This window comes from Gilliamella sp. LMG 34360, assembly GCF_984568995.1.
Genome location: NZ_OZ474900.1, coordinates 576716 through 807401 on the forward strand (window position 1 = coordinate 576716; position 230686 = coordinate 807401).

Annotated in this window: 199 protein-coding genes, 5 tRNA genes, 3 rRNA genes, 3 pseudogenes, 1 CRISPR repeat array and 1 riboswitch (2 of these 212 cut by a window edge); of the genes and pseudogenes, 140 read left to right on the forward strand and 70 right to left on the reverse strand. The window is 34.3% G+C overall.

Translation table 11 applies throughout. The features are described from left to right. Positions 1–709, forward strand: partial view of a 16S rRNA (cytosine(967)-C(5))-methyltransferase RsmB gene (rsmB, locus tag AC5LW9_RS02620; RefSeq protein ID WP_493456282.1) — the 3' portion only. It extends 584 nt beyond the left edge of the window; 709 of the gene's 1293 nt are visible here — the last part of the coding sequence; its start codon lies off the left edge, out of view; it ends in the stop codon at positions 707–709. Between the two features lie 57 nt (positions 710–766). Here the strand turns inward: rsmB and AC5LW9_RS02625 are convergent, their stop codons facing one another. Continuing rightward, a complete protein-coding gene (locus tag AC5LW9_RS02625; protein WP_493456283.1) occupies positions 767–1309 on the reverse strand; it encodes an NAD(P)H-dependent oxidoreductase in 543 nt (180 codons plus the stop codon). Between the two features lie 123 nt (positions 1310–1432). Here AC5LW9_RS02625 and AC5LW9_RS02630 point away from each other — a divergent pair, with 123 nt between their 5' ends. After that, entirely contained in the window at positions 1433–1774 is a 342-nt protein-coding gene (locus AC5LW9_RS02630) for a winged helix-turn-helix transcriptional regulator (RefSeq protein ID WP_065737926.1), read from the forward strand. 525 nt (positions 1775–2299) lie between these two features. Here the strand turns inward: AC5LW9_RS02630 and AC5LW9_RS02635 are convergent. From AC5LW9_RS02635 to AC5LW9_RS02690, 12 genes and pseudogenes are all read right to left on the reverse strand, one after another. Further along, the gene (locus AC5LW9_RS02635; RefSeq protein ID WP_493456284.1) at positions 2300–3025 is read right to left on the reverse strand and encodes a hypothetical protein; all 726 of its coding nucleotides are present in this window, start codon (positions 3023–3025) and stop codon (positions 2300–2302) included. 311 nt (positions 3026–3336) lie between these two features. After that, positions 3337–3912 (reverse strand): hypothetical protein, encoded by a 576-nt coding sequence (locus tag AC5LW9_RS02640; RefSeq protein ID WP_143423829.1) that lies wholly within the window; start codon positions 3910–3912, stop codon positions 3337–3339. Positions 3913–4095: 183 nt separating this feature from the next. Continuing rightward, a complete protein-coding gene (locus AC5LW9_RS02645) occupies positions 4096–4671 on the reverse strand; it encodes a hypothetical protein (protein WP_493456285.1) in 576 nt (191 codons plus the stop codon). Positions 4672–4926: 255 nt separating this feature from the next. Then, positions 4927–5508, reverse strand: a complete 582-nt coding sequence (locus AC5LW9_RS02650; RefSeq protein ID WP_493456286.1) for a hypothetical protein — start codon at positions 5506–5508, stop codon at positions 4927–4929. Positions 5509–6070: 562 nt separating this feature from the next. Beyond that, a complete protein-coding gene (locus AC5LW9_RS02655) occupies positions 6071–6298 on the reverse strand; it encodes a hypothetical protein (protein WP_493456287.1) in 228 nt (75 codons plus the stop codon). Between the two features lie 96 nt (positions 6299–6394). Beyond that, positions 6395–6523, reverse strand: a pseudogene (locus tag AC5LW9_RS02660) (tetratricopeptide repeat protein); the annotation flags it as partial. 36 nt (positions 6524–6559) lie between these two features. Further along, positions 6560–6784: a hypothetical protein gene (locus AC5LW9_RS02665; RefSeq protein WP_493456288.1), complete on the reverse strand. Its 225-nt coding sequence runs from the start codon at positions 6782–6784 to the stop codon at positions 6560–6562. Further along, positions 6768–7175: a hypothetical protein gene (locus AC5LW9_RS02670; RefSeq protein WP_493454168.1), complete on the reverse strand. Its 408-nt coding sequence runs from the start codon at positions 7173–7175 to the stop codon at positions 6768–6770. Before AC5LW9_RS02670 ends, AC5LW9_RS02665 begins: the two co-directional genes overlap by 17 nt. Positions 7176–7673: 498 nt before the next feature. Next, positions 7674–8216 (reverse strand): hypothetical protein, encoded by a 543-nt coding sequence (locus tag AC5LW9_RS02675; protein ID WP_493456289.1) that lies wholly within the window; start codon positions 8214–8216, stop codon positions 7674–7676. A 202-nt stretch (positions 8217–8418) separates the two neighbouring features. Next, positions 8419–9132, reverse strand: coding sequence for a tetratricopeptide repeat protein (locus AC5LW9_RS02680; protein ID WP_493456290.1), 714 nt, complete (start codon positions 9130–9132; stop codon positions 8419–8421). Beyond that, positions 9116–9523 (reverse strand): hypothetical protein, encoded by a 408-nt coding sequence (locus AC5LW9_RS02685; RefSeq protein ID WP_198236820.1) that lies wholly within the window; start codon positions 9521–9523, stop codon positions 9116–9118. The genes AC5LW9_RS02680 and AC5LW9_RS02685 overlap by 17 nt, the downstream gene beginning before the upstream one ends. Before the next feature lie 10 nt (positions 9524–9533). After that, on the reverse strand, positions 9534–12908 hold the full coding sequence (locus tag AC5LW9_RS02690) for an N-acetylmuramoyl-L-alanine amidase family protein (RefSeq protein WP_493456291.1): 3375 nt from the start codon (positions 12906–12908) through the stop codon (positions 9534–9536). Between the two features lie 740 nt (positions 12909–13648). On the opposite strand from AC5LW9_RS02690, the gene serB reads away from it, so the two are divergent. Together serB and radA are read left to right on the forward strand one after the other, a co-directional pair. Further along, the gene (serB, locus tag AC5LW9_RS02695; RefSeq protein ID WP_198236822.1) at positions 13649–14623 is read left to right on the forward strand and encodes a phosphoserine phosphatase; all 975 of its coding nucleotides are present in this window, start codon (positions 13649–13651) and stop codon (positions 14621–14623) included. Positions 14624–14632: 9 nt separating this feature from the next. Further along, positions 14633–16009, forward strand: a complete 1377-nt coding sequence (radA, locus tag AC5LW9_RS02700; RefSeq protein ID WP_025316575.1) for a DNA repair protein RadA — start codon at positions 14633–14635, stop codon at positions 16007–16009. 75 nt (positions 16010–16084) lie between these two features. Here radA and ppnN read toward each other — a convergent pair whose 3' ends face one another. Beyond that, a complete protein-coding gene (gene ppnN / locus AC5LW9_RS02705) occupies positions 16085–17461 on the reverse strand; it encodes a nucleotide 5'-monophosphate nucleosidase PpnN (RefSeq protein WP_065737918.1) in 1377 nt (458 codons plus the stop codon). Positions 17462–17725: 264 nt separating this feature from the next. Between ppnN and AC5LW9_RS02710 the strand changes: the two genes are divergently transcribed. Together AC5LW9_RS02710 and moaA are read left to right on the forward strand one after the other, a co-directional pair. After that, complete coding sequence (locus AC5LW9_RS02710; RefSeq protein WP_144092910.1) at positions 17726–18139, forward strand: hypothetical protein; 414 nt, start codon at positions 17726–17728, stop codon at positions 18137–18139. 73 nt (positions 18140–18212) lie between these two features. Continuing rightward, positions 18213–18338, forward strand: a riboswitch (molybdenum cofactor riboswitch). Next, a complete protein-coding gene (gene moaA / locus AC5LW9_RS02715; RefSeq protein ID WP_370528612.1) occupies positions 18335–19309 on the forward strand; it encodes a GTP 3',8-cyclase MoaA in 975 nt (324 codons plus the stop codon). (Overlaps the previous riboswitch by 4 nt.) On the opposite strand, the gene gluQRS is transcribed toward moaA, so the two are convergent. From gluQRS to folK, 3 genes are all read right to left on the reverse strand, one after another. After that, positions 19289–20179, reverse strand: coding sequence for a tRNA glutamyl-Q(34) synthetase GluQRS (gene gluQRS / locus AC5LW9_RS02720; protein WP_493456292.1), 891 nt, complete (start codon positions 20177–20179; stop codon positions 19289–19291). The genes moaA and gluQRS overlap by 21 nt on opposite strands. A 34-nt stretch (positions 20180–20213) precedes the next feature. After that, positions 20214–20669, reverse strand: a complete 456-nt coding sequence (gene dksA, locus AC5LW9_RS02725; protein WP_065604032.1) for an RNA polymerase-binding protein DksA — start codon at positions 20667–20669, stop codon at positions 20214–20216. 136 nt (positions 20670–20805) lie between these two features. Next, positions 20806–21291, reverse strand: coding sequence for a 2-amino-4-hydroxy-6-hydroxymethyldihydropteridine diphosphokinase (gene folK, locus AC5LW9_RS02730; protein WP_493456293.1), 486 nt, complete (start codon positions 21289–21291; stop codon positions 20806–20808). A 209-nt stretch (positions 21292–21500) separates the two neighbouring features. On the opposite strand from folK, the gene AC5LW9_RS02735 reads away from it, so the two are divergent. Then, the gene (locus AC5LW9_RS02735; RefSeq protein ID WP_493456294.1) at positions 21501–22856 is read left to right on the forward strand and encodes an MmgE/PrpD family protein; all 1356 of its coding nucleotides are present in this window, start codon (positions 21501–21503) and stop codon (positions 22854–22856) included. Between the two features lie 43 nt (positions 22857–22899). Here AC5LW9_RS02735 and AC5LW9_RS02740 read toward each other — a convergent pair whose 3' ends face one another. From AC5LW9_RS02740 to syd, 7 genes are all read right to left on the reverse strand, one after another. Next, entirely contained in the window at positions 22900–23652 is a 753-nt protein-coding gene (locus tag AC5LW9_RS02740; protein ID WP_086326678.1) for an amino acid ABC transporter ATP-binding protein, read from the reverse strand. Positions 23653–23663: 11 nt separating this feature from the next. Continuing rightward, complete coding sequence (locus tag AC5LW9_RS02745) at positions 23664–24335, reverse strand: amino acid ABC transporter permease (RefSeq protein WP_144092899.1); 672 nt, start codon at positions 24333–24335, stop codon at positions 23664–23666. After that, entirely contained in the window at positions 24332–25114 is a 783-nt protein-coding gene (locus AC5LW9_RS02750; RefSeq protein ID WP_493456295.1) for an amino acid ABC transporter substrate-binding protein, read from the reverse strand. Before AC5LW9_RS02750 ends, AC5LW9_RS02745 begins: the two co-directional genes overlap by 4 nt. Beyond that, entirely contained in the window at positions 25111–25635 is a 525-nt protein-coding gene (locus AC5LW9_RS02755) for a GNAT family N-acetyltransferase (RefSeq protein WP_086308333.1), read from the reverse strand. The genes AC5LW9_RS02750 and AC5LW9_RS02755 overlap by 4 nt, the downstream gene beginning before the upstream one ends. Then, a complete protein-coding gene (gene purB / locus AC5LW9_RS02760) occupies positions 25632–26993 on the reverse strand; it encodes an adenylosuccinate lyase (RefSeq protein WP_493456296.1) in 1362 nt (453 codons plus the stop codon). Before purB ends, AC5LW9_RS02755 begins: the two co-directional genes overlap by 4 nt. A gap of 305 nt (positions 26994–27298) precedes the next feature. Continuing rightward, on the reverse strand, positions 27299–28474 hold the full coding sequence (locus AC5LW9_RS02765; protein ID WP_493456297.1) for an amino acid aminotransferase: 1176 nt from the start codon (positions 28472–28474) through the stop codon (positions 27299–27301). A gap of 138 nt (positions 28475–28612) precedes the next feature. Then, on the reverse strand, positions 28613–29146 hold the full coding sequence (gene syd / locus AC5LW9_RS02770; protein ID WP_493456298.1) for a SecY-interacting protein: 534 nt from the start codon (positions 29144–29146) through the stop codon (positions 28613–28615). A 747-nt stretch (positions 29147–29893) separates the two neighbouring features. Between syd and rne the strand changes: the two are divergent. The 9 genes and pseudogenes from rne to pgi form a co-directional block, all read left to right on the forward strand. Next, positions 29894–31885, forward strand: a pseudogene (gene rne, locus AC5LW9_RS02775) (ribonuclease E); the annotation flags it as partial. A gap of 552 nt (positions 31886–32437) precedes the next feature. Continuing rightward, entirely contained in the window at positions 32438–32599 is a 162-nt protein-coding gene (locus tag AC5LW9_RS02780; RefSeq protein ID WP_444875072.1) for a hypothetical protein, read from the forward strand. A 78-nt stretch (positions 32600–32677) separates the two neighbouring features. Then, positions 32678–33613 carry an ABC transporter permease subunit gene (locus tag AC5LW9_RS02785; RefSeq protein WP_198236829.1) on the forward strand — a complete coding sequence of 312 codons (936 nt, stop codon included), beginning with the start codon at positions 32678–32680 and terminating at the stop codon, positions 33611–33613. Then, positions 33606–34466, forward strand: a complete 861-nt coding sequence (locus AC5LW9_RS02790) for an ABC transporter permease subunit (RefSeq protein WP_144092887.1) — start codon at positions 33606–33608, stop codon at positions 34464–34466. Before AC5LW9_RS02785 ends, AC5LW9_RS02790 begins: the two co-directional genes overlap by 8 nt. 2 nt (positions 34467–34468) lie before the next feature. Further along, complete coding sequence (sapD, locus tag AC5LW9_RS02795) at positions 34469–35458, forward strand: putrescine export ABC transporter ATP-binding protein SapD (protein ID WP_086308330.1); 990 nt, start codon at positions 34469–34471, stop codon at positions 35456–35458. 16 nt (positions 35459–35474) lie between these two features. Further along, positions 35475–36290 carry a peptide ABC transporter ATP-binding protein gene (locus AC5LW9_RS02800; protein WP_086326760.1) on the forward strand — a complete coding sequence of 272 codons (816 nt, stop codon included), beginning with the start codon at positions 35475–35477 and terminating at the stop codon, positions 36288–36290. 216 nt (positions 36291–36506) lie between these two features. Further along, on the forward strand, positions 36507–37439 hold the full coding sequence (gene metA / locus AC5LW9_RS02805) for a homoserine O-succinyltransferase MetA (protein WP_493456299.1): 933 nt from the start codon (positions 36507–36509) through the stop codon (positions 37437–37439). Between the two features lie 424 nt (positions 37440–37863). Continuing rightward, positions 37864–38016: a hypothetical protein gene (locus AC5LW9_RS02810; protein ID WP_198228996.1), complete on the forward strand. Its 153-nt coding sequence runs from the start codon at positions 37864–37866 to the stop codon at positions 38014–38016. Positions 38017–38971: 955 nt separating this feature from the next. Beyond that, complete coding sequence (pgi, locus tag AC5LW9_RS02815; RefSeq protein ID WP_144092885.1) at positions 38972–40621, forward strand: glucose-6-phosphate isomerase; 1650 nt, start codon at positions 38972–38974, stop codon at positions 40619–40621. 83 nt (positions 40622–40704) lie between these two features. Here the strand turns inward: pgi and AC5LW9_RS02820 are convergent, their stop codons facing one another. The 6 genes and pseudogenes from AC5LW9_RS02820 to AC5LW9_RS02845 all read right to left on the reverse strand — a co-directional run bounded on the left by AC5LW9_RS02820 (position 40705) and on the right by AC5LW9_RS02845 (position 45184). Continuing rightward, positions 40705–41649 carry an IS3 family transposase gene (locus AC5LW9_RS02820; protein WP_493456585.1) on the reverse strand — a complete coding sequence of 315 codons (945 nt, stop codon included), beginning with the start codon at positions 41647–41649 and terminating at the stop codon, positions 40705–40707. Further along, positions 41547–42053, reverse strand: a pseudogene (locus tag AC5LW9_RS02825) (helix-turn-helix domain-containing protein). The gene AC5LW9_RS02820 and the pseudogene AC5LW9_RS02825 overlap by 103 nt, the downstream one beginning before the upstream one ends. An 88-nt stretch (positions 42054–42141) precedes the next feature. After that, on the reverse strand, positions 42142–42645 hold the full coding sequence (gene crr, locus AC5LW9_RS02830) for a PTS glucose transporter subunit IIA (RefSeq protein ID WP_025316547.1): 504 nt from the start codon (positions 42643–42645) through the stop codon (positions 42142–42144). Positions 42646–42654: 9 nt separating this feature from the next. Next, complete coding sequence (ptsI, locus tag AC5LW9_RS02835; RefSeq protein WP_493456300.1) at positions 42655–44382, reverse strand: phosphoenolpyruvate-protein phosphotransferase PtsI; 1728 nt, start codon at positions 44380–44382, stop codon at positions 42655–42657. Positions 44383–44433: 51 nt separating this feature from the next. Then, a complete protein-coding gene (gene ptsH, locus AC5LW9_RS02840; RefSeq protein WP_025316545.1) occupies positions 44434–44691 on the reverse strand; it encodes a phosphocarrier protein Hpr in 258 nt (85 codons plus the stop codon). Positions 44692–44830: 139 nt separating this feature from the next. After that, positions 44831–45184 (reverse strand): hypothetical protein, encoded by a 354-nt coding sequence (locus tag AC5LW9_RS02845; RefSeq protein ID WP_334320930.1) that lies wholly within the window; start codon positions 45182–45184, stop codon positions 44831–44833. Positions 45185–45306: 122 nt separating this feature from the next. Here AC5LW9_RS02845 and AC5LW9_RS02850 point away from each other — a divergent pair, with 122 nt between their 5' ends. Further along, positions 45307–45849, forward strand: coding sequence for a UPF0149 family protein (locus tag AC5LW9_RS02850; protein ID WP_086326318.1), 543 nt, complete (start codon positions 45307–45309; stop codon positions 45847–45849). Between the two features lie 40 nt (positions 45850–45889). Further along, positions 45890–47200, forward strand: a complete 1311-nt coding sequence (pepP, locus tag AC5LW9_RS02855; protein WP_493456586.1) for a Xaa-Pro aminopeptidase — start codon at positions 45890–45892, stop codon at positions 47198–47200. 80 nt (positions 47201–47280) lie between these two features. Here pepP and AC5LW9_RS02860 read toward each other — a convergent pair whose 3' ends face one another. Further along, positions 47281–48072, reverse strand: a complete 792-nt coding sequence (locus AC5LW9_RS02860; RefSeq protein ID WP_493456301.1) for a TonB family protein — start codon at positions 48070–48072, stop codon at positions 47281–47283. Positions 48073–48226: 154 nt separating this feature from the next. On the opposite strand from AC5LW9_RS02860, the gene ispB reads away from it, so the two are divergent. Together ispB and AC5LW9_RS02870 are read left to right on the forward strand one after the other, a co-directional pair. Further along, the gene (gene ispB / locus AC5LW9_RS02865) at positions 48227–49213 is read left to right on the forward strand and encodes an octaprenyl diphosphate synthase (RefSeq protein ID WP_232352578.1); all 987 of its coding nucleotides are present in this window, start codon (positions 48227–48229) and stop codon (positions 49211–49213) included. Between the two features lie 126 nt (positions 49214–49339). After that, entirely contained in the window at positions 49340–50212 is an 873-nt protein-coding gene (locus AC5LW9_RS02870; RefSeq protein ID WP_198228834.1) for an EamA family transporter, read from the forward strand. Between the two features lie 90 nt (positions 50213–50302). Here the strand turns inward: AC5LW9_RS02870 and ffh are convergent, their stop codons facing one another. After that, complete coding sequence (gene ffh / locus AC5LW9_RS02875) at positions 50303–51670, reverse strand: signal recognition particle protein (protein ID WP_198228835.1); 1368 nt, start codon at positions 51668–51670, stop codon at positions 50303–50305. 190 nt (positions 51671–51860) lie between these two features. On the opposite strand from ffh, the gene AC5LW9_RS02880 reads away from it, so the two are divergent. From AC5LW9_RS02880 to galU, 5 genes are all read left to right on the forward strand, one after another. Next, a complete protein-coding gene (locus AC5LW9_RS02880) occupies positions 51861–52244 on the forward strand; it encodes a RidA family protein (RefSeq protein WP_198228836.1) in 384 nt (127 codons plus the stop codon). Between the two features lie 266 nt (positions 52245–52510). Further along, positions 52511–53704 (forward strand): amino acid aminotransferase, encoded by a 1194-nt coding sequence (locus tag AC5LW9_RS02885; protein ID WP_493456302.1) that lies wholly within the window; start codon positions 52511–52513, stop codon positions 53702–53704. A 25-nt stretch (positions 53705–53729) separates the two neighbouring features. Beyond that, a complete protein-coding gene (locus AC5LW9_RS02890; protein WP_081301693.1) occupies positions 53730–53879 on the forward strand; it encodes an entericidin A/B family lipoprotein in 150 nt (49 codons plus the stop codon). Positions 53880–53927: 48 nt separating this feature from the next. Further along, positions 53928–54428 carry a hypothetical protein gene (locus AC5LW9_RS02895; RefSeq protein ID WP_198228838.1) on the forward strand — a complete coding sequence of 167 codons (501 nt, stop codon included), beginning with the start codon at positions 53928–53930 and terminating at the stop codon, positions 54426–54428. A gap of 376 nt (positions 54429–54804) precedes the next feature. Next, entirely contained in the window at positions 54805–55719 is a 915-nt protein-coding gene (gene galU / locus AC5LW9_RS02900) for a UTP--glucose-1-phosphate uridylyltransferase GalU (RefSeq protein ID WP_198228839.1), read from the forward strand. A 68-nt stretch (positions 55720–55787) separates the two neighbouring features. Here the strand turns inward: galU and AC5LW9_RS02905 are convergent, their stop codons facing one another. From AC5LW9_RS02905 to orn, 5 genes are all read right to left on the reverse strand, one after another. Further along, the gene (locus AC5LW9_RS02905) at positions 55788–57209 is read right to left on the reverse strand and encodes a cation:dicarboxylate symporter family transporter (protein WP_198228840.1); all 1422 of its coding nucleotides are present in this window, start codon (positions 57207–57209) and stop codon (positions 55788–55790) included. A gap of 145 nt (positions 57210–57354) precedes the next feature. Beyond that, positions 57355–58686 carry a CoA-disulfide reductase gene (locus AC5LW9_RS02910; protein WP_493456303.1) on the reverse strand — a complete coding sequence of 444 codons (1332 nt, stop codon included), beginning with the start codon at positions 58684–58686 and terminating at the stop codon, positions 57355–57357. Positions 58687–58871: 185 nt separating this feature from the next. Beyond that, entirely contained in the window at positions 58872–59843 is a 972-nt protein-coding gene (gene hemH / locus AC5LW9_RS02915) for a ferrochelatase (protein WP_493456304.1), read from the reverse strand. Between the two features lie 9 nt (positions 59844–59852). Beyond that, positions 59853–61124, reverse strand: coding sequence for a lipid IV(A) 3-deoxy-D-manno-octulosonic acid transferase (gene waaA, locus AC5LW9_RS02920; protein WP_493456305.1), 1272 nt, complete (start codon positions 61122–61124; stop codon positions 59853–59855). A gap of 5 nt (positions 61125–61129) precedes the next feature. After that, positions 61130–61693, reverse strand: coding sequence for an oligoribonuclease (gene orn / locus AC5LW9_RS02925; RefSeq protein ID WP_198236792.1), 564 nt, complete (start codon positions 61691–61693; stop codon positions 61130–61132). Between the two features lie 79 nt (positions 61694–61772). On the opposite strand from orn, the gene rsgA reads away from it, so the two are divergent. After that, on the forward strand, positions 61773–62801 hold the full coding sequence (gene rsgA, locus AC5LW9_RS02930) for a small ribosomal subunit biogenesis GTPase RsgA (RefSeq protein ID WP_334322017.1): 1029 nt from the start codon (positions 61773–61775) through the stop codon (positions 62799–62801). A 124-nt stretch (positions 62802–62925) separates the two neighbouring features. Here rsgA and AC5LW9_RS02935 read toward each other — a convergent pair whose 3' ends face one another. Next, complete coding sequence (locus tag AC5LW9_RS02935) at positions 62926–63468, reverse strand: HdeD family acid-resistance protein (protein WP_039127391.1); 543 nt, start codon at positions 63466–63468, stop codon at positions 62926–62928. A 192-nt stretch (positions 63469–63660) separates the two neighbouring features. After that, entirely contained in the window at positions 63661–65334 is a 1674-nt protein-coding gene (gene dauA / locus AC5LW9_RS02940) for a C4-dicarboxylic acid transporter DauA (RefSeq protein ID WP_493456306.1), read from the reverse strand. A gap of 242 nt (positions 65335–65576) precedes the next feature. On the opposite strand from dauA, the gene AC5LW9_RS02945 reads away from it, so the two are divergent. Next, positions 65577–66938: a histidine-type phosphatase gene (locus AC5LW9_RS02945; protein WP_493456307.1), complete on the forward strand. Its 1362-nt coding sequence runs from the start codon at positions 65577–65579 to the stop codon at positions 66936–66938. A 62-nt stretch (positions 66939–67000) separates the two neighbouring features. Here AC5LW9_RS02945 and dtd read toward each other — a convergent pair whose 3' ends face one another. The 4 genes from dtd to rpsT form a co-directional block, all read right to left on the reverse strand. Next, entirely contained in the window at positions 67001–67435 is a 435-nt protein-coding gene (gene dtd, locus AC5LW9_RS02950; RefSeq protein WP_493456308.1) for a D-aminoacyl-tRNA deacylase, read from the reverse strand. A 7-nt stretch (positions 67436–67442) separates the two neighbouring features. Next, the gene (locus AC5LW9_RS02955; protein ID WP_493456309.1) at positions 67443–68282 is read right to left on the reverse strand and encodes a virulence factor BrkB family protein; all 840 of its coding nucleotides are present in this window, start codon (positions 68280–68282) and stop codon (positions 67443–67445) included. A 10-nt stretch (positions 68283–68292) separates the two neighbouring features. Then, complete coding sequence (locus AC5LW9_RS02960) at positions 68293–68907, reverse strand: SPOR domain-containing protein (protein WP_493456310.1); 615 nt, start codon at positions 68905–68907, stop codon at positions 68293–68295. Between the two features lie 110 nt (positions 68908–69017). Beyond that, positions 69018–69281 carry a 30S ribosomal protein S20 gene (rpsT, locus tag AC5LW9_RS02965; RefSeq protein WP_025316521.1) on the reverse strand — a complete coding sequence of 88 codons (264 nt, stop codon included), beginning with the start codon at positions 69279–69281 and terminating at the stop codon, positions 69018–69020. 228 nt (positions 69282–69509) lie between these two features. Between rpsT and pgk the strand changes: the two genes are divergently transcribed. The 23 genes from pgk (at position 69510) to AC5LW9_RS03080 (ending at position 97543) form a co-directional block, all read left to right on the forward strand. Next, positions 69510–70673, forward strand: coding sequence for a phosphoglycerate kinase (gene pgk, locus AC5LW9_RS02970; RefSeq protein ID WP_025316520.1), 1164 nt, complete (start codon positions 69510–69512; stop codon positions 70671–70673). A gap of 78 nt (positions 70674–70751) precedes the next feature. Then, positions 70752–71831, forward strand: coding sequence for a class II fructose-bisphosphate aldolase (gene fbaA, locus AC5LW9_RS02975; RefSeq protein ID WP_039127407.1), 1080 nt, complete (start codon positions 70752–70754; stop codon positions 71829–71831). A gap of 183 nt (positions 71832–72014) precedes the next feature. Further along, entirely contained in the window at positions 72015–72443 is a 429-nt protein-coding gene (rplK, locus tag AC5LW9_RS02980; RefSeq protein ID WP_025316518.1) for a 50S ribosomal protein L11, read from the forward strand. Positions 72444–72446: 3 nt separating this feature from the next. Next, positions 72447–73148: a 50S ribosomal protein L1 gene (gene rplA / locus AC5LW9_RS02985; RefSeq protein ID WP_198228847.1), complete on the forward strand. Its 702-nt coding sequence runs from the start codon at positions 72447–72449 to the stop codon at positions 73146–73148. A 230-nt stretch (positions 73149–73378) separates the two neighbouring features. Beyond that, positions 73379–73876 carry a 50S ribosomal protein L10 gene (gene rplJ / locus AC5LW9_RS02990; RefSeq protein WP_493456311.1) on the forward strand — a complete coding sequence of 166 codons (498 nt, stop codon included), beginning with the start codon at positions 73379–73381 and terminating at the stop codon, positions 73874–73876. A 61-nt stretch (positions 73877–73937) separates the two neighbouring features. Next, entirely contained in the window at positions 73938–74306 is a 369-nt protein-coding gene (gene rplL / locus AC5LW9_RS02995; protein WP_025316515.1) for a 50S ribosomal protein L7/L12, read from the forward strand. A 248-nt stretch (positions 74307–74554) separates the two neighbouring features. Beyond that, complete coding sequence (gene rpoB, locus AC5LW9_RS03000) at positions 74555–78583, forward strand: DNA-directed RNA polymerase subunit beta (RefSeq protein WP_198228848.1); 4029 nt, start codon at positions 74555–74557, stop codon at positions 78581–78583. A 90-nt stretch (positions 78584–78673) separates the two neighbouring features. Then, positions 78674–82894: a DNA-directed RNA polymerase subunit beta' gene (gene rpoC, locus AC5LW9_RS03005; protein ID WP_086326415.1), complete on the forward strand. Its 4221-nt coding sequence runs from the start codon at positions 78674–78676 to the stop codon at positions 82892–82894. Positions 82895–82977: 83 nt separating this feature from the next. After that, positions 82978–83289, forward strand: a complete 312-nt coding sequence (locus tag AC5LW9_RS03010) for an antibiotic biosynthesis monooxygenase family protein (RefSeq protein WP_086308311.1) — start codon at positions 82978–82980, stop codon at positions 83287–83289. A gap of 431 nt (positions 83290–83720) precedes the next feature. Next, positions 83721–84320 (forward strand): LemA family protein, encoded by a 600-nt coding sequence (locus tag AC5LW9_RS03015; RefSeq protein WP_198236798.1) that lies wholly within the window; start codon positions 83721–83723, stop codon positions 84318–84320. Positions 84321–84325: 5 nt separating this feature from the next. After that, positions 84326–85240 carry a TPM domain-containing protein gene (locus tag AC5LW9_RS03020; RefSeq protein WP_493456312.1) on the forward strand — a complete coding sequence of 305 codons (915 nt, stop codon included), beginning with the start codon at positions 84326–84328 and terminating at the stop codon, positions 85238–85240. Between the two features lie 340 nt (positions 85241–85580). Beyond that, positions 85581–86090: a 23S rRNA accumulation protein YceD gene (yceD, locus tag AC5LW9_RS03025; protein ID WP_198228851.1), complete on the forward strand. Its 510-nt coding sequence runs from the start codon at positions 85581–85583 to the stop codon at positions 86088–86090. 4 nt (positions 86091–86094) lie between these two features. Further along, complete coding sequence (gene rpmF / locus AC5LW9_RS03030) at positions 86095–86262, forward strand: 50S ribosomal protein L32 (RefSeq protein WP_198228852.1); 168 nt, start codon at positions 86095–86097, stop codon at positions 86260–86262. Positions 86263–86295: 33 nt separating this feature from the next. Next, entirely contained in the window at positions 86296–87342 is a 1047-nt protein-coding gene (gene plsX / locus AC5LW9_RS03035) for a phosphate acyltransferase PlsX (RefSeq protein WP_493456313.1), read from the forward strand. Between the two features lie 4 nt (positions 87343–87346). Further along, positions 87347–88300 (forward strand): beta-ketoacyl-ACP synthase III, encoded by a 954-nt coding sequence (locus AC5LW9_RS03040; RefSeq protein ID WP_198228854.1) that lies wholly within the window; start codon positions 87347–87349, stop codon positions 88298–88300. 35 nt (positions 88301–88335) lie between these two features. After that, entirely contained in the window at positions 88336–89271 is a 936-nt protein-coding gene (fabD, locus tag AC5LW9_RS03045) for an ACP S-malonyltransferase (protein ID WP_198236800.1), read from the forward strand. A 19-nt stretch (positions 89272–89290) separates the two neighbouring features. Further along, positions 89291–90025, forward strand: a complete 735-nt coding sequence (fabG, locus tag AC5LW9_RS03050) for a 3-oxoacyl-ACP reductase FabG (protein WP_198228856.1) — start codon at positions 89291–89293, stop codon at positions 90023–90025. 149 nt (positions 90026–90174) lie between these two features. Beyond that, positions 90175–90408: an acyl carrier protein gene (gene acpP, locus AC5LW9_RS03055; protein ID WP_034948180.1), complete on the forward strand. Its 234-nt coding sequence runs from the start codon at positions 90175–90177 to the stop codon at positions 90406–90408. Positions 90409–90554: 146 nt separating this feature from the next. Beyond that, the gene (gene fabF / locus AC5LW9_RS03060) at positions 90555–91799 is read left to right on the forward strand and encodes a beta-ketoacyl-ACP synthase II (protein WP_198228857.1); all 1245 of its coding nucleotides are present in this window, start codon (positions 90555–90557) and stop codon (positions 91797–91799) included. A gap of 253 nt (positions 91800–92052) precedes the next feature. Continuing rightward, positions 92053–92301, forward strand: a complete 249-nt coding sequence (locus AC5LW9_RS03065) for a dehydroquinate synthase/iron-containing alcohol dehydrogenase family protein (protein WP_198236801.1) — start codon at positions 92053–92055, stop codon at positions 92299–92301. A gap of 175 nt (positions 92302–92476) precedes the next feature. Further along, positions 92477–95959: a DNA polymerase III subunit alpha gene (gene dnaE, locus AC5LW9_RS03070; RefSeq protein ID WP_493456314.1), complete on the forward strand. Its 3483-nt coding sequence runs from the start codon at positions 92477–92479 to the stop codon at positions 95957–95959. A 249-nt stretch (positions 95960–96208) separates the two neighbouring features. Next, the gene (accA, locus tag AC5LW9_RS03075; RefSeq protein ID WP_198228860.1) at positions 96209–97168 is read left to right on the forward strand and encodes an acetyl-CoA carboxylase carboxyl transferase subunit alpha; all 960 of its coding nucleotides are present in this window, start codon (positions 96209–96211) and stop codon (positions 97166–97168) included. Between the two features lie 6 nt (positions 97169–97174). Next, entirely contained in the window at positions 97175–97543 is a 369-nt protein-coding gene (locus tag AC5LW9_RS03080; RefSeq protein WP_232352577.1) for a diacylglycerol kinase, read from the forward strand. A 111-nt stretch (positions 97544–97654) separates the two neighbouring features. On the opposite strand, the gene AC5LW9_RS03085 is transcribed toward AC5LW9_RS03080, so the two are convergent. The 4 genes from AC5LW9_RS03085 to metK all read right to left on the reverse strand — a co-directional run bounded on the left by AC5LW9_RS03085 (position 97655) and on the right by metK (position 100762). After that, positions 97655–98497, reverse strand: a complete 843-nt coding sequence (locus AC5LW9_RS03085; RefSeq protein WP_198236803.1) for a 23S rRNA (adenine(2030)-N(6))-methyltransferase RlmJ — start codon at positions 98495–98497, stop codon at positions 97655–97657. Further along, positions 98491–98865, reverse strand: a complete 375-nt coding sequence (locus AC5LW9_RS03090; RefSeq protein ID WP_493456315.1) for a hypothetical protein — start codon at positions 98863–98865, stop codon at positions 98491–98493. The genes AC5LW9_RS03085 and AC5LW9_RS03090 overlap by 7 nt, the downstream gene beginning before the upstream one ends. 258 nt (positions 98866–99123) lie before the next feature. Further along, on the reverse strand, positions 99124–99627 hold the full coding sequence (locus AC5LW9_RS03095; protein ID WP_198228862.1) for a SprT family zinc-dependent metalloprotease: 504 nt from the start codon (positions 99625–99627) through the stop codon (positions 99124–99126). Then, positions 99611–100762 carry a methionine adenosyltransferase gene (gene metK, locus AC5LW9_RS03100; RefSeq protein ID WP_198228863.1) on the reverse strand — a complete coding sequence of 384 codons (1152 nt, stop codon included), beginning with the start codon at positions 100760–100762 and terminating at the stop codon, positions 99611–99613. The genes AC5LW9_RS03095 and metK overlap by 17 nt, the downstream gene beginning before the upstream one ends. Positions 100763–100975: 213 nt before the next feature. Here metK and murI point away from each other — a divergent pair, with 213 nt between their 5' ends. The 8 genes from murI (at position 100976) to AC5LW9_RS03140 (ending at position 107877) form a co-directional block, all read left to right on the forward strand. Next, entirely contained in the window at positions 100976–101800 is an 825-nt protein-coding gene (murI, locus tag AC5LW9_RS03105) for a glutamate racemase (RefSeq protein WP_198228864.1), read from the forward strand. 382 nt (positions 101801–102182) lie between these two features. Continuing rightward, positions 102183–103720, forward strand: a 16S ribosomal RNA gene (locus AC5LW9_RS03110). 56 nt (positions 103721–103776) lie between these two features. Next, a tRNA-Glu gene (locus tag AC5LW9_RS03115) sits at positions 103777–103852 on the forward strand. 220 nt (positions 103853–104072) lie between these two features. Further along, positions 104073–106971: ribosomal RNA gene (locus AC5LW9_RS03120) — 23S ribosomal RNA — on the forward strand. A 128-nt stretch (positions 106972–107099) separates the two neighbouring features. Beyond that, a 5S ribosomal RNA gene (gene rrf, locus AC5LW9_RS03125) occupies positions 107100–107215 on the forward strand. The 16S, 23S and 5S rRNA genes sit together here with 3 tRNA genes alongside, the layout of an rRNA operon. 30 nt (positions 107216–107245) lie before the next feature. After that, positions 107246–107322 (forward strand) — tRNA-Asp (locus AC5LW9_RS03130). A gap of 8 nt (positions 107323–107330) precedes the next feature. Then, positions 107331–107406 (forward strand) — tRNA-Trp (locus AC5LW9_RS03135). Between the two features lie 132 nt (positions 107407–107538). Then, positions 107539–107877 carry a MaoP family protein gene (locus AC5LW9_RS03140; RefSeq protein WP_039129930.1) on the forward strand — a complete coding sequence of 113 codons (339 nt, stop codon included), beginning with the start codon at positions 107539–107541 and terminating at the stop codon, positions 107875–107877. Positions 107878–107882: 5 nt separating this feature from the next. On the opposite strand, the gene AC5LW9_RS03145 is transcribed toward AC5LW9_RS03140, so the two are convergent. From AC5LW9_RS03145 to znuC, 3 genes are all read right to left on the reverse strand, one after another. Beyond that, a complete protein-coding gene (locus tag AC5LW9_RS03145; protein WP_198228905.1) occupies positions 107883–109406 on the reverse strand; it encodes a YifB family Mg chelatase-like AAA ATPase in 1524 nt (507 codons plus the stop codon). A 119-nt stretch (positions 109407–109525) separates the two neighbouring features. After that, a complete protein-coding gene (znuB, locus tag AC5LW9_RS03150) occupies positions 109526–110326 on the reverse strand; it encodes a zinc ABC transporter permease subunit ZnuB (RefSeq protein ID WP_198228904.1) in 801 nt (266 codons plus the stop codon). Between the two features lie 31 nt (positions 110327–110357). Beyond that, positions 110358–111104 (reverse strand): zinc ABC transporter ATP-binding protein ZnuC, encoded by a 747-nt coding sequence (znuC, locus tag AC5LW9_RS03155; RefSeq protein WP_493456316.1) that lies wholly within the window; start codon positions 111102–111104, stop codon positions 110358–110360. A 93-nt stretch (positions 111105–111197) separates the two neighbouring features. Here znuC and znuA point away from each other — a divergent pair, with 93 nt between their 5' ends. The 9 genes from znuA (at position 111198) to AC5LW9_RS03200 (ending at position 122730) form a co-directional block, all read left to right on the forward strand. Further along, positions 111198–112157: a zinc ABC transporter substrate-binding protein ZnuA gene (gene znuA / locus AC5LW9_RS03160; protein ID WP_198228903.1), complete on the forward strand. Its 960-nt coding sequence runs from the start codon at positions 111198–111200 to the stop codon at positions 112155–112157. A gap of 28 nt (positions 112158–112185) precedes the next feature. Next, entirely contained in the window at positions 112186–113547 is a 1362-nt protein-coding gene (mepM, locus tag AC5LW9_RS03165) for a murein DD-endopeptidase MepM (RefSeq protein WP_198228902.1), read from the forward strand. A gap of 135 nt (positions 113548–113682) precedes the next feature. Next, a complete protein-coding gene (mrcB, locus tag AC5LW9_RS03170) occupies positions 113683–116016 on the forward strand; it encodes a bifunctional glycosyl transferase/transpeptidase (RefSeq protein WP_198228901.1) in 2334 nt (777 codons plus the stop codon). A 10-nt stretch (positions 116017–116026) separates the two neighbouring features. Next, positions 116027–116836 (forward strand): bifunctional DNA-formamidopyrimidine glycosylase/DNA-(apurinic or apyrimidinic site) lyase, encoded by an 810-nt coding sequence (gene mutM / locus AC5LW9_RS03175; protein WP_198235678.1) that lies wholly within the window; start codon positions 116027–116029, stop codon positions 116834–116836. 427 nt (positions 116837–117263) lie between these two features. Continuing rightward, the gene (tolB, locus tag AC5LW9_RS03180) at positions 117264–118559 is read left to right on the forward strand and encodes a Tol-Pal system beta propeller repeat protein TolB (RefSeq protein WP_370528607.1); all 1296 of its coding nucleotides are present in this window, start codon (positions 117264–117266) and stop codon (positions 118557–118559) included. Between the two features lie 170 nt (positions 118560–118729). Further along, positions 118730–119215 carry a peptidoglycan-associated lipoprotein Pal gene (gene pal, locus AC5LW9_RS03185; protein WP_198228898.1) on the forward strand — a complete coding sequence of 162 codons (486 nt, stop codon included), beginning with the start codon at positions 118730–118732 and terminating at the stop codon, positions 119213–119215. 22 nt (positions 119216–119237) lie between these two features. Beyond that, entirely contained in the window at positions 119238–120011 is a 774-nt protein-coding gene (gene ybgF / locus AC5LW9_RS03190) for a tol-pal system protein YbgF (RefSeq protein WP_198228897.1), read from the forward strand. A 131-nt stretch (positions 120012–120142) separates the two neighbouring features. After that, a tRNA-Lys gene (locus AC5LW9_RS03195) sits at positions 120143–120218 on the forward strand. 394 nt (positions 120219–120612) lie between these two features. Next, positions 120613–122730, forward strand: a complete 2118-nt coding sequence (locus AC5LW9_RS03200) for a TonB-dependent receptor (RefSeq protein WP_493456317.1) — start codon at positions 120613–120615, stop codon at positions 122728–122730. Between the two features lie 125 nt (positions 122731–122855). Here AC5LW9_RS03200 and pepT read toward each other — a convergent pair whose 3' ends face one another. Both pepT and AC5LW9_RS03210 read right to left on the reverse strand, forming a co-directional pair. Beyond that, complete coding sequence (pepT, locus tag AC5LW9_RS03205) at positions 122856–124085, reverse strand: peptidase T (RefSeq protein WP_493456318.1); 1230 nt, start codon at positions 124083–124085, stop codon at positions 122856–122858. A gap of 24 nt (positions 124086–124109) precedes the next feature. Continuing rightward, entirely contained in the window at positions 124110–125669 is a 1560-nt protein-coding gene (locus AC5LW9_RS03210; protein ID WP_110455157.1) for an AbgT family transporter, read from the reverse strand. A 377-nt stretch (positions 125670–126046) separates the two neighbouring features. Here AC5LW9_RS03210 and AC5LW9_RS03215 point away from each other — a divergent pair, with 377 nt between their 5' ends. The 4 genes from AC5LW9_RS03215 (at position 126047) to murJ (ending at position 132641) form a co-directional block, all read left to right on the forward strand. Continuing rightward, positions 126047–128317, forward strand: coding sequence for an aconitate hydratase (locus tag AC5LW9_RS03215; RefSeq protein ID WP_493456319.1), 2271 nt, complete (start codon positions 126047–126049; stop codon positions 128315–128317). A gap of 18 nt (positions 128318–128335) precedes the next feature. Beyond that, positions 128336–129598: an NADP-dependent isocitrate dehydrogenase gene (icd, locus tag AC5LW9_RS03220; protein WP_493456320.1), complete on the forward strand. Its 1263-nt coding sequence runs from the start codon at positions 128336–128338 to the stop codon at positions 129596–129598. Positions 129599–129617: 19 nt separating this feature from the next. After that, positions 129618–130973: a citrate/2-methylcitrate synthase gene (locus AC5LW9_RS03225; protein WP_198228891.1), complete on the forward strand. Its 1356-nt coding sequence runs from the start codon at positions 129618–129620 to the stop codon at positions 130971–130973. A gap of 129 nt (positions 130974–131102) precedes the next feature. After that, the gene (murJ, locus tag AC5LW9_RS03230; RefSeq protein ID WP_086326531.1) at positions 131103–132641 is read left to right on the forward strand and encodes a murein biosynthesis integral membrane protein MurJ; all 1539 of its coding nucleotides are present in this window, start codon (positions 131103–131105) and stop codon (positions 132639–132641) included. A 296-nt stretch (positions 132642–132937) separates the two neighbouring features. Here the strand turns inward: murJ and ulaG are convergent, their stop codons facing one another. Then, positions 132938–134005: an L-ascorbate 6-phosphate lactonase gene (gene ulaG / locus AC5LW9_RS03235; protein WP_039128071.1), complete on the reverse strand. Its 1068-nt coding sequence runs from the start codon at positions 134003–134005 to the stop codon at positions 132938–132940. A 26-nt stretch (positions 134006–134031) separates the two neighbouring features. Further along, positions 134032–134793 carry an HTH-type transcriptional regulator UlaR gene (gene ulaR, locus AC5LW9_RS03240; RefSeq protein WP_198228889.1) on the reverse strand — a complete coding sequence of 254 codons (762 nt, stop codon included), beginning with the start codon at positions 134791–134793 and terminating at the stop codon, positions 134032–134034. 489 nt (positions 134794–135282) lie between these two features. Here ulaR and AC5LW9_RS03245 point away from each other — a divergent pair, with 489 nt between their 5' ends. From AC5LW9_RS03245 to AC5LW9_RS03270, 6 genes are all read left to right on the forward strand, one after another. Beyond that, complete coding sequence (locus tag AC5LW9_RS03245; protein ID WP_493456587.1) at positions 135283–137001, forward strand: PTS ascorbate-specific subunit IIBC; 1719 nt, start codon at positions 135283–135285, stop codon at positions 136999–137001. 30 nt (positions 137002–137031) lie between these two features. Then, positions 137032–137505 (forward strand): PTS sugar transporter subunit IIA, encoded by a 474-nt coding sequence (locus tag AC5LW9_RS03250; protein ID WP_039128080.1) that lies wholly within the window; start codon positions 137032–137034, stop codon positions 137503–137505. A 4-nt stretch (positions 137506–137509) separates the two neighbouring features. Beyond that, entirely contained in the window at positions 137510–138202 is a 693-nt protein-coding gene (locus AC5LW9_RS03255) for an L-ribulose-5-phosphate 4-epimerase (RefSeq protein WP_086308816.1), read from the forward strand. Between the two features lie 21 nt (positions 138203–138223). Beyond that, positions 138224–138868, forward strand: coding sequence for a 3-keto-L-gulonate-6-phosphate decarboxylase UlaD (locus AC5LW9_RS03260; RefSeq protein WP_493456321.1), 645 nt, complete (start codon positions 138224–138226; stop codon positions 138866–138868). Positions 138869–138935: 67 nt separating this feature from the next. After that, a complete protein-coding gene (locus AC5LW9_RS03265; protein WP_198228886.1) occupies positions 138936–139829 on the forward strand; it encodes an L-ribulose-5-phosphate 3-epimerase in 894 nt (297 codons plus the stop codon). Between the two features lie 332 nt (positions 139830–140161). Then, the gene (locus AC5LW9_RS03270; protein ID WP_198228885.1) at positions 140162–141124 is read left to right on the forward strand and encodes a hypothetical protein; all 963 of its coding nucleotides are present in this window, start codon (positions 140162–140164) and stop codon (positions 141122–141124) included. Here AC5LW9_RS03270 and dusC read toward each other — a convergent pair. The 6 genes from dusC to AC5LW9_RS03300 form a co-directional block, all read right to left on the reverse strand. Beyond that, positions 141119–142084, reverse strand: coding sequence for a tRNA dihydrouridine(16) synthase DusC (dusC, locus tag AC5LW9_RS03275; protein WP_198228884.1), 966 nt, complete (start codon positions 142082–142084; stop codon positions 141119–141121). The two genes, AC5LW9_RS03270 and dusC, sit on opposite strands and share 6 nt — an antisense overlap. A gap of 5 nt (positions 142085–142089) precedes the next feature. Continuing rightward, positions 142090–142854: a molybdopterin-synthase adenylyltransferase MoeB gene (locus tag AC5LW9_RS03280; protein WP_039128088.1), complete on the reverse strand. Its 765-nt coding sequence runs from the start codon at positions 142852–142854 to the stop codon at positions 142090–142092. A gap of 79 nt (positions 142855–142933) precedes the next feature. After that, the gene (locus tag AC5LW9_RS03285) at positions 142934–144253 is read right to left on the reverse strand and encodes an amidohydrolase (protein WP_065737839.1); all 1320 of its coding nucleotides are present in this window, start codon (positions 144251–144253) and stop codon (positions 142934–142936) included. A gap of 20 nt (positions 144254–144273) precedes the next feature. Beyond that, complete coding sequence (locus tag AC5LW9_RS03290) at positions 144274–144723, reverse strand: hypothetical protein (protein ID WP_198228883.1); 450 nt, start codon at positions 144721–144723, stop codon at positions 144274–144276. A 10-nt stretch (positions 144724–144733) separates the two neighbouring features. Then, positions 144734–145510, reverse strand: coding sequence for a DUF3100 domain-containing protein (locus AC5LW9_RS03295; RefSeq protein WP_198228882.1), 777 nt, complete (start codon positions 145508–145510; stop codon positions 144734–144736). Positions 145511–145544: 34 nt separating this feature from the next. Continuing rightward, positions 145545–146090 (reverse strand): cysteine hydrolase family protein, encoded by a 546-nt coding sequence (locus AC5LW9_RS03300; protein WP_198228881.1) that lies wholly within the window; start codon positions 146088–146090, stop codon positions 145545–145547. A 286-nt stretch (positions 146091–146376) separates the two neighbouring features. Here AC5LW9_RS03300 and aspS point away from each other — a divergent pair, with 286 nt between their 5' ends. The 5 genes from aspS (at position 146377) to AC5LW9_RS03325 (ending at position 151773) form a co-directional block, all read left to right on the forward strand. Then, entirely contained in the window at positions 146377–148134 is a 1758-nt protein-coding gene (gene aspS, locus AC5LW9_RS03305; protein ID WP_493456322.1) for an aspartate--tRNA ligase, read from the forward strand. Positions 148135–148144: 10 nt separating this feature from the next. Beyond that, positions 148145–148597 carry a dihydroneopterin triphosphate diphosphatase gene (nudB, locus tag AC5LW9_RS03310; protein WP_198228879.1) on the forward strand — a complete coding sequence of 151 codons (453 nt, stop codon included), beginning with the start codon at positions 148145–148147 and terminating at the stop codon, positions 148595–148597. A 10-nt stretch (positions 148598–148607) separates the two neighbouring features. Next, complete coding sequence (locus AC5LW9_RS03315) at positions 148608–149024, forward strand: hypothetical protein (RefSeq protein WP_198228878.1); 417 nt, start codon at positions 148608–148610, stop codon at positions 149022–149024. 91 nt (positions 149025–149115) lie between these two features. After that, complete coding sequence (gene ubiD / locus AC5LW9_RS03320) at positions 149116–150582, forward strand: 4-hydroxy-3-polyprenylbenzoate decarboxylase (RefSeq protein WP_198228877.1); 1467 nt, start codon at positions 149116–149118, stop codon at positions 150580–150582. Between the two features lie 132 nt (positions 150583–150714). Then, on the forward strand, positions 150715–151773 hold the full coding sequence (locus tag AC5LW9_RS03325; RefSeq protein ID WP_198228876.1) for an SEL1-like repeat protein: 1059 nt from the start codon (positions 150715–150717) through the stop codon (positions 151771–151773). Between the two features lie 38 nt (positions 151774–151811). Here AC5LW9_RS03325 and ppc read toward each other — a convergent pair whose 3' ends face one another. Continuing rightward, positions 151812–154457 (reverse strand): phosphoenolpyruvate carboxylase, encoded by a 2646-nt coding sequence (gene ppc, locus AC5LW9_RS03330; RefSeq protein WP_198235661.1) that lies wholly within the window; start codon positions 154455–154457, stop codon positions 151812–151814. Positions 154458–154808: 351 nt separating this feature from the next. Here ppc and AC5LW9_RS03335 point away from each other — a divergent pair, with 351 nt between their 5' ends. The 13 genes from AC5LW9_RS03335 to AC5LW9_RS03395 all read left to right on the forward strand — a co-directional run bounded on the left by AC5LW9_RS03335 (position 154809) and on the right by AC5LW9_RS03395 (position 168375). Next, entirely contained in the window at positions 154809–155300 is a 492-nt protein-coding gene (locus AC5LW9_RS03335; protein WP_065737829.1) for an NADH-quinone oxidoreductase subunit J family protein, read from the forward strand. 1 nt (position 155301) lies between these two features. Continuing rightward, positions 155302–155604, forward strand: coding sequence for an NADH-quinone oxidoreductase subunit NuoK (gene nuoK, locus AC5LW9_RS03340; protein ID WP_065737828.1), 303 nt, complete (start codon positions 155302–155304; stop codon positions 155602–155604). A gap of 107 nt (positions 155605–155711) precedes the next feature. Beyond that, the gene (locus AC5LW9_RS03345) at positions 155712–157448 is read left to right on the forward strand and encodes an NADH-quinone oxidoreductase subunit 5 family protein (protein ID WP_493456323.1); all 1737 of its coding nucleotides are present in this window, start codon (positions 155712–155714) and stop codon (positions 157446–157448) included. 17 nt (positions 157449–157465) lie between these two features. After that, positions 157466–159010, forward strand: coding sequence for a complex I subunit 4 family protein (locus AC5LW9_RS03350; protein WP_198228872.1), 1545 nt, complete (start codon positions 157466–157468; stop codon positions 159008–159010). Between the two features lie 6 nt (positions 159011–159016). After that, positions 159017–161008, forward strand: a complete 1992-nt coding sequence (locus AC5LW9_RS03355) for an NADH-quinone oxidoreductase subunit N (RefSeq protein ID WP_198235659.1) — start codon at positions 159017–159019, stop codon at positions 161006–161008. A gap of 189 nt (positions 161009–161197) precedes the next feature. Continuing rightward, positions 161198–161530 carry a preprotein translocase subunit YajC gene (gene yajC, locus AC5LW9_RS03360; protein ID WP_065737824.1) on the forward strand — a complete coding sequence of 111 codons (333 nt, stop codon included), beginning with the start codon at positions 161198–161200 and terminating at the stop codon, positions 161528–161530. A gap of 60 nt (positions 161531–161590) precedes the next feature. Further along, positions 161591–163447, forward strand: a complete 1857-nt coding sequence (gene secD, locus AC5LW9_RS03365) for a protein translocase subunit SecD (RefSeq protein ID WP_198228870.1) — start codon at positions 161591–161593, stop codon at positions 163445–163447. Between the two features lie 12 nt (positions 163448–163459). Then, positions 163460–164458, forward strand: a complete 999-nt coding sequence (secF, locus tag AC5LW9_RS03370; protein ID WP_493456588.1) for a protein translocase subunit SecF — start codon at positions 163460–163462, stop codon at positions 164456–164458. A 125-nt stretch (positions 164459–164583) separates the two neighbouring features. Further along, a tRNA-Ala gene (locus AC5LW9_RS03375) sits at positions 164584–164659 on the forward strand. 544 nt (positions 164660–165203) lie between these two features. Continuing rightward, positions 165204–165518 (forward strand): chorismate mutase, encoded by a 315-nt coding sequence (locus AC5LW9_RS03380; protein WP_025316446.1) that lies wholly within the window; start codon positions 165204–165206, stop codon positions 165516–165518. 13 nt (positions 165519–165531) lie between these two features. Continuing rightward, on the forward strand, positions 165532–166047 hold the full coding sequence (locus AC5LW9_RS03385) for a ClbS/DfsB family four-helix bundle protein (RefSeq protein ID WP_493456324.1): 516 nt from the start codon (positions 165532–165534) through the stop codon (positions 166045–166047). A 45-nt stretch (positions 166048–166092) separates the two neighbouring features. Beyond that, positions 166093–166326: a helix-hairpin-helix domain-containing protein gene (locus AC5LW9_RS03390; RefSeq protein ID WP_493456325.1), complete on the forward strand. Its 234-nt coding sequence runs from the start codon at positions 166093–166095 to the stop codon at positions 166324–166326. Positions 166327–167658: 1332 nt separating this feature from the next. Then, positions 167659–168375, forward strand: a complete 717-nt coding sequence (locus AC5LW9_RS03395) for a hypothetical protein (protein WP_493456326.1) — start codon at positions 167659–167661, stop codon at positions 168373–168375. A 160-nt stretch (positions 168376–168535) separates the two neighbouring features. Here AC5LW9_RS03395 and cas3 read toward each other — a convergent pair whose 3' ends face one another. Beyond that, complete coding sequence (gene cas3 / locus AC5LW9_RS03400; RefSeq protein WP_493456327.1) at positions 168536–171250, reverse strand: CRISPR-associated helicase Cas3'; 2715 nt, start codon at positions 171248–171250, stop codon at positions 168536–168538. A gap of 595 nt (positions 171251–171845) precedes the next feature. On the opposite strand from cas3, the gene AC5LW9_RS03405 reads away from it, so the two are divergent. The 5 genes from AC5LW9_RS03405 to AC5LW9_RS03425 all read left to right on the forward strand — a co-directional run bounded on the left by AC5LW9_RS03405 (position 171846) and on the right by AC5LW9_RS03425 (position 178593). Further along, positions 171846–173807, forward strand: a complete 1962-nt coding sequence (locus tag AC5LW9_RS03405; RefSeq protein ID WP_493456328.1) for an extracellular solute-binding protein — start codon at positions 171846–171848, stop codon at positions 173805–173807. Position 173808: 1 nt separating this feature from the next. Then, on the forward strand, positions 173809–174897 hold the full coding sequence (locus AC5LW9_RS03410) for a microcin C ABC transporter permease YejB (RefSeq protein ID WP_086308514.1): 1089 nt from the start codon (positions 173809–173811) through the stop codon (positions 174895–174897). Then, positions 174897–175928: an ABC transporter permease gene (locus AC5LW9_RS03415; RefSeq protein WP_065737802.1), complete on the forward strand. Its 1032-nt coding sequence runs from the start codon at positions 174897–174899 to the stop codon at positions 175926–175928. The genes AC5LW9_RS03410 and AC5LW9_RS03415 overlap by 1 nt, the downstream gene beginning before the upstream one ends. Beyond that, positions 175925–177658, forward strand: a complete 1734-nt coding sequence (yejF, locus tag AC5LW9_RS03420; RefSeq protein WP_493456329.1) for a microcin C ABC transporter ATP-binding protein YejF — start codon at positions 175925–175927, stop codon at positions 177656–177658. Before AC5LW9_RS03415 ends, yejF begins: the two co-directional genes overlap by 4 nt. Positions 177659–177735: 77 nt before the next feature. Then, positions 177736–178593, forward strand: a complete 858-nt coding sequence (locus AC5LW9_RS03425; protein ID WP_493456330.1) for a hypothetical protein — start codon at positions 177736–177738, stop codon at positions 178591–178593. A 73-nt stretch (positions 178594–178666) separates the two neighbouring features. Here the strand turns inward: AC5LW9_RS03425 and frdD are convergent, their stop codons facing one another. Both frdD and AC5LW9_RS03435 read right to left on the reverse strand, forming a co-directional pair. Next, positions 178667–179023 (reverse strand): fumarate reductase subunit FrdD, encoded by a 357-nt coding sequence (gene frdD, locus AC5LW9_RS03430; RefSeq protein ID WP_493456331.1) that lies wholly within the window; start codon positions 179021–179023, stop codon positions 178667–178669. Positions 179024–179037: 14 nt separating this feature from the next. After that, a complete protein-coding gene (locus AC5LW9_RS03435; RefSeq protein WP_493456332.1) occupies positions 179038–179469 on the reverse strand; it encodes a succinate dehydrogenase/fumarate reductase transmembrane subunit in 432 nt (143 codons plus the stop codon). A 651-nt stretch (positions 179470–180120) separates the two neighbouring features. Between AC5LW9_RS03435 and AC5LW9_RS03440 the strand changes: the two genes are divergently transcribed. From AC5LW9_RS03440 to yciH, 14 genes are all read left to right on the forward strand, one after another. Next, positions 180121–180273 (forward strand): hypothetical protein, encoded by a 153-nt coding sequence (locus AC5LW9_RS03440; protein ID WP_493456333.1) that lies wholly within the window; start codon positions 180121–180123, stop codon positions 180271–180273. Between the two features lie 75 nt (positions 180274–180348). Next, entirely contained in the window at positions 180349–182520 is a 2172-nt protein-coding gene (casA, locus tag AC5LW9_RS03445) for a type I-E CRISPR-associated protein Cse1/CasA (protein ID WP_493456334.1), read from the forward strand. Positions 182521–182525: 5 nt separating this feature from the next. Next, positions 182526–183590 (forward strand): type I-E CRISPR-associated protein Cas7/Cse4/CasC, encoded by a 1065-nt coding sequence (gene cas7e / locus AC5LW9_RS03450; protein WP_493456335.1) that lies wholly within the window; start codon positions 182526–182528, stop codon positions 183588–183590. A gap of 13 nt (positions 183591–183603) precedes the next feature. Continuing rightward, positions 183604–184347 carry a type I-E CRISPR-associated protein Cas5/CasD gene (gene cas5e / locus AC5LW9_RS03455; protein ID WP_493456336.1) on the forward strand — a complete coding sequence of 248 codons (744 nt, stop codon included), beginning with the start codon at positions 183604–183606 and terminating at the stop codon, positions 184345–184347. After that, complete coding sequence (gene cas6e, locus AC5LW9_RS03460) at positions 184348–185025, forward strand: type I-E CRISPR-associated protein Cas6/Cse3/CasE (RefSeq protein WP_493456337.1); 678 nt, start codon at positions 184348–184350, stop codon at positions 185023–185025. Between the two features lie 11 nt (positions 185026–185036). Beyond that, on the forward strand, positions 185037–185954 hold the full coding sequence (cas1e, locus tag AC5LW9_RS03465; protein WP_493456338.1) for a type I-E CRISPR-associated endonuclease Cas1e: 918 nt from the start codon (positions 185037–185039) through the stop codon (positions 185952–185954). Between the two features lies 1 nt (position 185955). Next, positions 185956–186249 (forward strand): type I-E CRISPR-associated endoribonuclease Cas2e, encoded by a 294-nt coding sequence (gene cas2e / locus AC5LW9_RS03470; protein WP_493456339.1) that lies wholly within the window; start codon positions 185956–185958, stop codon positions 186247–186249. Positions 186250–186333: 84 nt separating this feature from the next. Beyond that, positions 186334–186668: direct repeats of the CRISPR family, unit length 29 nt; unit sequence GTGTTCCCTGTATACACAGGGATAAACCG. A 300-nt stretch (positions 186669–186968) separates the two neighbouring features. Further along, entirely contained in the window at positions 186969–187610 is a 642-nt protein-coding gene (gene tmk / locus AC5LW9_RS03475; protein WP_198226268.1) for a dTMP kinase, read from the forward strand. After that, entirely contained in the window at positions 187607–188593 is a 987-nt protein-coding gene (gene holB / locus AC5LW9_RS03480; RefSeq protein WP_198226270.1) for a DNA polymerase III subunit delta', read from the forward strand. Before tmk ends, holB begins: the two co-directional genes overlap by 4 nt. Positions 188594–188653: 60 nt before the next feature. Continuing rightward, positions 188654–190054 carry an MBOAT family O-acyltransferase gene (locus tag AC5LW9_RS03485; protein WP_198226272.1) on the forward strand — a complete coding sequence of 467 codons (1401 nt, stop codon included), beginning with the start codon at positions 188654–188656 and terminating at the stop codon, positions 190052–190054. Between the two features lie 18 nt (positions 190055–190072). Continuing rightward, positions 190073–191566 carry a DUF459 domain-containing protein gene (locus tag AC5LW9_RS03490; RefSeq protein WP_198226274.1) on the forward strand — a complete coding sequence of 498 codons (1494 nt, stop codon included), beginning with the start codon at positions 190073–190075 and terminating at the stop codon, positions 191564–191566. Next, positions 191559–192731 (forward strand): SGNH/GDSL hydrolase family protein, encoded by a 1173-nt coding sequence (locus tag AC5LW9_RS03495; protein ID WP_198226276.1) that lies wholly within the window; start codon positions 191559–191561, stop codon positions 192729–192731. The genes AC5LW9_RS03490 and AC5LW9_RS03495 overlap by 8 nt, the downstream gene beginning before the upstream one ends. A gap of 34 nt (positions 192732–192765) precedes the next feature. Next, positions 192766–193470, forward strand: coding sequence for an orotidine-5'-phosphate decarboxylase (gene pyrF, locus AC5LW9_RS03500; RefSeq protein ID WP_198226279.1), 705 nt, complete (start codon positions 192766–192768; stop codon positions 193468–193470). 7 nt (positions 193471–193477) lie between these two features. Continuing rightward, positions 193478–193798 (forward strand): stress response translation initiation inhibitor YciH, encoded by a 321-nt coding sequence (gene yciH / locus AC5LW9_RS03505; protein WP_493456340.1) that lies wholly within the window; start codon positions 193478–193480, stop codon positions 193796–193798. Positions 193799–193856: 58 nt separating this feature from the next. On the opposite strand, the gene tmaR is transcribed toward yciH, so the two are convergent. Further along, complete coding sequence (tmaR, locus tag AC5LW9_RS03510; RefSeq protein ID WP_025316420.1) at positions 193857–194177, reverse strand: PTS system regulator TmaR; 321 nt, start codon at positions 194175–194177, stop codon at positions 193857–193859. Between the two features lie 319 nt (positions 194178–194496). Between tmaR and accD the strand changes: the two genes are divergently transcribed. From accD to AC5LW9_RS03615, 21 genes are all read left to right on the forward strand, one after another. Next, a complete protein-coding gene (accD, locus tag AC5LW9_RS03515) occupies positions 194497–195387 on the forward strand; it encodes an acetyl-CoA carboxylase, carboxyltransferase subunit beta (protein WP_198226283.1) in 891 nt (296 codons plus the stop codon). A 3-nt stretch (positions 195388–195390) separates the two neighbouring features. Beyond that, a complete protein-coding gene (gene folC / locus AC5LW9_RS03520) occupies positions 195391–196668 on the forward strand; it encodes a bifunctional tetrahydrofolate synthase/dihydrofolate synthase (RefSeq protein WP_493456589.1) in 1278 nt (425 codons plus the stop codon). 12 nt (positions 196669–196680) lie between these two features. Continuing rightward, a complete protein-coding gene (locus AC5LW9_RS03525) occupies positions 196681–197262 on the forward strand; it encodes an SPOR domain-containing protein (protein ID WP_198226287.1) in 582 nt (193 codons plus the stop codon). A 126-nt stretch (positions 197263–197388) separates the two neighbouring features. Further along, positions 197389–197874, forward strand: a complete 486-nt coding sequence (locus AC5LW9_RS03530; RefSeq protein WP_198226710.1) for a CvpA family protein — start codon at positions 197389–197391, stop codon at positions 197872–197874. 18 nt (positions 197875–197892) lie between these two features. Beyond that, positions 197893–199410, forward strand: coding sequence for an amidophosphoribosyltransferase (gene purF / locus AC5LW9_RS03535; protein ID WP_198226288.1), 1518 nt, complete (start codon positions 197893–197895; stop codon positions 199408–199410). Positions 199411–199886: 476 nt separating this feature from the next. Then, positions 199887–202586, forward strand: coding sequence for an inverse autotransporter beta domain-containing protein (locus tag AC5LW9_RS03540; protein WP_198226290.1), 2700 nt, complete (start codon positions 199887–199889; stop codon positions 202584–202586). Positions 202587–202737: 151 nt separating this feature from the next. Beyond that, positions 202738–203775, forward strand: a complete 1038-nt coding sequence (locus AC5LW9_RS03545; protein ID WP_493456341.1) for a hypothetical protein — start codon at positions 202738–202740, stop codon at positions 203773–203775. 302 nt (positions 203776–204077) lie between these two features. Next, on the forward strand, positions 204078–204284 hold the full coding sequence (locus tag AC5LW9_RS03550) for a YheU family protein (protein ID WP_198226294.1): 207 nt from the start codon (positions 204078–204080) through the stop codon (positions 204282–204284). 86 nt (positions 204285–204370) lie between these two features. Beyond that, the gene (crp, locus tag AC5LW9_RS03555; RefSeq protein WP_025316411.1) at positions 204371–205003 is read left to right on the forward strand and encodes a cAMP-activated global transcriptional regulator CRP; all 633 of its coding nucleotides are present in this window, start codon (positions 204371–204373) and stop codon (positions 205001–205003) included. Between the two features lie 61 nt (positions 205004–205064). Then, positions 205065–205796 carry an undecaprenyl pyrophosphate synthase gene (uppS, locus tag AC5LW9_RS03560; RefSeq protein WP_198226296.1) on the forward strand — a complete coding sequence of 244 codons (732 nt, stop codon included), beginning with the start codon at positions 205065–205067 and terminating at the stop codon, positions 205794–205796. Further along, positions 205790–206629, forward strand: a complete 840-nt coding sequence (locus AC5LW9_RS03565; protein WP_493455023.1) for a phosphatidate cytidylyltransferase — start codon at positions 205790–205792, stop codon at positions 206627–206629. Before uppS ends, AC5LW9_RS03565 begins: the two co-directional genes overlap by 7 nt. Positions 206630–206643: 14 nt before the next feature. Then, positions 206644–207963, forward strand: coding sequence for an RIP metalloprotease RseP (rseP, locus tag AC5LW9_RS03570; protein WP_198226300.1), 1320 nt, complete (start codon positions 206644–206646; stop codon positions 207961–207963). Between the two features lie 25 nt (positions 207964–207988). Continuing rightward, positions 207989–210412: an outer membrane protein assembly factor BamA gene (gene bamA, locus AC5LW9_RS03575; RefSeq protein ID WP_493456342.1), complete on the forward strand. Its 2424-nt coding sequence runs from the start codon at positions 207989–207991 to the stop codon at positions 210410–210412. Between the two features lie 39 nt (positions 210413–210451). Continuing rightward, the gene (locus AC5LW9_RS03580; protein WP_198235635.1) at positions 210452–210940 is read left to right on the forward strand and encodes an OmpH/Skp family outer membrane protein; all 489 of its coding nucleotides are present in this window, start codon (positions 210452–210454) and stop codon (positions 210938–210940) included. After that, positions 210940–211968 (forward strand): UDP-3-O-(3-hydroxymyristoyl)glucosamine N-acyltransferase, encoded by a 1029-nt coding sequence (gene lpxD / locus AC5LW9_RS03585; protein WP_198235634.1) that lies wholly within the window; start codon positions 210940–210942, stop codon positions 211966–211968. Before AC5LW9_RS03580 ends, lpxD begins: the two co-directional genes overlap by 1 nt. A gap of 107 nt (positions 211969–212075) precedes the next feature. Then, on the forward strand, positions 212076–213377 hold the full coding sequence (gene tig / locus AC5LW9_RS03590) for a trigger factor (RefSeq protein WP_493456343.1): 1302 nt from the start codon (positions 212076–212078) through the stop codon (positions 213375–213377). 93 nt (positions 213378–213470) lie between these two features. Continuing rightward, positions 213471–214073, forward strand: coding sequence for an ATP-dependent Clp endopeptidase proteolytic subunit ClpP (gene clpP / locus AC5LW9_RS03595; RefSeq protein ID WP_065737770.1), 603 nt, complete (start codon positions 213471–213473; stop codon positions 214071–214073). A 12-nt stretch (positions 214074–214085) separates the two neighbouring features. Continuing rightward, entirely contained in the window at positions 214086–215360 is a 1275-nt protein-coding gene (gene clpX / locus AC5LW9_RS03600; protein ID WP_198235631.1) for an ATP-dependent protease ATP-binding subunit ClpX, read from the forward strand. Between the two features lie 187 nt (positions 215361–215547). After that, the gene (gene lon / locus AC5LW9_RS03605; protein WP_198226313.1) at positions 215548–217983 is read left to right on the forward strand and encodes an endopeptidase La; all 2436 of its coding nucleotides are present in this window, start codon (positions 215548–215550) and stop codon (positions 217981–217983) included. Between the two features lie 132 nt (positions 217984–218115). Next, positions 218116–219975, forward strand: coding sequence for a SurA N-terminal domain-containing protein (locus AC5LW9_RS03610; RefSeq protein WP_493456344.1), 1860 nt, complete (start codon positions 218116–218118; stop codon positions 219973–219975). A 153-nt stretch (positions 219976–220128) separates the two neighbouring features. After that, positions 220129–220434, forward strand: coding sequence for a ComEA family DNA-binding protein (locus AC5LW9_RS03615; protein WP_198226317.1), 306 nt, complete (start codon positions 220129–220131; stop codon positions 220432–220434). A gap of 49 nt (positions 220435–220483) precedes the next feature. Here AC5LW9_RS03615 and priA read toward each other — a convergent pair whose 3' ends face one another. Further along, positions 220484–222652, reverse strand: a complete 2169-nt coding sequence (gene priA, locus AC5LW9_RS03620; protein WP_493456345.1) for a primosomal protein N' — start codon at positions 222650–222652, stop codon at positions 220484–220486. Between the two features lie 220 nt (positions 222653–222872). Between priA and moaC the strand changes: the two genes are divergently transcribed. The 5 genes from moaC (at position 222873) to AC5LW9_RS03645 (ending at position 226807) form a co-directional block, all read left to right on the forward strand. Beyond that, positions 222873–223364 carry a cyclic pyranopterin monophosphate synthase MoaC gene (moaC, locus tag AC5LW9_RS03625; protein WP_086326377.1) on the forward strand — a complete coding sequence of 164 codons (492 nt, stop codon included), beginning with the start codon at positions 222873–222875 and terminating at the stop codon, positions 223362–223364. Beyond that, positions 223357–223602 carry a molybdopterin synthase sulfur carrier subunit gene (moaD, locus tag AC5LW9_RS03630; RefSeq protein WP_086326376.1) on the forward strand — a complete coding sequence of 82 codons (246 nt, stop codon included), beginning with the start codon at positions 223357–223359 and terminating at the stop codon, positions 223600–223602. The genes moaC and moaD overlap by 8 nt, the downstream gene beginning before the upstream one ends. Positions 223603–223606: 4 nt before the next feature. Further along, on the forward strand, positions 223607–224050 hold the full coding sequence (gene moaE / locus AC5LW9_RS03635) for a molybdopterin synthase catalytic subunit MoaE (RefSeq protein ID WP_493456346.1): 444 nt from the start codon (positions 223607–223609) through the stop codon (positions 224048–224050). Between the two features lie 56 nt (positions 224051–224106). Beyond that, a complete protein-coding gene (locus tag AC5LW9_RS03640) occupies positions 224107–224805 on the forward strand; it encodes a Bax inhibitor-1/YccA family protein (RefSeq protein ID WP_039128179.1) in 699 nt (232 codons plus the stop codon). Between the two features lie 175 nt (positions 224806–224980). Continuing rightward, positions 224981–226807, forward strand: a complete 1827-nt coding sequence (locus AC5LW9_RS03645; protein ID WP_493456347.1) for a sulfatase-like hydrolase/transferase — start codon at positions 224981–224983, stop codon at positions 226805–226807. 73 nt (positions 226808–226880) lie between these two features. Here AC5LW9_RS03645 and sppA read toward each other — a convergent pair whose 3' ends face one another. The 4 genes in view from sppA to surA are tightly spaced (at most 27 nt apart) and all read right to left on the reverse strand, a layout consistent with a single transcriptional unit that may run on beyond the window. Further along, a complete protein-coding gene (gene sppA / locus AC5LW9_RS03650) occupies positions 226881–228716 on the reverse strand; it encodes a signal peptide peptidase SppA (RefSeq protein ID WP_198226327.1) in 1836 nt (611 codons plus the stop codon). A gap of 27 nt (positions 228717–228743) precedes the next feature. After that, the gene (gene apaH / locus AC5LW9_RS03655) at positions 228744–229562 is read right to left on the reverse strand and encodes a bis(5'-nucleosyl)-tetraphosphatase (symmetrical) ApaH (RefSeq protein WP_493455034.1); all 819 of its coding nucleotides are present in this window, start codon (positions 229560–229562) and stop codon (positions 228744–228746) included. A 4-nt stretch (positions 229563–229566) separates the two neighbouring features. Next, the gene (rsmA, locus tag AC5LW9_RS03660; protein WP_493456348.1) at positions 229567–230364 is read right to left on the reverse strand and encodes a 16S rRNA (adenine(1518)-N(6)/adenine(1519)-N(6))-dimethyltransferase RsmA; all 798 of its coding nucleotides are present in this window, start codon (positions 230362–230364) and stop codon (positions 229567–229569) included. Further along, positions 230357–230686, reverse strand: the 3' portion of a protein-coding gene (gene surA, locus AC5LW9_RS03665) for a peptidylprolyl isomerase SurA (protein ID WP_493456349.1). It continues 984 nt past the right edge of the window; 330 of the gene's 1314 nt are visible here — the last part of the coding sequence; its start codon lies beyond the right edge, outside the window — the gene reads right to left on this strand; its stop codon occupies positions 230357–230359. The genes rsmA and surA overlap by 8 nt, the downstream gene beginning before the upstream one ends.

Sequence of the window (230686 nt, forward strand, 5' to 3'; positions counted from 1 at the left end):
ACAATTATTGGCTGAACAGCAAATTGAGTCAGAAGCTTTTGCTGATTTGCCTTGTGCAATCCGGTTATTGTCACCAGTGAATGTAACGAAATTACCTTATTTTGCTGAGGGAGCGGTTACTGTACAGGATCTATCAGCACAGTATGCTGCATATTTACTAGCACCAAAAAATGGTGAGCAAATTTTGGATATGTGTGCCGCTCCAGGTGGTAAAACAACTCATATTTTAGAAATTGCTCCGAAAGCGAATTTATTAGCGGTAGATGTTGATGCGAGTCGTGCCAAACGTATTGAAGAAAATCTGGCTCGCTTAAAACAAGTAGCAGAAGTTAAAGTAGGTGATGGGCTTACTCCTGAAAAATGGTGCTCAGGCAGACAGTTTGACCGAATTTTGCTTGATTCACCATGCTCGGCAACTGGCGTGATTCGTCGTCATCCTGATATTAAGTGGTTACGTCGTGATAGCGATATTGCGCAATTAACTGAGTTACAACACGCTATTTTAACTAATATTTGGTCATATATAAAAACAGATGGCACTTTAGTTTATGCCACCTGTTCAATCCTACCCGATGAAAACAAATTACAAATTGAGCGTTTTTTAAAAGAAAACAACAATGCTCAACTCGTGGGTGACATGAAGCAATTTTTACCAACGGCACAAAGTGGTGATGGATTTTTCTATGCTGTTTTAAAAAAGAGTAGTTAGTGCATTTAAAAATGTCATGCTCTATTAAAAATGATTAACCTATTATCTATCGTTGCTCTACTTACTGTAATTTTTAATCAATTGAGCTAATTGCTTACTGTGCTGTGATGCTTTTGCTTTTATCGTCGCTTTTTCTCCTTCAATAACAGGTGATACACCATATAAAAGTATTGGAGGAAGATATTTCATTTGTGTGTAGAGTGCTGAAACTTTAACGGATTCAAGTAAATTATTTATTAATTCAGGGCTATATTTTTGGTAATTCTCCTCTACTTGTCCTACTGTTAAACTTTGTAATAACTTTTTATCTTTTAATTTATCTCCCTGCGAGCCATAAGCAAATTGGTAGGTTAATACCTCATCAAACCATAATTTAAGTATTGCTGGCATATTAAACCAATACATAGGGTATTGTAGTACGATAAGATCATGTCTAAGTAAAGCGGCTTGTTCTTCCTTTACATTTATTTTGTAATCTGGATAAAGTTGGTGAATATTACGAATTTCTAAATCAGTAATATGTTCTTGCAATGATTCTATGATGGTTTTGTTTGCAATAGATTGTTCAATATTGGGATGACCTAACACGATTAATGTCATGATAATTCCTTTTAAATTTATACTATAAAAATTTGAGTTACTATAATTAGTTTATTCCTTAATGAGGTTATGGCAATATCTATCAAATTAGATAGTTATAAAAAAAATAGTTAGGTAAGTTAAATGGAACAAGACAAACAAAGACTTTCAAAAATTTATAAAAATAAAACGTATTATTGTCCTATCAGTCTAGCGATGGATTTAGTTGGTGGAAAATGGAAAGGTGTAATACTTTACTATTTACTTTCTGGAGAAAAAAGATTTAGCGAACTAAAAATAGTGATCCCTGAAATTACCGATATGACATTAAGTATTCAACTAAAAAAACTTGAAGATGATGGTTTAATTACTCGCACAGTTTTTGGCGATAAGCCCCCGTTAAAAGTATTATATAAATTAACGTCACTTGGTGAACGAATTGGTCCTGCATTAGAACAACTTTGTTTGTGGGGATTAACTGTATAGTGTTAAATGATTATATCAGTATATGTTTAAAGCTTTTTCGAAGATGGATGTTTGAATATAAAATTAATTTTTTGTGAGAATTGTTATATAGTTAACATTAATTTAAGTATGACCAATATTATTATATTTAGGAAATCGATATTCTTCAGGAATGCTATCTAATTCAAAATATTCATCTGAATAAGCATTTTGCATGGTAAAAATTAAACTTAATAACAAAAAAACAGTAATATTTTATATCTCATAGCAGTTCCTTATTTGAAAGAAACAGAATTAAAAATTTTTGCTCTATTTATTTTCTGAAAATTTGCTCGTCGTTCAGTATAATTATCAGCTTTCTTATTGATTATTTGTATTATCTTATTAACATTTTCGACTTTGTTTACTTCATCTACTTTTTATATAACTTACGGTTTATCCATAGATAACCGTTTGATGATAATAAATAATTTTTAGCAACAAAGTAGGATTTGCAAGAGAAACATTTATTTTAAATGTTTCTCTTGCCGTTTAAGATTTATTTTATTAATCAGAAATACAAGCATTAATAGCAGAACAGTGAAGCCATTTTTTAATTATCTTATTTTTTTTTGTTGTATATTCGATCTCATAAAAATTATTTTTATAATTTAATAATTCGATTTTATCCTCCCTAATTAAATATATCTTTGTTTTATTATTTAAATTTGGAGAATCATATAGATAACTCTTATCCACTGTAAGCTTAAATCCATATTCTTCGGGCAGATATTGAGTTAAAAGGAAACGATTTATACAATTATTAATATCTGTTGAAGTATAAAACGTGTTGCAAAATTTTGAAGCATATTTCTCTGTTAATAGATTGAAATAGATATTATGCTGTTTTTGCTCTGGAATTTCAGTGATGTATTGTTGTAATTCAATATTTACTGGTATCTTCTTATGATATATCAATAAAATTAATTCATTAATAAAAGAATTTTGTTCGCTAAGTAAACATGATGGATAACTGAATTTATCCTCCTGACCAAAGCGGTAAACATCAAGATTAGCGCTTACCCATTTACATTTTTTATACAACTCACTTTCCCATTCCTCCTGAAAAATATCAATATTTTTTTTTAAAAGAATTTGAGATAATTTATCTATTATAACTGAATTATATTTTATATGATTATCCATATCAATGAACATGCTCTCTATTGGACTAACATCACTAAAAACATTGTTACTCATAAATATTAATATAAATAGTAGAACTTTCTTCATTACTATAATCCTTTTTCGAAAAATTTAGCTTCATCTTCTCTTCTTTTCAATAATTCCTTTTTATTTTCTTGATTTACCCATAATCTTTTCATCGATCTAAATAAACCAGGAATATCTTTAAGCTCATTATTTCATAATCGATAAGTTATTACCTGCAAAAAGTAATTAGACCATGTTTCGGTATTCTTTTCTTAGTTAATTTTATGTTCACCATTCATTAATAGCTAACACATTATTTTATAATATTAATTAGCTAATTGATGTAATGAATGGTGCCTCATCGCTAAATAAAATTATTACTTCAATACTTTTTACCATTTTTTCTCTCTATCAAGATATTTTATCAATCCCTCTTTCGTTGAAAATTCACAACGTCTATCGGTTTCAAAATCATCAATACAAGGAATTTTCGATAAACTGTTATCATCCCCTATAAAAAATAACGCCCTCAATATACCATCTTCTTCTATATATAAAGGTAATTCAGTAATGCGATAACTGTACGATTTGTTTGGCGTTAAAGTATCTTTAAGTAACATATAAATATATTTGTCACCTGTTTTTTTATCAGTATATTCAAAAGCGCTTACTAACTCCCGATTACCATATTGATATGTATAAAGTTCGTACGCTTTATTCAATTCTTTATTATTATTTGTTAAAAAATACACCTCTAAATTACGCTTTCCATCTTCAAAAGTATTACTAAGAAACATCGCTGTTCCTTTATGGCCTTTATATTCAACATTAATTGGAGGATGGGCAATATTATTATATTTAGGGAATTGATACTCTTCTGGAATGCTATCTAAATATTCACCAGAATAAGCATTTGGCATGGTAAAAATTAAACTTAATAACATAAACAGTACTATTTTATATCTCACTGTAACTCCTTATTTAAAAGAAACAGAATTAAAAATTTTTGCTCTATTTAGTTTTTCTAACCAACAATTTTATATTCTGTTTTCATCCTTGACCTATTTTATCGAGATTGAGTGTTGTTATCATACAATTTTGTTCATGATGATATTCCAAATGATTTAATAGTACTATTATTAGATAAATTATTACCTACTTTTCTCTTTATCAAGATATTTTATTAATCCCTCTTTCGTTGAAAATTCACAACGTCTATCGGTTTCAAAATTATCAATACAAGTAGTTTTTGATAGGAATTCATTATCACCTAAAAAAAACAACACCCTTAGTATACTATCTTCTTCTATAAATAAAGATAATTCAGTAAAGTTATAACTGTACAATTTGTTTGGTATTATAGTACCTTTAAATAAAATATATATGTATTTGTCACCTGTTTTTTTATCAGCATATTCAAAAGCGCTTACTAGTTCTTCATCACCATATTGATATGTATAAACTTCGTATGCTTTATTCAATTCTTTATTATTATTTGTTAAAAAATACACCTCTAAATTACGCTTTCCGTCTTCAAAAGTATTACTAAGAAACATCGCTGTTCCTTTATGGCCTTTATATTCAACATTAATTGGAGGATGGGCTATATTATTATATTTAGGGAATTGATACTCTTCTGGAATGCTATCTAAATATTCACCTGAATAAGCATTTGGCATGGTAAAAATTAAACTTAATAACATAAACAGTACTATTTTATGTCTCATTGGAATTCCTTATTTGAAAGAAACAGAATGAAAAATTTTTGCTTTATTTAGTTTTTCTAACCAACAATTTTATATTCTGTTTTCATCCTTGACCTATTTGTATCGAGATTGAGTGTTGTTATCATCCAATTTTGTTCATGATGATATGCCAACAATGATTTGACTGTGCTATTGAATAAGTTATTACCTAGAAAAGTAATTGCTCCAAATTTCGCTATTCTTTTCTCGGTTAATTTTATTTTCACCATTCAATAGCTAAAATTTATATGAATTATTAAGATATTTTATCAATCCCTCTTTCGTTGAAAATTCACAACGTCTATCGGTTTCAAAATCATCAATACAAGTAATTTTTGATAAACTGTTATTATCCCCTATAAAAAACAACGCTCTTAATATACCATCATCTTCTATATATAAAGGTAATTCAGTAATGCTATAACTGTACAATTTGTTTGGTGTTATAGTATCTTTAAGCAACATATAAATATATTTGTCACCTGTTTTTTTATCAACATACTCAAAAGCGCTTACTAGTTCTTCATCACCATATTGATATGTATAAAGTTCGTACGCTTTATTCAATTCTTTATTATTATTTGTTAAAAAATACACCTCTAAATTACGCCTTCCGTCTTCAAAAGTATTACTAAGAAACATCGCTGTTCCTTTATGGCCTTTATATTCAACATTAATTGGAGGATGGGCTATATTATTATATTTAGGAAATCGATATTCTTCTGGAATGCTACCTAATTCAAAATATTCATCTGAATAAGCATTTGACATGTTAAAAATTAAACTTAATAACATAAACAGTACTATTTTATATCTCATTGCTACTCCTTATTTGAAAGAAACAGAATTAAAAACTTTTGCTCTATTTATTTTCTTAAAATTTGCTCGTCGTTCAGTATGATTATCAGCTTTCTTATTGATTATTTGTATTATCTTATTAACATTTTCGACTCTGTTTACTTCATCTACTTTTTTATATAACTTACAATTTACCCATAGATAATTGTTTGATGATAATGAATAATTTTTAGCAACAACTAAAGTAGGATTTGCAAGAGAAACATTTATTTTAAATGTTTCTCTTGCCGTTTAAGATTTATTTTATTAATCAGAAATACAAGCATCAATAGCAGAACAGTGAAGCCATTTTTTAATTATCTTATTTTTTTTGTTGTATAATTAATCTCATAAAAATTATTTTGTGATCGTACTAAATCAACGATATCTCCCTTGATCAAATACATATTTGTCATATTATTTTTATCGGGTTTATCAAATAAGTGGGATTTCATAATAATATTGTAAGAATTTTCGTAACCAACTACTTTTTTGCTCACAATACAATTCCCTTATTAACTTTTATCTAAAATCTAATAGACAATTATCTATTTTTAGAGCGTATTTTTTTTGTCTTAATCTTAGAAGCCAGTTGACAAGCATCGGTTAAATCATTTTTGCAAGCTTGATTAAGCCACAATAATGCTTGCTGGTAATTTGATTGAGCCATTTGAATAATACCTAAGTTAAGTTGAGCAAACGCATTATTTTTTTGCGCTGCTTTTTCATACCAATAAACCCCTTTTTTGTAGTTATCTAAATCTGAACCCAATCCACCAGTTGTTAAATATAAATTACCTAATTCAACTTGCGCAGGTATATAATCTTGTTGAGCCGATTTTTCTAAAAAATATAATGCTTTTGAATTGTCTACTTCAACACCAAATCCAAATAGATAATCTATGCCTAATTCATATTGAGATTTTGTATGATTTTGTTTTGCGGCTTTTTCTAACCAAATAAGCGATTGTTTAGAATCACCACGCTCTGAATAAATAACCGATAAAGCAAATTCAGCTTCAGCATATCCTTGTTATGCTGATTGCTGATACCAATAAAAAATTTTATCATTATATTTTCCATCAACATTTTTCGATAACAACAAATTTGCTAAATGATACTGAGCAACCTTATCTCCATTTTCTGCTTTAATGATTAAATTATTTTCGTTATCGATATCAGCCTTTGCAAGATTTATTACCAACAAAATGCAAGTTAATCCGACTGCTGTAATAAATTTTTTATTGAGGTATTTCATTAAGTTCTTCTTCCTCTGTTTCATATAAATTAGCATAATTATATATTTTTTTAGTTAGTACCTTACCATTCTTATCATAAGTTGTAGTGATCTTATAATCTTTGCCAAACTCATCAGGATGATAATAATTCGTGCGTACAGGCATACCTAATAAATCATATTCATACCAATTACCTACAGAAATACCAGCCGCATTATAATGACCTTGGCAACCCTGTTCTTTAGTTTGACCATTTGGATAATAAATAATGCGTAAAGAGTAACAAAAAGAACTATTAGTTAAAGTGGCTAACGATACTGCAGTAATATCAATGTGTTCCTTTTGATTATTGGCAAAAACATTATTAACCAAAAATAGTGGAATGAGCGATAAAAAAATTATTCTTTTCATTATGTAATATCCTTATAATCTTCCTTATAAAATATTTTAATATTTTGTTTAAGGCTCATCTCCAACCTCTACTATTGAGTAAGTCATCAAAATTAATCTTAAATTTATTAACCTTGTAATTTAAGCAATTTTCAATATTACTGTCTGAAAAAAAATTAGTTTTTATACTATTCTCATCTAATTCAAATATTCTATAAAGATACATTGGATCATCTGAAGTTACTTTTTTGTATGGATTGTATCGCTAATGTATACTTTCGATACAATCCAAGTTTTAGTATGATCTGCTTTTGTTAAAAACGAAATAAATGATAAAAATAGAAAAATTAATAAATAAAAATAACGAAACATATTCTTTCTTAATAAATCCATTCTGGACAAACGTTTAATTGTCTTTTTTGGTTTTATTTTTTAACATTAACTATATAATGCCATTACAAAGAAATTTTTTATCTCAATTTTTATCTATTACCATTAGGATAATATTTAAGATATTTCTCATAATTTATCTAAATAAGCACAGCCTTCAAAAATTTCACCTTTATAGTTAATAAAAATTTCATATATTGAATCAGGTTCATCAATATTGATTTCACATTTAGATTCCTTATTAAGACCTCGAATTAATCCAATAACACCATTTTTTGAATGAAAAAAAGCGACAAAATTATTTGTTATAGCAGAGTTTTTTATATCGATTTTTATTGCTATATTGTCTTCTTTCAAATGAAGAAACTGTAATCTATTTTTAGTTATTTTTGCATTCCAAAATGGTTCATAGCCACTTGCATAAAACCCGATTGAATTATTTGTAACTTTGCTCCAAAATTTTGTTGGTGATAGCATATCTATCTGTTGCATTTGTTCTGCTTTGGCTTTATTTATCCAATCTATCGTTCCTGTGTTTAAATCCATAAAACTCTGTTCATTATTTTGTGTACTTCCTAAATATAAATATTCTTTATTTGAAGAGTCAATAAATACCTCTTGAGCCAATAGTAATTTAGGAAAAATCAATAAAATTAAAACTAGAAATTTCATAGAATTGCCTTATTTTTTATGAGGATTACCATCTAAAACAAGGGAATATAGATAATTATCCTTTGTATATAATTTGTTAGATTCAGCCTTGTCACCAACAACGTTCATAATTAAATTGTTAATGATTATTTATAAATATTTTTTTCTCAAGTTGGATTAATCTCTAGAAATATTCACCTTTATTCGAAAATCAAATAGACAATTATTTATTTTTAGGGCGTATTTTTTTTGTCTTAATCTTAGAAGCCAGTTGACAAGCATCGGTTAAATCATTTTTGCAAGCTTGATTAAGCCACAATAATGCTTGTTGGTAATTTGATTGAGCCATTTGAATAATACCTAAGTTAAGTTGAGCAAACGCATTATTCTTTTGTGCTGCTTTTTCATACCAATAAACTCCTTTTTTGTAGCTATCTAAATCTGAACCCAAATCGAAAGTTGTTAAATATAAATTACCTAATTCAACTTGCGCAGGAATATAATCTTGTTGAGCCGATTTTTCTAAAAAATATAATGCTTTTGAACTGTCTGCTTCAACACCAAATCCAAATCGATAATTTATGCCTAATTTATATTGAGCTTTTGCATGATTTTGTTTTGCAGCTTTTTCTAACCAAAACAACAATTGTGGAAAGTTACTGCGCTCTGAATAAATAACCGATAAAGCAAATTCAGCTTCAGCATATCCTTGTTCTGCTGATTGCTGATACCAATAAAAAATTTTATCATTATATTTTCCATCAACGTTTTTCGATAACAACAAATTTGCTAAATGATACTGAGCAACCTTATCTCCATTTTCTGCTTTAATGATTAAATTATTTTCGTTATCGATATCAGCCTTTGCAAGATTTATTACCAACAAAATGCAAGTTAATCCGACTGCTGTAATAAATTTTTTATTGAGGTATTTCATTAAGTTCTTCTTCCTCTGTTTCATATAAATCATCATAATTATATATTTTTTTAGTTAATACCTTACCATTTTTATCATAAGTTGTAATAATCTTATAATCTTTGCCAAACTCATCAGGATGATAATAATTCGTGCGTACAGGCATACCTAATAAATCATATTCATACCAATTACCTACAGAAATACCTGTCGCATTATAATGCCCTTGGCAACCCTGTTCTTTAGTTTGACCATTTGGATAATAAATAATGCGTAAAGAGTAACAAAAAGGACCACTATGATTAGCGGCTGACCGTGCTGCACGAATATCAATGTGTTCCTTTTGATTATTGGCAAAAACATTATTAACCAAAAATAGTGGAATGAGCGATAAAAAAATTATTCTTTTCATTATATAACCTTTAATGATATTTTTTTAAATTCTTTAGTAATCCTTTATATAGCTGATGAGCAATTAAATCAATATTTGAAAATAAGGCTTTTGCATCTTTGGGTGATGAAATAAATCCTAATTCAATGAGAACTCTCCGTTTGGTTTTATTTGAATTTCTTAATACTTGAAGACCTCTTACATCTTTCTTAGGGGAAGATGGCTCAACAGGAACCACAGTATAATAACTAAATATATCTTCTGCTAATTCTTTACTAAGTGCAACAACTTCGCTGTTTGTTATATTAGGATATATTACGTGAGATCCTGAAATAGAATAATTTGGAACGTCATCAGCATGTATGGAAATAAAATAATCGGCATTATTTTTATTAGCTAGATCAATTCTAGCTTGTCTAGTCTCTTGATCATCTTTTCCTTCAATTCTCCTCTCTGTTCGGGTGAGAATAACATTATAACCGTTTGCTTCGAGTAATTGTTTGAGTTTTATTGATACATCAAACACTAAGCCTCTTTCATTTCTTTTCAAATCCTCTGAAGAATTCACAATTAAATTTGTGTTATCAATAACTTTTTGTGGTAAATTTGTGATATCTGCTTTTGCTGTTTTATTTTCATCTATTTTATATTCATAAATTTTAGCTGATGCACCTGTACTTCCCTGTGTATATCCATGACCAGGATCAATTACAATTGTTAAATTATTCTTTGTAAATTTAAACATTTCCATTATTATCGGATTAATAAACCATGCTTTCCCCTTAGAGCAAAATTCAGCTGGAGGTTTTACTTTGGCTGAACTCGATGATTTATTTGCTGAATTGCTATTTGTAGCATTTGTATTATTTTGTTTCGCTAAACCTTTTGCAACATCATCCCACCATAACATTTTTTTTATCTTTTCTTTTTCATTATCCCAACGTGCTACTTGTAGTTTTAATTCTGTATAAAATGAGTCTTCAATTGTTTTATTATTATTGATTCCCTTTTTTTCCAATTCTTGACGTTTTAATAGTAATCCTCTTTTTACTGATTCTTGTTCGTTTTCGGGTAATGTACTTATATAAGCATCACATTTTGCAACATCACCATCTTCTAAATAACCCAAGACTTTTTTTGCTTTCTCGTTAAATTCACTGTCTAAGGCATCCCATTTGGGCATTTTGCCTTGTGCATCCATTTCACTATACCATTCACTTTCGCTCTGAATCAGTAAACGTGAAAGTGCCGATGATAATTGTGGTTTATCTTTGATTCCGTTGAAACTTTTTGCATCTATTTTGGCATATTTTTTTTGGTCTAAATGATATTGCCTATCTAAAATTGTTAATGTCTCTTTTAGTGTTGGTTTATAGGCTTCAAGAGATGCATTGTCTCGAGATAAAGACTTTTTAACATCTAAATAAAACTCTTTTGTAGTCGCCTTTTCTTCGATCAGCTTAAAATCAAACCAATCCCAACAACTCACTTTTTTTACACTTTCTTTATTTATAACTAACCAGCCACGGATAGGGACATTATCTTTATCAAGAGCATGCTCTATAAAAATCCATAATATGCCATCTTTATCAATAGCTCGATGACTTAACTTTTTAAAGACTCCATTATTAATATCAAGTAATAATGGAGTATCAATAATCGAACTGTTATTCGCTAATTCGCTTGCCTGTAATGGATATTCACTCCAGGCTTTTTTATCAGTCGCTAAAGTGATATTACCCTTTGAGTTTATGTTTTTTGATATCTCTTCACTATTTTCTATCCATGCCGTTTTTTTCTTAGTTTTGGATTCTGTGATTTCGATTTGTAACCATTTGACATTGATATCTTTACTGATTACTTTAATCTCAGTATGTTGCCCCACATCTGTGTCTGCATCTTTCGGTGATTTAAGTAGTTTTGCTTGTTTCGAAATACCTAATAAGGTCTTCTCTTCCTCAGGAAGTTTACTGGCTTCTGCTTGAGTTAGTGCAATAAAATTAGGCAGGTCATCACAAGTAAAACATTCAACATGCAAGTTGGTTTCGCATTTAATTTCAGTACTGTTCTGGGAAAGTGATATCTTAGGGGTATGGTCATGCCCAATATGCCCAATCAAATCACCTGCTTTTATTGGAAATGGTGTATCTAATACAACCACTTCATTGTATTTTTTACCTCGGGAAATTCTTTCAAGGCAATCAAACCAAATTTTTGTGTTTCCCTTTGGTAAAGGAATGGTGGGTTTACCATCCCGAATCACTTCAGTTAACTCAACAAAATGTTTTGCTTTTTTATTTCCCGATATTTTAACTTGGGTTCCTCCAGGTAGCATTGATAAGATTTTTTTATCTTTTCGAACTCTTAATCCTTTAGATTTCACCCAATTAGTATTAAATTCTTTTGTTAGTATGCTAATTTTTTCAGACTGACCAGAAAGAAGTTTTTCGTGCGCTTTTAATTCTAAAATTTCAAATTCTAGCGAGGTCATCTCTTTACCAATAAAAATCCAACCTAAAATGTCTGTTTGACTTTCACCTTGAGTGTGTTTGATTGATTTTAACTCGGGAATAGAGGAATAACCTTCCGCTAAACTTGTAACAGCATACCAGTTATGATTTTCGTCATGTAAATCAAGATTTAAATTTACTTTGGTACCGACTTGTAATACCGCTAATATACTGTCATTTTTTGAATTGTCCGCTTTATCGCGAATACATAACCCTTCGACCTTATTCAACTCCTTATGGTTAGGTAATACACGATAAATATCTTGTTCCCAAAATGCAGGTGTTGGCATTTTAGAATTTTTATCATAAAAAGCAGTATCGGCCAGATGCATATAAAGGCTATAAAAATAGAGTTGATGCGGCGGCAGCTTTTCTTTTTCAGTTTCGGTGGGGGTATTTTCTGATGTAGTATCAGCTTTATCTGCCGTTGAATTAGTTGAAGTTGCAGTATCATTTGTCTTAGAAGCAGAAGATGCGGGAGAATTATCTTCAGCAGGTTTTTCTGTTGTTGAACTATTTTCGGTATTAGGCTCTGTTGGTTGTTTTTTTTCTTCAACTCGCTCCATTTCGAGTAGATGACGTACCAAAACAAAACCTGTTGAATAGAAAGCAACTGTATCTCCGTAGCTAATATTTTGATAGTTACCATTAATTCGATAAGCAACTACTTCACCATCGGCAATACAATGAACCTTTCGTTCGTTTTCATCACCTAATTCTTTAAGTACCGTTTTATCAAAGTGAATACCCATATGCATAAGATTAGTAACACTAACTGGATAAAATCCAGTTGAAGTTGACATTAATGCTGCATAATAGTCATCTGCAGTGAGAGGTTCTTTTTTACTATTAATGATAACTGGAAATGTCCATTTTTTTACTGGTGATAATGTCATTGTTCATTCCTTAAACTATGAAGTTATTATAATAATTATTTATTAAACGTAATATGGTAACACTAAAGATATCTTTAAATTTAGGATTATTTTTCTCCTCCGATGCCTTACACGCCATTAAGCTAAACATGAACATCACAAATATAGTCCATAAGTTATAACGCTATGAAATTAACTCGTGATAAAAAATAATATAAAGTCGTTTGTAAAAATACATTATTCCGCATAATTTGCAATCTTTTTTTAAAAAATTTTAATTTAAATTAGATAGATAACTTATTAATGACTGTAATAAATTAACGCAATACCAGTTAAAAATTGATTTTCAAGCGGCAGCAAAAAAGGTTGAATAGAATTTATTCGTTACGGATTTTGTATAAATTGATATTCAATCATTATCTTTAAAAATTAATTTTTTACTGAAACATATGCATAACCTGAAACTTTTTGACAAAAATAGTCATCTATTCATGATAAAAATAGGGATATCTAAAAAATTATTGAAAGGAGTCGTTTAAAATTGAGATGTGATCGAATAGTCAGGTTTAGATTGACTTAAAATATAATTATAATAGATTTTTTTGTGAAAAATATTCAGGAGTCTATACCGTTTCAAGTTTTGTGTGTATTGATATTTGTATTTAAACGTTGAATGTAAGATAAGCTAAATCCCAATTTGGACAATCTTTTATAGATATGTTAAATTTTGGCTTCGTTTTACGTTATAATGATTTTCTGATATGGCTTACACACTCACCTATAATGATTTACCTGAGAATATTCAAGATTGGCAAGGATTACCACTTTCTTTAAATGGCTGTGAGGTTGTTCCACTTGATTACAATGCAGGTAAAACTGGTTGGATTATTTATGGAAAGAAATTAAATAAAACAATATTATCAACATTCCAAAATAAACTGGCTATGCCAATGGTGATTGTGTCATCTTGGAAAATTAAAACCTATCAAATTGTACGAATCGCTGGGGTGATGCCTAAAAAGGCTAAATCTATTTCACTTACTTTAGGTATTGATGTTGCACCCATTGATAATTTACCAACGTTGCATTCTCCTGGTTTACTTGTCATGGATATGGATTCAACTGCAATCGGTATTGAATGCATTGATGAATTAGCCAAACTGCATGGGGTTGGGGAGCAAGTTGCTGCCGTTACTGAACAAGCTATGCGCGGAGAGCTAGATTTTTCAACGAGTTTACGTAAAAGAGTTGCAACATTAAAAGGTGCTCATCAAAACATCTTACAAGAAGTGAAAGATAAACTACCACTTACGCCAGGTCTAACTTATTTAGTTCGTGAGTTATACAAAAAAAATTGGCATGTTGCCATTGCCTCTGGGGGCTTTACCTATTTTGCAGATCATCTCAAACAAAAATTAAAATTAGTTGATGTTTATGCAAATCAATTAGAAATTAAAAATGAAAAATTAACCGGCAAAGTAATTGGTGATATTGTTGATGCTAAATACAAAGCAAGAACATTGCAGCAATTAGCTGCCTCGCTTGATATTCCAATCGAGCAAACCGTAGCAATTGGCGATGGGGCAAATGATTTAATGATGATCCGCATTGCAGGTCTTGGGGTGGCTTATCATGGTAAACCCAAAGTTGTTGAAAAGGCGAGAATTAGTATTAATTATGCAGATTTAACTGGTTTATGGTGTATTTTATCCACCAGTTTATTAAGTGAAGGTTAGGAGAATAATTTGGCAAAATCCGTTAAACGTGCTTATGTGTGCAATGATTGTGGCGCAGATTATCCGCGTTGGCAGGGGCAATGTAGTGCGTGTCACGCTTGGAACACGATTACTGAAGTTAGATTAGCAAGTACTTCATCACGTAATGACAGATTAACAGGTTATGCGGGTGGGGCAGGTCAGGCTAAAATTCAAAAGCTGTCAGAAATAAGTTTAGAAGCCTTACCAAGATTTTCAACTGGATTTTCTGAATTCGATCGCGTATTAGGTGGCGGAGTTGTACCGGGTAGTGCCATATTAATTGGTGGTAACCCTGGTGCTGGTAAAAGTACTTTATTGCTACAAACCATGAGTAAACTATCAGCCCAAATGAACACTTTGTATGTAACAGGTGAAGAATCACTACAACAAGTTGCTATGCGTGCACATCGTTTAGGTTTACCAACCGATAATATTAATATGTTATCTGAAACCAGTATTGAACAAATTTGTCTGCTGGCTGAACAGTCACAACCTAAACTTATGGTCATCGACTCTATTCAAGTGATGCACCTTGCTGATATTCAATCTTCACCAGGTAGTGTTGCGCAAGTGCGAGAAACGGCAGCCTATTTAACACGCTTTGCCAAAACGAAAGGGATTGCCATTATTATGGTTGGACATGTGACTAAAGATGGCTCATTAGCAGGTCCTAAAGTCCTTGAACACTGTATTGACTGTTCTATTTTATTAGATGGCGATGCCGATTCTCGTTTTAGAACACTACGCAGCCATAAAAACCGTTTTGGTGCAGTAAATGAACTGGGTGTATTTGCCATGACAGAACAAGGTTTAAAAGAGGTCAGTAATCCATCGGCGATATTCTTAAGTCGCGGTGATGAGATGTTGCCTGGCAGTTCTGTTATGGTACTTTGGGAAGGCACGCGCCCACTGTTGGTTGAGATTCAAGCGTTAGTTGATCACTCTATATATGGTAATCCTAGACGTGTTACCGTTGGACTTGACCAAAATAGATTAGCGTTATTATTAGCTGTCTTGCACCGTCATGGTGGGTTACAAATGGCCGATCAAGATATCTTTGTTAATGTTGTCGGAGGTGTAAAAGTTACCGAAACTAGTGCTGATTTAGCCTTGATTGCTGCATTAGTATCAAGTTTTCGTAATCGTCCTTTACCGCAAGATGTCGTGATTTTTGGTGAAATTGGCTTAGGTGGTGAAATTCGCCCAGTACCAAGTGGGCAAGAGAGAATTTCTGAGGCCGCTAAACATGGCTTTAAAAAAGCGATTGTGCCGATTGCCAATATGCCGAAAAAGAAACCTGACAATATGCAGATTTTTGCAGTGAAGAAAGTGTCAGAAGCTTTAGATATTTTGAGTGACTTTTAAAGTTACGTTTAATAAAAATTTTCCGCCGATTCTATTTTCGGCGGAATATTATAAAAGATGTGTTTTGACTTTCTGTTAATAACAAATCTCATAACATGGTTGGTAAGCGGTTCCTCCCGGCAGTTTCATACGATCTTGTTTTACAAAGCTTCTTAATAAATTATCGAGTTGTTTCATAATTTCAGGATCACCTTGTAATTTATATCGACCATGTTCGGCTATTTGTTTCATTCCAAATTCTTTTACATTGCCAGCAACAATGCCCGAAAACGCTCGGCGTAAATCCGCCGCAAGTAATTCGACAGGTTGATTTCTATGCAGATTTAATGCTGCCATGTTTTCATGCAGTGGTTCAAAAGGACGTTGTAGGGATTCATCAATTTTCAATAGCCAGTTAAAACCATAGGCATCACCCGTTTTTAAGCGCGAAGATTTTACATGTTTTACGCCATCTTTCATAATACGAGCAACTTGTTCAGGTGAGTCGATCACAATTTGATAAAGCTTGGTTGCTTCTTCACCTAATGTATTACGTATAAAATCATCAATAGCAGCAAAATAGCTTTCACACTCTTTAGGACCAGTTAAAATCAGTGGAAGAGTTTGGTTTTTATTGGCTGGGTTCAACATGATACCAAGAATATAAAGTAACTCTTCAGCCGTTCCCGGCCCACCTGGAAATATAATAATACCGTGCGCCATTCGTACAAAAGCTTCAAGACGTTTTTCAATATCCGGCATAATAATCAGTTCATTGACTAAAGCATTGGGTGGCTCAGCGGCGATAATAGATGGTTCGGTCATACCAATAAATCGACTATCTTTATAACGCTGTTGTGCATGACCAACAGCCGCACCTTTCATTGGTGCTTCCATAATACCTGGACCACATCCCGTACAAATATTGAGTTCACGTAGCCCAAGTTGCATACCAACTTGACGAGCATAATAATATTCGTTTTCATTAATGGAATGTCCACCCCAACAAACAATGAGATTCGGTTCTTCACCAACATGGAGTGCATTAGCATTACGTAAAATAGAAAAAACAAGATTGGTGATGTAATAGGAATGCTCTTTTTCAAGTTTGTCATTAGGAACCAAATGTTTTATTGCCATTATTTGGCTATTTAAAAAAAGAATATCACGTAAAACAGCAAATAGATTAGCTTGAATTGAGCGAATGATTCGTTTATCAACAAATGCACTTTCGGGGGCATTAATAAGCTCTAACTTAACCCCACGTTCTTTACTAATAACATTAATTTCAAAAGATTGGAATCTATCTAACAGATCTTTAGTATTATCGGTTTTACTGCCTGCATTGAGTGTTGCTAAAGAACAATTTCTAAACAACTGATAAAGATCACTATTGGCTGATTTTTTTAAAATATCAACTTCTGCTTGAGCAAGTAAGTCCATTGATCCTAATGGGCTAATATGGGTAATCATTACAACCTCCATTTGACGGTTTTATCGGCAAAAAATCATTATATATTCAAACAGAATAAAGAATAAGTAAAGCTGATAATAGCTTAATTTATAAATAACTTAATTAATACCAAATGAAAAAATAAAATTGTTCTTCTTTTATCCAATTTTTTCAATATGATATTTAACAATGATTTAAAGGTAAACGTAGTATAAAATTATTTCAATTTTAGTTATTAAGTAATGATGTTATCAATGAAAACTGATTTTTGATTATTTAGATGGATGGTCAGTCAGCTAAGAAAGGATTTTTATTATTCTTCATTTAAACAATTGGAATCAGGATCGCCTGTAGCTGATAAGATTTTTGCAACTTTAGGCTATGTTAATCCTAAAAATTTTGCAATAGAAAGAGAATGTGATTTTTTTATTGATAAATTCAATTTTTTATATAAACAATATAAAGCTAACTATAGCGGTTCATTAACAGATGAAGAAGAATTGTATGAAGAGTTTACCGATTATTATAGAAATCAACAATCGGATAATGATACTGAGGATGATATTTTACTAAAACGATTTTTAAGTGACGAGCCACCAGGAAAAATGTGGGTTTATATTTATCGAACAGCAACGGTTATTCCTAGCTACATAACGGTTATTCATACCGAGGATAATAATGACAAAGTCGAATCTTAGGTAAAAAACAAATTGATTTTTATTATGATGATATTAAATAATTGCTCATAGTCAATAAATTAAGACTGTGCTAGACTTAACCAAACTCTGAAGCTATTTTACCTAAGTGATAATGTTACTCATATGGTCAATTAGCCGCGGTATAGCGCAGAAATGGCTATGCTTCCCGATTTGGATAAGGTGTTTAAATTATATATGCAATTAGTTGATAACTATCAACGGCGATTTCAATATTTGCGTTTATCGATTACTGAACTGTGTAATTTTCAGTGTCAGTATTGTTTACCAAATGGTTATCGACCTAATAAAAACCATACGTTTCTTTCGCTTAATGAAATTGATAATGTTGTATCTACGTTCACTGAACTTGGTGTGCATAAAATTCGTTTAACTGGTGGAGAACCCACATTACGACGCGATTTTATTGATATTTTGTCAATTATTTCCTCTTATTCTCGTATTAAAGAGCTGGCAATTACCACCAACGGATCGCGTTTATTAAAAAATATTGCACATTGGCAACAAGCTGGACTGAATGCGATTAACATCAGTATTGATAGTCTATCTCCACATTTATTCAAATTAATTACCGGCCAAGATAAACTCAAAGAGCTAATGCAATGTGTTGAAAAATCATTGGAAGTTGGTATAAAAAAGGTCAAAATTAATACCGTTCTGATGAAAAATATGAATGATAATCTTGATGATTATTTGTTATGGATTAAACATCGCCCTGTAGAATTACGGTTTATTGAGTTGATGGAAATAGGCGATAGTGATGATGTGTTTAAACGATATCATACCACAGGTAGTATAATTGAATCACAGCTCATTGCTCAAGGTTGGCAGTTACAGCCCAAAATGCCATTGTCAGGACCTGCCAAAGTATATGTACATAATGATTACCAAGGTAAAATTGGGTTAATTATGCCGTATTCCAAAGATTTTTGTAAAAGTTGTAATCGATTGCGAGTTTCATCGGTTGGTAAATTACACTATTGTCTGTTTGGTGATGCAGCCGTTGATTTACGTGATTTGTTGGTAAGTCCCGAGCAAAAAACACAATTAAAAACCAGAATTTTTGCTTCATTAATGATCAAACCAGAAAAGCATTTGCTACATGATCATCAGGTTGGCATCACGCCAAATTTATCCTATATCGGTGGTTAATTGGGTATTTTGTTTAGGGACATTTGTGATCTGCCAATGTTGTATTGCCCAATCTAAAAGTTGTTGTTGGGTTGCATCTTGCCAATCTTTTGGCACTTTTTGCCCTAAAAATTGCAAAGCTTGAACTGTTAACGCTTTAAGGTTGTTTAAATCGATAGGGCGGGCATGATTTTGTTTTGAAAGCTTATTACCATTCTTATCTAAAGCTAATGGTAAATGGCAGTACGTCGGTACACTAAAACCAAATAGCTGATAAAGTGAAATTTGTTTGGTTGTGACGGGTAAAAGATCCGCACCCCGTACTATTTCTGTAATGCCTTGCTCATGATCATCAAGTACAACCACTAGATTATAAGCAAATAAACCATCTTTGCGATGAATAATAAAATCTTCTAAGGCATCTGCTAGTTGGGCAGTTTGTTCGCCTCGGATTTTGTCAGTAAAAGTTAAAACTGGATGATTTTGTTTTATACGAATAGCCAATTGATCTTTATCTTTAACTGACAATAGTCGATTACGGCAAAAACCGTCATAAATTCTATTTGCTAAATTGTGAATTCGTTGCCTTGTGCAATTACAATAATATGCTTGTTGTTTATTGAGTAGCGATTGCAGGACAGCTTGATAACGCTCACTACAGTTTGATTGATATAAAATCTCATCATCCCAATATAAATGAAGAGCTTCAAGCGTTTTTAGAATGAGAGATGATGCCCCTTTAACTTCTCTAGGTGGGTCGATATCTTCAATGCGAACAAGCCACTTACCAAAACAGGATTTGGCCTGTAAGTAGCTACCTAAAGCCGTCACCAACGAACCAAAATGTAATGGTCCCGAAGGTGAGGGGGCAAAACGACCAATATATTGCATGGGCGTATTAAGTAAACAAGTAGATTAAATGGAATTATATACCCATTTGTTTTTCACGAAGTTCAGCTAATGTTTTACAATCGATGCATAAATCAGCCGTTGGGCGTGCTTCTAAACGGCGAATACCAATTTCAACGCCACAAGATTCACAAAAACCAAAATCATCTATTTCGATTTTCTTCAATGTTTTTTCAATTTTCTTAATGAGTCGACGTTCTCTATCGCGAGCACGTAACTCAAGACTGAACTCCTCTTCTTGAGTTGCTCGGTCAGCTGGATCTGGAAAATTTGCAGCCTCATCTTGCATGTGAGAAACAGTTTTACCCATTTCACCTTGTAATTGTGAAAGCCATGCTTCTAAGATAAGTTTAAAATGTTTCAATTGGTTAGGATTCATATACTCCTCACCTTTTGCCTCTTTATAAGGCTCAAGTCCTGCAATTGAAAGCAGGCTAAGCGAAGAGGTATTTACTTTTTGTTCCTTTTTCAAAACAATCCCCTTATGTACAGATTATTTGCAGGCGGTAAACTATAGCAATAATTTAGCCTTTGGCAAATTTTTTTTAATTATTTTTTGCGTTAAAAAGGGGTAAAATAAAACAACTCCATGTTATTAAACAAAATAATTAATTATTCCACTTTATTAAGCCATTGATAGGGCATTTAACCACTAACTCGTGCAGTTTATCGTTATCAGGTAAAATTAAATCCGGTGCGATATCAAACAGTGGATAAAGAACAAATTCTCTGTTTTTCATATGGTAATGAGGAATGGTTAATCGATCACTATCCATTATTAAATCATCATACAATAAAATATCCAAATCCAAGGTTCTTGCTCCCCAGCGGTTGTCTTTACGAATACGCCCTTGCGATTTTTCGATTGCTTGCAGTTCGTCAAGTAAAGCGATTGGTGGCAAATTTGTGGACAGTTTAATAACCGCATTGAGATAGTCGTTTTGGTCTTTAGGACCTAATGGTTTGCTACGGTAAAATGGTGAAACAGCTAAAATATGAGTATCTGGTAATTGTTTTAATGCGGTAATAGCCTGATTGGCTTGTGCAAATGGATCATCCAAATTGCTACCTAAAGCGATATAACAAATTGACATAATGGATTTAATTTTTGTGGTGTTAAATGTAATGTTATGCTCATATTTTAACATATAAATTAAAAGTAAAAAAAGAGATATCCAGAGTCTAAAAGTTATGACTAAAAGTTATTAAAATATAACCATATAGTCTTTAACTTATTACTTTTTATACGTTATGGTAATTAAGATCAGTTTCTTATATAACGATATATTTTTTGAGATGGAAAATGAATTTAGGTCAGCAATTGAGTTTTTTAATAGCGAATACCCCCATCATTAATGACCCTAAGACGATTGAATGTGCAATCAATGGTGTAATTGATTATTTTGCGAGTAGTTTACAAGCTCGTCATGAAGCCGATGTACATCGATTGCTCAATTGGATTGACAACGAAGGGGGTAACGCTAAAGCTTGGTTAGTGGGACAAAAAAAATTAGTGACAGCTCGGCAAGCGGCACTATTTAATGGTTTTCAAGCACATTGTTTAGACTATGATGATGTCCATTCAGATGTGCGTGGACATCCATCCGCCGTTATTTTATCAGCACTATTTGCTAGTGTTCAATTAGATAAAGTTCAATATTATATTGATGGTAAGCGTTTTTTAACCGCTTATGTTATTGGTATTGAAGTTATGGCGCGATTGGGCAAAAGCGTTAATCCTAAACATTATGAGAGAGGATGGCATACAACCCTTACCTTAGGCGGTATCGCTGCCACAGCCGCCATTTGTTACCTTTATAATGAACCTTTTTTGTCGCAAGCTTTGACATTGGCGGCGACTCAGGCATCTGGTCTGCGTTTGGTTATGGGTACCCCTATTAAGTTTTTACATGCAGGATTAGCCGCTCAGCATGCGATACAATCGGTTGAATGGTTACGCGTTGGAATAACTGCTGAGAGAGACTTTTTAGATGATAAATTAGGATTTTTAGCTGTTTTTGGACAGGGCAATAATTTCGATTTAAGTAAGTGGGGAGCTGTTTGGAAAATTGTTGAGCCTGGACTATGGTTTAAAACTTACTGTTTTTGTTCTGCTGCTGCGTATGTTGCTGATGCAGGTAAGCTACTTTATCAACATCAACAATTGAATGTTCACCATATTAGCCGTATTACTCTATTTTTTTCGCCAGCAAACAGCGATGCCGCATTAATCTATAATAATCCTTTATTGGCCGAGCAGGGGCGGTTTTCAGCCGAATATATTTTAGCGTTAACTCTACTAGGTATTCCTCTTACTTTTGAGCAATTCAGTCCAAATCCTATTCCAGAACAGATTCAAGTACTGATGCAAAAAATGCAGCGTAGTTATCAAATTGATCTTGCGCCCCATGCTGACGCCTATAACAGTCGTTATGTTGTGATAGAAATTGAGCTAGATACAGGGAAAAAAATTAGACAACGTATTGATGTTCCCAAAGGATCGCCTAAAAATCCTTACAACCAAACAGAGATGTTATTAAAACTAACGGATGCAATTAAAGACCACCAAAAAGCGATGGGTTTATTAACTGATATTAAAGAGTTAGCCTCAGGTTTAACCGTTAATCAATTTCTAGCACGACATTATTTAACATTGTAAAATGATACATGCTAAATGAGTTCAATTGATTTACTTGTGCTAACTAAATTTCAAAATCTATTTCATCCGTAATTTGGCGTAAAAAGCGTTGTGTCAGTTCATGTTGTGGATTATCGATAATTGATTTTGCTGGTCCTTCTTCAACAATGACGCCATTTGCCATAAAGATGATACGATCGGCAACGTATTTAGCAAACTCCATTTCGTGCGTGACAATGATCATCGTAATATGCTCTTTAGCTAGCTGTAACATCACTTGCAGCACTTCATGGACTCGTTCGGGATCGAGTGCCGATGTCGGTTCATCAAATAATAGTACTTTAGGTCTAACTGCCAGTGCTCTAGCTATGGCGACACGTTGTTGCTGACCACCTGATAAGGTGATTGGATATTGATTTGCGTACGGCAACATACCAACGCGCTCGAGTAAAGATAGCCCTTGCTGTTTGGCTTTGTCTTTACCTATTTTTTGTCCAACAATTAGTGGGTAGGTAATATTTTCTAATGCAGTTTTATTTTTAAATAAATTATAGTGTTGAAAAACCATTGCTGATTGTTTGCGTAAATTTATTTCGTCTTTACTGCGATATTGTTCACTATTTAAGGTAACCGATCCTATTTTGATTGTCCCTGTATTTGGTTTTTCCAATAAATTTAAACAACGCAACAAGGTTGATTTACCTGAACCCGATGGACCAATAATGGCTACCACTTCGCCTTGTTTAATATTTAAATTAATGTCCTTTAACACTTCATTATCAGCAAAGCGTTTAGACAAATGTGAAATAGAAATCATCACCTTTCTCCTTAACGGTGATAGGGTTTACTGAGCTTGTTCTCAAGCTTCTTTTGTATCCAAGAATAGATAACAACAGTAAACCAATAAACAATACCGACAGCCAAATAAGTTTCAAAGTAGAGGAACGAATTGGCCGTTAACATTTTCCCTGCTGCTAATAACTCTTGTACGCCAACAAAAAAAGCCACTGATGAATCTTTAAGCAATGAAATAAACATATTGCCTGTATTGGGTAGGGCATTAACCACTGCTTGTGGCAGAATAATGCCACGATAAACTTGAAAAGTACTAAGGCCTGAGGTTAAGCCAGCTTCTTTTTGCCCGTGATCGACCGATGCTAAACCAGCACGAAAGATTTCAGCTAAATAAGCCGAATATTTTAAACTAAAGCAAATAATCGCTGCTGTCGTTGCGCCCATCTGCTTTAATATCGGAAAAATTTGCGGTAACCCATAATAAATAATAAACAATAACACAACGGAAGGAATACCACGAAATAATGAAATAAATAGCGCGAACATAGCATCAATCACGATAATCTTATGATTACGTACTAATGCAATCGCTAACCCAAAAACAATGGCAAATAGGATCGAAACGATAGCAATAAAGAGTGTGACTGGCAGATAAGGTAAAATCTGCGGGAACACACTAAAAAAATAAGTTACATTAAAATTCATGAGGTAATATCTTCACCAAAATATTTAATTGCAATTTTTTTCAATGTGCCATTGGTGCGAAGTTTTTCTAAAGCCTGATTGAACTTTTCACGCAGAGCTTGGCCTTTTTCATCTTTACTAAATGGGAACGCTACTTGTTCAATAGTAATAGGATCACCGACCAATTTAAACGGTAAGCTTTTGCGTTTAATTTCGGCAAGTAAGATAGGTTTTGAATTGATATAACCATCAACACGTTGATACTCAGTATCATACATAGCACCATCTCGAGTTTCATAGGTTTTGATTGTAATATCATTATTTGGAAAAGCGTTTTTTAAATTATTAATATGATTTGAACCAAGCACACCAGCAATGGTTTTACCCTTAAAATCAGAAAGTTGGGTGATGTTTTCATTGTCTTTATGTGTAACAATTTGACTGCCATAAAAGCTGTAAGTATTGGAAAAATCATATTTGGCTTCACGTGCAGGGGTAATTGCAACTGCATTGGCAATGGTATCTAAACGTCCTGAATCAAATTGCCCCATTAAACCGCCAAATTCAGCAATCACCCACTCAACTTTATAACCGAGCTCTTTGGCGATAGCTTCAGTTATCTCAACATCAAATCCTACTAATTTATCGTTTTGTTTATAACTATTAGGATAACTTTGCCCTGTGGAACCTACTTTTAGAATATTTTGCTCGGTTGCTTGATTACTGGATTGGTTATCACAACCGACCAACGCTAAACCGGTTAATATTGCAGCAGATAATAATGTTATTATTTTATTCATTGTCTATGGCTCCTATTTTTCCATTCAGTATAGCTTTTTTGATTGAAAATTTTTTCAAAATAAACAGTAGTATGGTCTTCGGTTAAATCGGCTTGTCCAATTGGACTAAAACCTTTTTTGATATACATTTGTGCCAACCAAGGGTGATTTTGTGCTGTACCTAAAGTGACGGCTGGTAGTTTTAATTGATTAATCAGGATCTGTTGTTCTACCCAATCCCACAACTGATTGCCATAACCTTGTCCTTTATATTTGGGATCGGTTGCAAACCAACCTAAATGCGGTAATCCATAAGGTCCTGGATTATTTCCCCATGGAAAACGAATGCTTAAGGTGGAAACCAATTTACTTTCTTTTTCAAATAGATAAACTGCATTGGATTGTATATGATGATTAATTTGCTCATCATTTACTGTGGCAGCGGCAAAATGAATTCCCAAATTCGTTGTCATTTGATAAGCATTGTGTAATAAAGCCTGATACGCAGGAATATCGGACTTTGTAATTAAGCGAAAGCTCATGCTAGTACTCCACTTTGCTCAGCATAATTGATAACTTGCTGCACTTTTTCTGGTGCTGAGCCAAGATAGTTGATTGGTTCAAGCCAGCTATCAAGTTCTGCTACAGAAAATTCTTTATTCAATAATGGATCATCTAACAGTACATCTTTAAAATCTCTGTTTTGTTCAAAAGCTTGCATAGCACAGTTATACACCAGATGATGAGCAGTTTGTTTGCCTAAACGCTTACCAATTTCAAACATGACTTTTTCAGATAGCAACAGCCCATTTTGCATTAATAAATTTGCTAACATGCGATCACTATTGACTTTCAAACCTTTAAAAATAGTGAGTGCGGTCTGTAATTGAGCAGAGATGTATAAATTAATTTCGGGTAAGGCAATCCATTCTGCCCGCCAACTCATGGCATCGCGTTCATGTTCAACTTTCATCGATTCGTGGATTAGCGCAACACTTTTTAATAGGGGCGCAGTTAAGCTTGCCAAACCTTCTAAAGCTGCTGGATTACGTTTGTGAGGCATGGTAGTTGAACCGATTTTTCCTTCCGAAAACGGCTCTTCGACTTCATTAATTTCAGTACGCATTAAGTTATAAAACTCGTTGCCAATTTTGCCTAGCGTGCCACTAATTAAGGCGATGACAGAGCCATATTCCGAAAAACGGTCGCGAGCTGATTGCCAACCGATATTTGGGGTATTAAGACCAAGGCTCGATAATGCACGTGCTTCAATCATAGGACCAAAATTCCCCATTGATGCATAAGTGCAAACCGCACCACTAATGTTTCCAACTAAAACACGCTGTTTTATTTCAGTTAAACGTTGTAAATGGCGTACAAACTCATCTAACCAAACTGCTAATTTAAAACCAAATGTAGTCGGTAGGGCTTGCATACCGTGAGTGCGCCCAACCATAGGCAGATATTGATATTGTTTTGCTAATCGTTTAAGTTCAATAGCAATAAGTTTGGTATCACGTTCAACAATAGCGAAAGATTGTTTTAATTGTAAAACCGTTGCCGTATCGACAATGTCTTGAGTGGTTGCGCCGTAATGAATAAATTGTCCAGCTTCGCCCACCTGTTTTTGTAGTGCGTTAATCGTCGACATTAACGAGTGTTTCGCTTTCGCGGCTTCGTCAGAAATTTGTTGTAAAGATAATTTCGATGCATCTGCTTTTTTTACAATTTCGTCAGCTACATCAGTTGGGATCACACCTAATTCACCTTCGGCTTTTGCCAAGGCGACTTCCACATCGACTTGCTTTTCTAAACGATTTTGTTCTGACCAAATGGCTCGCATTTCACTGGTGCTAAAGTTATTCCCTAAAATTAAAAAATCTAAAACATGTGATGCCACAACAGCCCTCAATTATTTTCTATATTTCATAATTCAATTATTAATAATTAATGGATTAGCGTCTAATAATCAGTTTGTATATTGATATAACTAAAAGGAATAAAAATAGGAAATTAAATATAGAGAATTAAAGAAATAGAGGATTATCCAACATCAGTTAAAAATGAAATTATTTTTATTTAATGGGATATTTTGATTTGAGTGGATTAGGATTTTTATTATTAATCGCAATAACTAAGGAAATTTAATCATTCCCTTAGTTTTTATTTGAGATTTTGAATTATTATTCAATTTGTTAATGAGTTTTATAATACTTCAACTATTGATTCACAGAGTCTGGACATATTATCAATAGTCATTCCTGCAACATTGATTCGTCCTGAATTAACAATGTAGATGCCATAATCACTGCGTAACTTTAGAACTTGCTCTTCACTTAAGCCACTAAATGAGAACATCCCATTTTGTTTAGCAATAAAGCTAAAGTCTTGATTTGCACCTTTATCTTGTAACGTTTTAACAAATAATTGTCGCATACGATGAATGCGTTGACGCATGTTGGTTAATTCATCAATCCACTCTTCTTTTAACTCTTCATTATTTAGAATATAAGAGACAATTTTAGCTCCATGAGCTGGAGGATTAGAATAATTCGCGCGAATAATGGTTTTAACTTGACTAAAAGCACGATCGGCAATTTCGGTATTTGCAGCAATTAATGTAAATGCCCCCACACGCTCGTTATATAACCCAAAGTTTTTTGAATAGGAGCTTGCAATAAGCAATTCAGGTTGATGATTTGCAAATAATCTTAATCCATAAACGTCCTCTTCAATACCTTGCCCAAAGCCTTGATAAGCTAAATCAAACAGAGGCAACCAACCATTTTTTAACGCTAAATCAGAAATAGCTTGCCATTGTTCTGGTGTTGGATCGATACCTGTTGGGTTATGACAGCAACCATGGAATAGTACTGCTTCGCCAGCTGCGACTTGACTTAAACTGCTCATCATGGCATCAAAATCAAGACTATGTGTCTGCGGGTTATAATAGTTGTATTCTCGTACTTCAAGACCAGCGGTTTGAAATACACTACGGTGATTAGGCCAAGATGGATTACTTATCCAAATACGTTTGACTTTGGTTCGGCGAGATAAGAAATCAGCCATTATGCGCAGTGCGCCTGTTCCTCCTGGTGCTTGGGCTGTTCTAGCACGTTCATTTTTATTACCAAAAAGCAACGTTTGTGTCGCTTCATTAAATGTACTGGAACCATCAATCGGTAAATAACTTTTAGTGGTTTCGTCGGTTAATAAAAATTGTTCCGCCTTTTTTACACTTTCTAAAATAGGTGTTTTGGTGGTTTCGTCCTTGTAAACACCAACACTTAAATTAATCTTATTGGTGCGTTCATCTTTATTATAAAGATCTGCTAGCCCTAAAATGGGATCGGCTGGCGCTGCTGTTAAATATTCAAACATAATTCACCTATCTAATCTAATGACTTTTAACGCATTATATACACATTATTTTATAAGTTACAATTTAGAAAATATTTACTTTTATGGATCGACCTCAGTATTGAGTTATCGCTTGAGTTATAGCTTACTAATTGTTATTTAATTAATAACAATTAGTTTATTTAAAAAAGATGTTAAATCTTGAGTAAGTGTAGTTAACTCTCCTGTAATCAAATCTTCTTTTACAATTTCACCAGTTAAATTGTTCAAAGAAATTATTTCAGTACTTTCATCTGTTGCTGCTATAAAAATGGTTGGAACACGTTTTAATTTTTTTTGTTGGGATAAATGGGCAATTAAATTTTGTTCTAAGTTAGAAAAATCATCATCATTCCAAGCTTGGATTAAAGTTAATTTGATGTCGGCAAATTTAGCTGTCATATTGCCAGCATATTGTGTGCCATAAAAAATATGTGAAGAGGGATGTAAAGTAATGCCTACAACTTCTTCAACTATGGATAAATCTCTTGGTGGTTGTAAAGCAAACGGTTGCCAAAATACGGTAAGTTGTTCGGTTTTTAAAATACAAGGAGAAGGGATGGCATGCAATTCTTCACTTTGTGGGGCGTAATCAAATTGATTTAACCAACGAGTGGTAAATTCAATGAGTGATGTTTTTTCAGGTATGTCCATAAATTGTTTTTGTCTCTTGTTAACAGTTTTCCTTAATAATTATTATACTGATTAAGATTAGCCTTGCACCATGTAATTCATTGCTTATTTTTAATTATGTGAGATAAGCATCAGGACAAAAATTTGTAAAGAAGTTTCAGGTTAACATGATGTTTTAGTATAAAGTACTCATATCAGAAAGTGAGATTTTCTTTTTTAGTTGAACAAGAATTATGATAAATACAAAATACCTTGATAACCATTTATAAAATACCAATTTTAATTTGCTTGCTATCCTTTGCTGAAACGTTAAAATAAGAAAGGATTTTTTTATCCTTGTAATGCAGCAATGGCGTTAGACATTACAATTTTTTTTAAAAGTAAAATAGCGTAAGTAGGATTATTATAATTAAATAATATGTTTATTTTGAACAATCATGTAACGATTTAATTTGGTAGCCAAAGTCAAAAAAACTTTAGTTTATAAGTTAACCATAGAAATAATATCGATGAGTTATATGTTTAGGGATGGTTCATAAAGTGAGTGAAACTTTTGAACATTGATAATGCCTTAAATTTTAAAAAGATATTGTACAAATAATATCGGTTTCACATAATATAATAACAAAAATAACACAAATAAAATAATGAATACCATATTTGAATATTTAGTTAACAACCATTATTTATCATTGTTAAAATAAACGTTTATTATTGATAATAATATTCTACCTATAATTAATTAAGATTAATAAAGAGTGTAGAATAATGAAAAGAATGCTAATCAACGCAACTCAGCAAGAGGAGTTGCGCGTTGCGCTCGTTGATGGACAACGCTTGTATGATTTAGATATTGAAAGTCTTGGGCATGAGCAAAAAAAAGCCAATATTTATAAAGGCAAGATCACTAAAATAAACCCAAGTTTAGAAGCCGCTTTTGTCTCTTATGGTGGTGAACGAGATGGATTTTTACCATTAAAAGAGATTGCTGAAAGTTATTTCCCCGCTAATATTTCGGGTCGTCGTAGTATTAAACATCTACAAGAAGGGCAAGAAGTTCTAATCCAAATTGAAAAAGAGATCCGTGGTAAAAAAGGTGCAGCATTAACGACTTATATTAGCCTAGCGGGTAGCTATTTGGTATTGATGCCTAACGATCCCCGAGCGGGTGGTGTTTCACGCCGTATTGAAGGTGAAGATCGAGCAGATTTAAGACGCATTATTGATGCGATTGAAAAACCAAGAGGAATGGGGGTTATTGCTCGAACCGCCGGTGTAGGTAAAAGTCAGGAAGAATTACAACAAGATTTAGATGCCTTAGTCAACTATTGGACAGCTATTCAAAACGAAGCCAAAAACTACCCAGCTCCAAGCTTAATTCATAAAGAAAGTGATATTATTACCCGTGCATTTCGTGACTATTTGCGTGATGACGTGGGCGATATTTTAATTGATAACCCTAAAGTAATGGAAGTGGCTAAAAAGCGATTGGTTGATTTAGGTCGCGTTGAATATGTTAACCGTTTAAAACTTTATGAAGGTGATGTTCCATTATTTAATCATTTCCAGATTGAAGGGCAAATTGAGTCAGCATTCCAACGTGAAGTTCGCTTACCATCTGGTGGTTCAATCGTTATTGATACAACCGAAGCATTAACTGCCATTGATATTAACTCTGCTAAGTCAATTCGTGGTAGTGATATTGAAGAAACAGCGTTTAACACCAATCTTGAGGCAGCAGAGGAGATCGCTCGTCAATTACGTTTACGCGATTTAGGTGGTTTGATCGTTATTGATTTTATTGATATGACACCAATTCGTAACCAACGTGAAGTTGAAAACCGCTTAAAAGAGGCGATGAAAACTGACCGTGCCCGTATTCAAACTACGCGAATATCGCGCTTTGGTTTGCTTGAGATGTCTCGTCAACGTTTAAGTCCTTCATTACGCGAAGCAACCCATCATATTTGTCCTCGTTGTCAAGGTACGGGTACTGTACGTGATAACAATTCATTGTCTCTTTCTATTCTTCGTTTGATTCAAGAAGAAGCAATGAAAGATAATACCGTTCAAATTGATGTGATAGTCCCTGTACCAATTGCCAGTTATTTACTTAATGAAAAACGTCGAGCGATCACAAATATTGAAAAAATGCATCCTGATGTCAAAATTGTAATTGCTGGTGACGAAGAGATGGAAACCCCTCTTTATAAAGTTATTCGTAAACGTACCGGTGAAGAGACAGATATACTCAGTTATAATCTTCCTAAACTGATTCGTGAACTTGAAGAAGAGGAAGAAGAGCAAACGACAGATGTTATTGTAGAACAAGCTATATTATCAGGGCCTAAAGTCGAAGCTTATGCAACACCAAAAGTTAAAGCTGAGCCAAAAATTAAGAAATTATTTAACTTATGTAATACTATTTTAGGTAAAGTAAATAAATTATTTGCTGCTGAAAAACCTAAACCTGAGCCAGAAGTTAAACAACCATCACAAAAACGACGTGATAATCAACGTTCTAATAATCGACGCCAGCGTAATAATCGTAACAACAATGCTGTTAATAATATTATTGCTATGGTGACGCCGGCAACAGAAACCAATACGAAAGAGACGCCAAATAGAAGCAGTGGACGTCGTACAAGGCAAAACAATAATGCAAATGCATCAAATACGATAAATGCTACTGCTAAGGCAGATAAAACGGTTAATGAAGCCACAGCTATTAAGCCAAAAGAGCCTAAACCACGACGTCAACAACGTACTTTAACTAAAAGTGTCCGAGTTAAAAATAGTGAAATGATCGATCAAGTTGTCGATGAAAAAGTTATTATTCCAACTTTATTATTACCAATTATTGTTGATCAACCAATGAGTAACAATGTTGCTGATATTCAACCAAAACGTCAACGCCGTACATCTAGACATTTGCGTATGAATGGTCAGCGCAACAAGCGGCGCGTAAGAAATACTGAACAAAAACAGTCACCAATGCCATTGCCATTTGCTGCTGCATCACTCGAACTGGCCTTAGGTCGAGTATCTATTGATTATAGTCAATTGAAGCAGGAAGAACCAAAAATGACAACACAGGTGATTCCGTCGTTATTAGTACCGGTTATTATTAAAGATAATGAAGTTGTAGCGACCAATGACATTAAAGACAATACCGATATGACGTTAAGTGATACCTCAGCAAATCAAGTAAACGTTGATATGCAACCTGATTTTGAAGAGGTTAAACAAAGTAATGACAGTGAGAAGTCAGTTAATGGAACTGAACAAACAACGGGTCATTCTTCGGCTGTAATGACCAAAGCGTCAGCACCAGAATACGAAGTATCGAATGAAAGTATAAAGTCGCGTGAAGAGTCAGACTATCATTTTGATGGTAAAGGTAATGCTGGTGGTTTAAGTGCACAAGATCATGCTTATGCAGCTGCTAGTAAACCAGTAATATCAGAAGATTAATCCTTTAAATAGCTTAAAACACGGTAATAGAGAGTTGTTACCGTGTTTTATTTACTTATAATAGCGATAAAGATAAATATGATTATCTATATTTTCAAAAAAATAGTAACGTTTTTATTTATTATCTGCGTATTGACTCAGATTTGTTTCTGCTTAGTCTATTTTGCTCCACATTCAATGCTTAACTTTAATAATCTCAGTTTTGTTGATGCATATAGTGCTTTTTTTAAGCAATTACTGCAAGGTCAATTCAGATTATTATCAGGTGAAACCGTTCCATTTTTTCACACTTTATTAGCGACTTTTGAGCTTTGTATACTTGCTTTAGTGGTTGCTTTAGTAATTGGATTACCGTTAGGAATATTTCTTGGTCTGAGTAATATTAATTGGCTAAATAGTACAATTCGCTTAGGCTCGTTATTTCTATATTCTTGCCCTATAGTTATGCTTGTTGTTATTGTTATGCATTGGTTATCGCCTACTTGGACGATATCAATGAATTTTGACGTGTCGCCGTCAGTAGCAGGAACATCGTTACTTGATATTTTAATTGCATCAAAAACATTTAAATTACAAGCGCTATTTGATCAACTTCATCATTTGCTTTTGCCTATTATTATTTTAGCCATTCAACCAAGTATTATGACAATACAATTAGTGAGTCAATCAGTAAAAAGTACCTCACGTCAAAACTATATTAGAATGGCGATTATTCGTGAACGATCCCCATTTAAAGTTTTACGTCGTCATTTGTTACCTAATTCTATTCCTGCAACGATTCCACAGTTAACATACAATACGACAACGTTGCTGTTTTCGACAATGGTAATTGAAATTTTATTTAATCGTGTTGGTCTAGGGCAATGGGTGATGATTGCTTATCGCCATCATAATTATTCTATTATTGCTATTGCTATTTTGGCATGTGGTACGGTTATCAGCCTATTAACATTATTAGGTGAGATTTCCGCAGTTGCTATTTATCCATTACGCCATAAGGTAAATTATGTCTAGGGTAACTAAATTAGTTAATACTATTGTATCTTGTTTTAATAAGCTACATAGTAATGTATATTTAATTATTAGCTTTTACGGCATATTAGCAATTGCATTTGTAGCATTATCGACTAAATGGTTTTTTCATGCTCATTTAAACCCTATTTATCCCGCCTCATTACCACCAGCTTGGTGGGCGAATGGTGATTTGAATCATATTTTAGGTACTAATGCTAAAGGACAAGATATTTTCGATTATTTATTGATTGGGTATCGTTCGACCATATCCATGACATTAAAAGCCGTATTTTATGTCATTGTTATTGGTGGGCTAATTAATTACTTAATGTTTTTTATCTCTTTTTTGCGACCGTTAGTACTATTTATTTTTAAGTTTTGTATGGTTGTACCACCGCTACTCGGTGTCATTGCCATTAGCATGGTATTTGAAGATGATATTACCAATATGTTATTAGTGGTAGGATTATCTTATACACCACGCTTTATCTATAATATTCATCAACGAGCGATTAATGAATGGCACAAAACTTACATTACCGCTTATCGATTGGATGGGTTGTCACCATTTTCAATTTTTAATCACTATATCTTACCTAATATTTTACCTGTATATTTGACCGAAATTGTCTCTTTATTTGGTTCGATTATTTTGGCCATTACTACCATAACTTTTTTAGGTTTTGCCAATGATATTTCTCGTCCCGATTTGGGTATGATGATGTTTAAAATGAAAGATATTATCGGTACTAATTATTTAGCCTTTCTTGCTCCAGGATTGGCTGTGGTCGTTACCATTACTTTGGTCTATTTATTCAATTTTGGATTATATGGCCGACGAGCAGGGCATTAATTATGGCTTTGTTAGATATTCGAAATTTAACCATAGAATTTATTACACCTGATGGTTTGCTTCGTGCAATCGATCGTGTAAGCTTAAAATTATCTGAAGGTGAAATTCGTGGTTTAGTTGGGGAGTCTGGTTCAGGAAAAAGCCTTATTGCTAAAGCCATTTTAGGGGTGACTAATCACAACTGGAAAATTTCGGCTGATCGTTTTCATTTTAATGATATTGATCTATTAAAACTGACTCCTAAACAACGTCGAAAAGTGATTAGTGATAATGTTTCTATGATATTTCAAGAACCACAATCATGTTTAGATCCCTCAATGAAAATTGGTCAACAACTCATAAATGCCATTCCAAGAAGAACATTTAAAGGGCATTGGTGGCAAAGATTCTTCTGGCGTAAAAATCGTGCTATTGAATTGTTGCATCGGGTAGGAATTAAAGACCATAAAGAGATATTGAAATCTTATCCATTTGAATTAACTGAGGGAGAGTGCCAGAAAGTAATGATTGCCATTGCTCTGGCTAATCGACCTAAATTATTAATTGCCGATGAACCTACTAATTCAATGGAAGCAACAACTGAGGCACAAATATTTAGACTTCTTGCAAGTATGAACCAAAATATTGGTACCACTATTCTTCTTATCAGTCATGATTTACAAATGGTGACACGATGGACAGATCGTATTAGTGTATTGTATTGTGGGCAAACGGTAGAAGTTGCTGATAGTGAGGATTTAATTAAATCACCTTATCATCCTTATACCCAAGCTTTAATTTATGCTATTCCTGATTTTGGTAAAGCGATGCCCCATAAAAGTCCCCTCAATACTTTACCGGGAGTGATTCCATCTCTTGAACATTTGCCGATAGGTTGCCGGTTAGGACCGCGTTGTCCTTATGCTCAAAAAAAGTGTATTCAAGCCCCTGAGTTAATACCGATAAAGGATCACTCAGTAGCTTGCCATTTTCCGTTAAATACGGATGAGTAGTAAATAATAGGAATATATGATGAGTCCAATATTAAAAGTGCGTAACTTATCTAAACAATTTAAAGTTCCTAAAGGTCTTTTAGGGCATTTACGGATTGATGCGGTTAAGCCATTGTCGTTTTCTCTAAGTGAAGGTAAAACATTGGCCATTATTGGACAAAATGGCTCCGGAAAGTCAACCTTAGCAAAAATGTTAGTTGGTATGTTAAAACCTGACAGTGGCGATATCTGGATTGATGGTAATAAAGTTGAATATGGTGATTATAGTTACCGTTGCCAACTTATTCGCATGATATTTCAACATGTCGAAAGCTCTTTTGATCCAAGATTACGCATTGGTCAATTGTTAGAAATCCCATTAAAACATAATACTAAATATAATGCTCAAGAACGTGAAAAGTTAATTAGTGAAGTCTTAAAGCAAGTTGGATTGTTACCTGAACATGCTTCTTATTATCCTTCGGTAATGGCGGCGGGACAAAAGCAACGAGTGGCATTAGCTCGAGCATTAATTCTGAAACCTAAAGTGATAATTTTAGATGAAGCTCTAGCTGCTCTAGATATTTCAATGCGTTCGCAAATTGTGAATTTAATGTTATCGCTGCAAGCGGAGCAAAATATTTCTTATGTATACGTTACTCAAGATATAGGGATGATGAAACATATCAGCGATGAAATTTTAGTGATGCATAATGGCGAGCTAGTTGAATATGGTAATACGGCTGAAGTATTAGCTTCACCATTAAGTGACATTACCCAAAAATTAATTAATAGCTATTTTGGCGAAGCATTAACCGCTGATACTTGGCGTACTGACACTCGTGCTTTCTAAGATTTCATGTCTTTAACAGCCATTTTACTGTGACAACCATTCAAGTATTATCTCCTATTGAATTCGCTACTATACTGATTTTTTAAATCTTATTTCTATTATTGTTCAATAAAAATCTCGACAAATATTATAAAACCCACTATATTTAGCTATACAGATATCTAGACGTCTATTTTAACTGTTCAAAAATAACTGATTATTTTAGGAGCTGTTGTTATGCCTATTTGTATTCCAGACTCATTGCCCGCTGTTGATGTATTACGCAATGAAAATGTATTTATTATGACTTCATCGCGTGCCAAAACCCAAGAAATTAGACCTCTTAAGCTTCTCTTTCTCAATTTAATGCCTAAAAAAATCGAGACTGAAAATCAATTTTTTCGGCTTTTATCGAATTCACCTTTACAAGTGAATGTTCAATTATTGCGGATTGATCAGCGCGAATCAAAAAATACACCAATGGAACATTTAAATAGCTTTTATTGTGATTTTGATGATATTCGACATCAGAATTTTGATGGACTTATTATAACGGGAGCACCATTAGGAAAAGTACCTTTCTCTGATGTGGTTTATTGGCCTAAATTAGCTGAAATTATTACTTGGGCAAAAGAACATGTAACTTCAACAATGTTTGTTTGTTGGGCTGTGCAGGCTGCTTTAAACGTTTTGTATGATTTGCCAAAATTTACTCGCAGCCAGAAATTATCAGGCGTTTATCAACATCACATTATTCAGCCGAATGCGATTTTATCTCGAGGATTTGACGATACCTTTTTAGCACCGCATTCACGTAATGCTGATTTCCCCAAAGATAAAATCATAAATTACACCGATTTAACAATTTTAGCCGAGTCCGATATTACAGGACCTTATCTAATGACCACGGCAGATAAACGCATGGCATTTGTAACAGGGCATCCAGAATACGACTCTTTTACCTTAGCCAATGAATATTTTCGTGATATTAAAGCCGGTATAGAACCCAATATTCCAGAAAATTATTTTCCTGATAATAATCCAAATCTGACCCCTAAAGCCACATGGCGTAGTCATGCTTATTTACTATTTAGTAATTGGCTTAACTATTACGTCTATCAATTAACACCATATGATTTAACAACACGTAATATGACGGTTGATGATTAAAAGAAAGTTAATTTACAAAGCTTGTTTGTATATAGATGTGGAGAATATCGATTATGGAAAATAACTAAAAATTTGTAAATAAAACATGCTGTTCACTGGTGAACGTAAAATAAAAAAGAAAACCATTTAATAGATAAATAAAATTCTAAAATATAGATATTCTTCAATCTATTATTGATTTTGTAGTATAGGAAATAAAAATAAGATTAATGAAATATTATAAACTCAGTACTCAAAAAAAATGGCAATATTGGTAACAACCCGTTTCCGAAAATCATTTAGTTAGCTATAACTTTATTGATTTATGCAGAACGCAATTACAAGAATCTAGTTTTGAAAAAGCTCGTTTTGATTATAGTTCTGCTTAAGATGGAGTAATTAAATATTGCATTAATTATCCTAATCAAGTTAATAGATCTATGGAATGCTATATAAACTATATTTTTATTATGGCTATAGTCACTATCGTCATGATAATGCCAAAGTTATCCAAGCTTTAAAAGAAGCGCTCACTACCGATAGAGCGCTATTATTTGATTTAGTGGAATTAACTTATGAAATAAACTTGGTAATATAATTAGAAAATAAAATCCTACACAAATTAACATCAACTGAAATACGTGAACAAGAACTGTTTTTTATTGATGAAAAGAACTAGAAAGAATTTAACTTAGAAAACTTACCGAATAAACCCTCTACATTATTTCATAGCGGAACTCAAAAAGTTATTTACCAAGTTTACACTGATAGTAAATACATCCATGCCCCTTATTTATTATTGCAACCAATATCAAAAGAGGACTAGGAAAAACATATTAAAGCAATCAATCCTAATGAGTTATAATTTCCGATAAATTATATGTTTTTTAAAAGAGTAAATAAAATGTCTATATATAAAATACTTAATCCAGAAAGAAATCTACTCAACATAATAGAAGAGATTAGCTCTTGAATGTAGGCATTATAGGTAACAATATCCAGAGATAAGAGTAAATAATCAATTAGAAAAAAACTGTTCAAATATTCATTTATTTGTTGCATTTTGGTTTGAAAACGAATCAGTAGAAATAATTAATAAATTGAAACTATTTGCTGATTAATCATTATCAAGGTGCTCTTAAATGGGAACTTCGTGAGCATAAGCGGGCATATCTACCCGTAACAAACTTGGTAATAATTATTTTATTTAATATACAATAAGTTATTAAAACATCCAGTTCTTATATCCAGTAAATTTGGATTTAGAGTATTCTTTTTGATATTTATTTTGCCGAAAATAAGTAGTTTTTCTGACTGTATACTTATAGGCAATAAGAAATTACCGATTTGGTCGCCTTATTTTGACTTTTTTCCGCTTATTAGTCTTTTAAACAAGTATTCATTAAACGAAAAAGTATGAAATCAATCAATTTAAAAAGCTAAGGATAAAATCTTAGTAATTGTAAAAAACAAAAGATAAAATCCTTATCTTGCATCATGTTAGGCATAGTTATATTATGGATAGCAGTGCTATATTAATTAAGGAATTAAATATGTTAAAGTCAATTGATCCAACTACCACTTCTTCTTGGAAATCCCTTCAAGCGAGTTATGAAAAGCATCATGAAAAGACAATTGCCCAAATCTTAAATGATGAGCCTAAGCGTGTTGAAAAACTGAGTATTCCTTTTGAAGATGAGTTTTTGGTTGATTTGTCAAAAAATAGAGTGACACAAGAAACTTTAGAGGTTCTTTATAAACTTGCTGATGAATGTGATTTAAATGGCGCTATTAACGCCATGTATAGCGGTGAGAAAATTAATCGTACCGAAAACCGCGCTGTATTACATGTTGCGCTCCGTAATGTTTCAAATACACCGATTTTTGTCGATGGTAAGAATGTGATGGATGATGTCAACACAGTATTGGCTAAGATGGAATCGTTTAGTAAAAAGATCATTAGCGGAGAATGGAAAGGTTATACAGGTAAAGCAATTACAGATGTAGTTAATATTGGTATTGGCGGTTCAGATCTTGGTCCTCATATGATTACCGAAGCATTACGCCCTTATAAAAATCATTTAACAATGCATTTTGTTTCTAATGTCGATGGTACTCATATTGTTGAAGCGCTTAAAGGTTTAAATCCTGAAACCACTTTATTCTTAGTGGCATCTAAAACGTTTACCACACAAGAAACCATGACAAATGCTCAGACTGCTCGTAAATGGTTACTTGATGCAGCCAAAGATGAAAAAGCCGTTGCTTTGCATTTTGTTGCACTTTCAACCAATGCTAAAGAGGTTGAAAAATTTGGTATTGATACTTCCAATATGTTTGAATTTTGGGATTGGGTTGGAGGTCGTTATTCTTCTTGGTCGGCAATTGGCTTGTCAATCGTTTTATCAATTGGTTTTGACAACTTTAAAGAGTTTTTAGCTGGTGGTCATGCTATGGATAAACACTTCCAAAGCGTATCAATCGAGAAAAATATTCCAGCATTACTCGCGTTAATTGGTATTTGGTACAATAATTTCTGTGGAGCAGAAACCGAAGCAATTTTACCGTATGATCAGTATATGCACCGCTTTGCAGCTTATTTCCAACAAGGAAATATGGAATCAAACGGTAAGAGTGTTGATCGTAATGGACATAAAACGTCTTATACTACAGGCCCAATTATTTGGGGAGAACCAGGGACTAATGGTCAACACGCATTTTATCAATTAATTCATCAAGGTACTAAATTAATCCCATGTGATTTTATTGCACCAGCAATCAGCCATAATCCAGTGGGTGATCACCATCCGAAATTACTGTCTAACTTTTTTGCGCAGACCGAAGCTTTAGCGTTTGGTAAAACCGCTGAGCAAGTTGAACAAGAATTCATTGCAGCAGGTAAAACACTTGATGAAGTTAAATCAATTGTACCGTTTAAAGTTTTTGAGGGTAATAAACCAACAAATTCAATTCTCGTGAAAAAAATAACACCTTATACTCTTGGAGCATTAGTCGCTATGTATGAACATAAGATCTTTACACAAGGTATTATTCTTAATATCTTTAGTTTCGATCAATGGGGTGTAGAGCTTGGTAAACAATTAGCTGGTCGCATTTTACCTGAATTGGCAGATGATAAACCGGTTGATTCTCATGATGATTCGACTAATAATCTAATTAATCAATATAAGAAATGGCGTTAAGAAGTTTAAAAGATTAACTTTGCTTAACTAAAATAAAAAACCTTCAGTTTAATGAAGTGCCCCCATAAAGTTGGACACTTTTATTAAGCGGCTTGTAAGGCCTGATTTCGATATTCAACCGGAGTCAGGCCTTTTAATTTGGCTTTAATCCGTTTGGTGTTGTAGTATTCTATATATTCTTCTATTTTTTCAATCAATTCATCTGCATCTTGAAAGCATTGTCCATGATACATTTCTGATTTTAATAGACCAAAAAAGTTTTCAGCTACCGCATTATCTAAACAATTTCCTTTTCTGGACATACTTTGTTTGATGCCATTATTAGCTAGTAGCTTCTGATAATGGCGATTTCTATATTGCCAGCCTTGATCACTATGTAGTAACGTTTTTTCACACTGTTTTAATCGTGATATCCCTTTTTGAAGCATATCTATTACCAAGGTCAAACGTGCATTTTTAGCCACTTTATAAGCTATTACTTCTTGATTATATAAATCGATAATGGGCGATAGGTAAATTTTCTGTTCATTTACCTTAAATTCTGTGACATCTGTCACCCATTTTTCATTCGGTCTCGATGATTCAAAATCTCTTTTAAGATAATTATCGGCTGTTTTACCTGTCTCTCCACGATAAGAACGATATTTTTTAGGTCTTACTGTCGATTTGAGATTAAGCTGACCCATTAATCGTTGTACCGTTTTATGATTGAGCTTAATTCCTTCATTTATCAACGCTAAATGAATTCGACGATAACCATAACGCCCTTTATGTTCATGGTAAATCGATTCAATACGTTTTAACTCATTTTCATAAGCAGACGGGGTTTTCAACCTATTAACATGATAATAAAAAACACTTTTTTCCAGTTTTGTTGCTGATAGCAAATGTCTTAAGGAATACTGATATTTAAGAGCTAAAACAACTAACGTTTTTTCTTTATTTGTTGTCGTTTTGCTTGCTTCAGCTCTTCTAACTTTTTTAGAACAGCATTTTCTGCTCGTAGATAAGCAATTTCCTCTTTTAATGCTTCAATTGTTTTTTCATCATCACTGTGAGTAGGTTCAATACGGGGTTGCTTCATACAGGGTTTTCCTCTGGAACGATATTCAAGCCCTCGGAAACCTTTTTTATGATATCTATCAAGCCAAACAAATAGAAGACCGGGGGAGCTTAAATTAAGCATAGCACTAGTGTGCCCGAGAGACCAATTATTTGTCCACATTAATTTTAGTGCTTGTAATCTTGCTTCGGCATGACGTAAATGAGGGGTTGGTTGAAAGGAGTTATCACCATGAATTGCAACCACTTGCGACCAATATCAAATCTGACGAGAAGATATCGCATATTTTTTTGAAAGAATTTCCGATGATTCTCCTGATAAGAATTTATTAGCTATGATAATTTTTAAATCTCGACTATATTTTGACATAAAAAGCCCCCCTGTAATTGGTTGTCCAACTATTGGGGGTCACTTCATTAGACTGAAGGTTTTTTTATGATTAGCTTAAATGAAAAAATTATTTTTTCACACGCATTATCGGTGTTTTACCTGCTTCAACAGAACCAGAAAGTTTAGTTAATTCTACCACTGTTTCCATATTAGAAATAACCACTGGTGTTAACACTGATTTTGCTTTACTTTCAAGTAATGGCAGATCGATTTCAATGATCGTATCGCCTACTTTTACTTGTTGACCTTCTTCAGCAATTCGCTTAAAGCCTTCACCTTTTAACTCTACTGTGTCGATACCAAAGTGAACAAAAAGTTCAATTCCTTCATCTGACTCAATTGCAAAAGCGTGATTGGTTTCGAAGATTTTGCCAATTTTACCGTTTAAAGGTGCAACAATTTTATTACCAGAAGGTTTAATTGCAACACCATCACCAACGATTTTTTCAGCAAAAACCACATCTGGTACATCTTCGATTTTGACTATTTCGCCACTTAAAGGTGCAATAATTTCGATGCTATTTTTATTATCATCGGATACTAATTGCTTGATTTTATCGAATAGACCCATCATTGTCTCCTAACAAATTTGCTTTTCAGCGGTATAATTTTCAATTAAGTCAATAATTTCTTTGGCTGTAGCTTTTTGCAATACTGTATCAGCAAACTTTTTCGCCTCTTCAAAATTAGTATTGCGAATCAATTTTTTAATTTTTGGAATTGATACCGCACTCATACTAAATTCATCAAGCCCCATACCTAATAATAGAATTGTTGCACGTTCATCACCTGCAAGCTCACCACACATACCAGTCCATTTACCTTCTTTATGCGATGCATCAATAACATTTTTAATCAATGTTAATACAGAAGGTGATAATGGGTTGTAAAGATGAGAAATCAATTCATTACCACGGTCAACAGCAAGTGTATATTGAGTTAAGTCATTCGTTCCGATACTAAAAAAATCTACTTCTTTGGCTAAGTGATGCGCAATCACTGCTGCTGCAGGGGTCTCAATCATCACACCAATTTCGATATTTTTATCAAATGCTTTGCCTTCAGTCGTTAATTGTTCTTTAAGAATATTGATTTCAGATTTTAATATGCGAATTTCTTCCACTGAAATAATCATTGGGAACATAATACGTAATTTACCGAATGCAGATGCACGTAAGATTGCACGTAATTGGGCATGAAGTATTTCTTTACGATCTAAACAAATACGAATTGCACGCCAGCCTAAAAATGGATTCTCTTCTTTTGGTAAATGCATATAAGGTACATCTTTATCGCCGCCAATATCCATTGTGCGTACAATTACGGATAAACCATGAGTTGATTCAGCCACTTCTTTGTAAGCTTTAAATTGTTCTTCTTCATCAGGATAAGCATCGCGATCCATAAATAAGAATTCGGTACGGTATAAACCGACACCTTCATAACCGTTGCGTTCTGCACCAGCAATATCACGCACAGTACCTATGTTGCCACAAATTTCGACTTGGTGTCCGTCAAGCGTTACAGCTGGCAAGTCTTTTAATTTTGAAAGTTCTTCTTTATCGCTAATAAATTTTGCTTGAACTTGTTTTAATTTTTCTTGGGTAGTGTGATCTGGATTGATATAGATAGCATTATTAATTGCATCTAAAATAACAAAATCACCTTGTTTGATTTCTTGAGTTGCGTTAGATGTGCCTACAATGGCTGGAATTTCTAATGAACGAGCCATAATTGATGTATGTGATGTTCGTCCACCAGCATCAGTAATAAATCCTAATACCATGTCTAAATTTAATTGAGCGGTTTCAGATGGTGTTAAATCTGTTGCAACTAAAATACATGGTTGGCTAATAGCACTTAAATCAACAATTTCAATACCTAAAATATTTTTAAGTAAGCGTTTACCGATGTCGCGAATATCTGCTGCACGTTCTTTTAAATATTCATCATCTAAATTTTCCAGTTCTTTAGCTTGAGTTTCAAAAACGGATTGAACTGCGGCATCAGCGGTAGAATGTTTAGTTTGAATACGTGAAATAACTTCTTGTTCAAGATCTTCATCTTCAAGAAGCATGATATGACCTTCAAATATTGCTGCTTTATCTTCGCCTAATGTAGATTTTGCTCGCTCCATGATTGCATGTAATTGCTCACTTGATTTTTCTCGAGCTTCTTTGAAGCGTTCAATTTCAGCGTCAATTTTGTTATCAAGAATTTGTCTATTACTAATAACAATAGGCTCTTCTTTTAATAATAGCGCTTTTGCAAAAGCGATACCGGGGGAAACAAGTATACCTGATACCATAAATTTAATCCTTATTCAATTTTAAAACTGTTCATAGCTAATTTGGAGTTATTATTCTAATTCTGGAATTAGTTTTACAAGATGTTGTACTGCTTCTTTTTCATCTTCGCCTTCGGCTGAAATAGTAATTGTTGTTCCTTGTGTTAAACCTAAAGTTTGTAATTTAAATAAGCTTTTGGCACTTGCACTTTTACCATTTGAAGTAACGGTAATTTCAGCATTAAAATTTTTGGCTTCTTTGACAAATTGCGCCGCTGGACGGGTATGAAGACCATTTGATGCCGTAATTGTTACATCTTGTTTATACATATTATTTTTGCTCCTAAAAATATTTTCTTTTCAGCAACCAATATAAATAAAAACTGCATGAAAGGCTAGTAAGATTTCATAGATCTTTGACATTCATTGAATATTATTAGCCATAATTTATAGAGATAGCTAGATTTTATCAGTATCGGTAAATTCGAGTGATTTTATCACTACATTTTCTAAATTCTACCTGCCCATGAATACCATGTTTGATATTCTCAAAAACGACTTCTTCACTACCATCAAGTTGAGAAGCTCTAATTTCTTTACGACAGAATGTTTCAAATCGTTGCAGTTCTTGCTCGCCATTACCTAATTTATAAGTTTTAGGTAAATTTTGACCGGTTACATAAGTGTGTATCTTATCTTGCACATTAAGGATAATCACGCCATTATTTGAAACTAATGTACCACAAGCGGCTAATGATATAGCTAAAACTGCATAAAAAGATAGTAGTAGAGGCAATTTCACCATTATTCTTAATAACTTCAAAATAATTCCTTTATAAAGCTCAGTAACCTGTTTATTATTTATAGCAAGTTTAGAATTATATACTAAAATTGTGGAAAGTGCAGAAATGCATTTTTTTGATATGACAACATCAAGGTGGCGTAATGGCGGAAACTATTAATTATGACGAACTTAATCGTCAATTAGTCCAATATAAAGTAGGGATTACAGCAGCTGAGTTGCATGGTTTTATCGTAGGTATTTTAGCTGGAGGTAACCATGATGAGAGTTGGCGTCCTTTAGTTGAAGATATGTTAAATAATGGTCAAACTGTTGTTGCACCTCTGAATGAACAAATTACTAAACTTTATCAGTTAACTAAGCAACAACTCTTAGATGAAGATTTTGAATTTCAATTATTTCTTAGTGACAAAGATTTGTATGCACAAATTGATGATTTAGTTGGTTGGGTAAATCATTTTTTACTTGGTATAGGGCTGGTACAACCCAAAATTAATCGGATTAAAGGTGATGTGGGAGAAGCTATTTATGATTTACGTCAAATTGTTAATTTGGGCTATGATGAGCAAGAAGATCAACAAGAACTTGAGTTTGCGTTTGAAGAAATTAAAGAATATGTACGCATAACATCAATGTTATGTTTTGACGAATTCAATGAAACTGAAATAACACCAACAATTCATTAAGATTAACTAGTTATTAATCTTAATTAAGGTCGTCATAATGATGAAAACAGATATTAAAACAGAAATTATTTTGCGTCGTGAAAAGTTGCTTGCGCAGATGGTGCCCAATAGTGTTGCTCTTTTTTTCGCTGCTCCTGAAGTAACACGAAGTAACGATACTCATTATCCATATCGACAAAATAGTGATTTTTGGTATTTTACCCATTTTGCTGAACCAGAGTCAGTGTTGGCTGTGATTAAACAACAAGATAATAGTGCGCGGTATGTATTATTCAATCGAAAAAAGGATCCTTTGGCAGAGACATGGACGGGATATCGTTTAGGTCAGCAAGCTGCATTGGCATCAATTTTCGTTGATGAAGCTTATCTTTTTGATGAAATTGATACCATATTGCCCGATTTATTAAATGGTAAAACTGCAATTTATCATGCTGATCAACTTTATCAATATGCCGATAAAATTGTTAACCAAGTACAGGCGACTTTAAGACAAGGGAGTAGATTAAATTTAGTGGCGCCAAGCTCTATCATTGATTGGCGACCAATAGTGCATGAAATGCGGATGTTTAAGTCGGATTTTGAGATGCAACTATTACGTAAGGCATGTAAAATTAGTGCAGTGGCACATGTTAGAGCAATGCAAAAATGTGCGCCTTCAATGTATGAATATCAATTAGAAGCCGAGATTTTACACGAATTTGCTTGGCACGGGGCACGCTTTCCATCTTATAACACCATTGTTGGTGGTGGCAATAATGGTTGTATTTTGCATTATGAAAATAATAGTGAGCAGTTGAAAGATGGGGATTTGGTTTTGATTGATGCGGGGTGTGAGTATCAATACTACGCAGGAGATATTACTCGAACATTGCCAATTAATGGCAAATTTAACCAAGAACAACGTGAGATTTATGATATCGTTTTGGCTTCTCAATATCAGGCAATTCATCTTCTCAAACCTGGCACATCCATTAAAGACGTTAATGACCAAGTCGTACGAACGATGGTGATAGGTTTAGTTAAGTTAGGCATTATGCAAGGTGATGTAGACACTCTAATTGCTAATAAAGCCTATTTGGCGTTTTATATGCATGGTTTAGGGCATTGGCTTGGCATTGATGTGCATGATGTTGGTAGTGGACGAGATCGAATTTTAGAACCTGGAATGGTGTTAACTGTCGAGCCAGGATTGTATATTAATAAAGATGCTGATGTACCAGATCGCTATAAAGGTATTGGCATTCGTATTGAGGATAATATTTTAATTACCAAATCTGGTAATGAAGTTTTGACCGCGGATGTTCCCAAAGAGCCTGAACAAATTGAACAATTGATGGTCAATCAGTTGTAGAGTATAGATAACTATTGCCATAACTTTCGAGATATAGGTTATGGCTTTGTTGTTGTCACTTAAAACGATTATGCGAATAATTAGTCCAAACTAATGGATTTATCTCGATTAAAGATAATTTTTATTTTCTGATCTTTCGCTGCAATAGGTTGATACTTCCACATTTTCATTGCACTAATTACTGAACGATTAAAGATATTATTGGGTTTTGCTTCTATAATCCGAATATTTTCAATACGTCCATTACTGTTTATATCAAACAGTACTATCACGTAACCTTCTAACCGCATATCAAGTGCTCGGCGAGGATACTCGGGTTGGTTGCGACTAATCGGTGAAGGATTACCTGAGTATCGACGACTATCAGATATTTGTGGGGCAACAGAAGTATTAGAGATATTTTCAGCAATGACTTCTTGCCTTACTTGTTGACGTGATGCTTTTTGTACAGGGCGGGGCTTTTTCTTAGGCTTATCTTTTTGTTTTACAACAATATCTTTTTTAGTTATTACCGCGGGTTTGTCAGGTATTGTTTCTTCAATAGGTTCAGGTTCAACAATTGGTGTCTCTTCAATTGGTTTGTTATCAATAATTTCACTGTCTTGAGCACCTTGAATATCAGGTGTATTTTCAACTAATGATTGTTCGGGAGCAGCAAGAGAAAAATCAATCATTATGGCTTTAATTGAATTATCGCCCTCATCTGCAACGATGTCTTTTACAAATAGCGTAGAGCAAAACAATAAAGTAAGTATACACAAATGTGACATTACAGCAATAAATGCATATAAATAAACACCTCTTTCCTCTTTCTTAGCAATGGATTGAGGGATCTTTTCATCACTGATATCTATATCAAAGTTAATCTTCATACTAATAAACATTTCTAACTTAAGGTGGGTATTTTAAATGAAAATGCTTATCATTTGTAGTTTTTTTTAAAATATGATCCGCAACTCTTGTTGCATAAAAATATTTATCAGATAATAGCGTGATTAATATCTATTATTTCTAGCGGTTAAACTGATGAATAATCCATCAATGAATCAAATACTCGATCTGGTAAAAGATGATTTAGTTAAAGTGAACCAAGCTATACAAGCTGAACTAAGTTCAGATGTGGCTTTGATTAATCAGTTGGGCAATTATATTATTAGCAGTGGAGGAAAGCGTATTCGTCCTGTTATTGCTTTATTAATTGCTAAAGCACTTAATTATCAAGGTGACAAACATATTATTACGGCTGCTTTTATTGAATTTATTCATACCGCCACCTTATTGCATGATGATGTAGTAGACGAGTCTGATTTAAGGCGTGGTAAATCGACCGCGAATGCTTTATTTGGGAATGCTGCTAGTGTATTAGTCGGTGATTATATTTATACACGTTCTTTTCAAATGATGGTGCGTACAGAATCGTTTAAGGTTTTGACTATCATGTCGGCAGCAACTAATGTTATTGCTGAAGGGGAAGTACAGCAATTAATTAATTGTAATGATCCTGATATTACCAAAGAACAATATTTAGAAGTTATTTATCGCAAAACAGCACGTTTATTTGAGGCAACTTCGCATTCTGCTGCGGTGTTAGCTGGTGCAAATGAACAGCAAGAGTTTGCCTTACAAGAGTACGGTAAATATTTAGGTACAGCCTTTCAAATTATTGATGACCTATTGGATTACAATGCCGATAATAATCAAAAATTAGGAAAAAATTTAGGAGATGATCTTAATGAAGGCAAGCCAACCTTACCGCTCCTACACGCCATGCATCACACTAAAAATGCTGAGGATGCTGCATTAATTCGTCGAGCTATAGAACAAGGCAATGGTCGACATTTATTAAATCGCATTTTACATATTATGGATGAATGTGGTTCACTTGAGTTTACCTTGCAAGCTGCTCAGGCGGAAGCCCGTAAAGCATCGGATGTTATTGCTATTTTACCTGACTCACCTTATAAACAAGCATTACAAGATCTAGCCTTATTGTCAGTAAAAAGAGAAAATTAATTAATCGGTAAATGTTAAGTAAGTTATTTAAGCGTCTATTTTATACTCAAATGTATCGTTTATCTCAAACTTTTTGGCATTAATTAAATAGACAATAAGTTCAATATATTAAAGTAAGGTATTTTTATGTTTAAAAGATCTTGGCCGGTTTTTTTGATTTTTGTTTCGATGATCTCCATTCAAGGTAGTGCTTCAATCGCCAAATATCTTTTTCCAGTGTTAGGACCTGAAGGTATGACCGCTTGGCGATTGTGTTTTTCGGCTATAATTTTAATTATCATTTTTAAACCTTGGCGAAAACCAATACCTAAACCGGCATTAAAATTTATATTTTTATACGGTATTTCAATTGGTTGTATGAATTTAGCTTTTTATAGTGCTATCGCTAGAATTCCTTTAGGCATTGCTGTAGCTATCGAATTGACAGGACCAATAATGGTAGCCATGTGTTCATCACGTCAATTGTTTGATTTTATTTGGCTAGGTATTGCCGTGATCGGATTAGCTATGTTACTGCCTATTCATCAAGCGTCAGGGAATTTAGATCCTGTCGGTATTTTATTTGCTTTATTAGCAGGCAGTTGTTGGGCATGTTACATTTTATTTGGGCGTAAAGCTGGTGCTATTTATGGATCTTCAAGCGTCGCTATTGGGTCGGTAATTGCTTCGTGCTTTTTATTTCCAATTGGTGTATGGCAAAGTGGTAGTGCTATGTTTTCGTTAGATCTGCTCCCTTTGGTGTTTGTTGTCTCTTTATTGGCCTCAGCTATTCCTTATGGATTAGATATGATTGCTCTACCAAAATTGCCTGCGCAAACATTTAGTACTTTAATGAGTTTATCACCCGTTTTTGCTGCGCTTTCTGGTTTAATTGTGTTGCACGAACAATTATCGAGTTATCAGTGGTTAGCAATTGTGTTTATTATTGTTTCATCAATAGGTACCGTACTCACCATGAATCGCCCAACAAAGATTGAATCGGTTAAATCAGGTAATTAAAAAAAATTATCGCGCTGTTGAAGGCGCGATTTTTTTGATAGTCTAATGTTCAATTATGACCCTTTTACAAGGAAGAAATTAAGCGTAGATTTAACGTGGAGGGAATCCCATTCCACCGCCCATTAAACCTTTCATCTGGCGCATCATCTTCATCATGCCACCACCTTTCATTTTCTTCATCATTTTTTGCATATCGTCAAACTGTTTTAAGAGTTTATTCACATCTTGTACTTGGGTTCCTGAACCCATTGCAATTCGACGCTTACGTGAACCTTTAATGATTTCAGGATTTGCACGCTCTTTGAGCGTCATTGAGCCAATAATTGCTTCCATTTTGATAGTGATTTTATCATCCATTTGTGCTTTGATATGATCCGGCAGTTGACCTACACCAGGTAATTTTGCCAGCATTGCACCCATACCGCCCATATTGCGCATCTGTTTAAGTTGATCTTGAAAATCATTAAAATCAAATTTATCGCCTTTTTTCAATTTTTTGGCGATTTTTTCTGCTTTCTCGCGATCGACATTACTTTGTAATTCTTCAATTAACGAAATAACATCACCCATACCCAAAATACGAGAGGCAATACGATCAGGATAGAATGGTTCTAAAGCATCGGTCTTTTCACCCATCCCCAAAAATTTAATTGGTTTGCCAGTAATATTGCGAATAGAAAGCGCTGCACCACCACGAGCATCCCCATCAACTTTAGTTAAAATCACACCAGTGAGTGGTAATGCATCATTGAAAGCTTTCGCGGTATTGGCTGCATCTTGTCCGGTCATGGCATCCACAACAAACAGGGTTTCAATTGGGTTTATTGCTTGATGAAGAGCCTTGATTTCGTCCATCATGTCATTATCGACATGTAAACGACCTGCGGTATCGACAATAAGTACGTCAAAAAATTGTAGTTTAGCGTGTGAAATGGCTTTATTTACAATATTAACTGGTTTTTCATTAACATCAGATGGAAAAAATTCGACATCAATGGCTTTAGCTAGTGTTTCTAACTGCTTAATTGCCGCTGGTCGATAAACATCGGCAGATACAACCAGTACTTTTTTCTTCTGTTTTTCTTTTAAGAATTTGGCCAGTTTTGCAACACTGGTGGTTTTACCTGCACCTTGTAAACCAGCCATTAAGATTACTGCGGGTGGCTGGGTTGCTAAATTGAGTGAACTGTTAACTTCTCCCATTGCAGCCGTCAGTTCGGCTTGAACTATTTTAATAAACTCTTGGCCTGGTGTTAGGCTTTTATTGACATCTAAACCTACAGCTTTTTCTTTAACTTGATTAATAAATTCACGAACAACAGGTAGCGCAACATCGGCTTCAAGTAGAGCCATTCGGACATCGCGCAGTGCTTCTTTAATATTATCTTCAGACAGTCGCCCACGACCACTGATATTGCGAAATGTCTGTGATAAACGGTCGGTTAAATTCTCAAACATGTTAACTCTCAATAAATAAAAAAATTTTGATTATCATATCAGAAAATTTTAAGAAGTCCCATGATCATAATTGTGTATTGACTTGACACCAAATTATCTTCCTGTTCAAATGAAAATAGATAAACAAAGGTGTATTACTTATAAAAAGTAATGAAGAGATAGAATAAATACAAAAGGAGAAAAATTGAATATGGCAAAAGTGATTCAAACCGAAAAAGCCCCAGCAGCAATCGGACCATATGTTCAGGCACTCGATTTAGGCAATATGCTATTTGCATCAGGGCAGATTCCTTTAGTCCCTGAAACGGGTGAAATGCCAGATTGTGTTAAAGAACAAGCAAAACAAAGTTTAGCCAATGTTAAAGCAATAATCACATCGGCAGGTTATCAAGTGAGTAATATCGTTAAGACAACTATTTTTTTAGCTGATATGAATGATTTTGCTGCTGTTAATGCGGTTTATGAAGCATTTTTTATCGAAAATAATGCCGGATTCCCTGCACGTTCTTGTGTACAAGTTGCTCGTATACCTAAAGATGCAAAAGTTGAAATTGAAGTCATTGCGGCTAAATAATTTTAACTAGTTTGATTAGCACTAAAAAGTGCTAATCTTTGTCAAAAAGTTTCAGGTAAACCCTACGTTTTAGTATAAAATTGAACTTAAATTGAATAATTTTTTCATTTAATATATCGTTGATTATTCTTATCAAAAATGATTGAAATTCCTAATGAAAATTCAATTGAATTATTTACAGTTGAACTTGTATTTAGTGATTGATTGCCAATTGAGTTGATGCAATAATCTACAGTTATGAGTTATTGTGTCAATTAGGTTGTAATATGTTTGAAAAAGTAGAGTCCTATTCAGGGGATCCAATTTTATCTTTAGTTGCTGAATTTAATAATGATCATCGTGAAAGTAAAACTAATTTAAGTATTGGTTATTATTATGATGAAAATAGTGTTGTCCCTCAATTGGAGTGTATTAAAATTGCTCGTGATTATATTTATCATAATCAACAAGATGCACAACTTTATTTACCAATGAGTGGTTTACCCTCTTATTGCCAAGCAATTCAGTCATTGCTATTTGGTGAAGAACATTCAGCCTATAAAGATAAACGTATTGCAACTATACAAACATTAGGCGGATCAGGTGCACTAAAAATCGGTGCTGATTTTTTATATCGTTATTTTCCTAATTCACAAGTCTGGGTCAGTGATCCAACATGGGAAAATCATATTGCTATTTTTGGTGGCGCAGGTTTTAAAGTTAATACCTATCCCTATTTTGATTCACAAACATGTGGAGTTAAATTTGACTCAATGCTTGAAACATTGGAACAATTGCCTGCCAAAAGCATTGTATTACTGCATCCTTGTTGTCATAACCCAACGGGCGCAGATTTAACACCATCACAGTGGGATAAAGTAATTGCTGTATTACAAACACGTGATCTCATTCCATTTATGGATATTGCTTATCAAGGATTTGGTGAAAGTATTGAAAGTGACAGTTACGCAATTAAAAAAGCAGCTGAAGTGGGGCTTTGTGGTTTTATAAGTAACTCGTTTTCCAAAACATTTTCACTTTATGGGGAACGTGTTGGGGGGTTATCTGTGTTGTGTGAAAATGATGAAGCTGCTCGTCGTGTATTAGGCCAACTTCAGGCAACGGTTCGTCGAAACTATTCTAGCCCAGCTGCTTATGGTGCCCAATTAGTCAGTTATGTTTTAAATAATTCTGAATTGAAAGCCTGTTGGGTTAAAGAAGTTGAATCAATGCGAAATCGTATTGTATTGATGCGTTCTACTTTAGTTAGTTTGTTAAAAACACAAGCGCCAGATCATACTTTTGATTATTTAGTTAAGCAGCGTGGTATGTTTAGTTATACTGGTTTTAGTAAACAACAAGTCACACAATTAAAAGATAATTTTGCTGTTTATTTGGTGGGCAGTGGAAGAATGTGTGTGGCGGGCTTAAATCACCATAATATTCATCGTGTGGCGGAAGCATTTGCTACATTAAAATAATCAAGTCACAAAAAGGAGAATATTTATGTTACGCAAGATGTTAATTCTAGTATTCGGTATTGCAATGACAACTCTCATTGTTGGATGTAATACAGTTAATGGTGTAGGCAAAGATGTTCAATCTGGTGGTAAAGCCATTTCGAAAACGGCTGAAAATGTTAGTGATAAATTATAATAAGGATGATTAATATATATTAATCATTTATAGATTATAAAAAGTAAAATGCGACATATTATAGTAGTTATATTTTTTTTACTTACTGGGTGCGGTTCGTTAAATTTTCGAACTGCACCTTTAACTGTTGAAAACTGTCATTATTCAAGTATGATTAATACGGAATTTGTATTAAATCCTTTGCCGTCAAATGTATTAAGTTATCCACATATTTATATTGCTCAAAGTCGACAAAGTAAACATTTACCAGCAAGTTATGCCGGCATGAAAGGAAAACTGACGGGTAATATTGAGGGTCGTGATTATCCTAAACAAACATTTTGGCGAGCGCAATCCTTATTTGATAGGGCTACATTATATGATGATGGCTATGATGATCTCTATATAAGTCCCACGCAAAAAGAAGCTCGTGACCGTAAAGCGAAATTTGTAGTAAGACAAGCGATTTTGCAAAACTGCCAGCTTATTTATATTGCTATTGATTCTTTGGCAAAAGATAGGGATAATCCTGCATTAATTGAATCTAACGATTTATCAATAAATAGATAAGATATTATATAAAGACAAATAACTAATAGTATTATTGGTTGAATTGATATTTATAGTATCGAGTTTATTAACAAAATTTATTTCTCTTTCTTATTTAATTTTTGATAATTATTCTTTAGAATTGTTTTTATATTGTAAAGATTATCAATGCTACGTTTAATATGTTAGATTTAGCTTTTTTTATCGTTTATTACAATTTGATATCGAATCAACGTAATATATGAAATTTTACAAGGGCAATTATTCATACATGTACTTTGATTCCCTATATGTTAATGTCATTATGGGTTGAAAATACATATTGTTAATATGGCATAGAGATAATAGAGACTATTATAATAGTTGTGTTATCTGCTAATTTTTTTAAGGAAATAAAATGTCATCAAGTTTTGAATCAACTTTGAATGGAAACGTCAAAAAGGCCGTTATCCCTGTTGCCGGTCTTGGTACTCGAATGTTACCTGCTACTAAAGCCATTCCTAAGGAAATGTTACCTGTGGTTGATAAACCACTTATTCAGTATGTAGTAAAAGAGTGTATTGCGGCAGGCATTACTGAGATCATTTTTGTTACCCACTCATCAAAAAATTCAATTGAAAACCACTTCGATACTAGTTTTGAATTAGAAGCAATGTTAGAAGCGCGTGTTAAACGTCAACTGTTACAAGAAGTACAAAGTATTTTACCTAAAAATGTAACAATAACGAGTGTTCGACAAGGTTTAGCCAAAGGACTTGGTCATGCCGTATTGTGTGCTTATCCTTTGGTTGGCGATGAACCTTTCGCGGTTGTGCTACCAGATGTGATTATTGATGAGTATGAAAGCGATCTAACAAAAGATAATTTAGCGGCAATGATTAATAATTATCATGAGACCAAGCATAGTCAAATTATGGTTGAGCCAGTACCGAAAGAGTTAGTTTCTTCTTATGGGATTGTCGACTGCCATGGTCAAGAATTGTCTGCTGGTGCTGTTACACAAATGTATAGTGTCGTTGAAAAACCATCAGTTGAAGAAGCTCCATCCAATCAATCGGTTGTTGGGCGTTATGTTTTATCTGAAAAAATCTGGCCTTTACTTGCTAAAACACCATTAGGTGCAGGTGGCGAAATTCAACTCACGGATGCAATTGCAATGTTACTTAAAGAGGACTCCGTTGATGCATATTGTATTAAAGGCCGGAGTCATGATTGTGGTAATAAATTGGGTTATGTACAAACCTTTGTACAATACGCAATGCGTCATAAAAGCTTAGGCGATGATGTTACTGCATGGTTAAAAACAATTTAAATATTAATTTTTGAATAAAAAAGGACGCTCTAAACGTCCTTTTTTATTCTGCGTATTCTTTACTTAAATTAAACATCCGACTGTTCATTTTCAAGAGAAATATTTGGATCATAGAAAGTATTCATATCCATAAGTCCCACTTCGCGATCGGTAGCGACTGCCGCAGTCATTGCCCCAGATACGTTGGCTAGTGTACGTGCCATATCAATGATTGGATCGACCGCCAGAACCATACCAATTAATGGGAAGTATTCAGCCATGCCCATACCAGATAAAACCACTGTTGCAGCAACTGTTGCTGTACCAGGAATACCAGCAATACCAATTGAACCAATGACGACTACAATTACCAACATAATATAAAATTGGAAATTAGTATCAATACCCACCATATGCGCAACCATAACAGCAAGTAATGCAGGAAAGAAACCAGCACAGCCATTCATACCCATAGTACTACCAAGTGAACCGACCAAATTTGCTGTGCCTGTATTGACTCCCATACGTACCGTTAAAGTTGAGATAGTCATGGGTAATGTACCAACTGACGAACGGCTTGTAAAAGCTAATAACCACGTTCCCATTGCTTTTTTAATAAACATGACAGGTGATATACCGTGAATCATAACAATTAAAACATGCACAATTAACATGATCAATGTGGCAATGTAGATGGCTGCAACAAAACCTGATACTTCAACAATTGCAGGTATACCATTAGAAATAATGGTTCTAGCTAGAAGGGCGATGACTGCATATGGCATATACTTAATGATGGTCATGGCAATTGACATCACAATTTTATAAAGTGCTTCAATAAAGGTTTTAAACAGAGCAATCGGTTGTGGATTTTTCTTTTCCATTCGATTGGCAGCAATCCCCATAAGAGCAGAAAAGATAACTAATCCAACAATATTTTCTTTAACCATTGATGCAATGATATTACTTGGAATAAGGTTTACAAAAGTATCAATTATATTAGTGTATTGTTTAGCTTGAGCATGATGCTCAGTTGTAGAGCTGATTTCTCCTAATTCAAATAAATTAGCCAAAGCAATACCAACTATACAAGCAATTGCAGTGGTAAACAGTAACCAGAATATCCCTCTAAATGCGATTTGTGGTAGGTTTTCTTTACCAGAAAAATCAATAATGACTTTAACAATAGAGACAAATATCAAAGGAATGACTAGCATGCGAATAAAGGCAATAAAAGCACGTCCAAAAAGGCCATACCATGTAGCTGTCTCTTGCATCCAAACATTTGATGTATCAGGGAATCCTGCTGCAGCTTGTATACCTAAACCAAGCACTGCACCAAGTATTAACCCAACTAACATACGAAGAGAAAAATTAATTTTTTTATCTTGTAACGGTTTCATCACTCCAAAAAAACAAACTAGCAGTAGTCCAATACCAATTAAAGTTTGATAGTGTGTGATAGATAGGAACTTTTCAAAAAAAGTTCCTTGAAAAATGGGATCTGACATAATTGCCCCTTTATTGTGATAATTTAATCATCGAATAAAATCATATTAATAATCTTACTTAATTTATGATGCACTGATTTTTGTATCAAGTAAGATAATTTGTATTATTTAGGTGTTGTCATTAACAATGACAATTTAACTATTATTATTTAGCTATTGAACCTGCAATATTTAAAATGTCCCATGGTCTTGAAAATGGCGGTGCATAAAGAAAGTCCATCATTGCTAATTCATCAATTTTTATTTCTGCCCAAATGGCAGTTGCTAACGTATTTACTCGTAAAACAGCGCCACTACCACCTACAATTTGTCCACCTAAAATGGTGCGGGTCTCGGCGTGATAAATTACTTTGGCTGTTACCTCAGTTTGCCCTGCAACATAGTTACTGTGATTTTTATCCTTAACAATAACTGTTTTACAAGCAATACCCGCTTTTTGAGCTTCTTTTTCGGTTAAGCCTGTTCGTCCTGCCTCAATATCAAACGCTTTAAATGCTGATGTACCGATGGTTCCAGGGAATTGACTCTGTCCACCTCCTAGATTTTCACCAACTATCTTGCCCAGTTTGTTCGCGCCTGTGGCAAGAGGAATGTAAACCATCTCTTTGCTGACTTTATGCTGCAATGCAGCGCAGTCACCTGCTGCATAAATATCTGGAAAGTTTGTCCGTCCATAGCTATCGGTAATAATAGCGCCATTTGGTAGCATATTAAGACCAATATTTTGATAAATTTCACTGTTAGGTTTTACTCCAGTTGCGATAATAACCATGTCAGCAAGATAAGTATCTTTATTGGTAATTACGTGAGTGACATGCTGTTCTCCTATAAAACCTTGTACTTGTTCTTGTAGATGTAAATCACAATGTTGTTTAATGTTCTTTGCAATTACATCGGTAATTTGTGCATCGAATGCATCGACCAGTACTCTATCATCTAACTGAATTAATTTGACTTGCTTATTTAAAGCAACAAATGACTCGGCAATTTCAAGTCCTATAAAGCCTGCACCAACTACAATGACGTTTTTTACTGCTGGATCGGATAATGCTTGTTTAATGGCTAAACCATCATTGAGATCGCGTAAAGTAAAAATATTTTTCAATTTATAATTTGTAAAATTTGGAATGATAGGGCTTGCACCAACGGCAATTAATAATTTGTCATAATTATCATCAAAACATTCATCTGTATTAATATTTTTAATCGTTAGTTTTTTTTGTATGCTATCAATAGCGACGACTTGGTGACGTGTTTTTATTTCAATACCATCTTGTTGGAATTGTTGTGGTGTACGGGATATCATTTCATTAGCATCAGTGAAATGATCACCGATAAAATAAGGTAAACCACAAGCTCCAAACGATACAATGTCAGTTTTTTCATAAATACGAATGGTAGCATTAGGGTTCATTCTTTTGGCTTTAGCAGCAGCACTCGCTCCTGCAGCTTGAGCGCCAATGATGATTATTTTCATCTAATTTTCTCCTTAGGGCTCAGATTCTCAATAATGACAATCCTATCATAGGTTATAACATATGTGTGCGACAGATAATGACTTATTATGAATATTAATCAGTCGTACATTTGAAAACAAAATATTAAAGGTCTAAAGCGATAATTAATTCCTTTTTAGCCCTATTTTTGTCAAAAAGTTTCAGGTTAACTATATGTTTGAGTATAATTTATTAGATATTTAATTAAATCAATTTGTAAATTAGAATCATTTAACGCATGAATATAATGAAACTTTTTGCCTCCAGCCTGTAAAAATAGTTCTCGATTTTCTTCGTTAATTTCGTAAATGGTTTCAATACAATCCACAGAAAATCCAGGACAAATAACATGAAGATATTTAACGCCATCATGTGCTAACTTTTCCAAAAAATCACTGGTATTTGGCGTAACCCATTTTCCTTTACCAAATTTAGATTGATAAGCCATTTCAATGGGAATATTAATGCCATTAGCTTCACATTTCTCAATTAATAATAATGTGGTTAGTTGGCAACGCTCTATGTAATCATCTTTACGTTTATGAATATAACGTTCAGGAATTCCGTGATAAGATAGTACTAATATCTCGGGCTCTCCTTGCTCTTCAAATGCTTGTTTAATTTTCAAATATAGAGCATTAATATAACTTGGATGATCAGCATAATCGCGGATGTAATGAATATTATTGGTTATTGATTGAGATGATTTAATTGTCTTTAGTTTATCAAGCACCGCTAATGTTGTTGTGGTCGAATATTGGGGAAATAATGGTAATACCGTTATTTTCTTACACGATTGCAGTTTATTTAAGGCAAATTGAAGATTCGGCTCGCCATAGGTCATGGCTAATTGACAATGAATATTAGGTAATTCCTGTTGTAATTTGTCACACAGTTGTTGGCTATAATGCATCAATGGTGATGAATTATCTATCCAAATTTTTTTATAGTGGTTAATAATATAAGGTACTCGTTTTGGTAACACTCGATACTTTAAAATTGGATACCAAAAAAAAGCAGGCAAATCCACTACATGCCTATCTAGTAAAAATTCGGTTAAATAGTGTTTTATTGCATCAGGCGTGACAGCGCTTGGCGTTCCGAGATTAACCAGTAATAACCCTTGTTTTTTATCCATAGCTAATCCTTATTTTGAAGAAAGATAATGGTTTATAATACCAAGAAGCCGATCTAATGCACCTTGATTTTGCTTTAATACTTGGTAGGCATTTTCACCAATTTGTTGGCTATCTGTTTTATTATTTAATAGGTTGTTTACTACTAAATATAAAGCTTCTGCTGTGCTGTCACAAATTATCATTCCGTTTGCAGCAATTAACTGTTCGCAGATGATTTTAAAATTGAAAAAATATTGACCGCTAATAATTGGAATATGATGTAAGGCTGGTTCTAGAGGATTATGTCCACCATGGTCGACTAAGCTACCACCAACAAAGGCAATATCTGCCATGCTATAAAGTTCTAACAGTTCACCCATGGTATCACCCAAGACCACTTGTGTTTGATTGGTTGGAATTTGGTTCGAACTTCGGGTTATATAATTAAGCTCATTATTTTTAATGAGTTTTTCGACTGTTTTAAAACGTTCAGGATGACGGGGCACTAGGATTAATAATAAATCAGGATGCTGTAACAATAATTGTTTAAATGCTTTTAAGATGATTTCATCTTCACCATCATGGGTACTAGCCGCAATAAAAACGGGACGGTTCAATTGCCATTGTTGTTTTAAATTAGCAATTTTTTGTTGTTGCTCAGTTGTTAAATTGATATCGAACTTAATACTGCCCGTTACGGTTAGATGATCGCTGGGTAAACCTAATGCTGTAAAGCGTTCACCATCTTGCTTATTTTGTGCGGCAACCATGCTGATTTTTGCTAATAATCGGTTAATGGTTGTGCCTAGCTTACTGTAACGATTTGCTGAGCGTTCGGACAAGCGAGCATTAGCAATAATCAAAGGGATAGCGTTCTTATGGCATTGGCTAATAAAATTAGGCCAAAGTTCGGTTTCCATAATAATGACTAATTTGGGTTGGGTTATTTTTAAAAAACGTTTGATAGCGCACGGTAGGTCATATGGTAAATAGACATGGCTCACACTGTCTTTTAATAATGATTTAACTCGCTCAGAGCCTGTTGGTGTCATGGTTGTAACGGTAATGGGCAAAGCGGGATATCGTCGCTGCAATGCTTTAATAAGTGGAACAGCGGCAATGGTTTCACCCACGGATACCGCATGGACTAAAATACCATTTGCTTTCACTTTATTTTTGCAAAAACCATACCGTTCAAACCAACGTTTACGGTATGCTGGTGCTTTGTGGCTGCGCCAAAGTAATCTTATCCATACCAATGGCTGAATAAGATAGAGTAAAATGGTATAAAGTAATTGCATATCAATTAGTTCTTAAGCTTAAAAAAATGTTGGCGATAATAAATAAGCTCGGCAATTGAATCACGAATATCATCAAGCGCTTGGTGGGTACTTTGCTTTGTAATTCCTTTTAAAATTTCAGGTTTCCATCGTTTAGCTAATTCTTTTATGGTACTGACGTCTAAATAGCGGTAATGAAAATAACTTTCTAAATTAGGCATATAGTTAAATAGAAAACGACGGTCTTGACCAATAGTGTTACCGCAAATTGGTGAGCTGTTTGCAGGTACCCACTGTTTTAAAAATTCGATAGTTTGTTGTTCTGCTTGTTGTTCATTAACGGTACTTTTACGTACTCGTTCAATTAAACCAGATTTGCCGTGGGTATTTTTGTTCCAATCATCCATTAAGGCTAATTGATCGTCGGATTGATGAATGGCAATAACAGGGCCTTCAGCTAAAATGTTTAAATTAGAATCAGTTACAATAGTTGCAATTTCAATAATACGATCGGTTGCTGGATTAAGCCCAGTCATTTCAAGATCGATCCAAATAAGATTATTGCTGTTAATTTGTGATTGTGTGGTCATAATTTGTTATAGAAGTTTTCTTTTTGATGCCGAGTAGTGTAGCATAACTGCCAAACTGTTTTAGCAAAAATTAGTGACTGTGGCAAAAAATCAACTATCTAAAAATCAAAAAAGACGCGTGGCGGCTAAACACCAACAACGATTAGAAACCAAACAAGATGAAAATCTGTCAAATTTTTCATCGCCCCGTGATGGTGTGGTAATAAGTCGTTTTGGTAAGTCGGCTGATGTCGAAGATAACGCTCGAAACATTTATCGCTGTAGTATTCGGCGCACTTTACCATCGTTAGTGACAGGCGACAAAGTCGTGTGGCGCGAAAGTTTGGAGCCCAATACCAATGGCATTATTGAGGCGGTACATGCAAGGCATTCTGAGTTGGTTCGTCCTGATTTTTATGACGGGGTTAAACCAGTGGCCGCCAATGTTGATCAAATAGTGATTATTTCAGCGGTTTTGCCTGAATTATCACTTAATATTATTGATCGTTATTTAGTGGCTTGCGCAGTAACCGATATTGAGCCAATCATTGTCTTAAACAAAATTGATTTATTAAGTGATGAACAACGAGTAGAAGTTGAAAAGCAATTAGCTATTTACACAAATATTGGCTATCAAGTTTTATATGTTTCTTGTCAGAATCACCAAGGAATTGCTGCATTGCAGGCTGTCTTGCAGGATAAAATATCCATTTTAGTTGGGCAGTCAGGTGTCGGTAAATCAAGTATTATTAATTTATTATTACCACATCAATTGCAATCGGCTGTAACTGGAAATATTTCTGAATTATCCGGTCTTGGACAACATACTACTACTTCAACCAGACTTTATCATTTGCCAAATGGAGGTGATATTATTGATTCACCAGGTATTCGTGAATTTGGTTTATGGCATCTAGAGCCAGAACAGGTAATTAGTGGTTTTAAAGAGTTCGATGACTATTTAGGTGGATGTCAATTCCGTGATTGTAATCATCTTGATACGCCAGGTTGCTTATTACAACAAGCTGTAAGAGATGGCAAAATCGCACATTCAAGATTAGATAATTATCATCGAATTTTACAGACCATGAAAGAAGTAAAAGCTAGAACGAATAAAAGTTATAAATAACCGTTTTTGGTGAATTTAAATATCGTTAATTTTAATTGAATCAAACGTTTTTGTTATTACAACAAGTAAGGGTTGCTTACATTATTTAAGTAGCAATTATGGGCAACCCTTTAATATTAAAGCATCAGTTTTTTACAGCAAAACCAATTGCTACATATGCAAAACCTTGGAATATAAGGTCAATACCTAAAAACATTCCTAGTACCCAAAGACTATCATATGGCCAGCCAGTAATTATCATCAAACCTAAAATTAGGGTTATAATACCAGAAGTGAGTACCCATCCCCAACGCGGTAAATTTCGATTACTAAAAGAGGCAAAAATTTGCGTAAAGCCACTCATAATTAGCAATATTGCTATCACTAAAGTTAAAGCTGATGAAACCGCAATCGGCCGGAAAAAAGAGATTAAGCCAACAATAATGTATAAAATGCCCATTATTGCCCATAATGCCGTTTGACCAAAGCCTTTAAGGTTAAATGAATTTATTGTTTGTGCGATTCCTGCAATTAAAATTAATGTACCAATAAAATAGACAGAAAAAACAGTAGCCATGAACTGATAGCCTAAGGCTAAACATCCTAATACAATTAAAATAAAGCCAATTACGATTAACCAATTTGATTTTTGTTTTATATATTGAACGTTGTTTTCATCAGATATCATATTATTTTCCTGCTTTTATATTTAAGTTTACATTTAAATAAAATATCTTTCTGATCATTGAGTTGCTAATCATAGTTAGCAGCAGAAAAGAAAGATCGCGGAGGTAATGATTACTACTGATCTGTGGTATTCTTTAGGTGTACCACAGATCTTACTACTTACTTATTGAATAACTTAAAAACTACGATGAAACTACTCTTTATCTTTCAATGCTTCATCTAATGTTGAGAAGAACATTAGTTTATTGGGGATAGGTACAATTTTGGCGCGAGCTAATGTTTTTAATGGCTGAAATTGCAATTCACAAATTGATAAATCAACATGTTCTGGCAATTCATCAATAAAATGTATTAAGGCATTAAGTCCACCAGCGTCCAGAATTGGTACGGCATCCCATTGTAATATAATATGCTCATATCCGTTAATTTTTTTATAAAGCTCAACAAAAGTTTTTTCTGCCGCAGCAAAAAACAGTGGGCCATTAACACGTAAAACTAAGGTTTTATCATCACTTCGATTTAACTCAACTAAGCGGGTCATTCGAGCAATACGGCGCATAAATAATATGGAAGCCAATACTATGCCAAGTGTAATTGCTATAACCATATCAAATAATACGGTAAGTGACATACAGATTAACATAATTAAAATATCATCTTTAGGTGCGCATTTGATGATATATATCACTCGTTGCACGGCACTCATATTCCAAGCCACTATTAATAGCAGAGCGGCCATTGCTGATAGTGGAATATAAGATAAAAGTGGTGCAAAGCAAATAAGAGCAAGTAATACTACTAATGAATGTAATACTGCTGCAATAGGTGATGTAGCACCTGCTTTAACATTCGCAGCTGAGCGTGCGATAGCGGCGGTAGCCGAAATACCACCAAAAAACGGTGCAATAATATTGCCTAAACCTTGACCTATAAGCTCACTGTTTGAGTGATGTTTTGTGTGGGTCATCTCATCTAACACTACAGCACAAAGCAGTGATTCAATAGCGCATAACATTGCCATAGTCAATGAAATCGGAAGTAAAGCAGAAAGTGTTGTCCAATCCCAATTAAATTCAGTATTTTCCCAAGGTAATATAAATTCAGGTAGTACCGAAGGAATACCATGACCAATAGTATTATCAGCAAGTGTATAGGTAAATCGTGAGCCTATGGTTTCAATCTGATAGCCGAATTGATTAAATATAAACATGACAATAATACCTGCAACTAATGCTGGTAAGTGACCAGATATCTTCACTCGAAATTTTGGCCATACAATTAATACAATTAGCGTTACCATTCCGACAATTGTGTCTGCAATATTAATGGATGGTAAAGTCTTAGCTAATTCAATAACTTTGCTTATATAACTTTCAGGCATATGTTCAAGAGTCAAACCAAAAAAATCTTTGATTTGCATAGTAGCGATGGTAATAGCAATCCCTGAGGTAAAACCTAATACTACAGGTAATGGAATATATTCAATTAATCTTCCTAATCGAATCATGCCCATCAATATTAGAAAAACGCCCGATAATAATGTTGCAATTAATAATCCAGATAAACCATATTGTAATGATACTGGATATAAGATAACGACAAATGCGGCGGTAGGTCCAGAAACACTAAAACGAGATCCTCCCGTTAGAGCAATAACAAAACCGGCTATAATTGCGGTATAAAGCCCATGTTGTGGTGGAACGCCACTGGCAATTGCAAGAGCCATTGCTAGTGGTATAGCGATAATACCAACGGTTATCCCCGCTATTAAATCTTTGATAAAGCGCGTTGTGTTATAAGGGGTAGTTATACATGCTGAAATAAATGCACAGCTAATTTTGGTGCCAGAAAGGCCATATAATTTCATTATTTTTGATTAATTAAATGCAAGTTATCTTGAATGATTAATAAGATAATCTTTTTTACAAAAAATAAAAGAGCGTTATGAAAATAATCATCTTCTTTTTGTAAAATTTTACTATAAATCAAGTTTAGAGAAGCGGCTGTGTTAATATACGAAAAGAATATTGATTTTTGTGGCATCTATTGACTACTTTTTCATCTTAATCCTAATTGCGTTTATATTAGTATTTAAATGGAGATAAAAATATGATTATGCTCGGTTCGCGTAACTTATTGACTGTTTTTCTATTTACTTTTACTTCATTAAGTTTTGCTCAAACCAATGTGATTGCTGGTTCCAAAACAGCTTACCAATACAATTCTAACCAAACTCTTACTTCTGCTCCAACAGACTATCAAGCTTTTTATATTGATCATATTGGGCGCCATGGTTCGCGGTATATAAGTAAATCAAAGCATGAAGATCTTGCTTATCACATTCTATCATTGGCTGACAGTCAACACCAATTGACTGATTCAGGAAAAGATCTTCTTAGGCAAGTTACTATCCTTAAGCAATTAAATCAGAACCACTATGGTCAGCTTACCAATCTGGGTCGCAAAGACATTAGTTTGATAAGTAACCGAATGCTGGAAAATAATCCAACAGTATTTAAAGGACAAGAAATTGAAGTTATTTCAAGCAGTTCTCCAAGAGCAAAAGAAACAGCAGAAATTTTTATTGATTCTTTTAAAGCTAAATACCCTAATATTCATGTGGCTCAACAACCAGACAATGAACAAACATTATTGCGCTTTTTTGAGTATTCTCCTGCTTATAGTGAATATAAAAAAAGTAAAGCAGTGAAAGATGCCGTGAAATCTATTGAGTATGCTTCTCAAACTAAACAGATGAGTAAACAAGTTGCCAAAGGCATTTTTAAAAAATCTTTTTTAATTAAGTTAAAAAAAGGATTGGATGAATCTGAGGATACATCAGTAAAAACATCGGATTTTATTATTGCAGTATACCAATTGTATCAAGAATTGCAGGCTTTTTCGCCACAAGTTTTAACGGACAATCATCTTGATTTAGGTCGTTATTTTTCAGCAGAACAAAAGATATGGCTTAATACAGTTGTTACTGCAAAAAATTATTTGCAGATAGGTCCTGCCTTTGATGCTACAGGTATTCAAATTAAAATTGCTGCACCGTTATTATGGGATATGATTCACTCTGCTGATAAGGCAATAGTTGATAATAATGTGGATGCTAATTTGCGCTTTACGCATGCTGAAACGGTTTCGCCATTAGCCACTTTACTCGAAATTGAAGGCTCTGCTAATGTTACTAAAACACTGTTTAATTATCCTACTATATGGCGAGCAGATAAAATTATCCCTATGGGGGCGAACATTCAATGGATTTTTTATAAAAGCAAGCAAACTCATCAGCCGATTTTAATTAAAGTATTACTAAATGAGCGAGAGGTACATTTACCTATTAAAACAGATAGTTACCCTTATTATCGATGGAATGATGTAAAACAATTTTATGTTAATAAACTGAATAAATTAGGTTTAGATGAGAACCAGTCAGCAATAGAGATGTTAAAAAATCTAAAATAAATTAACAACTATAAATATTATGTCCTTATATCAGGGCATAATATTTATAATTGCGATTATGATTAGACTTGTAGCCAGAATGTTATTGGTCCATCATTTATCAAAGAAACCTGCATGTCAGCTGCAAATTGTCCTGTTTGTGTATTAATTTTCTTTTTACATTGTTCAACAAAAAATTGATATAGTTTATTGGCTTCATCCGGTTTTGCACCTTTAGTAAAACTAGGGCGCATACCCTTTTGTGTATCGGCTGCTAGTGTAAATTGAGAAACAACTAATAGTTCACCATTAGTTTGGCTAACATTTAAATTCATTTTGCCTTCATTATCACTAAATATTCGGTACCCTAGAACTTTTTCACATAAGCGTATTGCTTTTTGCTCATTATCTTCTTGTTCTACACCTAATAATACTAGTAATCCATGATTAATCTGTCCAATAACTTGATTATCAACAGTAACACTAGCTTGTTTAACACGTTGGATTAAGGCGATCATAAAATAATTACTCTGGTAATGATTGATTTTCAACTGCGTGCTTTTTGCGATTAAAGTCCGTTAAAGTTGCTGCAAACTCAGCGCCAAACAAAACAATGCACCAAGAAAAATAGATCCAAACTAACATAATGGGAATTGATGATACAACTCCATAAATAAGTTGATAAGTTGGGAAAGAAGTTATATACAGCGCAAATGCTCGTTTTCCTAATTCAAATAATATTGCTGCGACAATGGCTCCAACTATGGATTCTTTAAAAGGTACTGATTCAGTAGGAATAATACTATAAAGCAACCAGAAACCAGCTACAGATATAAAAAATGGTAAAGAACTGAATAGAAAGTTACCTGTGGTCGCAGTAGAAAGCCATTTTAGTGAAAACACATAAGAACTTATTGCAACACTTGAACCAGCTAAAATAGGGCCTAAAGTTAATATGGTCCAATACATCGTTAGATTGTACATGAATGATCGCTTACGCTTGGTTTTCCATATGTGATTTAGCGCAGTATTAATTGAATTAATTAATAGAAGCGATGTAACAATTAAACCGATTACCCCCATAAAGGTCATTTTTTTAGTATTGCCAATAAATTGTTCTAAATAATTCTCGATAGTGTCACTAGCCGTTGGAACCAAGTTGTTATAAATTATTTTTTTTAATGAAAAACTGACCTCATCAAACATAGGAAAAGCAGAGAGTAGAGAAAATATAACAGTAATAAGTGGCACTAAAGCAAGGATTGTTGTATAAGCTAACCCAGCAGCAGATGTTGTTAAACGGTCTTGATTTATACGCAACCATAACATTTTAGTAAACAACTGTATCTTTTTGAATGATTTCATATTTTTCTTTTTAGTTAGAAATAATACAATCATTAATCCCATTATTTTTTAATGAGTTTAATGCCTTATCTGCCTCATTTTTATTAGTATATTGTCCTGCAGTGACTCGATATAATTGACCAGAAGATATACTACCACTGATGCCAATCATTGCAATTCTTGCTTTAAGGGTTTCGGCGTTAGCTTTATCTTTGAATGCTCCGCATTTCAATATCCATTTATTTGCAGTACCAACATTTTGCGTAGTTATAGATGAAGTGGTTTCTTGTTTGGTCATACTATTATTTTTAGTCGGCGGCGTGACAGGACGTGAGTTATTGACAAAGCTATCTAAAATTTGTTGCCGTTCACTTGCTCTTGAATCATAACTAGCATTTGGAGTTTCAAGTTCTTTAAGATAAGTCCAACGTTCTTGCGGTCGTTCTGGTAATGTTATTGCCGGAGGTTGGGTTTTTACTTTTGGGGGTTTAACTGGTTGAGTTGGTTTGTTATTCGCAACGTAATAGAGAATAGTAGAAAATAGAATAATGATAATAATGGCCAAAAATATCATTAAATTAGGCTTATTTCGTGAATTATTTTTTTTTGATCGGCTCTTTTTTCTTACATAATCACGCTGAACCACAATATACTCTCTTATTAATATCGAATAACGGATTAGTATACAAATAAAAAAAGTGGCTTACACCACTTTTTATTATTCTTTCTAACTATAATAGTTAATAGATAACAGCATTAAGCCAATGCTTTAATCTGCTTAATTAAATTCGCTTTATGACGTGCAGCTTTGTTTTTGTGGATTAAGCCACGAGCCGCTTGACGATCAACAACTGCCTGCATGTCTTTGAATGCCACTTCAGCTGTTTGTTTATCACCAGCTGCAACAGCTGCGTAAACTTTTTTAATATAAGTACGCATCATTGAACGGTTACTAGCATTATGTTTACGGCGTTTTTCGGATTGAACCGCACGTTTCTTAGCTGATTTGATATTAGCCAAAGTCAACTCCCAAGTTTAGATAAAAATTACATATTAATAAGGCGGCAAAATATGCCTGATTTTCTCTCTATTGTCAATGCTGTTATATAAAATTTTTTACCTTGATAACAAATTTTTTATTTCTATCAGATGTTCAGTATGTGAACAATAATGGTTGTAACCTAAAAGAAAATTTTATGTTAGAATAGTCATAATTTTATTATATTGATATTTATAAGAGGAAGTCACATGTCTATTATTAGAATGCAAGATCTTGATCTAAAAGGAAAACGTTTATTTATTCGTTCAGATCTTAATGTGCCAGTTAAAAATGGTAAAGTAACCTCTGATGCGCGAATTAAAGCATCACTACCGACTATTGAAGAAGCGATCAAGAAAGGTGCTAAAGTAATGGTTACTTCTCATATTGGTCGCCCAACGGAAGGGGAGTATAATCCTGAATTTTCATTACAACCCGTTGTTGATTACTTGAAAGAACATGTATCTTTCCCTGTTCGTTTAGTAAAAGATTACCTTGATGGTGTGGATGTTAAAGAGGGTGAATTAGTTGTTCTTGAAAATGTGCGTTTCAATGTTGGTGAAGGTAAAGATGATGAAACTTTATCTAAAAAATACGCTGCACTTTGCGACATCTATGTAATGGATGCTTTTGGTACTGCTCACCGTGCGCAAGCTTCAACTCATGGTGCTGGTAAATTTGCTCCTGTTGCTTGTGCAGGTCCATTATTAGCGGCTGAATTAGATGCATTAGGTAAAGCGCTTGATAATCCAGCAAGACCAATGGTTGCGATTGTTGCTGGTTCTAAAGTATCAACTAAGTTAACTGTTCTTGATTCACTTTCAAAAATTGCTGACCAAATTATTGTTGGTGGTGGTATTGCTAATACTTTCATTGCAGCAGAAGGTTATAATGTTGGTAAATCACTTTATGAAGCCGATTTAATTCCAGAAGCTAAAAAACTAATGGCTAACTGTGAAATTCCTGTGCCTACTGATGTACGCGTTGCCACTGAATTTAGTGAAACAGCTACGGCAACTGAAAAATCAGTAAAAGATGTTAAAGAAAATGAGCAAATTCTTGATTTAGGCGATAAATCAGCAGAAGTATTAGCAAATATTATTAAGAATGCAAAAACTATACTGTGGAATGGTCCTGTAGGTGTATTTGAATTCCCTAATTTCCGTCGTGGTACTGAAATTGTTGCTAAAGCAATTGCTGATAGCCAAGGTTTTTCAATTGCCGGTGGTGGAGATACATTAGCTGCAATTGATTTATTTGGTATTGAAGATAAAATCTCTTATATTTCAACTGGTGGTGGTGCTTTCCTTGAATTTGTTGAAGGTAAAAAACTTCCAGCTGTTGCAATGTTAGAAGAAAGAGCAAAAGCATAACATTTTAGTTTAAAAGTAAGGATGAGCTAATTACTCATCCTTACTACTTTTTATATTAATAAATTTATAGGTAATAAAATGGTTACAAAAATTTCTGATGTCGTTAAACCTGGTGTGGTAACTGGTGATGATGTTCAAAAGGTGTTCCAAATTGCACGTGAAAATAATTTTGCCCTACCAGCGGTAAACTGTGTTGATACAAATACAATTAATGCAGTTATTGAAACGGCAGCTAAAGTAGGTTCTCCTGTTATTGTTCAATTTTCTAATGGTGGTGCACAATTTATTGCAGGTAAAGGTTTAAAACTTGAAGGGCAAGAGTGTGCTGTGTTAGGTGCGGTATCTGGCGCTAAACATGTTCATCTTATGGCAGAAAAATATGGCGTACCAGTTATTGTACATACCGACCATTGTGCGAAAAAATTATTGCCTTGGGTTGATGGATTACTTGATGCTGGCGAAACTCATTTTGCTAAAACAGGTAAACCATTGTTTTCTTCTCATATGATCGATCTTTCAGAAGAAACATTAAAAGATAACATTGATATTTGTTGTCAATATCTTGCTCGTATGTCGGCAATGAAAATGACATTAGAATTAGAATTAGGTTGTACTGGTGGTGAAGAAGATGGTGTTGATAATAGCCATATGGATAGTTCAGCACTTTATACACAACCAGAAGATGTTGCTTATGCTTATGAACGTTTGAGCGCGATTAGCCCTCGTTTCACTATTGCTGCATCATTTGGTAATGTGCATGGTGTTTATAAACCAGGTAACGTTAAGTTGACGCCAAAAATTCTAGATAACTCACAAAAATATGTATCAGAAAAATTTAATTTACCTGAAAAATCATTGAACTTCGTGTTCCATGGTGGTTCTGGCTCTACACCAGAAGAAATTGCAGAAGCAGTAAGCTATGGTGTTATCAAAATGAATATTGATACTGATACACAGTGGGCTAACTGGGCTGGTGTTTTAGATTATTACAAAGCGAATGAAGCTTATTTACAAGGACAATTAGGTAATCCTGAAGGTCCTGATGCACCAAATAAAAAATATTACGATCCTCGTGTATGGTTACGTAAAGGTCAAGATTCTTTAGTTGCACGTTTAGAACTCGCATTTAAAGAACTTAACGCAATTAACGTTCTATAATTTGAAGGCAAAAAAAGCAGAATCTTTGGTTCTGCTTTTCATTTTTATCCTGTTTTAAATAAATCTTGCTTTTTGTATAAAGTTGTAGGATAATTCTGCCCTCATTTAACTTAGGGGAGCTGTCTATTTATTAATAGCTGTTATTAATAGAGGCGTTTGCACCCGAGAAAAGGAAAATCAAAAATGGCAAAAAAAGTACAAGCTTACATCAAGTTGCAAGTTGCGGCTGGTGCAGCGAATCCTAGTCCGCCAGTTGGTCCTGCACTAGGTCAACATGGTGTTAACATTATGGAATTCTGTAAAGCATTTAATGCAAAAACAGAAAGCATGGAAAAAGGTTTACCTATTCCTGTTGTTATTACAGTATATTCTGACCGTTCATTTACATTTGTAACTAAAACTCCTCCTGCTGCGGTTTTATTAAAGAAAGCTGCTAAAATCAAGTCTGGTTCTGGCGAACCTAACAAGAAAAAAGTAGGTAAAATTACAAGTGCTCAGATTCGCGAAATTGCTGAATTAAAAGCTGCAGATATGAATGGCGCTACCATTGAAACAATGATGCGTTCTATTGAAGGAACGGCTCGTTCAATGGGCTTGGAAGTGGAGGGTTAATCAATGGCTAAATTATCTAAGAAAGCTAAACTTATCCGCGAAAAAGTGAATGCGACTAAACAATATGAAATTAATGAAGCTATTGCTTTATTAAAAGAATTCGCAACTGCTAAATTTACAGAAAGTGTTGATGTTGCTGTTAATTTAGGTATTGATTCACGTAAATCAGATCAAAATGTGCGTGGAGCAATTGTACTTCCACATGGTACTGGTCGTAGTGTTCGCGTTGCTGTATTTACTCAAGGTGCAAATGCAGAAGCAGCTAAAGAAGCTGGCGCGGAACTAGTCGGTATGGATGATCTAGCTGATCAAATCAAAAAAGGCGAAATGGATTTTGATGTTGTTATTGCATCACCAGACGCTATGCGTGTTGTTGGTCAATTAGGTCAAATTTTAGGACCACGTGGTTTAATGCCAAATCCTAAAGTTGGTACTGTAACGCCTAATGTTGCAGAAGCAGTTAAAAATGCTAAAGCTGGTCAGATCCGTTACCGTAATGATAAAAATGGTATTATCCATACCACTATCGGTAAAGCTGATTTTGATGCAGCGAAACTTAAAGAGAATTTAGAAGCATTACTTGTTGCGTTAAAACGTGCAAAACCAGCCTCTTCTAAAGGTGTATTTGTGAAGAAAGTTAGCCTTTCTACCACAATGGGTGCTGGTGTTGCTATTGATCAAGCAACATTAAATGCAAGTGTTTAATTACTTTTGTTGATTAAACAATAAGAATCGGTTGGTGTCTGGCCTTAACCAGACCCCGTCCAAGACCGTAGGTGTAGTTGAAGTTTAACTACTTAATTTTCCTACGTAGACGGTGACAGAACCTGATAGATATAATAGAGGGATTCTGCTCATCGTGGTTATGCTAGCTACATGTGTAGCTAGTTAAAATCAGTCTAGGCTTTGCCTAGTTTAATCCAGGAGCAATACCAATGGCACTAAATCTTCAAAATAAACAAGAAATTGTTGCTGAAGTTAACGAAATCGCCAAAGGTGCGCTTTCTGCAGTTGTTGCTGATTCTCGTGGCGTAACTGTAGAAAAAATGACTGCATTACGTAAGTCTGCTCGTGAAGCTGGTGTTTATATGCGTGTTGTTCGTAATACGCTATTACGCCGTGTTGTTGAGGGAACTCAATACGAGTGTTTAAAAGATACGTTTGTTGGTCCAACTCTAATTGCATTTTCAAATGAGCACCCAGGTGCTGCAGCGCGTATTTTTAAAGCGTTTGCTAAAGAAAATGATAAATTTGAGATTAAAGCCGCAGCCTTTGAAGGTGAGTTGATTACTGCAGCGAATATTGATCGCTTAGCAACATTACCTACTTATGAAGAAGCATTAGCACGCTTGATGTCAACCATGAAAGAAGCCGCAGCTGGCAAATTGGTTCGTACTCTTGCAGCAGTTCGTGATCAAAGAGAAGCTGCTTAATTGGCAGTATGATTGTGAACGTTATTAATTAATAAAAATTGTAAATTTGGGAAACTATATTATGTCTATCACTAAAGAACAAATTTTAGATGCAGTTGCCGAAATGTCTGTAATGGACGTTGTTGAACTTGTATCAATGATGGAAGAAAAATTTGGCGTTTCTGCAGCAGCAGCTGTAGCAGTTGCAGCAGCTGGTCCAGCTGAAGCAGCAGAAGAAAAAACTGAATTTGATGTAATCTTAAAAGAAGTTGGTGCGAACAAAGTAGCTGTTATCAAAGCAGTTCGTGGTGCAACAGGTTTAGGCTTGAAAGAAGCTAAAGATCTTGTTGAATCAGCTCCAGCAACAGTTAAAGAAGGCGTTAGCAAAGCTGATGCAGATGAACTTAAAAAGGCACTTGAAGAATCTGGTGCAGTTGTCGAACTTAAATAAGTTTATCGATAGCAACCTAAATGGCTGGGGGTTTTTTACCTCCAGCCTTTTTGCGCTGTAAAAAGTCAAAGAATTTTATTTGAAGATTATCAATAAAAAGTAATAAAGAAATAGTATATTTACTAAGCCTAATCAATTGATATTTAAAGATATTTTCGATGAGGTGTCAGGCGTTATTATTTGAAGGTAGTACCCCCTGATGAATATTTAATCATGCTAAAATAGCAGATAAGCAAGTTGAGGAACTAATGGTTTACTCTTATACCGAGAAAAAACGAATTCGTAAGAATTTTGGTAAGCGTCCACAAGTCTTGGATATACCGTATCTTCTTTCTATTCAACTTGATTCGTTCCAGAAATTTATTGAACAAGATCCAGAAGGTCAATATGGCTTAGAAGCCGCATTTCGTTCAATATTTCCGATAAAAAGTTATAGTGGTAACGCTGAGTTACAATACGTGAGCTTTAAAATGGGCGAACCTGTGTTTGATGTTAAAGAATGTCAAATTAGGGGGATCACTTACTCAGCACCGTTGCGCGTAAAATTACGTTTAGTTATTTATGATAAAGATGCGCCAGAAGGAACAGTAAAAGATATTAAAGAGCAAGACGTCTACATGGGCGAAATCCCTTTAATGACGGACAATGGTACGTTTGTGATCAACGGTACTGAACGTGTAATCGTATCACAATTACATCGTAGTCCAGGTGTGTTCTTTGATAGTGATAAAGGTAAAACACACTCTTCTGGTAAAGTTTTATATAATGCTCGGATTATTCCTTATCGTGGCTCTTGGCTTGATTTTGAATTTGATCCAAAAGATAATCTTTTTGCCCGTATTGACCGTCGTCGTAAACTTCCAGCAACAATTATTTTACGTGCTTTAGGTTATGAAACAGAAGAAATTTTAGATATTTTCTTCGAGAAAACTATTTTTGAAGTGGGCAAATCCAAACTGAAAATGGATCTTGTTCCAGAACGTTTACGTGGCGAAACAGCTCTTTTTGATATCGAATCAAAAGGCAAAGTTTATGCTGAAAAAGGTCGTCGTATTACGGCTCGCCACATCCGTGAATTAGATAAAGATAACGTTACTAAAATTGATGTACCTGTTGAATATATAGTTAATAAAGTGTTAGCTAAAAATTATGTCAATGAAGCGACAGGCGAAGTTATTGCTTTTGCAAATACACCAATTTCATTAGAGCTATTGCTTGAATTAACTAATGCGGGCCATAGAAAAATAGAAACATTATTTACTAATGATCTTGATCATGGTCCATTTATTTCTGAAACTCTAAATGTTGATTCAACCCGTGATCGATTAGGTGCATTAGTTGAAATTTATCGTATGATGCGCCCTGGTGAACCACCAACAAAAGAGGCTGCTGAAGCGTTATTTGATAATTTATTCTTCTCTGACGAGCGTTATGATTTGTCCGCTGTTGGTCGAATGAAATTTAATCGTTCTTTAGGTCGTGAAGATATCGAAGGCGAAAGCGTCTTAACAAAAGATGATATCGTTGACGTAATGAAGAAATTAATCAGCATTCGTAATGGTCATGGTGAAGTTGATGATATTGACCATTTAGGTAATCGTCGTATTCGTAGCGTTGGTGAAATGGCAGAAAACCAATTCCGTATTGGTTTAGTTCGTGTAGAGCGAGCTGTTAAAGAACGTTTATCTTTAGGTGATTTAGATTCACTGATGCCACAAGATATGATCAATGCTAAACCGATTTCAGCTGCAATCCGTGAGTTCTTTGGTTCTAGCCAATTATCTCAGTTTATGGATCAAAACAATCCATTATCTGAAATTACTCACAAACGTCGTATTTCAGCATTAGGTCCTGGTGGTTTAACTCGTGAACGAGCAGGATTTGAAGTGCGTGACGTACATCCTACTCATTATGGTCGTGTATGTCCGATTGAGACACCTGAAGGTCCGAACATTGGTTTGATTAACTCATTAGCAGTTTATTCTCGTACTAATGAGTATGGTTTCTTAGAAACGCCATATCGTCGAGTTATCGATGGTATTGTAACTGATGAAATTAATTATTTATCAGCGATTGATGAAAGCGAATTTGTTATTGCTCAGGCTAACTCAAACCTTGATGAAGACGGACGCTTTAAAGAAGACTTAGTTACTTGTCGTTTAAATGGTGAGTCAGGTTTATATAGTCCTGAACAAGTTCACTATATGGACGTATCAACTCAGCAAATCGTATCGGTTGGTGCTTCATTAATTCCATTCTTAGAGCATGATGATGCGAACCGTGCCCTAATGGGTGCGAACATGCAACGTCAAGCAGTACCGACATTAAAAGCGGAAAAACCATTTGTTGGAACTGGTATGGAAAGGGCTGTAGCAGTTGACTCAGGTGTAACTGCAGTAGCTCGTCGTGGTGGTACTGTTCAATATGTTGATGCATCACGCATTGTAATTAACGTTAATGATGATGAAATGTACGCAGGTGAAACAGGTATTGATATTTATAACTTAACTAAATATACCCGTTCTAACCAAAATACTTGTATCAATCAAATTCCATGTGTGAAATTAGGTGAAAAAGTTGAACGAGGCGATGTTCTTGCTGACGGTCCATCAACTGATTTAGGTGAATTAGCATTAGGTCAAAACATGCGCGTGGCTTTCATGCCATGGAATGGTTATAACTTTGAGGATTCAATTTTAGTTTCTGAAAAAGTTGTACAAGATGACCGCTTTACTTCGATTCATATTCAAGAACTATCTTGTATCTCACGAGATACTAAATTAGGTGCTGAAGAAATCACAGCCGACATTCCAAATGTAGGTGAAGCTGCACTTTCTAAACTTGATGAATCAGGTATTGTTTATATCGGAGCTGAAGTTAAAGGCGGTGATATTCTGGTTGGTAAAGTGACACCAAAAGGTGAAACTCAATTAACCCCAGAAGAAAAACTACTGCGTGCGATTTTTGGTGAGAAAGCGTCTGATGTTAAAGATACTTCTTTACGTGTGCCAAATGGTGTTTCTGGTACAGTAATTGATGTTCAAGTCTTTACGCGTGATGGTGTACAAAAAGATAAACGTGCACTTGAAATTGAAGACATGCAATTAAAACAAGCACGTAAAGATTTAACTGAAGAACTTAACATTTTAGAAGCTGCTTTGTTTGCTCGTATTCGTGATGTGTTAATTGCTGGTGGAATTAAAGCTGACAAATTAGATGCTTTACCACGTGAAAAATGGTTAACAATCGGTATTGCGAACGAAGATAAACAAGCTCAATTAGAGCAACTTGCAGAACAGCACGAAGAAATCAAAGCTGAATTTAACAAAAAACTTGAAGCTAAACGCATGAAGATCACCCAAGGTGATGATTTACAACCTGGTGTGTTAAAAATTGTTAAAGTTTATTTAGCTGTTAAACGTCAAATCCAGCCTGGGGATAAAATGGCTGGTCGTCATGGTAACAAAGGGGTTATCTCTAAAATTAACCCAATTGAAGATATGCCATATGATGACAAAGGCCGTCCGGTTGATATCGTATTAAACCCACTGGGGGTTCCATCACGTATGAATATCGGGCAGATTCTAGAAACTCACTTAGGTATGGCGGCTAAAGGTATAGGTCAGAAGATTGATACTATGCTGAAAGAACAGCAAGAATTAGCTAAATTACGCGAATTTATCCAAAAAGCGTATGACCTTGGTTTAGGTGCAGCACAAAAAGTTAATGTTGCTGAATTTACTGATCAAGAAGTCATGACACTGGCACAGAATTTACGTAATGGTATGCCACTTGCTACACCTGTCTTTGATGGTGCTAAAGAGCAAGAAATTAAGGCATTACTTGAACTTGGTGATCTACCAACTTCTGGACAAATTACGTTGTATGATGGTCGTACAGGTGAACAATTTGAACGTCCTGTAACTGTTGGTTACATGTATATGCTCAAATTGAACCACTTGGTTGATGACAAAATGCATGCTCGTTCTACAGGTTCATACAGTCTGGTTACTCAGCAACCATTGGGTGGTAAAGCTCAATTCGGTGGTCAGCGTTTCGGTGAGATGGAAGTATGGGCACTAGAGGCATATGGTGCAGCTTATACCTTACAAGAAATGTTAACTGTTAAGTCAGATGACGTGAACGGTCGTACTAAGATGTACAAAAATATTGTAGATGGTGATCATCGTATGGAACCTGCGATACCAGAATCATTTAATGTATTGTTAAAAGAGATTCGTTCGTTAGGTATTAATATAGAGTTAGACGAAGAGTAATCTTCTCTAGTTCAAATGATTTCTATTTATAGGGATAACTTATTAGTCATAATAAGTTATCTAATTGATTTAACTCCATAGGAGTCAATTGTGAAAGACTTACTAAAGTTTCTAAAAGCACAAACTAAAACTGAAGATTTTGACGCTATCAAGATAGGTCTTGCCTCTCCTGATATGATCCGTTCATGGTCTTTTGGTGAAGTCAAAAAACCTGAAACAATTAATTATCGTACGTTCAAGCCTGAACGTGATGGATTGTTTTGTGCGCGTATTTTTGGACCTGTGAAAGATTATGAATGTTTATGTGGAAAATATAAACGTTTAAAACACCGTGGTGTGATCTGTGAAAAATGTGGTGTAGAAGTCACTCAAGCTAAAGTGCGTCGTGAACGTATGGGGCACATTGAGCTTGCTTCTCCAACTGCTCATATCTGGTTTTTAAAATCATTACCATCTCGTATTGGTTTATTGCTTGATATGCCACTGCGCGATATTGAACGTGTGCTTTATTTTGAATCATTCATGGTTCTTGATGGAGGCATGACGAACTTAGAACGTGGTCAGATTTTAACTGAAGAACAATATTTAGATGCGTTAGAAGAATTTGGTGATGAATTCGATGCACGTATGGGTGCAGAAGCTATCCAAGAATTGTTACGTAATATTGATGTGCAAGCTGAATGCGAAGCACTACGTGACGAACTAGCAACAACAAATTCTGAAACTAAACGTAAAAAATTAACTAAACGTATTAAGATTATTGAAGCATTTATCCAATCAGAAAATAAACCTGAATGGATGATTTTAAATGTATTACCAGTATTGCCACCTGATTTACGCCCACTAGTACCACTTGATGGCGGACGTTTTGCAACATCAGATTTAAATGATCTTTATCGTCGTGTAATTAACCGTAATAACCGTTTAAAACGTTTATTAGATTTAGCTGCGCCAGATATTATCGTACGAAACGAAAAACGTATGCTACAAGAATCGGTTGATGCATTATTAGATAATGGTCGTCGTGGTCGTGCAATTACAGGTTCAAACAAACGTCCTTTAAAATCACTTGCTGATATGATTAAAGGTAAGCAAGGTCGTTTCCGTCAAAACCTATTAGGTAAACGTGTTGACTATTCAGGCCGTTCAGTAATTACTGTAGGTCCATACTTACGTTTACATCAATGTGGTTTACCGAAAAAAATGGCACTTGAATTATTTAAACCATTTATTTACGGAAAACTAGAACGCCGTGGTTATGCCACTACCATTAAAGCAGCCAAGAAAATGGTTGAGCGTGAAGATGCAATTGTTTGGGATATCTTAGATGAAGTTATTCGTGAACACCCAGTATTACTAAACCGTGCACCTACATTGCATAGATTAGGTATTCAAGCATTTGAACCTATCTTAATTGAAGGTAAAGCGATTCAGTTACATCCATTAGTTTGTGCGGCATTCAATGCTGACTTCGATGGTGACCAAATGGCTGTTCATGTTCCTTTAACACTAGAAGCACAGTTAGAAGCTCGTGCGTTGATGATGTCAACCAACAACATCCTTTCACCGGCAAGTGGTGAACCTATCATCGTTCCTTCTCAGGACGTGGTATTAGGTCTTTATTACATGACTCGTGATAAAGTGAATGCTAAGGGCGAAGGCATGATATTAACTGGTCCTAAAGAGGCAGAAAAACTGTATCGCTTAGGGCTGGTAGAATTACATGCAAAAGTGAAAGTACGTATCACTGAAAGTCAGCGTAATAGTGTTGGAGAGTGGGAAGATAGTACATCAGTTGTAGATACAACTGTTGGTCGTGCTATTTTGTGGTTAATTATGCCTAAAGGTATGAGCTTCTCAGTAATTAATCAACCACTCGGTAAAAAAGCGATTTCACGAATTTTAAATATTTGTTATCGCCAATTAGGTATGAAAGAAACTGTTATTTTAGCTGACCAAGTGATGTATACCGGTTTTGCTTATGCAGCTCGTTCTGGTGTTTCAGTTGGTATTGATGATATGGAAATTCCTGCGAAGAAATTACAAATCATCAACGAAGCTGAAATTGAAGTTGCTGAAATTCAAGAACAGTTCCAATCAGGTTTAGTTACTGCTGGTGAACGTTATAACAAAGTTATCGATATCTGGGCCGCAGCTAATGAGCGTGTTGCTAAAGCAATGATGGATAACTTATCAACTGAAAAAGTCATCAACCGTGATGGTGAAGAAGAGGTTCAATCTTCTTTCAATAGTATCTATATGATGGCTGACTCTGGTGCTCGTGGTTCCGCAGCACAGATTCGTCAGTTAGCGGGTATGCGTGGTTTGATGGCAAAACCAGATGGTTCAATTATTGAAACACCAATTACTGCAAACTTCCGTGAAGGATTAAACGTACTTCAGTACTTTATTTCTACCCATGGTGCGCGTAAAGGTCTTGCTGATACTGCCTTGAAAACTGCGAACTCAGGTTACTTAACTCGTCGTTTAGTTGACGTAGCTCAAGACCTAGTTGTTATTGAAGATGATTGTGGCACGTTAGAAGGTGTAGTAATGACACCAGTAATTGAGGGTGGTGATGTTAAAGAGCCACTACGTGAACGTGTACTAGGTCGTGTAACAGCTGAAGATGTATTAAAACCAGGTAGCGCGGATATTTTAATTCCTCGTAATACACTACTTGATGAAAGCTACTGTGATTTGTTAGAAGCTGAATCTGTTGATAGCGTGAAAGTACGTTCTGTGGTTTCATGTGATACTGATTTCGGTGTGTGTGCAAAATGTTATGGTCGTGACCTAGCTCGTGGTCACTTAGTTAACAAGGGTGAAGCAATTGGTGTTATCGCGGCTCAGTCAATCGGTGAACCGGGTACACAGTTAACCATGCGTACATTCCACATCGGTGGTGCTGCATCGCGAGCAGCAGCAGAATCAAGCGTTCAAGTTAAAAATAAGGGTAGCATTAAATTAACAAATGCGAAGTTTGTAACTAACCCAGATAAGAAATTAGTAATTACTTCACGTAATGCTGAATTAACAATTATCGATGAATTAGGTCGAATGAAAGAAACCTACAAAGTTCCTTACGGTTCGATTCTAGCTAAAGGTAATGGTTCAGCGGTTGAAGCTGGTGAAACGATTGCTAACTGGGATCCGCATACTATGCCAGTTATCTCTGAAGCAAAAGGTTTTGTACGTTTTGTTGATATGGTTGATGGTCAAACCATTACTCGTCAAACTGATGAGTTAACCGGTTTATCATCTATCGCGATATTAGATGTAGCTGAGCGTACTGGTGTAGGTAAAGATTTGCGTCCAGCAATCAAAATTGTGGATGCTAAAGGCGATGATATTTATGTCGCTGGTACAGAAATGCTTGCGCAATACTTCTTACCAGGTAAAGCTTTAGTTCAATTAGAAGATGGTGCTGAAATCAATATTGGTGACACACTTGCTCGTATTCCACAGGCATCTGTTGGTACCAAAGATATTACAGGTGGTTTACCACGAGTTGCTGACTTGTTTGAAGCTCGTAAACCGAAAGAACCAGCTATACTTGCTGAAATTGATGGTATTATCTCATTCGGTAAAGAAACTAAAGGTAAACGTCGCTTAATTATCACACCATTAGATGGTAGTGAACCATACGAAGAGATGATCCCTAAATGGCGTCAGCTTAACGTATTTGAAGGGGAACAAGTTGGTCGCGGTGATGTGATTTCGGATGGTCCTGAATCGGCGCACGATATTTTACGTCTACGTGGTGTAAATGCGGTAACACGTTACATTGTTAACGAAGTTCAAGAAGTTTATCGTTTACAAGGTGTAAAAATCAACGATAAACACATTGAAGTCATCGTTCGTCAAATGTTACGTAAAGCAACGGTTATTCATCCAGGTAGTTCTCGTCTACTTGATGGAGAACAACTTGAGGTTTCACGCTTGAAGATTATTAACCGTGAACTTGAAGCGCAAGGTAAAGAACCTATTGTTTACTTACATGATCTGCTTGGTATTACTAAAGCATCACTAACTACTGAATCGTTTATATCTGCAGCGTCGTTCCAAGAAACAACACGCGTATTAACCGAAGCAGCAGTTGCTGGTAAAAATGACGAATTACGTGGTTTAAAAGAAAACGTAATTGTTGGTCGATTAATTCCAGCAGGTACAGGTTATGCTTACCATAAAGAGCGTATGCGTAAACGAGCAATGCCATCGACGGATGATATTCAAACAACAATTTCTGCAGAAGAAGCAACAGCTAACTTAGCTGAATTACTTAACTCAGCAGAAGAACAACAACAATAGCCTGTAAAAAGGCTAGAATATAAATAGCACGCATATGCGTGCTATTTTTTTGTCAACTACTTGAAATACAAAAGGAGATTTGGATGTATATAGTAATGAATCGTTTTAAGATTAAATGTGGGAGTGAAGATACATTTATTGAAATATGGCGTAACCGAGATAGTCATTTAAAAGACATGAACGGATTTAATCGTTTTTATTTATTACGTGGAAAAAGTGAGGAAGAATACACGCTATTCTCATCGTATACTGAGTGGGAATCTAAAGCAGATTTTGACGCTTGGGTTAATTCCGAATATTTTCAACATACCCATCGTAACACTAACAATCGATCAAATAATAAAGATATTTATTTTGAACCAGCACAATTAGAGTGTTTTGAAACAATTCTATAATCAAAATAATTATAAAAGATAAAATAAGTTAACCAATTTATCTGAATTTTTGTTAATAAATTTTGTAAGTAATAATAAATGATATTGCGATGTATATTTTATAAGTAATTAGGATTATACTTCGCAAATTTGATAAAAAAAGATATAATATTTATAAACTATGTTAAGTAATGTAGATTTAGTTAGTAAATAACATTATCCGATTTACTTAAATAGTTAACGCAAAATTACTTTTTCTTGAAGTCTTTTCTTTACAATTTTTCGCTATCCTTATTATTTTTCCATACTAGGCTGTATTTGTTTGTTGTTTTAAAAGCAAGTTTTAATACTAAGTAAAACGGCGGGATATATAGTTTTCAAATAGGTTATTTTATTTACTGTTCATAATTTGTTGAGTTATCGATTAATTCAATTATTTATAGGGACTTACAATGAAATCAAAATCTTTATTAATTATTATTGTATTACTTATTATTGGGGCTTTTATCTTTTTTAAAGACTATAACAATATTCAAAACCAAGATGAAGCTGTAGCCGCTTCATGGTCTGAAGTTGTTAATCAATATAAACGTCGAGCTGATTTGGTTCCTAATTTAGTCAATACCGTAAAAGGTTATGCTTCTCATGAAAAAGACGTATTAACTCAAGTCACCGATGCTAGAGCTAAAGTCGGTTCAATTCAAATTAATGCAGATCAACTTAGTGATCCTGCTTTATTTTCTAAATTCCAACAAGCACAATCTGAATTAAGTTCTGCATTAAGCCGATTAATAGCAGTGAGTGAAAACTATCCTGATCTTAAAGCTAATACCCTTTATCAAGATTTAATGAGCCAACTTGAAGGTACGGAAAATCGTATTACTGTGGCGAGGGGAAGATACATTCAAACCGTCCAGAGTTTTAATAGTTATATTCGCAAATTACCGACTAAATGGGTTGCTGACATAATAGGGCAACAACCAAAACAACAATTTACTGTTGAAAATGAACAACAGATATCTAATGCTCCATCTGTCAATTTTGGGCAATAAGCATAATGAAAAAATATTATCTGATCTTTTGTTTACTGTTTTTTAGTATTGTAAGCTATGCATTAACTGAAATTCCAACATTTGATCATCGTGTTATTGATACATCACATACTTTAGAATCTTCGCAAATAGATGATTTAGAATCAAACTTGATTGATTTTGAAAAGACGAGAACTGATGGTGCACAGATCGCTGTATTGATGATTAATAAACTCGATAATGAAACGATTGAGCAGTATGCCGATCGGGTGTTTATTCAGTGGAAAATAGGTAAAAAAGAGCAAGATAATGGCATTTTATTATTAATTGTTAAAGATGATAAATTGATGCGAATTGAAGTTGGTTATGGGTTTGAAGGAACTATTACTGACTTAATTGCCAGCCATATTATTCGTGAACAATTAGCTCCACAATTTAAGAAAAATAACTATTATCAAGGTATACATGATGCGCTTTCAGTTTTAATTAGTAAATTGAATGATCCTCAACAAGTACCAGAAACTAATAATGATACTGATCTCAAAACGGTACTTGCTAGTGAATTTGGTGCTAATTTATTTAACTATGGGTTAGCATCCTTTTTTATATGTTTTGCTGCTGCAAGCTTATTTTCGATTAGTTCCACTAAACGTAGAGCCACCAGAAGTTTAGGCACTGGTTTGTTAAATGGGATATCCGTTGGCAGTTTTACTTTGTTCAATGGTTATTCATTACATATTGTCTTGCCATTAATATTTTTAGCATTTGTGGCTAGTACAATTTTAAGTGGAATTTTAACTATGAGTAGTAGCAGTGGTCGAGGTCGAGGAGGTGGTTTCGGTGGTGGTAAAGGTGGTGGTTTTGGTGGAGGTTCATTCGGCGGTTTTGGTGGCGGAGGTGGCGGACGCAGTGGCGGTGGTGGAGCATCCGGAGGTTGGTAATAATAAATGGGATGTTTTATTTGCCTTATTTTTTAATTAATTCTTATTATTCGTTTTTAACAGTAATCAAGTTTTTCCTTCCTATATTCTATTTTTTGGATAAATAATAGTTAACGTAAATTTGATATTTAATATAAAATCAAATTTAGCGATTATATTTTTGTTATGAACTAAATTATATAATCAGAATAAATATTAAGGTAATAATCAATAACTAAAACAAATTATCTTGTTTACGCCCATTGACGAAATCATGATTTAAAGGTAATATGCGCGCCTTACGGCATTGTGTAGTTTTTAACTATACTGAATAAAATTTTAAGGTAGATAAACATATCTTATGCTAAATAAATTGCCATTAACAATTGACCCGATTAAAGCAGCGCAAAAACGGCTTGATTATGTTGGATATTATCCTATTCAAGCTATAACTAGGGTTGATTGTCCAAAAAGTGATATTACATGTAGCTTATCTTTTGATTATGATGAGCAAAAACTTTGTGTTATCACAATTGATGCAAAAATGACGTTAGAGTTGATTTGTCAACGTTGTTTTAAACCTTTTATCACTGAAGTTCATGTGATGAATAAATTCAGTCCTGTTAAGAGCGATGCTCAAGCAGAGACTCTACCGGAACATTATGAGCCTGTTCTGATGAACGAGTTCGGCGAAGTAGAGATATTAGCGTTACTTGAGGACGAAATTATTCTTTCGTTGCCAATTGCGCCGGTACATGATAGTAAACACTGCGAAGTGTCTGAGGCAGATATGGTATTTGGTGAAATTCCTGCTGAGAATGAAAAACCAAATCCATTTGCAATTTTAGTTAGTTTAAAGAATAAGGGGTAAATCCATGGCTGTTCAACAGAATCGTAAAACTCGTGCAAAACGTGGTATGCGTCGTTCTCATGATGCATTAACTGTTTCTAATATCTCAGTTGATGAATCAGGTAAAACTCATTTGCGTCATCACGTAACCGCTGATGGTTATTATCGTGGTCGTAAAGTGATTTCTAAATAATAACTATTTAATTAGAAATCTTCAGGTGACATTTTGGATAATCTAACCATTGCGTTAGATGCTATGAGCGGGGACTTCGGTCCTCGTATTGTTGTACCTGCAGCAATACAAGCACTAAATTGTTATCCTAACCTTTCTTTATTTCTGGTCGGCGATCCAACAGAAATCAATTTCTTTTTGTCTAAAGAAAATTCCCAACTTGTCACTCAATATCAATCAAAGAGTAGATTAAATTTGATTGAATCAAGTTCAGTAATTGCTAATGACATAAAACCTTCTTATGCAATTCGTCATAGCCAAGGCTCATCAATGCGAATAGCACTTGAATTTGTTAAAGATAACAAGGCTCAAGCATGTGTGAGTGCAGGTAATACAGGGGCATTAATGGGACTATCAAAGCTGTTATTACACTCATTAACAGGGATTGATCGTCCTGCTTTAGTGGCTACAATTCCCGCTTTAAATAATCAAAATACCGTAGTATTAGATCTCGGTGCTAATGCTCAGTGTGATAGTGATATGTTGGTACAATTTGCAATAATGGGCGAAATCCTAGCAAAAACTGTGCTTAAGATAGAACATCCTCGAGTTGCATTACTTAATATTGGTGAAGAAGATATTAAAGGTTTGGATAAAATCCGAGCAGCAGCAGAGGTCTTAAAATCTAATGATCAAATTAATTATATTGGTTATTTGGAAGGTAATGAACTTTTAACTGGTAAAACAGATGTATTAGTATGTGATGGTTTTGTCGGTAATGTGACACTGAAAACTGTTGAAGGATTAATTAAAATTTTTATGTCTTCATTTAAATTATCTTTAGGTCGCCATTCATTTTTCATAAAATTATTAAGCAAATGGCTACAAAGGATGATTACAAAAAATTTTGGTTATTTAGATCCTGGGCGTTATAATGGAGCTTGTTTGCTTGGACTCCGAAGTATTGTGATTAAAAGTCACGGTAGTGCCAATCAAAAATCATTTTTTGCAGCAATTGAACAAGCTATTTTGGCAATACAAACAAATATACCAGAGAAGATTGCAATGAGCCTTTCTTCCGCATTACCCAAGAGCGAATAATTAGATGTATACAAAGATTTTAGGAACAGGGAGTTATCTTCCAAAACAGATAAGAACTAATACTGATCTTGAAAAAATGGTCGATACTAGCGATGAATGGATTACAACGCGAACAGGTATCAAGGAAAGACGCATTGCTGAACCAAACGAAACTGTTACAAGTATGGCTTATGAGGCAGCTATAAATGCAATAGATATGGCAAATATCAACAAAAATGATATTGGCATGATTATTGTTGCAACAGCAACTTCAGCCAATGCTTTTCCTAGTTCTGCAACAGAATTACAAGCTAAACTAGATATTGATGATGTCGTTGCGTTTGATGTGTCGGCTGCCTGCTCAGGATTTGTTTATGCGCTTGATATCGCAGATAAATACATTAAAAGTGGTGCTGTTAAATATGCATTAGTCGTTGGTTCAGATATGTTAACACGAGGTGTTGATCCAAATGACCGTGGTACTATTATAATTTTTGGTGATGGTGCAGGTGCGGTTGTTGTTGGGGCATCAGATGAACCTGGTATTATTGCTTCACATCTTCATGCTGATGGGCGTTATGGTGACTTGTTGAAGTATCCATATGTTGATCGTCGTAATATGAATGATCCTGTTTATATGACTATGCATGGTAACGAAGTGTTTAAAGTTGCTGTTAAAGAACTTTCGAATTTAGTTGATGAGCTTTTAATGGAAAACTCATTTAATAAAGCAGATCTAGATTGGCTGGTGCCACATCAAGCTAATTTAAGAATTATTTCAGCAACAGCTAAACGTTTAGATATGGATATGAGTAAAGTTATTGTCACATTAGATAAACAGGGTAATACTTCCGCTGCTTCTGTTCCTTGTGCTTTAGATACAGGTGTGCGAGATGGGCGAATTCAACGAGGTCAACTAATTCTGTTAGAAGCTTTTGGTGGTGGCTTTGTTTGGGGTTCTGCACTAATTAGATTTTAATTTATGCTCTATTTTTAATGATCAAGGATTTAATAATGACCAAATTTGCAATGGTATTTCCAGGACAAGGTTCACAAACTGTCGGCATGTTAAAAGATCTTGCTGATAATTATCCAATTGTGAAATCAACTTTTGCGGAAGCCTCTGAAGTACTCGGTTATGATTTATGGGCCTTAATACAAACTGGCCCGGCAGAAGAATTAAATAAAACATGGCAAACGCAACCAGCATTACTTGCCTCATCTGTAGCTATATATAGAGTATGGCAAAGCGAAAATGGTTCTGAACCCGATTTTATGGCAGGACACAGTTTAGGTGAGTATTCAGCTTTAGTTTGTGCGGGTGTGATTGATTTTAAAGATGCGATTAAACTTGTTGAGTTGCGGGGAAAATTAATGCAAGAAGCCGTACCAAATGGTACAGGTGCTATGTATGCAATTATTGGATTAGATAATGACTCAATTCGTCTTGCATGCGAACAAGCGGCGCACGGACAAGTTGTTGCACCGGTGAATTTTAATTCTCCTGGTCAAGTTGTTATTGCAGGTAATAAAGAAGCGGTTGAGCGAGCAGGTGCTTTATGTAAAGAGGCGGGAGCTAAACGAGCATTACCTCTTGCAGTGAGCGTACCTTCACACTGTGCTTTAATGAAGCCTGCGGCGGATAAATTAGCATCAACCCTAAATAGCATCACGTTTAACGCACCAAAATTTGCCGTAATTAACAACGTTAATGTCAAAGTTGAATCTGCAGCTGACAATATTAAAGGAGCTTTAATTGCTCAGCTTTATAGCCCAGTACGCTGGACTGAAACAGTTGAAGAAATGGCTAATCAAGGTGTAACATTGTTAGTGGAAATGGGGCCTGGTAAAGTATTAACAGGTCTAACTAAACGTATTGTCGACACGCTGTCTGGTTGTGCTGTCAATGATAAAGCTTCATTAGATGCCGCATTGGAAATTACTAAATAAAAGATAAAAAGAGGTAAATATGAACCTATCAGGAAAAATTGCTTTAGTCACTGGCGCTAGTCGTGGCATTGGTAAAGCAATTGCAGAAAAACTTGTTGCCTGTGGCGCAACAGTCATTGGAACAGCGACAACAGAAAATGGTGCTGAGGCTATTAGCCAATACTTAGGCCAAAATGGTAAAGGATTAGCCTTAAATGTTACTGATGAAGCATCAATTGAATCGGTAATTAGTACAATCAAAGCTGAATTTGGTGATATTGATATTTTGGTTAATAATGCTGGCATTACTCGTGATAATTTGTTAATGCGAATGAAAAATGATGAATGGCAGGATATTTTAGATACAAATTTAACTTCTGTTTTCCGTTTATCTAAAGTATTAATGCGTACAATGATGAAAAAGCGTTATGGCAGAATTATAACTATTGGTTCAGTAGTTGGTACTATGGGTAATGCAGGGCAGGCTAATTATGCCGCAGCTAAAGCTGGACTAATTGGCTTTAGTAAATCACTTGCCCGTGAGGTAGCTTCAAGAGGTATTACCGTTAATGTTGTTGCGCCCGGCTTTATTGCAACAGATATGACAGCAGCTTTAACAGATGAACAAAAAGCATTAACATTGGCACAAGTTCCAGCAGGGCGTTTAGGTGAACCAACTGAAATTGCAAATGCAGTAGCATTTTTAGCATCAGATGAAGCATCTTATATTACTGGTGAAACTTTACATGTCAATGGTGGCATGTATATGGTGTAATTGATTAGAATAGTGTAAAATAAGCCAATATTTTAACATTAAGCTTAAAAAATAAGCAATTGGGTTGAAAAATGATTTGCATCTTTTTCAACATTTTATAAACTTACATTCACCGCCACTTTGGCGATTTTTATAGGAAAAAAAAGAGTATGAGTACTATTGAAGAGCGAGTTAAGAAAATTATTGTTGAGCAACTTGGTGTGAAAGAGGAAGAAGTTAAAAATGAATCTTCTTTCGTTGAAGATCTTGGTGCTGACTCACTTGATACAGTTGAGCTAGTTATGGCTTTGGAAGAAGAATTTGATACTGAAATTCCTGATGAAGAAGCTGAAAAAATTACAACTGTACAATCAGCAATTGATTATATTACTGCAAATCAGTAAGGTTGCAGAGTTTTTTAATAGGCGGTCAAGTGATCGCCTAGTTCGTATACTTATCTTTAATTTTATAATTTGAGAATATTGAACGAAAACTTAAAATAAATTTTCAATGATTCAAATTTCATTTCAATCCTTTTCTGGAGGACAATGTGTCTAAACGCAGAGTTGTTGTCACAGGAATGGGCATGATATCTCCAGTCGGTAATACAGTTGAATCCACTTGGCAAGCACTTCTAGCTGGTCAAAGTGGTGTTGAACTCATAGAACACTTTGATACTGCCCCTTTCGCAACGCACTTCGCCGCTATGGTTAAGAACTTTGATGGCGAAAATTATAATATTTCACGTAAAGATGCGCGTAAAATGGATTATTTTATCCAATATGGTATTGCCGCAGGTATACAAGCAATGCAAGATGCTGGTATTGAAATAACGGAAGAAAATGCAGAACGTATTGGTTGTGCTATTGGTTCTGGTATTGGTGGACTTGGATTAATTGAAGAAAATCACAGTGCATTAGTTAATGGTGGACCAAGGAAAATTAGCCCGTTTTTTGTGCCATCTACAATTGTTAATATGATTGCAGGACATCTATCCATTATTTATGGATTAAAAGGACCAAGTATTGCTATTGCTACAGCTTGTTCTTCAGGTGTTCATAATATAGGGAATGCTGCGCGCATGATTGCTTATGGTGATGCTGATGCAATGCTAGCTGGTGGTGCAGAAAAAGGAAGTACTCCACTTGGTATTGGCGGGTTTGGCGCAGCTCGTGCATTATCTACAAATAATGATAATCCTAAAGGTGCAAGTCGACCATGGGACAAAGATCGAGATGGTTTTGTGCTTGGTGATGGTGCGGGTATTATGTTCTTAGAAGAATATGAACATGCAAAAAAACGTGGCGCTAAAATTTACGCTGAATTAGTTGGATTTGGTATGAGTAGTGATGCATATCATATGACCTCACCACCACCAGATGGCAGTGGTGCGGCGTTAGCTATGAAATGCGCACTTCGTGATGCAGGAATAACTCCTGAACAAGTGGGATATATTAATGCTCATGGTACATCTACACCAGCTGGTGATATAGCTGAAACGCAAGCGGTTAAAAGTATTTTTAAAGAAAATGCTAATAAAGTAATGGTTAGCTCAACTAAGTCAATGATTGGTCATTTACTTGGTGCAGCAGGTGCTGTTGAGTCAATTTTTACTGTGCAGGCATTACATGATCAATCTATTCCACCAACTATTAATCTGGATAACCCAGCTGACGGTTGTGATCTTGATTATGTACCTCATACCGCTCGTCAAGTTAAGAATTTAGAATATGCACTTTGTAACTCCTTTGGTTTCGGTGGAACCAATGGTTCAGTGTTATTTAAAAAAATGTAATTCTATTTTGCTTTCCCATCACTATAAAAAGTGATGGGAGTGAGAAATTCCTTTCTATATTACTGCTTAATAATGGTTAAAATTATCTAGATAAAAAGGTCAATGTGTCTAATTTTAAAATATTTTCTGGCTTTAGATTTGAAAGTATAGGCTATCTGAGGCTCATGCAATCCATAATGGTTTTACTGCATTAGAATCAACGCGTGATTATTGGCATGGTGAAAAAATCGCGATAGGTACCTTAGCAATTTTAATGTTGATAGACAGCGATCCAGATATGATTGATACTGTTTATACATTTTGTGAATCAGTTGGATTACCAACAACTCTTTCAGAAATAGATTTAATTGATGTTAATTATGATGACTTGATAAAAGCAGTTTTATTATCTTGTGCTGAAGGTGAATCGATCTATAACTCACCTGCTGAAGTTAACCCAAAAAAAGTATTTTCCGCAATAAAAGTATTAAATGCAGAACGATTACGTCGTAAAAAACATTAAAAACTCTATTTAGATTATGTTATCTACAGTTAAAAAGTTCTCGTTGATATTGCGTACGGGAATTTCTATTATTACGACTTTATATAAATTTGTGCATGTAAACAGAATAAGAATATTCATCTTGCTTGTGTTATAATGCAAACCAATTTTTATATCATTTTTATTTCTGGTAATTATGGCAGAACCCAAATTTATTCATCTTCATCTACATAGCGATTTTTCCATGATTGATGGAATTGCTAAAGTCGGTACATTAGTTAGTGAAGTGAGCAAATTACAGATGCCAGCTTTTGCGATCACTGATTTTACAAATCTTTGCGGACTGGTTAAATTTTATGGTTCTGCAATGTCCAAAGGAATTAAACCTATTATTGGTGCCGATTTAGTTATTAAAAATCCTCAACTATCAGATGATATCTATCAGTTAACATTATTAGCTGCAACAAATGAGGGATATCAAAATCTTACTTTATTAATTTCTAAAGCTTATCAGCGTGGCTATATTGGTGATATGCCTGTAGTAGATCAACAATGGCTGGTTGAGCATAGAGCAGGATTAATTGTTTTAGCTGGAAAAGAAAGTGATATTGGTATTGGCATTACTCGTAATAATCAGGCAATAATTGATAATGGAATTAATTTTTATTTTGAAAATTTTCCTAATCATTTTTATTTTGAACTGGTACGAACGGGTCGTACTAATGAAGAATTATTCATTCATACGGCCGTAAAACTTGCCGAACAACATCAATTACCTGTTGTTGCTACCAATGATGTTAGATTTTTAAAATCCTCAGATTTTGAAGCTCATGAAATTCGTGTGGCCATTCATGATGGTAATACACTTGAAGATCCTAATCGCCCTAAAAACTACTCGTCTCAACAGTATCTTCGTAGTGAACAAGAAATGTGTGACCTATTTTCGGATATTCCTGAAGCTTTGGCAAATAGCGTTGAAATAGCAAAACGATGTAATGTTACAATTCGACTTGGTGAATACTTTTTACCTAAATTTCCAACTGGAGATATGTCAACTGAAGATTTTTTAGTATATAAATCAAAAATCGGTTTAGAAGAAAGACTTGAATTTTTATTTCCCGATCCTGAAACAAGAAAACAAAGAAGATCGGAATATGACGAACGCTTGGAAACAGAATTAAACGTCATTAATCAGATGGGCTTTCCTGGCTATTTCCTGATAGTTATGGAGTTTATTCAATGGTCAAAGGATAATGATATTCCTGTCGGACCTGGACGTGGATCTGGTGCGGGCTCTCTCGTTGCTTATGCTTTAAAAATTACTGATTTAGATCCGTTAGCTTTTGATTTGCTGTTTGAACGTTTCTTGAATCCCGAACGTGTTTCAATGCCTGACTTTGATGTCGACTTTTGTATGGAAAAACGCGATCTGGTTATCGACCATGTTGCTGATATGTACGGTCGGGATGCTGTTTCACAAATTATCACTTTTGGTACGATGGCAGCTAAAGCGGTAATACGTGATGTCGGTCGAGTACTAGGACATCCTTATGGATTTGTTGATCGTATTTCTAAATTAATTCCACTTGATCCAGGAATGACTCTAGCAAAAGCTTTTGAAGTTGAACCTCAACTCCAAGATTTATACGATAATAATGAAGAGATTAAATCATTAATTGACATTGCACGTCAATTAGAAGGGGTCACACGAAATGCGGGTAAACATGCTGGTGGGGTGGTGATTTCACCGACTAAGATTACGGATTTCGCACCAATTTATTGTGATCCAGAGGGAAATCATCCTGTAACTCAGTTTGATAAAAATGATGTTGAATATGCTGGACTGGTAAAGTTTGACTTTTTAGGACTACGTACATTAACCATTATTAATTGGGCAATTAAAATGATTAATGAACGTCAGTTGAGAAATGGTCAGCCGCCAGTTGATATCAATCGTATAGAACTTGATGATAAAGATTCTTTTGAGTTGTTGTTAAAAGCCGAAACAACAGCTGTATTCCAGCTGGAATCTAGAGGAATGAAAGATTTGATTCGGCGTTTAAAACCAGACTGTTTTGAGGATATGATAGCGTTAGTAGCACTGTTTCGTCCTGGTCCACTACAATCTGGCATGGTAGATAATTTTATCGATCGTAAACACGGTCGGGAAGATGTTTCTTATCCCGATATAAAATACCAACATGAGTCATTAAAACCAATATTAGATCCAACCTATGGTATTATTTTATATCAAGAACAAGTTATGCAGATCGCTCAAACCTTATCTGGTTACACGTTAGGTGGGGCCGATTTATTGCGTCGAGCTATGGGTAAGAAAAAACCTGAAGAAATGGCAAAACAGCGCTCTGTGTTCAAAGAAGGAGCAGAAAAACAAGGTGTTGATGGCGAACTTGCGATGCGTATATTCGATTTAGTTGAAAAGTTTGCTGGTTATGGATTTAATAAATCTCATTCTGCTGCTTATGCACTTGTTTCTTATCAAACATTGTGGTTAAAAACACACTATCCGGCTGAATTTATGGCAGCAGTGATGACGGCTGATATGGATAATACTGACAAAATCGTTGGTTTAGTTGATGAATGTTTAAGAATGGGATTAAAAGTTAATCCTCCTGATATTAATAGTGGTCTTTACCATTTTCATGTGAATGATAAGGGTGAGATTGTTTACGGTATAGGTGCTATAAAAGGGGTTGGTGAAGGACCAATTGAAGCTATTGTTGAAGCTCGTAACAGTGGAGGATATTTTAAAAATATCTTTGAACTTTGTGCCAGAACAGACATGAAGAAAATCAATCGCCGGATACTTGAAAAGCTAACTATGGCTGGTGCTTTTGACAAATTAGGACCACATCGAGCAGCAATTTTACATAGTATTAATGATGCGATGCAAGCCGCAGATCAATATGCCAAAGCCCAAGATATCGGACAAGAAGATATGTTCGGTGTTTTAGCCGAGGAGCCAGAGCAAGTTGAACATGCTTATGCTGCAGTTCCCGAATTACCTGCTCAAGTATTATTAGATGGTGAGCGAGAAGCATTAGGACTATATTTAACAGGCCATCCAGTAACTCAGTATTTAAAGGAATTGAATCGTTATTCCGGAGGGTTACGAATAAGCGAGGCTTCTCCTACTGGTTGGGGAAAACTTGCAACTTTTGCAGGTATAGTTGCTGATGCTAGAGTTAGGATAACTAAAAAAGGTAATAAGATTGGTTTGTTTACTCTAGATGACCGTTCTGGTCGTATTGATGGCATGCTGTTTGCCGATTCTTTGGAAAAATTCGGGCATCTACTCGTAAAAGATAAAATTCTCATTGTGTCAGGACAAGTTAGTCACGATGATTTTAATGGTGGACTCAAAATGTCAGTACGAGATATTGTAGATTTAAAAGATGCTCGAGCAAAATATGTAAAAGGTCTTGCTATTACATTAACTGAAATTGAAGCTAATCGTTCAATATTACAACGATTACAACAAATTTTTGAACCTTATCGTCATGGAAGTGTACCAGTTAATTTATATTATCATCGTGATGATTCTGTAGTTCGTATTCAATTTGGTACTACATGGCGAATAATACCAGAAGATGCTTTAATTGTAGAATTAAAAACATTACTTGGTAACGATCGCATTGAATTTGAGTTTGACAAATAATAACTAAATAATTACCTATCAATTGAGTGTTATTGATTTAAAAGATCAGATCAATTAAAGTCACTATTATTAAAAATTAGTGACTTTATTTTTAGATAATTGAAGTAAATTGATATAAATATTGGTGACTTCAATAAGTATTACATAGTAGAATTGACTTAATTTTATCTTAAGAAATAGTCAGTATACTGTAGTTAATGATGTATTTTTTAGGAAATACAAATAAAATAAGAGGCAATCATAAGCGTTATGAACAATTTTTTGGAATTTGAAAAGCCGATAGCGGAATTAGAAGCAAAAATTAATTCCTTAAAGAATATTGATTCTCAACAAGTTGAATTAGATCTAAATTTAGATAAAGAGATTAAACAATTAAATCGAAAAAGCCGTGAGTTAACAAAAAAAATATTTGCAAACCTATCGCCCTGGGATGTAGCACAATTAGCTAGACACCCCAATAGACCCTATACACTAGATTACATAAAAGAGATTTTCACTGATTTTGATGAGTTGGCTGGTGATCGTGCATATGCCGATGATAAAGCAATAGTTGGTGGTATCGCTCGTATTGATGAACGTACAGTTATGGTTATCGGACATCAAAAGGGACGAGAAACCAAACAGAAGATATATCGTAACTTTGGTATGCCTGCTCCAGAAGGTTATCGCAAAGCATTAAGGCTAATGCAATTAGCGGAGCGTTTTAAATTACCTATTATTACTTTTATTGATACTCCTGGCGCATATCCTGGAATTGGAGCGGAAGAACGCGGCCAAGCTGAGGCTATTGCCAGAAATTTGCGAGAAATGTCACGTCTTAAAGTACCTACAATTTGTACTGTTATTGGTGAAGGTGGGTCTGGAGGTGCACTTGCTATTGGCGTATCAGATAAAGTTAATATGATGCAATATAGTACTTATTCAGTTATTTCGCCTGAAGGTTGTGCATCTATTTTATGGAAAAGTGCTGATAAAGCATCTGTAGCGGCTGAAGCAATGAACATGACCGCTGATAAATTACTTAAACTAAATCTTATTGATGCAATTGTACCGGAGCCACTTGGTGGGGCGCATCGTGATTATGCAAAAGTAGCTGCATCATTAAAAAAACAATTGCTTAGTGATCTTGATGAACTTGAAAATATGGATTTATCGGCTTTACTTGAAAGAAGATTTCAACGATTAATGAATTATGGTTATGTGAGATAATTTATAATGGAAAAATCGACAGGATTACAGCGCATTGTTAATGCCACAAAGTATTCTCTAAAAGGTTTTAAATCTGCAATTAAATATGAAACGGCATTTCGACAAGAATTAATTTTGTTATTGGTAGCTTATATTATAGTTATGTTAATTGATTTTACCATCTATGAGCGAATTTTATTACTTGGCTCAATAGGTTTTGTTATGATTGTAGAATTACTTAACAGTGCTATTGAATGCGTTGTCGATCGAATCGGTAGCGAAAGACATGAATTATCTGGACGAGCAAAGGACTATGGTTCTGCGGCAGTATTTATGTCTCTGTTATTGACTGTTATTTTATGGATTTATCTATTTTCTTGTCATTTTTTCTCTTAATATTACTTAAACGTGGTGTTTTCTTGAAACATCTAGACAAAAAGTAAATTTACTATAGACATTCATATTAAAAATGCGAGATCGTTACTCGCATTTTTAATAAAATTGATATTATTCCGAAACCAGCTCTTTCGCAATAAAACTACCAGTTTTCTCAACATCTAAGGTATTTTTTAGCCATGGTAATATTGTTTGCATTTGTTCATGTAATTTCCATGGTGGATTAATCACTAGCATTCCTGAAGCAGTCATACCTTTCTGATTATTATCTGGTTTTATTGCTAATTCAAATTGTGAAATTCGTCTAATTCCTAATTTAATAATACTATCAATCATTTTTTGAGTTTGTGTTCGTGATACAACTGGATACCAAATTAGATAAACACCCGTTGCAAAACGTTTATAAGCTTCAAATAATGCTTTAGGTATTATTTGATAATCGTCTTTAATTTCATAAGACGGATCAATTAAAATAATCCCACGACGAAACTGATGTGGTAGCTTAGATTTTAATTGTGCAAAACCATCTTCACGTAACACTTTTGCTCTTTTATCTTTACTAAATTCCTGACGTAATAATGGATAATCTGTAGGATGTAATTCTGTTAAATTAAGCTTGTCTTGTTGTCGTAATAATTGTTTAGCAATTAAAGGTGATCCTGGATAATATTTTAACTCACTAAAAGGATTATACCTTTTTATTACAGATAGATAAGTGTTAAGCAATTCCGGTATATTAGGTTGTTGCCATAGCAGATTAATCCCTGATAAATATTCTCCAGTTTTTTCCGAATGCTCACTTTTCAACAAATATCTACCAGCGCCAGAATGTGTATCTAAATATAAAAAAGGTTTTTCTTTTTCTTTTAATGCGTTGATGCATAATGTTAATACAATATGTTTTAATACATCTGCATGATTTCCTGCGTGATAGCTATGCCGATAGCTTAACATGACTTATTTAACCTCTTTTGTTCATTTTTCTGCATATAGAAAGTTGTTAATGCTAAACTTAAAAGACATGGTATTTCCATCAACTCTTCAATTAGATCTTTTCGAGTAGGTTCTAAAACTAAAAATTCATATCCTAAACGTCTATGTTCAGCAACGTCAGCAATACCTAAAAAAAGAAATGCAAAAAATAAATGCCAAACGGGAATTGTCTCATATTTATATCGACGAACTATTTCTTGACGAATAATTGGCAAAAATATAGTTAATAATGGGATTGCAATGATAATACTGGCAATAATTTTATAATAAATACGGGGAACATCAGGGAAAAAATCCCGTCCCCAGCTAATGCCTCGACCAAAAAGCATAAACCACCAAAATATTGTCCAAATCCAGAATTTAAAAAGGGTTGTATGATTCTTAACGCTTTTAGCATAATGATATGTGTAACAACACATAAATAATAAGAATAATGACTGTAAATGTTCAACTAAGCTAACAGTTAAGTTATTGTATAACGGAAGCCAAAAGTTACCTGTAATATATAGAAAAATGCTCAGAATCACAATAAACATAGAGCTTTTGTAAAAGTGTGTATCAAATTTAGGCATAATTTATTTTAATAATTAAATAATATTTTTAAGTTTAAGTATAGTACCGCATTTACGACATTGATAACTAGTTTTATTCTTTTTAATTTTATTATGTCTTATTGGTGATAAATAATGTTCTTGGCAATCACATATATATACATACTCGTAACGTTTAAAATTAAAATTATGGGTAACTTTAGGGGGCTTCTTCATTATTTCTGACATGATATATTGCCATTCTTTACCATGAGGTTTTACTTTTCCATAGATTTGAAAGGTAATAAGATGAGCTAATTCATGAGGAACAACCTCCTCAATAAAATTTTCCCCATTTTCACAAAGCATTGTGATGTTAAGTTGAATTTCCCAACAATTTAATACTGCACTACCTGCAATGCTGCCTTTTGATTTATAACTAATTTTTGGTTCTTTATATTCAGTGTGTAGCAGGCGATTGGCTTGAAGTAAGTATCCTCTTAAACAAGCCATTACCTGATTATGTAAATAAATTGGTATGCGTTTATAATCCTGCTGCATCGCGAAGTAGTGCTGCTTTATCGGTTTTTTCCCAAGGAAATATATCCCGACCAAAATGACCGTAGGTTGCAGTTTTTTGATAAATTGGTTGAATCAGATCAAGCATTTGAATTAGCCCATAAGGTCTTAGATCAAAAAATTCTTTGATTAACGAGACAATTTTATCGTGTCCAATTTTCTCAGTACCAAAAGTATTAACATAAACAGAAGTAGGGTTAGCAACACCAATTGCATAAGAAATTTGCAATTCACATTTATCAGCAAGCCCTGCTGCCACAAGATTTTTAGCAACATATCTTGCTGCATAAGCCGCTGAGCGATCAACCTTTGAAGGATCTTTTCCTGAAAAAGCTCCACCACCGTGATGGGCTGCACCACCATAAGTATCTACAATGATTTTTCGACCAGTTAATCCACAATCTCCCATTGGACCACCAATAACAAATCGCCCAGTTGGATTAATAAAATATTTAGTTCTTGAGGTTAACCATTCGGCAGGCAATGTCGGTTTAATGATTTCCTCCATTACTGCCTCTTGTATAACCTTTTGTTCAATTCCATCCGAATGTTGGGTTGATAAAACGATTGTATCGACCCCTTTTATTTGTCCATTTTGATAAATTAATGTGACTTGGCTTTTTGCATCAGGTCTTAACCATGGAAGCGTACCATTTTTTCTTACTTCAGCTTGGCGGCGCATCAAATCATGAGCATAGCTGATTGCAGCAGGCATTAGATTAGGCATTTCATTAGTTGCATAACCAAACATAATACCTTGGTCACCGGCACCTTGTTCCAATGGATCTTCTCTATCTACACCTTGATTAATATCGGGAGATTGTTTACCAATTGCATTTAATACAGCACAAGAATTTGCATCAAATCCCATTTCTGAACTGGTATAACCAATATCATTAATTGTTTTTCTTGTTAATTCTTCTATATCTACCCAAGCAGAAGTCGTAATTTCACCGCCAACTAATGCCATACCTGTTTTTACATACGTCTCGCAAGCAACGCGAGCCTTTGGATCTTGCTTTAAGATTGCATCAAGTACGGCATCAGATATTTGATCGGCAATTTTATCTGGATGACCTTCTGAAACAGATTCAGATGTAAATAAAAATTCTGACATAGAATACCTTTTGACTTAATTGTGTTTAGTAATCGAAATATAATACCTAATTTCTGGTAATCTATTTTAGCAGTTTTACCATCTAGACGTCTATCTTAATAACTATAAAATATTGAATAAATTTTGATACAGATAAAATTACTTGCATTAATTTCTATTCAATTTACGATATTGTGCGTTTTCTATTTATTATCTAATAAAGTTTAATTTAATATGAATATTATAAAACAATCTCCTGTGGTGTTAGTGTTTGATTCTGGCATTGGTGGATTATCTGTTTATAATGAAATTTACAATAAAATGCCTAATGCGCGGTATATTTATGCGTTTGATAATGAAATGTTTCCTTATGGTGATAAATCTCCAGAGTTTCTAGTTAATAGAGTTAATTCTGTTATAAAAACCATTACTAAGTTTCAACAAATTGATTTAGCGGTTATTGCATGCAATACTGCTAGTACAATTTGCCTACCTAGTTTGCGCGCTAAATTTCTTTTTCCTATAGTGGGTGTAGTTCCTGCTATTAAACCTGCAAGCTTACTAACAAAAAATAAGTGCATAGGATTATTGGCAACAAAAGCAACCATTGAAAGGGCTTATACAACAAATTTAATTAAACAATATGCTAATCATTGTTCAGTTAAATTATTAGGTCTATCTGAATTAGCACTTATAGCAGAAAATAAATTACAAGGTATTGCTGTAGATATGCAACATTTAAAAGAGTTGATGCATCCATGGCTCAGTTTACAAACTATTCCTGACACAATTGTTCTTGGATGTACTCATTATCCTTTTATTAAAGAAGAGCTGCAGATGATTTTTCCTCAAGTAAACTTTATTGATTCAGGTTATGCAATTGCAACACGGGTATATAATTTATTAAAAGATAAATATGAGGTAGACAAAATATCTTCATTTAATAAAGCAAATATCATATTAAGTACGACTTATAATCAGTCCGTTGAAAAATTAATCAAAAAATTAACTGAATATAATCTTGATAAATATCAAAGTTTTAATGTTTTTGGTGTTTAAAGGTTGTCCAAACGAATAAATATTTGAACTTTTTTGCTTGCCAAAAAAAATGAAGTGCCTATAATGCGCATCCACTGACACGGCGTCAGCGATAAGCAGACGAAAAAGGTGTGAGTGAGCAAGGTCAAAAATTTTGAAAAAAGATCTTGACGAATAAAAAGGTGTAGCGTAGTATACGCATCCCTTGAGACAGCAAACTGAGCGATAAGCTTAGTTAACTTAAAAAAGCTGTCAGCTCTTTAAAAAGAAGAAACAGACAATCTGTGTGGGCACTTGCGAGACGAAAGATTAAAAGTCTACGGACTAAAAAATTAAGTCTTGATAAGTGACACTGAAGATTCATTTGAATTATGTCAGAGACAGTTATTGAGCATCAAACTTTAAATTGAAGAGTTTGATCATGGCTCAGATTGAACGCTGGCGGCAGGCTTAACACATGCAAGTCGAACGGTAACATGAGTGCTTGCACTTGATGACGAGTGGCGGACGGGTGAGTAAAGTATGGGGATCTGCCGAATGGAGGGGGACAACAGTTGGAAACGACTGCTAATACCGCATAAAGTTGAGAGACCAAAGCATGGGACTTACGGGCCATGCGCCATTTGATGAACCCATATGGGATTAGCTAGTTGGTAGGGTAATGGCTTACCAAGGCGACGATCTCTAGCTGGTCTGAGAGGATGACCAGCCACACTGGAACTGAGACACGGTCCAGACTCCTACGGGAGGCAGCAGTGGGGAATATTGCACAATGGGGGGAACCCTGATGCAGCCATGCCGCGTGTATGAAGAAGGCCTTCGGGTTGTAAAGTACTTTCGGTAACGAGGAAGGTGGTGTATCTAATAGGTGCATCAATTGACGTTAATTACAGAAGAAGCACCGGCTAACTCCGTGCCAGCAGCCGCGGTAATACGGAGGGTGCGAGCGTTAATCGGAATGACTGGGCGTAAAGGGCATGTAGGCGGATAATTAAGTTAGGTGTGAAAGCCCTGGGCTCAACCTAGGAATTGCACTTAAAACTGGTTAACTAGAGTATTGTAGAGGAAGGTAGAATTCCACGTGTAGCGGTGAAATGCGTAGAGATGTGGAGGAATACCGGTGGCGAAGGCGGCCTTCTGGACAGATACTGACGCTGAGATGCGAAAGCGTGGGGAGCAAACAGGATTAGATACCCTGGTAGTCCACGCTGTAAACGATGTCGATTTGGAGTTTGTTGCCTAGAGTGATGGGCTCCGAAGCTAACGCGATAAATCGACCGCCTGGGGAGTACGGCCGCAAGGTTAAAACTCAAATGAATTGACGGGGGCCCGCACAAGCGGTGGAGCATGTGGTTTAATTCGATGCAACGCGAAGAACCTTACCTGGTCTTGACATCCACAGAATCTTGCAGAGATGCGAGAGTGCCTTCGGGAACTGTGAGACAGGTGCTGCATGGCTGTCGTCAGCTCGTGTTGTGAAATGTTGGGTTAAGTCCCGCAACGAGCGCAACCCTTATCCTTTGTTGCCATTGGTTCGGCCGGGAACTCAAAGGAGACTGCCGTTGATAAAGCGGAGGAAGGTGGGGACGACGTCAAGTCATCATGGCCCTTACGACCAGGGCTACACACGTGCTACAATGGCGTATACAAAGGGAGGCGACCTCGCGAGAGCAAGCGGACCTCATAAAGTACGTCTAAGTCCGGATTGGAGTCTGCAACTCGACTCCATGAAGTCGGAATCGCTAGTAATCGTGAATCAGAATGTCACGGTGAATACGTTCCCGGGCCTTGTACACACCGCCCGTCACACCATGGGAGTGGGTTGCACCAGAAGTAGATAGCTTAACCTTCGGGGGGGCGTTTACCACGGTGTGGTCCATGACTGGGGTGAAGTCGTAACAAGGTAACCGTAGGGGAACCTGCGGTTGGATCACCTCCTTACGAAGAGCTCGTAAGTGTTCACACAGATTGTTTGTTTATAAAGAAGAAGTGATTAAGTCCCCTTCGTCTAGAGGCCTAGGACATCGCCCTTTCACGGCGGTAACAGGGGTTCGAATCCCCTAGGGGACGCCATAAAATGTGATGAAATTGCTTCTTATAAAAATTATGTTTGTATTTACTTGAAGTCGCGAGATAGTAAAGTGAATAGAAGTATAAAGCTCTTTAACAATTAGGAACAAGCTGAAAGAAACGAGTTCTCGTTTTTATGTTGAGCTGATGTATGAAAGTATGTTGGTTTGGTATAAGGAAGAGAAAAAAGCGTAATGAAAACCAAGACAACTGTGAGTTGTAAGGTTAAGAAATTAAGCGTACACGGTGGATGCCTAGGCAATCAGAGGCGAAGAAGGACGTGTTAATCTGCGAAAAGCAACGGTGAGTCGATAAAAGGCGCTATAGCCGTTGATGTCCGAATGGGGAAACCCAGTGCAGGCGACTGCACTATCATCTGATGAATCCATAGTCAGATGAGGCGAACCGGGAGAACTGAAACATCTAAGTACCCCGAGGAAAAGAAATCAACCGAGATTCCCTGAGTAGCGGCGAGCGAAAGGGGAGTAGCCCAAGCGGGTAGCATGATGTATTAATGGAAGCGTCTGGAAAGTCGCACGATAGAGGGTGAAAGTCCCGTACATGAAAATGCGTTATGTGGAAGCTTATAGAGTAGGGCGGGACACGTGATATCCTGTCTGAAGAAGGGGGGACCATCCTCCAAGGCTAAATACTCCTGATTGACCGATAGTGAACCAGTACCGTGAGGGAAAGGCGAAAAGAACCCCGGGAGGGGAGTGAAATAGACCCTGAAACCGTGTACGTACAATCAGTGGGAGCTGTTACCGTAGGGTAATGGTGACTGCGTACCTTTTGTATAATGGGTCAGCGACTTATATTCTGTAGCGAGGTTAACCGAATAGGGGAGCCGAAGGGAAACCGAGTATTAACTGTGCGTTAAGTTGCAGGGTATAGACCCGAAACCCGGTGATCTAGCCATGGGCAGGTTGAAGGTTGGTTAACACTAACTGGAGGACCGAACCGACTAATGTTGAAAAATTAGCGGATGACCTGTGGCTGGGGGTGAAAGGCCAATCAAACCGGGAGATAGCTGGTTCTCCCCGAAAGCTATTTAGGTAGCGCCTCATGAGTAACTGTTGGGGGTAGAGCACTGTTTCGGCTAGGGGGCCATCCCGGCTTACCAACCCGATGCAAACTACGAATACTGACAAGTTTAATCATGGGAGACACACGGCGGGTGCTAACGTTCGTCGTGAAGAGGGAAACAACCCAGACCGCCAGCTAAGGTCCCAAAGTCATAGTTAAGTGGGAAACGAAGTGGGAAGGCTTAGACAGCTAGGATGTTGGCTTAGAAGCAGCCATCATTTAAAGAAAGCGTAATAGCTCACTAGTCGAGTCGGCCTGCGCGGAAGATGTAACGGGGCTAAAACTATGCACCGAAGCTGCGGCAGCGCACGTAAGTGTGTTGGGTAGGGGAGCGTTCTGTAAGCCGTTGAAGGTATATTGTGAGGTATGCTGGAGGTATCAGAAGTGCGAATGCTGACATAAGTAACGATAAAGCGGGTGAAAAGCCCGCTCGCCGGAAGACCAAGGGTTCCTGTCCAACGTTAATCGGGGCAGGGTGAGTCGACCCCTAAGGAGAGGCCGAAGGGCGTATCTGATGGGAAACGGGTTAATATTCCCGTACTGGCTATAACTGCGATGGGGGGACGAAGAAGGCTAGGTTTACCACCTATTGGATGGTGGGTTAAACGTGTAGGGGTGTGATTAGGCAAATCCGGTCACTGAGACCCTGAGGCGTGATGACGAGCTACTAAGGTAGTGAAGTAATTGATGCCCTGCTTCCAGGAAAATCCTCTAAGCTTCAGGTTATAGTTAATCGTACCCGAAACCGACACAGGTGGTCAGGTAGAGAATACTAAGGCGCTTGAGAGAACTCGGGTGAAGGAACTAGGCAAAATGGTGCCGTAACTTCGGGAGAAGGCACGCTGATTGTAATTGAAGTCCCGAGCGGACGGAGGTGAACTCAGTCGAAGATACTAGCTGGCTGCAACTGTTTAATAAAAACACAGCACTGTGCAAACACGAAAGTGGACGTATACGGTGTGACGCCTGCCCGGTGCTGGAAGGTTAATTGATGGGGTTATGCGTAAGCAGAAGCTCTTGATCGAAGCCCCAGTAAACGGCGGCCGTAACTATAACGGTCCTAAGGTAGCGAAATTCCTTGTCGGGTAAGTTCCGACCTGCACGAATGGCGTAATGATGGCCAGGCTGTCTCCACCCGAGACTCAGTGAAATTGAAATTGCCGTGAAGATGCGGTGTACCCGTGGCAAGACGGAAAGACCCCGTGAACCTTTACTATAGCTTGACAGTGAACATTGAGCCTTAATGTGTAGGATAGGTGGGAGACTAAGAAGTGTGTACGCCAGTATGCATGGAGTCGACCTTGAAATACCACCCTTTAATGTTTGATGTTCTAACCTATACTTCTGAATCGAGGTAAGGGACACTGTCTGGTGGGTAGTTTGACTGGGGCGGTCTCCTCCCAAAGAGTAACGGAGGAGCACGAAGGTTAGCTAATCCTGGTCGGACATCAGGAGGTTAGTGCAATGGCAAAAGCTAGCTTGACTGCGAGAGTGACGGCTCGAGCAGGTACGAAAGTAGGTCATAGTGATCCGGTGGTTCTGAATGGAAGGGCCATCGCTCAACGGATAAAAGGTACTCCGGGGATAACAGGCTGATACCGCCCAAGAGTTCATATCGACGGCGGTGTTTGGCACCTCGATGTCGGCTCATCACATCCTGGGGCTGAAGTAGGTCCCAAGGGTACGGCTGTTCGCCGTTTAAAGTGGTACGCGAGCTGGGTTTAGAACGTCGTGAGACAGTTCGGTCCCTATCTGCCATGGGCGTAGGAAAATTGAGAGGGTTTGCTTCTAGTACGAGAGGACCGAAGTGAACGCACCGCTGGTGTTCGGGTTGTGATGCCAATTGCATTGCCCGGTAGCTACGTGCGGAATAGATAAGTGCTGAAAGCATCTAAGTACGAAACTAGCCTCGAGATGAGTTTTCCCTGATGAGAATCAGTAAGGTCCGTTTGAGACTAAGACGTAGATAGGTCAGGTGTGTAAGTGTAGTGATACATTGAGCTAACTGATACTAATGAACCGAGAGTCTTAACCTTACAACTCGGAGTTGTTTTGGTTACGCGAATAATTGATTATGAGATAATCGAACAGTTTGTTCTTGATTGAGAGATGAGTGCAGATGTGAGATAATGCACTGATTGAGAGAAAGAGAAGACAGGATATGTCTGGCGGTAATAGCGCGGTGGTCCCACCTGACCCCATGCCGAACTCAGAAGTGAAACGCCGAAGTGCCGATGGTAGTGTGGGTATTACCCATGTGAGAGTAGGGAGCCGCCAGACTTTTAAATTTATATACACACCAAATTTGGTGGAGCGGTAGTTCAGTTGGTTAGAATACCTGCCTGTCACGCAGGGGGTCGCGGGTTCGAGCCCCGTCCGTTCCGCCACCTTATTTAGGGGCGTAGTTCAATTGGTAGAGCACCGGTCTCCAAAACCGGGTGTTGGGAGTTCGAGACTCTCCGCCCCTGCCAAAAATGATGGTTTTGTTCTAATTTTAGCCGTTTAGTAATTTTTACTAACATAAATAAAAAATTTTTGTTTACAGATTAAGTTAGTGAATTATAATTCCCGCCCAGATACTTTTACAATCTAGAGGATATAAAATGGCTGAAAGTTTTGTAAGTCAACAACGTTTTTTTGATAATAAAAATTATCCAAGGGGATTCTCTCGCCACGGAGATTTCACAATTAAAGAAGCACAAATTTTAGAAAAATATGGTTGTGCTTTTAGGGATCTTGATGCAGAAACAAGAAAGCCTGTTACAGCAGACGAAAAGTCATTTGTAGCAGTGTGTAAAGGAAAAAAAGAACCTTCTACTGATTTAGAAAAAGCATGGTTAAAATACCTATCCCGTATAAATAAGCCGAAACGTTTTCATACATTATCAGGCGGTAAGCCTCAAGTTGATGTTAATGATGATTTCGTAGATAGTGATGACTAATTCTTTTAACCAATATTTTTGTGTAATTGAATTAACAATCTATCCATAGAACGATAACTTAAAGCTTCTGAAATATGTTTTCGTTCTATGTTTTTTGATAACTCTAAATCTGCAATAGTTCGGGACACTTTCAATATTCTATGCCATGCTCTAGCTGAGAGTCCTAATTTTATCAAAGCTTGTTCTAAATACTCATTATCTTCATCAGATAACTGACAATAAAGTTGAATATCATTAGAGGTTAGTTGGCTATTTAATTTTTTATTTCTTTCCATTTGAATGTTTCTGGCTCGTAAAACTCTTTCTTTTACCATTTCAGTGGATTCGCTCTTTATTGCTCTCTGACGCAATGCTCCTTTAGGTAAAAGTGGTACTTCAATAGATATATCAAATCTATCTAAAAATGGTCCTGACAGTCGATTTAGGTAACGAATGATTTGTTGAGGCGTCGTTCTGTTATGTGTTCCTTGATAGTGTCCTGTAGGACTTGGATTCATTGCCGCTATAAGTTGAAATCTAGCTGGAAATTTTATTTTAGCATTTGCTCTTGAAATAATGATTTCACCTGATTCAATAGGTTCTCTTAACGCATCAAGGACTTTACGGTTAAATTCAGGAAGTTCATCTAAAAATAACACTCCATTATGAGCTAGTGATATTTCACCGGGTTTAGGTATTGATCCCCCTCCAACCAATGCTGCAATTGAAGCACTATGATGAGGCGATCTGAAAGGGCGTTTACGCCAATTTTGGATTGATCCATTTGAACTAACCAAACTAGTAATTGCTGCACTTTCTAATGCTTCTGCATCAGATAATGGAGGCAATAATGATGTTAACCGAGTTGCTAACATTGTTTTACCTGTCCCAGGGGGGCCTATTAATAATAAATTATGGCCTCCAGCTGCCGCTATTTCCAATGCTCTTTTAGCATGCTCTTGCCCAATAATATCCTGCAAATTAGTTAACGTATCATTACCATTATGGTATTCTCTATAAGCTACTAACGGTAAACTTATTTCTTGTGTCAAATGTTGACATACCTCGACTAAATTATTTGTGATTAATGTATTTCCTTGGTGTATTAAAGATACTTCTGATTGATTCTCTGCAGATATTATTAGCGAACGCTGCTTTTTTTGGGATGAAAGTGCAGCGGGTATAGCACCTTTAACCGCTCTAATTTCTCCAGATAAAGCAAGCTCTCCTAAAAATTCATATTTAGATAAATTATCAGAGGGAATTTGTTGTGTTGCAGCAAGAATTGCAATAGCAATAGGTAAATCAAAACGACTGCCTTCTTTTGGAAGATCGGCTGGCGACAAATTGACAGTTATTTTTTTTGCAGGAAAAGTAAATCCACTATTAATGATTGCACTTCTAACACGATCTTTTGCTTCTTTGACAGTTGCTTCAGGAAGACCAACTAGGACAAAACCTGGTAATCCATTACTAATATGAACTTCTACATTTATTTGTGGAGCTTGTATTCCAATGGATGCGCGAGTGAAAATAGTTGCAAGTGACATAATTTTAATCTTTAACATTTAAATTTATTATCACTTTATTTATATATAAGTCATGCATAAATCTCACTGTTAAATTTATGCGTATTTGTTCACAATAAATATGATATTTTTTCTATTATTTACTCTTTTTCACTAATCAAGAATCTCGAAATAAATAATGATATAAAAAATAGACATGTGTTACTCAATACAACGGATGGGCCTGTTGGGGTATCGTAAATGAATGAAAATAATAATCCTCCAATGATAGATAACATACCGATAACTATTGCTATTAATGCCATAGATTCAGGTGTTTTTGAATAATATTTGGCTGTTGCAGCAGGAATAATAAGTAGCGATGTGATAATCAGTGCACCTACAAATTTCATTGCTATTCCTATTGTAAATGCTAATAAAAGGGTCAAAAACAATTTTGTGAATTGTATATTAATACCGTTACTAAATGCTAATTCTTCACTAACAGTAATGAATAAAAAATTATTCCATTGCCAAAGTAGTAAAGTGCCAATAAGCATTACACAAATAATAATTTGAAAAAGATCAGAATATGTTACAGATAGAAGATCGCCAAATAAGTATCCCATCAAGTCAATACGTATATTCTTCATTAAGCTAATAACTACTAGGCCTAGTGATAATGCACTGTGAGCCAAAATACCAAGTAAGGTATCAATTGGCAATTGCTTTTGAGATTCCAGCCAAAGTAATCCTATAGCAAGTAAAAGTGTTATAAAAATAACAGCATAAAACAAATTTATGTTGAGTAGAAAACCAAATGCAATACCGAGTAAAGCTGCATGTGATAAAGTATCACCAAAATATGACATTCTTCTCCATACAACAAATGTACCTAACGGACCTGTTACTGTAGTTAAAAATAAACCCGCTAATAAAGATGGTAATAGTAACTCAATCATTATCTTTTTTTCCAATTTTAGGTAAGATTATTTAATTATTTTGCTGTTCATTAGTGTGTTTACATAGATCATGTTGATGATTGTGATGATGTTTATAAACAGCGATTTGAGATGCACCTTGTTGACCAAAAAGAGAAATAAATTCTGGATCATTTGAGACACTAGCTGGCGTTCCTGAACAACAAATATGATGATTTAAGCAGATGACTTCATCTGTTTTAGCCATTACCAAATGTAGATCATGTGAAACCATTAAAACACCACAATTAAACTGTGTTTTCGCATTACTAATTAAATCATATAATAAAACCTGTCCATTAACATCTACCCCCTGCGTCGGTTCATCTAGGATTAATAATTGGGGGCGTTTAGCTAACGCCTGAGCAAGTAGAACTCTTTGCTGTTCACCGCCAGACAGTTGATGCATTGATTTATCAATTAAATATTCTGCTTTTACCAAAGATAGAATGTTTAGAACATTTTTACTATTTAATTGTTTATTCAAACACATAAAACGCTTTACAGTAATGGGTAAGGTCGGATTAAGTTTGATGGATTGTGGAACATAACCAATTGTTAAGTTAGTTAAACGAGTTATCTTTCCTGATGTATAAGGCATTAATCCCAAAATGACTTTAACTAATGTTGATTTACCTGCACCATTTGGGCCAAGTAACGTTACAATTTGATTTGTGCTAATTGATAACGAAACATTATGTATTATTTTTTGATGTTTTATTTCAACCGAAACATTATCTAGCGAAATTAGCTGAGTCATATTAACGTAAGTCCTTGCTCACCTATATGTTATGTTATACTATAACAATAATGTGATCTATTCTACCATAATTTATAACTATAGGATAATAATGTGAAAAAAAATGCACAAATTAAATCTAATCGATTATTGCGATTCTTAAAAATGCTAGGTCCATTGCTCATTATTAATGGGTTTATTTTAGATGCGAATGCAAACATTATTTCCTCTGTAAAACCTATTGCTTTTATAACTCAAGCGGTTTCTGATGGCATAACAAATACTGATATTTTATTGCCTGATGGAACATCTCCTCACACATATTCTTTAAAACCATCGGATTTAGCTAAAATAAAAACAGCTGAATTGATTATTTGGGTTGGTGAGGACTTAGAAACATTCATGCCTACAGTTTTAAAAAGTATTGATAAGGACAAACAAATAGAATTAATGGATATACCCACCATTAAAAGTTTACTACGAACCAGTACAAATAATCATGATCAACATGAAACCCATACTCATAATAATGATTCTGATCATGATCATCATGGTGAATACGATGAGCATATTTGGCTTTCCCCAAAAATAGCCAAAGAGATTGCTCAAGCAGTACATGATAAACTTATTAGTATATATCCCAACAAAAAAGATATTATTGATGAAAATTTAAACGAATTCACCGTTAAACTAGCTGAAACAGAACAAAACATTGCAAAAAAACTGATTAACGTACAAAATAGCGGATATTTTGTTTTTCATGATGCCTATGGGTATTTTGAATCACAGTTCGGATTAAAAAATCTAGGTAGTTTTACCATAAATCCAGCAGTACAGCCAGGTGTTCAAACTGTTTATGCTATCAAACGAGAATTAAAAGAACATCAAGCAGTATGTGTATTTAGAGAGCCACAGTTTAGCCCTGCAGTTATTGAAAAAATAGTGAATGGAACAGATGTTCGTATTGGCGAATTGAATCCCTTGGGTACAGATATCACTTTATCCAAAAATGCCTATTCACAATTTTTATTAAGATTAACACAGCAACTGTTGGATTGTTTAGATAAAAAGTAATGTAGATAATAAATAGTTAAGGTTAATTTTGGCAAGTAAGATTAAATCCCCTAATATTGAAAAGAATAAATCTAATTTTCCCTATTTTTCACTATTAGGTGTTCTTCTTGTGGTTATCTCATTTACCGTATTATGGCGGCCACTTAATTTGGAGCGCACGGTATATGTTCCTTTGACTCCTCAAGTTGAAACGACAGTAATAGATAATATTAATTCTCCAGTTATTGTTGGAGATGGTCGAATTGAAGTTGTTGGCGGTAAGTCAAAAACAGATCAAGTTACTGAATCATCAGATGTTCCTGAGGATGAAATAGTTAAAGATGAGCTAGATGACATTATTGAAGATAAGGGTAATACTGTGCAATATACTGTTGCACGTGGTGATACTCTACATGATATTTTACTAAGGTATAACGTCAATAGAAGGGATGTTTACCAATTAACAACTAACTTTAAACAGCTAGCCAATTTAAGAATTGGTCAACAAGTTAGTTGGACGACTGATGATTCCAATAATTTACAAAGTTTTAGTTGGATAATATCCAGTAACAATATCAGAATTTACGAAAAATCAGGCAATAAATTTATCGAAAGCTCTGAAACTGTAGAAGTGATACCACAGGAAGTAGTTATAAAGGGGGATATAAAAAACAGTTTCATTGCTGATGCGCGTAAAAGTGGATTAACGAGTAGTGAAATTGGTGTTATCACTCGAGCCTTACAATGGCGCTTAGATTTTCGTCGTTTAAAAGTTGGTGATAAATTCTCGGTAATTTTATCGCGTGAAGTACATGGTAAGCGCTTGTCTAATAGTCAATTAATCGGTGTTCGCATTAGAAATGGTAGCAAAGATTATTATGCTATTTTAGCTGATGATGGTCAATACTATGATATTAACGGCGGCAGCTTATCACAAAGTTTTTTTCGATATCCTCTTGAAAAACAGGCTCGTGTATCGTCAGGATTTAACCCACGTCGTTTAAATCCTGTTACTGGTGTTGTTACACCTCATAATGGAGTTGACTTTGCCGTATCCCGAGGAACACCTGTTTTATCAGTAGGTAATGGTGAAGTGGTTATTGCCAAGTATAGTGGTTCTGCGGGTAACTATATTGCTATTCGTCATGGTCGTCAGTATATGACAACATATATGCATCTGGATAAAATATTGGTAAAACCTGGTCAGCAAGTTAAGCAAGGTGATAAGATTGGCCTATCAGGCAATACAGGGCGATCGACAGGCCCTCATCTACACTTTGAGTTACATATTAATAATAAACCTGTTAATCCTTTAACGGCAAGTTTACCTATTTCAGAAGGGTTAACTGGTAAATCAAAAAAAGCATTTTTGTCAAAAGTTAAAGATATTCGCCCGCAGCTAAATTTTTAAAAAATTAAAGGTTAATTTTATACTAAAACGTACCCATTTCCTGAAACTTTTTAACGAAAAGAAGGTTAAGGTATCCTTAAGAAATTATGTTATTATAAGGTTAATTTTGATTGAATAATAAATGTTAGGTGTAGCTTGAATAAATCAACAAAAACAACCAAAACAAATAAAAAACGATCCGCTAAAAAGGTTAAGAAAAAGACTTTATGGCGACGGCTTTGGTCGTTTCTGTTTAAAGTCTTTCTAGTTTTTGCTGCTGTAGCTATAATTTATGGTATCTATCTTGACCAGCAAATCAAAGAACGTATTGATGGTAATGTTTGGGAACTGCCAGCTGCAGTTTATGGTCAAATTATTGATCTTGAACCAGATAGTGAATACAGTTTAAGTGATGTAGTCACTATGTTAGTTGGGGCTCAATATCGACAGCAAGACACCAAAGCAACGCGCCCTGGCGAATTTATTGTTACTAACGATACAGTACAAATTTATCGTCGACCTTTTACTTTCCCTGATGGTGAAGAAAAAGCGTTTCGTGTCAAAATTTCATTTTATGAAAATCATATTGATCGTATCACTAATTTAGATACCGGTCGTGATTTTGGATTACTACGCATTGATCCTAAATTAATTACTATGCTGCATTCTCCTAATGGCGAGCAGCGATTATTTGTGCCGTTAAAAGAATTTCCTGATTCACTCATACAAACATTAATAGCCACCGAAGATAAACGTTTTTATAATCATTATGGAGTGAGTTTATACTCTATTGGACGTGCGATTTTTGTTAATTTAACGACTGGTCGTACGGAAGGTGGTAGTACCTTAACGCAACAAACAGTAAAAAATCTTTTTTTGACTAATGAACGTAGCTTAAGTAGAAAGATCCGCGAAGCTTATATGGCATTGATTTTAGATGCCCGATATAGCAAAGAAAGAATCTTAGAATTATATCTAAATGAAGTCTATTTTGGACAAGCAGGTAGTGAAGAGATTCATGGTTTTCCGCTGGCTAGCCTGTATTATTTTGGACGTCCTGTTAATGAGCTTACATTAGATCAGCAAGCTGTTTTAGTTGGAATGGTAAAAGGCGCATCACTTTATAATCCTTGGACACAACCAAAACAAGTTCTTGAGCGTCGTAATATTGTTTTAAAACTTACTCAACAACAAGGTATTATTGATGAAGAGTTATATAACTTATTAAGTCAGCGCCCACTCTCTGTATTACCTAAAGGAGGCGTCATTTCTCCTCAACCTGCATTTATGCAAGTTGTACGCAGTGAACTGAGAAAGCAGTTAGGAGATAAAGCTGATCATCTGTCAGGAATGAAGATCTTCACTACTTTTGATCCAGTTGCTCAGGCAGCTGCCGAACAAGCAGTAACCAATCAAATAGAATCATTACGTAAATCTACGAACAAAGATTTACAAACTGCAATGGTCATTGTTAGTCGGGAAACGGGTGAAATACGGTCAATTATAGGTAGTGCTGAACCACGTTATCCTGGTTACAATCGAGCATGGTTAACAAGACGATCAATTGGGTCTTTAGCTAAACCTTCAACCTATTTGACTGCGTTAGGGCAACCAGATAATTATCAACTAAATAGTTGGCTTAATGATAATCCACTGTCAATTAAAGTCGATAATGGAAGCTATTGGCAACCGAAAAATTTTGATCGGAAATATCGTGATCGTGTTATGTTGGTGGATGCTTTAGCGCTCTCACTTAATGTACCGACTGTTAATCTAGGAATGGAATTAGGACTTGATGCGAGTAAAAATACTTTAGAAGCATTAGGTGTACCAGCAGATCGCATACCTAATTTACCATCAAGATTACTTGGAGCTTTAGAATTAACGCCATTAGAAACAGCACAAATGTTTCAAACTATTACTAATAATGGCCAACGTTCGCCATTAACTATTCTCCGATATGTATTAACGGATAAAGGAAAGTTGGTTTATCAAAGTTATCCACAGCAACTACAAGCTGTGTCAGCACAGTCCGCTTATTTAACAACTTATGCAATGCAGCAGGTTGTTGAATCAGGTACATCGCGTTCATTAAAATCCAAATATGGACCATTTAAACTCGCTGCTAAAACTGGGACAAGTAACGATTCACGAGATAGTTGGTTTACAGGAATTGATGGTAAAAATGTTGCTGTCATCTGGATTGGGCTTGATGACCATTCTCCTATGAAATTAACAGGAGCAACGGGAGCGCTAAAAATTTATAGTGAATATTTACAGAATAATCCACCTAAGAAATTAGTACTGCCTATGCCACAAAATATTTTTATGATGCCAATTGATAGCAATGGTCAGTGGCAATGTGGTGGAAGTGGTGTTCGTACTTTGCCTGTATGGACCGCTAATCCCCAAGGTTTGTGTTCTGGCGGTAACCAATCGGTGTCAGATAAATCGGCACCGTCTTGGGTATCTGAAATGTTAAATAACTAAGTAGGACTCTATGCCTGAATTACCAGAAGTCGAAACAAGTCGTCGTGGTATTTTACCTTATTTAAAAGGTCAGACTATTAAACAAATAATTGTTCGACAGCCTAAATTGCGTTGGCCAGTTGATGATGCAATTAAGAATGCTCAAGGACAAGTTATTTTAGATATTCAAAGACGTGCGAAATATCTGTTGTTACAATTGTCTTATAACTGGATAGTAATTCATTTAGGAATGTCAGGTAGTTTACGCATTTTAAAAAATCATCAAGAAGCTGAAAAACATGACCATATTGATTTGGTTTTAGAAAATGGTGTGATATTACGTTACACAGACCCAAGACGTTTTGGATCTTGGCTTTGGGCTAATTCACTCGATGATGTATTCCAATTGCAACATTTGGGACCAGAACCTTTGAGTGATGAGTTTTCAGCAAACTATTTATTTGAAAAAGCAAAAAATCGACAAATACCCATTAAAAGTTGGATTATGGATAATCATATTGTGGTTGGCGTTGGCAATATTTATGCTTCAGAATCATTGTTCATGGCAAAAATTAATCCCAATCGAAAAGTCAATTCTATACAATTAGTGGAATTTGAGAGATTAGTTAATGCTATTAAGCAAGTACTTACTAAATCAATTACACAAGGTGGTACCACGCTTAAAGATTTTCTGCAATCGGATGGAAAACCAGGCTATTTCGCTCAAGAACTTCAAGTTTATGGTAGAGGTGGTGAAAAATGCTATATTTGTAATGCAGAAATAAAATCACAAAGAATAGGACAACGTAATACGTTTTATTGTGAACAATGTCAAAAATAATGAATTGTTTATTTTTATGTGAGTAATTACCTAAAATAGTCGATGTAAGTTAACATAATATTGAAAGCTCAATTAAGTTAAAATTTGTATAAATAACATCTATTTTCTTTCTTTAAACCATCATCAACTCAGATAAATGTACATACCAATTTTTCAATTAATTAGTGTTTACCAACTGAAAAGCTAATTATTGGAATGTAGCAAAAAGTAAATTGAAATATTTTGCTTTGAAGTGACTAGACTTGTTACGCGATATCGGATATCTTTTTGGGGGGGATAAAAGTATTTATCTTTTATAAAGTTTAATATGTGGCGCTAATTAATTAGTGATAAAATATTAAACTCCAAAGATATTTCAATCGCGTTGTTTGTAATTTGCATTGATTTTAATGTAATTTATTTCGCTTTTATTAAGGAATTTAAGATGATCAAATTTGCTTGTCGCTTTTTGATAACTTTATCTGTTTTATTTCATACAATGATTGCTAATGCAGATGTTCGCATTATTATCACCGATGGCGTTAGTTCTGCCAAACCGATAGCAGTTGTACCTTTTAAGTGGACAGGATCGGGTGAGCCTCCACAAAATATTGAGGATATAGTTGCTTCAGATTTACGCAATAGTGGTAAATTTAATCCTATTGATGTTAATAATATGCCACAAAAGCCAACCACTGCTTCAGAAGTTACTCCTGCTGTTTGGGATCAACTTGGTGTTTCAGCTGTGGTTGTTGGTTCCATTCAACCTGATGCTTCCGGGAAATATTTAATTAATTATCAATTAATTGATACCGTTACTCGTCCAGGTGCAGTTTTAGCACAAAATCAATATTCGATTGATAAACGTTGGATTCGTTATGCAGCGCATACTGCAAGTGATGAAATTTTTGAGTCACTAACAGGCATAAAAGGTGCTTTTAGAACACGTATTGCTTATGTGGTTAAAACTACTAGGGGACCTTTTACACACGAATTAAGGGTGTCTGATTACGATGGGTATGATCAAATGACTGTCCACCGTTCTAAAGAACCATTAATGTCGCCTACATGGTCACCGGATGGCAAAAAACTTGCTTATGTAACTTTTGAAGGTGGTCGTTCATCATTAGTTGTAAAATCATTAGAAACCGGCGCTGTTCAAACAATTGCTGCTTTCCCAAAACATAATGGTGCCCCTGCTTTTTCTCCTGATGGCAGTAAATTAGCTTTTGCATTATCCAAAGATGGAAGTTTAAATTTATATATGATGGATTTAAACTCAAAGAAATTAACTCAAATTACATCAGGTCGTAGCAATGATACTGAGCCATCATGGATGCCAGATAGCCAAACAATTGTTTATACTTCTGACCAAGCTGGTCGCCCTCAACTTTATACTATTAATATAAATGATGGAAGCACCCAACGTTTAACATGGGATAATACACAAAATCAAAATGCCCGTGTTGCTCCTGATGGTTCTTTTATTGCAATGATTTCGACAAATAACGGTGAACAGCATATTACACGTTATGATACAGAAACAAATACTTATCAACGATTGACGGATTCATTTTTGGATGAAACACCAAGCATAGCACCTAATGGAACTATGATTATTTATAGTTCAACACAAGGATTAGGCACAATTTTGAATCTTGTTTCAACCGATGGTAATTTTAAAGCTAGACTACCTGCTACTGATGGGCAAGTAAAATTTCCTGCTTGGTCACCATATTTATAAATAAAGGATTGAAATTTATTCTATATTCTGAATATTAAAATTGTACAAAAGGTAATAGCGTTATAATATATAACGCTATAATTTCTAATTGATAAATTGTGTTATTTTTATAATTAGTAAGAGATATAATATATAAGTAATATTTTTTAAAACACAAAGGAGTTAATACAATGCAATTTTCTAATTTTCTTAAAGTAGCTGCGGTTGCTTTACCACTAATGGCAGTTACTGCATGTTCATCAAACAATACCACTACTGACCAAGGTGGGACTACAACCGTTAATGCATCCCAAAGAGTTTTAGAGCAAATTCGTAAATTACAACAAATCAACATCGTATATTTTGATTTTGATAGATATAATGTTAAACAAGAGTTTGCAACATTATTAGATGATCATGCAGTTTTCATGCGTGCAAATCCAGATATTAAAGTCGTAATTGAAGGTCATGCTGATGAACGTGGTACGCCAGAATACAATATTGCATTAGGTGAACGTCGTGCGAGCGCAGTTAAATCATATCTACAAGGTAATGGTGTTCCTGGCGGACAAATGGACATCGTATCTTATGGTAAAGAAAAACCAGCTGTATTAGGACATGACGAAGAAGCTTATTCTAGAAACCGTCGTGCAGTAATAACATACTCTGGTTTCTAATTAGTTTATTTAACGGCTGTTTATGCAGCCGTTTATTTATCAAGTTCACGCTGAGTATAATAATATGTATAAAAAAGCACTGATATTGTTCTTATTTCTTCTATTTAACAGTTATGGTTGTGCTGCAAGAAGTTCAGATTTAGAAAGAACGATTCAAGCACAAGGTCAATTATTAGTTGAAAGTCAACAGAAAATTACTGAATTACAAGCTGATGTCGATACACTTCGTGGTCAACTAGAAGAAACTCAATACCAGCTTAATCAGACCATAGAACGTCAAAAAATGATTCTTCAGCAATTGGTTAATGGTTCAGGACTCTCTTCTAATACTAATTCATCCAGAGAGGGTATATCTTTACCACCTTCTGCTACTGATGACCAACCACCATCAGATTTACAAAGTTGGACAAATTCTGGTAATGATAAAATTGATTATGATTTCATTGTACAATTTATTAATGATGATAAACAAAATGCTGATACAATAGCTGCCTTTCAAAAGTTTATAAAGAATTACCCAAAATCATCTTATTTAGCCAATGCTAATTATTGGTTGGGTCAACTTTATTATAAGGAAGGAAAGAACGATGAGGCTTCATTTTATTATGCTACTGTTGTAAAAAATTATCCATCTTCTTCCAAAGCAGCAGATAGCCTTTATAAAGTAGGAGCTATCTTATTGGATAAAGGTGATAAAAAGAATGCTAAAACTGTTTTTCAACAAGTTATAAGTAAATATGCTAAAGATAAACAGGTTGTTGATCTTGCGAAGCAAAAATTAGCATCGCTTAAATAAAATGTATAAATAACCAGCTATTGAATTAAAATACTAATAAAAGGGTTGCGCTGCTTAGCAATTATAAGTATTATAGCAACCCGAAATCGCTTGTAGCGCTAGTTATTAAGAATAAAGATTTCGTTCAATATGGGTTGTTAGCTCAGTCGGTAGAGCAGCGGACTTTTAATCCGTTTGTCGAGCGTTCGAATCGCTCACGACCCACCACCTTCTCTCTTCATTTTGAAATCATAAAAGCTGTCTCAACTTAATATACTCAACTTAATACACTTAACTTGATAAAAAACATTAATGTTAGTCAAAATTTATTTTTAATAAATTTGAATAACACATATTTTTAATTCCACAGAGATTAATTAAGTACAAAAAGTATCGAATAATCAAAATTAGTTCCTATCATCTTCATTCATCCTTTCTTAATTTAACAAAATAGCCTTACTTATATTTAATAATATTAATATATTTCAAAAAAATATAATTAAAAACCTATTTTACAGAGCTGAAAAACATAAAATAAGTTGTGCATGCGAATAATAATCATTATCATTATTGTTGTTGTTTTAGCATTTATCAAATAACACAACAAATAATAGGAAAAATAATGAAATTAGTTAATCAAGTATTCTTACCTTGCTTATTAAGCTCTACCGCTTTTATCGCTTATGCTCAAGAAAAAGTTAATGATGATAATGATATTGAAACTATGAAAGTTGTTGCAACAATTAAGGATAATAATGATCAGCGAATAAAAAAATCATCAACAGCAACTAAATCATCCTTTTATATAAAGGATATTCCTCAAACTATTAATTCGGTTGATCTTCAACAAGAGAAAATTTATGGGCAAAATGATCTTAGTGTCATTGTAAATAAATTACCTGGGGTAGATGCAACTTATGATATGCGAGATGAAGGTATCAAAATCCGAGGTTTTTCCGCCAGCTCTGGTGATATTTATCGTGATGGTGTTCGCGCGAGTGGACAAGTTAGACAAAGTACCGCTAACATTGAGCGAATTGAAGTGTTAAAAGGACCCGCCTCAGTACTTTATGGCAGAGGCTCAGGTGGCGGAATGATAAATATGATTAGTAAACAAGCAAACTTTGATTCACCCACTACGTTAAGTTTGAGAGGGGGATCTTGGGATAAATACGGCGGAATGGTAGATATAAATCATGTTTTACATGATAATATTGCTATACGCATGACAATTGATCATCAATCAGAAAAGAGTTTTCGTAAAGGAATAAAACAACGCGATACAATGGTTTCACCAAGTATATTGTATGATAATTTGGCTGGATTTAATTGGTTAGTACAATATACTCATGATAAATTATGGCGTAAGCCAGATAGGGCGCCAGCCTATTATAACCTACCTAAAGGTGTCTCAATTAAAACAGCTTATGCTCACCCTGATGACTATGTAAAAGATAATTTTAATTCATTACGTTCAGTTATGGGATATGAATTTAATCATGACTGGTCTATCAAGCTAACTAATCTATATCGTAAAGCTGATCAGAATTTCGATCATCTTTATGCAGGTAATTATTGTGATTTAAGTGGTAAACTTAGTAATCGCGCACCTTGCGACTACAAAGGTAAATTAAAATTCCGTCGAGCTTGGCAAGAAACATCGAATAAAACTTATAGTAATACCCTTGATTTAGTGGGTAAGTTTAATACGGCGAGTATTTCTCATGATATGTTAATAGGGTTTGAATATAATATTGAAAAACGAGAACCTAGATTAGCTTTAACTAGCCAATATCCGGAAGCAGTTGATCCATATCATCCTCATTGGAACTCAAAAAAAACTCGATATAACAAATTAAGTACTAAGACTAATCATAAAGCTACATCCAAAGGGGTATATTGGCAAGACCTAATCAGTTTTACAGAGCAGTGGAAATTACTTGCAGGATTACGTTATGATAATTATGAGTTTGCATCGGATAATAAATTGAATCATCAAAATCGGTCATATGATGGACACTCTCTAAGTCCTCGGTTCGGATTAATTTGGCAGCCGATAGAATCCCAAAGTTTTTATGCTTCGTATAGTAAAAATTTTGCGCCATATGGGGGACGTGGTTTAATCACACTTGCGACAGACTCTAAGACTGTTTACGATGACAAACCTCAATATTCTCGTCAATATGAAGTTGGTGTCAAAAGCGATTGGCTTAATGACAAGCTTTCCTCTCAAATCGCGCTTTACGACCTTGAGCTTTATAATATTCGTTATCAACCCGATGCAGTTAACGATCCTTATAATTGGCAAGTTAGAGGCAGTGATAGAAGCCAAGGTATAGAATTAAGCGTAATAGGAAAATTGAGCAATAATTGGTACATCAATAGCGGTATTGGCTATCAGCAAGCAAAAGTTCATAAAGATAAAAAAACACCTGCTAACAAAGGCAAATATTTATCCAATACAGCCAAACATAGTGGTTATTTAAGCGTACGTTATTTGCCTTATGAAAATTGGTTTACTGAACTGGAAGTTAACTATAAGGGCTCAATGTATAACGATGATAACAATCAGATTAAACGTCCTGGTTATGCATCATGGAATGCGGCAATTGGTTATCAAACTCAATCCGTTGATGTGACTTTAGCGATAACTAATTTATTCGGTAAAGAGTATTGGCGTTCAAGTAGTATGCCTGGTACACCTCGAGCCTTTTTATTAACTGCAAGTTATAAATTATGATACTTAATTAATGTTTTTAGGATTTAAAGATAATCGGTTAACTACTTATGTATTCGTAAAAAGTAAGCATAAATAATAAGTTGCTACAGTAAAGAGGGAATAGCATTCCCTCTTTTTTATGATGTTTAAACTTTAGCTGCTAATTCAATAATTTTCATTGTTACTTCAAATGATTTTACAAATGATGATAACGGTAAAAATTCGAAACATGAATGAAAGTTATGTGCACCAGTAAAGTAGTTTGGTGTAGTCAGGCCTCTTGCCGATAGTGCTGAACCATCTGTTCCGCCACGCATAGCAATTGTATTTGCCTTAATATTTAATTGCTCAAATGATTGATAAATTAAATCAATTGAACGCTTATCTTCACCTAAATAATTAGCAATATTACTATAAGTATCGGTTATTTGACATTCGATTTTAGCTCTTGGATATTTACGGCTTATAAAACTTATCACTTCTTGAATATAAGTTTTACGTGCTTCATATTTAGCTAAATCAAAATCTCGGATACTCATTTTTAACGTTGTCGTACTTTGGTTACCAATAATATCGTTAAACCAGAAATAACCTTCTTTACCTTCAGTATGTTCAGGCGTTTCGAAACTATCAAAACAGTTAATAATATCGTTAGCAATACCAATAGGGTTGATTAAAACATTTTTTGCTGACATTGGGTGTGCAGTTACACCTTCAATTTCAATAATTGCTGAACCTGCATTAAACGTTTCATAAACGACTTCACCTAATTCGCAACAGTCAATTGTGTAAGCAAAATCGGGTTTAAAACGATTCAAGTCAAGTTTTTTCGCGCCGTTTAAACCGACCTCTTCATCAGGTACGAAAGCAACATAAATATCACCATAGGTACAATTTTGCTTTTGTAATTGATCTAACATTGTCATAACAACAGCTATTGCAGCTTTATTATCGGCACCCAGCACACTTGTACCATCAGTAACAATTAATTCTTCATTGATGTATTTATTCAATTCAGGATGCTCAGCAACTTTAAACCAGATATTTTTATCTTTATTTAATAAAATATCTTCACCCGTAAAAGTGACTCGTTGTGGGTTAATTTTATCCGATAAGGCGACATCAACTGTATCAAGATGAGCGACGTAACCAATTTTAGGTGAATTTGGATTATTTCCAGATAACTTAGCAGTGACAATACTGTGCTCATCAAGATGAACTTCTTGTAGATTAAGATCAATTAACTCTTGTTTGAGTAAATTGGCTAATTGTGTTTGTCCTGATGTAGAGGGAACATGTGCACAACCCATCGCACTTTGACTTGGTATACTAACGTAACGTAAAAAACGTTCAACTAATTGTTCGGTAATATTCATATTATTTTGACTCCTTATTGATGACTAATGATTCACGGGTGGATAAACATAACCACTATCAAAGCCGATAGGCAGTCCTAGGAACCAAAATAGCAGTAAATTAATTGTTAAAGCAATAAGTAAGCCCGCAGTATATGGGATCATCATAGAGCTTAAAGTACCCACTCCAGTATTTTTACAATACTGCTGACAATAGGCAATGATTAAAGGATAGAAAGCAAACATTGGAGTACTAACATTGACTGCTGAGCTAATACGATAGGCCGCTTGTGTTAGTTCTGGTGAAATACCAACAGACATGAGCATAGGAACAAAGATCGGCGCTAAAATAGCCCATTTTGACGAAGCAGAAGTAATTAATACATTTAACATGCTAGTTAAAATGATCACACCAAATATAGTGACAACCGATGGTAAATGTAAGGCTTTTAAAAATTCAGCACCACCAATAGCAATCAATGTCCCTATTTGGGAGTGTGAAAAGACATATAAAAACTGTGCACAAAAGAATGCAAAAACAATAAAAGGAATAAGAGATTGAGTAATCTTTTCCATTGATTTGACAATATCACGTGATGATTTAAATGCGCCAGTGATTACGCCATGGATTAAACCAGGAATAGCAAAAAAAACAAATAATAAAGGTACAATGATTTGCATAATTGGTGCTTGATTGCTGGTTAAACTACCATCAGGTGCACGCAGTAAAGAATTTTCAGGTAACAGTAACAATACTAATCCAATAGCAATAATCAAAAATACACAAGAAGCGATTTTAAAAGCGCGATTTTCTAAAGGTGTAATAGCTGGTGAATTAGCCAAATTATTAAGTTCAAGATCGTTATTTAGTGGCATCGTTGCTTTTAAGCGAGGTTCAACAATTTTATCTGTTATAAACCAACAAGCAATTAACACAAAGAATGTACCTCCAAAACTTAAAAAATAGTTACATAAAACGTTAACTTGATAAGATGGATCGATAATTTGTGCCGCACTTTGAGTAAAACCTTGCATGATCGGATCGATGATTGATGGCGTATAACTTGAACTAAAACCACCTGCTAATCCTGCAAATGAGGCAGCTATCCCAGCCAGTGGATGACGACCTGTTGCATAAAACATCATTGCCGAAACTGGCATTAAAATAACATAAGCAGAGTCAGCCGCAATATGACAAACCATACTGACAAAGATAACTGACGGAGTAACTAATTTTTGGGGAGTTACAGCCAATAATTTTTTAAGTAATACATGAATATAGCCACTACTTTCGGCAATTCCTATACCTAATGTGGCAACAATAGTAATGCCCAATGGTGGAAAACTAACAAAATTGGGTACCATTTTAGTAAAAAATGTTACTAAATGATCAGGCGCTAGCATATTAACGACCACCAGTTTTTCTTTAGTTACTGGATTTATAAAATCGAAGCTTACAAAGGAAAGTAATAATGAAGCAACAAAACAGATAATTAAAGCGAAGAAAAAAAGTGTAGTGACATCGGGGATTTTGTTTCCAATTCGTTCTATAGTATTTAAAAAGCCGCCGGTTCTGATCGGTGACGAATTTGTAGTTTGATTCATAAAAAAATAAGTATATATGTTGTTCGGACCGACAATTTAGCACATATCAATGCGGTAGGTAAACCAAGTGTTAGTTAAGTTTTATTCTGTTTCATTAAGTTAATTTGAACGCTCTCATCATTACTATAATTTATATAACCTGTTATTTTTAAAATATCTTTGATATGCATCTTAATTCATATTTCGTTAGTATAGCCTATATCAGTGCTCATCTTTCATGCAAATTATGCTCAATTATTATTAACAACAATGTAATTGCATAAAAATTTTTTAGTGATATATTAATTGAATATTTAGTCATAAAAATAGCATAAATATTCAATCAAGTTAAACGTAATACTTTAGGAAATATTATAATACACGCAGTGGGGGTTATCATGGTTTTCGATATTGATTTAATTAAATATATCTATCAGCACTATCCACAAAAAATTGACCTCATTCGGCAAAGAATCGGAAAACCATTAACCTTAACAGAAAAAATTCTTTATGCACATCTAGCACCAGGAGAAGAGCTTAAAAATTATAAACGTGGTGAAGATTATGTTAATTTTGCGCCAGACCGAGTGGCTATGCAAGATGCAACGGCCCAAATGGCGCTCTTACAATTGATGAATTCTGGGAGAAATAGAGTTGCTGTACCATCAACAGTTCATTGCGATCACTTAATTCAAGCGTATAAAAATGCTCATGATGACTTAATTATTGCTGAAAGTAATAATCAAGAGGTCTATCAATTTCTACGAGATGTATCAAACAAGTATGGTATTGGGTTTTGGAAGCCTGATGCCGGCATCATTCACCAAGTTGTTCTTGAAAATTATGCTTTTCCAGGTGGGATGATGATAGGTACGGATTCACATACTCCAAATGCAGGAGGCCTTTCAATGATAGCTATTGGCGTCGGTGGAGCTGATGCTGTTGATGTCATGGCTGGTATGCCATGGGAATTAAAAATGCCTAAAATTATTGGGGTAAAATTGATTGGTAAATTATCTGGTTGGGTCTCACCTAAAGATGTTATTTTAAAACTTGCTGGTATTTTAACGGTTAAAGGTGCAACAAATTCAATTATTGAGTATTTTGGTGAGGGCGCTCAATCTTTATCAGCAACAGGAAAAGCAACAATATGTAATATGGGGGCAGAGGTTGGTGCTACAACATCCATATTTGCATATAGTAAAAAATCTGCCGATTACTTGGCGATAACTGGTCGCCAAGAGGTAGTTGATTTAGCGAATAAATTAGTTGACTGTTTTAATCCAGATTCTGCTGTTTTAGATCAACCAGAAAAATACTATGATCAAGTAATTGAAATTAATCTTTCCGAACTTGAGCCTTATGTAAATGGACCTTTTACGCCAGATTTGGCTTATCCAATCTCACAACTTGCAACAGCAGTTAAAGAACATAATTACCCAGATAATATGGAAGTTGGATTGATTGGTTCATGTACTAACTCTTCCTATGAAGATATGATACGTGCTGCATCGGTGATTAATAATGCTAACCAATTAGGGCTCACCGTAAAAGCCAAATTAATTATTAATCCAGGATCCGAGCAAGTAAAATATACTTCCAAGCGAGATGGTATATTAAATCATTTTGAACAAGCTGGCGCTGCCATCATGGCAAATGCTTGTGGACCTTGTATAGGACAATGGCGCCGTGATGAAGTCGCCGATGAACATAAAAATTCGATAGTAACCTCGTTCAATCGTAACTTTGCTAAACGTAATGACGGCAGCCCAAACACTTATGCTTTTGTGTGCTCTCCTGAAATTGTAGTGGCATTATCTATTGCTGGAAAATTAAGCTTTAACCCATTAACCGATAACCTAATTAACGGTAAAGGACAAAAAGTCAAACTTCAAGAGCCAAGTGGTGATGAATTACCGAAACGTGGATTTGAGGTAGATGATGCAGGTTATGTTGCTCCAATTGCTGATGGCAGTTTAGTGGAAGTCCATATTGCTACAAATTCTGAACGGTTACAGCAACTTGCACCTTTTTCACCTTGGGATGGAAAAGACATTATATCGCAACCGTTGTTAATTAAAGCGACAGGAAAATGTACCACAGATCATATTTCAATGGCTGGTAAATGGCTAAAATTTCGCGGCCATTTAGATAATATTTCAAATAATATGTTGATCGGCGCTATTAATGCTTTTAATCAAAAAAGTAACTCAGTGTTAGATACCCAAACAGGAGATTACATCGAAGTTCCAGCATTAGCTCGCAAATTGAAAGCACAAGGCATTGGTTCAATAGTAATTGCTGAAGAAAATTATGGTGAAGGTTCATCACGAGAACATGCTGCGATGGAACCACGTTTCTTAAATGTTAAAGCGATAGTTGTTAAATCATTTGCTCGAATTCATGAAACCAATCTTAAAAAACAAGGAATGTTAGCACTGACATTTGTTGATAAGTCTGATTATGACAAAATTCGTGAAGATGATCAGATTAGCATTACCGGTTTAACTGATTTCGTGCCTGAAAAACATCTAACATTAACGCTTCACCATCATGATGGTACAACTGACTCTTTTGCTGTTGCTCATACTTATAATCAATCTCAAATAGATTGGTTTAAAGCGGGTAGTGCCTTAAATAAAATGAAAGAACAATTTAATGAAAACTGAAAATAAGAGGAATATAAAATGAATCAGCAAGTTTTGATTGAAAATGGACAGCTCATTGTCCCTGATAACCCGATAATTCCTTTTATTGAAGGTGATGGTATTGGTAAAGAAATTTGGGCGTCAGCGAATAAGATCTTTGATAAAGCGATAGAAAAAGCCTATCAAGGTAAGCGTAAAGTTGAATGGCGCGAAGTACTTGCAGGTGAAAAATCATTTAATTTGAATGGTAATTGGCTGCCCGATGAGACTATGAATGCTTTTAAAAAATATTTGATTGGCATAAAAGGGCCATTAACAACCCCCGTTGGTGGGGGCATTCGTTCTCTTAATGTTGCACTTCGCCAAGAGTTAGATCTTTATGTATGCTTACGACCCGTTCGCTGGTTTAAAGGTGTTGAATCACCTGTAAAATATCCAGAAAAAGTTAACATGACTATTTTTCGAGAAAATACTGAAGATATTTATGCTGGCATCGAATGGATGCAAGGAACACCAGAAGCTGAAAAATTTTATCAGTTTTTATCTGAGCAAATGGGGGTAAAAAAAGTGCGTTTCCCTAAAACTTCATCTTTTGGTGTTAAACCTGTTTCAATAGATGGCTCTGAACGATTAATAAGATCTGCAATAAACTACGCATTACAACATAATCTGCCTTCAGTTACCTTAGTTCATAAAGGGAATATTATGAAGTTTACTGAAGGAGGATTTAAACAATGGGGATATGAACTGGCTGAAAAAGAATTTTCTGATGCGGTTTTTACAATGAATCAATATGCGAAGATACAAAAAGCAGATGGAAAGGCCACAGCAAATAAAGCTTTAAATGATGCTATATCAGCATCTAAATTGATTGTAAAAGACGTGATTTGTGACGCATTTTTACAAAATACCTTATTAAATCCGCAAGACTATTCAGTCGTCGCTACATTAAATCTAAACGGTGATTATGTATCAGATCAACTGGCGGCCATGGTTGGTGGTATTGGTATAGCGCCCGGTGCAAACATTAATTATTTAACTGGACATGCCATTTTTGAAGCAACACATGGCACAGCCCCTAATATAGCGGGTCAGAACCAAGCAAATCCCTCATCGCTATTACTTTCTGGTGTTATGATGTTTGATTATCTTGGCTGGCATGAAGTTGGTCAACTGATCACTAAAGCCATGGAAACTTTATTTCAACAAGGAAAAGCTACAAACGATTTAGCTCGTTTTATGCAAAATGGACAATCCTTATCAACCACTCAATTTACTCAAGCAGTAATAGATAACTTATAAAATTAAGGAGTAATTACAAATGAAAGAAAAATTTTTAGTTTATAAGCTATCTGAAACTGTCAAAAATACCAGTAAGATTCAATCACAATTATTTGAAAAATTTAATGTAAAACGTGGATTACGCAATGCCGATCACACTGGCGTCCTAGTCGGCTTAACTAAAATTGGTGATGTATTGGGTTATCAACATTTGGATGATGGCACATTAGAACCAATACCAGGGAAATTATTATATCGAGGCATAGATATTGAAGATCTGGTTCACAATGCTCAAGAAGAACAACGCACAGGTTTTGAAGAAACCATCTATCTACTTTTATCAGGACGGTTACCGGATGCAGAAGAACTCTGTGACTTTTCTAGATTACTTGGTGAATCAATGGCATTGGAAAAACAGACAAAGATAGCTATTATGGAGCTCGAAGGCCACGATATAATGAATATTTTGGCCAGAACGGTTCTAGAAATGTACACTTATGATTCACAAGCGGATGATACCTCGCGTGATAATCTTATGCGTCAATCTATCGACCTTATTGCTAAATTCCCTGCAATTATTGCTTATGCTTACAATATGTTGAGCCATAGTGCTAAAGGTAAATCATTGCACATTCGCCATCCTCATGAACATTTTTCAATAGCAGAAAACTTTTTATATATGATGAAAGGCTCGGATGGATATACTGAACTAGATGTGCGTGTGCTTGATTTAGCTATGATTATTCATGCTGAACATGGCGGTGGTAATAATTCAACATTTACCGTTCGTGTCACGAGTTCAACAGGTACTGATACCTATTCATCAATTGCAGCAGGTATTGGCTCATTAAAAGGACCGTTACATGGCGGCGCTAATTTGCAAGTTGGTAAAATGTTAAAACATCTCGCAGAACAAATAAAAAACTGGGCGGATGTAAACGAAATTGACAACTATCTACAGCGAATATTGAATAAAGAAGTATTCGATAAAAAAGGGTTGATTTATGGTATCGGCCATGCAGTTTATACTGTATCGGATCCTCGAGCCGTATTACTTAAAGAGATGGCACATGAACTAGCAAAAGAAAAAGGACGAGAAAAAGAATATAACTTCTTAAATCTGCTTGAAGAAAGGGCAATTAATGCTGTTGTTAATCGAAAAAATGCCAGAACAAAAAAACTAGTATGTGCCAATGTTGATTTTTATTCAGGCTTTGTTTATGACATGATTGGTTTACCTAGAGAAGTTTATACACCACTATTTGCTATGTCTCGAATCGTTGGATGGTGTGCACATCGAATTGAAGAACTTAATTTTGATGATCGACGCATAATTCGACCAGCCTATAAAAATATTGGTGAGCTTATGCCGTTTATTCCATTAAAAGATCGTTAAAATAATCATCCGTCAGTTTGACTCTGACGGTTTGCACAAAAGCTTATTTTATTAAAAAAAGCATGGTGATTTAAAGCAATAGTTTGTAGACTATCCCACATTGTCGGTTTTTGATTCTGTATTATATAAATGAATCTTTTAAAATCTTTAGCTACAGTAAGTTCCATGACCATGGTATCTCGTGTATTAGGTTTTGTGCGTGATGCTATCATTGCTCGCTTTTTTGGTGCCGGTATGGCTACCGATGCCTTTTTTGTTGCCTTTAAACTCCCTAATTTATTGCGGCGTATTTTTGCTGAGGGCGCATTTTCACAAGCCTTTGTACCAATTTTAGCTGAATATAAGAATCAACAAGGAATAGAAGCAACGCGGACTTTTGTTGCTTATGTTGCTGGTTTATTAACTTTAGTATTAGCCATTGTTACCTTAATTGGCGTAGTGTGTGCTCCTTTTATTATTATGATAACCGCGCCTGGATTTATGCAAGAATCGAGTGATAAATTTGATCTTGCCACAACGATGTTGCGTATTACCTTTCCTTATATCTTTTTTATTTCACTTGCATCATTGGTTGGAGCGATATTAAATACTTGGAATCGTTTTTCTGTCCCAGCTTTTGTTCCAACCTTGTTAAATATTAGCATGATTACGTTTACGCTATTTTTGACACCTTACTTTAATCCACCAGTATTAGCACTCGCGGCATCAGTTGGGGTAGGAGGCATTTTACAATTACTTTATCAGCTTCCTTATTTAAAAAAAATTGGAATGTTGGTTTTACCAAGAATTAACTTTAAAGATAGTGGCGTTTGGCGAGTATTAAAACAGATGGCACCTGCTATTTTAGGGGTATCAGTTGGACAAATTTCTTTAATTATTAATACAATTTTTGCTTCATTTCTTATTTCTGGTTCTGTATCGTGGATGTATTATGCCGACCGACTTATGGAATTTCCTGCTGGCGTACTAGGGGTTGCACTGGGCACTATTCTATTACCTTCACTATCCAAAAGCTTTTCTAAAGGTGATTATAAACAATATTCAGAGTTGCTAGATTGGGGATTGCGGCTCTGTTTTCTTTTAGCATTACCAAGTACTGTCGCTTTAGGTGTTATATCTCGTCCACTTATATCAACCTTATTTGAATATGGGCAATTTACCTTAAATGACGCCTTGATGACTCAGCGAGCATTGGTTGCTTATTCTGTTGGTTTACTTGGCATGATTTTGATTAAAGTATTAGCCCCTGCTTTTTATTCACGACAAGATATTAAAACTCCCGTCAAAATTGCAATTGTTACCTTAATTTTAACGCAACTGATGAACCTTGTTTTTATTGGGCCATTACAGCATGCAGGACTTTCACTCTCAATTGGTCTTGCGGCTTGTTTCAATGCAGCGTTATTATTCTGGCAATTACGCAGAAAACAACTATATCAACCACAGCCAGGATGGTATAGCTTTTTAGCTAAAGTAATTATTGCTGTTATTTTAATGTCTGTTGTTTTATGGTTTGGCGCGCAACTATTACCTGATTGGTCAACTGGATCGATGTTAATGCGTATTGGAAGACTACTGGTGTTAGTCATAGCTGGTATTATTATTTATTTTGCATCATTAATCGCAATGGGCTTTAAGATAAAACATTTTATTAAACGTATTGATTGATAACAATTATTACAGTTAACAAAATTTTGTCAAAAAGTTTCAGGTTAACATAACGTTTCAGTAAAAAATGTAATCAAATTAGAGATTAGGTCTGATATTTCAACATTAATGAATAATTAGACATTTATGATTTTAGAATTAATTTTTATTTTCTTATAAATATCTAATTTAATTATCATGGACCGATACAATTATCGGTCCAGCTATTTATGAAAACAATCGATTAAAATTATTTTTAAATTGATAATATTATATTGTTCAATCAAATAGATAGGTTTAAATAATTCCTATTCTTTTTACAAGAATGAACGATATGGCAATTCTGGTTCATCAGTAAAGATATCTCTAAATCCTCGATAATGCTGATAATGCATTTTATGTTGATCAGTAGGATATGTATATTTACCCCCAACTTGCCAGAAAAATGGTCTAAATTGATATTCAAGACGATCTTTTTTCATTTCCCAAAGAACTTCAATTTCACGAGGATCACTTTGGAAATTTGACCATATATCATGATGGAATGGAATCACCACTTTGGTATTAAGCGATTCAGCCGCACGTAAAATGTCTGACGAAGTCATTTTATCGGTAACGCCACGAGGATTTTCGCCATAAGAAAGTAAAGCCACATCAATTTTATAATCATTACCATGTTTGGCGTAGTAGTTAGAGTAATGGGAATCTCCTGAATGGTAAAGTGATCCTCCTGAAGTTTCAAATAAATAGTTAACCGCACGATCATTCATACCGTCTAGAATCGATTTATCGGTAGAAGATACACCTTTTGGTAACGTAACCAGTGATGTTCTATCAAAAGAATCTAAAACGCGAATTGTAATATCACCTACTTCAATTGTTTCGCCAACTTTAGCAACGATACAACGATCTTCTGGAACTCCCCAACTTTTCCACAATTCAACACAAGCTTTTGGACCAATGAATTTAACTTTTGGAGAGCAATTTTGAATTACAGCAGCAGCGACGTTGACATCAATATGATCGGCATGATCATGGGTTGCCATTACTGCATCAATTTCCTTAATCGCAAATGGATCTAATACAAATGGACTGGTTCTTAAATTAGGTTGCAATTCACGAACGCCACCCATGCGCATCATTTGATGCTGTTTGTTCATTAATGGGTTAGCATGTGTTTTTTTTCCTGTACCGCACCAAAAATCGACAGAGATATTAGTATTACCTGCTGATTTTAACCAAATCCCGGTACAAGCTAACCACCACATGGTGAAAGTATTTGGTTTCACAACGGTGTTTTCAATCTCTTCATTTAACCAAGTTCCCCATTCAGGAAAAGTGTTCAAAATCCAAGAATCTCGGGTAATTTCATTTACTTTACTCATACTATGTTCCTTTTTTTATTTAATAGTTAGACTAATATCACTTCAACTCCTTGCTTTTTAATGCATTCAATTACTTCCTTATTTGCTTGCGCCCCAGTAATCAAAATATCAATTTTATTTACTGGGCAAAAAAGCATGCCAGAGTTTGCTTTGGTATCGATCTTTGAGCTATCAACCACTACGACTAATTTTTCTGCTTTTTCTAATATCTGTTGTTCAGCAACAGCACTTAAAATTTCACTTTTATAAAGACCTGTTGATGTTAATGTTTTTCCACTGGTAAACATCCATTTTGCGGCATAAGAATCGGTGATACTTGCAATAGGATTGAGTATGATATTTTGTGTTTTATTATATAATCCACCCATAATGATCACATTTTCATGGTCATGTTCAATCAAATAACACGCTAAAGGAAAATAATTAGTGATGATTGATACCTTTTTCCCACAAAGTTCTCGCCCTAATAAAAATGCCGTTGAACCACAATTAATCACTATATTTTCATCGCTACCGCATAACTTAGCTGCTCGAATCGCAATCCGTGCCTTTTCGTGATAGTGATCAGTATTGTTATTACCTATTGGGACCCAAATTGGTTTCTGTTCTTCAAGACGTATAATGCCATTACGTACTTTTTTGACACGACCATCTTGATCTAATTTTGTGATATCTCTTCGAGCAGTAGCGGGTGATATTGAAAAATGACTGATTAATTCGGTCACTTTTAATTCACCTTTCTCGTTAACCAAAGCGACGATCTCGTTATGTCGCGTTAATTCATTCATTAAAATCCCTTATTTCAATTTGAGCATTTTTGATTATTTTGATAATAATTTTCATTATTGAAATTGTCAATTATCTTATTGTTTTTATTTGTCAATATTCATTTAATTTATTGATAATTATAAATATAGGTTTAAATTGATGTAGTTTTTTTTCATTATTATGTGAAGTTGATCACAGATATGGTTTCTGATTTTAAAGAAAAGTGATCTTCATCAAAATAATCACAAATAATCATTGTGTGATTTATTTTGATTATAGAATATAACAAGCGTTAATCAAGCAATCTTAATTTGATTAACAAAGTATAGGGTTAATTTAGCTCAAAGATTCACTCGACAGTGAACAACTATATAAAAAGGGCATTAGGATAAGTTTTATTATCGCTTTGTAAGCACGATATAAACTTCAAATTTAAAAAAGCCCATAACCAATGAGAGGGGCATATGGAAGTAATCTATAACGTATTTTATATTTTTTATAGTCAAGTCATGACTAAAGCACCATTGTTACTCGGCTTAGTAACAATGTTAGGTTATTGTCTTTTACGCAAAGATATCACTACAATTTTGAAAGGAACAATCAAAACCATTGTTGGTTTTATGTTGTTACAAGTTGGTTCTGGTGTACTGGTTTCAACATTTAGGCCAGTGATTGCCAAATTGGCTGAGTATCACGGTATTAATGGATCGATTATTGATGTTTATGCTTCTATGATGACTGTAGAACATAATATGGGTGATAAATATTCTTGGGTAGGCTATGCCGTATTACTCGCATTGGCTATCAATATCCTTTTGGTCATTTTTCGCCGTATCACAGGTATTCGCACCATTATGCTAACAGGTCATATTATGTTCCAACAAGTGGGATTAATTGCCCTGTTTTATTTTCTGTTTGGTTACAGTATGTGGGAAACAATAATCTACTCCGCCATTATTACTGCATTATATTGGGGAATATTTTCTAATATGATGTTTAAATCTACAGAAGCTGTTACTGGAGGAGCGGGTTTTTCAATTGGTCATCAACAACAATTGGGGTCTTGGATCGCTGTTAAATTAGCACCTAAATTGGGCGATAAAAATGACTCAGTTGATAATCTTAAATTACCTAAATGGTTACATATTTTTCACGATAGTATCGCTGCAACAGCGATTGTGATGACATTCTTTTTTGGCATCATCCTTCTTTCATTTGGTTTGGATAATTTGCAAACCATGGCAGGGTCAACCCATTGGACAATTTACATTTTAGAAACAGGTCTTAAATTCGCTGTCGCAATACAAGTCATCGTCGGTGGGGTCAGAATGTTTGTGGCTGAATTGTCTGAAGCGTTTAAAGGTATTTCTGAAAAATTAATTCCTAATGCCGTATTAGCCATTGATTGTGCTGCAATTTATGCTTTTTCACCAAATGCAATGGTATTTGGTTTTATTTGGGGGGCATTAGGACAATTTTTAGCAATTGCCTTGTTACTTATATTTAAATCACCAATTATGATCATTCCTGGTTTTATACCAATGTTTTTCTCTAACGCAACAATTGGGGTATTTGCTAATCACTTTGGTGGTTGGAAAGCCGTTATGAAAATCTGTTTTGTTATGGGAATGATTGAGGTATTTGGTTCAGCTTGGGTCATTCATATCTTTGCAAAAAATGGCACTCCAATTGACTCTTGGATGGGGATGGCTGACTGGGCGATATTATTCCCACCTATTATACAAGGTTTATCTTACTCCCACTTATTTATCTATCTGATTATTGCATTGGCTTTAGTGTATATGTTCTTTGCCGCTAAACAATTACGCCAAGAGGAAGCAAACGCAAAAATTGAACCAGAACAAAATAATATTCATCAAGATGTTAATGAAAACGTTGTTGAAAAAATGGATGAAGTGGCAATAAGCGAAGGGCGAGCAGTAAGAATCTTAGCTGTGTGTGGGAGCGGACAAGGCTCTTCTATGATGATGAAAATGAAAATAGCTAATTATTTAGATAAGAAAGGCATTGCTAATGTCATGGATTCTTGCGCGGTGACAGATTACAAATCACGGTTACCTAATATTGACATTATTGTGGCGTCTAAACATTTAATTAACGAGATTGAAGTTAATGAAGGACAACATGCTTTAGGTGTCCAAAACATGTTAAATCCAAATACATTTGGTGAAGAACTTATTGAACTTATTAAAAAAGTGCTTGCTTAATAACGAATTGATTAAAAAAGGAGTACAACAATGGCATTGAAAGAATCATTAATTGAAAATAACTCTATTTTACTAAAAGCGGATGCATCAACTTGGCAAGAGGCGATCAAATTAGGTACAGATATGCTTGTTGCTTCCAAAGCGATTAACCCTTCTTATTATGATGCGATTATTAACTGTGTAAAAACAATGGGGCCTTACATTATTATTGCACCAAATTTTGCGATGCCTCATGCCAGACCGGAAGATGGTGTAAATCGCACTGCTTTTGCTTTAGTGACATTAAATTCTCCAGTCTATTTTGAAGGTGAAGAGCAACCTGTTGATGTGTTAGTTACCTTAGCGGGCAGTACCTCAGATGAGCATATGCAAGGCTTAATGGAAGTCACGCAAATATTAGATGACGAAGACAGCCCAACAGGTATCGATCTTGATAAGTTGAGAGCATGTAATAGCAAAGAAGATGTTTATGCTGTTATTGATAAGGCTTTATTAGGAGACTAATTTTATGTATCAAGCATTAAAAGAAAGAGTATTACAGGCTAACTTAACCTTACCTAAATACCATTTAGTCACTTTTACTTGGGGTAATGTTTCTGAAATCGACCGCGCTAAAGGTGTTATTGCTATCAAACCTTCAGGTGTTGAATACAATAACATGAAAATTGACGATATTGTGGTCGTGTCATTAACGGGTGAAATTATTGAGGGTAAATTAAATCCGTCTAGTGATACTGCAACCCATATAGAACTTTATAAAGCCTTTGAAAATATTGGTGGTATTGTTCATACACATTCTCGCTACGCAACAGTTTGGGCGCAAGCTGAATTAGATGTTCCAGCTTTGGGTACGACTCATGCCGACTATTTTTATGGTGATGTACCTTGTACTCGTCGTTTAACTGATAGCGAAATCAATACTGATTACGAAAAAAACACTGGTTTGGTCATCATTGAAGAGTTTAAACGAAGAGGTATTGATCCTACAGCGATGCCGGCAGCTGTTATTTCTGGACACGCTCCATTTTGTTGGGGAAAAAACGCTTCGGATGCTGTACATAATGCTGTGGTTCTTGAAGAAGTAGCCATGATGGCCATATCAACCAGACAACTTAATAAAACAATTAAAATTCAACAAACTTTATCTGATAAACACTATTTTCGTAAGCATGGAGCAAATGCTTATTACGGACAAAAATAGTATTTATAAGGGAGAAATAAAATGACAAAACCAAAATTACAAATTGCATTAGATCAAACAGAATTAGAGTCAGCTTTAGCGGTAGCCAAGAACGTAGCTGGATTTGTAGATATTATTGAAGTTGGAACCATTCTTGCCTTTGGCGCAGGTATTAATGGCGTAAAAACTTTAAGAGAAAAGTATCCAAACCATATTTTGGTTTGTGATTTAAAAACCACTGATGGGGGGGCTATTTTAGCAAAAATGGCTTTTTCGGCAGGTGCTGATTGGTTAACTGTTTCAGCTGCCGCTCACATTGCAACAATTGAAGCTTGTAAAAAAGTGGCTGATGAATTTGGGCGTGAAATTCAAATCGAACTTTATGGACGTTGGACTTTTGATGATGCAAAAGCATGGCGAAAACTGGGTATCAAACAGGCAATTTATCATCGATCTCGTGATGCTGAATTAGCTGGTGTTGGTTGGGGTGAAGAAGATTTAACTAAAATGCGACAACTTTCTGATTTAGGTTTGGAACTATCAATAACAGGCGGTATTGTCCCTGAAGATATTCATCTGTTTGCGGGTATTAAAACGAAAGCTTTTATTGCTGGACGAGCTTTAGCCAATGAAAATGGTCAAAAAACTGCTCAAGACTTAAGAGAGCAGATTGCTAAATATTGGTAGGGGTGCGCACTAACAGTCGGGAAATCGGCTGTTAGTTTTTTTACCTTAATATTATCGGATCTAAATTATGACAAATAATACAATCAATATAACCAGACAAACTCCATGTATGGGTATTTATGAAAAGGCACTACCTAATACACTTTCTTGGCAACAAAAAATGCTAGAGGCAAAATCTTTAGGATTTGATTTTATCGAACTTTCTATTGATGAGTCTGATGAACGTCAAGCTAGGCTTGATTGGTCTGATGAAGAAATCTATACATTGCGTCATCTATGTGAAGAAAATGGCGTTTTTTTTCACTCAATATGTCTTAGTGCACATCGCAAATATCCGTTTGGTTCTGCTGATGCAACGATCAGAGAACACGCTAAAAGTATTATGTGTAAGGCTATTACCCTTGCTTATAAACTTGGTGTTAGAGTGATTCAACTTGCTGGGTATGATGTTTATTATGAGCCAGCTAACTTACAAACCCATCAACGCTTTATTGCCGGTATGCAATGGTGTGCAAAACAGGCAGAAAAAGCAGGTGTTATGTTAGCTGTTGAAATTATGGATACTAACTATCTAAATTCACTGAGTAAGTTTGAAATTTTAAAAGCCGAGATAAATTCACCTTATTTTATGGCCTATCCTGATGTGGGAAACATATCCGGTTGGAATTATGATGTTAGTACTGAGCTATTGTTAAGCCGTAACCATATTGTTCAAATTCATTTGAAAGATACCTATAAAGTAAAACCTAATTATGCAGGACAGTTTAGAGATTTGGTGATTGGTGAGGGTGAAGTTGATTTTTCAGCAGTATTTAGAACACTTAAATCTATTGATTATTGTGCGCCATTAGTGATTGAAATGTGGGCAAAAGATAATCAGTGGAGAGAAAATATTATTACTGCCCAACAACGTTTAAAATCCATTGCTGGTCAAGCCGATTTTCCACTCTTTAACGCTTAGATTGAAGCATACAAATAAATTCTTATCTTATAATTTGCTTCATCATACTTTAAATGATGAAGCATTAATCCTGTTTTACATAATAATTCGTCGAAAAATAGCGCTGCTTATTAAGGTAATCATCTAAAAAATATAATGTATTATACTAATTATCAATAATATAAGTTCTGATGATCATTGTTGATTAAAAAAGTCTTTGGTATTATTGTCAACATATTTTAGCTCAATATGACCTTTTAATGGCTCAATAGGACATTGCCGTTGAGTTTAATTTTTGTTGTTATCAAATTGTTTTTTTAAAAAGAGAGAATTGACTGATTTTGAGTATCAAAATGGAAAAATTAGCTTTTTTTAAGCTACCTTTTATTTTTATTGTACTATTTTTTTTCTGTAGTGCTTTTATTTCTATTATTAAATTTGGTATTACCTTTATATCAACTTTTCATGATTATAAATTCTTATGGGGTATATTATATAAACTTGCTCCATATCAATTACTACGTTCAATCCCTGAATGTTTATTGTTATTCGGTATCTCAGCGATCAGTTTATATCGAGTTAATGTTCATCGAGTGACATTTAAAAATATTACATTGTTAATTTGTAATGTCATTATTGTTTGTACAATTAGCTATTTTATCAATGCGATAGCTGAAGCTATTTTTGATAATGTATTAATCAACATGATTAATGTGGCTTCATGGTTATTTATTTTAGTCTTATGTATTATCCCCAGCTGTCTATTTTACTTATTTGCAGGATTATTTACCTATTTCTATATCAAAGTATTAAATAACCATTTTGATAAAAATAAACAGACTTTCGAACTGACTATAATCAACAGTACTAAAATTCATTTTATTTTGTTTTTAGTATTTTTCTTTTTTATTTTAATTGCTTTTCCTTCTTTTATTTTAGATGTCTTAGTACACAACAGTTACTATTTTATTTCATTTGGGAAGCATATTTTCTTACCAATTTTTTGTTATTTATTTAGTTTATTAGTTGTTATTTTGGTTAGTAAAAATATGTTTACCCAAATATTTGTTGTATTACAAACGGATAGAATAATTAAGTGTGCCGTCTCCTTAAATATCATTATTTTTATTTTAAATTTTATTTTATGGAGAGTGGCCAATTGGTTAATTAATCATGCGTTATTACAAAATACAGCCCTAACATCCATAGTGATCATATTGTTAGGCTCTACATCATTTATTCTATCATGCTTAATGATTCGAAAATTAACTAAATATTATTTTTATCCATCAGTTAAATATCAGATTAATTTATAGTATTTGTTTTAACTTTTGTTGTTGTTTTAAGAATGTATATATCTCTTGTTGTGATTTTAGTGTTCTAATATTTTGTAACATCTCAGATGCTTCTACATAATAGTGCCTTAAATAAGTAAGCCATTGTTTAATGCGAGCAGAATGATAAAGCGGTTTTACATCATCAATAGAAGAACTTGCATAGCGGATTAAAATTTCCAATACTTGCGGCCAACTTAAGGCTGGTTGTTTGTTGCGGATCATATTGGCTAGATTGGGGATAGTTAAAATCCCACGTCCCAACATAATGTCTTGCGTTTGACTTTGAGCAATGCATGTTTGTGCATCTTCAATAGAGAAAATTTCACCATTGGCAATTACAGGAATTGTTAGGTTTTGTTTGATTTTTGCTATTGTTTGCCAATCAATTTTATCCGCTTTATAGCCATCCTCTTTGGTTCTGCCATGAATTGCAATTTCATTAGCTCCAGCACATTCAATTGCATTGGCGATTTCATAGCAATGAGATTTATCTGACCAACCTAAGCGAATCTTAACGGATAATATTTCCGAGCGACCAATAGCTTGTCGAACTTGACTAACGATATTAAAAATTTGTTCAGGATATTGTAATAAATAAGCTCCTCCTTGACTGCCAACTACGGTTTTAGCGGGGCAACCAAAATTAATATCAATACCAAATGAACCAAGTTCAATCGCTTTTACTGCATTTTCTGCCATCCATTGTGGTGATTGACCAAGAATTTGCACTCGAATAGGGGTACCTGAAGTAGTCTTGCCTCCATTATGGAGTTCTGGACAAAGGCGATAAAAGGTGCGATTGGATAATTGATGATGCGTGACTCGCACAAATTCTGTTACACAATAATCAAATTGATTAATCTCAGTTAGAATTTGTCTCACTTGATAATCAAGTACCCCCTCCATTGGAGCTAAAATAATTCGGTTATTTTGTTTCATACTGTTTATTGGTCAGTTTGGTGATTACCACAGACAGGGCAATTTGCCTGCTTAGATATAGTAAATTGATTAAATTGCATGTTCATTGTATCAATCATCAATAATCGACCTGATAACGGGCGACCATAATGAGTAAGGATTTTTATTGCTTCTATGGCTTGCATTGAGCCAAACATACCAACTAAAGGCGCCATAACACCGGTTTCAACACAAGTAAGCTGATCATTCCCAAATAGACGACTTAAACAGTGATAACATGGTTCGTTAGGTTGGTAAGTAAATACACTTAGCAAACCTTCCATTCGTATTGCAGCGCCTGAAACTAAAGGTTTCTTTTCTTGAAAACAACAGCGATTAATCTGTTCACGGGTAACTAAGTTATCTGTACAGTCAATAACAATATTATGTTGCTTAATGAGTGAAATAAGATCGCTGTCCTTTAGTTGCTGATTAACCGTTTCAATCACTATATTGGGATTTATATTGGTTAAAGCGTGTTTAGCCACATCAACTTTATTTTGATTAATTGATTTATGGGTATATAAAATCTGACGGTTTAAATTTGAAGCCGATATGGTATCAAAATCATTTAAAGTTAACTTACCAATGCCAGATGCAGCTAAATATAGAGAAACTGAACAACCTAATCCCCCTAATCCAATAATTAATACTGCACTATTTTTTAAAATTTGCTGCTTTTCAATGTCGAAACCCTGCAAAGTTATTTGCCTGTCATAACGAAATAATTCTTGATCGGTAAGCGTTAACATATGAAGTGATTATTGTTGTTGATAATGAAGTGGGTAGTATAACAAAAACTTGGCACAAGGTTGTGCCAAGTTTTAAATTTTATTTGTCAAAACCAGATAGGAATTTTAAATATTCCTCTTTTGTCATAAGCGGTTTGTAATTTGTCATGAGTGTTTGAGCGGTTTGAGCGTCATCATATAGTAGATCAATAATAGTACAAGCCATCATTTGAGCGGGGCGTATATAAGCCATCTCTTCATCAAATACGGTGTAATCTTTACCATGTAAAATCCCTCTAACCGAACCAATCCAAGGATGACTTACTGGCATAATATGTGATAGATCACCCGTATCTGTACTTCCAGTCATATGCGGTGCGATTGAAACGTTTTCTTCACCAATTAAATTTTCAGCGTTTTGCTTTAAAAGATCATTAAGGGTTGAATTATTATGTAACGGTAAATAACCTGGTAAATCTTTAATTTCACAAGTTGCGCCAACAGCCATTGCGCCAGCTTTTAATGCTTGATTAATTCTTTCATTGGCATCAATCATGGCTGGAACATTGCCCGCTCGTACATAGCTTTCCATTCTTACATCGCTTGGTACAACATTCACCAAATCACCGCCTTGGGTAATAATTGGATGGAATCGAATGTAATCTTTTTCTTGAAATGTTTCACGAATAGCATGAACGCCCATCATTCCCATCATTGCTGCATTTAAAGCATTTACTCCTGCGTGAGGAGCTGCTGCAGCATGGGCTGCTTCACCTTTATATTTAATTAATTTACCGATAAAGCCATTACTTGTTGTTGAAATTTCTATAAAACCGTCTTGGCGTTCATTTGGTACACTCGTTAAATGTATCTGTAACGCCATATCAACATCATCAAAATCACCACGTGAAATTAATTCTGGTTTACCGCCAATGTATTTGATTTTACCTTCTTCAATTAATCGATTGCGATAGGTTATTTCAACATATTCTTCTGCTGGGACAGCAAATGGTACCACATCACCGGCTAAAAATTGCATTGCACCTGAGTCAATTAATCCCATAGTAACCGCCATCATATTAGCGATTTGTGCATTATGACCACAACAGTGAGCAGCTCCAGATGTCTCATCCGCAGCAGGGTGGTCGGCACAAATAATTGCATCAAGTTCTCCAATAACTGCGATGCTGTATTTACTTCCTTTACCACCTTTAAGACGACCTTTAACCCCTGTGAGTGCTAATTTATTTTTAAAAGGAACACCCAATTTTTCAAAAGCATCTTCTACTTTTTTAGCCGTTTTGTGTTCTTTATAGCCAAGCTCTGGTTCGGACCAAATCGCTTCAGCAATCGACTTGATGTCTGCTTTTCGGTTTGCAATCGCATCACAAACTTTTTTCTTTAGTTCTTCTTTAGTCATAAATTTAATCCTTATCTAAATTAGATCACGCCTTCCCAATGTAAAGTGACTTGAGCAATTAAGGCTGCAAAAATAAACGTACCCGAAAACACAGCCAAAGATACGGGAATAATGCGCCAAGAGATATTTTTGAATAGTGCAAGATCTTTACCTATGGCGAGTCCTGCATAAGCAAGTACTGGTGTACAGACTGCAAGTAGAGAAACTTGATCTGTAATTGCAACCAATTCTGTATGGTATGGAAATATTGGTGAGGAAACTACGGCTGCAACAACCGATACCCATAAAATCACTGGAAATTTTTTAAGTCCGGGTAACTTACTTAGTAAAAATCCTACAATAGAGATAACAGCTAGCACAGCTAATGCTTCAAACGATGAAATAATATCAATTTTATAACCCACACTGTTTCCAGCAGCCATAATAATGGCGACTAAAATAAGCACAAAAATTGTTTCTAAAATCTTCATTATTGGATCCTTATTTATTGCGTCGAAGACGGGCTAACGTGTTATACATAAAAGAAGCAAAAGGTAAAGAAAAGAGCGTATAAATATATATACCAACCATACTAGACATTAAATTTGCTGTTGATGCATAAGCGTTAATATTTTCTGATAAATCTGGATATAAATCACTTATCGGGGCAAGTGATGCCGCCATCATACTTCCACTTCCTACGCCTGCCCCCATAGCTAAAGCATAAGGATGAAGAATATTCAAATGTGCCATTAGACTAGCAAGAATACTCATCCAAATTGCACCATAGAGAGTGCCACATATATACATAGCCATTACACCACGGCCTTCTGGTGAATCTAAACCATATTTATCTGCTACAATGGCTATATTGGGTTCGCGAGCAACGGAATAGGTAGCCCCAACAGCCTCTCGTTTCATACCTAATAGCATTGCTAATGGTAACCCGAGTAAAATTGTTCCAGCAAAATGACCTAATTCTTGAAAAATTAGAGCTAATTTAGCATCTTCTAAAATCATATCAATTTGGGGACCTACCGCTACACCAAGTTTTGCAACAAGTAACATTAATGTAACCATCATAACGATACTTGCATTTTGCATATTTTTATTGGTAAGTATTTTAAGCTTTGGCAAACTAATGATTCCGCCAAAAACCATCGCATATAACATTGGGTAAACGGCAATAATCCATATCGATTGCTTGCCGATAAGTTCACAACTAACTACTACTAAAAGTGCAATTATATGCAATTTAAAGTCTCGTAAAACTTCCATTCCTGCTCCTTTTTTTAATTGTTATCTTTTTATATTAACTTAACGTTGCCCCTAAGGTATTTTTAAAGTGTTTTAAAGCCCATTGATGGCCAATAGGATCAAAACTTGCAACTGCATTTTGATGAATCACTATTTTATAACCTAAGTTATAGGCATCTACGGCTGTATGTAAAATGCAAATATCCGTACAAACACCAATTAAATGGATTTCGGTAATATGTCTTTCGCGTAAACGTAGATCGAGATCTGTACCACAAAATGCTGAATAGTGGCGTTTGTTGATCCAGTATATATTGGTTGAATTTTGATGCCTTTGATAAAGTTGATGTAAGTCACCGAATAATTGTTGTCCAACAGTTCCAACAATATTATGAGAAGGAAAAAGTGAATTTTCAGGGTGATATTCATCCGTCGGATCGTGGGCATCAATTGCAAAAACGATAAATTGATTATTTTTAATAAATGAGTTAGTTATGTTTAACATTTCTGATTCAATTTGTTGACCGGCTGAGCCTGTAGTTAAAGCGCCATCATCCGCAATAAAATCATTCGTGTAGTCAATTGAAATTAAAGCTTTCATATCAAGTTAATAATATTTAAATAATACTTAAGCTTATTAATAAATATTTGATATTACAAGTTAATAAAACAAACATTTTTCAAGTGCAACTAAATAATTCGAGTTTAGGTTAATTATCTTATTGAATTTCAATGAAATTATAAAAAGACATATAAAGTAAAATTATTATCATAAACTTAGTATAAATAAAATAAATAGCGATTATTTTAAAACATAGTCTTTATACCCTGATAAATTGCTCTATAATAATTATTATTTTTCGACAATTGTACACAGGATATATTTAATGAGAACAATTTATTGCGGACAATTAAACGCAAGTTATGTTAATCAAGAAGTTACACTATGTGGATGGGTTAATAAACGCCGAGACTTAGGCGGAATGATTTTTATTGATATGCGTGATCGTGAAGGAATTGTGCAAGTTTTTTTTGATCCTGATTATCCGCAAGCATATCAATTAGCTGGCGATTTACGTAATGAATTTTGTATTCAAATTAAAGGAAAGGTAAGAGCCAGACCTGAAGGTCAAATTAATAAAGATATGGCAACCGGTGAGGTTGAAATTTTAGCGACCGAACTTACTATTTTCAATCGTAGTGATGTATTACCTCTGGATTTTAATCAAAATAATAGTGAAGAACAGCGGTTAAAATATCGATATATAGATTTACGCCGTCCAGAAATGACCTCAATCTTTAAAACTCGTGCACAAATTACCGCATTTGTTCGTTCATTTATGAATGAAAATGGTTTTTTAGATATTGAAACTCCTATGTTGACCAAGGCTACGCCAGAGGGTGCTCGCGACTATTTGGTACCGAGTAGAATCCATAAAGGTGAATTTTATGCATTGCCACAATCACCACAATTATTTAAGCAATTGCTTATGATGTCTGGGTTTGATCGTTATTATCAAATTGTTAAATGTTTTCGTGATGAAGATTTAAGAGCCGATCGTCAGCCAGAATTTACACAGATAGATGTTGAAACTTCATTTATGACAGCCGAACAAGTGCGTGAAATCATGGAAAAAATGATACGCGAACTTTGGTTGCATGTTAAAAATGTTGATTTAGGCAAATTCCCGATTATGTCTTTTAGCGAGGCAATGCGTCGTTATGGTAGTGATAAGCCTGATCTACGTAATCCACTTGAAATTATTGATGTGGCTGATTTGGTTAAAGATGTCGATTTTAAAGTATTTTCAACTCCAGCAAATGATCCTAAAGGCCGGGTAGCGTTGCTTTGCGTGCCAAATGGTACTCAATTAACACGTAAACAGTTAGACGAATATACGCAGTTTATTTCTGTTTATGGTGCAAAAGGCATGGCTTGGATCAAAGTCAATGAACGCAGCAAAGGTTTAGAGGGTGTACAAAGCCCAATCTCTAAATTCTTTAATGAGTCACAAATGGAAGCATTGCTAAACCGTGCTAATGCAAAAGACGGTGATATTTTGTTATTTGGTGCTGATAGTTATAAAGTTGTTAGCGATGCATTAGGTGCATTACGTTTGAAAGTTGGAAAGGATTTAGGCCTTACCGATGAAAACAAATGGGCGGTACTTTGGGTTGTTGATTTTCCAATGTTTGAAGAAACAGATGAAGGTTTAAGTGCTATGCATCATCCGTTCACATCACCAAAAGATTACACACCTGAAGAGTTAATTAACAATCCTCAAAATGCTGTGGCGAATGCTTATGATATGGTAATCAATGGCTATGAAGTCGGTGGAGGATCGGTACGTATTCATCGCTGTGAAATGCAACAAGCGGTATTTTCAATATTAGGAATTGGTGAACAAGATCAACGTGAAAAATTTGGTTTCTTACTCGATGCATTAAAATATGGTACACCACCTCATGCTGGTTTAGCTTTTGGGTTAGATAGATTAAGTATGTTGCTCACAGGAACAGATAATATTCGCGATGTGATTGCATTTCCTAAAACAACAGCGGCGACGTGTTTGCTTACTGATGCGCCAAGTCCAGCAAATTCTGCTGCATTAGTAGAACTTGGTATTGAAGTAGCTAGAAAATAACGATATTTTGATGCAAGAATATAAAAAACCTGAGTCGGTACTGGTGGTGATTTACTGCCAGACAACCAATCGTTACCTTATGTTACAACGCAAAGATGATCCATTATTTTGGCAATCAGTAACAGGTAGCATGGAGACAGATGAATTGCCACGTCAAACCGCAATTCGTGAAGTTTTGGAAGAAACAGGCATTGATATTATAAAGGAAAATCTTGAACTAATTGATGCTAACTACACGGTTGAATTTGAGATTTTCCCACAGTTTCGACATAGATATTCGCCAGAAGTTAAGATAAATAAAGAACATTGGTTTTATTTGCCTCTTGCTAAAGAAGTAATTCCAGTTCTAACCGAGCACTTAGCTTATCAATGGCTGGCTATGGGAGATGCAGTTAACCTAACTGCGTCGCCTAATAATAGTCAGGCTATTTGTAAAATTAACAACTTTCTTAAATTGAGTTAAGAGGTAAAAAATGAAATTAAGCCAGTATATCATTGTATTTTTTTGTTTATTTTTTTCAATAACGTGTAGTTATGCGGAAATTAAAATTGAAAAATGTAAAACAAATGATAGTGATTATATTATTTTTGATGAATATGATTCTCAAATTGCTGAAAAAATAATTGATTATAAACTACATAACCAACCGGAAAAGCGAGAAAGTAGTATTATCAAAATATTTGCGAATGAAAATAGTGATGATCGTAATTATTGGTTAGCTTCTTTCCAATTTGATGATCAGACTCAACAATATCTATTTTACCAAGTTGAACCCGACACATTTATCGAAATTGATAAAAACCAATTTGAAGCTTTACTACCTAAAATTGTAGAGTGTAATCAAAATCAACAAACACCCATTTACAGTGAAAATTTTGATGAAGACTAATTGCGATTAAAAAGATAACCACTTTAAGGATTAAAAGATACCTTTGGATATGATCTACAAAAGATCAATAAGTAATAGAGAGTGATAATAAATGAACTTTCCTGATTTTCGTGAATTTTTAGATTATCTTGAACAACAAGGCGAATTAAAAAGAATTACTTATCCTGTTAATCCTTATCTTGAAATGACAGAAATTGCCGATCGGGTATTACGTAATGAAGGGCCAGCCTTATTGTTTGAAAATCCGATTGGTTATGATATACCAGTCTTGTGTAATTTATTCGGTACGGCTAAACGCGTAGCTATGGGGATGGGACGCGAAGACATTTCGGCTTTGCGTGAAATTGGGGAATTGTTAGCGTTTTTACGCGAGCCAGAACCACCTAAAGGCATTCGCCAATTTTTTAATGTATTACCTAAATATAAACAAGTCTTAAATATGCCAGTTAAACAACGATCTTCAGCGCCCTGTCAAGAGGTGGTCTTTGAAAATGATGAAGTTGATTTAACGCGTTTACCCATTATGCACTGTTGGCCCGAAGATGTCGCACCTTTATTATCTTGGGGATTGACTATTACCAAAGGTCCTTATAAAGATCGACAAAATGTCGGTATTTATCGCTTACAGCTCTTAGGTAATAATAAATTAATTATGCGTTGGTTATCACATCGTGGCGGTGCGCTGGATTTTGCCGAGTGGCAACAATCACATCCTAATGAAAAATTTCCAGTTAGCGTTGCCATTGGCGCTGATCCTGCGACCATTTTAGCAGCAGTTACACCAGTACCCGATACTTTACCTGAATATGCTTTTGCAGGATTGTTACGGGGTAAACGAACAGAAGTAGTTAAATCATTATCCAACGATTTGGATGTACCAGCAACGGCTGAAATTATTCTTGAAGGTTACATTGACCCTAATGAGTTAGCACAGGAAGGTCCTTATGGTGATCATACTGGTTATTATAATGAAATTGAACAATTTCCCGTCTTTACTGTAACTCATATAACACATCGTAAAGATGCGATTTATCATTCAACTTATACTGGGCGACCACCTGATGAACCTGCAGTCATGGGACTTGCATTAAATGAAGTGTTTATTCCAATTTTGCAAAAACAATTTCCTGAAATTGTAGATTTCTATTTGCCACCGGAAGGATGCTCATATCGTATTGCTATTGTCACTATAAGAAAGCAATATCCAGGGCATGCCAAGCGTGTCATGATGGGGGTATGGTCTTATTTGCGTCAATTTATGTACACTAAATTTGTGATTGTCTGTGATGATGATATTAATGCACGAGATTGGAAAGATGTCATGTGGGCGATTTCAACACGTATGGATCCACATCGTGATACGACTTTTATCGACAATACTCCCATTGATTATTTAGATTTTGCTTCACCTATTTCTGGGTTGGGTTCTAAAATGGGGTTAGATGCAACCAATAAATGGGTAGGTGAAACCAGTCGAGAATGGGGGAAAATAATAAAAAAAGATCCCAAAATTGTTGCTCGTATTGATGAAATTTGGGACAAACTTGGAATATTATGAATTAAATATTGCAAGTGAAAAATAATTATAGTTAAAATTAGGTACTGTAGATAAATGAATCAATAAAATAAAAACTATTTTTTTTAAGATGGTTATGTATAATTATCGACCATGGTATGGTAATAAAAAATTATGAAAAAATTTCAAATCTTATTAGTACTAGTTTTATCCATCTCTTATGGTGCTTTGGCAAATGAAACTAAAGTGCAATCAGATATGGATTTGCAAGTTGCCGAACCAGGGGCATTGATTCCTTCTTTGCGTGTATCTGCTGAAAACGGGAATGCTGAGGCACAATATTCTCTGGGTACAATTTATAAACAAGGATTAGGTGTTGAAATTAGCGATATTAGAGCACTATTCTGGTATAAAAAAGCCGCAGAGCAAGGTTTAGCGAAAGCACAAAATAATTTGGCATATATGTATCAAAAAGGTTTGGGGATCGTTGCTGATCCCTATGAAGCGTTCAAATATTACAAACTTGCTGCAGATCAAGATTATGCATTGGCCAAATATAATTTAGCCTTAATGTATAAAAATGGTGAAGGTGCCGACAAAAATCCATCAAGTGCGGTTAACTACTTTGTTGAGGCGGGTAACCAAGGTGTTTTAGATGCTTATCTAAATCTAGGTATTATGTATTTTTTTGGTGATGGTGTCGAACAAGATCGTATGTTGGCTGCAGATTGGTTCAGTAAAGCTGCGACAGAAAGCAATCCAGAGGCCCAATACTATTTGGGATTGATGTCAGAGCATGGTGATGGGTTGACTAAAGATTATGTCGCGGCTATCTATTTTTATACTCAAGCAGCTACACAAGGTCATGTGCTTGCTATGTATAATTTAGGTATTATGTACGCAACGGGGACGGGTACTAAACCTGATAATGTACAGGCTGCAAATTGGTTTACTAAAGCTGCTGAAGCAGGTAACGCTGATGCTCAATATAATATTGGGGTTATGTATGATGTAGGTGGAGGCGTTTCAAAAGATATTACAAAAGCCATTGAATGGTATATCAAAGCGGCTGAACAGGGTAGTGTTGATGCTCAATATAATCTCGCTATTAAATATTTAGATGGCGAAGGAACAGAAAAAAATATTAATAAAGCGATATATTGGTTTACTAAAGCGAGTGAGCAAGGTGACCAAGATGCTAAAGCTTATTTAGATGAATTATTAGAAAAATAAAAAGAGCAATTGCTCTTTTTATTTTTTCCTGCTTTTAACTATCCTGAGTTACGCATACCTGCAGCAATACCAGAAATAGTGATCATTAATCCTTGTTCAACGTTACTATTTTCATCTTCATTTCGATTACGCGAACGACTTAATAATTCAGCCTGTAATAGATTTAGAGGTTCAATGTAGGTATTACGTAATGCAACAGATTCTGCAATCCATGGTAGATCAGCCATCAAACTGATATCATCGGTTATAGTGAGTACCGTATTGATATCTTGAGTTAATAAGTTTCTTAACTCTTCTCCTAACGGCCACAAGGCTGGATCGACAAGTCTTTGCTCATAATATTCATGGATATTTGGTGCTGCTTTAGCATACACCATTTCGAGCATACCTAAACGTGCATTAAAGAAAGGCCAATTATGATACATATCTTTAAGTAGATTTTTGTTACCTTCTTCGATAATTTGTTTAAGTGCTGTTCCAGCACCAAGCCAAGAGGGAACCATTAAACGATTTTGTGTCCAAGCAAAAATCCATGGAATAGCTCTTAAACTTTCAATACCGCCACCTGTTCGTCTTTTTTGTGGACGAGAACCGAGTGGTAACCTACCCAATTCAGCTTCTGGCGTTACTGCTCTAAAATAATCGACAAATTCAGAACGTTCACGAATGTAACTACGATAACAACGACAAGAGATATCAGACATTTCGTCCATAATATCTCGCCAGTTTTGTTTAGGTTCAGGTGGTGGTAATAAATTTGCTTGCAAAATGGCTGATGCGTATAACATCAAACTACTGAGTGCCACTTCGGGCAAACCGAGTTTAAAACGAATCATTTCACCTTGTTCAGTGACTCGAAGTCCTCCTTTTAATGATCCTGGTGGTTGTGATAGCAATGCAGCATGTGCAGGAGCACCTCCACGACCAATTGAGCCACCACGACCATGAAATAAAACTAAATTAATATTATATTTTTCGAATAATTTGACTAACTCTTCTTGTGAACGATACTGAGCCCATGATGCAGCAAGCGTTCCAGCGTCTTTAGCTGAATCAGAGTAGCCGATCATGACCATCTGCTTACCATGAATCTTTTCGCGATACCATGGAATATCAAGCAGTTTTTGCATAACTGTCTTGGCATTATTTAAATCGTCTAAGGTTTCAAATAATGGTGCTACAGGAATTATTTTTTGGCAGTCAACTATTTTTAATAGTAAGTAAACAGCCAAGATATCTGAAGGCGCTTTGGCCATTGAGATCACATATGAAGCAATGGATTCTTCACCTGCTTTTTTAATAACTCGACAAGTATCCAAAACTTCTTGAACCATTTCATTTGGTTGCCAATGGTAAGGTAACAATGGGCGATTTGATTGAAGTTCAGTTAACAAAAAAGCTTGTTTTTCTTCTTCTGACCACTCGGCATAACTGCCTAAGTTAAGTTCTTTGGTTAATGCATCCAGTGCTTCAGTGTGCACTGAACTATCTTGACGAATGTCTAATCTAACCAGTTGCAGACCGAAACTTTTTATACGCCGTAAAGTATCAAGCAATGGTCCGTGTGCAATCGTTGACATGCCATTTTCGATTAATGATTCATAACACGTATAGAGTGGCATCCACAATTGTTCGTTTTTAATTAAAATATCCGCTGGAGGTAATACTTGTTCGTTATTTAATAATGACACTATAAAACTGTGGGTTTTTACTAAACGTGCGCGCAATTGTTTCATTACCGCGCGATAAGGTTCAGTTGCTGTTTTATTATTTTCATCTAATAGATCAATGACAGATTGACTGCACTCAGTCATGGATAATTCACGAACCAGAATTTGAATGTCTGCTAAAAAAAGCTCAATTGCTTTTAATCTGGCTTGCAACATGACTTTTTCAGTCACTTTTGCTGTTACATTAGGATTGCCATCGCGATCACCACCCATCCACGAAGTAAATTTAATTGGAACGTGCTCAACAGATAATTGTTCATTAAATGCATCGACTAACTGATCATTAAATTCACGCAAGAAAAGCGGTACCCCTTCCCAAAGACTATCTTCAATAACCGAAAAGCCCCATTTAGCTTCATCAAGTGGTGTTGGTCTTTTTTTACGAATCTCATCGGTGTACCATGCTTGACAAACTAACTGTTTTAAACGGCGCATAATTCGCTCTATTTCATAATCAGCTAAATCGTCATGATCAAGTTGCGATAAACAGTTATTAATCGCAGTATAAGTATTTATCATGGTTCGACGATTGATCTCTGTAGGGTGGGCAGTTAACACAAGTTCAATCGAAAGGTCATTAATGGCTTGAGTAATCGTCTGATTTGAGAAGTTAAGATTTTTTAACGTACTAAACAGTTCTGTCATTTTTTTGGGGCTGCTTGATGCTTCACCATGTGGGGATATTCCATAATATTCTGCCGCGGTGTTAACTAAATTCAAGAACTGATTAAATGCACGAGCCACATGTAATAAATCTTCATCGTTAAGATTTTCAATTAGTTTAAGTAATTTATTATGAGCTTGCTTATTACCTTGTTGAGCTGATTTTGATAATTGTCTGATTTGTTCAACTAAATCAAAAGTATCATTGCCTGCTGCCCGTTTAATTGCATCACCTAGTAAAGTACCTAGCATATTGACGTTGCTTCGCATAGAGGAATATTCACTGTTCATTATCTTCTCGTTTTTATCTTTATTAAGTCAAAACAAACTTTAAGCTGCCTAATGAGCATGACAATTTAAAGGTGTTGGGATAAATGTTAGTTAATGTGTTTAACTTATACACTTTATAACAATACTGTATTGAATTTAAATCATAAAATTTTATAATTTTTATTTTTTTTAAGGTTTTAATTATATTTGTTATACTTTATTGATTGATAAAAACAAAATTTTCTATCATTTTTTAACCAAATTTCATTTTTTTATGTTTGTTTTCTGTTAACACAATGTCAGTAAACTGTATCTTGATATGATTTGGGTATATACTAACAAAACTATAAATGCATATTGGATTATTATTTGATGCTTATTGTTTTCTATATTGCGTCGATTATTGCGGTGTTTGCCGGTATAAAAGCAATTAGTTGCTTACGTGTTGATAAGGCTCTTTTGTACTTTATGGTTTCACTTTTTTCTTCGGCCTTAATATTTATTTTGCTTGATGCATATTTTTCTGTTGTTTTATACATTCTATTATTTATTGCTGGCACAGTGACTTTGTTTCTATCTGTTGCCATTGTATTGCGAATTCGTATAGATAATGTTGAAAATAGAAAAAGGGGTATCAGCCCTAAAATTTGGTTAGGGCCTTTAGTTTTAGCATTTATTTTACTCGTTGTTCTTATTTATGGTGTAGTTAGTACTGACTATTCACAGATCAACGAATCGCATGAATTGATGCACGAAATGTCAGTATATGCTTACATTTTGATATCTGAACTCGCTGGCTTTTTATTATTAGGTGCAATTGTGATCTCTTATCATTTTATGCATCGACTCTTGTCGGAGAAGTAATATGATTCCTCTTATGTATAGTCTTATTCTTGCCTCAATTTTATTTGTGATAGGTTTATTAGGGGTAATGATTCGACGTAATCTCTATTTTTTGTTATTAAGCCTTATGATTATGAATAATGGTGCTATTGTTGCATTAGTTTCTGCAGGTAGCTATTGGCAACAATCGGAAGGAGAACTCCTTGCTATTTTAGCGGTGATTACTGTATTAGCTCAAGCTTGTGTAGGACTTGCGTTGCTTACGAAATTAATTTATCGCCGTAAAATCTTTAACATTGATTCACTGAGTGAAATGAAAGGATGAATTTACTTTACTTAACTATTATTATTCCCTTGCTGTCTTTTCTATTGCTAGTTTGCTTGGGTAGGCATCTTCGGCCGATTAATGTCATGATTATCGGTTTTAGTACAATGCTAATAATAAATCTTATTACTATGTTTACCTGTATAGATTTTATAAAAAACACAGTACCGGATATGTTGTTAGTGTATACCAGACCATTATGGACTTGGTTTTCAGTTGGGGATTTTGTCGTACCTTTATCATTAACATTAGACGGTTTATCGTTAACTTTTTTAGTTATAATTGCTTTTTTGGGATTACTAATTTATTTCTTTGCAGCAAGTTATTTAACATCAAAAAAAGATGTTTATACTTTTTATGCCTATAGCAATTTATTAATCGCGAGTATGTTAACCATTATATTGGTTGATAATCTATTGGTTATGTTAATAGGTTGGGAGGGTGTAAGTATAAGTACTTACTTACTTATTGGCATCTATTATAAACAATTGCGCAATGGTTATGCTGCCGTTAAGGCTTTTGTGCTTATGCATTTAACGGATATCTTTTTAATCATTGGTGTATTTTTACTTTATCAAACCTTAGGTACTTTAAATATAGGGAATATTTTAACCCAAGCTCATGATAATTTAGCGATTGATTCCGATATTATCTTTTGGATCACATTAATGCTATTTTTAGGTGCTATTAGTAAGTCTGCTCTTTTTCCAATGCAATCTTGGTTTGTCGAAACAACATTAGCGCCAATGCCTGCGGTAGCTTTAATGCAATCATCTACTGTCATATTATCTGGTGTATACTTGATTTTAAGATTAAGTAACTTGTTTATGATGTCTAATGATACGTTAGACATCATGACTATTTTCGCTTCGCTAACAATCTTATTTGCAAGCTCAATCGCCTTAGTTCAAAGTGATGTTAAACGAATTGTAACTTATATTAATTTAGCTCAAATTAGTTATTTGTTTTATGCTTTTGCAACTCAAAGTTGGTGGTTATCGCTTAATTGCTTAATTAATTATGTTATAACTAGTACTTTATTAATTTTAGCATCGGCAATATTACTCAAAAAATGTCAAGGTGAGCGAAATATTAATAAACTCGGTGGACTTGCAAAATCATTTCCAGTTCTTTATGCCATATTTTTGATTATTATGTTATCGTTAAGTGCGATTCCTTGGATTTCAGCTTCATTTTATATTAAGGGTGATATTATTTGGGGATTAATGATAAAAGATCATTTAATGGCAGGAACGATAGGTTTATTAGGTATTTTGTTATCCAGTTTAAGTATTTGGCGCCTAATTTTTATGGTCTTTTATCATAAACCAAAAATTGCTGAATTTGCGAAAACTAAATGGATTAGTTATTGTCCAATTTTTATCTTACTGATATTTACGACGGCCATTTTTATCTATTTTCCTATACTGTCTCAAAATATTATTCCAATTGCCAAACTGGATACTAATAGTCTGCTATCGTTTCAATTATTGTTAGCAGCAGTAACTATATTAAGCTTTGTTATTGCTTATATTTTTTATGCTCACCCAAATAGTGAAGTACAAGAGGTATTAAATACGCCAATAGTTAAATTTATCGTAAGATTATGTAATTGCGATTGGCGATTTGATTATTTACTGAATATCATTTTTGTTAAACCTTATGTGTATTTAGCTAACATGCTTAAAAAAGATCCATTAGGAATTTGGGACAATTGGATTATGTTGGGCATAAAAAAAATAAACTCATATATTGTCAGCTTAGAAAATGGGCATATTCGATGGTATATGGTATCTATTGTTATAGGTAGCATTATTATATTAATGTTACTGGTTTTTATTTAATAAAGGTGTAATCATTCATGTTGTTATGGCTTGTTTTTTTACCTGTTATAGGTGGATTTATTAGTTGGTTATGCCATGTATTTTTATTGCGGATTGTAAGATCCTCTCGAATGGTATCGCGTTGGTATCAATTACCGATGATTATTGCTTTCATAACTATTTTTATAACTTTATTGTTATCATTTAGTTTATGGCAAGAGGGGATAACGGTTTTACAACAAGGCAATAATTGGAAAAAAGAAGTTAATATTGAGTGGATTCCTTTGCTTAATATTCACTTTCATCTAGTCTTAGATGGCTTATCATTAGTTTTAATTACCTCAACTCTATTTATTGTGTTACTAACGATTGGTTATTCAAGCAAAGAAAGCCCTAATAATTTTGGTTTATTTTATTTATGCATTTTATTTATGACATCTGCCATTATGATGTTATTTGTCATAACCGATCTATTTTTAATGTTCTTTTTTTGGGAAGCAGTGGCAATCCCGATCTATTTCCTAATTTCTTTATGGGGAAGGCGAGACTCAAATTCTCAACTACGTTTTAATGGAGCAAGTAAATTTTTAATTTATACACAAATTAGTAGTTTACTGATGTTAATTTCAATTGTCTCATTAGCTTTAATTAATTGGACTTTATCTGGTCATTGGACATTTGATTACCAAGAACTAACCAAAACACCTATTTCAAGTTACACTGAATTTATGTTAATGTTAGGTTTTTTGGCTGCCTTTATTATACGTATTCCGTTTGTACCTTTTCATAGCTGGTTTATTGATGCGCACATTGAATCATCAACTACAGGTTCAATGATGATAAGCGGATTATTACTCACAACCTCGACATTCGGTTTGTTACGTATTGTTATTCCGCTCTTTCCTAATGCTTCAATTATGATTATGCCGTTAATTATGATAATGGCATTACTCACGGTTATCTACTCAGCATTACTGACGTTTATTCAAACCGACATTAAAAAATTAATTGCTTATGTACATATCGCTTTGATGGGATTTGTAACTGCAATTATCTATAGTGGTTCTGTTATTGCTTATCAAGGCATTGTAATACAAATGATTGCTATTAATTTAGTTATCGTTGGCATGTTCATGATTAGTGGCTTGTTAGTAGAATGTTATTCAACACGCAACATTAATCAATTTACGGGGCTTAAGCAACAAGTACGTTATATCTCTTCTTTTACCTTATTTTTTATGTTAGCAATTTTAGGTATTCCGGGCACAGCTAATTTTGTTGGAAATTATATGATGTTGCTTGGTAGTTATTCATCGTTTTCATCTTATACAATTTTGCTTGTTGTTGGTCTATTACTATTGTCTATTTCTTTTATTATTCGGATGCAACCTATATTTTATGGCATTGTTGAAAAAAGCTGTGTAACAAAACATCAACTTGGTAAAAGAGATCTTTTGCTACTTGCTAGTGTATTTATTGTACTTGTCTTTATTGGCTTATATCCGCAAATAGTTTTAGATATGTCTTATTCTGTGGTGAATCAAACACAGCAAAATATAACTGCAGAACGAGTAGGAGAGTAATAACTTATGATAGCATTATCGCCTATATTTGTAATAAGCTTGACTATCATTGTTTTGCTTATCTTATTAGCTTTCTTAAAAATAAATACAAAAATATGCGCCTTGACAACCATATGTGGTTTAGGATGTGCGTTAGCTTGTGCCGTCATCATTGGATACAATATTTCATCTAGCACCCAAATGATTACTAATATTAGTAATGATAATATGCAAATGTCAGACAATTCTGATGCATCGATTCAAGACGCTGTGCCTTCAAACGAGGAAACTATTGCCGTAGATGCTGTTCCAACTGAAACTGTTGTTTCGCCTAATGAAAATAGTGTTAATACACAAATTGATACCAATACCGAAGGTAATAATAGTGAAATTAATACTAATTCAGAAACCAATACAAATACTGGACCTAGTACTAACATTAATAGCGAAACTAATACTAATTCAGGGACCAACACTAATACTGAAACTAGTACTAATACTAATGGAGAAACTAATACTAATTCAGGGACTGATGCTAATACTGAATCTAGTACTAACACTAATGGAGAAACTGGTACTAATAATGTAACGAACGCTAATACCGAAGCGAGTACTCCTGCTGAAAGTAATGCTAATACTGATGCGACGGCTACGACGGTTGATAGCAATAAAAGTGATATCAATCCAAAAATAGATTCTTCTGTAGAATATTGGAAAGCTCGTCAGATCACTGCGCTTTTTACCTGTGATGGTTATGGATTGTTATATACTAGCTTAATTTTAATTATTGCCATTACCGTATCTTGTTTGGCTTATCGTTGGTTTGTACAAGAGCATTTACCTCATGGTCTTTTTTACGTCATTCTATTGTTCATGACCTTAGGTGGTATAACGCTTGTGTATGCTAGCCATTTAATTGCATTTTTTATTGGTATTGAATTGCTTTCAATACCTTTTGTCGGATTAATAGGATATCAATATATACAAACGCACTCTTTAGAAGCCGCCGTTAAATATATGATTTTATCGGCTGTGGCGAGTGCATTTTTATTAATGGGAATTGCTTTTTATTATGCATCAACAGGAGAGCTTACTTTTAGTGGTTTAAGTTATCAACTCTCAACGATGTCTTATCCAAGTAATTTATTACTAATGGGAGTTTGTTTAATACTCGTTGGCATAGGCTTTAAACTATCATTGGTTCCATTTCAGCTTTGGTTACCTGATGTTTATCAAGGCGCGCCTACTGTTGTGGCTTTACTATTATCAACTGTTGGTAAAGTTGCATTATTCTGTGCTATTGCAAGATTGTTTTTATTGGCACCGATTGTTAATAATGAAACTATTCGTATGATTTTGGTCATGATGGCCTTTTTGTCTATTTTATGGGGGAATTTAGTCGCGTTAATGCAAACTAGTTTGAAACGGTTGCTTGCTTACTCCTCAATTGCACATTTCGGTTATTTATTGATCGCTTTAATCTCTGTTCAATATCAAGTGCTTGCTTTAGAAACCATTGGCGTCTATTTAATCGGTTATATTTTGGCAAACATCTGTATTTTGGGTGTTATTAGTCTAGAGTCTCATTCAAACGAGCTACAAGATCATGAAAACGAAGTTGACCTCTCAGGTCTATTTTGGCGTAGACCAATATTAGCATTAACCATGGGAATTGGCTTATTATCATTAGCGGGGGTTCCGCTTACAGCAGGCTTTATAGGTCGTTTTTTACTGGTATTATTAGGCGTCACTGCGGAATTGTGGTGGTTGATAGCCGCTGTAGTAATAGGTAGTGCATTAGGACTCTATTTCTATGCACGTTTGATAATCAATCTTTATATCAGACCGACTTATCGCGATGATCAATTGCTAAACAATCCAGTAATTAAATTGAAATGGCAAGATATAAAAACAAGTGAACTTATTATTGGTTTATCTGCACTATTAATTTTAATTTGTGGCATTTATCCAAAATGGTTATTCAACTTGGTAAGCATGGCGCAATACTTAACAACCTAATAAATACGTTTCCGCCTTCATTATTATGTTGGCGGAATTATCATAGTATTATCCAATATAGAACGCTATTTTTTATACTTAAATGTATAGTGAACCTGAAACTTCTTGACAAGAAATAGTTAATAACAGATTTGTTTCTTGTGTTATAATTCTGACCTTTAATATTATATTTGAATCAAGAGGACCTGTATGGACTTTTTAATCTCTAATGCTTATGCTGCTGATGGCGCTACAGTTGAAAATAATCCTTATTTCTTACCTATCATGCTAGTTGTATTTGGTTTGTTTTTCTATTTTATGATTATGCGCCCACAACAAAAACGTGCTAAAGCTCATCGTGACTTAATGGCTGCTATTTCCAAAGGTGATGAAGTATTAACTAATGGTGGACTTATTGGTCGAGTAGCAAAAGTTAACGAAAATGGTTATATTGCGTTAGAATTAAATGATTCAACTCAAGTTGTGATCAAACGTGACTTTATCACATCTGTTTTACCAAAAGGGACAATGAAATCCCTATAATAGTGTGTTTCCTATTATAGTTCATTGTGTTAATTACCTAATCCCACAAGAGAATACGTCGTGTTAAATCGCTATCCTTTGTGGAAGTACATTATGTTGGTCGTCGTGATTTGCGTCGGCCTTCTTTACGCACTTCCAAATATTTATGGTGAAGATCCTGCTATACAGATTTCTGGTTCAAATACTTCTGACATTGATATTACCACGCAAGATAAAATCAGAAAAATTTTGGCAGATAATCACATTGAAACCAAATCATTTGTTTTTGAAAATAAATCTATCTTAATCCGTGTTGGTGATAATGATACTCAGCTAAAAGCTAAAGAGTTGATTTCCAAAGAGCTAGGTGACGCTTATATTGTTGCTTTGAATTTGGCCCCAGCAACACCAAAATGGCTTACTGTATTAGGTGCAGAGCCGATGAAACTCGGTTTAGACTTACGAGGTGGTGTTCATTTCTTAATGGAAGTTGATATGACCACTGCATTAAGTAAACTCACAGAACAATCCATTGAAAATTTAAGATTTGAATTTAATAATAGTAAATTAAAATATAAAGCTCTTAATAAAGACGGTAACCAACAAATTGTCATGCAATTTGATAATACCGAAGATCGTAACAAAGCTATTACTAAGATCAATGGTATTCCAGATTTTAAACTTATCTCTCAAACTGAAAACAGTATTACCTTAAGCGTTAGTGAACAACGATTACAACAAGCTAAAAATGATGCAGTTCAACAAAATACGACCATTTTACGTAATCGGGTAAATCAATTAGGTGTAGCTGAACCAATTGTCCAACGCCAGGGTGCAGATCGAATTGTCGTCGAATTACCTGGTATTCAAGATACAGCATTAGCTAAAAGTATTTTAGGTGCAACTGCTACCCTTGAATTTAGACAAGTAAATGAAGAAAACACGGCTAATTTACCAGCCATGCTTGCAGGTGAAATGCGTGTACCTTACGGATCTGAAATCAAATATATGGAAAATGGGCGTCCTGTTTTACTCTATAAACGCATCGTTTTAACGGGTGATCATATTACCGACTCGTCGTTTAGAGTTAATGAATATGGTCAACCAGAAGTTTCCATTACGCTTGATAGTTCAGGCGGTAAGGCAATGTTAAACTTCACTCAAAAAAATATTCATAAAGCAATGGCTACATTATTTGTTGAATATAAAGATACCGGCAAACGTGATGAAAATGATAAACCGATTCTTGAAAAACAAGAACGTGTTATTAACGTTGCGACAATTCAAGGTATTTTTAGTGAACGATTCCAAGTAACGGGTATAAGCAGCGTTGATCAAGCTAGAAACTTATCCCTACTATTAAGAGCGGGGGCATTAATTGCACCAATTCAAATTATTGAAGAACGTACAGTTGGACCATCAATGGGACAAGAGAACATTACACAAGGTTTAGAATCTTGTGTATGGGGCTTATTAGTTTCTGTCATCTTTATGTTAATCATGTATCGTTTGTTTGGTGTATTTGCGAGCCTTGCATTAATCGCTAATCTTATTTTAATTGTCGGAATCATGTCTCTATTGCCTGGAGCAACATTAAGTATGCCTGGTATTGCAGGAATAGTGTTAACGGTCGGTATGGCGGTTGATGCCAATGTTCTGATTAATGAGCGAATAAAAGAAGAGCTTAGTAATGGTCGTGGTGTTCAACATGCAATAAATGAAGGATATGCAGGCGCTTGGAGTAGTATTTTTGATGCTAACCTAACTACATTAATTACTGCGGTTATCCTTTATGCCGTCGGCACAGGATCAATCAAAGGTTTTGCTATAACATTGGGTATAGGTATCATTACATCAATGTTTACATCGATTGTAGGTACTCGTGCATTAGCCAATCTTATTTATGGCGGTCGCCGTGTTAATAAGTTATCAATTTAGAGGTTTATTGTGATTGTTAATAAAAATGAAAATCATGATGTAAGAGAATTGAATCATGGCCGCAGAGTCCTCGACTTTTTAAAATTTGGCTTTGTTGCTTTTGTTATCTCAATGTTATTGGTAGTGGCATCGTTTGTTATTATCTTTGTCAAAGGTTTTAATCTTGGACAAGATTTTACAGGCGGTACGACTGTTGAAATAACCGTAACCAAAGACGTTAATCTTGATGATCTACGTAATAGTTTGCGTAATGAGGGTTATCATGAACCGATTGTGCAGTACTATGGTAGCAGTAAAGATATTATCATTCGATTACCTTCCGCTAAACAAGAGGACGGTGGTATATCATCAGTAATTGATAATGAATTGGGTGCAAAAATTTCTAATTTAGTACATAAAGAAATTGATGAAGATGCACAAATTAAACGAATTGAATTTGTTGGACCAACGGTTGGTGCAGAACTTGCTCAAGATGGTATTTTGGCAATTTGTGCAGCATTAGTTTGTATTCTGATTTATATTGCATTTCGTTTTGAATGGCGATTTGGTACTGGTGCGGTAGTTGCATTAGCACATGATGTTGTAATAACTGCTGGGTATTTATCACTGTTTGAACGTGAATTAGATCTAACAATTATTGCGGCGATGCTATCAATAATAGGTTATTCACTTAATGATACGATTGTGGTATTCGATCGAATTCGTGAAAATTTTAGAAAAATACGTCGAGCATCACCTTACGATGTTATTAACATCTCTTTAACTCAGACATTGCATCGAACCTTAATGACATCAGGTACAACGCTTGCTGTGGTTGTTATCCTTTATATCTTTGGTGGATCTATGTTGAAAGGCTTCTCAGAAACACTAGGCGTTGGTATTGTACTTGGAACGATTTCATCGATTTATGTGGCTGCGTACATGTCACTTAAACTAGGTGTTAAACGTGAGCACTTTATGCCTCCAAAAATAGAGGCTGAAGGCGCCGATCAACCTTCAATATTACCTTAAACCCATATTCTGCCACATTTATTGTGGCAGAATTTTTTTGATTAATTATCAGACAAATAAAATCAAATAGATTGACACTTAATCTTTAGTTGCATATCATTACCCGCAGTTTCTACCTTTCTATTGGGGCCATAGCTCAGCTGGGAGAGCGCAACGCTGGCAGCGTTGAGGTCAGGGGTTCGATCCCCCTTGGCTCCACCAATTCACTATTCAGTAACATTCTTTTAAATCCTTTAAAACCCAACAAACACAAGGCATAAAGTCTATTTTATTATTCATTAAGCACCAGTAAGATACATTTACGACCAACTTTTTAGTTATATGTTGAGTCATACTGACAGTATTCCTTAAAAAAATATATCATGCTATAAATAATGGTTGTGCTTAAATTAAATATAAAACTAAATTAGCAATGCATAAACTGAAAATTAACACGTAGTGTATTTAATAAACAAAATTTTGCGGTCAATCTTATTAAAATTATGTTATTCGACAAAAAAACTAATAATGTTAGTAATTTTATAATTGAGTTACTTATTTGAAGTAACGGTGTAGTATATTTGTTGCTGTTATTATTATATTGAACAAGCCAAAAATCATATTGTGATGAAATGAATGAGCTTTGTTTCTTCAAGTCAATTTAAATAAAGATCATGGATAAATGAAAACTGTATTAATGAAGTTTAAGATATAATATATCATCACAATAGCTACAATATTAATAACTATCTAGAGGTTAAATATCATGGAATATAACTCTACCCGATCACCTAAACAATGTTATGATATGAATGATATTCGTACTGAGATCGATAAAATTGATCATACTGTTATAAAACTATTTGCTACTCGTTTTGAATATGTCAAAGCTGCCAGTAAATTTAAGAAAAATGCTAATGATGTACAAGCAAAAGCCCGTTTTGACAGCATGCTTGAACAACGAAAGCTTTGGGCAAATGAGTTAGGGTTAAATGGTGATGTGATCAAAGAGTTATATGCTAATTTGGTTCGTTATTTTATTGATGAAGAATTAAAACAATTTAATAATAAAGAAAAATAAGGATAGTCTCTTTATGGGTTATGCAAGTAAACAACAGTTATTGGATGAAATAAATAAAACCGCCAAGCTGTTTATCAATGAATTTACTGATTTATCAGAATCTGAAAAAGATCTTTTAATTGACGGTGTTGATCGTACACCTGCCCAAATGATTGCTTATCAGTTGGGTTGGTTAAAATTAGTTAAATCTTGGGATGATGATGAACTAGCAGGAAAAACGCCCGAGTTACCTGCACCTGGGTATAAATGGAATCGTTTAGGCTGTTTATATCAAACATTCTATGATACCTATCAAGATCTTCCTCTATCAGAATTAATCCAATCATTTAACCAACAAATTACGATTTGGAACAATTGGATTGAGTCTTTAAATGATGATACCTTATTTATTAAAGATGTTCGTAATTGGACTAAACCTTATCCTGAATCTTGGACAGTCGCTCGTTTTATTCACATCAATTCTGTTGCACCATTTAAATCCTTTAGGTCGAAAATCAGAAAGTGGAAAAAACTAAACAACCTCGTTTAAAAGTAAATTAATATTAATATAACTATATAACCTAATAGGAAAGATATGGCTTTTTCAGAAACCGAACGCCAGCAATTATTAGAACTAAAATTTGTTGGCACTAAAATTATTGAAAGACTTGAAGAGATGCAACTTGATTCTTTTGATAAATTACACAATGCTTCTTTGGATGAGATTCTTAACAAGGGTGCATTATTAACAGGCTCAACTTGTTGGAAAAACAGTCATCAAGCAAAAACCGCAATACTCAATATTTTGCATTTAGTCCAACAAAAATAATTAAAACATTTTTTAACATATTGATAGTTAAAACTAAAATATAACAAATCAGATGTAATTAATGATTTTAATTACTTTTTTACCGTTGAAATTTAGATCGATATATAAAAAACAGTTATATATTTTTTATAATAATTAATATGAATAAACAGCAGTTGTGTCAGTTATATTGATGGTTTGCTATAACAAATTATTGTCCTCTTACCCATCTTATGATTGACATATGTTCCATATTAAAAGAGCATTTTTTATTGATAAATACTTTTTACAACTTTACTTAGTTCATTCTCTAAAACATCAGAAAGAATCAATGCCTAGATTTGGATAAAGAATTTTCAGGTCATGGGTAAGTTTCAATAAAAAATCGATATAGTTACAACACACATTAATATAAATTTCTCTGAAATATACCCAACAAAAAATTTATAAAATTCAGATACAACTACATTTTCATTAATAAAATTCTCAATAAAAGCTGAATCAGTGTATTTTAATAATGAAATGGTATAGACTCCTGAATATTTTTTACAAAATAAATTATAAATTACTAATATAATTAATTATTTTAAATAAAACTCAGCCCAATTATTTATTCAAACTAAAACACTACTCACTATCCTATTGATAGTTTAAAAACTATTTTTTATCGCTATGCAATCAGTTATTTTGTCAAAAAGTTTGAGGAAATGGGTATGTTTCAGTATAAAACTAAAAAAATTGGTAGCGTTTTTAATTGATTATTTTAATTATTTAACAGGTGGTTATAATTAAATTGTTTTTTTCCCTATATAGGGATAAACCGATATTATACCAATAGAAGCTTATAAACGTTTAGTGTTTCCTATATACATAAAGTTAAATTTGTCTGCTAAGGATCAAATCAATTTTAGTTACCTTTACTGGTCAATAAATTTATTATTTAAAGGCGATACAGTAGTACATATGATTTTTAATACTATTCTTTAATAAATTCATTAAATCTAAAAGTTGACCTATTTATTTTATGGATAGAATATCTATTTTTTTAATCCTCACACTTATTAGTAATTAAACTTATCCCTCATTTTGATGAATTTAATGTGATCAAAAACACAATTTTACTATTATCGGTGAGTTTATACACAAAAAAGTTAATGCGGATAACCTTTTGAGAATGATAAGATAGCTTATAGCAAAAGGTTTTATGACTTTAGCTTTTTATACTATGATGTATTTATAAATTAAAAATTGTAGTTTTATATCATGTTCTTTACAAAAGAATATTTGTCAAATAATTAAATTGTTGTAAAGTAGGCAGTCTTTTTTTTAGTAGTCAATGGATTAAGGATTTTTATGAAAACATGGCAGCGAGTTTTAGCTTGTTTTTTGGGTGGTTGTTTGATTATTGGCGCATTTTGGTTTTTTACACAAACTCCATTAAGTGATGGTGATAATCAGATAGAAAAAGAAAAAAAAGCGATCATTTCTGAGTTTAATTCAAATAAAGAGAATATTTTTACACAAATTATCCAGTTAATCTCTGAAGAAAAATATGATGAAGCGATTTCTTTAGCCAGTAAATATCAGGTTACAGAAGACGAAGCATTATTAAAATTGAAAGATCAGGCTCAAGCAGAGTTAACAAAAGTTAACACCCAGAAACAAATTACAGATTTGTCAAATGAGCTTAATGTAACCCCTGAATCTGAATTACAGAAACGATTTGATTTATACAGTAAATTATTAGAACTCGTTCCTGATAATTCGGAATATAAAACTAAACACGCTGAGTTAAAGCCAATAGTAGAAAGACTACAAATGATAAGCTCTCAATTTATGGGTGAAAATGGTGCTCATCGTAAACTTGAAAAATTTATAAAATTTAAAATGAAAGATGTAAGCAATTATGAACATCTTGAAACTAAATATGTTGAAAATGACGATAATACGTTAACAATTACTACTACGTTTAATGGTAAAAAGGGTGATAGTGGTAAGATTACTAAAAATACTGTCACAGCGATTGTTGATTCAAGTGGCAATCCAATTCGTATTGTAAGTTGGAAATAAAAGGAGCAATAGCTCCTTTTTTAAAGTTATTAAATATGTGGCAACACTGCATAATACTGCGATATTTCTTCACTTTCTGCTTGTTCACCTATTTTTTACTGTATCTCATCTCTAATTTAAATCAGTTAATTTTCCTGAAATTTAATAGTTAGTGTTTCGATCAGTTAGCATGAAAACCTAATGATTTTGAGTAAAAAGATGGACCTTCTCCTTTTTCAAGTAAAACAATGATGGCTTGCGGTCTATGCAGTTGTTGCCTTTTTTTTTCTAAACTTATGTCATCAAGTTGTTTAATACTTTTTTTTATTCTTTCCCATTTGGATAGGCTGATTGAAACTCGGCTTTGTTCCCATGCATATTCACTATTAACACTATAAGGGATTATTTCGTGTTCTTCATTATAATAAGCTAAATATAGATCGATATTATCTTTAGATAATCGGGTGGACAATTCAACATTCTTATCCCAATAGCTATCGGAGTCTCGTCTATAACCACTGTTAATATCTAATACACTCTGATTGGCAATAGAAGAGTGACTAAGCGATTTTCCTTTTTCCTTATAGTAAACTTCTGATAACCCTGACGGAGGCTCAATATCTTCAGCATAAACAGAATCAATCAATAAACGTGCCTCTTGAGGCATTTTGATATATTCTTGCTTAAGTAGGATTTTTTGAGTGAGCCATAAATAAGCGTGATTAGGGTATACATAACTGGTATTGCGAAAAGCAGGATTATCCAGCCAATCTTTTTGCGGTTCATCTTGCCAAGGTGGCGCAAACACAGTAAGAACAGGTGGGTCTCGCTCATCCTTTGATTGATTCTCTTTATTATCAGGTTTGATATTACCGTGTTTATCTCTTACATGCCGTTGTAAACGCCCAGCACGTTGTATCAATAGATCGATAGGGGCTATGTCACTTATCATTTCATCAAAATCAAGATCTAAAGATTGTTCTATGACTTGGGTTGCAATGATCACTTTTGCTTGGCGAATTTCACTATTTGAGGATTTTCCTGCCCATGTTAAGGCTTTTTCTTCAATTTCCAGTCGATCACAAAAAGCAAATCGACTATGAAAAAGTAAAATATGATCAGTGTCGATATTCAAGGTTAGTTGTAGTTGCTGATATAACTCAATAGCATCAGCTACACTATTTTTAATCCAACAGATAATTTTACCTTGTTCTATTGATTGTTGAATTTTAGTTATACCGGTTTCAATGTCCTCAATCCATGCTATTTTAACCTGACGTTTTACTTCTTCCCGGGTATCTAATGGTTGTTCAGTCAGACCATGATAATTAAGTCTCGTTATAAGCGGAAACGGTAATGTCTGATTTAAAGATAAGGTTTGTTGGTTATTTGTTAAACCTTTATTGAATGCATTAAGTAACTTTTCACGTAAAAAACCAGGTAATGTGGCAGTTAAAATAATGGCGCTACCGCCTTGTGAGGCGTGATAATTAAGTAATACTTCTAGCAGTTTTACCATGTAGCTGTCATAAGCATGAACCTCATCTAATATAAGTAATTTATGTCGCAGACCTAATAAACGCAATGATTGATGTTTAAATGGCATGATAGCCATTAAAACCTGATCCAGTGTACCTACGCCAACTTCTGCTAATAAGGCTTTTTTACGAGTATCAACAAACCATTCATTACATTCAGCACTGACAGATTGTTCACCATTAGAATATTTTTGTTGGCTGATATGATCGTTCGTTAAAATGGATTGGGTAAAATTTGGATTCATATAGCTAGCGCCGTGAGTCAACACTAATGATGGATGACTACCTGTTTGATATAATTTCTCGTAGACATTTGCGGTGCGTTGATAAATGGCATTAGCTGTTGCCATAGTTGGTAGACCAATATAAATTCCTTGTACTTTTTGGGCTGACATTAATCGGCTTGCTAAAATCATTGATGCTTCGGTTTTTCCTGCACCCGTCACATCTTCCATAATAAACAATTCAGGGTGCTTATCAGATAATTGACAGGATAATGCGTACTCTTGTAGTGGTGTTGGTTTTTCAATAAAGGGAAAGAGATTTTTAATGTTCTTAAATTGAGCAACAGAAGATAATTTGGGTAGAGTTGCTATGGCATTTTCAGCTTGAATGATTGCATGATTTTGCCAATATTCCGATAATGGCATCACTTGCCAATTAAATGAGAATAACTGCTCATTTGATCCTAACCAATCGCTGATAACCGTTAAACCAGCAATCAACCAACTTATTTGGTTCAGTTTTTCTTGATGTGTTTTATCGATAAAAAATTCTGGATAATGTTGTAATTTATTATCTTTAATAAAAAGCTGATTAATTGCTTGAATATAATCGGATGCACTTTCTTTATCTTGTTCATTAAATGCTAAAATGCCTTTTATATTTTTTAGTAGTTCAGGAGGCTTTCCATGATGCCCAGTCATGATTAATAACCAAATATTATATAAATTCTTAATTTTTATATCATATTTGTCTAGTTGAATTTCTGGCTTGAGTGATAAGGATTCACGCCATAACCACCAACCCAGTGAGTCATGTCTTGATAAATATTCTTTTGAGGGATCAGCGGCAACAAGTTGTGGGTTATTGTGCTTAAATAATTTTTGAAATCCATTAGCAAATTTACCAATATCATGCCAAGCTAAAAAATAGGCAAACCAAAGTGCGGCTTGTTCTTTGTCATTTGAAGAAAAGCCTATTTGTTCAAATAATTCAAAAGAATTAAAATAATTGTGTTTGACTATCTGATAACCGCATGCCGCTACATCTAAATTGTGATAAGCAAGCAAATGATAGGAAGAATTATCGACATTTTGTCGACATTTTCCCCAATATTGATAAAAAGATTCCGCCATTATAATTATTATCCTTTTTTAATTGTCGATAAATTGATTCATATTTTTTATTGGATAACAGAACTAAAAATATAAAAAAAACAAATAACTTCATATAATTAATTTTATTTTATGCTCTATCGTTTAGCTAAACAGATATTGTGCTAGTAAATCGATTTTTTGTCGTTAATTATTTTGTTAAGATTGTTTACTAATCTATTTAGATTCTAATGAATATAAAGCTTATAATTTGTTCTGATACTCTAATATAACTGGTTTAATATAAAAATACAGATAATAATTTAAAGTTTTATACTGAAACGTTATGTTAACCTCAAACTTTTTTACAAAAAACTTGTTTTTTTAAAAGGCTAAATGGATTAAGTGTTATGTTTATCTACTCATAAAGACAGCCATTAATAAATGTAATATCGGTATTAATGTCAACGATTGTATTTATTCTTGAGTTTATGAATTAGGTTTTGCTCATTTAGTTGAAGTTTGGCAAAATAGATGATCTATTATAGGTGGGATAGTTGTTTGGAATTATGATGACAATAATTTCAATACTACTCATCAATATTGATATGAGTAATTAAACAGGAATGACATTAGGATGATTAACCAAATCAAACAAAAAATAAACGCAATACTTATAACAAGCTGTATAAGTGGGTTAGTTATTTGTTCTATGACGGTTAATGCTCAAGAAACTCAGCCAGAACAATCACCAACAGCAATAGAGATTAAAACTGATACTGATTTATCAAATCAACCATTAATAAATGATGAAACTAATTTTGTTGGTCCTGCTCAAGTTACTGAAAAAATCTATCATAAAACTACTTTTTCTTTGTTAGGTGAGCCTAAATATCCTGAAGATTTTGATCATCTTGATTATGTAAATCCAAAAGCACCAAAAGGTGGAACGATTAAACTTGCCGAAATAGGCACTTTTGATAATTTTAATCGCTATGCAAGCCGAGGTGCGCCAGAAAAGAACTCAGGATCATTATACGACACCCTTTTTACAAACTTAGCAGATGATATTACCAGTTTTTATCCACTAATTGCGACATCCGTTACCTATTCTGATAATTATCGTTGGGCGGAAGTTGCCATTAATCCCGATGCCCGTTTTCAAGATGGTAAATCGATTACGGCACATGATGTTGAATTTACCTTTCAAAAATTTATGACTGAAGGTGTTCCTCAATATCGTGTCTATAATCAGGGTATTACGGTTAAAGCGCTGGATGATTACCATGTGCGCATTGATTTACCTGAAACAGATCGAGAAAAGTTATTATCTTTTATTGGTAATATGCCTGTTATACCGCAACATTTTTGGCAAAATCATAATTTTGCAGAGCCAATTGTTACACCACCTGTGGGCAGCGGACCTTATTATATCAGTAATTATAAAATGGGACATTATGTGGTTTATCGACGCAATCCTAACTATTGGGCAAGTAATTTACCCGTTAATAAAGGGATGAATAATTTCGATGAAAAACGCATTGAATACTATATGGATAGTAGTATTTCATTAGAAGCTTTTAAAGCGGGTGAATATGATCTTCGTGGTGAGGGACAGCCTAAAAACTGGTTTACCCAATATCAAGGCCAATATTTTGATTCAAATAATATTATCAAACAGGAAAAACCGATTCAAACGGCTGTAGATACCAAATGGTTAGCGTTTAATTTGCAAAAAGATTTGTTTAATGATGTTAAAGTTCGTGAAGCAATTACTTTAGCGTTTGATTTTCAATGGTTAAATCATGCTTTTTATTATGATAGTTACAAAAGACCTTACAGTTTTTTTGAAAACACTATTTATGCGGCGATAGGTACGCCAAGTGAACAAGAGTTAAAATGGCTTAATCAATATAAAGATATTATTCCTGAACGGGCGTTTGATAATGCCTTTTACATTCCTAAAAGTGATGGTCTTGGATTTAATCGTGATAATTTATTAAAAGCGACTGATTTACTTCAACAAGCTGGATGGATTATTAAAGAAGGTAAACTCGTTAATGCTAAAACCAATCAACCTTTTGAATTTGAACTTGTTACATATCTTGGGGATGATATTAAATATGCAATACCTTTTCAGCAAAACTTAGCTCGTTTAGGTATTACCATGAAAATTGTGTCACTTGATTATGCTCAGTTTACACGCCGTTTGCGTGAGCGTGATTATGATATGATGCCACGTACTTATGGTGCTGAAAATTATCCCTCATCAGACTTAATGATCCTTTGGGGAAGTAACTATCTTAATTCATCATGGAATGCTTCAGGATTACATAATCCAGCAATTGATGGAATTATCGCTGAAATTACTAAAAATTTAGATAATCAAGCTCAGCTCATACCTCTTGGGCGCGCTCTTGATCGCATCTTAACTCAAGAATATCCTATGATTCCAATGTGGTATAACAGCAATACTTACTATGCATATTGGAACAAATTTGGGCAACCAGCTGTTCAACCCGCTTATGCTATTGGCGTAGATAGTTGGTGGTATGATGCAGATAAAGCAGCTAGCCTGACTAAAAATCGGAAAAATTAATATGCTTAATTATCTTATTCGACGATTATTACTCATTATTCCTACGCTGTTTGTTATTTTAACGATTAACTTCTTTATTGTACAAGTAGCGCCAGGTGGCCCAGTTGATCAAGCATTAGCACTGATTGAAAATGGTCCAGAAGCAGGACAAGCTATTTTGCCGGGAGGTGATAATAGCGCTGTAAAATTGCAGCAACCTAAAAATGAGTCAACTTATCGGGGATCGCGCGGGCTTGATCCACAAATTGTGGCTATGATCGAAAAACAGTACGGTTTTGATAAACCAATAATAGAACGTTATTTTGAAACATTAAAAAAATATGTCATGTTCGATTTTGGCAATAGCTTTTTTAAAAGTGAATCTGTAATAGGTTTAATTATTAAAAGTTTACCTGTTTCGATTTCACTCGGCCTTTGGAGTACCCTCATTGTCTATCTTATTTCGATTCCTTTAGGGATCCGCAAAGCGGTTAAAGATGGATCGGCTTTTGATTTTTGGTCAAGTACGTTAATCATTATTGGCTATGCGATACCCGCTTTTTTATTGGCGGTGTTACTCATTGTGCTGTTTGCCGGTGGAAGTTATTGGGATATTTTCCCATTACGAGGATTAGTTTCCAACCATTTTGAGCAGCTCGATTTTTGGGGTAAGGTAAAAGATTATGCTTGGCATATCTGTTTACCGACTATTGCAATGGTGATCAGTGGTTTTGCATCGTTAACCATGTTAACCAAAAATTCATTTTTAGATGAAATCCGTAAACAATATGTCATAACCGCTAGAGCCAAAGGTCTAAGCGAACGACAAATTCTTTATAAGCATGTATTTCGTAATGCAACTTTACTTATTGTATCGGGCTTTCCTGCTGCATTTGTCGGTATCTTATTTACCGGTTCGTTACTGATAGAAATTATTTTTTCACTCAATGGGCTTGGGCTATTGGGGTATGAGGCGATCATTCAACGAGACTACCCGATTATTTTTGGTTCGTTGTATATTTTTACGTTAATCGGACTAATTGCTAAACTATTATCCGATTTATCTTATATGATAATTGACCCACGCATAGACTTTGAGGCTCGCAATTGATGACTAGTAATTACTCTATTAATCAGCAACGTTGGCAACGATTTAAACACAATCGGCGTGGATACTATTCGCTTTGGTTGTTTATGATTTTTTTTGTAATTAGCCTGTTTTCTGATTTTATTGCTAACGATAAACCGATTTTTATTAAATATCAGGATAATTACTATTTACCTATTTTTCATTTTTATCCTGAAAGTGAATTCGGTGGACAATTTGATACTCAAACAAATTTTTTAGATCCGGCTGTGCAACATAAAATAGAAGCAGATGGTTGGATTTTATGGCCTCTATTTCGTTATAGCTATAATACGTTAATTTATGATACGCCAAGCACGTTTCCAACTTCACCATCACTTTCCCATTGGTTAGGTACGACCGATGCTGGTTTTGATGTATTGGCAAATATATTATATGGCTTTCGTATCTCTATGTTCTTTGCCATTTTATTAACACTCTTTACCACGATTATCTCAGTTATTATCGGCGCTGTTCAAGGTTATTATGGTGGCAAAGTTGATTTGATTGGACAACGTTTTATCGAAATTTGGTGTGGATTACCTGAGCTATTTGTGATTATTTTACTGGCGAGTATTTTACCCCTTGATTTTTGGTGGTTACTTGGAATAACAGTATTATTTGGTTGGATGGCTTTATCTGGAATTGTGCGTACTGAATTTTTGCGTACCCGTAATTTTGATTATATCCGTGCCGCCAAAGCAATGGGTGTCGGCGACAGCAAAATTATGTTTCGTCATATTTTACCGAATGCAATGGTTGCAACATTAACATTTTTACCTTTTATTTTATGTGGTTCAATTACGACATTAACTTCTCTGGATTTTCTAGGTTTTGGTTTACCAATTGATTCGCCATCTCTTGGTCGTTTGTTGCTACAAGGTAAAAATAATTTACAAGCACCTTGGCTTGGTATTAGTTCATTTTTAATTATTGCAACTTTGCTATCATTGCTTATTTTTATTGGTGAAGCAATCAGAGATGCTTTCGATCCAAACAAGGGAGTGTATCGATGAGTTCTACTTTATTATCTGTTGAGGATTTAAGTATTGCTTTCAAACGTGATACACAATCACAATCGCGTGTTGTAAGCAATGTTAGTTTTAATATTGATGAACAAGAAACACTTGCTTTGGTTGGTGAGTCAGGTTCAGGCAAAAGCGTAACTGCATTATCCATTTTACGTTTATTACGTAAAGAACAGGTGAGTTACCCAACGGGTGATATTTTATTTGCAGGGCAATCCTTGTTGCATGCACCCGATAAAGAGCTTCGTAAAATTCGTGGTAATCAAATTAGTATGATTTTCCAAGAACCGATGGTATCGCTCAATCCATTACATACTGTTGAAAAACAGCTTTATGAAGTACTTTCATTGCATCGTGGTATACGGCCTAATGCTGCCCGTAGCGAAATATTGCAATATCTTGATCGTGTTGGAATTAAAGAGCCTAAAAATAAATTATCTGCTTTTCCTCATCAGCTATCGGGTGGGGAGCGACAGCGAGTCATGATTGCCATGGCAATTCTAACTCACCCTAAATTATTAATTGCTGATGAACCTACCACCGCTTTGGATGTATCCGTACAAGCACAGATTATTCAATTGCTTAAAGAGCTTAAAAATGAATTGAATATGAGTTTGTTATTTATTTCGCATAACCTTGGTATTGTCAAAAAGTTAGCTGATAAAGTGGCCGTTATGCAACAAGGTAAAATTGTTGAATATAATAGTAAACAACGTATCTTTTTGCGTCCTGAACATGAATATACTCAAACCTTGCTAAATTCCGAACCAAGTGGCGATCCGGTTGTTTTGCCTCAAACGCCAGGAATATTGCTTAGCGTTAACCATCTTAATGTTGATATAATAACTAAAAAAAGGCTGTTTAGTCACGAACAAAAAAGAATTGTTGATAATGTAGGTTTGACGATACACCAAGGTGAAACAGTGGGTATTGTCGGCGAGTCGGGTTCAGGAAAAAGTACAACAGCTTTGGCTATTTTACGATTGATTAAATCTGAAGGTGAAATCTTATTTGATAGCCACCCAATACAGAATTTAACGGGTAAAAAACTGTTACCATTTAGAAGCCGAATGCAAGTTGTGTTCCAAGATCCATTTTCGTCACTCAATCCTCGTTTTAATGTTGAGCAAATTATTAGCGAAGGTTTAGTTACTCATAAAAAACTGAGAAAAAATGAACGTGAAAAAGCGGTAATTGAAATTATGCAAGAAGTCGGTCTCGATCCTGATTTACGTTTTCGTTATCCAACCGAATTTTCTGGGGGACAACGACAACGTATTGCTATCGCTCGAGCATTAATTTTACAACCAGAATTATTGATTTTAGATGAACCAACTTCATCTTTAGATCATACTATTCAAAAGCAAATCATTGAGTTACTCAAATCTCTACAGGAAAAACATCAGCTCAGTTATCTCTTTATTAGTCATGATTTAGCACTAATATATTCAATATGTCATCAAGTCATTGTTATGAAAGATGCACAAATTGTCGAGCAAGGTTCACGAGAAAAGATCTTTTATTCTTGCGAACATGAATATACCAAAGCGTTACTGTCATTTTTAGACAAACCTCATCGCAGAGGAAGCAGAACCCTCATTCATGCTGATAAAGCTGAAAAAATAGAAAAGGGTGATCACAAAAATGATAATTCACAAAATCAAAAACAAGAAAAAAAGGTCGATTGGGAAAATGCGCTATTAATGCGCAAAAAATAGTTGTACGTAAAGCTATGGTTGAATTTAGTTCACTGTTTGCCAATGGATGAATATTTATCTCTATTTATAGGTTAGTTATGAAAAAACAAACATTACCTTGTTCTATAACACTTTGCTCATTGTTACTTTCACCAACTGTAATGGCGTTAAGTTGCAGTGAAAATCTTACTCAAAATAGGGTTCAAGCAAATAATTATATTTTTCAAATTTTGGATTTTATTGATTTACCCGCTCAAGGAATTAAACAAGAAGTTAGAACATCAACAACAATAATTAATAATCGTAATGAGTCAACAGCTAAACAGATTCTCAATTATGATGAAAATGGATTAATTACTCAAAGCCAATATATTTTGTTCTCGGATGATAATAAACGTGTTTATTCCGAAAATTTGCAAAAAACAACCGCCGGTTGGGAAAACTTTATTGAAGATCTGGAATATAAAACAAGCAGTATCATTCAATTTAAAACCGATGAACAAGGTAAAATCGTTGAGTCACAACAAGCAAAAAAAGCGTTAGACTTTATCTTCACTGAAACGGATAGTTACCAATATGATAGTAACAATTGTCTGATTAGCAAACAGGTACAATGGAAAGTTAAAGGGATTGATGATGAGGGTAAATTTACCGGTGTTGATCAAAATGGTACGTCATCTTATACCTTTAATTATCAACAACAGCAATTAGCTAAAGTTTTATATCAGTTCAGTAATAATACCCAAAATGAAAGTAACTTTTCATATCAATACGATAATCAATATCGCTTAACTGCAATACAATCAGCTTATCTATCGGCAAACAAAGATGAAGTGAATTATACCACTCAATTCTTAACCTTCGATGGTAAAAACGATTGGCTCACCGCGACTAAAATAAGACACGATCAAAAAAATAAACAAACTAATATTGTTAGAGAAATGACCTATTACTGATGTTTAACATTAATCAGCGTTATCCAACTGGATAACGCTTTTTATCGATTAATTATATCAAACTCTATTTTAGTTAACTTCGGACAAACAAAATATAAACGGCATGCATAGTCCATGCAAGGGCTAGCGCAACGGTAAGTATTTTTTCACGTTTTGGATGGATATTATGCTGATGCAAAATAGTAATAATCTTCTGTAATGCGCACCAAATCGGCAATGAAATCATTAAAAATAAAAATAATTTACCCGTTTCTGTATTTACTACTTTAAGTATATAAGAACGTGTTGTTGCATTACCAAAAGGAATAATAAATGCAATTATTATCATGATGACAGGCAAAAATATCGCAGCCCATGTGCCACCTAAAACAAATAATCCTTTTGCAAGACTTCCCTTTGAATGTGTAGTTTGAATTTCTTGATTTTTCATCGGATAAATACCATCTATTTTAAAACAAATAACACTAAGCAAATTGAAATAGCGATTGTCACTAACCATAAACCGATAGTGAATAAATAATCTTGTGCTCTCTTATTTGATCTTGTTGAAAAAATAACTTTAGGGACTAAATTAAACCAACTTATTGAATGGCAAATAGCAACCAATAATGCTAGGCAATTGAGCACAACAACAAAAGGACTACGTAAAAAGAAGATAAAGCGGTAAAACTCATCTTGTCCCATACTATTGGTATACATGCATATTACGCCATACATCAACATTAAACTGCCCCAAAGTATCGCAAAGGGAATTAATTTGTTAATGATTGAACAAAATCGAGATTGTTTTTGTGGTAAATCACTATATTCAGACTGATTACTGATATTACTTATATTATTATGTGATTGATAATTATCATTACTTTTTTTAATCATAACTTTCTCAATGTGGGTACCATTATTAGGTAGTTAACGTTTTTAGAGTTTAGTTAAGTATTATAAACATTAAGCTATCCAAACCGTCAAATTAAAGTCGCACATAATATCGGCTTTTGACCTAACAACACTAGGCAGAAAGTGCGTTAAAGGTCAATAGCCATAATCTTAAAATATTGAGTTATCAAATAAATATAAAGAATAGATAAAAAACAAAAAAATTTAAAAAAAGGAAGCTAAGCTCACATTTTTTAAAATTGATATTCGTTAAACTAATAATAACGTTTTATCTATTTAATTTTGAAATGAAAATCCCCACGAGAGTGGGGAACTGAACTGACTTTAATTATCACTTGCTATTGATTTAACCCTATTAATATAAGGAACAGTAATTACAAAAGATGTGATTATAGCATATAGAAAATTATTATCATAATTATTATCAGATATCTTAAAAAATTGTTATCACTAGCTATCTTTATTTTTCTTGTCTATGCCAAAATTATATGCTAAATTAAAAATGGCTAGAACAAACTGGCTAAATATTATCAGCATTGAATGAAATAGCCATTAGGCGTGCAACCTGTGATTATATATGCATTGCTGATATTTACAAACAACTATTTAACTATTAACCCAAGGAGGTTGATAATGAGTTTGATAAAATATTTTTTTGGTTCAAAATATCAGTTAGGTATCAGTGATAAATTTCGAATAAAAATATGGCGTTTTGAAATTAAACAGAAAATAGGTGAACATGAGACTCGATCCTATAGTTTAACTATACAAAAACAAATTCATTAAAATTTATTTTTTATGAAAACCGATAAGCGGCGTAGTGTAAAATGCCGCTTATTATAAATAAAAAAGGAGTAGATTTTGTTCTCGTTATCATTGTTAGATGAAAAATGGATTCCTGTAAGACATTTTAATGGTCAAATAAGTAAAATTAAGCCCAGTCAGTTAGTTGATGAAACCATTTCCGATTTAGCCTATTTTAGACCTGATTTTCAAGGTGCTGCATACCAATTTCTTATTGGTTTACTGCAAACTGCTTTTTACCCCAAAAATAATGATGAATGGTTAGACTATTGGGATGAGGGTATAGTCCAATCGCAGTTAGATAAAGCATTTGAACAAGCTAAACCAGCAATGCAATTTGGTGCTGCTAAACCTGCTTTTATGCAAGACTTTACACCATTAAATGGTAATAAAATGCCAATATCGAGTTTATTGGTTGAGGCACCTGGTGAAAATGCATTAAAGAAAAATATGGATCATTTTATTAAGCGGGATTTTGTTAAGGCTATCTGTCCACATTGTGCAGTTATGGCATTATTTACTTTACAAACTAATGCCCCATCGGGTGGACAAGGGCATCGAGTCAGTTTGCGAGGCGGAGGACCAATTACCACGTTAATAATGCCTGATCTGAACTCGCCAACACCATTATGGAAAAAGTTATGGTTAAATGTAGTGCCACTTAATGATGATGAAAAACCACAACGCTATGATGAAACCGTCTTTCCATGGTTAAACAAAACTATAACCAGTGAGCCGCCCAAAAATTTAAGTGTATATCCTGAACAAGCTAATTTTTGTCAAGCTTTTTGGGGTATGCCTCGCCGAATTGAGCTCGATTTTGACAATATAACGCAAGGCCATTGTGATCTTTGTGGTGAGGAGTCGTCCGAACTTATTAGCCATTATCAAACTAAAAATTATGGTGTTCAATATCAAAACTGGCTTCATCCTTTATCTCCTTATCGAACAGACAGTAAAACGGGGGCTCCAATTGCCATCAAAGGTCAGCCTGGAGGGTTAATTTATCGCGATTGGTTAGGAATGGTTACTACTAATGATGAAAACCAATCTGCCCATGTTGTTATCGTTCATAATTATCGTGACTTGGAATCTACCCAAGAATATCACCTTTGGTGTTTTGGTTATGATTTTGACAATATGAAGGCTCGCTGCTGGTACGAACATAACTTTCCTGTCTATCCAATATTTGCTGACCCAGATAGCGATATTAAAGAGTTAATAGCACTAGCACTTGAGTTTAGTAAAGATACTTTACCAATACTACGTAAAGCCTTGGCTAGTATTAATAAACAATCAAGTTCCGTTGATATCGCTTATTGGAAAGAAACTGAAATACCTTTTTATGAATTTGTTAAACAACTTATTGAACAAAAAAATAACCCAAATGGTCGCTTTCATTTATTGTTAGATTGGACAAATATCTTATTAAAACATATCACCCAAATTTACGATAAGGCTGCTTTTTCAGATCCAGATCAGCGATTGATCAGTTCCGAAAAAATCACTACAAAAGAAAAGCTACTTAAAGATTTTAACAAACTTAAAAATATCAAAAAGATTCAAAATAATAAACCGTCTTGCATTTCATGTAGGGAGAACAACATGTCAGATACTACCCCAAAAGAGCTGATCATCTTAAATGATAACCATAAAAAGATTATTGATGAATGGTTTTCTATGTTGCAGCAACGGCAAGGTAAATTCAATGGTATTACTTATAATGGACGCAAATTGCGGGCTGAATTACGTCGAGATTTATTATCTGATTTTATATTTTTACAAGATGGCTACACTATTTTAGCTAATAAACTTATTAATAACGACAGTAAATTAGCTCAAACAGAAGTTCATTATTATGCATTAAAGATATTTGCTAATGTGGCTGCTTTTGCAGAAAAGAATAATGATAAATCGCCATTTGCTTCACAATTAAGTGAAAAAGTAAAGGGTGGCGAACGTAATTATTTATCTGAACTGCGATTTGAACGTCTTCTTGCCAGTGAAACCCCTGAAGAATTTTGTCAGGGTTTAATTCGAGCTGTAAAGTTACGAGGTGAAAAAGGGGTTAATCTAACTTCCCTTGCTGATGGCATCTTTTTATGGATGCAAGAGTGGGATGCACGTGAACATAATTGGCCTGCTGATACTAACCCGTATAAACGCCTTTCTGTTCGTTGGGCAATGGACTACTTTTCAACTAAAAATAATACTAATACTAAGGAATAATCATCATGACTACATTTATTCAATTACATCTATTAACCGCTTATGCTCCCTCAAACTTAAACCGTGATGATTTAGGTCGACCTAAAACCGCTAAAATGGGTAATACTGACCGTTTACGTATTTCGTCACAAAGCTTAAAAAGAGCTTGGCGAACCTCTGACTTTTTTTATCAATCATTGAGTGATCATATTGGCATTCGTTCACGTCGTTTTGCTCGAGATTGGGTGTATAAACCAATGATTGATAATGGTATATCTGAAAAAATAGCTAAAGAAAGTGCAATTAAAATAGCCGGTCAGTTTGGTAAAGTAAAAAATGAAAAATCACCAAAGGATCCATTGAGTAATTTAGAAATCGAACAATTGGTACATATTAGTAGTAATGAACAACAAGCAATTAAACAATTAATTGATTTATTAATTAGTGAAAAACGCGAGCCTACCGATAACGAAGTTAAATTATTGCGTAAAGAAAATAGTAGTATTGATATTGCATTATTCGGACGAATGTTAGCAGATAGCCCGGCATTTAATATTGAAGCTGCGTGTCAAGTTTCTCATGCCTTAGGCGTAAGTACCGTAACCATTGAGGATGATTTTTTTACTGCTGTTGATGATTTAAATAATAATGATGTTGATGCCGGTTCAGCGCATTTGGGTAGCCGTGGATTTGCCTCTGCACTGTTTTATACTTATGTCTGTATCAGTCGTGATTTACTATTAGAAAATTTAAATGGCGATGAAGTACTGGTTGAAAAAACCTTAAAAGCTTTAACTGAATCAGCAACAAAAGTAGCACCAACCGGTATGCAAAATAGTTTCGCTTCACGGGCATATACTTCCTACTTATTGATAGAAAAAGGGAGTCAACAACCTCGCTCTTTAGCGATAGCTTATTTTAATCCAATTCGTAGTCAAGATCTGATTAATGATGCCATTACCCGTTTAGAAGATCAACGTGATAAATTTGATAAAGTTTATGGCCAATGTGCTGATAGTCGCTATGTTCTCAATAGTGAAACAGGAGAAGGAACCCTTAGCGCGGCATTAGATTTTGTTGCGCAAAAATAGGAGAGCCGACAAGATGATCAACCATCTTATTTTTCAGATTTATGCCCCTTTTACCTCTTGGGGCGAACCTGCTGTTGGCGAAGTTCGCCACAGCAATATTATTCCCTCTCGCTCTACTTTATTGGGATTAATCTCGGCGGCGCTTGGAATTCGACGTGATGATAATCAAATTGATAATTTTAATCAGCATTATCATTTTGCGATTCGTCCTTTTATTGCTCATAATAGCTGGTTTAGAGATTTTCATACCTTTCAAGCTCCGAGAGCTAACAAAAAGCTAGTCTGGTATACGCGTTTTGATGAAATCCGACAAAATCCCCTTGATCTAGAAACTTTATTATCACAGCGTGAATATTATAATGATGTTTACTATCAAATTGTAATGTCTGAAACTGAAAATGCACCCTATAGTTTAACCCAAATACAACAAGCATTACTTAACCCCATTTTTCCATTATACGCAGGAAGGAAAAACTCACCTTTATCGTTGCCGTTATCGCCTATCTTGTATCTAGGAACATTGAGTGAGGCTTTTATTTTTGCAGACAAGCATTATCAAGAGTGTCATCGTCAAGATCCGGTTATTGATAAATTAGTCGAAAGCAAGGCTGATGAATATTATTGGGAACAGACTAATCAAGAAGATCACTTTAAGGTAATTAAAATTCAGCTTCGGAAAGATCAACCAATAAGTCGTGAGCGCAGGCAATTTAGTTGTCGTCTGCAGTTTTCAGGTAATTTGAAAGGGAGTGAATAAATGTATTTTTCTCGAGTTACTTTAAAACTAAACCAACTTCCTTATGTTATGCAACAGAAAATGCAAAATTCGGGACCTTATGCAATTCATCAATGGTTATGGCAACTCTTTCCTAATCAAGAAAAACGTACTTTTTTATTTCGTGAAGAGCGAATTGGTAAAGGTTATCAATATTATCTATTATCGGAAGTAGCACCACTTTCAAATCATCAGTTTTTTTTAATAGAAACTAAACCGTATCAACCAAAATTAATCGCTGGAATGAGATTGTTTTTTTCACTGCGGGCAAATCCAGTAGTGTTTAAAAATGGTAAGCGTAGTGATGTGTTGATGAACGCTAAATATCCGATTAAAAAACAAAGGTTAAAAATAGAAACTAATGAGATAAAAATTCGCCAAAATCAAGCTGCAATAAATTGGTTAATTAAACAGAGTGAAACCAGAGGATTTTCATTATTAACGACTAATGATCAACAAGTAAATTGTGCAGTAATTAGTTATGTCCAACAGCAATTTATTAAAAAAAGTAATCTTAAACCAATTATATACAGTAGCGTTGATTATCAAGGCGTGTTGACGGTGACGGATGCTGAATTGTTTTTAAATACCATCTATCAAGGAATTGGCAAAAGTAAAGGATTTGGTTGTGGTTTATTCTTGATAAAACATTATCAATAGGATAAACGGTTATGGTTTTTATTCCACTTAATCCCATTCCTTTAAAAAATAGAACTTCAATGATTTTTTTGCAATATGGACAAATTGATGTTCTAGATGGAGCGTTTGTATTAATTGATAAAACAGGCATTAGGACTCATATTCCAGTGGGTTCTATCGCTTGCATAATGTTAGAACCGGGCACCAGAGTTTCACATGCTGCTATCAAATTGGCCGCAATGGTTGGAACTCTGCTCGTTTGGGTAGGTGAAGCAGGCGTCAGAATGTATTCATCGGGGCAACCCGGTGGAGCAAGATCTGACAAACTGCTTTACCAAGCTAAATTGGCATTAGATGATGATTTACGTTTAAAAGTGGTCAAAAAAATGTTTGAGTTACGATTTGGCGAACCTGCACCTAGTCGTCGTTCAATTGATCAGTTACGAGGTATTGAAGGATCGCGCGTACGTGAAACTTATTCATTACTGGCTAAACGTTATCATGTTAAATGGCACGGAAGAAAATACGACCCTAAAGATTGGCAAAAAGGAGATACGGTTAATCAATGTATAAGTGCAGCCACATCTTGCTTATATGGGATCACCGAAGCGGCTGTTTTAGCGGCTGGCTATGCTCCAGCAATCGGATTTGTACATAGTGGAAAACCACTCTCATTTGTTTATGATATTGCCGATATTATTAAGTTTGATACCGTTGTTCCCAAAGCGTTTGAAATAGCCGCAAAAAACAAGATTGATGCTGATCGGGAGGTTCGTGTGGCCTGTCGTGAAATTTTTAGAAGCCAGAAGACATTAGCAATATTAATTCCGCTTATTGAAGAAGTTTTGTCTGCTGGTGGTATAAAACCGCCTCTACCACATGATGATGTCCAACCACCCGCTATCCCAGAACCTCAATCTTTAGCCGATAGTGGCTTTAGGAGCCGCTAATATGAGTATGTGTGTTGTGGTAACTGAAAATGTTCCACCTCGATTACGTGGTCGTTTAGCAATTTGGTTACTTGAAATTAGAGCCGGAGTTTATATCGGTGACATATCAAAACCAATAAGAGAAATGATATGGCAACAAATTGTTGAATTTTCGGAAGAAGGCAATGTTGTCCTTGCTTGGGCGACTAATACAGAATCAGGATTTGACTTCCAAACTTATGGTGCTAATAGAAGGGTTCCGGTAGATTTAGATGGATTAAGATTAGTCTCTTTTTTACCTATTAATAATCAATAGGTTAATGTTATTTAAAAATATGAAAAAATTGGTAGATTTTTTGGGTGCCAATAAATCTAAATAAAACAATTATATATATTTAGAGTGTTCCCTGTATACACAGGGATAAACCGTGTTCATACGTTTGGATTGCCTCAATACGTCAGTGTTCCCTGTATACACAGGGATAAACCGTAGATAGCGAGCCAGAGCTATTTTTTAAATTAGTGTTCCCTGTATACACAGGGATAAACCGTGTAGTCCAATCCAACGCGGCGCATGAATCGGGTGTTCCCTGTATACACAGGGATAAACCGACAACACCTTCCCAGTCCAAACACTCCCTGAGGTGTTCCCTGTATACACAGGGATAAACCGCCCAATTGATTTCAGAAAAATTAGGGTATGATCGTGTTCCCTGTATACACAGGGATATGTAGTTAGATTAATTAGGTAAAATAATGAAAAGCCTTTAGCTACAAGGCTATAAGCATATACTCTCCTTAAAGTCTTCATAACGTTTTAACTTTATTTCTTTACCAATATAGGCATATATTCACTTTTATATTTTTATGAATATAAAAAATCGAATGAGATTTATTAAAAATCTTAAATAGTTATGAAGTTCATTTTAAAACATGAATATTGAAAGTAACTGTTAACTAAACTAATAATCAAAAATAGCGTACAATAGAGCGTTATTAAACATATGATCATCATAAATAGTTTAGGAATTTAGCATGACAGGCAAATTTATTGTCATTGAAGGTCTTGAAGGTGCGGGTAAAACGACAGCAGTTAATACCGTTGCTCGTATTTTGAATCAATATAACATTTGCGATTTACAATTTACTCGTGAACCAGGTGGTACACCAATTGCTGAAGCATTACGCAATCTTATTAAAAATGGTTTGGATGATGAACCTTTGACGGATAAAGCCGAATTGTTGATGTTATATGCCGCTCGTATTCAATTGATTGATAATGTGATTAAGCCTGCTCTTAATGCTGATAAATGGGTTATTGGTGATCGGCATGATTTATCAACGCAAGCTTATCAAGGCGGTGGTCGCCAGTTAGATAAAGTTTTTATCACCACATTAAAAGAGCAAGTTTTAGGTAATTTTAAGCCGGATTTAACGTTATATTTAGATATTGAACCACAAATTGGTTTAATGCGTGCTAGGGCAAGAGGTGAACTCGATCGTATTGAACAACAATCATTACCTTTTTTTGAGCGAATTCGTCAACGTTATTTAGAACTGGCAAATCAAGATGAAACCATTTTTACCATTGATGCATCTAAATCAATCAATCAGGTGACAATGCAAATTGAACAGATCCTAACAACATGGTTAACACAACAGGTTACTAATGTATGATTTTAAATGATTATCCTTGGCTGATATCGCCTTATCAACAATTTGCTGAAGGAATTATACATAAAAAAACTCATCATGCGTTATTGATTAATTACCTGCAAGGAAGTGGTGAAGATGAGTTCATTAATATGGTGGCTAATCGTTTATTATGTTTGTCTGGAGAGCAATTAGAACCTTGTTCAAGTTGCCACAGTTGTAAGTTATTTATGTCCCATCATCATCCGGATTTTTACATCATAACGAATGAACAAGATAAACAATCTATTGGTATTGATCAAATTCGAAAAATTACCACTAAAGTGTACGAAAAATCCCAACAAGGTGGCAATAAAGTTATTTGGATTAAGCGGGCTGCTTTAATGACAGAAGCTGCAGCTAATGCATTACTTAAAACATTAGAAGAGCCTCCAGAAAATACCTACTTTATTTTAAGTGATGAGCATAATAGCCATTTATTACCAACAATTCATAGTCGTTGTTTTTCTTATTTTTTATCTGTACCTAAATTGGAGCAATCCATCGAGTGGTTAAAAAAGAAACATAATCAGCAAAGTAGCGATAATGAGCTTGCCTCTGCGCTGTTATTGAGCGAAAATGCGCCATTAGCTGCACTAGCTTTACTAAAACCAGAAAAGTGGCAGCAAAGAAAAGCATTTTGTGACCATTTATTACGTGTTGTACCTCATAATGATTATTGGCAACTTGCAAAAACATTTGATAATGAAGAATTTATTGAATGTATTATTTGGTTTTGTGCTTTATTAAGCGATGCATTAAAGGCAAAACAAAAAGCTGGTCGTTTTATTGTTAATCGTGATCAAGTACCATTAGTAAGATTATTAGCAACTAAAAGCAATGAAAAAATTTCTGCACTGTATGAATTATGGCTGCAGGCTAGGCGTTTATTATTGTCTGTAACAGGGCTAAATAAAGAATTAATTGTTTATAATGTGCTAGCTCAGTCTGAGATGATTAGTAATTAAGGCGTTAATATACTTTCTAAAGAACTTTCAGGTTCGATATATGTTTATAAAAGGAATGCAGTGAGTTATTTATCTATTGAATTTGGACTAATCTTTATCGTTTTTTTTGCGTTATATTGGCGGTATCGTCTTTTTCCTAAATTACAAAATAAATTACTTTTAGTTTCAAGTTATCTTATTGTGGCCAGTTTTAGCTTGCAGTTTGCGCTAATTCTTTTTATTTATACCTGTGTAATATATTTTTTCTCAATTATGATTGCCCGGTCAGATGAAAATGGTAATCGGTGGTTAATCTTGGCATTATGTTTATCAATAGCTAATTTGTCGCTGTTTAAATATTTTGATTTCTTCCGTTATGAGTTACAGGCCTTATTTAATTTCCTCCATATACCAATCGCACTACCTGTTGTAACAGTACTTATTCCTATTGGAATATCATTTTATACTCTTCATTCAGTTAGCTATATTGTCTCAGTTAAAAAAAGTGAATTACCTGTAGCTAAATTTTGGGATTTTGCACTGTTTTTATCTTTTTTTCCGAGTGTTATTGCTGGTCCAGTTAATCGTGCTAAAGACTTTTTACCTCAAATAACCACCCGTCATCCCCGCAAGATTTTACAACCTTTTAGAGCTTTTACTTTAATAATTTTATCTGTAATTAAAGTCTATTGTTTAGGCGGAATTATAAGTGAAAACTGGGTTACGCCAATTTTTGCTAATCCTTTAGAATTTAGTGTTATTGATTTGTTAGTAGGGCTTTATGGTTATGCAATTCAAATTTACTTAAATTTTTCAGGCTATACCGATTTAGTTACTGGTATTGCTCTTTTATTAGGATTCCGATTACCAAATAATTTTAACTTCCCTTATTTAGCTTGTAATTTGCGAGAATTTTGGAGCCGTTGGCATATTAGTTTATCGCACTGGATTCGTGATTATATCTATATTCCTCTTGGTGGTAATCGAAAAGGGCTTATTCGTACGCAAATTAATGTGATGTTGGCGATGTTAATATCGGGTTTATGGCATGGTGCAGGAATTAATTTTATTATTTGGGGCGCATGTCACGGAGTTGGTATTATAGCGCTTAATATTAGTGAACATTATTTTGGTCGAGGTTGGGTAACTGAGCGTTCTCCTACATTAGCTAGGTTTCTCACTTGGCATTATGTGTGTTTTTCATGGTTATTTTTTAATTGTGAAAGTTTGCCTGATGCATTAGATTATTTAACCGCATTAACACACAACTTTTTGATTGAACCAAAATATATTGTAACTTTTTTAAGTATCTACGTAGTATTTTTTATTTATCCGATATTAAAAAATATTCCAGATTGGTTTACTTTACTGATAAGTAGAATAAATCTGATTTACTTACCTATCATTTTTATTTCAGTATTATGGTTGACAATATATATTGCACCATCTGGTGTGCCAAACTTTATTTATGCTAACTTTTGATTATGATGATAACTTATTATGGAATATAAAAAATCGGTTACGAAAAACAAGAAAAAAACTTACCTGAATCTGAAATGGCAATCTCCTAATACATTGAATAAAAATACTTTCAAGCGTTCAAGAAAATTTGCTAAAAATAATGTTGTTTCTGAAATTGTTAGAAGCACTTTATCCGCTCGGTGTATTTGTGTGATTTTACTTTTGACAGCGATTGTATTGATGTCAATTTATTACAAATCAATACTTATTTATTGGCAACAAACTTATCATTCAGACCTATTAGATTCCGATACACTTGCGCAAGATGCTCTCCCTGAAGAATTAGAAAAAGATACAGGCAAAGACATTACTATCTCTCAAGATGATTTAGTCTCAGATGAAAAAGTGGTTACTGATGAATCTAATCAATCCGATGAACCCGATGAACCCGATGAACCCGATGAATCTAATCAATCTGATGAACCTGATGAATCTACTAAACCTATAGAAGCTATTGAAGAAAATCGATCCGAATCAAAAGAAATTAAACTTGAAACAAAAGAAGATATTCTAAGATTATTTAGAGACGAAAAATTACTAGAGGATGAATCACCTACATTAGCGATTATTGAACCAGACACTAAGTCAGAAACCACACAAGAAATTACGCAAGAAACAAAAAGTAATATTGAAGATAAACTTGAAGTTAAAGAGAAAACTGAAGTTAAGGCTGAAGCTGAAGATAAAGTTGACGAGAAAGTTCAACAAACATCTACGGAAGTTAAAACAATAGAAACGCAAGTGGCGGCGATAGATCAAGATGACCAACCAGAGGTTTTGCCTGAGGATGAATCATTAGTTAATGAACCAACACCAATTGTATTGACTCAAAATGATAAAGTTTTTTTTGCTGGAGACTCTTTAATGCAAGGTGTTGCACCTTATGTTAAAAAAATGTTATTCAAACAATATAAGATTGAAAGCATTGATTTAAGTAAACGCAGTACTGGACTTAGTTATCCTAAAGCTTTTGATTGGCCTAAAACGATTAATGATAAATTATCCGAAGATCCTTCAATTAAATTACTTGTCGTTTTTTTAGGTGCTAATGATCCTTGGGATTTTCCTGTCAAAGGTTATGCAACAAATGCAAGATTTAAATCTAAATTATGGGAAAAACAATATCGTTTACGTATCGCCAGTATTTTGGATCATGTCCAAAAACATCGTGTACAAGTTCTTTGGCTTGCACCACCTTGTATGCGTAAGCAAAAACTAAATGATGGTATGGTTTATCTTAATAAATTATATCAGTCAGAGCTTGAAAAAACTCAACAACATTTTCTAACAACCAATGAATTACTCGGTTGTTCATACGAAAAATTCAATAGTTTTATTGAAACGGATAAAGAAAAAATCAAGGTAAGGGTTGATGATGGTGTTCACTTTACACCTTCAGGTCAAAGAATTTTGGCAAAGGCCATTATGGAAAAAATAATTTTCAAAAAATTAGAGGATGTCCATAGTGAATAAGTTTTTAAAGTCTTTTCTGACTGTTATTTTTGTGACTTTCACTTTTGGATATGGTGTGACTGAAAGTGAAGCAACTACGGATTCTGGAATTATTGATTTTGGTGACCCAAACGCGAAGCTATTTGCTACCCGACTGAAATCATTAATGACCAATAAAAGAGCAAATAATGTTGTTAATATCACTCAATTTGGTGATTCTCATACTGCAGCTGATTTTTTTACTGGTGAATTTAGGACATTGATGCAGGGAAAATATGGTAATGCTGGTATTGGCTGGATAACACCAATTGCAATAAAAGGTCAAAGTCATGCGGCAGTGACTTGGAAAAGTAAAAATTGGGATGTGTTAAGTAGTAGAACACTGAGTAATAGGGATTTTCCTATGGGCGGCTTTATTGCTAAACCTAATCAAAATTCTGCAGTATTACAGATTCAACCCAAATCAGATTCTAATACAGATTGGCGAGTTCAGTTAGTTTTTAAGCCTCTAAAAAATACGTCTAATTTATTTGGGCTTTATGATATTAACAATAATAGAATTAAATTTGATTATGTTCCTAAAGCCAATATTTGGCAAAGTGTATCTGTTGTTGCTAAAATGCCATTAAAAATAACAGGGCAAAGTACGGTTGAACTTGGAGGCATTTGGTTAACTCGTCATCAACAACCAGGCGTTATTGTCTCAGCAATAGCCACAAATGGGGCAAGGCAGGCTATATGGCAGAAATGGAGCCCAAGTTGGTTTAAAGAGTTATCTTTATCAAATAGTGATTTAATCATACTCGAGTATGGGACTAATGAGAGTTTTGATGAAACTTTAGATCTCAATGCATACCGAAAAAATTTAATCAATAATATACGGCTTATTCGTAAATCATTACCCAATGCCGCTATTTTAATAATGACACCACCTGATACAATGGTCAATCAAAAAGATATGCCTAAATCATTTTCGGCAATAATGAATATTCAAAAACAAGTAGCTAGAAGTGAAAAAACATTATTTTGGGATTGGCAAAATGCAATGGGTGGTAAATTTGCTATTAAAGAATGGCGTAAACGAGGTTTAGCTCGCCCAGATTTAGTTCATCAAACTTTAAAAGGTTATAAAGAAAGCGCACGAATATTTTATAAAGATTTAAATGAATTTGTACAAAAAAGATAGATAAAATTTAAGATAAAAAAGGGATAAATGAGTTATGTCATCACCAATTATTGTTGCTGTTGATTTTGCTGATGTTAAGTCAGCTTGGAATTTTATTGATCGGGTTGAGCCTAAAGATTGTCGTTTAAAAATTGGTAAGGAATTATTTACTCATGCTGGACCTGAATTCATAAAACAGATTATGAATAAAGGTTTTGAAATTTTTTTAGATCTTAAATTTCATGATATTCCAAATACCGTGGCTAAGGCAGTAGCAGCGGCGGCTGATTTAGGTGTTTGGATGACGAATGTTCATGCTAGTGGCGGAATTCGTATGATGGAGGCTGCAAAAGATGCACTTTATCCTTATGGTAAAGATGCGCCACTTTTAATTGCTGTAACAGTATTAACGAGTATGGAAGCGGCAGATCTTAAAGATATTGGTATTAATGTTTCACCTTTAGAACAAGCAACTAAATTAGCTATACTTGCCAAAAACTGTGGGCTTGACGGTGTTGTTTGCTCTGCTAAAGAAGTACAAAGTTTTAGAACTAGACTTGGTAGTAATTTTAAATTGGTCACGCCGGGTATTCGTCCTTTAGGCTCAGGTCCTGATGATCAGCGTCGTATCATGACACCACAACGCGCTCAAGCGGCGGGCTCCGATTATTTAGTCATTGGTAGGCCAATTACTAAAGCAGAAGATCCTGCTAAAGCATTACAATCTATTTTATCTACCCTTGATTTAAGTAAGAGTTAATTTAATTATGTCAAATAATCCTCTTGTTTATTCGACCGATCAAGGGCGAATTAAACCAATAGAAGAAAAAATATCTCATCCTAAAGGTGATGGTTTTATACGTATTCAAAGACAGACATCCGGTCGTAAAGGCAAGGGCGTATGTGTTATTTCTGGTTTTGATTTGGATGATAATCAATTGTCTAAGTTAGCAGGAGAACTAAAAAAGCGTTGTGGATGTGGCGGATCTATTAAAGATGGAACGATTGAAATTCAAGGCGATAAACGACATTTGCTAAGGTCGTTATTAGAAGATAAAGGCTTTAAAGTTAAACTTGCTGGCGGATAATTTAACTGATAAAACACAACTCCCATGTATAAAATTATGGGAGTTATATATTCAAAAATTAATTCGAACGATAAGTGCGCATTTTTTTGCTGATATCGCGACGTTCTTTAGATATTTCAGCATTCTTAATAATATAATCATCAACTCGATCATCATAATCGCTTTTCATATTAGCAATAATAGCTTGAAGTTCTTCATACGTCATATTTGGTTTAATGTATTCACTTAGGTTTTCAAGTAAGAGTACACGTTTTTGGTTATCGCGAATTTTTTTCTCATTATCTGAAATTTCGCGTTTTAATTTATTTAAACGACGTGATAGGCGAATGTATTCTAATACATCTTGAAACGATGGTGCACTTGCTTTTTCCTTGTCCATCTAAAACCCCTTAATTGTAAAAATTGAAAAATAAACCTTGTCTAATTATATACTAATAATTTTCTAAGATCATATTAATTATATTTTTAAATATCATCAGATTTTGTTGGAAAATTCAATAATTAATTGCCTTTTTATGATTTATTTATCGGCATTTGGCATTATTGTTGAATTTAGTCATTAATTTTATACTCAAATGTATGCACTTCCTCAAATATTTTTACAAAAAAGAGAAAAATTAAAACAACTATTAAGAATTATTACAAAATATTATACAATAGCGCAATATTTCTAAAGAATATCTAATGAGAGAATCATAATGAGCTGGATTGAGAAAATTCTAAGTAAAAATAATATATCGTCAGATCATAAAAAGGCGAATATTCCCGGAGGGGTTTGGACCAAATGTAGTAATTGTGAGCAAGTCATTTATCAAGCTGAACTAGATCGTAATTTAGAGGTGTGTCCGAAATGTGATCACCATATGCATATTGCTGCGAGAGTTAGATTATACCGATTTCTAGATGAAGGTTCAGATGTTGAAATCGGTGCAGAACTTGCTCCAAAAGATATCTTAAAATTTAAAGATACTAAAAAATATAAAGATCGGTTAACTGCTGCTCAAAAAGATACCCGTGAAAAAGAAGCTATGGTGGTTATGAAAGGCACACTACTTGGCATTCCTGTTGTGGTTGCTTGTTTTGAGTTTGCATTTATTGGAGGCTCAATGTCTTCAGTTGTTGGCGCATTATTTACTCGTGCTGCTGAACAAGCTATTGCCGATAAGTGTCCACTAATCTGTTTTTCAACTAGTGGTGGTGCGCGAATGCAAGAAGCTCTCTTTTCATTAATGCAAATGGCAAAAACGAGTGCTATTTTGGCTAAAATGCAAGATGAAGGTTTACCTTATATTTCAGTTATGACTGACCCTACAATGGGCGGTGTATCAGCAAGTTTAGCGATGCTCGGTGATATTAATATTGCTGAACCAAAAGCGTTAATAGGTTTTGCTGGTCCTCGGGTTATTCAACAAACCGTTCGAGAAACGTTACCTGAAGGCTTTCAACGTAGTGAGTTTCTGCTCGAAAAAGGGGCTCTTGATATGATTATCCACCGTAAAGATATGCGACCAAAGATTGCTGGTTTGATCGCAAAATTAATGAAACTTCCAGCCCCTTTTTATGATGTCACTAATAATGAAACAATGTAATTAATCATGCAAGTAGAAAAACCTAATGCCTTGTCTGACTTATCAGCATGGCTTTGTTATCTAGAACAACTACATCCCTCGACAATTGATCTGGGTTTGGATCGTGTCAAAACTGTTGCTCAGCGCCTTAATTTATTGCAACCAGCACCTTATATATTTACGGTTGCTGGTACTAATGGTAAAGGAACAACTTGTAAAACACTTGAGATGATATTACTTGCAGCCAATTTACATGTTGGTGTTTATAGTTCTCCTCATTTATTACGTTTTACAGAACGAGTACGAATTGATAATCAAGAATCAACAGAGCAAGAAACGATAAATGCATTTACACAAATTGAGAATGCGCGCGGTGAAATCTCACTTACCTATTTTGAATATGCTACTCTCGCTGCACTGTATCAATTCAAACAGGCTAAATTGGATGTTGTTATTTTAGAAGTCGGTTTAGGTGGTAGGCTTGATGCAACTAATATTGTCGATGCTGATGTTGCAATTGTGACAACAATAGGTATTGATCATGTTGATTATTTAGGTAGTACTCGTGAAAGTATAGGTCGAGAAAAGGCAGGTATCTTTAAGTCTAAAAGTATTGCTGTTGTGGGAGAACCAGATATCCCTATGTCAATTTTAGATGTAGCTAAGTCAGTTAATTGTCCTATTCATAGTATTAATCATGATTGGTCTTATGAGCAAAAAAGTAACGATAAATGGGATTTTTATTCTAGTCGATGTCAATATCAATCTTTACCAATTCCTAAAGTGCCTTTAGCTAACGCTGCAACAGCAATTGCAGCTTTGAGTTATTCATCAATCCAAATTGAAACAAGACAAATAAGTGAAGGTTTATTGAATTCAAGTCTAGTTGGACGATTTCAGACAATAAATACAGACCCACTTGTAATAATTGATGTCGCTCATAATCCCCATGCGGCTGACTATTTAATAAAGCAATTAGCATTATTGCGGTCAGAAAAAAAACATTTAGGTAAAGTTAGATTTGTTATTGCTATGCTTAAAGATAAAGACATTAAAAGTACTTTGTCTATATTGAAAGGGGATGCTTGGTATTGTGCCTCACTTTATGGCGAACGAGGATGCCGTAGTGAAGTATTGAAACAATATTTAATAGAGGATAATAAGCTTAATGTATCAACATTTGATAGCGTTTTAGATGCTTATCAAATGGCTCTACAAGATGCTAAAAAAGATGATATCATAGTAGTATGTGGTTCGTTTTATACGGTATCTGATGTTTTAGCTAATATAGCGGCGGATTAAGTTTAATTAATCATGATGAAAAATAAAAAAAGTAGCAGTACTAATCAAAATAGAATAAGAAATCAACTCGTTGGTTTTGCAACATTATTGTTAATTTTAGCTGTAATAGCTCCATGGATCCTAATAGATAAATCTAATCAACGAACTTTAGCTACTCCAATTTTACAACCAGAAATAGTTAATCAACAAAATCAACTCATAAATTCATCTAATGAGTCAAGTTATGAATTTGACAATATTAATAATATACCTAACACTTCGTATATTTCGGGTGTAGATCAAAATTCTAACCCATTGACGTTACCGAATATTTCCGAAAATGACGAGTCAGATTCGACAGTTTCAGTTTCAGGACAAGAAACCAAAACATTTATGATTCAACTAACAGCGTTAAAAAATAAACAAAAAATTGAAGAACTTGTTGCATTGTTGAGATTAAATAATTATAACGTGAGGCTCGTACCTAAAAATCCAGAACCGAATCAAGTAATTAAATTACAAGTTGGCCCATATGCAAAAAGGGAACAAGCAGAACAAATTATTACTAATTTAAATAATTTAACAAAATTGAAAGGGATTATTGTAGCTAATTAAGAATTATCTTTTTATATCAAAGATAAAATTAATTTATAATTTAATGAGTTTACATATAGTATTATTTATTTACAATAATTAGCGGTGATAAAAATATTTTTTAACATAAAATAGCGGATTATTATGATGAATTGGGTTGATATTACAATTATAGGTATTATTGCTTTTTCAGCTTCAGTTAGTATTGTTCGAGGTTTTATACGAGAAGCTTTATCTCTTGTTAGTTGGGGATTAGCTTTTTTTATAGCAGGTCATTTTTATACTTACATCACTCCATACATGACCTACTTTGATAGCGATATCATTCGCATTGCAGTAGCAATTACTATCCTTTTTTTTGCTACATTATTAGTATGCTCAGTTGTCTCTTATGTTATTGGTCAATTAGTTCAAAAAACTGGCTTATCCGGCACTGACCGAGTTTTAGGTATATGTTTTGGAATTTTGCGTGGTATTTTAGTTGTTGCAGCATTACTCTTTTTCATTGATACCTTTACGCCATTATCAAAATCACCTTATTGGACTAATTCACAGCTTATTCCTCATTTTCATTTTATTATTCGTTGGTTTTTTGATTATATCCAAAATTCATCATCTTTTTTAGTTCGGTAAGCTTGAGGTAGTCATTATATGTGTGGTGTTGTAGGTATTGTAGGAAGTAGTACGGTCAACCAATCAATTTATGATGCATTGACTGTGTTGCAACATCGAGGACAAGATGCTGCAGGTATTGTTACAATTGATGATCAAAATCGCTTTCGTATGCGAAAAGCGAATGGTCTCGTTAAAGATGTATTCCAAGAACATCATATGCAGCGTTTACAAGGTAATTTAGGGATTGGTCATATACGTTATCCAACAGCCGGAAGTTCCAGCCCATCGGAAGCACAGCCCTTTTATGTCAATTCACCTTATGGTATCGCTCTTGCTCATAATGGTAATTTGACTAATACCGATAAACTACGTAATAAAGTTTTTGAGTTAGCTAGGCGTCATATTAACACTAATTCCGATTCCGAAGTTTTACTCAACATTTTTGCCAGCGAACTCGATAAATTTCCAACTTATCCTCTTAGCCCAGATAATATTTTTACCGCAATTCATAATGTACATATGATTATTAAGGGAGCCTATGCTTGTGTAGCAATGATTATAGGACATGGTTTGGTTGCTTTTCGAGATCCTTATGGAATCCGTCCGTTAGTTATTGGTAGAAGAGTTTTAGAAAATCAAAAAATTGAATATATGGTTGCCTCAGAAAGTGTGGCATTAGATATTCTTGATTTTAAGTTTATGCGTGATGTTGAACCTGGCGAAGCGATTTATATCACTCAAGATGGGCAATTATATTCACAGCAATGTTCAGATAATCCTCAATACTATCCATGTATTTTTGAATATGTTTATTTTGCAAGACCGGATTCGTTGATGAATGGTGTATCTGTTTATCAATCTCGCATTTTAATGGGACAAAAATTAGGGCAAAAAATAGCAAATGAATGGAAGGATGTTGATATTGATGTTGTCATACCGATTCCAGAAACATCATGTGATGCGGCGCTTGAGATAGCAAGAATACTAAATAAGCCTTATCGACAAGGATTTGTTAAAAATCGTTATGTTGGACGAACATTTATTATGCCCGGACAAACGGTACGTAAACTTTCCGTAAGAAGAAAACTCAATGCAAATCGTATTGAATTTGAAGGTAAAAATGTTCTCTTAGTTGATGATTCAATCGTACGAGGTACTACATCAGAAAAGATTCTTGAAATGGTTCGCTCGTGTGGTGCGAAGAAAATTTATTTGGCTTCTGCCGCACCAGAAATAAGGTATCCTAATGTTTACGGTATTGATATGCCTGTTGCGAGCGAATTAATTGCTTATAATCGAACAGTTGATGAGATAGCTAAAGATATCGGTGCTGATAAACTTATTTTTCAAAATCTTTCTGATTTAATTGATTCAATTAAAATCCTAAATCCAAACATAACACATTTGGAGTGTTCTGTTTTTAATGGGAAATATATTACCGAAGGTATTGATGATAACTATTTGTCTTCGCTAGAAATAAACAGAAGCGATAAGATTAAGTTAACACCAACTAAAGAATCAGAAAATCTAGAAATTTATAATGAAGGTCAATAAAAAATCATCTAAAATGAAAAAAATGTTAAAAACAGATGAATTATTAGACGGTTTGCCTGTTTTTTTCATCCAATCAATTTGTTACACATTCCTAATCATAACAAGAAAGTAATTTTAAATTAGTTATTACAATGTTTATTAAGTTGAACAATTAGTTTACTAAAATCATACTATTCTTATTTTTATTTAACTTTATGAAAAATAAATAAATTATATTTGTTTACAAAAATTAATCAAAAAATACGTAAATTTATTTTGATTTATGACAATTTTGTAATATCATCCCCCTCGTATAAAGGGTTTTGAATAATTTTAAAATCCTTAAAAAAATAAATATGGAAAGAAAACAAATTTAAAGCATTTTTATCCAGAATAAATTAATAATAGAATTTAATGGTAGATGAGCTTTATTAACAAATAAAAAAGAACTTGTTACTGCGTAGCATTGTGTCGGTGAAATATAAGGAATAATTAAGATGAGAAATAATCTTAATTTAAAAGTTATCTCTACACTAATTATCATGGCTTTAGGCTGCCAAATGAGTTGGGCAGTCGATAATACTGTTTCTGAAACAGTAACGGCAATTGATAGTAATAAAGTGATCGAGTTAAAAGATGGTATGAAGGTGCGTGAAATGGTCAATAACCAGCAACGTAGCCTATATCAAATAGCACTTTTAAGCGGTGTCTCTGTTTCAGAATTAAGAGAGATGAATGCTGGTCGTTATGATAAAAAAGATGTGGTAGAAGTTGGAGAGCGTTTAGTGCTCCCTGAAAACTCTCCTATATTGCCTGCATTGAAAAAAACAGATTCTGGTAGTCAAGATAAATATGCTAATTTGCCTAAATTAGGTTCGGATGATAATTATGACGTTAAAGCTGATAAAGATGCTTTAGCAAGCCAAGTTGCATCAACTTTACAGACTTTAGCTACTCAAGATTGGAAGCAAATCACCTCTTCTGAGAATGGCGGCATATCTGGGCATGTAAAAAATAAAGCAAAAGATTATGCTGAAGATTATGTACGTAATAGTGTAAGAAACCAAGTTGTTGATCCATTAAAAGGTGCTGCGCAAGACTTTTTAGGGCAATTTGGTACTGCACAATTACAGTTTGATATCAGTGACACAGGGTCATTTAATAATATCAATGCCAAACTATTTAGTCCTTGGTACGACACCGAAGATACTTTGATCTTTACTCAATTGTCTTTTCAAGAATATGAGCATAATCGACGTATTGGTAACTTTGGTATTGGTCAACGCTGGGATGTAGCTGATAAAACATGGTTATTAGGTTATAACGTATTTTTAGACCACGATTTTCAACGTTCTCATAACCGTTTAGGTATTGGTGCTGAAGCTTGGACAGACTATATGAAGTTTGCCATTAACTATTATCACCCATTATCTGATTGGAAAAATTCAAAAGATTTTGATGATTATTTAGAACGCGCAGCTAGAGGATTTGATATTCGTTTCCAAGGATACTTGCCACAATATCCACACTTAGGTGGTTCATTGATGTATGAACAATACTATGGTGATAAAGTAGCATTATTTGGTAAAGATAATTTACAAAAAGATCCTAGAGCTGTAACTGCGAGTATTGATTACACGCCTGTTCCTTTATTTACGGTTAAAGCCGAACATAAACGTGGTCAAGATAGTAATAAAGAAACTAAAGCTGAACTAACCATGAATTACCGTATTGGAATGCCTCTAAAAGACCAGATGGATCCCGATATGGTTCAAGCCGCTCGTTCAGTTAAAGGTAGTCGTTATGATCTTGTTGATCGCAATAATTACATTGTTCTTGAATATAAAGAAAAGAAAATGAGTGTTGATTTAGGGCTTGAATCACTGCAATTATTGGAAGGTGAGACTTATGACGTTAGCATTGGCGTTCATAATGCTAAAGGTATACGCAGTGTCTCATGGTCTGGTGATATGATGGAAATTGATGCGGGCGGTGGTTTCTTATGTTTTGCAACAGGAACATGTAATTCTTCAAACTGGTTAACACCTCATACCAATATTAACAATTGGAAAATTGTAGCGCCGGATTATGTTGATTCTACTGGTCAACGTCGTCCTATAAGCACTAAAGGTAAATACACATTGGCGGTAACAGTTACCGACGAAAAAGGTAAATCTGCAACATCTAACTCAATTTCATTTGAAGTATTACCAAATCTAAATACACGTAAAGTTGGGGTCTGGGTAATAGATGAAAATGGAAATAAGGTTTCAATGGCTAACAGACCGGCTGATGGTCAAAGTGCAATCACTATTTTTGCAACATTAGTTAAACCTAAAGTAGATGTCGGATCGATTACTTCTGAAGATGATGTAGAAGGTTTTAGTGATGAAGAACTAATGAATAGTATACCTGATAATTTTGCATCAGTACTAAAAGGGTGGTCAGCTACAAGCAATGGAAAAAAAGTGGCTTTAATTGATGGTACCTCAGGTAATGTTAATGCTTGCCCATCACAAGAACCTTGTGTCATTGTAAAAGGTTTTGAAAAAGTTAAGATGGGACAAAAAGTATCTGCTAATGCTGCAACGGCAGCTAATATTGATGCGATAGGTGATACTTACATTTTAGATGTCGCCTCAAATCTTGCTGGTGTTGTTGAATTTGCAATTGCTATTGATAGATTTGGTACCTCTTTCAATAAAGCTAAGGTTAATTTTACAGGTGGTAAAGCTAATACTATTAAAGTTTACCGCGCAGATGGCGTATTAGTAGCAGAAAACACAGGTAATTCTCTTAACTTTGACCCAAATGGTGTTAAAGAATGGATGGTCGATAGTGAGTATTATGTAAAGGCTTATGGTGTTGATGGTCAGGAACTTCCTACTCCATTTACTGTTTGGTCACTTGTCGGTTCCAATGAACAGGCTTGCCCAGGCAGTGCTGCAACTTCTGCATTACCAAGTTATGAGGAAAATCCAAATGGTCCATGGTTTAATGTTGCTATGGGGCCTAATGCTCACTACACAATAAGAAGTAAGAAAACATTGAGTTATGCAACAGCAGGTAAAGGTGTTGCTCCTGTTGCTGGTGCACCTGCTCATTTGAATTTAGAACAGTCGGTTACACCTTCACCGTTAGCGTGTGCGGGAGATCAAGGTTTTAAATTGCAAGTAACAATTACAGATTATAACTAATTAGTCATGCGTATAAGTAATATGAAGATATAATAATAGGTTTTAGGTTAACGAATGATTTCGGTAGCTTATATTTGGGAACACCAACAAAAGTGTTGTATTCATTTAAATACAACATATTCAATTTAAAAATAAAAATAGGAAGTTAAACATGAAAAATTTAACAATCAAAAAAATTGCATTTGGCTTATTATTAGCAGGTTATGCATCAAGTAGCGCATTTGCAACATTACATGCAACAACTAACGAAACAATACATGGTAATGCACCTGTTCTTTCCAAAATAAATGGCGATGTTGCTGATCATACTATTACTGTAACCTTTACTACTGATGCTGCCGGTAACAATAACATTGGAGCAAATGACAATGTTAAAGTTGGTGATTATATGAAAATTTCATATAAATTACTAGACAGCGATGGTGATGTAGATAATGGAAATATCAAAGATTCTCTTACTGTTTATATAAGACAAAAAGATAGCGCTGGTAATTACGGAGCTTGGACATCAATTGCAGGAGCAGATCTTCAAGGTCTTTCATTTACAACTGCTCAAAGTGTAAATGGTGTACAATCAGGTTCTATTATATTTGAAATTGATGATAAATTTGCTGGTGCTGATCAAATTGGTTTTAAATTACAAGAACGTACCGAATTTGGTTTACCTAGCACCAATCAATGGTTGAGTATCTCAGACGTTTGGTCATCAGAACTTCCGCAAGTATCTACAGATGGCACTGAACCAGATGGACTACCTTCTGATCCAAAAGGTCCAGGTGATCAAGCACCAGGTAAAGGTCCAATTATTAGTGATACCTTTAAAGTTGGTATCTTTAAATATGACGCAAATGATCAGTTAGATACTTCAGTTAACTATGCTAAAGCTGGTGCAACTAACCCTCAATACGGCGATAAATTTGGTGCTGTAGTTTGGAATGATGCTGATAGAAACGATAGCATTGATTCAGGAGAGTTAATTAAAACTTCAGCTTATACATATAAATGGACACTTGACGGTACTTATTTAGACACTAATGCCACTACTGATGAGTTAGCTTCAAGCACTACAACAGCTCAAGGCGATACTATTTACTTAGGTAGCACAACAGCAAATCATAACTCAATATATAACACAGCCTACAAAGCAGGTGCTCAAGGCTATCATTTGAGAGTTGAAACTAACGAATAAATATAAGTAATACTAATTACTTTAAATATTATTAAAACCACTCATATGGGTGGTTTTTCTTTACTATTAAAAAATATTTATTGATGTATATATTATTGTAAGTTATTTAAAAAAAATAAAACTGCATATTATAATGTTGCAAATAATCATAATTTTTAATCTTTAAGCTAATTTATATAATTTTATTACATGATTTATCCTCACGATTATTAGCCAAATAAAATTAAAAAATGAAATGATTCTTCTTATTTTTAAATGGATGCTTTAGAATACTAACCAATTCCAAATAATATTAATTTATCATGATTATTCCTTGGCAAAATCTTGACCCGCAAACATTAGATAACATAATTGAATATTTTGTGTTACGTGAAGGTACCGATTATGGTCTGCAAGAAAAATCCCTCCAAGAAAAGGTTACTCAAGTAAAATCTCAATTAATTGATGGAACTGTGGCAATTTTTTGGTCTGAATTACACCAAACAGTTGATATTAAACTTGTTAAATAATGGCTAAAATCCTTATCGCTTAGTATATGATTTATTGTCCAACTTTGTTATAGTGTGTAGGTTGTAAATTGAATGGAGAGAAAGGAATAATGATTGGTAAACAGCAAACGGATACAACATTAGAGTGGTTTTTATCCCATTGCCATATTCATAAATATCCAGCTAAAAGTACCCTAATTCATCAAGGTGAAAAAGCAGAAACTCTCTATTATATTGTAAAAGGATCTGTAGCCGTATTGATTAAAGATGATGAAGGTAATGAAATGATATTATCTTATTTGAATCAGAATCAATTTTTAGGTGAATTAGGTCTTTTTGAAGAAGGAACAGAGCGAAGTGCTTGGGTTAAAGCGAAAACAAGTTGTGAAGTAGCTGAAATCTCTTATAAGAAATTTAAGCAACTAGTTCAGGTCAATCCCGATATTTTAATGAAACTTGCCAGCCAAATGGCTAGTCGCTTACAAGTAACATCTGAAAAGGTTAGCAATTTAGCGTTTCTTGATGTTGCCGGTCGTATTGCACAAACCTTATTAAATCTGGCTAAACAACCTGATGCTATGACACATCCTGATGGTATGCAAATTAAAATTACTCGTCAGGAAATAGGTCAGATTGTTGGATGTTCTCGTGAGACTGTCGGTCGAATTTTAAAAATGCTTGAAGATCAACATTTAATTTCTGCTCATGGTAAAACTATTGTTGTTTATGGAACACGCTAAGTGATTAAACAAATCTTTAATAACAAGTTGATAAAATGATTTATATGACACGGTATATTTCATGATTCAAGAAAGATACATTCCTAACCATGTAGCGATCATTATGGATGGAAATGGTCGCTGGGCACAGCAACGAAAACAATTACGTGCAGTTGGACATAGAGCTGGTTTAAAAGCAGTACGTAAAATAGCTACCTATGCTGCAACTCTTGGTATAAAAGTTTTAACGTTGTATGCTTTTAGTAGTGAAAATTGGAAACGCCCAGCAAGTGAAGTTTCTGCTTTAATTTCTTTGTTTATTTATGCTTTGAATCGTGAAATGAAAAGTTTACACAAAAATAATGTTCGATTAAATATTATTGGTAATATTTCTCAATTTAATGAAGATTTGCAAAATATGATTATTAATGCAGAACAATTAACGAAAGATAATTCTGGATTAGTTTTGAATGTTGCTGCAAATTATGGTGGTCGTTGGGACATCTTACAGTCAACTAAAAAAATGGCAAAGCAAGTCTTAGATGGTAAAATAACGTTAGATGATATTACTGAAGAACGATTTAATTCGGAAATAAGTATGCATGAGTTTCCTGAAGTAGATTTAGTTATTCGCACTGGCGGTGAATATAGAATCAGTAATTTTTTATTATGGCAGATCGCTTATTCTGAACTTTACTTTACTGATGTTTTATGGCCAGACTTTAATCAAACGTTATTTGACAAAGCAATTGATGCCTTTAATACCAGAGAGCGGCGTTTTGGTGGTATACCTATAGAGGAACATTCATGTTAATTCAACGATTACTTGCTGCAATTGTGCTAATTCCACTTGTAATTATTCTACTTTTTTTTACGCAATTATCGGTATTCGCTTATATCATGATTGCTGTTGTCGGTATAGCTGCATGGGAGTGGTCACAGTTTTTGCATATAACTAATAAGTATTCAAGACTAATGTTTGCTTTTTTTATTGCAGTTATATTAGCTTTGTTATATTTTATGCCAATCTCTTTTGAACTAAAATCCAAACTGTATAATATTATATTATCACTTTCAATTATCTGGTGGTTAGTTGCATTATACTTAGTAATAAGTTATCCCAAAACCATACATTATTGGTCTAATGTTGCTGTAAAATTAACTTTTGCTTTTTTTACGTTAGTTCCATTTTTCCTTAGTATGATAGCGTTAAGATCCATTAACTATCATTCAAATTGTTATACAGGAGCAATCTTGCTGTTATATGTATTTGTGCTAGTATGGGCAACAGATACTGGAGCTTACTTTGCTGGGCGAATTTTTGGTAAACGAAAATTAGCACCGAAAGTTTCCCCAGGTAAAACTGTAGAAGGTTTCATTGGTGGCGTTAGTGTCGCGTTTTTAATTAGCTTGATTGTTTATTATTCTAATCTGTTCAATATAAAATTTAACGTTTTTTTTATCAGTTCTTTTTTTGCTGTCTTGGTTTCAGTATTAGGTGATTTAACTGAAAGTATGTTTAAACGTGAAGCCGGTATTAAAGATAGTGGTAATTTAATACCAGGACATGGCGGTATTTTAGATAGAATTGATAGTTTAACAGCCGCTGTTCCAATTTTTACAGTACTATCTTTATATTTATCATAGAGAGGTAATATATTTTGCTCTGGTCGTTGCTGCTATTTATCCTTACTATGGGTATTTTAGTCACAGTACATGAATTTGGGCATTTTCTTATTGCTCGTTTATGTGGTGTTCATGTTGAATGCTTTTCAATTGGTTTTGGTAAAAAAATATGGTCACATAAATTTTCAAGTGGAACTGAATTCGTAATTGCTATGATTCCTCTTGGTGGTTATGTTAGAATGCTTAATGAAGATGTAAAAAAAACTTCAAACCATGATAAAAAATTTGCTTTTAATAGAAAAAAAATTTGGCAAAAAATGGCAATCATATTCGCAGGGCCTTTTGCCAACTTTGTTTTAGCTGCGATAATTTATTGGATAATTTTTTTAAACGGAGTAATGGTTTATCCCGTAAAAGTAAAAGATACCATTGCTAATACCCCTGCTTCTACATTGTATATGCCTTATGGAGCAGAACTAAAAACTATTAATAATATTAATATTAATAGCTGGAATGATGTAAATTTAGCGTTGATATCTGTATTAGGTAAAAATAGTGTATCTTTATCTTATATTGATACAGATAATAATGATAACCCAACAGAAATTACAAAAAGTGTTGATATTAGCCATTGGTATTTTGACATAGAAAAAGAATCGTCCATTACGGCATTTGGTTTTCTTCCTAAAACGTTGGAAGTTTATCCAATTTTGAGTAAAATTGTACCAAAATCGGCTGCAGAAAAAGCTGGATTACAAGTAGGTGATGAAATTATCAGTTACAATAATCATCTTTATACAAATTGGAATGATTTTTCTGATGAAATAAAAAAAGCAAATGCAATGGTATTAAAGGTTAAGCGAGATAATAGTGAAATTTATCTTAATTTAATACCAACAGTTCAGAAAAATGGAGAAGGTGTAGCTGGTTTATATCCTTCCTCAGAGGCAGTAGTTAAGCAATATGGTTTTTTAGAAGGATTAGGTAAAGGTATTGAACAAACAGTATTAACGACAAAACTAACTGTTGGTTCACTTTATCAGTTAATAACAGGTGTTATTGGTCTTAAACATTTATCAGGGCCTATAACGATAGCAAAAAGCGCAGGGCAAACAGCAAGTTATGGTTTCACACCTTACTTATATTTCTTAGCATTTATTAGTATAAGTTTGGGTGTTATCAATCTTGCACCATTACCAATATTAGATGGGGGGCAGCTTGTCTTTTTATTGCTTGAAAAGTTAAAAGGGAAAGCTTTATCCGATGAAACCCAAGAGCGATTATTTCGCATAGGTTTTTTTTTATTAATATTGATAATGGGAATTGCACTATTTAACGATTTTTTACGATTGTGATGGGATGAGGTTATAAACATTTACAATGAAAATAAATAAATTACTTATAGCATCTTTGCTGTTCAGTGGTACAGCAATGTATAGTTCCAACGCATTTTGTGTTGATGATTTTATAGTAAAAGATATTGAATTTGAAGGTTTGCAAAGAGTTACTCCTGGCGCTGCATTGCTTGAGATGCCTGTCCAAGTTGGCGATTATGTTAATGAAGCTGATTTAGGGCGTATTATCAAATCCCTTTATGCTAGTGGTAATTTTGATAATATCAGTGTTTCCCGAGATGGTAATAAATTGATTGTTCATGTTCAAGAGCGTCCAACTATTGCGAGTATCACTTTTTCTGGTAATAAATCAGTGAAGGATGATATGTTGAAAAAAAACTTAGATAGCTCTGGCATTCGAGAAGGTGAAGCATTAGATCGTACTATGCTTTCGGCAATTGAAAAAGGTTTAGAAGATTTTTACTACAGTGTTGGGAAGTATAATGCAAATGTTACAGCTGTAGTTACCCCATTATCTCGTAATCGTGCTGATTTAAAATTGGTAATTGCAGAGGGTAAATCGGCATTAATTGATCAAATCAATATTGTTGGTGCTAAAGCATTTTCTTCAGAAGAACTTATTTCACGTTTTTCATTACGTGATGAAGTTCCATGGTGGAACATGCTTGGTGATCGAAAATATCAAAAACAAAAATTGGCTAGTGATTTAGATGAATTGCAAAGTTTCTATCTAAATCGTGGTTATGCTCGTTTTAATATAGATTCCACGCAAGTAAGTTTAACGCCAGACAAAAAAGGTATTTACGTAACGATTAATATCCATGAGGGGGAACAATACAAGTTATCTGGTCTTGATTTTAAAGGAAACTTTTCGGGTCATAAAGATGCGATTGCTAAAATAGCTAATGAGCGCATATCAGTTGGCGATTTATATAATGGTCAGAGAATAACAGATATCGAAGATAATGTTAAACGCTTACTTGCTAATTTCGGTTATGCTTACCCTAGAGTCGTTATTCAGCCAGAATTGAATGATTCTGAACATACTGTAAAACTAATAGTGATGGTTGATGTTGGACAACGTTATTATGTTCGTAATATTAGAATAGTCGGAAATACAGTGACTAGTGAAAGTGTTATCCGCCGTGAGCTTCGTCAAATGGAAGGTTCATGGTTAAGTAACGGTTTAGTTGAGTTAGGTAAGGAACGTTTAAATCGATTAGGTTTTTTTGATACTGTCGAAGCGAATACTGAACGAGTGCCTGGAATAGATGATCAAGTTGATATCATTTATAAAGTTTCTGAGCGTAACACTGGTAGTATTAAATTTGGTGTGGGTATTGGTTCAGATAGTGGTGTTAGTTTTAATGCAGGTATATCGCAAGATAACTGGTTAGGTACAGGTAATAGTGTATCATTTGATATTAACACCACTGATACTGATAAAACGGCCTCTGTTTCAATTGTTGATCCCTATTTTACTGTTGATGGTGTAAGCTTAGGTGGTAGTGTCTACTATAATACTTATAAAGCGGATGATGATGATGAAGAGTCAGAATACTCGAGTAAAACATGGGGAGCATCAGCAAATTTAGGATTTCCAATTAGTGAAAATAATTTCATTCGCTTTGGTACTGAATATGCCAATCATAAATTGTCTGATATGAAAGCTCAATATGGAATGTGGCGTTATTTTGAATCTATGGGTGAAAATATGAAGAATAGACGTTCTATTTCTTTCGACACTAATGATTTATTACTAAATGCTTATTGGACGTATAATTCATTAGATCGAGGATTTTTCCCTACTGATGGTTTAAGAGTGACCGCTAACGCAAAAATAACAGTACCTGTATTTGATAACCGATTCTACAAAATAATCACTGATGCTTCCTATTATTATCCATTTGATTCTGAACATCATTGGGTTTTCTTAACTCGAGGTCGTTTGGGTTATGGTAATGGTTTTGGTGGTAAAGAGTTGCCATTCTATGAGAACTTTTATGCTGGTGGTTCGACTGTACTACGTGGTTTTAAAGCCAACACTGTTGGTCCTAAAGCAGTTTATTTTAATAGTGATGATGGTTGTAGTGGTTTAGATAATACAAGTAATTGTAAAAGATCGAAGGATGCAGTTGGTGGTAATGCTTTAGCATTTGTTAGTACAGAGTTGATCGTTCCTACTCCATTTGCTGCAGAAAAATATACAGATAGCATTCGTACCTCTGTATTCTTTGATGCTGGTACAGTATGGGATACTGAGTGGAATTTTAAGAACAAGGATATTCCAGATTATAGTTCACCTTCTGATATAAGAATGTCGGCAGGATTGGCTGTTCAATGGATGTCACCATTAGGTCCATTAGTTTTTTCTTATGCCCAACCGCTTAAGAAATATAATGGTGATTCAGCTCAACAATTCCAATTTAATATCGGTTCGACATGGTAAATCCATGTCAAAATTAATAAATAGACATAGGTGAAGAAAGTGAAAAAAATCATATCCGTTCTTAGTATAAGTGCTGCATTACTGTTTACTGGTATAGCAAATGCAGAAGTCAAAATCGGGGTTATTGATGTAATGTCTGTATTGCAAAACATGCCTCAACGAGAAACAGTTGGACAAGCTTTAAATAAAGAATTTGAAGCCAGAGAAAAATCATTGCGTGAAGAAGAAAAGAAAGCTAGTGATGCGGCAGCTCGTTTAAAGAAAGATGGTTTAACATTATCCGCTTCTGAAAAAACAAAGTTAAATAAAACAATTTCAGATTTTGAAAATAAAGCACAAGCGTTTACTACAGATTACCGCAAACGCGAATCAGAAGAAGTGGGTAAATTATTAACTAAAATCCAAGAAGCTGTTAAAAGTATTGTTACTACAGAAAAATACGATATTATTTTAAAAGCAGAAGCTACATTATCAGCATCGGATGCGGTAGATATCACTAATAAAGTATTGGAAAAGGTTAAAAAATAATGTTTGCTTTCCGTTTAGAACAGTTGGCTAAACAATTTGATGCAAAGTTATATGGTGATGGTAATATAACTATCACAGGTATTGCATCAATGAAAAGTGCAGTATCAGGACAGATTACTTTTTTGTCCGATAAAAAATTGCAGAATAATTTATCAGAATGTAAAGCTTCTGCCGTAGTAATGACAGAAGAAAGTCTTAAGTATTGGCAAGGTGCTGCATTAATTGTAAAAGATCCTTATTTTACTTATGCAAAATTAGCTCAGTACTTTGATACAACACCTGCACCAGCTAAAGATATAGCAGTATCAGCGGTAATTGATTCATCTGCTCAGTTAGGCAGTAATATTTCAATTGGTGCAAATGCTGTTATCGAAAGTGATGTTGTATTAGGTGATAATTGTGTTATTGGTGCGGGTTGTTTTGTCGGTAAAGGTACAAAGATAGGTGCAAATACAAAATTATGGGCTAATGTCACGGTTTATCACAACTGTATTATTGGAGACAATTGCTTAGTTCAATCAGGAACGGTCATAGGAGCGGATGGATTTGGTTATGCTAATGATAAAGGAAACTGGATTAAAATTCCTCAATTGGGGCGTGTTGTCATTGGCAATAATGTAGAGATAGGTGCATCAACCACAATAGATAGAGGTGCGCTGGATGATACGATTATAGGTAATGGTGTTATTATTGACAATCAATGCCAAATCGCTCATAACGATATAATTGGTGATCATACCGCAGTTGCGGGAGGCGTTATTATGGCTGGTAGCTTAACTATTGGTCGTCACTGTCTAATCGGTGGAGCAAGTGTTATTAATGGACATATGGAAATATGTGATCAAGTAACCGTCACAGGCATGGGAATGGTGATGCGTCCTATCACCGAACCTGGTGTATATTCATCTGGGATCCCACTACAAGAAAATAAAGTATGGCGAAAAACCGCTTCGTTAGTGTTACATATTGATGAAATGAATAAACGTTTGAAAGCGCTTGAGAAGAAACTATTAAATGTCTCGACGTAGACGTTTACGGTCGGTATAATGCTCGCCTATTTTATAAATTTGTTGGCTCAATTATCAATTTAAAATAATCATGAGCAGATATTATTCAATAATTTCGAGGTATAAAGATGCAAGTTTCGGTGGAAACAACAAAAGGTTTAGGTAGACGTTTATCCATTACCATTAAATCAGAAGATATTAAAAAAGCAATTGATAAAGAGCTGATTAATACTGCAAAAAAAGTACGAATTGATGGTTTCCGCAAAGGAAAAGTACCTTTAAAAATTGTTGAACAACGCTATGGTGCGTCGATTTTACAAGATGCATTAAGTGACTTAATGCAACAAAATTTCATTGAAGCGATTGTTCAAGAAAAAATAAATCCAGTAGGTGCACCAACTTATACTCCAACAGAATATAAAGATGGAGAAGATTACACCTTTACTGTTGAATTTGAGGTTTACCCTGAAGTTAAAATCAAAGATCTAGATAAGATCGAAGTTGAAAAACCAGTAGCCGAAGTTGTTGATGCTGATGTTGAAACTATGATTGAAACATTACGTAAACAACAAGGGACTTGGAAAGAAGTTGATCAATCAGCTAAAGAACAAAATCGTGTAACTTTAGATTTTGTTGGTCAAGTTGATGGTGAAGAATTCGAAGGCGGTAAAGCTAATGAGTTTGTATTAGTTTTAGGTCAAGGTAGAATGATTCCTGGGTTTGAAGATGCTATTTTAGATCATAAAGCTAATGACCAATTTGATATTAACGTAACATTTCCAGAAGATTATCATGCGGAAAATTTAAAAGGTAAGCCTGCAGTATTTTCTGCAACATTGAAGAAAGTGGAAGAGCTTGAACTTCCAGAGCTTACTGAAGATGTCATTAAACGGTTTGGTATCGCAGATGGTACAGTTGAAAGCTTACGTATTGAAGTACGAAAAAATATGTCGCGCGAACTTAATGCAACTATTCGTAATAAAATTAAAGCACAAGTTATTGATGGTTTAGTTAAGAATAATGAAATTGATGTTCCTGCTGCATTAGTAGAACGCGAAATTGATGTACTACGTCAACAGGCTGTATCACGATTTGGCGGAAACATGAAGCAACCAATGGACCTTCCGAAAGAATTATTCGAAGCTGAAGCTAAACGCCGTGTATCAGTTGGTTTATTATTTAGCGAAATTATTGAAAGCAATAAGATTAAAGCTGATGATGCAAAAGTTAAATCATTAATTGATGAAATTGCTTCTGCTTACGAAGATCCTAAAGAAGTTTTAGAATATTACAGTAAAGATAAGAAAGCGATGGATAACATTCGATCTGTAGCGATTGAAGATCAAGTAGTTGATTTATTATTAGCTAGTGCTAAAGTAACCGATAAAAACTACTCGTTTTCTGAATTAATGAATCAGCAAGTGGCTTAATATCTATACACTGCTTCATTAAATAAAAAGATTACTTTTAAGCCCAAATAAGAATTATCTGTTTGGGCTATTTTGTTTAATTAGGAGATAAAAATGCCTTTAGAACCATATATGGGTGTGATTCCAATGGTTGTTGAGCAAAGCTCTCGTGGAGAAAGAGCTTACGATATATATTCACGGTTATTAAAAGAGCGAATCATCTTTTTAACAGGACAAGTTGAAGATAATATGGCTAACTTAATTATCGCTCAAATGTTATTTCTAGAAGCTGAAAATCCTGAAAAAGATATCCATTTATATATAAATTCACCAGGTGGTGTTGTTACAGCCGGACTGGCCATTTATGATACTATGCAATTTATAAAACCTGATGTTAGCACAATTTGTTTGGGACAAGCATGTTCAATGGGATCATTGCTTTTGACTGCCGGAACAAAAGGTAAACGATATTGCTTACCTAACGCTAGGGTAATGATTCATCAACCATTAGGCGGTTTTCAAGGACAAGCTTCCGATATTCAAATACATGCACAAGAAATCTTACAAGTAAAAAGCCGTTTAAATAATATTTTGGCAATGCATACTGGTCAAGATATTAGTGTAATTGAAAAAGATACAGATCGTGATAACTTTATGTCTGCCGAAAAAGCAGTTGAATATGGTTTAGTGGATGCCATATATAGTAAACGTTCATAATAAATTAGCTAGGTGGTAAAAGTGAATAATGAAAGCTCAGAAAAATTACTCTATTGTACTTTTTGTGGTAAAAGTGAACATGAAGTTCGCAAACTAATTGCAGGACCATCATCTATTTATATTTGTAATGAGTGTATTGGGCTATGCAATGATATTTTAAAAGAAGAGACAAAAAGTTTTCTCTCACATGAAGAATTTAATAGTAAACCATTACCAACTCCTCATGAAATTCGAAACCATCTTGATGAATATGTTATTGGTCAAGAAAAAGCAAAAAAAGTATTATCTGTAGCTGTTTATAATCATTATAAACGTTTACGTAATTATGCAAGTCATAATGATGTCGAATTAGGTAAAAGTAATATTTTATTAATTGGTCCAACCGGTAGTGGTAAAACATTATTAGCTGAAACTTTAGCTCGCTTTTTAGATGTTCCTTTTGCGATGGCAGATGCAACAACATTAACAGAAGCAGGGTATGTTGGTGAAGATGTTGAAAATATCATCCAAAAATTATTACAGAGTTGTGATTATGATATTGAAAAAGCACAACGTGGCATAATTTACATTGATGAAATAGACAAGATTTCAAGAAAATCAGATAATCCTTCAATCACAAGAGATGTGTCAGGTGAAGGTGTACAACAAGCTTTATTAAAAATTATTGAAGGTACTATTGCCTCTGTGCCACCCAAAGGCGGACGTAAACATCCTCAACAAGAATTTTTACAGGTTGATACCTCAAAGATTCTGTTTATTTGTGGTGGGGCATTTAGTGGCTTGAATAAAGTAGTAGAAAATCGAGTATCTGTTAATACTGGTATTGGCTTTGGAGCTGATGTTAAAAGCAGTAAAAATAAGGCAACGGAGTCCGAGTTACTCGCTCAAGTTGAATCTGAAGATTTAGTAAAATTTGGTTTGATTCCTGAATTTATTGGTCGATTACCCGTTATCGGTACATTATCAGAATTAGACAAAAATGCCTTAATTAGTATTTTAACTGAACCTAAAAACGCTTTAACTAAGCAGTTTGAAACATTATTTAGGTTAGATGGAGTTGAATTAGAGTTTACTGAAGATGCATTAAACGCTATTGCAATAAAAGCGTTGCAACGTAAAACAGGAGCTCGAGGTTTACGTTCTATTGTTGAAAATATTTTATTAGATACAATGTATGATATACCATCTATGAAGAATATTAAAAAAGTTATTGTTGAACAAGAAACAGTAGAAAAATCCCAAGCACCAGCTTTAATTTACCGAGAAGATGTTGAGTTGTCAGCTTAACTATGAAGATGCTTGTTATTGTTGAAACTTTAACAAGCATGATCTAATTTATATTATATCTAATTACATGTAGATATTGTCAAAATGTTTAAGGAATAGTATATATTTGACTCATAACAATAGGCTTGAATATCTAAAATCAATCCCAATATCAACATAATGGGTTTGTACTATTAGAGAGAAAAAAATGAAAACAAAACAAACTAAACAAATGATTATGCCTATTTTACCATTACGTGATGTTGTGGTATTTCCACATATGGTAATTCCTCTCTTTGTTGGTCGAAATAAATCGATACGTTGTCTTGAGAGTGCAATGGAAATGGATAAACAAGTTTTCCTTGTTACTCAAAAAAATCCATCACAAGATGATCCAGATGTTGATGATTTATACGAAACTGGGACTGTTGCCAATATTTTACAACTGCTTCAACTTCCAGATGGAACAGTAAAAGTTTTAGTTGAAGGTGTTGAAAGAGCTAAAATTGTTGATATTTTAGAACAAAAAGAAGACGACTTTTTTATTGCCAATATCGAAACATTGCATGAAAAAAACAAAAATGATGATTTAAATGAAGCTTTAATGCGAGTTGTACTTTCTAATTTTGATGATTATGCAAAACTGAATAAAAAGGTAACACAAGAAGTTGTTGATTCAATTCGTTTGATTAAAGAGCCTTCACAACTGGCTGATTCTATTGCCGCTACATTATTTTTGAAAGTAGAACAAAAGCAAGAATTACTGGTTACAGCTAATTTGGAAAAACGTTTTGAGTTACTTATTTCATTGATGGAATCTGAAATCGATTTATTGCAAGTTGAAAAAAATATTCGTCAGCGTGTTAAGCAACAAATGGAAAAAGCGCAAAAAGAGTATTATCTTAACGAGCAAATAAAAGCAATTCATAAAGAATTGGGTGATATCGATAATAAACCAGATGAATATGAAGAGTTAAAAAGTAAAATTACCAAAGCTAAAATGCCACAAGAGGCAACAGAAAAAGCTTTGGCTGAACTTAATAAACTCAAAATGATGCCTGCAATGTCTGCTGAAGCAACTGTAGTCAGAGGATATATTGATTGGATGATACAAATTCCGTGGCATAAACGTAGCAAAGTTAAAAAAGATATTGAGGGCGCTCAAAAAATTCTAGATAAAGATCATTATGGTTTAGAAAGAGTTAAAGATCGTATATTGGAATATTTAGCTGTTCAAGGTCGAATTAATAAAGTCAAAGGACCTATATTATGTCTAGTTGGACCTCCAGGTGTAGGTAAAACGTCTCTAGGTCAGTCTATTGCTAAAGCAACAGGGCGTAAATATGTCCGAATGGCATTAGGTGGGGTTCGTGATGAGGCAGAAATTCGTGGACATAGAAGAACTTATATCGGCTCTATGCCAGGTAAATTGATTCAACGTATGGTAAAAGTTGGTGTCAAAAATCCATTATTTTTATTGGATGAAATTGATAAGATGGCATCTGATATGCGAGGCGATCCTGCTTCTGCGTTGTTAGAAGTACTTGATCCGGAACAAAATAATGCTTTTAGTGATCACTATCTTGAAGTTGATTATGATTTATCTGATGTAATGTTTGTTGCTACTGCTAATTCGATGAATATTCCAGCACCATTGTTAGATCGAATGGAAGTTATTCGTCTTTCAGGCTATACAGAAGATGAAAAATTAAATATTGCTAAACAGCATCTTATTACTAAACAAATAGAGAATAACGGGTTAAAACCAAAAGAAATTAGTATAGATGATTCAGCTATAATTGGAATTATTCGCTATTATACTCGAGAAGCAGGGGTTCGTAGCTTAGAAAGGGAAATAGCAAAAATTTGCCGTAAAGTTGTAAAACAATTAGCTTTAAATAGCAAGTTAAAAAAAGTGACAATAACTCAGGATAATTTAAAAGATTTTCTAGGAGTACAACGATTTGATTATGGTAAAACCGATAATGAAAATCGAATTGGGCAAGTTATTGGTCTTGCTTGGACTGAAGTAGGCGGTGATTTACTTACAATTGAATCAGTTAGTGTACCGGGTAAAGGTAAATTAACTTATACGGGTTCATTGGGTGATGTGATGCAAGAATCTATTCAAACCGCATTGACAGTGGTTCGTTCTCGTGCTGAAAAGTTAGGTATTAATGGTGATTTTTACGAAAAACGTGATATTCATGTCCATGTACCCGATGGTGCGACACCGAAAGATGGTCCAAGTGCTGGTATCGCTATGTGTACATCCTTAATTTCAACGTTAACAGGGAATCCTGTTCGTTCGGATGTTGCTATGACTGGGGAAATTACTTTAAGAGGCGAAGTATTACCTATTGGTGGTCTTAAAGAAAAATTACTTGCAGCACATAGAGGTGGAATTAAAACGGTTGTTATACCGATGGATAATGTGAAAGATCTAGAAGAAATTCCAGATAATGTTAAAGCTGAAATTGATATTTGCCCAGTAAAATGGATTGATGAAGTAATAACAATAGCATTACAAAATAATCCGTTTGGTGTAGAACTTGAACAAGATAAAATTAGTTTAAAACATGCAGCTAAAAAGGCAACTAAACAAATAAAATCTAAAATTCCAGTTCAGACACAATTAAATTAATTGTATTTAATTTTAAAAAGATCAACTTAATGTTGATCTTTTTTTACCTCTTAACGTTCTGATAATAGCCAATTTAGGTAAATATGCTATACTTGCCGAATTAATCTTTAGATATATGGAGAATCGCAAGAAATGATGGATACAATCCGCACAGCTGCAAACCATATTGTAGTTAAAATTATTTTTGCAATAATTATTTTATCATTTATATTCACAGGGATAGGTTTCTTTGGGTTTGGGGGCGGCAATAATGAGCGTGATGCTCAACAATACATTGCAAAAGTTGATGGAGAAGGGATAAATCGAGCACAATTTGAAGCTCAAGTACGGGAAGTTACTTCAAGTTCAGCGGGTGATCCTGCTTTTATCAAACAACTTCGCCGTAATGTATTATTTTCACAAATAACGAATTTTTTATCTTATAAATTTGCCGAGCAGTTAAATGCAAATGTTAGTAATGAAAGAGTCAAAGAATTCATCAGACAACAACAAGTATTTTTTGAAAATGGTAAATTTAGTAATAAAAAATATTTAGAACTGCTTTCAGCAAATGGCTATACGCCTGATGGTTATGGTGCAAGCTTGAAAACCTCTTTGCAACAACAACAAGTCATTAATGCGTTAGTAAACACCAGTTTTGTATTACCTGTAGATTCTGAGTTAGCCAAGCTCCAAGATCAAACTAGAACAGTTTACACATCAACTTTAAGCCCTGAAGTAGTAAATATGGATGATGTTAAAATTACTATTGAAGATGAAAAAAAATATTATGAAGAACATAAGAACGAGTTTTATCGGAAAGAAAGGGTTAAATTTAACTATATTTTGAATAATAAATCTAATTATATAGATAAAATTCGTATTAGTGATGAAGAAGTACAACAACAATTTAAAAAAAATAAAAAAGATTATTCCTTTCCTGAAAAACGAGCTTATAGTGTAATTTATGTCACTGATAAAGAACAGGCAGATGATATTATGAAAGATCTATCATCTGGTGGTAATTTTGATTCTATTGTTAAAACGGTTAATCAGAATGCTAGTATCACTCCGTATGGAAAAAATGGTTCATTGGGATGGTTTACTATAGATGATTCTTTACCTCAAGCATTTAAGGATGCTAATTTAAAAAAAGTTGGACAAATTTCTAAGCCGATAAAAGTTGATGATGGTTATGTTATCGTCAAATTAGATGATATACAAAAATCAAAAGTTATGGATTTTGATTATGCAAAACATATGATTACTTCAAAGCTAGAAGATGAAAAATTAAATGCTATGTTTGATTCTGTTGAAAACAAGATTCAGGCAGCAGTAAACAAAAATCCTAATTCGTTAGAAGCCATTGCAAAAGACTCTGATTTACAAATAGTTAATTCAGATTGGTCTTATTATAATGATATTACTACAATCTTACGATATCCTGAAGTTAGGGATGTTGCATTTGGTGATCAAATGATTATTGATGATCAAGCAACAGGTAACGTTTCAGAAATGATAACAGTTGGTCAAGGTATTAATATGATTGATTTTATTATTCAAGTTGTTGATTATCGTAAGGAAGGGATAGCGCCTTTTGAAGAAGTCCAAGATGAAATTAATAAGAAACTTTATCAAAATATTGCTAACGAACGTTTCACATCGACTGTAGATAATATATTAACGCAATTAAACGAAACAGGTAGTTCGCCAAATGTAAACTTTTCTCAACGTTATAAACTTACTCGGGACTCAAAAGTACTGAATACGAAAGTTGTTGATATGGTTTTTGATTTGGTGCCATCAGTCACATCTAAAAGAGTTTATGGCGTTCAATATTTAGATGATAGAAGTGCTGCTATTGTGGTATTAACTGATGTAAAAACACCTAATGAACAGAAAGATATCTCGTTTGAATTATTACCATTATATATCAATAATATATATTATTATCTTACTGAAGATATTCGTTCCAAAGCTAAGATTGAAATTATGCCAGATGCAAATTTGTGATCCACATCATAAATTAATGCAAAATTCAGCAAAAATGAAAAGTCACTTCGGTGACTTTTTTCATTTATGAAATTAATAAACCTTTAACATTTGATTAAATGAGATAGTTAAAAAGCATATTAATTGCATAACTATTTTTAAGAGGTTAATCAAATGAAACTATTTTCAATTTTTTGTATTTTATTATCAAGCATCACTTTTTCCGGTTTAAGTTTTGCAGATAGCCCACCTAATGAAGTAACTAAAAAGGAACAGCAACAAATTATACAAGTTAATATTAATACAGCTACAGCAGAAGAGTTAGCTAAAGTTTTAACAGGTATAGGGATAAGTAAAGCCAAAAAGATTGTTGAATATCGTGAAAAATTTGGGGCGTTTGTATCTATCGAACAATTGAAGGAAGTTTCCGGTATTGGTCAAGCAACGTTGGACAAAAATGTAGGTAAAATAGCGTTATAATTTTATTTTAAGCCGCCGATTTTTAATATCGGTCGGCGATTATCACATATTAATTATTGATAGGATCAATATCAATACTCCATCTTACTTTTGATGTTTCATTCCATTTTTCTATATCAATAATAAGGTTATCTAAAATTAATTGTAATAATTGCCTATTTGTGTGTTGTAACAAAAGTTGCCAGCGGTAATATCCTGCCTTTTTAGGTTGATTTGCTGGCATAGGACCAAGTTGCCATAAGGAATTATCACCATACTCTTTCAATCTGTCATGAATAAGTTGCAAAAACTTTTGTGCATGATGATTATTGCGATCAGCTGCCCGAATTAATGCTTGATAACTGAATGGAGGTAATAACGTTTGTTGACGCTCTTTTAAGGCTTGTTTAGCAAATTCTTGATATCCATTATTTAATAATACATTTAATAATGGATGCTCAGGATGATAGGTTTGTAATATTACTTCTCCTGTTTTTGTTTCTCTGCCAGCTCGCCCTGACACTTGAGTATAGATTTGAGCAAATTGCTCTGTAGCTCGAAAATCACTCGAAAATAAAGCTCCGTCGACATCTACAATGCCAACTAATGTTATATCAGGAAAATGATGACCTTTAGCTAAAATTTGTGTGCCAACTAAAATATGTGCACCACCTTGCTGAATACTTTGTAAATAATTCTCTAATGATCCTTTCTTAGCTACTGTATCACGATCAATACGACTTATTTTAGTGTTAGGAAAAAGAAGCTGAAGTTGTTTTTCTAATTGCTCAGTACCAAAACCAACCGGTACTAAATGAGTTGAACCACATTTTGGACATTGTTTTGGAATTGCTCTTGGTGTATCACAGTAATGACAACTAAGTTTTTGTGATTGGTTGTGAAAAGTATATGGACGATCACAACGAGGACATTCCGCAATCCAACCACAATCATGACATATTAATAAAGGTGAATAACCACGCCGATTTAAAAATAACATGACTTGATTATTATTGTGTAAATGGATTTTTATTTGTTCAATTAAGGGTTGTGATAAGCCAGCTACAAGTGTTAAACCTCGAATATCTAAAATAGATTGCTTTACAGGTTTAGCATGACCTGCACGTTTTGTTAATTGTAACAATTGGTATCTATGATTTTTAACATTATTTAAAGTTTCTAATGAAGGCGTTGCAGAACCTAATAAAATAGGAATATTTTTAAGTTTTGCACGAATAATTGCTAAATCACGAGCATTATAACGCCATCCTTCTTGCTGTTTATAAGAACTATCATGCTCTTCGTCAACGATAATCATGCCTAAATTTTTAAATGGTGTGAAAAGTGCTGAACGGGTACCAACAACAATAGCATTTTCTCCATTTTTGCTTCTTAACCAAACAGCTAGTCTCTGTTGATTAGTTAATCCAGAATGTAGAATATCTATTGGAGCATTAAATCGTTCTTTAAAACGTTTAATTGTTTGTGGTGTAAGGCTAATTTCAGGTACCAATACTAATGCTTGTTTACCTTTAGCTAATACATTAGATATTATATTGAGATACACTTCAGTTTTTCCTGAACCAGTGACGCCCTCTAAAAGAAATACTGCAAAATTATGACGATGATTATTTACTGTATCTATTGCATAGAATTGTTCTTGATTTAATTTAATCAAGTTTGGATTTGCAGAAAAATTTGTTTGCCACATTATATTATCTGCTTGGACATTTACGCGTGTTATTAGTTTTTTTTTCTCTAATTCATTATAGATAGTAGTGCTTACGTTGATAGAATCAACAGTATTGTCTCTAAATGATGATAATAATAATTTTTGTTTTGGTGTCCGTGATAATGCGGTCAGATCAATATTCTCTCCTAATTCAGTTAATTGCCAATGTATGATTTGAGCTTTGTTCGCTTCGCGTCCTTGCCTTAATAAAACAGGCATCGCATGAAATAACACTTCACCAATTGGATAATGATAATAACTTGCCGCCCAATTTAATAATTGCCAGATATCTGGGGTAAAAAGAGGTTCGCTATCAATAATTGTAGTTATATTTTTTAAACTTTTAATATCAATATTTGTTTGCTGATCTATTTTAACAATAATACCTATGGCATTGCGGGTACCAAATGGAACTTTCACCCGCATTCCAATTTGGGCGGGCTTGGTTAAATTATAATCATAAAGTTGGTAAAGTGGTACTGGTAAGGCAACATGAGCAATAAGCATTGATAATCACAACTATATTTAAAGAGAGTAATATTGTACGCAGTTTTTATTTAACTCGCAAAAACATACCAAATTTATAGATGATTTGAAAGGTCAAATCAAACTAATTTTTTATAAGTTCTGATAATGATTAATTTAATCAGGTGAGTAGATACTTGTAAAATTTTGCTATCTTGGATATATTCTAAAGAGTTGATAAATTTTTTAAGGAATCAAAAATATGCCCGAGTCATTTTCGCATATTAATCAGCGCGGTGATGCTCATATGGTTGATGTTTCAAATAAACAGCTAACAATGCGACAAGCAAGCGCAGAATCATTAGTTTTAATGAATACCAAAACACTTGATATGATTATCGAAGGTAAACATCATAAAGGGGATGTTTTTGCGACAGCAAGAATTGCTGGTATTCAAGCTGCAAAAAAAACTTGGGATATTATTCCTCTATGCCATCCGCTTTTGCTCAGTAAAATTGAAATTAATATTGAAGCTGATCGAATAAAAAGTTGTATTCGAATTCAAGCTAATTGTCGATTAAACGGGCAAACAGGTGTTGAGATGGAGGCTATGGTAGCTGCTTCAGTTGCTGCTTTAACTATTTATGATATGTGTAAGGCTGTACAAAAGGATATGGTTATTACGCAAGTAAGATTATTGAATAAGAGTGGTGGTAAGTCTGGAGACTTTATTGCCAAGGAACTAGATGAATAAAATTATTTTTTTTGCTCAAATTAGAGAGTTAGTTGAAATTGACAGCATTATCTTAGATGCTAATCAAGTGTCTATTTTGGAATTGCTTGAACAACTCAGCAAACGTGGCGATAAGTGGGCTTTAGCATTCAAAGAGAGAGTTATTTTATGTGCCGTGAACCAAGTATTGGTTGATTCTGATTATATTATTCAGGCTGGCGATGAAATTGCCTTTTTCCCTCCTGTAACAGGTGGTTAAAACGATGGATATTATTAAAGTAAATGAAGAGTCAATTGATAATCATCAGTTAATTAATTGGCTTTCAGAATTACCCCAAGATGGTGCAATTGTCACTTTTATGGGTAAGGTTCGTTGTTTTGAAAAACAGACATTGAGCCTTTATTTAGAACATTATGCAGAAATGGCAGAGAAAGTATTAGCTAATATAATCGTTAATGCTCGAAAAAGATGGCAATTAAGTCGAGTTGTGGTTATACATCGAGTTGGGGAAATTAATGCTAATGAGCAGATCGTATTTGTTGGGGTAAGTAGTGCTCATCGTGCCGATTCATTTGCGGCTGCTGAATTTATTATGGATATTTTAAAAAATCAAGCTCCATTTTGGAAGAAAGAACGGACCATTGATGGTGATAGCTGGATTGAAGCAAAAAAAACCGACGTAGATGCATTGAAAAAATGGAATTAATCCTTATTTAATATATAATACGATAGTTTATATGGCATTTTTAGGAGAGATAAGGAATGGCAAGTTTTTCGCCGAATGGTTTGATTAATGAACAAGCTGGCAGTCGTGTACAAACATATATGAGCCATGTATATGGTTGGATGACTGTTGGTTTATTATTAACAGCTTTAGTTGCTTGGTTTGCATCAAGTAATCTTGCACTGATACAATTATTATATAAAGGTATGTGGGTATTGATGATAGCGGAACTGGCATTAGTTTTCGTTATTTCTGGCATGATTAATCGTCTTTCTGGCGCTGCCGCAACGACATTATTTATGCTTTATTCGGTTTTAAATGGTTGTACCTTTTCAATCTATTTTCTAGTTTATACTTCATCGTCAATAGCAAGTGTGTTTTTTATTACCGCAGGTATGTTCGCAGCTTTGGCTTTTTATGGCTATACTACTAAGCGAGATTTGTCTAGTTTCGGTCGTTTCTTATTTATGGGATTAATTGGATTAGTCATTGCATCATTAGTGAATATATTTATGCATAGTGAACCATTGATGTGGGCTATTACCTATATTGGTGTATTTGTTTTTGCAGGACTAACTGCTTACGATACTCAAAAATTGAAAGAATTAGGTGACGGTTTACCTCAAGACGATCAGAATATATTTAGACGTTATGTTATTTTAGGTGCATTACAACTTTATCTTGATTTTATCAATTTATTTATTATGTTATTAAGAATTTTTGCCGATAGACGATAATGGTTTGAATCTAGAAAAAGGGCTCAATTAGAGCCCTTTTTTGTTAATATTTTATTAGTATTTATCTAGATAATGCTAACTTGTTAAAAAGTTTCAGGAAAGCACTACGTTTCAGTATAAAATGCTGTAAGATTCTTTTGATGTTAAGTGAATGGATGGTCGACTAGTGAGTACTATGAAAAAATTATACTGTTTTGTCTTAATAAATATCTTCATTTCATCTTTTATTGCAGTACGTTTCTTTTTGGTTCCTGGTGTAGCGTTTTCTTGGCTTGGTAGCACATTTTCAGTGTTTGCTGTACTTGGACATTTTTTTTCATTATATATATTGTTTTTTTTATTCTGTATACCAACATTGTGGTTAAGAAAATATTTATGTCATGCCATTCTTGCTATTTTATTTAGTTTTATTCAAATAACATTATATGTTGATACAATTGTTTTTCAGCAATATCGATTCCATATTAATGAATCTGTTTTATCAATGGTATTATCAGGTCAAATTGTTGATTTTTCTATAACGACATATTTGTTAATGCTGGCGCTTATTATTGTTTCATTTTGTTTTGAATATCTTGTTATCTATATTATTGATTTCAAAGTATCTAAACCTCATAGTAAATCGAAAGCAATTTTATTATCCACACTGCTATTAATTGCTTCTTTATTTATTAGCCAGTTTGGACATATGGTTGGTTTTTATTATGCTTATTCTCCAATAATGGTTGTGAAAGAATATATTCCTCTTTATCGTCCATTGACTTCAAAAAAAATCATGAATATTTTTGATAAGGAAGGTGCGCGAAAAGTTGTTTATGATAAAGATAATATTAATGCAACTGTAGATTATCCTAAAAATCCGTTAGTGATTAACCCAGAAAATAAAAAACTTAAAAATATAATATTTATTGTTTTAGATTCATGGAGATATGATACTTTTAGTAATGAAATCTCACCAAATACTTTTCAGTTTGTTAAGAATAATAATGGCGTGATCTTTAATAATCATTATTCGACAGGTAATGCAACGCGTACGGGTATTTTTGGACTTTTTTATGGTATTCCAGGTACTTACTGGGATTCATTTTTACGTGGTAGCATTCCCTCCGTATTTATTACAACTTTACAGAAAGAAAATTATAATATTGGTATTTTTACATCAGCTAAAGTTACTGCACCTGAATTTGATCGAACTGCGTTTGTTACTATTGAAAACTTAAGAATCAGTAGTAAAGATGGCTCAGCATCTAAACGGGATAAACAAATCACTGATGATTGGTTAGAATGGTATAAATCGCGAGATATCTCAAGACCAACGTTTTCTTTTTTATTTTATGATGCGCCTCATGCGTATGATTTCCCAGATGATTTTTCAGTTAAGTTCAAACCTATTGGCGATCTTAACTATATGACATTGAACAATGATACAGATCCTTTGCCGATTTTTAATCGTTACAAACAAAGTGTCTATTATGATGATTATTTATTACAAAATATTTATGATGAACTTATTAAATCAGACTCTTTAAATGATACATTGTTAATTATAACAGGTGATCATAGTCAAGAAATGAATGATAATAAACTAGGTTTTTGGGGGCATAATGGTAATTATACTGATGCACAAACTAAGGTACCTTTTATTATTGTTGGTGCGACAGAGTTAGGCAATTTGATAAATAACAGTAATAAATTAACTAACCATGAAGATGTTGTCCCATCCCTAATGAAGCATTATTTATATGTTGAAAATGATATAAAGGATTATTCTACCGGATATGATTTATTTAAACCTATAACTGATCGTAATTGGTTATTAATGTCTAACTACAGTTCTTATGCTGTTAGAACACCAGATAATATCTATTTTGTGAATAGAATTGGTATTAGTCGTTATATGGATATACATAATCGTGAGGTTAACGAGGCACCAAATTACCAAAATATTCAAGAAGCGATGAAAAATATGAGTTATTTTTTCAGTCAAAGAAAAAATCATTAACATATTAGAACGGAATATCTAGCAATAAATGAAAAATTCTATCCGCCATATTCATGGCGGATAGTGATATAAATTAACGAACATCAGCACAATTTAAGCAATAAATATAACGATTTTGGGTGTCGTTAAAATTATTCCATAAAGAGATATGTTGTTTTAGCTGTTTTGCTTCGGGAAGATGTTCAAATAATATCTCAGCTGTTGATTGAGGTAAGATAGCTACCATATCTGAATATAATGCATTAAACCAATTTACTTCAGATTTTGGCCAGTCAATTTTATAATCAGTTAAATTTGCTAATGTTGCAGCTATTTCAACGGCATCATCAAAATCACCTAACTTATCAATAAGCCCGATTTTGTCTGCTTCTGCTCCTAACCAGACTTGACCTTGTCCAATTTTATCTACTTGTTCTGTTGTCATTTTTCGCGCTTTTGCTACTAGCGAAATAAATGTTTGGTAGCCATTGTTGATGTTCATTTGAATTAATTGGTTTGTTTCTTCAGGCAAGTTTTTAGTTAAATTATTGCCTGCCAATGGTGATGTACTTACTCCATCACTATAAACACCAATATGAGATAGAGAGTTTTCAAATGTTGAAATAATACCGAAGATACCAATAGAGCCTGTAATTGTGTTTGGACTTGCAACAATATAATCAGATTCAGTTGAGATCCAGTATCCACCTGATGCAGCCATTCCTCCCATAGAAACAACGACAGGAATTTGATAACTACGTAAAGCTTCTAATTCACTACGAATCGCTTCAGATGCATCAACACTACCTCCAGGGCTATTTACGCGTAATACTACAGCTTGTATATTTTGCTTATCTAGGTTCCTACGAATTTCTTTAAGTTGCTGAACAATGTCTTCGCTTCCTGCTACATTATTGCTATTTTCACCATTGGTGATAGTACCATTGACAAAGACAACAGCGATAAGTGGAGTATTACTCTTATTATTATCACCAACTAATTGTTCATTTTCTGATTTAAGTTGATAATCGTAAATACTAATTTCATGTTGATCAGTGAATTCTAATTCATATTGATGACTTGAAGCAATAACATCAACTAAGCCATTAGATAAAGCATATTGAGCCATATTACCATTAGCTGCTCTTAATTCTGATAGCATTGTTTCAGGTGCAGGCACTAATTGTGAATTGGCCTTTTTTCGTTGTGTTGAGATATCATTAAGGTAATTATCCCACATATGAGTTAACCAACGAGTTGTATTATTTCTCGCATCTTCCGACATGTCATCACGAGTAAATGGCTCAATGGCAGATTTATATGTCCCTACTCTGAAAACATGCGTATTAACTTTTAAATTATCAAGTAGAGTTTTATAGTATAAATTGTTAGCTGCTAATCCATATACGTTGACTGAGCCAAGAGGTGTTAGATAGATTTTATTGGCATAACTGGCTAAATAATATTGGCTTTGATTATAACTTGTGCCAAAAGCATAAATTGGTTTTTTAGCTTCTTTAAATCTGGTTAAATACTTGCCCACATATTGTAAAGAGCTTAGATCGGCACCAACAAAATTATCTAACTTTAAAATAATGCTTTTAATATTTGGATCGGTGGTTGCTTGGGCAATTTTTTGAGTTAATACGAACAAACTATTTTCGCGGGAAGTGTTGATTTTTTTACCGTAAATTTTATTTTGCAGTGCATATATTTCATCACTGTAATTTGTGTTATCAACAATAACACCTTCAAGATCCAAAACCAATGAACCATATTGAGGAACTGTATCTTGTTTTTGAGCTTCATTTATTAAGCCAATACCGCCTAAGATAAGCAGAATAATAACTAAGAATATCAAATTAAGAAACGTTTCTCTTATTACATTAATCACTTTCCAAATAGATTTTATGACAGATAATGCAGACATAATAATTAGTCCTTGTTAATAATAACTTTAGTTTTTCGTTTCAATATTACGTTTTTTGAAATATTTTTTATCTTCAAATCGTAAACATGTCAGTTTTCCGCCCCAACAACATCCAGTATCAAGTGCATAAACATTTTCTGGTGTACCTTTACCATTTAATGCAGCCCAATGCCCGAAAGCAATACTATATTGTTTGGGTATTTTACTTGGCAATAAAAACCAAGGTTTAAGTTTTATTGGCGCTTGCTCTGGTGATTTTTTAAAATAAAAATCTAACCGACCATCTTCATAACAAAAACGCATACGTGTTAGCGCATTGGCAATATAACGTAGGCGATCTAATCCTTGTAATTCTGATGACCACTCATCAGGAAAGTTACCATACATTTTATCTAAAAATAAGGGATATGAATCACTAGATAGCATAACATTCAGATCGTGAGCACATTTTTTTAGTAATTCAAGATCCCATTGTGGTGAAATACCTGCATGGGTCATGATTAATTTTAATGATTCATCAATTTGAACCAATGGCTGTTTACGTAGCCAATTCATAAGTTCATCATAATCGGGAGCATTGATGACTTCATCTAAATTATCTTTCTTTTTAACAAGTGTAACACCAGCATATACTGATAATAAGTGCAAATCATGATTACCCAAAACCATACGAATTTTCTGGCTATGTTGCTTAACAAATCGTAAAACATCTAATGATTTAGGTCCTCGGGCAACCAGATCCCCTGTTAACCATAAAGTATCTGAAGATGAGAATTTTGCCTTTTCAAGTAATCGCATGAATTCATCATAACAACCATGAATATCACCAATGAGTAAATTTGCCATAATATTATTTCCATGCATTTGCAAGTTGGCAATATTGTTGCACGGTTAGATTTTCAGCGCGTAAATTTGGATCAATATTGAGTTCAACTAATTGTTCGGCTGTAAACATATTGCCTAAACTGTTACGGATCGTTTTTCGGCGTTGATTAAATGCTTCAGTTGTTACACGAGAAAGTATTTTGACATCATTTACTTGATAAGGTTTTTCTTTATATGGAATCAACTTTACAACCGCAGAATCAACTTTTGGTGCTGGTTTAAATGATGTTGGAGGTACTTCTAATACTGGAATAATTTGGCAAAAATATTGGGCCATTACACTTAATCTACCATAATCTTTACTATTAGGTGCGGCGACAAGTCGAGTTACTACTTCTTTTTGTAACATAAAATGCATATCAGTAATGATATTGGCATATTCAAATAAATGGAACATCAACGGTGTAGAGATATTATAGGGTAAGTTACCAAATACTCTTAATGGTTTACCTAATTGTTGCTTTAATTCATTAAAATCAAATGTCAGAGCATCTTGTTCAATAACTGTCAATTTATCACTTAATAAAGGATTATCAATCAATCTACTGGCTAAATCTCTATCAATTTCTACAACCGTTAAATGGTCAACGTATTTACTAACTGGAATAGTTAATGCAGCTAGTCCAGGACCAATTTCTACTAGAGCTTGATCTGCTTTAGGCTGTATAGCTGCAATAATGCTTTCAATAATATAGTCATCGTGTAAAAAATTTTGTCCGAATCGTTTACGGGCGAAATGCCCTTGGTGTACACGATTATTCATGCTTATCTTCACCTGTAATGTTAATGTAGGCATCGCCTTTTAATTCTTGAATCCACACTTGAGCTTCCTCACTAAATTTACGATTGAATATTAATCGGTAAGCCCGATCTTGTTTAACTGCATTTGTGCCATCAGTTTGTTTGGTATCGAGTAGTTGAATCAAATGCCAACCGAAAGATGATTTAACTGGCTGGCTGATTTCACCTTTTTTTAACCGAACTAGGGCATTTCTAAATCCACTGTCATAGACATCAGGGCGACTCCAACCTAAATTTCCTCCATTTTCGGCTGAGCCAGGATCTTCGGAATTAGCTTTTGCAGC

Bases quoted from the DNA above. Each gene is read 5' to 3' on its own strand.
- AC5LW9_RS02625 (WP_493456283.1), bottom strand. From the start codon at position 1,309: ATGACATTAATCGTGTTAGGTCATCCCAATATTGAACAATCTATTGCA.
- AC5LW9_RS02630 (WP_065737926.1), top strand. From the start codon at position 1,433: ATGGAACAAGACAAACAAAGACTTTCAAAAATTTATAAAAATAAAACG.
- AC5LW9_RS02635 (WP_493456284.1), bottom strand. From the start codon at position 3,025: ATGAAGAAAGTTCTACTATTTATATTAATATTTATGAGTAACAATGTT.
- AC5LW9_RS02645 (WP_493456285.1), bottom strand. From the start codon at position 4,671: ATGAGACATAAAATAGTACTGTTTATGTTATTAAGTTTAATTTTTACC.
- AC5LW9_RS02650 (WP_493456286.1), bottom strand. From the start codon at position 5,508: ATGAGATATAAAATAGTACTGTTTATGTTATTAAGTTTAATTTTTAAC.
- AC5LW9_RS02665 (WP_493456288.1), bottom strand. From the start codon at position 6,784: ATGAAATACCTCAATAAAAAATTTATTACAGCAGTCGGATTAACTTGC.
- AC5LW9_RS02670 (WP_493454168.1), bottom strand. From the start codon at position 7,175: ATGAAAAGAATAATTTTTTTATCGCTCATTCCACTATTTTTGGTTAAT.
- AC5LW9_RS02675 (WP_493456289.1), bottom strand. From the start codon at position 8,216: ATGAAATTTCTAGTTTTAATTTTATTGATTTTTCCTAAATTACTATTG.
- AC5LW9_RS02680 (WP_493456290.1), bottom strand. From the start codon at position 9,132: ATGAAATACCTCAATAAAAAATTTATTACAGCAGTCGGATTAACTTGC.
- AC5LW9_RS02685 (WP_198236820.1), bottom strand. From the start codon at position 9,523: ATGAAAAGAATAATTTTTTTATCGCTCATTCCACTATTTTTGGTTAAT.
- AC5LW9_RS02690 (WP_493456291.1), bottom strand. From the start codon at position 12,908: ATGACATTATCACCAGTAAAAAAATGGACATTTCCAGTTATCATTAAT.
- serB (WP_198236822.1), top strand. From the start codon at position 13,649: ATGGCTTACACACTCACCTATAATGATTTACCTGAGAATATTCAAGAT.
- ppnN (WP_065737918.1), bottom strand. From the start codon at position 17,461: ATGATTACCCATATTAGCCCATTAGGATCAATGGACTTACTTGCTCAA.
- AC5LW9_RS02710 (WP_144092910.1), top strand. From the start codon at position 17,726: ATGGTCAGTCAGCTAAGAAAGGATTTTTATTATTCTTCATTTAAACAA.
- moaA (WP_370528612.1), top strand. From the start codon at position 18,335: ATGCAATTAGTTGATAACTATCAACGGCGATTTCAATATTTGCGTTTA.
- gluQRS (WP_493456292.1), bottom strand. From the start codon at position 20,179: ATGCAATATATTGGTCGTTTTGCCCCCTCACCTTCGGGACCATTACAT.
- folK (WP_493456293.1), bottom strand. From the start codon at position 21,291: ATGTCAATTTGTTATATCGCTTTAGGTAGCAATTTGGATGATCCATTT.
- AC5LW9_RS02735 (WP_493456294.1), top strand. From the start codon at position 21,501: ATGAATTTAGGTCAGCAATTGAGTTTTTTAATAGCGAATACCCCCATC.
- AC5LW9_RS02740 (WP_086326678.1), bottom strand. From the start codon at position 23,652: ATGATTTCTATTTCACATTTGTCTAAACGCTTTGCTGATAATGAAGTG.
- AC5LW9_RS02745 (WP_144092899.1), bottom strand. From the start codon at position 24,335: ATGAATTTTAATGTAACTTATTTTTTTAGTGTGTTCCCGCAGATTTTA.
- AC5LW9_RS02750 (WP_493456295.1), bottom strand. From the start codon at position 25,114: ATGAATAAAATAATAACATTATTATCTGCTGCAATATTAACCGGTTTA.
- AC5LW9_RS02755 (WP_086308333.1), bottom strand. From the start codon at position 25,635: ATGAGCTTTCGCTTAATTACAAAGTCCGATATTCCTGCGTATCAGGCT.
- AC5LW9_RS02765 (WP_493456297.1), bottom strand. From the start codon at position 28,474: ATGTTTGAATATTTAACAGCAGCGCCAGCCGATCCCATTTTAGGGCTA.
- syd (WP_493456298.1), bottom strand. From the start codon at position 29,146: ATGGACATACCTGAAAAAACATCACTCATTGAATTTACCACTCGTTGG.
- AC5LW9_RS02780 (WP_444875072.1), top strand. From the start codon at position 32,438: ATGACCAAAGCGTCAGCACCAGAATACGAAGTATCGAATGAAAGTATA.
- AC5LW9_RS02785 (WP_198236829.1), top strand. From the start codon at position 32,678: ATGATTATCTATATTTTCAAAAAAATAGTAACGTTTTTATTTATTATC.
- AC5LW9_RS02790 (WP_144092887.1), top strand. From the start codon at position 33,606: ATGTCTAGGGTAACTAAATTAGTTAATACTATTGTATCTTGTTTTAAT.
- sapD (WP_086308330.1), top strand. From the start codon at position 34,469: ATGGCTTTGTTAGATATTCGAAATTTAACCATAGAATTTATTACACCT.
- AC5LW9_RS02800 (WP_086326760.1), top strand. From the start codon at position 35,475: ATGATGAGTCCAATATTAAAAGTGCGTAACTTATCTAAACAATTTAAA.
- metA (WP_493456299.1), top strand. From the start codon at position 36,507: ATGCCTATTTGTATTCCAGACTCATTGCCCGCTGTTGATGTATTACGC.
- AC5LW9_RS02810 (WP_198228996.1), top strand. From the start codon at position 37,864: ATGCTATATAAACTATATTTTTATTATGGCTATAGTCACTATCGTCAT.
- pgi (WP_144092885.1), top strand. From the start codon at position 38,972: ATGTTAAAGTCAATTGATCCAACTACCACTTCTTCTTGGAAATCCCTT.
- crr (WP_025316547.1), bottom strand. From the start codon at position 42,645: ATGGGTCTATTCGATAAAATCAAGCAATTAGTATCCGATGATAATAAA.
- ptsI (WP_493456300.1), bottom strand. From the start codon at position 44,382: ATGGTATCAGGTATACTTGTTTCCCCCGGTATCGCTTTTGCAAAAGCG.
- ptsH (WP_025316545.1), bottom strand. From the start codon at position 44,691: ATGTATAAACAAGATGTAACAATTACGGCATCAAATGGTCTTCATACC.
- AC5LW9_RS02850 (WP_086326318.1), top strand. From the start codon at position 45,307: ATGGCGGAAACTATTAATTATGACGAACTTAATCGTCAATTAGTCCAA.
- pepP (WP_493456586.1), top strand. From the start codon at position 45,890: ATGAAAACAGATATTAAAACAGAAATTATTTTGCGTCGTGAAAAGTTG.
- AC5LW9_RS02860 (WP_493456301.1), bottom strand. From the start codon at position 48,072: ATGAAGATTAACTTTGATATAGATATCAGTGATGAAAAGATCCCTCAA.
- ispB (WP_232352578.1), top strand. From the start codon at position 48,227: ATGAATAATCCATCAATGAATCAAATACTCGATCTGGTAAAAGATGAT.
- AC5LW9_RS02870 (WP_198228834.1), top strand. From the start codon at position 49,340: ATGTTTAAAAGATCTTGGCCGGTTTTTTTGATTTTTGTTTCGATGATC.
- ffh (WP_198228835.1), bottom strand. From the start codon at position 51,670: ATGTTTGAGAATTTAACCGACCGTTTATCACAGACATTTCGCAATATC.
- AC5LW9_RS02880 (WP_198228836.1), top strand. From the start codon at position 51,861: ATGGCAAAAGTGATTCAAACCGAAAAAGCCCCAGCAGCAATCGGACCA.
- AC5LW9_RS02885 (WP_493456302.1), top strand. From the start codon at position 52,511: ATGTTTGAAAAAGTAGAGTCCTATTCAGGGGATCCAATTTTATCTTTA.
- AC5LW9_RS02890 (WP_081301693.1), top strand. From the start codon at position 53,730: ATGTTACGCAAGATGTTAATTCTAGTATTCGGTATTGCAATGACAACT.
- AC5LW9_RS02895 (WP_198228838.1), top strand. From the start codon at position 53,928: ATGCGACATATTATAGTAGTTATATTTTTTTTACTTACTGGGTGCGGT.
- galU (WP_198228839.1), top strand. From the start codon at position 54,805: ATGTCATCAAGTTTTGAATCAACTTTGAATGGAAACGTCAAAAAGGCC.
- AC5LW9_RS02905 (WP_198228840.1), bottom strand. From the start codon at position 57,209: ATGTCAGATCCCATTTTTCAAGGAACTTTTTTTGAAAAGTTCCTATCT.
- AC5LW9_RS02910 (WP_493456303.1), bottom strand. From the start codon at position 58,686: ATGAAAATAATCATCATTGGCGCTCAAGCTGCAGGAGCGAGTGCTGCT.
- hemH (WP_493456304.1), bottom strand. From the start codon at position 59,843: ATGGATAAAAAACAAGGGTTATTACTGGTTAATCTCGGAACGCCAAGC.
- waaA (WP_493456305.1), bottom strand. From the start codon at position 61,124: ATGCAATTACTTTATACCATTTTACTCTATCTTATTCAGCCATTGGTA.
- orn (WP_198236792.1), bottom strand. From the start codon at position 61,693: ATGACCACACAATCACAAATTAACAGCAATAATCTTATTTGGATCGAT.
- AC5LW9_RS02935 (WP_039127391.1), bottom strand. From the start codon at position 63,468: ATGATATCTGATGAAAACAACGTTCAATATATAAAACAAAAATCAAAT.
- dauA (WP_493456306.1), bottom strand. From the start codon at position 65,334: ATGAAATTATATGGCCTTTCTGGCACCAAAATTAGCTGTGCATTTATT.
- AC5LW9_RS02945 (WP_493456307.1), top strand. From the start codon at position 65,577: ATGATTATGCTCGGTTCGCGTAACTTATTGACTGTTTTTCTATTTACT.
- dtd (WP_493456308.1), bottom strand. From the start codon at position 67,435: ATGATCGCCTTAATCCAACGTGTTAAACAAGCTAGTGTTACTGTTGAT.
- AC5LW9_RS02955 (WP_493456309.1), bottom strand. From the start codon at position 68,282: ATGAAATCATTCAAAAAGATACAGTTGTTTACTAAAATGTTATGGTTG.
- pgk (WP_025316520.1), top strand. From the start codon at position 69,510: ATGTCTATTATTAGAATGCAAGATCTTGATCTAAAAGGAAAACGTTTA.
- fbaA (WP_039127407.1), top strand. From the start codon at position 70,752: ATGGTTACAAAAATTTCTGATGTCGTTAAACCTGGTGTGGTAACTGGT.
- rplK (WP_025316518.1), top strand. From the start codon at position 72,015: ATGGCAAAAAAAGTACAAGCTTACATCAAGTTGCAAGTTGCGGCTGGT.
- rplA (WP_198228847.1), top strand. From the start codon at position 72,447: ATGGCTAAATTATCTAAGAAAGCTAAACTTATCCGCGAAAAAGTGAAT.
- rplJ (WP_493456311.1), top strand. From the start codon at position 73,379: ATGGCACTAAATCTTCAAAATAAACAAGAAATTGTTGCTGAAGTTAAC.
- rplL (WP_025316515.1), top strand. From the start codon at position 73,938: ATGTCTATCACTAAAGAACAAATTTTAGATGCAGTTGCCGAAATGTCT.
- rpoB (WP_198228848.1), top strand. From the start codon at position 74,555: ATGGTTTACTCTTATACCGAGAAAAAACGAATTCGTAAGAATTTTGGT.
- AC5LW9_RS03010 (WP_086308311.1), top strand. From the start codon at position 82,978: ATGTATATAGTAATGAATCGTTTTAAGATTAAATGTGGGAGTGAAGAT.
- AC5LW9_RS03015 (WP_198236798.1), top strand. From the start codon at position 83,721: ATGAAATCAAAATCTTTATTAATTATTATTGTATTACTTATTATTGGG.
- AC5LW9_RS03020 (WP_493456312.1), top strand. From the start codon at position 84,326: ATGAAAAAATATTATCTGATCTTTTGTTTACTGTTTTTTAGTATTGTA.
- yceD (WP_198228851.1), top strand. From the start codon at position 85,581: ATGCTAAATAAATTGCCATTAACAATTGACCCGATTAAAGCAGCGCAA.
- rpmF (WP_198228852.1), top strand. From the start codon at position 86,095: ATGGCTGTTCAACAGAATCGTAAAACTCGTGCAAAACGTGGTATGCGT.
- AC5LW9_RS03040 (WP_198228854.1), top strand. From the start codon at position 87,347: ATGTATACAAAGATTTTAGGAACAGGGAGTTATCTTCCAAAACAGATA.
- fabD (WP_198236800.1), top strand. From the start codon at position 88,336: ATGACCAAATTTGCAATGGTATTTCCAGGACAAGGTTCACAAACTGTC.
- fabG (WP_198228856.1), top strand. From the start codon at position 89,291: ATGAACCTATCAGGAAAAATTGCTTTAGTCACTGGCGCTAGTCGTGGC.
- acpP (WP_034948180.1), top strand. From the start codon at position 90,175: ATGAGTACTATTGAAGAGCGAGTTAAGAAAATTATTGTTGAGCAACTT.
- AC5LW9_RS03065 (WP_198236801.1), top strand. From the start codon at position 92,053: ATGTTGATAGACAGCGATCCAGATATGATTGATACTGTTTATACATTT.
- dnaE (WP_493456314.1), top strand. From the start codon at position 92,477: ATGGCAGAACCCAAATTTATTCATCTTCATCTACATAGCGATTTTTCC.
- accA (WP_198228860.1), top strand. From the start codon at position 96,209: ATGAACAATTTTTTGGAATTTGAAAAGCCGATAGCGGAATTAGAAGCA.
- AC5LW9_RS03080 (WP_232352577.1), top strand. From the start codon at position 97,175: ATGGAAAAATCGACAGGATTACAGCGCATTGTTAATGCCACAAAGTAT.
- AC5LW9_RS03085 (WP_198236803.1), bottom strand. From the start codon at position 98,497: ATGTTAAGCTATCGGCATAGCTATCACGCAGGAAATCATGCAGATGTA.
- AC5LW9_RS03090 (WP_493456315.1), bottom strand. From the start codon at position 98,865: ATGCTTTTTGGTCGAGGCATTAGCTGGGGACGGGATTTTTTCCCTGAT.
- AC5LW9_RS03095 (WP_198228862.1), bottom strand. From the start codon at position 99,627: ATGCAGCAGGATTATAAACGCATACCAATTTATTTACATAATCAGGTA.
- metK (WP_198228863.1), bottom strand. From the start codon at position 100,762: ATGTCAGAATTTTTATTTACATCTGAATCTGTTTCAGAAGGTCATCCA.
- murI (WP_198228864.1), top strand. From the start codon at position 100,976: ATGAATATTATAAAACAATCTCCTGTGGTGTTAGTGTTTGATTCTGGC.
- AC5LW9_RS03140 (WP_039129930.1), top strand. From the start codon at position 107,539: ATGGCTGAAAGTTTTGTAAGTCAACAACGTTTTTTTGATAATAAAAAT.
- AC5LW9_RS03145 (WP_198228905.1), bottom strand. From the start codon at position 109,406: ATGTCACTTGCAACTATTTTCACTCGCGCATCCATTGGAATACAAGCT.
- znuB (WP_198228904.1), bottom strand. From the start codon at position 110,326: ATGATTGAGTTACTATTACCATCTTTATTAGCGGGTTTATTTTTAACT.
- znuC (WP_493456316.1), bottom strand. From the start codon at position 111,104: ATGACTCAGCTAATTTCGCTAGATAATGTTTCGGTTGAAATAAAACAT.
- mutM (WP_198235678.1), top strand. From the start codon at position 116,027: ATGCCTGAATTACCAGAAGTCGAAACAAGTCGTCGTGGTATTTTACCT.
- pal (WP_198228898.1), top strand. From the start codon at position 118,730: ATGCAATTTTCTAATTTTCTTAAAGTAGCTGCGGTTGCTTTACCACTA.
- ybgF (WP_198228897.1), top strand. From the start codon at position 119,238: ATGCAGCCGTTTATTTATCAAGTTCACGCTGAGTATAATAATATGTAT.
- AC5LW9_RS03200 (WP_493456317.1), top strand. From the start codon at position 120,613: ATGAAATTAGTTAATCAAGTATTCTTACCTTGCTTATTAAGCTCTACC.
- pepT (WP_493456318.1), bottom strand. From the start codon at position 124,085: ATGAATATTACCGAACAATTAGTTGAACGTTTTTTACGTTACGTTAGT.
- AC5LW9_RS03210 (WP_110455157.1), bottom strand. From the start codon at position 125,669: ATGAATCAAACTACAAATTCGTCACCGATCAGAACCGGCGGCTTTTTA.
- AC5LW9_RS03215 (WP_493456319.1), top strand. From the start codon at position 126,047: ATGGTTTTCGATATTGATTTAATTAAATATATCTATCAGCACTATCCA.
- icd (WP_493456320.1), top strand. From the start codon at position 128,336: ATGAATCAGCAAGTTTTGATTGAAAATGGACAGCTCATTGTCCCTGAT.
- AC5LW9_RS03225 (WP_198228891.1), top strand. From the start codon at position 129,618: ATGAAAGAAAAATTTTTAGTTTATAAGCTATCTGAAACTGTCAAAAAT.
- murJ (WP_086326531.1), top strand. From the start codon at position 131,103: ATGAATCTTTTAAAATCTTTAGCTACAGTAAGTTCCATGACCATGGTA.
- ulaG (WP_039128071.1), bottom strand. From the start codon at position 134,005: ATGAGTAAAGTAAATGAAATTACCCGAGATTCTTGGATTTTGAACACT.
- ulaR (WP_198228889.1), bottom strand. From the start codon at position 134,793: ATGAATGAATTAACGCGACATAACGAGATCGTCGCTTTGGTTAACGAG.
- AC5LW9_RS03245 (WP_493456587.1), top strand. From the start codon at position 135,283: ATGACTAAAGCACCATTGTTACTCGGCTTAGTAACAATGTTAGGTTAT.
- AC5LW9_RS03250 (WP_039128080.1), top strand. From the start codon at position 137,032: ATGGCATTGAAAGAATCATTAATTGAAAATAACTCTATTTTACTAAAA.
- AC5LW9_RS03255 (WP_086308816.1), top strand. From the start codon at position 137,510: ATGTATCAAGCATTAAAAGAAAGAGTATTACAGGCTAACTTAACCTTA.
- AC5LW9_RS03260 (WP_493456321.1), top strand. From the start codon at position 138,224: ATGACAAAACCAAAATTACAAATTGCATTAGATCAAACAGAATTAGAG.
- AC5LW9_RS03265 (WP_198228886.1), top strand. From the start codon at position 138,936: ATGACAAATAATACAATCAATATAACCAGACAAACTCCATGTATGGGT.
- AC5LW9_RS03270 (WP_198228885.1), top strand. From the start codon at position 140,162: ATGGAAAAATTAGCTTTTTTTAAGCTACCTTTTATTTTTATTGTACTA.
- dusC (WP_198228884.1), bottom strand. From the start codon at position 142,084: ATGAAACAAAATAACCGAATTATTTTAGCTCCAATGGAGGGGGTACTT.
- AC5LW9_RS03280 (WP_039128088.1), bottom strand. From the start codon at position 142,854: ATGTTAACGCTTACCGATCAAGAATTATTTCGTTATGACAGGCAAATA.
- AC5LW9_RS03285 (WP_065737839.1), bottom strand. From the start codon at position 144,253: ATGACTAAAGAAGAACTAAAGAAAAAAGTTTGTGATGCGATTGCAAAC.
- AC5LW9_RS03290 (WP_198228883.1), bottom strand. From the start codon at position 144,723: ATGAAGATTTTAGAAACAATTTTTGTGCTTATTTTAGTCGCCATTATT.
- AC5LW9_RS03295 (WP_198228882.1), bottom strand. From the start codon at position 145,510: ATGGAAGTTTTACGAGACTTTAAATTGCATATAATTGCACTTTTAGTA.
- AC5LW9_RS03300 (WP_198228881.1), bottom strand. From the start codon at position 146,090: ATGAAAGCTTTAATTTCAATTGACTACACGAATGATTTTATTGCGGAT.
- aspS (WP_493456322.1), top strand. From the start codon at position 146,377: ATGAGAACAATTTATTGCGGACAATTAAACGCAAGTTATGTTAATCAA.
- nudB (WP_198228879.1), top strand. From the start codon at position 148,145: ATGCAAGAATATAAAAAACCTGAGTCGGTACTGGTGGTGATTTACTGC.
- AC5LW9_RS03315 (WP_198228878.1), top strand. From the start codon at position 148,608: ATGAAATTAAGCCAGTATATCATTGTATTTTTTTGTTTATTTTTTTCA.
- ubiD (WP_198228877.1), top strand. From the start codon at position 149,116: ATGAACTTTCCTGATTTTCGTGAATTTTTAGATTATCTTGAACAACAA.
- AC5LW9_RS03325 (WP_198228876.1), top strand. From the start codon at position 150,715: ATGAAAAAATTTCAAATCTTATTAGTACTAGTTTTATCCATCTCTTAT.
- ppc (WP_198235661.1), bottom strand. From the start codon at position 154,457: ATGAACAGTGAATATTCCTCTATGCGAAGCAACGTCAATATGCTAGGT.
- AC5LW9_RS03335 (WP_065737829.1), top strand. From the start codon at position 154,809: ATGCTTATTGTTTTCTATATTGCGTCGATTATTGCGGTGTTTGCCGGT.
- nuoK (WP_065737828.1), top strand. From the start codon at position 155,302: ATGATTCCTCTTATGTATAGTCTTATTCTTGCCTCAATTTTATTTGTG.
- AC5LW9_RS03345 (WP_493456323.1), top strand. From the start codon at position 155,712: ATGCTAATAATAAATCTTATTACTATGTTTACCTGTATAGATTTTATA.
- AC5LW9_RS03350 (WP_198228872.1), top strand. From the start codon at position 157,466: ATGTTGTTATGGCTTGTTTTTTTACCTGTTATAGGTGGATTTATTAGT.
- AC5LW9_RS03355 (WP_198235659.1), top strand. From the start codon at position 159,017: ATGATAGCATTATCGCCTATATTTGTAATAAGCTTGACTATCATTGTT.
- yajC (WP_065737824.1), top strand. From the start codon at position 161,198: ATGGACTTTTTAATCTCTAATGCTTATGCTGCTGATGGCGCTACAGTT.
- AC5LW9_RS03380 (WP_025316446.1), top strand. From the start codon at position 165,204: ATGGAATATAACTCTACCCGATCACCTAAACAATGTTATGATATGAAT.
- AC5LW9_RS03385 (WP_493456324.1), top strand. From the start codon at position 165,532: ATGGGTTATGCAAGTAAACAACAGTTATTGGATGAAATAAATAAAACC.
- AC5LW9_RS03390 (WP_493456325.1), top strand. From the start codon at position 166,093: ATGGCTTTTTCAGAAACCGAACGCCAGCAATTATTAGAACTAAAATTT.
- AC5LW9_RS03395 (WP_493456326.1), top strand. From the start codon at position 167,659: ATGAAAACATGGCAGCGAGTTTTAGCTTGTTTTTTGGGTGGTTGTTTG.
- cas3 (WP_493456327.1), bottom strand. From the start codon at position 171,250: ATGGCGGAATCTTTTTATCAATATTGGGGAAAATGTCGACAAAATGTC.
- AC5LW9_RS03405 (WP_493456328.1), top strand. From the start codon at position 171,846: ATGATTAACCAAATCAAACAAAAAATAAACGCAATACTTATAACAAGC.
- AC5LW9_RS03410 (WP_086308514.1), top strand. From the start codon at position 173,809: ATGCTTAATTATCTTATTCGACGATTATTACTCATTATTCCTACGCTG.
- AC5LW9_RS03415 (WP_065737802.1), top strand. From the start codon at position 174,897: ATGACTAGTAATTACTCTATTAATCAGCAACGTTGGCAACGATTTAAA.
- yejF (WP_493456329.1), top strand. From the start codon at position 175,925: ATGAGTTCTACTTTATTATCTGTTGAGGATTTAAGTATTGCTTTCAAA.
- AC5LW9_RS03425 (WP_493456330.1), top strand. From the start codon at position 177,736: ATGAAAAAACAAACATTACCTTGTTCTATAACACTTTGCTCATTGTTA.
- frdD (WP_493456331.1), bottom strand. From the start codon at position 179,023: ATGAAAAATCAAGAAATTCAAACTACACATTCAAAGGGAAGTCTTGCA.
- AC5LW9_RS03435 (WP_493456332.1), bottom strand. From the start codon at position 179,469: ATGATTAAAAAAAGTAATGATAATTATCAATCACATAATAATATAAGT.
- AC5LW9_RS03440 (WP_493456333.1), top strand. From the start codon at position 180,121: ATGAGTTTGATAAAATATTTTTTTGGTTCAAAATATCAGTTAGGTATC.
- cas7e (WP_493456335.1), top strand. From the start codon at position 182,526: ATGACTACATTTATTCAATTACATCTATTAACCGCTTATGCTCCCTCA.
- cas5e (WP_493456336.1), top strand. From the start codon at position 183,604: ATGATCAACCATCTTATTTTTCAGATTTATGCCCCTTTTACCTCTTGG.
- cas6e (WP_493456337.1), top strand. From the start codon at position 184,348: ATGTATTTTTCTCGAGTTACTTTAAAACTAAACCAACTTCCTTATGTT.
- cas1e (WP_493456338.1), top strand. From the start codon at position 185,037: ATGGTTTTTATTCCACTTAATCCCATTCCTTTAAAAAATAGAACTTCA.
- cas2e (WP_493456339.1), top strand. From the start codon at position 185,956: ATGAGTATGTGTGTTGTGGTAACTGAAAATGTTCCACCTCGATTACGT.
- tmk (WP_198226268.1), top strand. From the start codon at position 186,969: ATGACAGGCAAATTTATTGTCATTGAAGGTCTTGAAGGTGCGGGTAAA.
- holB (WP_198226270.1), top strand. From the start codon at position 187,607: ATGATTTTAAATGATTATCCTTGGCTGATATCGCCTTATCAACAATTT.
- AC5LW9_RS03490 (WP_198226274.1), top strand. From the start codon at position 190,073: ATGGAATATAAAAAATCGGTTACGAAAAACAAGAAAAAAACTTACCTG.
- pyrF (WP_198226279.1), top strand. From the start codon at position 192,766: ATGTCATCACCAATTATTGTTGCTGTTGATTTTGCTGATGTTAAGTCA.
- yciH (WP_493456340.1), top strand. From the start codon at position 193,478: ATGTCAAATAATCCTCTTGTTTATTCGACCGATCAAGGGCGAATTAAA.
- tmaR (WP_025316420.1), bottom strand. From the start codon at position 194,177: ATGGACAAGGAAAAAGCAAGTGCACCATCGTTTCAAGATGTATTAGAA.
- accD (WP_198226283.1), top strand. From the start codon at position 194,497: ATGAGCTGGATTGAGAAAATTCTAAGTAAAAATAATATATCGTCAGAT.
- AC5LW9_RS03525 (WP_198226287.1), top strand. From the start codon at position 196,681: ATGATGAAAAATAAAAAAAGTAGCAGTACTAATCAAAATAGAATAAGA.
- AC5LW9_RS03530 (WP_198226710.1), top strand. From the start codon at position 197,389: ATGAATTGGGTTGATATTACAATTATAGGTATTATTGCTTTTTCAGCT.
- purF (WP_198226288.1), top strand. From the start codon at position 197,893: ATGTGTGGTGTTGTAGGTATTGTAGGAAGTAGTACGGTCAACCAATCA.
- AC5LW9_RS03540 (WP_198226290.1), top strand. From the start codon at position 199,887: ATGAGAAATAATCTTAATTTAAAAGTTATCTCTACACTAATTATCATG.
- AC5LW9_RS03545 (WP_493456341.1), top strand. From the start codon at position 202,738: ATGAAAAATTTAACAATCAAAAAAATTGCATTTGGCTTATTATTAGCA.
- AC5LW9_RS03550 (WP_198226294.1), top strand. From the start codon at position 204,078: ATGATTATTCCTTGGCAAAATCTTGACCCGCAAACATTAGATAACATA.
- uppS (WP_198226296.1), top strand. From the start codon at position 205,065: ATGATTCAAGAAAGATACATTCCTAACCATGTAGCGATCATTATGGAT.
- AC5LW9_RS03565 (WP_493455023.1), top strand. From the start codon at position 205,790: ATGTTAATTCAACGATTACTTGCTGCAATTGTGCTAATTCCACTTGTA.
- bamA (WP_493456342.1), top strand. From the start codon at position 207,989: ATGAAAATAAATAAATTACTTATAGCATCTTTGCTGTTCAGTGGTACA.
- lpxD (WP_198235634.1), top strand. From the start codon at position 210,940: ATGTTTGCTTTCCGTTTAGAACAGTTGGCTAAACAATTTGATGCAAAG.
- tig (WP_493456343.1), top strand. From the start codon at position 212,076: ATGCAAGTTTCGGTGGAAACAACAAAAGGTTTAGGTAGACGTTTATCC.
- clpP (WP_065737770.1), top strand. From the start codon at position 213,471: ATGCCTTTAGAACCATATATGGGTGTGATTCCAATGGTTGTTGAGCAA.
- lon (WP_198226313.1), top strand. From the start codon at position 215,548: ATGAAAACAAAACAAACTAAACAAATGATTATGCCTATTTTACCATTA.
- AC5LW9_RS03610 (WP_493456344.1), top strand. From the start codon at position 218,116: ATGATGGATACAATCCGCACAGCTGCAAACCATATTGTAGTTAAAATT.
- AC5LW9_RS03615 (WP_198226317.1), top strand. From the start codon at position 220,129: ATGAAACTATTTTCAATTTTTTGTATTTTATTATCAAGCATCACTTTT.
- priA (WP_493456345.1), bottom strand. From the start codon at position 222,652: ATGCTTATTGCTCATGTTGCCTTACCAGTACCACTTTACCAACTTTAT.
- moaC (WP_086326377.1), top strand. From the start codon at position 222,873: ATGCCCGAGTCATTTTCGCATATTAATCAGCGCGGTGATGCTCATATG.
- moaD (WP_086326376.1), top strand. From the start codon at position 223,357: ATGAATAAAATTATTTTTTTTGCTCAAATTAGAGAGTTAGTTGAAATT.
- moaE (WP_493456346.1), top strand. From the start codon at position 223,607: ATGGATATTATTAAAGTAAATGAAGAGTCAATTGATAATCATCAGTTA.
- AC5LW9_RS03640 (WP_039128179.1), top strand. From the start codon at position 224,107: ATGGCAAGTTTTTCGCCGAATGGTTTGATTAATGAACAAGCTGGCAGT.
- AC5LW9_RS03645 (WP_493456347.1), top strand. From the start codon at position 224,981: ATGAAAAAATTATACTGTTTTGTCTTAATAAATATCTTCATTTCATCT.
- sppA (WP_198226327.1), bottom strand. From the start codon at position 228,716: ATGTCTGCATTATCTGTCATAAAATCTATTTGGAAAGTGATTAATGTA.
- apaH (WP_493455034.1), bottom strand. From the start codon at position 229,562: ATGGCAAATTTACTCATTGGTGATATTCATGGTTGTTATGATGAATTC.
- rsmA (WP_493456348.1), bottom strand. From the start codon at position 230,364: ATGAATAATCGTGTACACCAAGGGCATTTCGCCCGTAAACGATTCGGA.